Source organism: Gillisia sp. CAL575 (assembly GCF_000403785.1).
Taxonomy (GTDB): Bacteria; Bacteroidota; Bacteroidia; order Flavobacteriales; family Flavobacteriaceae; genus Gillisia.
In genome coordinates, this window is sequence record NZ_APHJ01000019.1 from 115,344 (window position 1) to 312,583 (window position 197,240).

Annotated in this window: 184 protein-coding genes and 2 tRNA genes (1 of these 186 only partly in view); 112 read left to right on the forward strand and 74 right to left on the reverse strand. The window is 34.2% G+C overall.

Annotated elements, in window-relative coordinates; genetic code table 11:
• The 3 genes in view from I130_RS01810 to I130_RS01820 are tightly spaced (at most 51 nt apart) and all read right to left on the reverse strand, a layout consistent with a single transcriptional unit that may run on beyond the window.
• Window positions 1-935, reverse strand: the 5' portion of a protein-coding gene (locus I130_RS01810; RefSeq protein ID WP_034918317.1) for a M61 family metallopeptidase. Its footprint begins 838 nt before the window's first position; only the first 935 of its 1,773 coding nucleotides appear in the window; the start codon lies at window positions 933-935; the stop codon falls past the left edge of the window.
• Window positions 936-986: 51 nt separating this feature from the next.
• A complete protein-coding gene (locus tag I130_RS01815; protein WP_034918319.1) occupies window positions 987-1,196 on the reverse strand; it encodes a helix-turn-helix domain-containing protein in 210 nt (69 codons plus the stop codon).
• A 3-nt stretch (window positions 1,197-1,199) separates the two neighbouring features.
• Window positions 1,200-1,709, reverse strand: a complete 510-nt coding sequence (locus tag I130_RS01820; protein WP_034918322.1) for a DUF2975 domain-containing protein — start codon at window positions 1,707-1,709, stop codon at window positions 1,200-1,202.
• A gap of 201 nt (window positions 1,710-1,910) precedes the next feature.
• Between I130_RS01820 and I130_RS01825 the strand changes: the two genes are divergently transcribed.
• From I130_RS01825 to I130_RS01900, 16 genes are all read left to right on the forward strand, one after another.
• Complete coding sequence (locus I130_RS01825; RefSeq protein ID WP_034918326.1) at window positions 1,911-4,217, forward strand: putative monovalent cation/H+ antiporter subunit A; 2,307 nt, start codon at window positions 1,911-1,913, stop codon at window positions 4,215-4,217.
• 31 nt (window positions 4,218-4,248) lie between these two features.
• Window positions 4,249-4,662 carry a Na+/H+ antiporter subunit B gene (locus I130_RS01830; protein ID WP_034918329.1) on the forward strand — a complete coding sequence of 138 codons (414 nt, stop codon included), beginning with the start codon at window positions 4,249-4,251 and terminating at the stop codon, window positions 4,660-4,662.
• Window positions 4,663-4,665: 3 nt separating this feature from the next.
• Window positions 4,666-5,019 (forward strand): Na+/H+ antiporter subunit C, encoded by a 354-nt coding sequence (locus tag I130_RS01835; protein WP_034918332.1) that lies wholly within the window; start codon window positions 4,666-4,668, stop codon window positions 5,017-5,019.
• Window positions 5,016-6,548: a proton-conducting transporter membrane subunit gene (locus I130_RS01840; protein WP_034918335.1), complete on the forward strand. Its 1,533-nt coding sequence runs from the start codon at window positions 5,016-5,018 to the stop codon at window positions 6,546-6,548. The genes I130_RS01835 and I130_RS01840 overlap by 4 nt, the downstream gene beginning before the upstream one ends.
• A complete protein-coding gene (locus tag I130_RS01845; RefSeq protein WP_034918337.1) occupies window positions 6,538-7,014 on the forward strand; it encodes a Na+/H+ antiporter subunit E in 477 nt (158 codons plus the stop codon). The genes I130_RS01840 and I130_RS01845 overlap by 11 nt, the downstream gene beginning before the upstream one ends.
• Complete coding sequence (locus tag I130_RS01850; protein ID WP_034918339.1) at window positions 7,011-7,283, forward strand: cation:proton antiporter; 273 nt, start codon at window positions 7,011-7,013, stop codon at window positions 7,281-7,283. Before I130_RS01845 ends, I130_RS01850 begins: the two co-directional genes overlap by 4 nt.
• Entirely contained in the window at window positions 7,280-7,699 is a 420-nt protein-coding gene (gene mnhG / locus I130_RS01855) for a monovalent cation/H(+) antiporter subunit G (RefSeq protein WP_034918343.1), read from the forward strand. The genes I130_RS01850 and mnhG overlap by 4 nt, the downstream gene beginning before the upstream one ends.
• Window positions 7,700-7,821: 122 nt before the next feature.
• Window positions 7,822-8,982, forward strand: a complete 1,161-nt coding sequence (locus I130_RS01860) for an aminotransferase class I/II-fold pyridoxal phosphate-dependent enzyme (RefSeq protein WP_034918346.1) — start codon at window positions 7,822-7,824, stop codon at window positions 8,980-8,982.
• Entirely contained in the window at window positions 8,979-9,395 is a 417-nt protein-coding gene (locus I130_RS01865) for a DUF2007 domain-containing protein (protein ID WP_034918350.1), read from the forward strand. Before I130_RS01860 ends, I130_RS01865 begins: the two co-directional genes overlap by 4 nt.
• The gene (gene bioD, locus I130_RS01870; protein WP_034918354.1) at window positions 9,388-10,011 is read left to right on the forward strand and encodes a dethiobiotin synthase; all 624 of its coding nucleotides are present in this window, start codon (window positions 9,388-9,390) and stop codon (window positions 10,009-10,011) included. The genes I130_RS01865 and bioD overlap by 8 nt, the downstream gene beginning before the upstream one ends.
• A gap of 27 nt (window positions 10,012-10,038) precedes the next feature.
• The gene (bioA, locus tag I130_RS01875) at window positions 10,039-11,304 is read left to right on the forward strand and encodes an adenosylmethionine--8-amino-7-oxononanoate transaminase (RefSeq protein ID WP_034918358.1); all 1,266 of its coding nucleotides are present in this window, start codon (window positions 10,039-10,041) and stop codon (window positions 11,302-11,304) included.
• Window positions 11,305-11,364: 60 nt separating this feature from the next.
• The gene (locus tag I130_RS01880; RefSeq protein ID WP_034918362.1) at window positions 11,365-11,958 is read left to right on the forward strand and encodes an SET domain-containing protein; all 594 of its coding nucleotides are present in this window, start codon (window positions 11,365-11,367) and stop codon (window positions 11,956-11,958) included.
• Window positions 11,959-12,046: 88 nt separating this feature from the next.
• The gene (locus I130_RS01885) at window positions 12,047-13,204 is read left to right on the forward strand and encodes a beta-ketoacyl synthase N-terminal-like domain-containing protein (protein WP_034918365.1); all 1,158 of its coding nucleotides are present in this window, start codon (window positions 12,047-12,049) and stop codon (window positions 13,202-13,204) included.
• Between the two features lie 281 nt (window positions 13,205-13,485).
• Entirely contained in the window at window positions 13,486-14,577 is a 1,092-nt protein-coding gene (bioB, locus tag I130_RS01890; RefSeq protein ID WP_034918369.1) for a biotin synthase BioB, read from the forward strand.
• A 22-nt stretch (window positions 14,578-14,599) separates the two neighbouring features.
• Window positions 14,600-15,466: a cupin-like domain-containing protein gene (locus I130_RS01895; RefSeq protein WP_034918374.1), complete on the forward strand. Its 867-nt coding sequence runs from the start codon at window positions 14,600-14,602 to the stop codon at window positions 15,464-15,466.
• On the forward strand, window positions 15,453-16,355 hold the full coding sequence (locus tag I130_RS01900; RefSeq protein WP_232224007.1) for a cupin-like domain-containing protein: 903 nt from the start codon (window positions 15,453-15,455) through the stop codon (window positions 16,353-16,355). Before I130_RS01895 ends, I130_RS01900 begins: the two co-directional genes overlap by 14 nt.
• Here I130_RS01900 and I130_RS01905 read toward each other — a convergent pair.
• Window positions 16,345-16,827, reverse strand: a complete 483-nt coding sequence (locus I130_RS01905; protein ID WP_034918377.1) for a regulatory protein RecX — start codon at window positions 16,825-16,827, stop codon at window positions 16,345-16,347. The two genes, I130_RS01900 and I130_RS01905, sit on opposite strands and share 11 nt — an antisense overlap.
• 137 nt (window positions 16,828-16,964) lie before the next feature.
• Between I130_RS01905 and I130_RS01910 the strand changes: the two genes are divergently transcribed.
• Window positions 16,965-18,842, forward strand: coding sequence for a T9SS type B sorting domain-containing protein (locus tag I130_RS01910; RefSeq protein ID WP_034918381.1), 1,878 nt, complete (start codon window positions 16,965-16,967; stop codon window positions 18,840-18,842).
• 67 nt (window positions 18,843-18,909) lie between these two features.
• Here the strand turns inward: I130_RS01910 and I130_RS01915 are convergent, their stop codons facing one another.
• Both I130_RS01915 and I130_RS01920 read right to left on the reverse strand, forming a co-directional pair.
• The gene (locus I130_RS01915; protein WP_034918385.1) at window positions 18,910-20,448 is read right to left on the reverse strand and encodes a ribonuclease E/G; all 1,539 of its coding nucleotides are present in this window, start codon (window positions 20,446-20,448) and stop codon (window positions 18,910-18,912) included.
• A gap of 294 nt (window positions 20,449-20,742) precedes the next feature.
• Window positions 20,743-21,054, reverse strand: a complete 312-nt coding sequence (locus tag I130_RS01920; protein ID WP_262489267.1) for an HU family DNA-binding protein — start codon at window positions 21,052-21,054, stop codon at window positions 20,743-20,745.
• A 123-nt stretch (window positions 21,055-21,177) separates the two neighbouring features.
• Here I130_RS01920 and mutY point away from each other — a divergent pair, with 123 nt between their 5' ends.
• From mutY to I130_RS01955, 7 genes are all read left to right on the forward strand, one after another.
• A complete protein-coding gene (gene mutY / locus I130_RS01925; protein WP_034918389.1) occupies window positions 21,178-22,227 on the forward strand; it encodes an A/G-specific adenine glycosylase in 1,050 nt (349 codons plus the stop codon).
• Window positions 22,228-22,337: 110 nt separating this feature from the next.
• Window positions 22,338-22,796: a single-stranded DNA-binding protein gene (locus I130_RS01930; RefSeq protein WP_034918391.1), complete on the forward strand. Its 459-nt coding sequence runs from the start codon at window positions 22,338-22,340 to the stop codon at window positions 22,794-22,796.
• Window positions 22,797-22,817: 21 nt separating this feature from the next.
• Entirely contained in the window at window positions 22,818-24,155 is a 1,338-nt protein-coding gene (locus I130_RS01935; protein WP_034918396.1) for a gliding motility-associated protein GldE, read from the forward strand.
• A gap of 22 nt (window positions 24,156-24,177) precedes the next feature.
• Window positions 24,178-24,738 (forward strand): gliding motility lipoprotein GldD, encoded by a 561-nt coding sequence (gldD, locus tag I130_RS01940; protein ID WP_034918401.1) that lies wholly within the window; start codon window positions 24,178-24,180, stop codon window positions 24,736-24,738.
• 132 nt (window positions 24,739-24,870) lie between these two features.
• Entirely contained in the window at window positions 24,871-27,867 is a 2,997-nt protein-coding gene (locus tag I130_RS01945; protein WP_034918405.1) for a SusC/RagA family TonB-linked outer membrane protein, read from the forward strand.
• A 12-nt stretch (window positions 27,868-27,879) separates the two neighbouring features.
• On the forward strand, window positions 27,880-29,196 hold the full coding sequence (locus I130_RS01950) for a RagB/SusD family nutrient uptake outer membrane protein (RefSeq protein ID WP_034918408.1): 1,317 nt from the start codon (window positions 27,880-27,882) through the stop codon (window positions 29,194-29,196).
• 134 nt (window positions 29,197-29,330) lie between these two features.
• The gene (locus I130_RS01955) at window positions 29,331-30,239 is read left to right on the forward strand and encodes a DMT family transporter (RefSeq protein ID WP_034918413.1); all 909 of its coding nucleotides are present in this window, start codon (window positions 29,331-29,333) and stop codon (window positions 30,237-30,239) included.
• A gap of 30 nt (window positions 30,240-30,269) precedes the next feature.
• On the opposite strand, the gene I130_RS01960 is transcribed toward I130_RS01955, so the two are convergent.
• Window positions 30,270-32,336, reverse strand: a complete 2,067-nt coding sequence (locus tag I130_RS01960) for a M16 family metallopeptidase (RefSeq protein ID WP_034918948.1) — start codon at window positions 32,334-32,336, stop codon at window positions 30,270-30,272.
• Window positions 32,337-32,355: 19 nt separating this feature from the next.
• Window positions 32,356-33,681, reverse strand: coding sequence for a M16 family metallopeptidase (locus I130_RS01965; RefSeq protein ID WP_034918417.1), 1,326 nt, complete (start codon window positions 33,679-33,681; stop codon window positions 32,356-32,358).
• Between the two features lie 191 nt (window positions 33,682-33,872).
• On the opposite strand from I130_RS01965, the gene I130_RS01970 reads away from it, so the two are divergent.
• The 4 genes from I130_RS01970 (at window position 33,873) to I130_RS01985 (ending at window position 35,504) form a co-directional block, all read left to right on the forward strand.
• Window positions 33,873-34,343, forward strand: coding sequence for a DUF4199 domain-containing protein (locus tag I130_RS01970; protein ID WP_034918422.1), 471 nt, complete (start codon window positions 33,873-33,875; stop codon window positions 34,341-34,343).
• Between the two features lie 100 nt (window positions 34,344-34,443).
• Window positions 34,444-34,917 (forward strand): 50S ribosomal protein L21, encoded by a 474-nt coding sequence (rplU, locus tag I130_RS01975; protein WP_034918426.1) that lies wholly within the window; start codon window positions 34,444-34,446, stop codon window positions 34,915-34,917.
• A 24-nt stretch (window positions 34,918-34,941) separates the two neighbouring features.
• Entirely contained in the window at window positions 34,942-35,202 is a 261-nt protein-coding gene (gene rpmA, locus I130_RS01980) for a 50S ribosomal protein L27 (protein ID WP_034918430.1), read from the forward strand.
• A gap of 83 nt (window positions 35,203-35,285) precedes the next feature.
• Window positions 35,286-35,504 (forward strand): DUF2007 domain-containing protein, encoded by a 219-nt coding sequence (locus I130_RS01985; protein WP_157480477.1) that lies wholly within the window; start codon window positions 35,286-35,288, stop codon window positions 35,502-35,504.
• Window positions 35,505-35,586: 82 nt separating this feature from the next.
• Here the strand turns inward: I130_RS01985 and ahcY are convergent, their stop codons facing one another.
• Window positions 35,587-36,903 carry an adenosylhomocysteinase gene (ahcY, locus tag I130_RS01990; RefSeq protein WP_034918438.1) on the reverse strand — a complete coding sequence of 439 codons (1,317 nt, stop codon included), beginning with the start codon at window positions 36,901-36,903 and terminating at the stop codon, window positions 35,587-35,589.
• A gap of 64 nt (window positions 36,904-36,967) precedes the next feature.
• On the opposite strand from ahcY, the gene I130_RS01995 reads away from it, so the two are divergent.
• The 9 genes from I130_RS01995 to I130_RS02035 all read left to right on the forward strand — a co-directional run bounded on the left by I130_RS01995 (window position 36,968) and on the right by I130_RS02035 (window position 43,862).
• Window positions 36,968-37,615: a 4'-phosphopantetheinyl transferase family protein gene (locus I130_RS01995; RefSeq protein ID WP_034918442.1), complete on the forward strand. Its 648-nt coding sequence runs from the start codon at window positions 36,968-36,970 to the stop codon at window positions 37,613-37,615.
• Window positions 37,616-37,617: 2 nt separating this feature from the next.
• Window positions 37,618-38,328 carry a geranylgeranylglyceryl/heptaprenylglyceryl phosphate synthase gene (locus I130_RS02000; RefSeq protein WP_034918445.1) on the forward strand — a complete coding sequence of 237 codons (711 nt, stop codon included), beginning with the start codon at window positions 37,618-37,620 and terminating at the stop codon, window positions 38,326-38,328.
• Between the two features lie 151 nt (window positions 38,329-38,479).
• Window positions 38,480-38,740, forward strand: coding sequence for a thiamine-binding protein (locus tag I130_RS02005; protein WP_034918450.1), 261 nt, complete (start codon window positions 38,480-38,482; stop codon window positions 38,738-38,740).
• Complete coding sequence (pnuC, locus tag I130_RS02010) at window positions 38,724-39,362, forward strand: nicotinamide riboside transporter PnuC (protein ID WP_034918454.1); 639 nt, start codon at window positions 38,724-38,726, stop codon at window positions 39,360-39,362. Before I130_RS02005 ends, pnuC begins: the two co-directional genes overlap by 17 nt.
• Window positions 39,317-39,886, forward strand: a complete 570-nt coding sequence (locus I130_RS02015; RefSeq protein ID WP_034918458.1) for an AAA family ATPase — start codon at window positions 39,317-39,319, stop codon at window positions 39,884-39,886. The genes pnuC and I130_RS02015 overlap by 46 nt, the downstream gene beginning before the upstream one ends.
• Complete coding sequence (locus I130_RS02020) at window positions 39,883-41,436, forward strand: DUF4301 family protein (protein ID WP_034918463.1); 1,554 nt, start codon at window positions 39,883-39,885, stop codon at window positions 41,434-41,436. The genes I130_RS02015 and I130_RS02020 overlap by 4 nt, the downstream gene beginning before the upstream one ends.
• A gap of 3 nt (window positions 41,437-41,439) precedes the next feature.
• Entirely contained in the window at window positions 41,440-41,844 is a 405-nt protein-coding gene (gene arfB / locus I130_RS02025; RefSeq protein WP_034918467.1) for an alternative ribosome rescue aminoacyl-tRNA hydrolase ArfB, read from the forward strand.
• 193 nt (window positions 41,845-42,037) lie between these two features.
• A complete protein-coding gene (locus I130_RS02030; RefSeq protein ID WP_034918952.1) occupies window positions 42,038-42,376 on the forward strand; it encodes a hypothetical protein in 339 nt (112 codons plus the stop codon).
• Between the two features lie 124 nt (window positions 42,377-42,500).
• Window positions 42,501-43,862, forward strand: coding sequence for a sigma-54-dependent transcriptional regulator (locus I130_RS02035; RefSeq protein WP_034918471.1), 1,362 nt, complete (start codon window positions 42,501-42,503; stop codon window positions 43,860-43,862).
• Here I130_RS02035 and I130_RS02040 read toward each other — a convergent pair.
• A complete protein-coding gene (locus tag I130_RS02040; protein ID WP_034918475.1) occupies window positions 43,852-46,272 on the reverse strand; it encodes an ATP-binding protein in 2,421 nt (806 codons plus the stop codon). The two genes, I130_RS02035 and I130_RS02040, sit on opposite strands and share 11 nt — an antisense overlap.
• Window positions 46,273-46,602: 330 nt before the next feature.
• Here I130_RS02040 and I130_RS02045 point away from each other — a divergent pair, with 330 nt between their 5' ends.
• Complete coding sequence (locus I130_RS02045; RefSeq protein WP_034918477.1) at window positions 46,603-48,783, forward strand: TonB-dependent receptor; 2,181 nt, start codon at window positions 46,603-46,605, stop codon at window positions 48,781-48,783.
• 261 nt (window positions 48,784-49,044) lie between these two features.
• On the opposite strand, the gene I130_RS02050 is transcribed toward I130_RS02045, so the two are convergent.
• A complete protein-coding gene (locus tag I130_RS02050) occupies window positions 49,045-49,479 on the reverse strand; it encodes a hypothetical protein (protein ID WP_034918482.1) in 435 nt (144 codons plus the stop codon).
• 264 nt (window positions 49,480-49,743) lie between these two features.
• Here I130_RS02050 and greA point away from each other — a divergent pair, with 264 nt between their 5' ends.
• The 3 genes from greA to I130_RS02065 all read left to right on the forward strand — a co-directional run bounded on the left by greA (window position 49,744) and on the right by I130_RS02065 (window position 51,117).
• The gene (gene greA / locus I130_RS02055; RefSeq protein WP_034918486.1) at window positions 49,744-50,220 is read left to right on the forward strand and encodes a transcription elongation factor GreA; all 477 of its coding nucleotides are present in this window, start codon (window positions 49,744-49,746) and stop codon (window positions 50,218-50,220) included.
• Window positions 50,221-50,317: 97 nt separating this feature from the next.
• Window positions 50,318-50,707: an HIT family protein gene (locus I130_RS02060; protein WP_034918489.1), complete on the forward strand. Its 390-nt coding sequence runs from the start codon at window positions 50,318-50,320 to the stop codon at window positions 50,705-50,707.
• Entirely contained in the window at window positions 50,707-51,117 is a 411-nt protein-coding gene (locus tag I130_RS02065; RefSeq protein WP_034918495.1) for an acyl-CoA thioesterase, read from the forward strand. Before I130_RS02060 ends, I130_RS02065 begins: the two co-directional genes overlap by 1 nt.
• Here I130_RS02065 and I130_RS02070 read toward each other — a convergent pair.
• Window positions 51,114-52,262, reverse strand: coding sequence for a sensor histidine kinase (locus tag I130_RS02070; protein ID WP_034918499.1), 1,149 nt, complete (start codon window positions 52,260-52,262; stop codon window positions 51,114-51,116). The two genes, I130_RS02065 and I130_RS02070, sit on opposite strands and share 4 nt — an antisense overlap.
• Window positions 52,263-52,371: 109 nt before the next feature.
• Here I130_RS02070 and I130_RS02075 point away from each other — a divergent pair, with 109 nt between their 5' ends.
• The 3 genes from I130_RS02075 (at window position 52,372) to aat (ending at window position 54,380) form a co-directional block, all read left to right on the forward strand.
• Window positions 52,372-53,250, forward strand: coding sequence for a flavin reductase family protein (locus tag I130_RS02075; RefSeq protein ID WP_034918502.1), 879 nt, complete (start codon window positions 52,372-52,374; stop codon window positions 53,248-53,250).
• A gap of 1 nt (window position 53,251) precedes the next feature.
• On the forward strand, window positions 53,252-53,626 hold the full coding sequence (locus I130_RS02080; protein ID WP_034918505.1) for a DUF3127 domain-containing protein: 375 nt from the start codon (window positions 53,252-53,254) through the stop codon (window positions 53,624-53,626).
• Window positions 53,627-53,810: 184 nt separating this feature from the next.
• Window positions 53,811-54,380 carry a leucyl/phenylalanyl-tRNA--protein transferase gene (gene aat / locus I130_RS02085; RefSeq protein WP_410503374.1) on the forward strand — a complete coding sequence of 190 codons (570 nt, stop codon included), beginning with the start codon at window positions 53,811-53,813 and terminating at the stop codon, window positions 54,378-54,380.
• 34 nt (window positions 54,381-54,414) lie between these two features.
• On the opposite strand, the gene I130_RS02090 is transcribed toward aat, so the two are convergent.
• The 8 genes from I130_RS02090 to I130_RS02125 form a co-directional block, all read right to left on the reverse strand.
• Window positions 54,415-55,356 carry an endonuclease/exonuclease/phosphatase family protein gene (locus I130_RS02090; protein WP_034918514.1) on the reverse strand — a complete coding sequence of 314 codons (942 nt, stop codon included), beginning with the start codon at window positions 55,354-55,356 and terminating at the stop codon, window positions 54,415-54,417.
• 21 nt (window positions 55,357-55,377) lie between these two features.
• The gene (locus I130_RS02095; RefSeq protein WP_034918518.1) at window positions 55,378-55,944 is read right to left on the reverse strand and encodes a DNA-3-methyladenine glycosylase I; all 567 of its coding nucleotides are present in this window, start codon (window positions 55,942-55,944) and stop codon (window positions 55,378-55,380) included.
• A 5-nt stretch (window positions 55,945-55,949) separates the two neighbouring features.
• The gene (locus tag I130_RS02100) at window positions 55,950-56,666 is read right to left on the reverse strand and encodes an energy transducer TonB (protein WP_034918522.1); all 717 of its coding nucleotides are present in this window, start codon (window positions 56,664-56,666) and stop codon (window positions 55,950-55,952) included.
• Window positions 56,667-56,703: 37 nt separating this feature from the next.
• On the reverse strand, window positions 56,704-57,405 hold the full coding sequence (truB, locus tag I130_RS02105) for a tRNA pseudouridine(55) synthase TruB (protein ID WP_034918526.1): 702 nt from the start codon (window positions 57,403-57,405) through the stop codon (window positions 56,704-56,706).
• Window positions 57,395-58,189, reverse strand: coding sequence for an undecaprenyl-diphosphate phosphatase (locus I130_RS02110; RefSeq protein ID WP_034918530.1), 795 nt, complete (start codon window positions 58,187-58,189; stop codon window positions 57,395-57,397). Before I130_RS02110 ends, truB begins: the two co-directional genes overlap by 11 nt.
• Before the next feature lie 6 nt (window positions 58,190-58,195).
• Window positions 58,196-58,453 (reverse strand): DUF3098 domain-containing protein, encoded by a 258-nt coding sequence (locus I130_RS02115; RefSeq protein WP_034918534.1) that lies wholly within the window; start codon window positions 58,451-58,453, stop codon window positions 58,196-58,198.
• 51 nt (window positions 58,454-58,504) lie between these two features.
• Window positions 58,505-58,879, reverse strand: a complete 375-nt coding sequence (locus I130_RS02120) for a GxxExxY protein (protein WP_034918539.1) — start codon at window positions 58,877-58,879, stop codon at window positions 58,505-58,507.
• 71 nt (window positions 58,880-58,950) lie between these two features.
• Window positions 58,951-59,829 carry a cell division protein FtsX gene (locus tag I130_RS02125; protein WP_034918542.1) on the reverse strand — a complete coding sequence of 293 codons (879 nt, stop codon included), beginning with the start codon at window positions 59,827-59,829 and terminating at the stop codon, window positions 58,951-58,953.
• A gap of 114 nt (window positions 59,830-59,943) precedes the next feature.
• Here I130_RS02125 and I130_RS02130 point away from each other — a divergent pair, with 114 nt between their 5' ends.
• The 6 genes from I130_RS02130 to I130_RS02155 all read left to right on the forward strand — a co-directional run bounded on the left by I130_RS02130 (window position 59,944) and on the right by I130_RS02155 (window position 68,863).
• The gene (locus I130_RS02130; protein ID WP_034918547.1) at window positions 59,944-60,882 is read left to right on the forward strand and encodes a ketopantoate reductase family protein; all 939 of its coding nucleotides are present in this window, start codon (window positions 59,944-59,946) and stop codon (window positions 60,880-60,882) included.
• 83 nt (window positions 60,883-60,965) lie between these two features.
• The gene (locus I130_RS02135) at window positions 60,966-64,283 is read left to right on the forward strand and encodes a leucine--tRNA ligase (RefSeq protein ID WP_034918550.1); all 3,318 of its coding nucleotides are present in this window, start codon (window positions 60,966-60,968) and stop codon (window positions 64,281-64,283) included.
• A gap of 53 nt (window positions 64,284-64,336) precedes the next feature.
• The gene (locus I130_RS02140) at window positions 64,337-64,951 is read left to right on the forward strand and encodes a DUF4230 domain-containing protein (protein WP_034918553.1); all 615 of its coding nucleotides are present in this window, start codon (window positions 64,337-64,339) and stop codon (window positions 64,949-64,951) included.
• 257 nt (window positions 64,952-65,208) lie between these two features.
• A complete protein-coding gene (locus I130_RS02145; RefSeq protein WP_034918556.1) occupies window positions 65,209-65,568 on the forward strand; it encodes an MmcQ/YjbR family DNA-binding protein in 360 nt (119 codons plus the stop codon).
• An 18-nt stretch (window positions 65,569-65,586) separates the two neighbouring features.
• Window positions 65,587-67,356 (forward strand): MutS-related protein, encoded by a 1,770-nt coding sequence (locus I130_RS02150; RefSeq protein WP_034918564.1) that lies wholly within the window; start codon window positions 65,587-65,589, stop codon window positions 67,354-67,356.
• A 127-nt stretch (window positions 67,357-67,483) separates the two neighbouring features.
• Window positions 67,484-68,863, forward strand: coding sequence for a mannosyltransferase (locus tag I130_RS02155; RefSeq protein WP_034918567.1), 1,380 nt, complete (start codon window positions 67,484-67,486; stop codon window positions 68,861-68,863).
• Here I130_RS02155 and I130_RS02160 read toward each other — a convergent pair.
• The 8 genes from I130_RS02160 to mvaD all read right to left on the reverse strand — a co-directional run bounded on the left by I130_RS02160 (window position 68,860) and on the right by mvaD (window position 77,266).
• On the reverse strand, window positions 68,860-69,486 hold the full coding sequence (locus I130_RS02160) for a lipid-A-disaccharide synthase N-terminal domain-containing protein (RefSeq protein WP_034918577.1): 627 nt from the start codon (window positions 69,484-69,486) through the stop codon (window positions 68,860-68,862). The genes I130_RS02155 and I130_RS02160 overlap by 4 nt on opposite strands.
• A 73-nt stretch (window positions 69,487-69,559) precedes the next feature.
• The gene (locus I130_RS02165; RefSeq protein ID WP_034918580.1) at window positions 69,560-70,531 is read right to left on the reverse strand and encodes a deoxyhypusine synthase family protein; all 972 of its coding nucleotides are present in this window, start codon (window positions 70,529-70,531) and stop codon (window positions 69,560-69,562) included.
• Window positions 70,524-71,402 carry an agmatinase gene (gene speB, locus I130_RS02170; RefSeq protein ID WP_034918585.1) on the reverse strand — a complete coding sequence of 293 codons (879 nt, stop codon included), beginning with the start codon at window positions 71,400-71,402 and terminating at the stop codon, window positions 70,524-70,526. Before speB ends, I130_RS02165 begins: the two co-directional genes overlap by 8 nt.
• Window positions 71,403-71,571: 169 nt before the next feature.
• Window positions 71,572-72,975, reverse strand: a complete 1,404-nt coding sequence (locus I130_RS02175) for an arginine decarboxylase (protein ID WP_034918589.1) — start codon at window positions 72,973-72,975, stop codon at window positions 71,572-71,574.
• Window positions 72,976-73,306: 331 nt separating this feature from the next.
• Window positions 73,307-74,182 carry a pseudouridine synthase gene (locus tag I130_RS02180; RefSeq protein ID WP_034918591.1) on the reverse strand — a complete coding sequence of 292 codons (876 nt, stop codon included), beginning with the start codon at window positions 74,180-74,182 and terminating at the stop codon, window positions 73,307-73,309.
• 71 nt (window positions 74,183-74,253) lie between these two features.
• Complete coding sequence (locus tag I130_RS02185; RefSeq protein WP_034918594.1) at window positions 74,254-75,159, reverse strand: geranylgeranylglycerol-phosphate geranylgeranyltransferase; 906 nt, start codon at window positions 75,157-75,159, stop codon at window positions 74,254-74,256.
• Between the two features lie 15 nt (window positions 75,160-75,174).
• Entirely contained in the window at window positions 75,175-76,113 is a 939-nt protein-coding gene (locus tag I130_RS02190) for a mevalonate kinase (RefSeq protein ID WP_034918958.1), read from the reverse strand.
• Window positions 76,114-76,174: 61 nt separating this feature from the next.
• Window positions 76,175-77,266 (reverse strand): diphosphomevalonate decarboxylase, encoded by a 1,092-nt coding sequence (mvaD, locus tag I130_RS02195; RefSeq protein WP_034918599.1) that lies wholly within the window; start codon window positions 77,264-77,266, stop codon window positions 76,175-76,177.
• Window positions 77,267-77,364: 98 nt separating this feature from the next.
• Between mvaD and I130_RS02200 the strand changes: the two genes are divergently transcribed.
• A complete protein-coding gene (locus I130_RS02200; protein WP_034918612.1) occupies window positions 77,365-77,844 on the forward strand; it encodes a TspO/MBR family protein in 480 nt (159 codons plus the stop codon).
• A gap of 8 nt (window positions 77,845-77,852) precedes the next feature.
• Here the strand turns inward: I130_RS02200 and I130_RS02205 are convergent, their stop codons facing one another.
• Together I130_RS02205 and I130_RS02210 are read right to left on the reverse strand one after the other, a co-directional pair.
• Window positions 77,853-79,067, reverse strand: a complete 1,215-nt coding sequence (locus I130_RS02205) for an NAD(P)/FAD-dependent oxidoreductase (RefSeq protein ID WP_034918614.1) — start codon at window positions 79,065-79,067, stop codon at window positions 77,853-77,855.
• Window positions 79,068-79,114: 47 nt separating this feature from the next.
• Window positions 79,115-79,801: a glycerophosphodiester phosphodiesterase gene (locus tag I130_RS02210; RefSeq protein ID WP_034918617.1), complete on the reverse strand. Its 687-nt coding sequence runs from the start codon at window positions 79,799-79,801 to the stop codon at window positions 79,115-79,117.
• Window positions 79,802-79,905: 104 nt separating this feature from the next.
• Here I130_RS02210 and I130_RS02215 point away from each other — a divergent pair, with 104 nt between their 5' ends.
• The 3 genes from I130_RS02215 to I130_RS02225 all read left to right on the forward strand — a co-directional run bounded on the left by I130_RS02215 (window position 79,906) and on the right by I130_RS02225 (window position 81,647).
• The gene (locus I130_RS02215; RefSeq protein ID WP_034918620.1) at window positions 79,906-80,754 is read left to right on the forward strand and encodes an SDR family oxidoreductase; all 849 of its coding nucleotides are present in this window, start codon (window positions 79,906-79,908) and stop codon (window positions 80,752-80,754) included.
• Between the two features lie 100 nt (window positions 80,755-80,854).
• Entirely contained in the window at window positions 80,855-81,376 is a 522-nt protein-coding gene (locus tag I130_RS02220; protein WP_034918625.1) for a DUF421 domain-containing protein, read from the forward strand.
• Between the two features lie 25 nt (window positions 81,377-81,401).
• Window positions 81,402-81,647, forward strand: coding sequence for a SemiSWEET family sugar transporter (locus tag I130_RS02225; RefSeq protein ID WP_034918630.1), 246 nt, complete (start codon window positions 81,402-81,404; stop codon window positions 81,645-81,647).
• Window position 81,648: 1 nt separating this feature from the next.
• Here I130_RS02225 and I130_RS02230 read toward each other — a convergent pair whose 3' ends face one another.
• Complete coding sequence (locus tag I130_RS02230) at window positions 81,649-82,089, reverse strand: hypothetical protein (protein WP_034918962.1); 441 nt, start codon at window positions 82,087-82,089, stop codon at window positions 81,649-81,651.
• Between the two features lie 449 nt (window positions 82,090-82,538).
• Here I130_RS02230 and I130_RS02235 point away from each other — a divergent pair, with 449 nt between their 5' ends.
• A complete protein-coding gene (locus I130_RS02235; protein WP_034918634.1) occupies window positions 82,539-83,156 on the forward strand; it encodes an FMN-binding negative transcriptional regulator in 618 nt (205 codons plus the stop codon).
• On the forward strand, window positions 83,143-83,721 hold the full coding sequence (locus I130_RS02240; protein ID WP_034918638.1) for a DUF1989 domain-containing protein: 579 nt from the start codon (window positions 83,143-83,145) through the stop codon (window positions 83,719-83,721). The genes I130_RS02235 and I130_RS02240 overlap by 14 nt, the downstream gene beginning before the upstream one ends.
• Before the next feature lie 21 nt (window positions 83,722-83,742).
• Here the strand turns inward: I130_RS02240 and I130_RS02245 are convergent, their stop codons facing one another.
• From I130_RS02245 to I130_RS02260, 4 genes are all read right to left on the reverse strand, one after another.
• Window positions 83,743-84,450, reverse strand: a complete 708-nt coding sequence (locus I130_RS02245; protein ID WP_034918643.1) for a TerC family protein — start codon at window positions 84,448-84,450, stop codon at window positions 83,743-83,745.
• Window positions 84,451-84,573: 123 nt separating this feature from the next.
• Window positions 84,574-85,068: a nuclear transport factor 2 family protein gene (locus tag I130_RS02250; RefSeq protein WP_034918647.1), complete on the reverse strand. Its 495-nt coding sequence runs from the start codon at window positions 85,066-85,068 to the stop codon at window positions 84,574-84,576.
• Window positions 85,069-85,100: 32 nt separating this feature from the next.
• Window positions 85,101-85,586: a GyrI-like domain-containing protein gene (locus I130_RS02255; protein ID WP_034918966.1), complete on the reverse strand. Its 486-nt coding sequence runs from the start codon at window positions 85,584-85,586 to the stop codon at window positions 85,101-85,103.
• A gap of 156 nt (window positions 85,587-85,742) precedes the next feature.
• Window positions 85,743-86,666: an alkaline phosphatase gene (locus I130_RS02260; RefSeq protein ID WP_034918651.1), complete on the reverse strand. Its 924-nt coding sequence runs from the start codon at window positions 86,664-86,666 to the stop codon at window positions 85,743-85,745.
• Between the two features lie 288 nt (window positions 86,667-86,954).
• Here I130_RS02260 and I130_RS02265 point away from each other — a divergent pair, with 288 nt between their 5' ends.
• The 3 genes from I130_RS02265 (at window position 86,955) to I130_RS02275 (ending at window position 89,686) form a co-directional block, all read left to right on the forward strand.
• Window positions 86,955-88,058 carry a hypothetical protein gene (locus I130_RS02265; protein WP_034918653.1) on the forward strand — a complete coding sequence of 368 codons (1,104 nt, stop codon included), beginning with the start codon at window positions 86,955-86,957 and terminating at the stop codon, window positions 88,056-88,058.
• A gap of 376 nt (window positions 88,059-88,434) precedes the next feature.
• Entirely contained in the window at window positions 88,435-88,947 is a 513-nt protein-coding gene (locus I130_RS02270) for a hypothetical protein (RefSeq protein ID WP_034918657.1), read from the forward strand.
• A 4-nt stretch (window positions 88,948-88,951) separates the two neighbouring features.
• Complete coding sequence (locus I130_RS02275; RefSeq protein WP_034918661.1) at window positions 88,952-89,686, forward strand: LVIVD repeat-containing protein; 735 nt, start codon at window positions 88,952-88,954, stop codon at window positions 89,684-89,686.
• Window positions 89,687-89,778: 92 nt separating this feature from the next.
• Here the strand turns inward: I130_RS02275 and I130_RS02280 are convergent.
• Window positions 89,779-89,860, reverse strand: a tRNA-Leu gene (locus I130_RS02280).
• Window positions 89,861-90,005: 145 nt separating this feature from the next.
• Between I130_RS02280 and I130_RS02285 the strand changes: the two genes are divergently transcribed.
• Window positions 90,006-91,397 (forward strand): dipeptidase, encoded by a 1,392-nt coding sequence (locus I130_RS02285; RefSeq protein ID WP_034918666.1) that lies wholly within the window; start codon window positions 90,006-90,008, stop codon window positions 91,395-91,397.
• Between the two features lie 307 nt (window positions 91,398-91,704).
• Here I130_RS02285 and I130_RS02290 read toward each other — a convergent pair whose 3' ends face one another.
• Window positions 91,705-92,283: a PhnA domain-containing protein gene (locus I130_RS02290; protein WP_034918669.1), complete on the reverse strand. Its 579-nt coding sequence runs from the start codon at window positions 92,281-92,283 to the stop codon at window positions 91,705-91,707.
• 315 nt (window positions 92,284-92,598) lie between these two features.
• Between I130_RS02290 and I130_RS02295 the strand changes: the two genes are divergently transcribed.
• Both I130_RS02295 and I130_RS02300 read left to right on the forward strand, forming a co-directional pair.
• On the forward strand, window positions 92,599-92,964 hold the full coding sequence (locus tag I130_RS02295; RefSeq protein ID WP_034918672.1) for a BlaI/MecI/CopY family transcriptional regulator: 366 nt from the start codon (window positions 92,599-92,601) through the stop codon (window positions 92,962-92,964).
• A 2-nt stretch (window positions 92,965-92,966) separates the two neighbouring features.
• Window positions 92,967-94,403 carry a M56 family metallopeptidase gene (locus I130_RS02300; RefSeq protein WP_034918675.1) on the forward strand — a complete coding sequence of 479 codons (1,437 nt, stop codon included), beginning with the start codon at window positions 92,967-92,969 and terminating at the stop codon, window positions 94,401-94,403.
• Window positions 94,404-94,591: 188 nt separating this feature from the next.
• Here I130_RS02300 and I130_RS02305 read toward each other — a convergent pair whose 3' ends face one another.
• The 5 genes from I130_RS02305 to I130_RS02325 all read right to left on the reverse strand — a co-directional run bounded on the left by I130_RS02305 (window position 94,592) and on the right by I130_RS02325 (window position 100,103).
• Window positions 94,592-96,319: a DUF885 domain-containing protein gene (locus tag I130_RS02305; RefSeq protein WP_034918680.1), complete on the reverse strand. Its 1,728-nt coding sequence runs from the start codon at window positions 96,317-96,319 to the stop codon at window positions 94,592-94,594.
• 126 nt (window positions 96,320-96,445) lie between these two features.
• Window positions 96,446-97,447 carry a metal-dependent hydrolase gene (locus I130_RS02310; protein ID WP_034918684.1) on the reverse strand — a complete coding sequence of 334 codons (1,002 nt, stop codon included), beginning with the start codon at window positions 97,445-97,447 and terminating at the stop codon, window positions 96,446-96,448.
• A gap of 8 nt (window positions 97,448-97,455) precedes the next feature.
• The gene (locus tag I130_RS02315; RefSeq protein ID WP_034918687.1) at window positions 97,456-98,928 is read right to left on the reverse strand and encodes a cellulose synthase family protein; all 1,473 of its coding nucleotides are present in this window, start codon (window positions 98,926-98,928) and stop codon (window positions 97,456-97,458) included.
• Window positions 98,928-99,620, reverse strand: a complete 693-nt coding sequence (locus I130_RS02320) for a glycosyltransferase family 2 protein (protein ID WP_034918690.1) — start codon at window positions 99,618-99,620, stop codon at window positions 98,928-98,930. The genes I130_RS02315 and I130_RS02320 overlap by 1 nt, the downstream gene beginning before the upstream one ends.
• Window positions 99,621-100,103: a toxin-antitoxin system YwqK family antitoxin gene (locus tag I130_RS02325; protein WP_034918694.1), complete on the reverse strand. Its 483-nt coding sequence runs from the start codon at window positions 100,101-100,103 to the stop codon at window positions 99,621-99,623.
• 292 nt (window positions 100,104-100,395) lie between these two features.
• On the opposite strand from I130_RS02325, the gene I130_RS02330 reads away from it, so the two are divergent.
• Both I130_RS02330 and I130_RS02335 read left to right on the forward strand, forming a co-directional pair.
• A complete protein-coding gene (locus I130_RS02330; RefSeq protein WP_034918699.1) occupies window positions 100,396-101,277 on the forward strand; it encodes a hypothetical protein in 882 nt (293 codons plus the stop codon).
• A gap of 24 nt (window positions 101,278-101,301) precedes the next feature.
• Complete coding sequence (locus I130_RS02335) at window positions 101,302-102,303, forward strand: fasciclin domain-containing protein (protein WP_034918702.1); 1,002 nt, start codon at window positions 101,302-101,304, stop codon at window positions 102,301-102,303.
• A gap of 84 nt (window positions 102,304-102,387) precedes the next feature.
• On the opposite strand, the gene I130_RS02340 is transcribed toward I130_RS02335, so the two are convergent.
• Both I130_RS02340 and I130_RS02345 read right to left on the reverse strand, forming a co-directional pair.
• Window positions 102,388-103,968, reverse strand: coding sequence for a 4Fe-4S binding protein (locus tag I130_RS02340; protein ID WP_034918705.1), 1,581 nt, complete (start codon window positions 103,966-103,968; stop codon window positions 102,388-102,390).
• Window positions 103,969-103,991: 23 nt separating this feature from the next.
• A complete protein-coding gene (locus tag I130_RS02345; RefSeq protein WP_034918708.1) occupies window positions 103,992-105,284 on the reverse strand; it encodes an NAD(P)/FAD-dependent oxidoreductase in 1,293 nt (430 codons plus the stop codon).
• A gap of 117 nt (window positions 105,285-105,401) precedes the next feature.
• Between I130_RS02345 and I130_RS02350 the strand changes: the two genes are divergently transcribed.
• Window positions 105,402-106,109, forward strand: a complete 708-nt coding sequence (locus I130_RS02350; RefSeq protein ID WP_034918713.1) for a DUF547 domain-containing protein — start codon at window positions 105,402-105,404, stop codon at window positions 106,107-106,109.
• 15 nt (window positions 106,110-106,124) lie between these two features.
• Complete coding sequence (locus tag I130_RS02355; RefSeq protein ID WP_034918717.1) at window positions 106,125-107,159, forward strand: glycoside hydrolase family 113; 1,035 nt, start codon at window positions 106,125-106,127, stop codon at window positions 107,157-107,159.
• Here I130_RS02355 and I130_RS02360 read toward each other — a convergent pair.
• From I130_RS02360 to I130_RS02395, 8 genes are all read right to left on the reverse strand, one after another.
• Window positions 107,149-107,835 (reverse strand): TIGR04283 family arsenosugar biosynthesis glycosyltransferase, encoded by a 687-nt coding sequence (locus I130_RS02360; protein ID WP_034918719.1) that lies wholly within the window; start codon window positions 107,833-107,835, stop codon window positions 107,149-107,151. The genes I130_RS02355 and I130_RS02360 overlap by 11 nt on opposite strands.
• Window position 107,836: 1 nt before the next feature.
• Entirely contained in the window at window positions 107,837-108,634 is a 798-nt protein-coding gene (locus tag I130_RS02365; RefSeq protein WP_034918723.1) for a DUF547 domain-containing protein, read from the reverse strand.
• A gap of 90 nt (window positions 108,635-108,724) precedes the next feature.
• Window positions 108,725-109,693, reverse strand: a complete 969-nt coding sequence (gene arsM / locus I130_RS02370; RefSeq protein ID WP_034918727.1) for an arsenosugar biosynthesis arsenite methyltransferase ArsM — start codon at window positions 109,691-109,693, stop codon at window positions 108,725-108,727.
• Window positions 109,694-109,755: 62 nt separating this feature from the next.
• Complete coding sequence (locus I130_RS02375) at window positions 109,756-110,568, reverse strand: purine-nucleoside phosphorylase (RefSeq protein ID WP_034918731.1); 813 nt, start codon at window positions 110,566-110,568, stop codon at window positions 109,756-109,758.
• A gap of 8 nt (window positions 110,569-110,576) precedes the next feature.
• The gene (locus tag I130_RS02380) at window positions 110,577-111,185 is read right to left on the reverse strand and encodes a TIGR04282 family arsenosugar biosynthesis glycosyltransferase (protein WP_034918735.1); all 609 of its coding nucleotides are present in this window, start codon (window positions 111,183-111,185) and stop codon (window positions 110,577-110,579) included.
• A gap of 15 nt (window positions 111,186-111,200) precedes the next feature.
• A complete protein-coding gene (locus I130_RS02385; RefSeq protein ID WP_034918738.1) occupies window positions 111,201-111,710 on the reverse strand; it encodes a rhodanese-like domain-containing protein in 510 nt (169 codons plus the stop codon).
• A gap of 17 nt (window positions 111,711-111,727) precedes the next feature.
• Window positions 111,728-112,789 (reverse strand): arsenosugar biosynthesis radical SAM (seleno)protein ArsS, encoded by a 1,062-nt coding sequence (gene arsS, locus I130_RS02390; RefSeq protein WP_034918741.1) that lies wholly within the window; start codon window positions 112,787-112,789, stop codon window positions 111,728-111,730.
• Between the two features lie 86 nt (window positions 112,790-112,875).
• Window positions 112,876-113,211: an arsenosugar biosynthesis-associated peroxidase-like protein gene (locus I130_RS02395; RefSeq protein ID WP_034918746.1), complete on the reverse strand. Its 336-nt coding sequence runs from the start codon at window positions 113,209-113,211 to the stop codon at window positions 112,876-112,878.
• A gap of 723 nt (window positions 113,212-113,934) precedes the next feature.
• On the opposite strand from I130_RS02395, the gene I130_RS02400 reads away from it, so the two are divergent.
• The 3 genes from I130_RS02400 to I130_RS02410 all read left to right on the forward strand — a co-directional run bounded on the left by I130_RS02400 (window position 113,935) and on the right by I130_RS02410 (window position 117,768).
• A complete protein-coding gene (locus I130_RS02400) occupies window positions 113,935-114,954 on the forward strand; it encodes a helix-turn-helix domain-containing protein (RefSeq protein ID WP_034918751.1) in 1,020 nt (339 codons plus the stop codon).
• 73 nt (window positions 114,955-115,027) lie between these two features.
• Window positions 115,028-117,382, forward strand: coding sequence for a PAS domain S-box protein (locus tag I130_RS02405; RefSeq protein ID WP_034918754.1), 2,355 nt, complete (start codon window positions 115,028-115,030; stop codon window positions 117,380-117,382).
• The gene (locus I130_RS02410) at window positions 117,379-117,768 is read left to right on the forward strand and encodes a response regulator (RefSeq protein ID WP_034918757.1); all 390 of its coding nucleotides are present in this window, start codon (window positions 117,379-117,381) and stop codon (window positions 117,766-117,768) included. The genes I130_RS02405 and I130_RS02410 overlap by 4 nt, the downstream gene beginning before the upstream one ends.
• Before the next feature lie 343 nt (window positions 117,769-118,111).
• Here I130_RS02410 and I130_RS02415 read toward each other — a convergent pair.
• A tRNA-Phe gene (locus I130_RS02415) sits at window positions 118,112-118,184 on the reverse strand.
• 121 nt (window positions 118,185-118,305) lie between these two features.
• On the opposite strand from I130_RS02415, the gene I130_RS02420 reads away from it, so the two are divergent.
• The 7 genes from I130_RS02420 (at window position 118,306) to I130_RS02455 (ending at window position 126,814) form a co-directional block, all read left to right on the forward strand.
• The gene (locus I130_RS02420; RefSeq protein ID WP_034918760.1) at window positions 118,306-119,037 is read left to right on the forward strand and encodes a type III pantothenate kinase; all 732 of its coding nucleotides are present in this window, start codon (window positions 118,306-118,308) and stop codon (window positions 119,035-119,037) included.
• The gene (locus I130_RS02425) at window positions 119,034-120,278 is read left to right on the forward strand and encodes a membrane protein (protein WP_034918764.1); all 1,245 of its coding nucleotides are present in this window, start codon (window positions 119,034-119,036) and stop codon (window positions 120,276-120,278) included. The genes I130_RS02420 and I130_RS02425 overlap by 4 nt, the downstream gene beginning before the upstream one ends.
• A 20-nt stretch (window positions 120,279-120,298) precedes the next feature.
• Window positions 120,299-121,672 (forward strand): hypothetical protein, encoded by a 1,374-nt coding sequence (locus I130_RS02430; protein WP_034918767.1) that lies wholly within the window; start codon window positions 120,299-120,301, stop codon window positions 121,670-121,672.
• 4 nt (window positions 121,673-121,676) lie between these two features.
• On the forward strand, window positions 121,677-122,240 hold the full coding sequence (gene lptC / locus I130_RS02435; RefSeq protein WP_034918771.1) for an LPS export ABC transporter periplasmic protein LptC: 564 nt from the start codon (window positions 121,677-121,679) through the stop codon (window positions 122,238-122,240).
• Window positions 122,241-122,433: 193 nt separating this feature from the next.
• Entirely contained in the window at window positions 122,434-123,723 is a 1,290-nt protein-coding gene (locus I130_RS02445) for a hemolysin family protein (RefSeq protein WP_034918774.1), read from the forward strand.
• A gap of 96 nt (window positions 123,724-123,819) precedes the next feature.
• Window positions 123,820-125,946: a peptidylprolyl isomerase gene (locus I130_RS02450; protein ID WP_034918778.1), complete on the forward strand. Its 2,127-nt coding sequence runs from the start codon at window positions 123,820-123,822 to the stop codon at window positions 125,944-125,946.
• A gap of 328 nt (window positions 125,947-126,274) precedes the next feature.
• Window positions 126,275-126,814, forward strand: coding sequence for a hypothetical protein (locus I130_RS02455; RefSeq protein ID WP_157480480.1), 540 nt, complete (start codon window positions 126,275-126,277; stop codon window positions 126,812-126,814).
• A 27-nt stretch (window positions 126,815-126,841) separates the two neighbouring features.
• Here the strand turns inward: I130_RS02455 and I130_RS02460 are convergent, their stop codons facing one another.
• Together I130_RS02460 and I130_RS02465 are read right to left on the reverse strand one after the other, a co-directional pair.
• Entirely contained in the window at window positions 126,842-127,765 is a 924-nt protein-coding gene (locus I130_RS02460) for a GYDIA family GHMP kinase (RefSeq protein ID WP_034918784.1), read from the reverse strand.
• A gap of 12 nt (window positions 127,766-127,777) precedes the next feature.
• Window positions 127,778-129,094, reverse strand: a complete 1,317-nt coding sequence (locus I130_RS02465) for a hydroxymethylglutaryl-CoA reductase, degradative (RefSeq protein ID WP_034918787.1) — start codon at window positions 129,092-129,094, stop codon at window positions 127,778-127,780.
• Between the two features lie 190 nt (window positions 129,095-129,284).
• Between I130_RS02465 and I130_RS02470 the strand changes: the two genes are divergently transcribed.
• The 4 genes from I130_RS02470 (at window position 129,285) to I130_RS02485 (ending at window position 135,796) form a co-directional block, all read left to right on the forward strand.
• Entirely contained in the window at window positions 129,285-131,456 is a 2,172-nt protein-coding gene (locus I130_RS02470) for a S9 family peptidase (RefSeq protein ID WP_034918790.1), read from the forward strand.
• Window positions 131,457-131,486: 30 nt separating this feature from the next.
• Entirely contained in the window at window positions 131,487-133,403 is a 1,917-nt protein-coding gene (locus I130_RS02475; protein WP_034918793.1) for a peptide MFS transporter, read from the forward strand.
• An 8-nt stretch (window positions 133,404-133,411) separates the two neighbouring features.
• The gene (locus I130_RS02480; protein ID WP_034918795.1) at window positions 133,412-135,160 is read left to right on the forward strand and encodes a peptide MFS transporter; all 1,749 of its coding nucleotides are present in this window, start codon (window positions 133,412-133,414) and stop codon (window positions 135,158-135,160) included.
• Between the two features lie 93 nt (window positions 135,161-135,253).
• Window positions 135,254-135,796, forward strand: a complete 543-nt coding sequence (locus I130_RS02485) for a thioredoxin family protein (RefSeq protein WP_034918797.1) — start codon at window positions 135,254-135,256, stop codon at window positions 135,794-135,796.
• A gap of 7 nt (window positions 135,797-135,803) precedes the next feature.
• On the opposite strand, the gene I130_RS02490 is transcribed toward I130_RS02485, so the two are convergent.
• From I130_RS02490 to surE, 5 genes are read right to left on the reverse strand one after another with little or no spacing between them, the layout of a single operon-like run.
• Window positions 135,804-137,852, reverse strand: coding sequence for a ComEC/Rec2 family competence protein (locus tag I130_RS02490; RefSeq protein WP_083932847.1), 2,049 nt, complete (start codon window positions 137,850-137,852; stop codon window positions 135,804-135,806).
• Window positions 137,853-137,892: 40 nt separating this feature from the next.
• Window positions 137,893-138,459 carry a C40 family peptidase gene (locus I130_RS02495; protein ID WP_034918800.1) on the reverse strand — a complete coding sequence of 189 codons (567 nt, stop codon included), beginning with the start codon at window positions 138,457-138,459 and terminating at the stop codon, window positions 137,893-137,895.
• A 9-nt stretch (window positions 138,460-138,468) separates the two neighbouring features.
• Window positions 138,469-139,584, reverse strand: coding sequence for a lipid-A-disaccharide synthase (gene lpxB, locus I130_RS02500; protein WP_034918803.1), 1,116 nt, complete (start codon window positions 139,582-139,584; stop codon window positions 138,469-138,471).
• Between the two features lie 28 nt (window positions 139,585-139,612).
• Window positions 139,613-139,894: a hypothetical protein gene (locus I130_RS02505; RefSeq protein WP_034918806.1), complete on the reverse strand. Its 282-nt coding sequence runs from the start codon at window positions 139,892-139,894 to the stop codon at window positions 139,613-139,615.
• Window positions 139,887-140,669 (reverse strand): 5'/3'-nucleotidase SurE, encoded by a 783-nt coding sequence (gene surE, locus I130_RS02510; RefSeq protein ID WP_034918809.1) that lies wholly within the window; start codon window positions 140,667-140,669, stop codon window positions 139,887-139,889. Before surE ends, I130_RS02505 begins: the two co-directional genes overlap by 8 nt.
• Before the next feature lie 147 nt (window positions 140,670-140,816).
• Between surE and I130_RS02515 the strand changes: the two genes are divergently transcribed.
• Window positions 140,817-142,952: a carboxy terminal-processing peptidase gene (locus tag I130_RS02515; protein ID WP_034918812.1), complete on the forward strand. Its 2,136-nt coding sequence runs from the start codon at window positions 140,817-140,819 to the stop codon at window positions 142,950-142,952.
• A 371-nt stretch (window positions 142,953-143,323) separates the two neighbouring features.
• Here the strand turns inward: I130_RS02515 and rodA are convergent, their stop codons facing one another.
• The 6 genes from rodA to purH are packed head-to-tail and all read right to left on the reverse strand — an operon-like array spanning window position 143,324 to window position 150,356.
• Window positions 143,324-144,571 carry a rod shape-determining protein RodA gene (rodA, locus tag I130_RS02520; protein WP_034918815.1) on the reverse strand — a complete coding sequence of 416 codons (1,248 nt, stop codon included), beginning with the start codon at window positions 144,569-144,571 and terminating at the stop codon, window positions 143,324-143,326.
• A complete protein-coding gene (gene mrdA, locus I130_RS02525; protein WP_034918818.1) occupies window positions 144,571-146,439 on the reverse strand; it encodes a penicillin-binding protein 2 in 1,869 nt (622 codons plus the stop codon). The genes rodA and mrdA overlap by 1 nt, the downstream gene beginning before the upstream one ends.
• Window positions 146,436-146,942, reverse strand: coding sequence for a hypothetical protein (locus tag I130_RS02530; RefSeq protein ID WP_034918820.1), 507 nt, complete (start codon window positions 146,940-146,942; stop codon window positions 146,436-146,438). Before I130_RS02530 ends, mrdA begins: the two co-directional genes overlap by 4 nt.
• On the reverse strand, window positions 146,935-147,756 hold the full coding sequence (mreC, locus tag I130_RS02535; protein WP_034918822.1) for a rod shape-determining protein MreC: 822 nt from the start codon (window positions 147,754-147,756) through the stop codon (window positions 146,935-146,937). Before mreC ends, I130_RS02530 begins: the two co-directional genes overlap by 8 nt.
• A 9-nt stretch (window positions 147,757-147,765) precedes the next feature.
• On the reverse strand, window positions 147,766-148,794 hold the full coding sequence (locus I130_RS02540; RefSeq protein ID WP_034918825.1) for a rod shape-determining protein: 1,029 nt from the start codon (window positions 148,792-148,794) through the stop codon (window positions 147,766-147,768).
• 35 nt (window positions 148,795-148,829) lie between these two features.
• Entirely contained in the window at window positions 148,830-150,356 is a 1,527-nt protein-coding gene (gene purH / locus I130_RS02545; RefSeq protein ID WP_034918828.1) for a bifunctional phosphoribosylaminoimidazolecarboxamide formyltransferase/IMP cyclohydrolase, read from the reverse strand.
• A 143-nt stretch (window positions 150,357-150,499) separates the two neighbouring features.
• On the opposite strand from purH, the gene I130_RS02550 reads away from it, so the two are divergent.
• Window positions 150,500-151,753 carry an ABC transporter permease gene (locus tag I130_RS02550; protein ID WP_034918831.1) on the forward strand — a complete coding sequence of 418 codons (1,254 nt, stop codon included), beginning with the start codon at window positions 150,500-150,502 and terminating at the stop codon, window positions 151,751-151,753.
• A 98-nt stretch (window positions 151,754-151,851) separates the two neighbouring features.
• On the opposite strand, the gene I130_RS02555 is transcribed toward I130_RS02550, so the two are convergent.
• Window positions 151,852-152,310, reverse strand: a complete 459-nt coding sequence (locus I130_RS02555) for a GAF domain-containing protein (protein ID WP_034918834.1) — start codon at window positions 152,308-152,310, stop codon at window positions 151,852-151,854.
• 141 nt (window positions 152,311-152,451) lie between these two features.
• Here I130_RS02555 and xrtF point away from each other — a divergent pair, with 141 nt between their 5' ends.
• From xrtF to I130_RS02670, 23 genes are all read left to right on the forward strand, one after another.
• Complete coding sequence (xrtF, locus tag I130_RS02560; RefSeq protein WP_051119587.1) at window positions 152,452-152,955, forward strand: exosortase family protein XrtF; 504 nt, start codon at window positions 152,452-152,454, stop codon at window positions 152,953-152,955.
• Window positions 152,939-153,385, forward strand: a complete 447-nt coding sequence (locus I130_RS02565; protein ID WP_034918840.1) for an exosortase F system-associated membrane protein — start codon at window positions 152,939-152,941, stop codon at window positions 153,383-153,385. Before xrtF ends, I130_RS02565 begins: the two co-directional genes overlap by 17 nt.
• A 125-nt stretch (window positions 153,386-153,510) precedes the next feature.
• Complete coding sequence (locus I130_RS02570) at window positions 153,511-153,927, forward strand: HYC_CC_PP family protein (RefSeq protein WP_034918843.1); 417 nt, start codon at window positions 153,511-153,513, stop codon at window positions 153,925-153,927.
• Between the two features lie 126 nt (window positions 153,928-154,053).
• Window positions 154,054-157,899, forward strand: a complete 3,846-nt coding sequence (locus I130_RS02575; protein WP_034918845.1) for an efflux RND transporter permease subunit — start codon at window positions 154,054-154,056, stop codon at window positions 157,897-157,899.
• Window positions 157,900-157,902: 3 nt separating this feature from the next.
• Complete coding sequence (locus I130_RS02580; RefSeq protein WP_083932848.1) at window positions 157,903-159,165, forward strand: TolC family protein; 1,263 nt, start codon at window positions 157,903-157,905, stop codon at window positions 159,163-159,165.
• A 22-nt stretch (window positions 159,166-159,187) separates the two neighbouring features.
• Complete coding sequence (locus I130_RS02585; RefSeq protein WP_034918980.1) at window positions 159,188-160,936, forward strand: efflux RND transporter periplasmic adaptor subunit; 1,749 nt, start codon at window positions 159,188-159,190, stop codon at window positions 160,934-160,936.
• 138 nt (window positions 160,937-161,074) lie between these two features.
• Window positions 161,075-161,662 carry a DUF2911 domain-containing protein gene (locus tag I130_RS02590; RefSeq protein WP_034918848.1) on the forward strand — a complete coding sequence of 196 codons (588 nt, stop codon included), beginning with the start codon at window positions 161,075-161,077 and terminating at the stop codon, window positions 161,660-161,662.
• 46 nt (window positions 161,663-161,708) lie between these two features.
• Window positions 161,709-162,146 carry a hypothetical protein gene (locus I130_RS02595; protein WP_034918850.1) on the forward strand — a complete coding sequence of 146 codons (438 nt, stop codon included), beginning with the start codon at window positions 161,709-161,711 and terminating at the stop codon, window positions 162,144-162,146.
• 53 nt (window positions 162,147-162,199) lie between these two features.
• Window positions 162,200-162,814 (forward strand): AraC family transcriptional regulator, encoded by a 615-nt coding sequence (locus I130_RS02600; RefSeq protein WP_051119589.1) that lies wholly within the window; start codon window positions 162,200-162,202, stop codon window positions 162,812-162,814.
• 27 nt (window positions 162,815-162,841) lie between these two features.
• Entirely contained in the window at window positions 162,842-163,390 is a 549-nt protein-coding gene (locus I130_RS16165; protein WP_051119590.1) for a DUF3347 domain-containing protein, read from the forward strand.
• A gap of 33 nt (window positions 163,391-163,423) precedes the next feature.
• A complete protein-coding gene (locus I130_RS02610) occupies window positions 163,424-163,915 on the forward strand; it encodes a DUF305 domain-containing protein (RefSeq protein ID WP_034918853.1) in 492 nt (163 codons plus the stop codon).
• 108 nt (window positions 163,916-164,023) lie between these two features.
• Window positions 164,024-166,621, forward strand: a complete 2,598-nt coding sequence (locus tag I130_RS02615) for a multicopper oxidase domain-containing protein (protein ID WP_034918857.1) — start codon at window positions 164,024-164,026, stop codon at window positions 166,619-166,621.
• A 27-nt stretch (window positions 166,622-166,648) separates the two neighbouring features.
• Window positions 166,649-167,035 carry a DUF302 domain-containing protein gene (locus I130_RS02620; protein WP_034918859.1) on the forward strand — a complete coding sequence of 129 codons (387 nt, stop codon included), beginning with the start codon at window positions 166,649-166,651 and terminating at the stop codon, window positions 167,033-167,035.
• 10 nt (window positions 167,036-167,045) lie between these two features.
• The gene (locus I130_RS02625) at window positions 167,046-167,663 is read left to right on the forward strand and encodes a DUF3347 domain-containing protein (protein WP_034918863.1); all 618 of its coding nucleotides are present in this window, start codon (window positions 167,046-167,048) and stop codon (window positions 167,661-167,663) included.
• Between the two features lie 3 nt (window positions 167,664-167,666).
• Window positions 167,667-168,119 carry a heme-binding domain-containing protein gene (locus I130_RS02630; RefSeq protein ID WP_034918989.1) on the forward strand — a complete coding sequence of 151 codons (453 nt, stop codon included), beginning with the start codon at window positions 167,667-167,669 and terminating at the stop codon, window positions 168,117-168,119.
• A 322-nt stretch (window positions 168,120-168,441) separates the two neighbouring features.
• Window positions 168,442-168,903 carry a heme-binding domain-containing protein gene (locus I130_RS02635; RefSeq protein WP_034918866.1) on the forward strand — a complete coding sequence of 154 codons (462 nt, stop codon included), beginning with the start codon at window positions 168,442-168,444 and terminating at the stop codon, window positions 168,901-168,903.
• Between the two features lie 217 nt (window positions 168,904-169,120).
• Window positions 169,121-169,690 (forward strand): hypothetical protein, encoded by a 570-nt coding sequence (locus I130_RS02640; protein WP_051119591.1) that lies wholly within the window; start codon window positions 169,121-169,123, stop codon window positions 169,688-169,690.
• Between the two features lie 202 nt (window positions 169,691-169,892).
• Window positions 169,893-170,612, forward strand: coding sequence for a PepSY domain-containing protein (locus I130_RS02645; protein ID WP_034918869.1), 720 nt, complete (start codon window positions 169,893-169,895; stop codon window positions 170,610-170,612).
• Window positions 170,609-171,190 carry a DUF3347 domain-containing protein gene (locus tag I130_RS16170; RefSeq protein ID WP_051119592.1) on the forward strand — a complete coding sequence of 194 codons (582 nt, stop codon included), beginning with the start codon at window positions 170,609-170,611 and terminating at the stop codon, window positions 171,188-171,190. The genes I130_RS02645 and I130_RS16170 overlap by 4 nt, the downstream gene beginning before the upstream one ends.
• Before the next feature lie 100 nt (window positions 171,191-171,290).
• On the forward strand, window positions 171,291-171,857 hold the full coding sequence (locus I130_RS02655; RefSeq protein ID WP_051119596.1) for a helix-turn-helix domain-containing protein: 567 nt from the start codon (window positions 171,291-171,293) through the stop codon (window positions 171,855-171,857).
• Window positions 171,858-171,887: 30 nt separating this feature from the next.
• Window positions 171,888-172,883, forward strand: a complete 996-nt coding sequence (locus I130_RS02660; protein ID WP_034918872.1) for a potassium channel family protein — start codon at window positions 171,888-171,890, stop codon at window positions 172,881-172,883.
• A 168-nt stretch (window positions 172,884-173,051) separates the two neighbouring features.
• Window positions 173,052-173,372, forward strand: a complete 321-nt coding sequence (locus tag I130_RS02665; protein WP_034918874.1) for a four-helix bundle copper-binding protein — start codon at window positions 173,052-173,054, stop codon at window positions 173,370-173,372.
• A gap of 61 nt (window positions 173,373-173,433) precedes the next feature.
• Window positions 173,434-176,151 (forward strand): heavy metal translocating P-type ATPase, encoded by a 2,718-nt coding sequence (locus tag I130_RS02670; RefSeq protein ID WP_034918876.1) that lies wholly within the window; start codon window positions 173,434-173,436, stop codon window positions 176,149-176,151.
• Window positions 176,152-176,222: 71 nt separating this feature from the next.
• Here the strand turns inward: I130_RS02670 and I130_RS02675 are convergent, their stop codons facing one another.
• The 4 genes from I130_RS02675 to lysS all read right to left on the reverse strand — a co-directional run bounded on the left by I130_RS02675 (window position 176,223) and on the right by lysS (window position 182,452).
• Window positions 176,223-176,705, reverse strand: a complete 483-nt coding sequence (locus tag I130_RS02675; RefSeq protein WP_051119593.1) for a hypothetical protein — start codon at window positions 176,703-176,705, stop codon at window positions 176,223-176,225.
• A gap of 729 nt (window positions 176,706-177,434) precedes the next feature.
• Window positions 177,435-177,974 carry a hypothetical protein gene (locus I130_RS02680; protein WP_034918879.1) on the reverse strand — a complete coding sequence of 180 codons (540 nt, stop codon included), beginning with the start codon at window positions 177,972-177,974 and terminating at the stop codon, window positions 177,435-177,437.
• 122 nt (window positions 177,975-178,096) lie between these two features.
• Entirely contained in the window at window positions 178,097-180,598 is a 2,502-nt protein-coding gene (locus I130_RS02685; protein WP_034918884.1) for a zinc-dependent metalloprotease, read from the reverse strand.
• 153 nt (window positions 180,599-180,751) lie between these two features.
• A complete protein-coding gene (gene lysS, locus I130_RS02690) occupies window positions 180,752-182,452 on the reverse strand; it encodes a lysine--tRNA ligase (protein WP_034918889.1) in 1,701 nt (566 codons plus the stop codon).
• Between the two features lie 170 nt (window positions 182,453-182,622).
• On the opposite strand from lysS, the gene I130_RS16405 reads away from it, so the two are divergent.
• Both I130_RS16405 and lipB read left to right on the forward strand, forming a co-directional pair.
• Entirely contained in the window at window positions 182,623-182,778 is a 156-nt protein-coding gene (locus tag I130_RS16405) for a YqaE/Pmp3 family membrane protein (protein ID WP_083932849.1), read from the forward strand.
• The gene (gene lipB, locus I130_RS02695; protein WP_034918892.1) at window positions 182,778-183,485 is read left to right on the forward strand and encodes a lipoyl(octanoyl) transferase LipB; all 708 of its coding nucleotides are present in this window, start codon (window positions 182,778-182,780) and stop codon (window positions 183,483-183,485) included. The genes I130_RS16405 and lipB overlap by 1 nt, the downstream gene beginning before the upstream one ends.
• Window positions 183,486-183,488: 3 nt before the next feature.
• On the opposite strand, the gene I130_RS02700 is transcribed toward lipB, so the two are convergent.
• The 3 genes from I130_RS02700 to I130_RS02710 all read right to left on the reverse strand — a co-directional run bounded on the left by I130_RS02700 (window position 183,489) and on the right by I130_RS02710 (window position 187,468).
• Window positions 183,489-184,172, reverse strand: a complete 684-nt coding sequence (locus I130_RS02700) for a hypothetical protein (RefSeq protein ID WP_034918896.1) — start codon at window positions 184,170-184,172, stop codon at window positions 183,489-183,491.
• A gap of 216 nt (window positions 184,173-184,388) precedes the next feature.
• Entirely contained in the window at window positions 184,389-186,839 is a 2,451-nt protein-coding gene (locus I130_RS02705; RefSeq protein WP_034918899.1) for a hypothetical protein, read from the reverse strand.
• A 29-nt stretch (window positions 186,840-186,868) separates the two neighbouring features.
• Complete coding sequence (locus I130_RS02710) at window positions 186,869-187,468, reverse strand: ribonuclease HII (RefSeq protein WP_034918903.1); 600 nt, start codon at window positions 187,466-187,468, stop codon at window positions 186,869-186,871.
• 170 nt (window positions 187,469-187,638) lie between these two features.
• On the opposite strand from I130_RS02710, the gene I130_RS02715 reads away from it, so the two are divergent.
• From I130_RS02715 to I130_RS02735, 5 genes are all read left to right on the forward strand, one after another.
• A complete protein-coding gene (locus I130_RS02715) occupies window positions 187,639-190,893 on the forward strand; it encodes a SusC/RagA family TonB-linked outer membrane protein (protein ID WP_034918906.1) in 3,255 nt (1,084 codons plus the stop codon).
• A gap of 12 nt (window positions 190,894-190,905) precedes the next feature.
• Entirely contained in the window at window positions 190,906-192,429 is a 1,524-nt protein-coding gene (locus tag I130_RS02720; RefSeq protein ID WP_034918911.1) for a RagB/SusD family nutrient uptake outer membrane protein, read from the forward strand.
• Window positions 192,430-192,450: 21 nt separating this feature from the next.
• On the forward strand, window positions 192,451-193,158 hold the full coding sequence (locus I130_RS02725) for a hypothetical protein (protein ID WP_034918913.1): 708 nt from the start codon (window positions 192,451-192,453) through the stop codon (window positions 193,156-193,158).
• 74 nt (window positions 193,159-193,232) lie between these two features.
• On the forward strand, window positions 193,233-194,549 hold the full coding sequence (locus I130_RS02730; protein ID WP_051119595.1) for an aryl-sulfate sulfotransferase: 1,317 nt from the start codon (window positions 193,233-193,235) through the stop codon (window positions 194,547-194,549).
• Between the two features lie 105 nt (window positions 194,550-194,654).
• The gene (locus I130_RS02735) at window positions 194,655-196,574 is read left to right on the forward strand and encodes a putative porin (RefSeq protein ID WP_034918916.1); all 1,920 of its coding nucleotides are present in this window, start codon (window positions 194,655-194,657) and stop codon (window positions 196,572-196,574) included.
• Window positions 196,575-197,240: the final 666 nt, after the last annotated feature.

Consider the following 197,240-nt stretch of genomic DNA (forward strand, 5'->3'; position numbering starts at 1 on the left):
GATCCTGACATATTAGCCTTAGAAAAATTAAATGGCTCCAGATCGTTCGGTCTTATTCTTTCCACATTCCAAGAGTGAAAAAATTCATGAGAAACAGTACCTATATTTCCTTTCATTCCTCCATCCTTTAAACTTTCGGTGTCCGTTAAAATAGTACTATTTCTATGCTCCATTCCATCGCCAGATACATTAGGTAAATAGCAAGCTATAAAGGTGTATTCATCATAATCATAATCAGGTAATTCCCCAAAAACTTGCTTTTCTTGTTGTACAATTCGCTTTACCTGATCAAAATACTCATCCAATTCCGCATCAGTACCATCGTGATGTAATGCAAATCGGATATTTTTTCCATCCAATTTGAATTCCCTTAAGCTAAAATCACTTAATTCTGTGGGGCTATCCATAAAATAATAAAGATCTGGAGCCATATAGGTGTTTCCTTCAACTGGCTTAAGTTGCGAGGCAACCTTCCAATTTGAATTTTCGGGTGTGTTGAAAGTTATTTCTATGGGTCTATGATCAAGTTCTTCGGCATACATAAAAGTAGCAGGCATGTTTAGATGCGCATGGGTGTTATCTATTTGAGAATAGGTGCCATCTGCCCGATTCCCGAATAACGAATATTCAACATTTACGGTTCCATCATGTCCAGTTATATTCCAGGAATATGGATCTTTTCTGGTCACTTCCAATTGGTTCCCTTTACTATCTGTAGCCTTAAATGCATAGACATTTTTAGCAAATTCATGAATAGCATATCTTCCAGGAGAAGATCTACTCATGGAAACAACAAGTTCATGCGATTTTACATTTGGAAAGCTAGCTTTAATTTTAGCTTCGTGATGAATTGCATTATCAAAAGATATCTCATAAGTATTGGTTTGAGAGAATGAAACAGCAGAAATAAGCAATAGAAATAAAAATTTACGCATCGTGGTATAAGGTTTTAGGCTCTAAAATAAGCAATAACCTAAAGTCTACTATTAATCTTCATCGATATATTCCAGAATATCTCCAGGTTGACATTCCAGAACTTTGCAAATAGCTTCTAAGGTAGAAAATCTAACTGCTTTTGCTTTCCCAGTTTTAAGTATAGAAAGATTGGCGGTAGTAATATTTATAGCTTCAGCTAGCTCATTGCTCTTCATCCCTCTTTTATCTAAAACGGCATCTAAGTTTATAATTATAGCCATAATCTAAACGGTTAAATCGTTTTCTTGTTTTAGCATTCGGGCCTTATTAAAAATCTGAGATAGAAATATTAAAAATGTACCTATTGCAATTACAAACCAAAAGTCAAATAAGTCAAATTCTATTTCTAAACGGCTATTAAGTATTGCTTTTACAATCACTATAGATAATGCATCTAAAATGCTTGTAAAAATTATTAATTGACCAATTAAATTGAAGCTAGCGATCTGTAGCTTTGTGAATAACGGGCCATAAATTAGATTCTGTATTAGATTTTTAAATACATATAATATATAAATCCAAAGTGCGCCAGACAATAATCCATATGTTAGACAAGTATAAAGGGCGTTCTCCGATTTGATTTGAAATTCCTCAGCATCTCCCATAACTTCTAGAATTTCATCAGAATTAATGAATATAGCGTAAAGTAATATGCCCAATAGAAGTATCCACCCAATAACCAGCAAATAATAAGTTACACTGAAAATATTTTTAGTCCATTCTGAAGATCTCATACTTATTTATTATCGTTTTTCAATAACAAACCTACTAATTAATTATTGATAAACAATAATTAATTTTTTAATTTCAGGAGCATAGGGTTTATATTTATAGATTTAATTCTGTATAATGCTTTGTATTTTATATGGAACTAGTGTTCTTATTCCTCAATAATAACTATTATATTTGCGGAACACTGAATTTTGAAGTTGCCCATGCTTATAGCTATACTCTTAGGTTTTGTTTTTTCTCTTTTTCTGGTTTTTACTGGAAAATTTTTTAAAGGGAAATTTTCTATCCTTGCGGCAGGGATTCCATTAGCGCTATTTGTTTACTTTGCTCAATTCATTAGTAGAATTTCAAATGGAGAGGTAATTTCTCAATTCCATTCCTGGATTCCGGCTTTTGGTGTAAACCTTGGTTTTACTTTAGACGGACTTTCCCTCCTATTCTCATTAATGATTACCGGAATCGGATTTCTGGTATTTGTATATACATCAGCATATTTAAAAGGTCATAAATATTTAGACAGATTTTATGGATATTTGAGTATGTTCATGGCCGCTATGCTTGGCCTTGTGCTATCTGACAACCTGATTTCACTATTTGTTTTCTGGGAATTAACAAGTATCTCATCTTTTTTCCTGATTGGATTTAATAATACAAGTCGAGAATCTAGAAAATCTGCATTAATAGCATTAGCAATAACAGGGATTGGAGGTCTTTCGTTATTGGTAGGTTCATTATTTTTAGGATCAATTACTGGGACTTATAGCATTGCTGAAATGCTAACAATGAATCCTGAGATTGCTTCTAATCCTTATTATATTTTAGTAGTAGCTCTTATTTTTGGAGCAGGCTTCACTAAATCGGCACAATTCCCATTCCATTTCTGGTTACCAGGAGCAATGAAAGCACCAACTCCAGTATCTACCTATTTGCACTCCGCAACGATGGTAAAGGCGGGGATATATCTTCTAATGAGGTTAACTCCTGTTTTAGGAGATCATGAATTTTGGAATACAACTTTAATAATCGTTGGGGCTATCACTATGGTCTATTCTGCCATCCATACACTCTTTAGAACAGATCTTAAGGGAGTTCTGGCCTATTCAACGATATCTGCTTTAGGAATTTTAGTATTTTTAATTGGACAGGGTACTGTAGATGCACTTACTGCAGCGGCAGTATTTATAATTGTGCACGCTTTATATAAAGCAACACTTTTCTTGGTTACAGGTATAATAGATCATCAAACTGGGACAAGAGATACTACTGTTTTACGCGGATTAAGAAAAGTATTATTTCCAGTTGCTATAGCTGGGTTCTTAGCAGCACTTTCTAGTGCTGGTATACCTCCAACAATTGGATTTATAGGAAAAGAACTTACCTATGAATCTACATTGCATTTTGGTAATATGGCAATTTTATTGATGGTTTTAATTGTAATTACCAAGATATTATTGCTTTATGCTGGTTTTGTAGCGGGAATAAAACCCTTTACAGGATCGCTTCCTGAAAGGTTTGAGAAAACTAAAATGCCCAGCTTTCTAATGTGGCTTCCTCCAGTGATATTGGCCGTTGGATGTTTAGTGTTCGGGATTTTTCCCGGACTCATTGAAGGCTCTTTGGTGAAACCTATGGTTAGTTCTATGGGATTAGATGAAAGTGATATTCACTTAAAATTATTTCACGGTTTTAATGTTATTCTATTGCTAAGTGTAATCACTATAGCTTTAGGAACGGTGCTTTACTTTAAACTGAAGCCAACAAAAAAACTGGAAGCATGGATAGCTAAATTCGAAAAATTCTCCCCTCAAACGATCATCACTAATTCATGGGCTTTCTTTTTTAAGTTTTCTAATGGTTGGACCAATTTATTCCAGAATGGATATTTAAGAAATTATGTATCTACGATAATGATATTTCTTATTGCATTAACTGGCTATTCATTGTTTAGTAAAGCCAACTTTGCGGTAGATTTTAATTCCTTTTCACCTATTACTGTTTATGAAGCTGCAACTTCTATAGTAATGCTTATTGCAATTGGATATACTGTTTTTACAAGATCTAGATTGGCTGCGGTGGCATCCATGGGAATTATTGGTTATGCTATATGTATCTTATTCGTAATTTATAGTGCTCCAGATCTAGCAATGACTCAGTTTTCTATAGATACACTTACTGTGATCCTATTTGTACTAGTACTTTATAAATTACCGAAGTATCTCAAATTGTCAGATTATAAAATGAGGATTCGGGATGGTGTACTTTCAATAGCTTTTGGAACCATTATAACCTTGCTGATTTTAGAAGTTTTAGCTGAACCAAAAAGTAGTGAGGTAAGTGATTATTATGCAGCAAACGCATATATTCTTGCACATGGTAAAAATGTGGTAAATGTTATTTTAGTAGATTTTAGAGGATCAGATACTATGATAGAAATTTCGGTTTTGGCAATTGCTGCAATTGGAGTATTTGCATTATTAAAATTAAGATTGAAAAAATCTGATCAGCGTTAATTGAATCTGAAATAATTTAAAACGATTAAAGATGAAAACAATAATTTTAAGAACAGCCTCTACTTACCTTTTGCCGGTATTGCTGTTGTTTTCAATATTTATACTTCTAAGGGGTCATTATTCCCCAGGAGGTGGATTTGTAGGCGGATTAATAGCTTCTATTGCTTTTGTATTACATTCATTTGCTAGAGGCTTAGATAATACAAAAGATTTACTTAAAATACACCCGGGATTTTTAATGCCTGTAGGTCTAGCACTGGCCTTTTTGGCTGGTGTCACTCCTGTGATATTTTTCGATCAGCCATATATGACTGGATTATGGTATCCAGAACACTTACCTGTTTTAGGGTCTTTAGGTACCGCTTTGTTTTTTGACCTTGGTGTTTACTTGGTTGTTGTTGGCGTAACCTTAACTATAATTTTTACAATTTCAGAATCTGCTTAAACTATGGAAATACTTTTAGCGATAATGATCGGAGTTTTATACGCAGCAGGTATCTACATGATTCTACGTAGAAGTTTAGTGAAGTTAATTCTCGGAATTATTATTTTAGGTAATGGTGCAAATTTGCTCATTTTTCTACTTGGAAGAGTAGTAAAGGGAAGCCCTCCAATTATTCCTGCAGATTCCGATGTATTCCAATCTGTATACGCAGATCCTGTTCCACAAGCACTTATATTAACCGCAATTGTAATTAGTTTTGGATTGCAGTCTTTTGCTATTATTTTAATAAAAAGAGCTTTTAAGGTAGTAAAAACAGACGATTTAGATGAAATGAACGCAATAGATAAAGATTCATGACACAACAGTTAGTATTATATCCACTATTGCTTCAAATGTTTCTAAGCATCCTTTTGATGTTTTGTTGGAGAAAAATTTCATGGCAACGTGTAATCAGCATTGTTGGAAGCATCATTAATGTTGGGGTTTCTATCTGGTTATTTAGTTATATCTGGGAAAATGGAACTCAAATTGTAATGGCAGGGAACTGGAAACCTCCATTTGGAATTATATTTGTGGCAGATACACTTTCGGCTACACTAGTATTACTTACTGCAATTTCAGGACTTGCTGTATCCAGTTTCTCCTCGGCTTCCGTAGTTGCTGCACGTTTAAAATTTGGGTACTTTCCAATCTTTCATTTTCTGCTTTTAGGATTAAATGGAGCTTTTTTAACTGGAGATATATTCAACTTATATGTATGGTTTGAGATTATAATAATTTCCTCCTTTGTTCTAATTACTCTTGGGGGCGAAAAAGCACAATTAGAAGGTTCAGTAAAATATTTCACACTTAATATTTTGGCTTCCATGATCTTCCTTACTGCTATTGCAGTATTATATGGTCTTACAGGATCACTAAATATGGCAGATCTTGCTTTAAAAGTTGCAGCCATAGAGAACAGAGGTTTGGTTGAGATCACTGCGATACTATTTCTGGTCGCATTCGGCATCAAAGCAGCTGTATTCCCGCTTTATTTCTGGTTGCCAGACTCCTATCATACCCCGCCATCAGCAGTTGCTGCAATATTTGGAGGCTTACTAACTAAAGTTGGTGTCTATGCCCTAATTAGGGTGTTTACTTTAATATTTGTGGGGGATCATTTTATAGAAAATATTATTCTCATTATGGCCGTACTCACGCTGTTTAGTGGTGGTCTTGGAGCTTTGGTTCAGAATAATTTAAGAAAGGTGTTCTCCTATCTTATCATCTGTCATATTGGTTATATGATTGCAGGTTTAGGATTATTTACAGAAGTGGCTATAGCTGGAACGATATTCTATTTAATTCATGACATTATTGTAAAAACAAACCTTTTTATGGTTAGTGGATTGATATTTAGAATAAGAGGAACTAATAGCATTAGGAACTTAGGAGGATTGTATGCAGATTTTCCAAAGTTGAGTTTATTAATTGCGATCCCATTATTTTCATTGGTAGGAATTCCTCCTTTATCTGGATTCTGGCCAAAAATTTCATTGATAATTGCAGGATTCGAATCTGAAAGATGGTGGGTGGTAGCAGCGATTATTTTTGCAAGTTTAATTACACTTATAGTAATTGCGAAGGTTTGGGCAAGTGTGGTTTGGAAAGAAAAGAAAGAACTTCCTGTAAGATTGAATTTTAGATATTTTGATAAACTTAAAACCATCAGAAAGGCTCAAATGATTGCGCCTATGATATTTTTATCATTGGTATCTTTGTATATTGGATTTGGAGCTGAACATATACAACAAGTATCTTCTAGAGTCGCTGGAGAACTAATAGATAATGAGCAATATATTGAAGCGGTATTGGGAAAAGAGCAAATTATAGATCATGAAGAATAGATTTTTATCCAACATAATATTAATGGGTATTTGGGTAGCTCTTACGGGAGATTTCACCTTTGCCAATTATATATTTGGGTTTGCTTTTAGTTTTTTCACGATGAGAATGATCACCACAGGTTCAGGAAACGCAAAGTATTTCAAGATCTTGCCAAAAGTGCTTGCATTTATTTTCTTCTTTCTATATGAACTTATTAAGGCAAATGTGCAGGTAGCTTATGAAGTTATGACGCCTCACTACAACATGAGTCCGGGAATTGTGAAAATTCCGCTTTCAGCAAAAACAAATGTAGAGATCACACTTCTTGCTAATATGATAACTCTTACTCCCGGGACTTTAAGTCTGGATGTTTCAGATGATCGAAAGGTACTATATGTGCATTCTATGTATATAACCTCAAGAGAGAAATTTATAGATAGTATTAAGAACGGATTTGAAAAACGTATACTAGAGATATTAAGATGACATTACACGAGTTTATATTTTATATCGTAATTCCTATTCTATCGCTTTCGGTATTACTAATTATGTATAGGTTTTTAAAGGGTCCGAGTATTGTTGACAGGATCATAGCCTTAGATTTAATTATTACAACAGGAATTGGGTTTATTGGCGGTTACAGTATACTCACCAACAGACCATCTTTTTTAGATGTTGCAATGATCTTGGCTCTTATCGCATTTTTAGGTACTGTTGCATTTTCGTATTATATTCAAAAAAGAAACAAAAAATGACAGATATTTTAGTAGCAATATTTTCATTCTCCGGAGCTATTTTTATTCTGTTAGCAAGTATTGGGCTTATAAGAATGCCAGATTCTTACCTAAGAATATCTGTAACTACTAAAGCCGCTACCTTGGGGGTCGGTCTATTGCTTATAGCAGCTGCAATCCATTTTCAGGATTTTTCTATTACTACAAGAGTTTTAGCTATAATTCTTTTTATTCTCCTCACTGCCCCCATAAGTGGGCATTTAATTGGAAGAGCTAGTTATTTTTCTGGAGTAAAATTATGGAAACACTCTATAATGGACGATATGGAAGGGAAATATAATAAAGCAACTCAGGAATTAAAGAGTGAAGATGTTGAGGAATTAAAGAAGCGCGAAAAGAACGAAAAGGCCTTGGTTAAAAAAAAGCCTCTTAAATAATTTTTTTTCTTCTGAAGAATTTATAACAAAACACAACATTGAATAGTTTATTGTGAGAATCTCTAAACAAATCACTATCTACTTCAAATATTATAGATTTCTGAATGTTGTAATTTAGGTCGATGCAAAAATTCCCTTTAAAATTAGAGAAAAGCCTTGAAAACAGAAGGCATCAAAATGCTTTTAGAGAATTGGGATCTTCCAATAATTTATTAGATTTTGCGTCTAACGACTATTTGGGGTTTGCATTAAATCCTGAATTGTTTTCTAGGGCTCAGAGAATTTTGGAAGAATCCAAACTGCTTCAAAATGGTGCTACAGGCTCTAGATTACTTTCTGGGAATCATAAATTATATCCAATATCAGAAAAGCAAATCGCAGAATTTCACAATACCAAAGCTGCATTGATATTTAATTCTGGATACGATGCTAATATTGGTTTTTTCTCTGCCATTCCTCAAAGGGGGGATCTCATCCTTTATGATGAATTAGTGCATGCCTCTATCCGGGATGGGATTAAAATGAGCAATGCAAAAGCTTATAAATTCCGTCACAATGATCTTGAAGATCTTAAAAAAAGATTGAGTCTAGTTACTACAGAAGCAAATGCCGAAATATACGTAGTCACAGAATCTGTATTTTCTATGGATGGGGATAGTCCAGATCTAAAAGCTTTTTCAAATTTCGCAGAAGAAGAGGGTCTTCATATGGTAATAGATGAAGCCCATGCAGTAGGTGTTTTTGGCAAGAAAGGTAAAGGTCTAGTTCAGGCTTTAGGATTGGAGAAAATGGTTTTTGCTAGAATTATCACTTTTGGAAAAGCACTTGGAGTTCACGGCGCAGCAATTTTAGGAAGTGAATTACTGGCTCAGTATTTAGTGAATTTTTGCAGAAGTTTTATTTATACTACGGCGTTATCGCCACATTCAGTAGCTTCAATCCATGCAGCCTATCAATGTTTAGAGCAATTGGACGCTTCTAAAAATTCAGAATTAAAAAAACTTCAAGAAAATATCATATTTTTTAGATCTGAAATAGAAAGACTTAATCTTCAGCAGTACTTTATAAATAGCAATTCTGCGATACACTGTTGTATAGTTTCTGGGAATAATGAGGTTAAAAATATCGCGCATCAAATTCAAAATAAAGGTTTCAGTGTTAAACCTATTTTAAGTCCCACAATTACAAAGGGTAAAGAAAGGCTTCGGTTTTGTTTGCATAGTTGTAATTCAAAAGAGGAGATAAAGGATGTTCTTGAACTATTGGCTACTTTTATAAAATGAAAGAAACCTTTTCTAAAATAGCGGTATTTCAATACTCTTCAGAAGCTCAAATAATCAAATCTAGATTAGAGGCTGAAGGTATAGAGGTTTTTTTATACGACCAGTTTACGGTAGATACAGATCCTTTGGTGAGTAATGCAATTGGAGGAGTAAAACTAAAGGTTTGGCAAGAAGATGAAGATAAGGCCATGATAATCTTAAGATCTATCAGCGACTATTCTTTAGATAATAATGGGCATGAAATAGAATGTCCAGTTTGTGGTAGTCCAAAAGTGGAACTTTTCACCAATGTTAGAGGATTAAAATCTATGTTCTTTTTTCTTTTCTCATTTTTAACGACTGCTTTACCAATCTACACACGCTACGAATACAGGTGTGAAACCTGTAAACAAAAATTTAATTTAGATGAATAATACTTATTTTATAACTGGCATTGGGACAGATGTTGGTAAAACTATTACCGCTGCCATTATAACGGAATCTTTAAAGGCAGATTACTGGAAGCCAATTCAGGCTGGAGACTTGGAAAATAGTGATTCAAAAAAGGTTGAAAAGCTCATTTCTAATGATGAAACATTTTTCTATCCTGAAGGAGTAAAATTAAATTCTCCTATGAGTCCTCATGCAGCAGCAGAAATAGATGGAATTAATTTAATAGGGAAGAAGTTAAAGCGTCCAAAAACATCTAAACATCTTGTTATTGAAGGTGCTGGAGGATTATTAGTTCCAATAAATTTAAAAGAAACCATTGCAGATATTATGCTGCCTACAGATAAGATTATTCTTGTATCCAGACATTACTTAGGAAGTATCAATCATACTTTGCTTACTATTGAAGTTTTAAAAAGTAAAGGATTGAGCATTGCAGGAATCATTTTTAATGGAGATGAAAATGAGAGTACAGAAAAAGTAATTCTGGAAATGACAGGTATTAAATTTATTGGAAGAATTGATATCGAGCCTTATTTCGACCGAAATGTGATTAAGGAATATGCTAGTATTTTTCACGAAAATCTAAAGTCTCTTTAAAAATATAATATCCCTAAGTATTAAGAAATGACATTATCTGAAAGAGACAAAAAGCACCTTTGGCACCCTTTAACTCAGCATAAAACTTCTCCAGATACTCTGGCGATCGTGAAGGCTAAAGGAGTGAAATTATGGGATGAGAACGGGAAAGTATACATAGACGGGATTTCCAGTTGGTATACTGCTATGTACGGGCATTGTAATCCTTTTATTACCAATAAAGTTGCCGCGCAAATGCAGAAATTAGATCAGGTTGTATTTAGCGGATTTACCCATGAACCAGCGATCCAGCTTTCTGAAGAGTTAATTAAGATCTTACCTCCAAATCAAGAAAAGTTATTTTTTAGCGACAATGGCTCTACTTCTACAGAAATTGGGATCAAGATGGCCTTGCAATATCACTTTAACCTTGGTAACGATAGAAAAGTGATGCTGGCTTTTGAAGAAGGATTCCATGGAGATACGTTTGGGGCAATGTCAGTTTCTGGACTTTCAGTTTATAACGGGGCTTTTGAAGATCATTTTTTGGAAGTTGTTCGTATTCCTACTCCTAATGGTGAGAATAATAAAGAAGTTCTTCAGTTGTTAGACAATTTAATGAAAGTGAATGGCATTGCAGGATTTATATATGAACCACTTGTTCAAGGTGCCGCTGGAATGAAAATGCATGATGTAGAAGGATTAAATGATATCTTAAAAATTTGCCGAGAACATGAAATAATTACTGTTGCAGATGAAGTGATGACAGGTTTTGGTAAAACCGGAAAGAATTTCGCTTCAGAATATATGGACGAGCAGCCAGATATAATTTGCATGTCTAAAGCACTTACTGCAGGTTTGCTTCCCATGGCGATCACTTCTTGTTCTATGAATATCTATAAGGCTTTTTACGATAATGATATTGCAAAAGGTTTGTTTCATGGCCACACCTATACAGCAAATCCACTGTCTTGTACTGCTGCCTTGGCGGGTATAGAATTATTGAATTCAGAAGAAATTCAACAAAACATACAGAAAGTAATTCAAGCGCATTCTTGCTTTTTAGAAAAAATCAAAGATCATCCAAAAGTTACAAATCCGCGTCAGTTGGGTGTTATTCTTGCTTTTGAATTAATTGTGGAAATGGAGCGCTACGGTAATTTAAGAAATAAACTCTTTCAGCATTTTATGGGCAATGGAGTTTTTCTAAGGCCACTTGGCAATACCATATATATCTTGGCGCCTTATGTGATCTCGCAAGAAGAATTGCAAAAAGTGTATGATTCTATAATTTCTGCATTAGAGATATTTTAACTAATTTTTGAAATATATAAGCGATAATTATAGCTAATTTCGGTTAGTTATAATCGCTATATGATACATCCAGATACAGAAGTTAGATTTATTAGTGAAGAGATTGGTTACGGAATCGTAGCCACAAAGCTTATTCCTGAAGGCACGATCACGTGGGTTCAAGATGAGTTGGATCAAGTTTATACTCCGCTGCAGGTGGCAAAAATGCTGGCTTTTACTCAGGAGATGATAGATAAATTCAGCTTCAGGAATAATAAAGGAAACTATGTGTTGTGCTGGGATACTGCAAAATATGTAAATCACAGTTTTAATTCAAACTGTATTTCCACAGCATACGATTTTGAAATTGCTATTCGAGACATTCAACCTGGAGAAGAGTTAACAGATGATTATGGATATTTAAATGTGTCTGCTGCATTTAAAGCGAAGGATGAAGGAACTTACAGAACTACGGTATATCCAGATGACCTCTTGAATTTTCATAAAGATTGGGATGCTAAATTGGAACCTTCTTTTAAACGGATTACTCAAATTCCACAACCTTTAGAATCTTTATTGCCTCAAAGAGTTCAAATAATTATAAGGCAAATATTTAGAGGTGAAAAAAAGTTAGATTCTATATTGAAACTTTATTATTCTGAAAAAGTGAAGTAAAATTATGCGTAAGATTTTTCACCAATTTTAAGATAATAAACTAACAGAAATCTTTTCTAGGCCTTATTTTTGCTGAAAATTATATCAATTGAAACATCCTGTTTATATAAATTCTATCTCTTCTATATCTCCTCTAGGAACTTCACGAGAAGAAATTTGGAATAATTATAAAACTAATCAGCATTTTATTGAAAAACACGATTTTACTGGTAGGGAAGCTTTCGCAGCTAGGCTTTCATCAAAACAAACGGCAGAAATAGAGGATTTAAGAAATTCTGAATCCAGATTTAAAGGCCTAGATAAATCTGTGTTATATTCCATTTTTTCGGCTAGAATGGCACTTAAAGAAGCAGGCTGGGACAAAGGTGATTCTATTGGGATAAATATTGGAAGCTCCCGAGGTGCAACTCAGCTTTTCGAGAAACATCACGCAGAATTTATAAAGAAAGGGAAAGTAGAAGTCTTGGCATCTCCAAGTACCACTTTAGGAAATGTTTCCTCTTGGGTGGCGCAAGATTTAAGGGTGTCTGGCCCAGATATTTCACATAGTGTAACTTGTTCTACAGGCTTACATGCTGTTTTAAACGGCGTGGTTTGGCTTCAATCTGGTTTTGCAAATAAGTTTATGGTTGGCGGGAGTGAAGCTGCCTTAACCCCTTTTACGATCGCACAGATGAAAGCGATGAAGATCTATGCTACAAAAGATCTAAAATATCCTTGCCAGGCTTTAAATATGGAAAAAGATCACAATTCTATGGTACTGGGCGAGGCGGCAGGAGTGGCTTGTATTTCCAATAATGCTGAGAAAAGTATTGCCAAGATTACGGGGATTGGATATGCTACAGAAGAATTGAAACATTCGGTATCTATTTCAGCAAATGGAAAATGTTTTCAAAAGTCTATGAAAATGGCAATTGGAGATTTAGCAATGAGCGAGATTGATGCTGTGGTAATGCATGCGCCAGGAACTATTAAAGGCGATGAAGCAGAAATAAATGCAATAAAAGCAATTTTCGGAAATGAGCTTCCGGCCTTAACTTCTAATAAATGGAAGATAGGCCATACTTTTGGAGCCTCAGGGATATTGAGTATGGAGTTGGCTATTTTAATGCTTCAGCAGAATGAGTTTATACCGGTTCCATTTTCAGCAATAAGTAAAGCACCAAAAAAGTTAGAAAATATACTGGTAAATGCTGTCGGTTTTGGTGGGAATGCTGTTTCTATATTATTATCGAAAATTAAATAGCGATCAATAGAAAAAATTTAATTTTTAGAAGGGTGTCAGGTTGAGCGGAATCGAAACCTCCTTTTTAAACTAAGAGTTCTCGACTACGCTCGAACAGACAAGACCAGATGTTTTAACAACCGAAAATTAAATAGAATAAACAATAAACGTAATGAGTATTTATCTACTCACCTTTAAAAATTAATATATTCTGGCTTCTGGCTGGTTTCAACATAAAACTTTTATAAGTAAATATCCAAGAAAGCTTAGTTTTAGCTATTTTTGAATTCAAATACAATTTCATGACAATCAAACACGACTGGACCAAGGAAGAAATTCTTGAAATATATAACAAACCCTTTATGGATCTTCTTTACGAAGCAGCTTCTATACATAGAGAAAATCATGATCCAAATGTAGTTCAGGTTTCTACATTACTTTCCATTAAGACAGGAGGATGTCCAGAAGATTGTGGCTATTGCCCACAAGCTGCAAGATATCATACAGATATTGAAGGAAACGATCTTATGAGTGTGAATCAAGTGAAAGCACAAGCATTAAGAGCAAAAGCATCAGGAAGTTCTAGAGTTTGTATGGGTGCAGCATGGAGAAATGTAAAGGACGGAGAAGAATTTGATTCGGTTTTAGAAATGGTGAGAACCATTAATAAACTGGATATGGAAGTGTGTTGTACTTTAGGTATGATCACCGAAAATCAGGCACAGCGTTTAGCTGAAGCTGGTTTATATGCATATAATCATAATTTAGATTCTTCAGAAGAATATTATAAAGAAGTGATTTCTACTAGAGGTTATCAAGATAGACTGGATACTATTGGAAACGTTAGAAAAACCAATGTTACGGTTTGTAGTGGTGGAATTATTGGAATGGGTGAGTCTAATGACGATCGTGCCGGGATGTTAGTTGCTTTGTCAACCTTAAGCCCGCAGCCCGAATCTGTGCCAATAAATGCACTTGTGCCGGTTGAAGGAACTCCATTGGAAGAACAAGCGCCGGTTTCTATTTGGGATATGGTAAGAATGGTTGCTACAACTAGAATTGTAATGCCAGAAACTCAAGTAAGACTTTCTGCTGGAAGGACTCAAATGAGTAGAGAAGGACAAGCAATGTGCTTCTTTGCGGGTGCTAATTCCATTTTTGCAGGAGATAAATTATTAACTACTCCAAACCCAGATGTTGGTGAGGATATGGAGATGTTTAAAGCTTTAGGTCTTCTACCGCAAAAGCCATTCGTTAAAAAATCACAACCAGAAAGTGTGGCAGCTACCGAGTCTAAATACCAAAATCTAGGAGAAAAGCCTAAATGGTCTAGACCGGGTCATAAAATTGAAAGAAACCTCGAAGCTCAGGGTAAATCTAAAACCAGTTTATAATATCGTTTAATTTCTTTAGAATGTGCATCTCAACTTAAAACCCATACCACGCATTAAAGTAATAGATAAAGAAACTTTTTTAAAGGAGTATTTTATTCCGCAGCAACCTGTGGTAATGGAGAATTTAAGTGAAGATTGGCCTGCTTCAAAGAAATGGGATTTTGAATATTTCCGAAGAAAAGCTGGAGAGATTGTTGTATCACTTTATGACGGAACTCCGGCTAAAGGAAACGAAAAAAGTCATAAGCCTGCTAAGAAAATCAAGATGTCCGAATATATTGACATTTTAGAGGCTGGCCCAACAGATCTTAGGATGTTCTTTTTTAATTTGCTTCAGAATTGTCCAGAGCTATTAAAAGATTTTAAGTATCCAGAAATCGGAGTGAAGTTCTTTAAAAAACTACCTGTTTTATTTGTTGGAGGGGAGGGTGCAAAGGTTTTAATGCATTATGATATGGATCTTGCTAACAATTTTCATTTCAATTTTGCCGGAACTAAGAAGTTTATACTTTATCCGCCTTCAGAAACAAAATATCTTTACAAAGTTCCTTATTCTATTGTGAGCATGGAATCTATAGATATGGATAATCCAGATTTTGAAAAGTATCCTGCTTTGGCAAAAGCGAAAGGATTTGAAGTAGTTTTAAAACATGGAGACACCTTATTTATTCCAAGTAAGTGGTGGCATTTTGTAAAATATGAAACCCCTTGCTTATCTTTAACGCTTAGATCTTTACCATCGAGTCCTAAAAAAATATTAGAAGTTCTTTCTAATGTGATTTTAATTAGAAATTACGACAACTTAATGCGTAAGCTTAAAGGACAAAGTTGGATTGATTATAAAAATAGAAAAGCAATTGTGAATACCCAAAATAATGCAGGAATTTGACGATGAAAGGATGAAAGAAAGATTGCAATTAGCTGAAATCCCTAGGGTAGAGAATATTTCTAAGGCAGATTTTGTAGAGCAGTATGTAAAACCGCAAAAACCTGTGGTGATCGAGCATTTAATCGAAGATTGGCCAGCTTATAAAAAATGGTCGTTGGAATATATAGATGAAGTTGCTGGAGATAAAATAGTGCCGTTATATGATGATAGGCCAATTAGCTCTGAGTATAAATTCAATGAACCACATCTAACGATGAAAATGAGCGAGTATATCGCTTTGTTAAAATCTAAGCCTACAACGTATAGGATCTTTCTTTATCATTTAATGAAAGAAGTTCCTGTTTTACAGAACGATTTTAAATTTCCAGACATGGGACTTCGATTTTTGAAGCAACTACCTATGTTGTTTTTTGGAGGTGAAAACTCGAAGGTATTTATGCATTATGACATAGATTTTGCTAACATTCTCCATTTTCATTTCCACGGTAAAAAGCAATGCATCCTGTACCCTCCTTCACAGAGCAAGTATCTTTATAAAGTACCGCACGCTTTGATCTCTAGAGAGGATATAGATTATACAGATCCCGATTTTCAAAAGTTTCCTGCTTTAAAGGAAGCCCAGGGATATATTACCAACCTTAAGCATGGTGAAACTTTGTACATGCCAGAAGGCTATTGGCACCAAATGACCTATTTAACTCCTGGCTTCTCGATGAGTTTGAGAGCGACTTCAAGAAATATAACTAATTTTTCTAAGGCCGTTTATAACCTTGCATTTATGCGCTATTTTGACAATTATATGCGCAAATTACGAGGACAAAAGTGGATAGATTATAAAAACGAGCAGGCCATGATTAAAACTCATAAAAAGAATAATATTAAAACTTAAACTCTTCCAGAACCTCTATTATAATAGGAAATTCGTAGCCCTTTTGATGTAAAAAAGAAATCAATTTTTGTTTCTTTTTAAAGGAATTTGATTCTATTATAAGTGGAAATTTCTTCTCTGCTAGTTCTTTTAATGTCGAATAGTAATCTGAAGGATCTATCTCTGTAAATGCGATTTTTATAAGCGGTGCAGAGATCTCACGCTGTTTTAATTCTTGTTTTATTTTAATTCTTCCCCATTTTTTAATTCTGAATTTTCCACGCACAAAACTACAGGCAAAGCGTTCTTCGTTTAAAAAATTTTCCCGCATTAACTGGATCGTGATCTGTTCACAAGCTTCAGGGATCATCCTCATTTCCCTTAATTTTTCTTCAACTTCCTTTTGAGATCGATCACGGTAAGCACAAAACTGCATTAGCTTTATGGTAGCTTCTTTTATGGTATAGGATTTTTCGGAGGCGTTTGGCTTCATAGGAAGTAAAGGTAGAAATTCCTTTAAAAAATATTGGATTTTAATATTAGAAGTTAACTTAATAAGACTGTTGAAGAAGTAAAATCTTAAATATTACTATTTACTACAAAAGGATATTTAATACTTTATATTTGAAAATGATTCGGTTATTATTTCTCATTTTATTCATGCTATTTGCAAAGCCTTCTTTCTCGCAATTAGGATTTTGTGAAGGCAGTAAAGGCGATCCTATATTTCAAGAGAATTTTGGGAGTGGAACGGGTTACGGCTCCCCTTTGCCATTGGGAATTACCAGTTATAATTTTGTAACTCAAGATCCTCAGGATGGGGAATATACAGTTTCTACCGTTGTTGGTCGCCAGATTACCTCTTGGCATTCTTATTTCCCAAGTACAACACTTTCTGGCGGAAGAGCCTTAATTGTTAATGCTGGCTTTACTTCTGGACAATTTTATAAGACTAATATTTCAGGTCTTTGCGAAAATACTACCTATGAGTTTTCGGCTTATCTTATGAATATTTATAATTCTACAAGTGGTGCTTGTCCTAATGGTGATATTCCAGTTAATGTAAAATTTCAAATTTGGGATGAAACCGACACTGAACTTTTAAAAGAAGGAAGTACCGCTGCCATTACTGCATCTTCAAATCCTAAATGGGAACAATTTGCTTTGACTTTTAAAAGTGAAGCAGGACAAAATAAAGTTATTTTAAAGATTTTTAATAATGGAGAAGGTGGCTGCGGAAATGATCTTGCCATAGATGATATTATATTTAGGTCTTGTGGAGACCTAACTCGTATCAACACAAACGGAGCAACAAATGCTGGTCTAATAATTTGTGAGGAAGATTCTCCTATCACTAAAACCTTAGTTGCTACTCCAGATAATTCTGTATATCAAACCCACGCATATCAATGGCAAAAAAGTGTAAATGAGGAAGATTGGGTGAATATTCCTGGTGCAACTCAAAGTGAATACACAGTTGCAATGCTTTATAGCTCTAATTATTATAGAATTAAAGTGGCAGAAGATGTTGTTAATTTAAACAATAATCTTTGTAGTTCTTTTTCTGAATCCTTTTTTATTGAGATCATACAAAAGCCAGATGCCCCTATAAGTCAAGGGGATAAAACTATCTGTGCTGGAAGTGTGATTCCAATTTTAGAAGTTATAAGCATAGAAAATGTGAGTATCAATTGGTATAATGAGTCTGTTAATGGAAATTTATTACTCGAGAATTCTTTTAAATATCAACCTGAAACTGCAGGTGTTTTTTATGCTGAAGCAATAAATTCAGAATATGATTGCGAGCCGAGTACAAGAACACCAATTAGACTTATTATTAATGAGATTCCACTACTGGAAGACGAAGAGCTTCAACTTTGTCCAGATTCTGCCTTAGTATTAGATGCAAAAGTTGAAGGTTATACATATAGTTGGTCTACCGGAGAAAGCACCCAATCAATAAACATTGTTCAATCTGGTACTTATTCTGTAGAGGTAATCACAGATCAATCGTGTTCTTCAACTAAAACCTTTACAGTTGTCCCTGTAGATAATGCTGAAATATTAAGTGTTCAATCTGATGAAAATTCTATTTTAATTACTCCAACCAATACTGGTGCTTTCGAATACTCTCTTGATGGTATCAACTTTCAGACTTCAAATATGTTTTTAAATGTTAGAAGTGGAATATATACTGCTTTTATGCGTGATCTTAGCAGGTGTAAAACTGTTTCGATAGAATTCCCTCACATTGTTGTCTCCAAAATGATTTCACCCAACGGGGACGGTTATAATGATTCATTTAGTCTGAAAGGATTGGAATTTTTTCCTTCTTCAGAAATAATGATTTTTGATAGATATGGGAAGTTAATGATATCTGGTGATGGAGTTGATTTTTCATGGAACGGTACTCAAGGCGGTGTTAGTTTACCAGCTTCAGATTATTGGTATCATATAAAAATTAAAGGCTATGCAACTCTTACAGGTCATTTTTCATTGATGAGATGATAAGTTCTTTAAATTTTAGACATAAAAAAACCGCCTATCAAATAAATGATAGACGGTTTTCAAAATTTTAGTCTAAAACTTCCCCGTTTTTGTCGTGAAAGTGATATTCCATGTACGTGTAAGCGTCTCTTGGTAAAATTTTTACCCAGCGCTTATGGTCAAAAAACCATTGGGAGCGGGGTGATGGAAAGCCTCTTGTTAAAAAGGCTGCAATAAATGGATGCGCACTTAAGGTGATCTTTTTATGATTCTTCTTGATCAGCCTTTCTAAGTCGGTTTTAATTTTATCAATAACTATAATAGGAGCCTCAATCTCTCCTACTCCGTTCGGGTTTTCTTCACGGGTCTTGATGTTAGTTTCCGGCCTAACGCGTTGTCTTGTAATTTGTATTAACCCAAATTTACTTGGGGGTAATATTTTGTGTTTAGCACGATCATCGCTCATTTCTTCGCGTAAATGATCAAATAGTGCTTTTCTGTTTTCGGCCTTATTCATGTCTATAAAGTCAACCACAATAATTCCACCCATATCACGCAAACGTAATTGTCGGGCTATTTCTGTGGCGCTTATAAGGTTCACTTCTAAGGCGGTCTCTTCCTGGTTTTTAGCTTTATTGGAACGATTTCCACTATTCACATCTATAACGTGCATAGCTTCTGTATGTTCAATAATCAGGTAAGCTCCTTTGCTCATCGATACGGTGCGACCAAAGGAAGTTTTTATTTGTCTTTCGATACCGAATTTTTCAAAAATTGGAACATTGGACTGATACAGCTTAACTATAGATTCTTTATTTGTAGCAATTTCTGCCACATAATCTTTTAGTTGGCTATAAAGCTCTTCGTCATCTACCATAATAGAGGTAAAAGAATCGTTAAAGATATCTCTCAAAATGGAGGATGCCCTATTTAATTCTCCCAATACTTTGGAGGGGTGCGGTGCTTTATATAGCTTTTTACACATAGCTGTCCAGCGACTCATTAAATTTTGGAGATCTCTGTCTAGCTCTGCTACTTTTTTGCCTTCTGCTACGGTTCTAACAATTACACCAAAGCCTTTCGGCTTAATGCTTTTTACCAATCTTTTAAGGCGGTCTTTTTCTTCTTTGCTTTCAATTTTTTGAGAAACTGAAACTCTATTAGAAAAAGGCACCAACACAATATAACGTCCCGGTAAAGAAAGCTCTGAGCTTATTCTGGGACCTTTTGTGGAGATTGGTTCTTTCATTACTTGAACCAGTAACGACTGATTTGATTTTAAGACTTCAGCTACACTGCCGTCTTTATCAATATCATTTTCAAAAGTTAAATTCTGTAAAGAATAATCTTTTAATTTACCTGTGCTTACACGTTTTACGAATTTCAACAAAGTGAGGACTTGAGGTCCAAGATCATGATAGTGTAAAAAACCATCCTTTGTATAGCCAACATTTACAAATGCGGCATTTAATCCTGGAACAGCTTTCCTGATTTTGGCAATAAAAATATCACCTACAGCAAAGTTGCTATCGTCTTCTTCTTTGTTTAATTCGACTAGTTTTCCATCTTTAATTAAGGCAAAATCTATAGCAGAGGAACCTGATCTAATAATCAACTCTTTGTCCACTCTTTTAGATTTTTATCCCGGAAATCGGGATGGATTAAACAATAAATTTTCACAGGGTTTTTAAGCCTGAAGAAACCAGAATTTAAAGGGTATTCAAATTCGGTTTCAATTTCAAAGAACGTCTTTTACTAAAAAAAGTAGTGAGAACACTACTTTTTCTTATGGCGGTTAGCTCTACTTCTCTTTTTACGCTTGTGAGTAGCTACCTTATGTCTTTTTCTTTTTTTACCACTTGGCATAGTGTACTTTTTTTAAATTAATAATTATATACTTTCAAACTCCCTATTACAGGAATTATTCCTTTACTTCAACATTAGTCTTAACACCATCTACAAAAATACGAGCAGGTTTAAATGCTGGGATATTGTGTGCAGGGATTTTAATTGTAGTATTCTTAGAGATGTTTCTTCCAGTTTTTTCAGCTCTTGTCTTAATAACAAAACTTCCAAATCCTCTTAAGTAAACATTGTCTCCACTTTCTAAAGAAGTCTTTACTTCTTCCATAAATGTTTCAACAGTAGCTTGTACATCACCTTTTTCCATTCCTAACTTTTCGGAAATCTTCGCTACGATATCTGCTTTCGTCATTTTCGTACTATTTAAAATTATAATTGGGGTTCTTAATTTTCAAGGGGGCAAATATAAGAATTAAATCTCCAATATTTCAATCCTAATTCATTAAATAGTAACCAAATAAAGAATTATTATTGCAGCCAAACAATGACATTAATGATTTTTCATAAAATACTGATTAATTGGTACTTAGGCAATAAAAGAGATTTGCCATGGAGGAATACTAATGATCCTTATCGTATTTGGTTAAGCGAAATCATGCTACAGCAAACAAGAATTGAGCAAGGTTTACCATATTATATGAGCTTTACAAGCTCGTTTCCAACAGTTTTTGATCTTGCAAACGCCTCTCAAGACGAGGTTCTTAAGCTCTGGCAAGGTCTGGGGTATTATTCCAGAGCTAGAAATTTACATGAAACTGCAAAATTTGTGGCCTATGAACTAGAAGGTGTATTTCCAAAGAACTACAAGGATCTTTTGAAATTAAAGGGAATTGGAGATTATACGGCAAGTGCAATTTCTTCTATTTGTTATAATGAAGTTGCTCCTGTGGTAGATGGTAATGTATACCGGGTTTTGGCTAGATATTTTGATATTGATACTCCTATTAATAGTTCTGCTGGTATCAAAGAGTTTAAAGCCTTGGCTGCCGAGCTTATAGATGAAAAGAATCCTGCTACTTACAATCAGGCGATCATGGATTTTGGTGCTTTGCAATGTAAACCTCAGAATCCTCTTTGTGAAACTTGTCCGCTTTCTGATAGTTGTTTGGCTTTGAAAAACAATAAAATAGCGCTACTTCCTGTAAAGCTGAAGAAAGCAAAGGTTAAAAAGCGATACTTTAATTATATGGTTTTCCTTTCCGATGAAAATAAAACTCTTTTAGAGCAAAGGATAGGGAAAGGAATCTGGGAGGGATTGTATCAGTTTCCTTTATTGGAATCTACATCTTTAATAGATGCTGAAGCATTACTGGCAGAATCTAGCGTTTTCCTTGAAGGAGAAGGATTTGATCCGAAAATAACTTTATATAATGACACTCCTATAATTCATAAACTATCTCATCAGCATATTTATACACGATTTTGGATCGTAGAGAATACTAAATTAGGTGACATTGGAATTCCGTTGACCAAAATTAAAGAATATCCTGTTCCAGTTTTAATCGCCAATTTTATTAATGAGTTTGAGCTAAGTGAATATTAAATTCGGTTTTAATCATACTTGTTGGGAATATTGAAATTAATAAGAGGTAATACTGAATAAATTTCTTTATTTTTAAATTATATATTTTGCTAAATTTTAAATAAAACATAATGACGGGTACACTTAATAAAGTAATGTTAATTGGGCATACAGGGGACGATGTAAAAATGCATTATTTTGAAGGAGGAGGAGCAATTGGACGTTTTCCGTTAGCTACTAATGAGGTTTACACGAACAAATCTACCGGACAGAGAGTAGAGAATACCGAATGGCACAATATAGTTGTGAGAAATAAGGCAGCAGAAATCTGCGAGAAATACCTTAAAAAAGGAGATAAAGTTTATGTGGAAGGTAGATTGAAAAGCAGAAAATGGACAGATGATAAGGGAATTGAGCGTTATTCAGTTGAAATTCAATGTACAGATTTTACATTTTTGACTCCTAAAAACGAAACTACTCCAAATACGGCACAAAATTCCGCTTCAGCAAAACCAGTTTCCAATACTAAAAATGATACTTTTGCCAATCAAAATCAGGGCAATGAGGAAGAAGATGATTTACCTTTCTAAGTCTAACTAAAACATAAGCATTTGGATCCAGATCCTCCCAGTTTAATTTTATCATTTATCTCACTAGAATTTTCACAAGTACTAAGTCTTATTTTACTTGTTGTATTATTAATTTGCTCTGCACTTATATCTGGTGCAGAAGTGGCTTTTTTCTCTCTTACACCTTCAGATTTTCTAGGAGATAATGGCAAGAGAACTAATGCCCAAAAAATTGTAACTCGACTATTAGAAAAGCCGAAGAAATTGTTGGCAACCATCTTAGTCGCAAATAACACCATTAATATTGCCATCGTGCTGCTCTTTGATACAGTTACCGATGAGTTCTTTGGAAATATGAATGCTGTTTTCTTAGGCATAAATTTCAAATTCCTTATAGAGGTTGGAATTGTAACCTTCTTAATTTTGCTTTTTGGGGAGATCTTGCCAAAGGTATACGCTAGCAGAAATAATGTGAAATTCAGTAATTTAATGGCTTATCCATTAAATGTTCTGGACTTTCTAATTTCTCCACTTAGTACTCCTATGAGGGCTGTCACAATTTACATTCACGATAAACTAGGAAAGCAAAAAGGGTTTTTGAGTGTAGATCATCTTTCTCAGGCACTAGAAATGACCAGAGATGAAGATACTACGCATGAAGAACAGAAGATTTTAAGAGGTATTGTTTCTTTTGGAAATACAGACACTAAGCAGGTAATGAGGCCAAGAATGGATATTTTTGCCTTAAAGGAAACTCAAACTTATAAGGAAATAATTCCCGAAATTGTTGAAAATGGGTTTTCTCGAATCCCTGTTTATAAGGAAAACATAGACCAAGTAAGTGGGATTTTATATGTTAAAGATCTATTGCCTTTTTTAGATAAAAAAGACTTTGAATGGACTTCTCTTTTAAGAGAGCCATATTTTATACCTGAAAACAAAAAATTAGATGATCTCTTAAATGAGTTTAAGGATAAAAAGATTCATTTGGCAATTGTTGTAGATGAATATGGAGGAACTAGTGGTTTAGTTTCTTTAGAAGATATAATAGAAGAAATAGTTGGAGATATTAGCGATGAATTTGACGATGAAGACCTAGTATTTTCAAAGCTGGATGAAACAAATTTTATATTTGAAGGTAAGACTCCTCTAAAGGATTTTTATAAGATCATTAAATTGGAAGACTCTTCAAATTTTGAAGAAAATAAAGGGGAATCAGATACTCTTGCGGGATTTTTACTAGAAATTTCCGGAGGTTTTCCAAAGAGGAATGAAAAGATTTCTTTTCAGAATTATCACTTTACCATAGAGGTGATAGATGATAAGAGAATAAAGCAGATCAAATTAAGTATTGAGTCTGAGTTATCTTCAGAAGAATAGTCTAGAACTTTAAGTTTTCAAGATGATAAGAATAAGTATCCTGTTATTAATTCTCGTTGCTTTTGTATCGTGTAAAGACGAGGTGCTACCAAAGCCAAAAGCCTTTTTGAGTCTAGAATTTCCTCCTGCGGATTATGTGGAGACTAATTTAGACTGTCCATATAGCTTTGATTATAATTCAATAGCCAATATAATTAGTCCTAAAAGTTCTAAGCCTTGTTGGATTAATCTAAATTATCCTAAATTGAATGCCTCAATTTTTATTACCTATCAGGAGGTGAATAATAATTTAGATTCTCTTTTAATGGACTCCCAAAAATTACCTTTACAACATACTATTAAGGCAGATTATATAGAGGGAGATGTTTATATAAATCCAGAACATAAAGCTTACGGAATGTTTTATTCTATAGATGGTGATGCGGCTTCTCAAGCGCAGTTTTATGTTACAGACAGTATTCAGCATTTCATGACAGGTTCCCTTTATTTTAATCAGAAGCCTAATTTTGATTCCATTATGCCAGCCGCGTCCTATATTAAAGCTGATATCAAAAGACTTATGGAATCTATAAAATGGCAATAATTCTTATTTAAATATGATAAATCGTTAAGCTATTAACGTTTAAATAATAATTATGAAACAATAGTTGGCTTTTAGTTGAAGTCTTTGGTTTTTTTACCTAATTTGGTGAAAGCTAATTAAAAAACCACGATTATGAGGCACATCCAACTAACTAGTATTAAACTGATGCTTTTACTTTTTATATTTCCTGCGGCGATATTCGCCCAAGAAACTCTAACGGGTAAAACAATTAATTCTTCTACTAAAGAAGCAGTTCCTTTTGTAAATGTTATTCAAAAAGGAACTTCCAACGGAACAACTAGTGATTTAGACGGAAATTTTTCTATTTCTGTTAAATCCTTACCAGCAACCTTAGTTTTCTCATACTTAGGTTTCGAAACTCAAGAACGGGTAATTACGGAAAATTCACCAATTAATGTGAGTTTTATTGAAGCTGCAGCCGCGTTAGATGAGGTTGTAGTAACAGGACTTGCCACCTCCATTAAAAGGTCTAATTCTGCAAATGCTGTGGCCTCAATATCTGCAGAAGAATTAATAGGTACAACCACGCCTCCTACACTAGATGGCGCCTTGTACGGTAAATTTCCAGGAGCAATTGTAAGTGCTAATTCTGGTGCGCCGGGAGGAGGGCTTTCTGTTAAGTTAAGAGGAGCAACCTCTATTCAAGGAAACACGCAACCTTTATATATTATAGATGGTGTTTATGTAGATAACTCATCTATTGCTGCAGGACTAAATGCGGTTTCAGCTGCCTCAGCCGGAGGAAGTGCTTCTAATCAAGACAACCCTTCTAACAGAATTGCAGATATAAATCCAGAAGATATTGCCAATATCGAGATCTTAAAAGGTGCTTCTGCCGCTGCTATATATGGTAGTCGAGCAGCAGCAGGAGTGGTAATAATTACAACCAAAAGAGGTGTAGCTGGAGAAACTTCTTATAGGTTTTCTCAATCCTTAGGTTGGACAGAAGTTATTAATCTTCAAGGAGTAAGAGATTATAATGAAGAGCGAGTGAGAGAATCTTTTGGTGAAGCAGCAGTTCAGGATTTTGTAGACGCAAGAGATGAAAACAGGTTGGTAGATTATGAAGAAGAGTTGTTTGGAAACAAAGGATTACTTTCAATAACAAATTTCAGTACTAGCGGAGGTGGTGAAAAAACCAAATTCTTTGCTGGAGTAACTCATAATAGCGAAGATGGAATTGTAAATAATACTGGTTATGAGAAAATATCTTTTAGACTTAATTTAGATCACCGGGCTAACGATTTTATAAAGCTGGCATTAAGTACGAACTATATAAATTCTTCTTCAGATAGAGGATATTTTAATAATGATAATACAGGAACATCTGTAGGAGTTGCCTTAACAGGTACGGTGCCATGGTTACAGTTATTTCCAGATGAAAACGGAAATTATCCAGACAATCCTCTTGGATCGTCAAACATTTTGCAAACCCGAGATTTAGTCACTAATAATGAAAAAATTAATAGACTTATAATGGGAGGTTCTGCTAATATAGATTTATATAAGAACGACAAGTCTAATTTAGAATTGATTCTACGAGGAGGACTTGATTTTTACAATTTCAATACTATTGCATTTTTTCCTAAAGAGCTTCAATTTGAAAAACCTTCTAATGGTGGACAAAATGGAGTATCTGTACAAGGAAGTACACAAAATAAAAACTACAACCTTTCAGCATTTTTAGTACATAATTTCTTTACTGAAAGCAATATCAATTTTAGAACGCAAGCTGGTTTAACAAGGGAATACTTTGACAGAAATGGATATTTAATTACTGCCACAGATTTAGTAGCTTCCGAAACGAACGTAGATCAAGCAACTAATACAGGAGTAGATCAAAATAGGCTCAAACAAGAAGACGCAGGTTTCTTTGTGCAAGAAGAGGTTAATTTACAGGATAAAGTAATTGCAACTTTAGGTGTAAGAGGAGATAAATCTTCTAATAATGGAGATGCCAATAAATTAAATTACTATCCTAAAGCATCTGTAGCAATCAATTTTAATGAATTTGATTTTTGGAATACTAACTCAATATTGAATCAATTAAAATTAAGAGCAGCATATGGAGAAGCAGGTAACTTCCCTCCAATTGGAGCATTATTTACTTCTTATAACAGTTTTACAAATGTAGGGCTTGGAGGAGTAACACTTAAAGGAATTAGCTTAATAGGTACAAGGGGAAATCCAGATCTTCAGTCTGAAAGACAAAAAGAATTTGAAACAGGAATAGATTTTGGACTTTTTAATAGTAGGTTAACAGGATCTGTAACTTATTATATAAAAACTGTTGACGATCTTATCCTGAATGCCTCTAAAGAACCTTCTTCTGGTTTTACCACTGAATTTATTAATGCTGGTAGTCTTGAGAATAAAGGGGTGGAAATCGCTTTAAATGCTGCCATTTTTAGAGGAGAGGAATTTAATTGGGATTTTGGAATGAATTTCTTTAAAAATAAATCTGAAATTACAAAATTAGACGTGCCAGCCTTTAATGTTGGTGGTTTTGGAGCGACTTTAGGTACTTTTAGAATAGAAGAAGGAAGAAGTGCTACACAAATTGTGGGAATTGGGCCTAATCCAGGTTCCAATGGATTGCAAAAATTTGGAGATTCTGAACCAGATTTTCAGATGAGTTTCAACAATTCCCTTAGTTATAAAGGTTTTGATTTTAACTTTTTATGGCAATGGAAAAAAGGTGGGGATAATATTAACTTAACGGCACTTCTTACAGATTTGAGTGGAACAAGTCATGACTTCGATACAGTAGATCTTGATCCTGAAGGTTTAGTTGGTAACGGGCCTTATAGGGTTGGTCAGTTAGGTTCGTCAGCGGCGGTTTTTATTGAAGATGCAGGTTACCTAAGATTGAGAGAGGTTGGATTGTATTATACATTACCAGCGGAATTGACCGATACTTTTCTCAATGGAACTTTTGAGAGAATTAAATTAGGTCTTTCGGGTAATAATTTAATCAATATTTTCGATTATAACAGCTACGATCCAGAAGTTTCCAATTTTGGAGGCGGTGGTATTTTTAATGCCGTTGAGGTAACACCTTTTCCTTCCTCTAAGAGATATATGTTTAACGTAGCCTTTAACTTTTAAAAAAATATTTATATGAAAATTTTAAATAAAATATCAATTTTATTAGTTGCAGGAATACTTACTACTTCTTGCACTGTTAAGGAATTTTCAGATCTAAATGGTCCGGAAGTTGGCTCCTTGGTTGAAGATCTTTCTCGTGGTGATCTACAAGATCTTGTGGGAGGAGTTTTTTATAGTATGCGGCTTGGACTAGGAAATTATTATGACGATACAGGAGTTATTGGACGTGAGTTCTATAGATTCTCAAGTTCTGATCCTAGATTAACTGCCGATCTTTTAGGTCGTGAAAATGCAATTTTAGATAATAATACTTTTTATATTACCACTCCATGGGCAGCGAGATATAGAACAGTCAAAAATGTGAATATAATATTAGAGGCATTAGATAATTCTACAGCCGATTTTTCTGAAGGTGAATTAAATGCAACTAAAGGCTTTTTGAAAACAATAAAAGCCCACGAGTTGTTGATGAATTTAAATCTTACCGATCAAAATGGGATTAGAATAGATGTTAGTGATCCTGAAAATTTAGGACCTGTAGTTTCTAAATCTGAGGCCTTAACAGCAATAAGATCTCTCTTGGAAGATGGTGCATCAAATTTAGCGGCAGGAGGAGATTCATTTCCATTTAGCATGACTGGGGGTTTCGATGGATTTGACTCTCCAACAAGTTTTCTTGAGGTGAATAAAGGTTTATCTGCAAGAGTTGCAGCTTATCAAGAAGATTTTCCTGCGGTATTGAGCTTCTTGGAAGATTCCTTTTTAGATTTTAATGGAGATTTATACGAAGGAATTTACTATGTTTTTTCTGAAGATCAGAATGACTTAGTAAATCCAGTTTTTTTTCCAGAGAATGCCTCGGCAGCAGGCGTTAGAATTGTTCAGCCTGGCTTTATTGCAGATGCGGAAGCTGGTGATGATAGGGTTGAATCAAAAACTAGCTTAAGAGAGGAGACTATTACTTTTGATGGACTTACAGGTGATTATGATTTCTTGGTTTATAAATCAAGAACCGAGAGCATTCCAATTATTAGAAACGCAGAGCTTATATTGTTATATGCGGAAGCCAATATTTACTCTAATCCAGATGAGGCTGTAAAGGCCTTAAATATAATTAGGAATTCAGCTTCCCTTTCAGATTATACCGGAGCAAATACAGAAGCAGCACTAATTGAAGAAATGTTAATGCAAAGAAGGTATGAATTGTATGGTGAAGGCCATAGATGGATTGATGCCCGACGTTATGATATTTTAAATACCTTACCTATAGACAGGACTGGAGATGATGTGTTTACACAATTTCCTATTCCGCTTACAGAAAATCAGTAGACTATAAATAATAGAATTTTAAAAGGTCTGAATAATGAAGTTCTCATAATTCAGGCCTTTTCTTATTTTCCTATTAACCTGGATGGATTTTATATTACTTTCGCGGGCTATTAGTATATTTTATATCCTACAATATGCCCCTAAAAAATCTTAAATGGATCTATTTGTTTTTACTATCCTTAGTATGGGGGAGTTCCTTTATACTAATTAAAAAAGGCTTGATTGGCCTTAGTGCTTTACAATTGGGTTCCTTCAGGATAATTTTCGCTGCCTTGTTCTTGGTTCTAGTAGGCTTTAAAAGTATAAGCAGGCTTACTATTGTACAATGGAAATGGATTTCCATTTCAGCATTTATAGGTTCCTTCTTCCCGGTTTATCTTTTTGCTTTCGCAGAAACGGAGATTGATAGTGCAGTGGCTTCTATTTTAAATGGAACAACACCCTTAATGACCTTGATCTTCGGAGTGTTATTCTTTAAGATGGCTTTTACTCAAAATAAGGTGTTAGGAGTTGTCATTGGTTTAATTGGGACCTTAGGATTGATCTTTAGCGGGGCGCAAGTGAATCCAGACCAAAACTATCTCTACTCAGGTTTGGTGGTAATAGCAGCGGCTTGCTATGCATTTAATGTGAACATTATTAAGAGGTATATGCACGGTATTTCTGCATTAGGAATTACTGCTGGGAATTTCTTAGTCTTACTAATCCCTTCTTTTATTGTACTATTTCTAACAGGCTTTTCTTTTGAAAATATTCTGAATGATGAAGTTATATCTACCTCCATTATATACGTGCTTATTTTAGGGGTTATAGGGACTGGAATTGCGATGATTATTTTTAATAGACTGATACAGATCTCCGATCCTGTCTTTTCGACCTCTGTTACTTATACAATTCCATTAGTCGCGTTGGGATGGGGTTTTTTGGACGGAGAAGTTTTTAGTGTGTTTCAACTAATTTCTATGCTAATTATTTTATTGGGTGTTTTTCTAGTAAACAGATCGAAAAACTTATATACTAAAAACAAAAAAGCCGACCAATAATGGCCGGCTCTTTCAACATTAATAAAAAGATTATTCCATAAAATCTTCATCAGATACTCCTTCATTTACCTTTAAGGTTTGCACCTTAAAATCGAATGTTTGAGGTCCCATTGATTGAGAAATTGTAAATGGAAATTTAATTCCGCTTACTTCCTGGTAATCACTATACATAACAGGAACTTCCATTGTTTGATCTCCTTGAGATACTTTGCTTATAGACTTAACTTTTAATCCGCTTTCAACATCATAGTAAGCAGTTTTGTCTTCACTTAATGCTACAGCATAAGCATCTTTACCATCTACTGGTTCAATACCCATGATTTTTGCGTCTTTAGTGTTCAATTCTGGAAATGGATTAGCATCTGCTTTCGCTGCTATTAATTGCTTTTCTGTAAAAGGTATTTTTTGACCTTGAGCAACTGTAAATCCAGTTTCACCATTGTAAACTTGCTTACTTAGCACATTGCCGCTCATAGCGATTTTTTGAGACGACTTACCATTTGCAGTCTTTACTTCAAGATCTAATTTTTGACCTTGAATTTCTGCTTGAGCCACCATCATTACACTTTCTGCTTTAGAAACTGCTTCTTTTCCACCAATCGCTTTAATATAATTTGTAAAAATACTTTCAGCATTTACAGATGCGTCTACAGTTTTATTGAATTCTGGCTTATCAACTTTATTTCCTTCTTTATCAAAATAAACAACTGGAATTTTCTTTCCGTTATACTTTATTTTTTCTAAGTTTTCTACAACATCGCTTCCTTTACCAACAACTACAATTCTAGAGTTATCTGCAAGGAAATATTTCTTAGCAACTCGTTGTACATCTTCTGCGGTTACTGCATTAATGTTTTTCAAATAATCTTCGTAAAAGTCATCATCTAGATCTTCAGTTTCAACATCCAAAGCTAATCTTGCAATAGTAGCAGGCTGCTCTAAAGACAACACGAAATCTCCTGTATACTTGGCTTTTGCATTAGCTAGCTCACTATCAGAAACTTTTTCATTTCTTATTCTATAAACTTCATCTAAAAATGCAACTACAGAACTATCTGTTACAGCATTTCTAACACTTGCGCTTGCAACAAAAGTAGCAGCACTATATTTGTCATTTCCAGTTCTAGAATATGCTCCGTATGTATACCCCTTATCTTCTCTTAAATTAAGGAACAAACGAGCTTCTCCACCGCCTCCAAGAATTTTGTTAGCTACTAAAACAGCGAAATAATCTTTGTCTTTTTGTTTTAGATTAATAGTATTTACTAGAGCAATTTCACTTTGAACTGCATTCGCCATATCTACAAACTGAATTTCAGTTTGTTCTAAATTAGCAACTGTTGGCATCTTATATTCTGGTAGATCTTTCTTTTTCCAGCTGGAAAAGTTTTCTTTTACCATTTTCTTTATTTCATCCTCATCTACATCACCAACTATTACCAAATACGCATTTTGAGGAACAAAATAAGTGTTGTAAAAAGTTTGTGCATCTGCTAAAGTTAATTTCTCTACAGTAGATTGGGTAGCAAATTCTCCATAAGGATGATTTTTCCCATAAGCTAGGGCAGATCTTACTCTTCCTGCATTATACGCTACATTTTTCTCATTAGACTTTAAACCTTCAATCTCACGATCCTTTACTTTAGAGAATTCCTCTTCAGTGAATTTAGGGTTTATAGCTCCATCTGCCATAAGTCTTAATACTTCAGGGAAATATTTAGATAGAGTATTGGCATTTGCGCCACTAGAATAAAAATTAAGACTAGCTCCTAAAAAATCTACACGTTCATTAAAATCGTCCTTGGACATTTTTTGAGTTCCAGTTCCAAGTAATTGACCGGATAAGCTAGAAACTCCTGCTTTTCCATCTTCAAATATTGGCGGATTATCTAATCTTAAAGACATTGAAACCCTAGGTAATTTGTGGTTTTCAACCACCATTACTTTAAGGCCATTGTCTAAGGTAAAGCCTTCAGGTTCTTCTATGTTTATTTTTGGGGCTGGCCCTGCTTTTGGTTGCTTACTTCTGTCTATCTGTGCATTCGCACTAAAGGAAAGAAACAATAAGGCTGCAAAAGCTATTATATTATTTTTCATATTAATCGTTTTATAAATTTTATTGTTTTGCTTCTTCAGCTTTAGGTAGGTATTCAACAACAACTCGCTGATTAGGATTTAAATATTCGCTAGCCACTCTTTTAATATCTTCTCTGGTAATATTTCTATAAATATTAATTTCTTCGTTTATTAAATTGGTATCACCATATAATAAATAGCTAGAAGCTAAAGAATTTGCTATTCCAGCTACGCTAGAATTTGAATTTACATATCCATTCTCAGCTTTATTCTGAAGTTTTTGAAAATCTTTTTCTGAAATTAAATCAGTTCTAATTTTTGCAATTTCTTCTTCCATTTCAGTATTTAATGTCTCCAGAGAAGTTTCACCTTGTGGGATTGCAAATACTAAATACATTCCATAATCTTCTTGTTCTAAATTGAAGGCTTGAACCGCAAGTGCTTGTTTCTGCTCATCTACTAACTTTTTATAAAGTTTAGAACTATTACCATCACTTAAGTAATCTGAGATCATATTTAAAACATATGAATCCTTTTCAGTAAAAGCAGGTGTTCTATATCCTAGAACGGTAGCTGGCAATTGAATGTTTGCATCATAAGCCGTTGCATTAATTTGTTTCTTAATAGGCTCTTCTTTTGCATAATCTCTAGTTACAGCCTCACCTTTAGGAATTGGACCAAAATAATCTTCGATCATTTTCTTTGTTTTGGAAACATCTATATCTCCAGCAACTACTAAAACAGCATTGTTTGGAACATAGTATTTATCAAAGTATTGCTTAAACTCCTCTAGAGTAGAAGCGTCTAAATCTTTCATGTAGCCAATATTTGGATCTTTATATGGGTGATTCACAAACATATTTGATGAAACTGCCTGTAGTAAGTTTCCATAAGGTGAATTATCTACACGTAACCTTCTTTCTTCTTTTACAACTTCATTTTGAGTGTCTACTCCTTTTTGCTTAATAATAGGATGCATCATTCTTTCAGACTCCATCCAAAGTCCTAATTCCAGGTTGTTTGATGGGAAAACTTCATAATAATAAGTTCTATCATTAGAGGTGTTAGCATTATTACTTCCTCCGTTACTACTTACAATTTCAAACCATTTTCCATTTGGAATATTCTCTGTACCTTCAAATAATAAGTGCTCAAAGAAATGGGCGAAACCTGTTTTTCCGTTTTGTTGGTCTTTTCCACCAACGTGATACATTACTGAGGTTGTAACCACTGGTGCGGTATTGTCTTGATGCAAGACAACGTGAAGTCCGTTATCCAGATCATATTCTGTAAACTCAACTTCTTGTGCAAATCCGGTCGCTCCCAGAAGCAGCGCACAGGCTGATAATTTAATTTTGTTAATCATTTTTTAATGGTTTTATTAATGTGTGCTATAAGTATAACAAAATGCAATTTTGTTACGTTTAAAACTATAAATTAAGTTGTCTTATATTAATTTTAATAAAAAAACCTAAGTAATTGTTAAAATTAACAGGCTTTTAGAGAGAATGCTGCTTATTTTTCTCGAACTTTACTTTTATTGTAAAAGAACCGAATATGAAAAAGTTTAAAATTCCTATTAAATACGGGGTTGCAATTGCAGTAGGATTAATTGCCTACTTTTTAGTGCTATCTCTATTTGGTGCGCATAAAAATCCGTTTTTCAGTTTATTTAATGGGGTGATTATGGCTTTTGGAATGTATGAAGCTATTAAAAACTATAGGTTGGAAAAAGGTTCTAAATTTAAATATCAAAAAGGATTTATGACGGGCCTATTTACAGGTTTTAATGCAACCATAATCTTTACTATTTTCTTCGGAATTTATTCTACGGAAATAAATCCGGATTTCTTTAATGAGCTACTTACTATGTGGCGAAGCGATTACGATACAAGTGTGGGAATTATCTTATTTTTTGTTGCGGTAATGGGTTTTGCTACAACCTTTGTTCTTACTCTAGCATTTATGCAACTTTTTAAAGACTCTTGGAATACCATAGAGGCTAAAAAACACACTTTAGGAAATTAACCAAAGACTTTGTGAATTAATTATTTAGAAGTATATTTGCACCCGCTTGTGGAAATTTCACAGGTGATTTATTTTAAAATAATTAATTAATAAATACGCTATGTACGCAATTGTAGAGATAGCAGGGCAGCAATTTAAAGTTGCAAAAGACCAAAAAGTATTTGTAAACCGTTTAGCGGGAGAAGAAGGAGACAAAGTTTCTTTTGATAAAGTTCTTCTTTCAGGCGATGGTGACAATATTACTTTAGGCGCCCCAGCTATAAACGGAGCTTTGGTAGATGCTAAAATCACCAGACACGTTAAAGGAGACAAAGTTATTGTCTTTAAAAAGAAAAGAAGAAAAGGATACCGTGTAAAAAATGGTCACCGTCAATCCTTGACTGAAATTTCTATTGTTGGAATCACACTTCCAGGTGGAAAGAAATCTTCTTCTGAGAAATCAGAAACTAAAAAAGAAGATTCTAGTGATTTAAACAATAATACTGTAGCTGAATTGAGAGAAATGGCTAAGGAAAAAGGTGTTGAAGGGTATTCTTCAATGAAAAAAGCGGAATTGATCGCTGCCTTAAGTTAATTAATAGATTAAAAACGAAATAAGATGGCTCACAAAAAAGGTGTCGGTAGTTCTAAGAATGGTAGAGAATCAGAATCAAAACGCTTAGGTGTTAAGATTTTTGGTGGTCAAGCTGCCATTGCAGGAAATATCATCGTTAGACAAAGAGGTTATACACACAATCCAGGAGATAATGTGTATGGAGGGAAAGATCATACTTTACATGCTAGAGTTGATGGTCTTGTAAAATTCACAAAAAAGAGAAATAACAAATCTTACGTTTCTATAGAACCGTTTGAAGTATAGTTGATCTTTTGAATTTATATAAAAAGCCCTTTCTGGAAACAGAAAGGGCTTTTTTTTGTACTTTTAAATGTAAATGGATCCTTATGAATTTTATCACCATATTAAATACGCCTAATAATTTCCAGATAGCCATTGTGAAGAATTTGTTTGATCAGGAGAAAATTCAATACAGAATCCCTGATGAATTTGTAAATAGTGCGGCTGGAATTGGTGCTCTTGGAATTACTGGAATGAGAGTACAAGTAATAGAAGAAGATTTAATGAGAGCTAAAAAAATATTAGAAGGAGTAAGCATCCTTTAGCAATAGAATTGCCTTATAAAAGAAAAATAAAAGACCCCTTTCTATTTCTAGAAAGGGGTCTTTTAATTATATGCCAATGGCATTAGTATCTGTAATACTCAGGTTTAAATGGACCTTCTACAGTTACGCCAATATACTCTGCCTGTTCTGTTGATAATTCTGTTAGCTCTACACCAATTTTTTCTAAATGAAGTTTAGCAACTTTCTCATCTAAATGCTTAGGAAGCATATAAACTTCATTTTCGTAGTTACCAGCATTTTTCCAAAGCTCTATCTGTGCCAAAGTCTGGTTTGTAAATGAGTTACTCATTACAAAACTAGGGTGACCTGTTGCACAACCAAGATTTACCAATCTACCTTCAGCTAGTAAAATTATATCTTTTCCGTCGATGGTATATTTATCTACCTGTGGCTTAATAGTATCTTTAGTATCTCCGAAGTTATCATTTAACCAAGTAACTGCAATTTCATTATCAAAGTGGCCAATATTACAAACGATAGTTTTGTCTTTCATCATTTTAAAATGTTCACCTCTTACAATGTCTTTATTCCCTGTAGTGGTAATAACGATATCTGCTGTTGGAAGAATAGTTTCCAGTTTTTTAACTTCAAAACCGTCCATAGCAGCTTGTAAAGCACAAATAGGATCTATTTCTGTAACAGTTACAATAGAACCAGCTCCTTTAAAGGAAGCTGCAGTACCTTTTCCAACATCACCATACCCACAAACTACAACTCTTTTACCAGCTAGCATGATATCTGTAGCTCTACGTATAGCATCTACAGCGCTTTCTCTACATCCGTATTTGTTGTCGAATTTAGATTTTGTAACCGAATCGTTAATGTTAATAGCAGGCATTGGAAGCGTTCCATTCTTTACTCTCTCATATAATCTATGCACACCAGTAGTGGTTTCTTCTGAAAGACCTCTAACTCCATCTGCTAATTCAGGATATTTATCTAATACCATATTGGTAAGATCTCCACCATCATCCAAGATCATGTTAAGTGGTTTACGATCTTCTCCAAAAAATAAAGTTTGCTCTATACACCAGTTAAATTCTTCCTCATTCATGCCTTTCCAAGCATATACTGGAACTCCGGTAGCTGCAATAGCTGCTGCCGCCTGATCTTGAGTGGAAAAGATATTACAAGAACTCCAAGTAACTTCAGCTCCTAGAGCCTTAAGAGTTTCTATTAAAACTGCCGTTTGGATAGTCATGTGTAAACATCCAGCGATGCGCGCGCCTTTTAAGGGTTGTTCTGATCCAAATTCTTCACGAAGAGACATTAAACCTGGCATTTCAGCTTCAGCTAATTCTATTTCTTTTCTTCCCCAATCTGCAAGGGAAATATCTTTAACTTTATAGGCCGTATAAGGCACTGTTTTAGTCGACATATTATTATATTTGATTTTTAGCAATTTTTCAGTCGCAAAAGTACGTAATATCTAACAAAATTTCATGGCACTTTACAAAACAATAACAGTTGACGAAGGCACTAAAGTCCTCATTTGGAAGATCGAAGAATCTTTGGATTGGCTTAGGAAGGATGTAGAATTAACTGAAAATTGCCAATCTCGTGTGGAAGGTATGAAATCTGAAATCCATAAACGTGGATTCATGAGTATAAGACATTTGTTTGCTGAAATGGGCTATACAGATCATGATCTATATTATGACGAGAATGGAAAACCTCATTTAAAAGATGGGAAATGCATCTCTATTACACACTCTTTTAATTTTACGGCTATCATTATTTCTGAAAATGAAGTAGGGATAGATATTGAAAAACAAAGGAACAAAATATTAAAAATCGCTGAAAAATTCACTCCTTTAAAGGAGTATCATACGCTTGCAAATGAAGATGCCCTTATTAGAAAACTTACCATAGTTTGGGGAGGCAAAGAATCTATTTATAAATTATATTCTCAACCAGGCCTCGGGTTTTTACAACACATCAATATAGCCGATTTTGATTTCGATGATAAAAAAACTACTGGGAAAGTTTATTTTAAAGGGAAGGATTCTAATTATAATTTAGAATTTTTAGAATTTGAAGGATTTACCTGTGTTTATGCAAAGCTTTCTAAAGCTGCAGAAAAAAAATAAGTATGTACACAGCTACTATTTATGAAAATCTATCTCTTCTAAAAGATCTCGATCAAAAACAACTTACAGTTCTCATAGATCCCGACAAATTTGACGATTTTAAAGCAGACAAGTTCTTTAATGATCTTCCAAATGAGATCACTCATATCTTTGTTGGAGGTAGTACAGTTGAAGTAAATAAAACAGACAGAACAGTGTCTGCAATTAAAAAGTTTTCAGATTTACCTCTCATTATTTTTCCTGGAGACCATACTCAGATTACAGAAAAAGCCGATGGAATTCTTTTCTTATGCTTGTTGTCTGGCAGAAATCCGGAGTATTTAATAGAACAACAAATAAAATCTATAAGCAAACTAAAAAAATCCAATCTAGAGATTATTCCAACAGGCTATATTTTAATAGATGGAGGAAAGGAATGTGCGGTCCAAAGAATAAGCAAGACGAAGCCAATGCCCCAAAATAATGTGAAAGCTATTGTAAATACAGCCTTGGCAGGTCAATATTCTGGGAAGAAATTAATTTATTTGGAAGCAGGAAGTGGAGCAATTAATCATGTTTCCATAGAAATCATTAGGGAAGTGAAAATGGCAATTTCCATTCCTTTGATCGTGGGTGGCGGAATTAAGAACTCACATCAACTCAATGTTATTTATAATGCCGGTGCAGATATGGCAGTTATTGGTACTGCCTTTGAAAACGGGAATTTCTATTAACATGAAAACACATGTTATAAACCAATACTTTTAATGTGTTTTTCATTCAATATTATGTCTTTATAGATCTAAATAAAATTATAAGCATGGTAATGCTCCCGATGCTCATTAAAATATATTTAAATTTGAATATCATAAAAAAATATATTTCATGAAAATTTCCGTAGAACTTACTTTAACTCCTTTGCAGGACATTTATGAACCTGCAATCATAGATTTCATCAAGCAACTAAGAGCTTCTGGATTAACCGTTTTGGAAAATCCATTAAGTACTCAGGTGTATGGAGAATATGACAAGGTAATGGGAGTTTTAAATAAAGAAATGAAGACTGCATTAGAATCTGTAGAACGTGGCCTGCTTTATATTAAAATCGTAAAATCTGACAGAAGCGACTATGCAGCCGATTTTTGATTTCTTTTTTGGGCAGTACTATGAGTATCCAACCTTATTTATATATCTAGAAGTTATAGCGGTAATTTTTGGGTTTCTATCTGTTTGGTATTCAAAGCAGGAAAATATCTTGGTATATCCAACAGGGATTATAAGTACCCTTATTTTTGTATATCTCTTGTGGCAATGGGAGTTGTTGGGGGATATGATGATAAATGCTTACTATTTTACAATGAGTATTTACGGTTGGTATATTTGGACCAGAAAAGTGGATGCTACACATTTTACTCCGGTCACAAAAATGACTAAAAAGGAACATTTGTGGTCTGTTTTAATATTTATTGCCACTTTATTATTTGTTTTTGGAGTGTATGAGTATTTTGAAAAATGGAATAATTGGACTGCCTATATAGATGCTATTACCACCGCTGTGTTTTTTGTTGGAATGTGGTTAATGGCAAAAAAGAAAATAGAGAATTGGATTTTTTGGATCATTGGTGATATCATTTCAGTACCACTTTATTTTTATAAAGGCTTAACTTTAACCAGTTTTCAATATTTATTATTTACAATTATAGCCATTTTTGGTTATTACGCATGGAAGAAAAGCTTAAACAAAAACCTTCAGACTGTTTTAAAGTAGTATTGTTTGGACCGGAATCCACCGGGAAAACTACTATGGCAAAAAAACTTGCAACCCATTTTGAAACTGAGTGGGTTGCGGAATACATGAGAGAATATCTCCAGAAAAAATGGGATTCTACAAAAGAAGTCTGTGTCCCAGAAGATCTTGTGTCTATTGCTGAAGGCCAAATAGAAGGAGAGAATAAAAAAGCTAGAACAGCAAATAAAGTATTGTTTTGTGATACAGATCTTTTAGAATTAACCGTCTATTCCAAAGCTTATTATAATGAGTTTTGTAATCCTTCTATTCTTAAACATGCGTTAAACAATTGGTACGACCTTTACTTTTTAACTAATATTGATGTTCCTTGGATTCCCGACGATCTAAGAGACAAACCCTATGATAGGGAAGGAATGTTTAATAAATTTAAAAGCTCCCTACGCTTTCATAACAGACCTTTTGTTGAATTAAAAGGAAATGAGACCGAACGGTTTGAAACTGCGGTTTCAGCAATTAATGAATTATTAAAGTCAAAAAATTGAAATTTAGCCAGAAAGATATTGCCCAGATCCAAGATAAAGGACTTAGTTTAAAAGAGATAGAAGACCAAATCGCTATTTTTAAGCGAGGCAATAAACCTGTAAAGATATTATCTGCTGCAACCTTGGGACATGGTATAAGTGAGATAGATACCAAACAAGCTGATAAGTTCATTTGTATATTTGAAGATCTTAAACATAATCTTAAACTCCTAAATTTTATACCTGCATCTGGTGCTGCTACTAGAATGTTTAAAGAATTATATGTTTTTGTTGAAAATTTTGATCCTGAGAATGATTCTTTGCAAGAATATTTCAGAAGAAATGAAAGCGAAAATCTGGAGCAGTTTTTAAGTAATCTTCATAAGTTACCTTTCTATGAAGAAACTCTTTCTTCAGCAATTAAAAATTATCCGGATTTTGAGAATAGTTCCGAAGGCATTAAAAACTATTACCTAGTTAGATCAATGTTATTTGAGCCAGGACTGGAGCTCGGGAACTTTCCTAAAGGGCTGGTTCCATTTCATAAATATAAAGAGTTTACTGCTACAGCTTTCGAAGAGCATCTTTATGAAACTGTCACTTATGCTGAAAAAAATAATAAAGCCACGCTTCATTTTACCGTTTCCAAAGAACATCTAGATAAATTCAAAAATGAATATGATAAGATTAGGACTAGGGTAGAGGAACAAACGGGAGCTGCTTTTCAAATTGGATTTTCTTTCCAAGATCAAAATACAGATACTATTGCTGTAGATTCTTCTAATGAAATTTTTAGGACTTCCACTCAAGAAATGTTTTTTAGACCAGGAGGTCATGGAGCTTTAATAGAAAACCTTAATAATTTAGATGCCGATATTGTTTTTATCAAGAATATAGACAACCTAGTAATTGAGTCTAATAGAAAAGATGTAGCTTTTTACAAAAAAATGCTAGCAGGAAATTTATTAAAGATCCAGCAAGAATGTTTTTATTATCTGGAGATTTTAGATGCTCAGAATTTCACTGAGGTCAGCCTTAAGCAAATTATTGATTTTTCAAAGAATCAATTATCATTAAATTTTTTAAGTGGAGTTGAATCACTTTCTGAAGAAGAACAGATACATAAATTAAAGGAGCTAATAAATAGGCCTTTACGTGTATGTGGAATGGTTAAAAATGAAGGAGAACCTGGTGGCGGGCCATTTTTGGTGGAATTCGAAAATGGAGATTCTTCCCTTCAAATTATCGAAGGAGCACAGATTGATTCTAAGGATCCACAACAAAAAGAGATAGCACAAAATGCCACTCATTTTAATCCTGTAGATCTGGTTTGTGGATTAAAAAATTATAAAGGAGAGAAATTTGATCTTAACAATTTTGTAGATCCAGAGATGAGTTTTATTACCTCTAAAACAAAGGATGGAAAAGTCTTAAAAGCTTTGGAACTTCCGGGCTTATGGAATGGCGCTATGGCAAAATGGAATACTGTTTTTGTAGAGGTCCCTGTTTCCACCTTCAATCCTGTAAAAACAGTTGCAGATCTTTTAAAACCGACCCATCAGCCTAAATAAACTATGCCTGATATTGAGATACTATTTAATGAGGTTTCATTTAAAGCTGTTCGTAGTTCTGGCGCTGGGGGACAACATGTAAATAAAACATCATCTAAGGTGATTCTAACTTTTAATGTAGAACAATCTTTGGGTCTTTCAGAAGAGGAAAAGGCATTGTTAAGCAAAAAACTCCAAAACAGATTAACGCTGAACAATGAATTAATTCTAAATTGTAGTGAAACAAGAAGTCAGCATAAAAATAAAGAGCTGGTTCTTGAAAGGTTTAAGGAGATTATCGTGAGCGGACTTACAAAGCCTAAAAAGAGGAAGAAGACAAAACCAAGTAGAGCTTCGAAGTTTAAACGATTACGCAAAAAGAAAATGCATTCTGAAAAGAAAGGCAATAGACGAAAACCAGATCATTGAGATTCTCAACTAAACTGTGGAAAATATCCCCAACACAGTATTTGATATCTACACTTATCCCAATTTGGTATTTAACAGAAACATCCATAAAGTCAACATTAAAAGCCAATTACGTTAATTTTTACTAAAATGGTATAATTATTCGTTAAGGTTAAGCAGTAAAGTATTGTATTAACTTTAAATGATGATGATTATGAAAAAGTTAGGATTAACATTGGCAGCAATAGGATTATTTTTTACTACAGCACAAGCTCAGGTTGAAGGTGAAGTAGAAGCTGAGGGAGAGATAGAGGTAGTAGTTGCAGAAGATGAATTTGAGAAAATAGAAGTTTCGGCTTTACCAGAAGCCATTACAGCATCTATTCTAACTCAATTTCCAAATGCTATTACTACTGAAGCATATATGAAAAATGATGGTGAAGAGGTGATCTATAAAGTAGAACTGGATATTAATGGACAAATGAAAAAGGTCTATTTGGATACAGAAGGTAACTTGATAAAGCAAGAAGATAAGAAAGAGGAGTCTAACTAACCAACCAATCTTTCTTAATAAAAAGAGCTGACATTGTGGTCAGCTCTTTTTTTTGTTTTAGTATGTAGGTATTTAAAAGAACCATAATTCGTAAATTTGCGAAATATTAAATTACAGTCCAATTATGGTATCCATTCTTATAGTAGAAGACGATGTGGCATTTGCAACAATGTTAAAAACCTTTTTTGAAAAAAGAGGTTATAAGGTGGACACTTCTTTTTCTGCCGCAGAAGCTTTTAAAAAAATGAAGTCAAGCCCATTTGAAGTGATACTTACAGATGTGAGATTACCTGATAGTGATGGTTTAGAAGTGCTTTTTGAGGTTAAATCTAATTATCCTACAGCTCAGGTTATTGTGATGACCAACTATGCTGAAATAAATATGGCTGTAAAAGCCATGAAAAATGGAGCTTTTGATTATGTTTCAAAACCATTTAGACCAGAAGCTATATTACAAACTATTGAAAATGCTTTAAACCAGAAGAATTTAAATGGAACTATGAGTTCGCCGGAAGAGGTTCTTCCTAAGAAAAAGCGAAAAATAAAAGTTGCCGAATCTTCTTCAGAATTTGTGAAAGGAGTAAGTGATGCAGCAATCAAACTCAATGATTATATAGAACTCGTAGCGCCAACCAGCATGTCTGTATTGATTATGGGGGAAAGTGGAACTGGAAAGGAGCAGGTTGCGAAAAGCATACATGACAAAAGTAAAAGGAAAGGTGCCCCATTTATTGCAGTAGATTGTGGTGCTATTCCTAAAGAAATCGCCTCCAGTGAATTCTTTGGGCATGTAAAAGGATCTTTCACGGGTGCTATTCAGGATAAAACAGGACACTTTGAGGCCGCTAATGGTGGAACTTTATTTTTAGATGAAATTGGTAATTTAAGCTATGGATTACAAGTTCAATTATTACGCGCTTTGCAGGAACGAAAAATTAAACCTGTTGGGAGTAACCATGAAATAAAAGTGGATATTAGAGTTGTAACCGCTACAAATGAAGATTTAACCAAAGCTGTTAAAGAAGGAAATTTTAGAGAGGATCTTTACCACAGATTAAATGAATTTTCGATTAAAGTGCCTGCATTGCGTGAAAGACGAGAAGACCTTATGCTCTTTGCAGATTATTTTCTAGATCAAGCTAATGAAGATCTTGAGAAAGAAGTAGTTGGATTTAGTGATGAAGCTACCGAAGCTTTTAAAAATTACGGCTGGCCAGGAAATTTAAGGGAGCTTAAAAATATGGTGAAAAGAGCTGTGTTACTTACCCAAGCCAATATAATTCCTCTAAAAGTATTACCTCACGAAATCTCTGTTGCTAAAAGCAGCGATGAATCTTACGGTTTATTCAAGAATAAGAATGAAGAATCTTTGATCTTAGACGCATTGGAGAAAGCACAGGGGAATAAAAGTAAAGCCGCAAGACTTTTAGATATAGACAGAAAAACACTTTACAATAAACTAAAGCAGTACGATATTAAACTATAATTTCTCTCTCTAGTTTGGTTAAAAGCGCTTCAATTTCTGTAATCAATCCTTGAATTTTTTGAGCTTCAAAATATTCTGGCACTTCTTTTTCTAATTGCTCTAATTGAAAAACTATATTTCGAGTATTCAGCTGCTTATACATTGGTAACATTTTGTGGGCAATTGAGGTGATTTTGCTTTTGTTGTTATTTAATATCGCTTTGTTTATGTCTAAAAGATTTTTTCTACTAGCATCTACAAATACCTTCAAAATAGTATTTAAAGCATCTTTATCGTCTCCTGCAAACAATAAGATTTCCTTTAATGAAAATTCTTCTGAACTTTCCTCATTTTGACTTTTGATTCCGGAATTTGTCTCTAACTCTAAATTTAAAATATCTCCAATTTTTTGCAATAACTCTTGTGGTTTGTATGGTTTCAATAAACTTCCAGAGAAACCGGCATCTAGATAATCGTCACTGTTAAGAGTAGTTCTCCCTGAGGCTGCAATTACAGGTATGTGTTTTAATTTCTTTTTAGATTGAATGGCATTAAGTAATTCAAAACCATCCATACTTGGCATTTGAATATCTGTAAGAACTAGATCGTATTTTTTCTTTCCTAATTTTTCTAAAGCCTCTTTCCCATCTTGAGCTGTATCACAATTCATCCCAATAGACTTTATTAGCTCTCTGGAAAGCGCCAGTTGAGAAGATTCATCATCTACAGCGAGAATATTCTTTCCATACAAATGAGTATTGGAAACTGGTGATTCAGCAATGATCTTGAGGGAGTCTTTAAGTTTTATAACCGGGATTTTTACTGTAAACTCACTTCCTGTTCCTGGATCACTTTCTAAGGAAAGTTCCCCATTTAATAAATTAGTTATTCTTTTAGAAATAGCTAAACCAAGCCCAGTTCCACCGTATTTTTTTTCAATTTGGCGATGTTCTTGAGAAAACTCTTCGAAAATTTCTTGTTGTTTGTCTTTTGAAATCCCTAGACCAGTATCCTTAATTTTATAGGTTAAAATATAACTATCTTCAATTTGCTTTTCTAAACTTACAGAAACGGTCAAGCTTCCAGCTTCAGTAAACTTATAAGAGTTGTTAATTAGGTTAGAAAGTATTTGTTTGATTCTAAATGGATCACTTAAAACATTTACATCAGCGCTTTTTTCAGCATTAACAATTAATTCAAGATTTTTAGGGTCGTCTTCTGGGATAATATTGTAGAAAGTTTCTTCAAGTAAATTCTTAGCATTAAAAGGAAGTTTTTCTATCTGCATTTTCCCAGCATCTAGTTTAGAGAGATCTAAAAGGTCATTAACCAAATGGAGAATAAATTCTGAACTTTTCCGGAGGTGCCCTAAATAATGTTCCTGCTTATTGTTAAGAGGGGTTTTGCCAATTAATTCAGTATAACCTAGCACGGTATTAAGAGGAGATCTTAAGTCGTGTGTGATAGTAGCCATAAATTGCTCACGACGTAGCATTAAGGACTCTGTAAATGCTTTAGCATCTTCTAATTGAATTCTGTATCGCTGACTTCTGGAGACATCTCTAATAATAAGAAATAGAAAGAATAATACAATAAGCACACTCGTGCCACCCACAATTAAAAGTATTTGAGAAACTTCACTCAGCATCTCTTGTGACCTCCTTGCTCTATTAAATGTTGTAGCCCTTTCCTCTTGTTCTACAGATGCCAATAAATTTCTTAATTGGTCATTAAGGATAATATCATTGTCTAATAATTCATTTTCTTTATTGTTGATTATAGCTCTAAATTTCTGATTTTCACGCTCCAATTCATTTAGTACTTTTTTTACTGAAGCAACTAACGAGTCTGCACTTATGCTAGAAAGTTGTTCTTGATTTTCATCTTTGGAGAATTCTAATAACCTAATTAATACTCTTCGTTGATGAGGTTCTAAATTAGAGAATCGCTTATCGTAATTGTTATCTTTAAAAGAATCATCTACTTTTCCTAATTCCTGAATTACTTCTGTATAAAAACTCGTGTTCCTATCTCTGGATCGCAATTTTAATAATTCTTCTAAGTTCTGACTCTTTCGGGATAATAAGTTGGAAATACTATCCAATTCAATTTTCATAAGTGAATCTGCGTAGGTAGTCTTAAGGACATTGATACTTTCCTGAATGCCATCTATTTGCCCGGTATACCTATTAAGATCTGTAGTGTCTCCTGTTTGAATGAATTGCCGTCCCGTACTTTCAGTTTCATAAAGAGCAGTGGCTATCTCACTTACCAGCACTAATTGCTGATTATTTAGATCGTTGGATTGATTTATAGAAGAAAATTTAACCACTTGCGCATAGGTAAACCATACAGCAATAGCAGCAACCGCAGCTACCATTAGATACCCAATAATTACCTTAAAAGTGATGGAGCGCTTTGTGTTTTGCATTAGGAAATTATTGCTAAAATTACGCCAATTCTTTTAAATTTTGGTATTGATGTAGGAAATCAAAAAAACCTTATTACATTTGTCGCACATCTCAAAGGGGTGCTGTTTTAAGATTTATTTCTGAAGGATAGCTGAGATTATACCCAACGAACCTGGGCAGGTAATGCTGCCAAGGGAACCGATACTCGAAAGAGCATCAAAATTGTATAGACCCCCTTTATAGATCTTCAAGATAGATTTATTAAGGGTTTTTTTATACGCGAATTTTCGCACTAATTTTAAATCAAGAATAATTGCCCCTTTTATTCGTAACACTATTTAATGTAACGAATGAAAAATTTATTTTTATTACCTACAGTTCTTTTAATAACCGCTTTGGGTTATTCTCAACAAAACACTGACACGCTAAGAAAACCTGTGGAAACACTAGATGAGGTCTTAGTACAATCCATTAGGGTAGATGCAGATTCTCCCGTAACCCATTCCAATCTATCTAAGCAAGAGCTTGAAACTCGCAATTTAGGGCAGGATATTCCTTACCTACTAAATTATTTACCTTCTGTTGTTACCACATCAGATGCTGGTGCTGGTGTGGGTTATACCTATATTAGAGTGCGTGGGAGCGATGCTTCTCGAGTAAATGTTACCCTTAATGGAATTCCATTTAACGATTCTGAAAGTCAAGGCTCATTCTGGGTGAATTTGCCAGATTTTGCGTCTTCAGTTGAAAACCTACAATTGCAAAGAGGAGTAGGAACTTCTACAAATGGGTCTGGAGCTTTTGGAGCCAGCTTAAATTTACTATCTGATGCAGTTTCAGAAGAAGCTTATGCTGAGATCTCAAATTCTGTTGGTTCTTTTGGAACCAGAAAGCACAATGTGAAATTAAGCACTGGATTGATCAACGATCATATAGAGATGTCTGGAAGGTTGTCTAAAATAGTTTCAGATGGATATATAGATCGTGCCTCATCTGACCTTAAATCGTACTTTTTGCAAGCAGCATATGTAGATGATAATACCTTGATAAAAGCAATCAGCTTTGGTGGGCATGAAAAAACATATCAATCTTGGTTTGGGATCGATGGGGAAACTTTGGAGAATGACAGAACGTTCAATCCTGCGGGAATGTATACAGATGGCCAGGGAGATACTCAATTTTATGATAATGAAGTTGATGATTATAGGCAGGATCATTACCAACTCCATTGGAATCAACGTTTTAATAATAGTTGGTCTACTAATCTTGGTTTAAACTATACCAACGGAAGAGGATATTTCGAGCAATATAAGGAAGAAGAGGATTTTGAAGATTATAAATTTGCTCCTGTAGATATTGGTGGAGAAAGTATTAATACTACAGATCTTATTAGACGCAGATGGTTGGATAACGATTATTATGTAATAAATGCAAATGCTACTTACAAGAATTCTAAGTTGGAAGTCACTTCTGGAGCATTTTATAGCTTATATAAAGGAGACCATTATGGAGAAGTGATCTGGGCTAGATTTGCCAGTGATTCTGAAATTAGAGATAAGTATTATTTAAGTGATGCTACTAAAAATGAATTCACCGTATTCTCTAAAGCTACTTACAGACTGAATAATAAATGGCAATTTTTTATTGATCTTCAAGGGAGGTTTATAGATTATACTACAGGTGGGGTAACTTCTGACCTTGTAGATATAGATGTAGATAAAAACTTTGAATTCTTCAACCCAAAAGCAGGAATCACATATCAATTAAATCCAAGCAATCAGTTTTATGGGTACTACGGAAGAGCAAATAGAGAACCTACTAGAAACGATTTCGAAGAAGGAATTAGCACTGCGGAGAAATTAAATGACTTCGAATTAGGCTGGAGATATGATAAATCTAGTTTTAAACTGAATTCAAATCTTTATTTTATGGATTATAAAGATCAACTAGTTCTTTCTGGAGCTTTAAATGATGTTGGAGCTCCATTGAGAACTACAAGTGGGAATAGTTATAGACTAGGGATAGAAATTGATGCCGATTGGCGATTGTCTAGTAAATGGAGATTGATGCCGAACCTTGCTTTGAGCACTAACAAAAATAAAGATTTTGTTGCGTCGATAGATGGAGCTTTAGTAGATCTTGGAAATACCAGTATTTCATTTTCACCAGAAATTGTAGCTTCAAATATGTTTGTTTATTCGCATAAGGAGAATTTGCAAATAGGTTTGCTGTCTAAATTTGTAGGTGAACAGTATATGGGAAATATAGACAGTGAAGCTTCTATGTTAGATAGTTTCTTTGTGAATGATATTAATGTGGTATATGAACTAACAAATATTCCGATTTTTAAATCGATCGTATTTAATGCCTTAATAAACAATGTTTTAGATGTGAAATATGTATCTAACGGATATTTCTTTACCTATGATGACGATTTTTCTACACCTGGCGAAATTACTACCGTAGAGGGTGCGGGTTATTATCCGCAATCTGGGATTAATTTCTTGGCTGGAGCAACCTTAAAGTTTTAGAAATTGAAAATTGATTACCCATTTTATGTCAATAGCAACAAAATTTAAATAGTTTGATTTTTTGTCCCCCTGAGCGAAGTCGAAGACTTAAATACATCTCGACTTCGCTTGATGTGACTTTAAAAAATACTGCTCGAATTAAAGTGGATATAAAATAATAAAAATAGTTTAGTGAGGTAGGTTTTAATATTTAAAAGTGAAGCACAAAAAAAGTCGCCATTCTAATTGTAAGAATGGCGACTTTTATTTATTTGAAAATGCTTAATTAAATATTTCTAAAGTATTTCCATTTTTGCTTATTCTATAGGGTTTCATAGTGTACTGGCTACTTCCGTTGGTAAGCTCCCCCGTTAGAATATTATAACTGTTGCCATCATTACAATCACATTTAGCAATAACTCCCTGTACACGTAAAGTTGAACAATCGCTTAAAGGGTGGTTTGGATCGCTTAATTCAAAAGCAGTGAACTGAGTGTTATTAATATTATAAACAACTACCCCATTAATTCCCGTATTATAAGTAGAGTAACTGTTTCCAGGAAAATTTAGACCATTGTATTCCGGTAAGTCTAGATCTATGTTTAATCTAAAACTGAGATCAATTAAATTGGGATTATTTATTCTATCTTCACTGTTAGTACTACATGAATTAAAGACTAGAAGTAACATTAATAAACTACAAATTTTTCGAATCATTTTAGTTGAATTTTAGGCGTAAGAAATATATTGGTTTCAAAATTTAAATTTATTATATTTGTGTAGATAAATCCCGTCTTATGTGGGATTTTTTGTATTTATTAGCAAGATTTTGAAATTTAAACACATATAAAACAGGCCTGAATTAGGTTCTCCAAACCCTGTCACTTTTGGAGTTTGGAATTTATAAAAATCACGATATAGTTATAGGTAATGGGAATGTGAGGTTAATTCCTGTAACGACTATTGTTAAATGAGAAAATTATGAGCAACGTATCTTATTATACACTTGAAGGCTTAAAAAAGTTGAAAGATGAACTTAATCAATTAAGGGATATCGAACGTCCAAAAGCATCTCAAGCAATTGCTGAAGCTCGCGATAAGGGAGACTTAAGTGAGAATGCTGAATATGATGCTGCAAAAGAAGCGCAAGGATTATTAGAAATGAGAATTTCTAAAATGGAAGAAGTGGTTTCTAATGCACGAGTTATAGACGAATCTCAGTTGGATACTTCTAAGGCTTTGGTTCACTCTTTAGTTAAAATTAAAAATAAAACGAATGGGGCAGAAATGACCTATAAGTTGGTGGCTCAAAGTGAAGCAGATATTAAAACAGGTAAAATTTCTGTTGAATCGCCAATAGGAAAGGGTCTGTTAGGAAAACAAGTGGGTGATACTGCCGAGATTAGTGTTCCTAATGGCACAATGGAATTTGAAGTGCTTGAGATCTGGAGAGAATGATTCTAAAATTTAAATAACAAACATTTTAACCTTTTCTGTGGCTTGTAAGAAACGCCATGAAAAGGTTTTTTTAAATATAATAAACACTACAATAATTATGTCTTCAATTTTTTCTAAAATCATCAGCGGGGAGCTTCCCTCTTACAAGATAGCTGAAACTGACAAGTTTCTTGCTTTCTTAGATATTAATCCTAATGCAAAAGGACACACTTTATGTGTTCCGAAGGAAGAGGTGGATAAATTATTTGAATTAGATGACGAAACCTATGCAGGTTTAATGAAATTCTCTAAAAAAGTTGCAATGGCTTTAGAAGAGGCTGTCCCATGTAAACGAGTGGGAATGGCGGTAATTGGATTAGAAGTGCCTCATGTACATGTTCATTTAATTCCGCTTAATAAAATGAAAGATATGGACTTTGGCAACAAGTTGAATTTTACACATGAACAATTATCAAGATTGGCTGAAGAGATCAAAGAGAATTTATAATGGATTACTCAGATTATAAACTTAGTATAGACTTAAGAATAGACTGGAGTGATCTGGACATGTATAAGCATGTTAATAATCTTACGTTTATAAGGTTTATGCAAACCGGGAGGGCACTGTTCTGGGAAGCAACAGGTCTTACTAAAATTTATGAAGCTACACATAGAGGACCAATGGTGGTTTCTACTCATTGCGATTTCAAAAAATCCCTGTATTATCCAGGAACTGCTATTGTAAAAACAAAATTAGCATTTATTAAAAATAGCAGTTTTGGTCTTGAACATATTATTTTGAATGAAGATATGGAAATTTGTGCTGAGGGTCGTGATGTGGCGGTTTGCTTTGATTTTAATCTGAATAAAACTTATAGCATTCCAGATGATCTTAGGGAAATTATGAACGACTATTAAACTTTTTTAAGAGCTATTTGGAAAGTGGAACCCTTATTAATTTCACTTTCATATACTTTAATCTTTCCGTTATGATATTCTTCCACAATCCGTTTTGAAAGGGAAAGCCCAAGACCCCATCCTCTCTTTTTAGTAGTAAATCCAGGATTAAAAATAGTTTGATACTTACTTTTAGGAATTCCCTTCCCGCTATCTTTTATATAAATATAGACCCAATGTAGATCTTGCTTTATTTCTATATCCAGATTTCCTTTTCCCTTCATTGCATCAATAGCATTCCTAACCAAATTCTCTATAGTCCAACTAAATAGAGATTCATTTAAATTTACATAAATAGCGCTGTGTGGGGTAGAAAGTTTAAAGTTTATGAGTCTGGAACTTCTGGTAAATAAATAGTTGTAACTCTCTTTAACGGCAATAACTATATCTGTTTCAGAAAGTATAGGAGTAGAACCAATCTTAGAGAACCTATCAGTTATTGTTCTCAATCTTTCTATATCTTTTTCAATTTCAGAAATATAGGACTTATTAACATTTTCTTCTTTTAGAATCTCTGTCCATCCAATTAAAGATGACAATGGTGTGCCTATTTGGTGTGCGGTTTCTTTTGCCATTCCAGCCCATAATTTATTTTGCTCACTAGATTTTGTAGTGGTGTAAAAGAAGTAAACTACCCCTATAAAAAGAAATATAATTAGCAACAAGCCAATAGGATAATATTTGATCTTTGTAAGCAGTGGCGAATCTCCATAGTAAATTTTATGAATCTGATTTTTCCCAAGTACCATTTCTATCGGTTCATTTTCCGACTGTAAGTCGCTTAAATAATTATCTAGTTTCTTTTGGTTTCCCCTGGTTTCTATTGGAATATTAAGCCCATCTACAATTTCCCCCTTTTCATTTATCCATATGGTTGGAATAGTTGTATTCGTATTAAGAATTCTTAAAGTAAGATCAATATCTGTATCCCCGCTAGCTTTATCCAAAAATGCCTGAGCAGCGGTCCATAATTCCATTTTATCTCGCTCATCTTGTTTTAAACGTTCAAAAAATATGGAGGTGTTCCATAATATAAGCGCTACAATGAGTAGGGAAGAGATTATAATGAACCAACGTGAAAAGTTTCGTTCGTTTGTAAAATTCATGAAGCCTTATTTAGAAGGATTTAAATATAACCGTTTTCTGTTAATATTATTGTTGAAATACGGTTTTTCATTCCTAAGTCGATTCGTTACCTTTGTGAAAAATCACTGAATGCTATCTATAGATCCTAAGGAAATTAGTACGGGAAAAAGACATCAATATTTACTGGGTGCAGTTGGGCCAAGACCCATTGCATTTGCAAGTACATTAGATGAAAATGGCAGGCCAAATTTGTCTCCATTTAGTTTTTTTAATGTCTTTAGTGCTAACCCTCCAATCTTGATCTTTTCTCCTGCGCGAAGAGGTAGAGATAATACTGTGAAGCATACTTATTTGAATGCAAAAGCAACTCAGGAAGTGGTGATAAACGTTGTAGATTATAAGATCGTACAACAAATGTCACTTTCCAGCACAGAGTATCCAGAAGGGGTTAATGAATTTGAAAAGGCTGGCTTTACTATGTTGAAATCTGACGTAGTAAAACCTTTTAGAGTTGCAGAATCTCCTGTGCATTTTGAATGTAAGATCTTGGAAGTTCGAGAACTTGGAGAAGAAGGCGGAGCAGGGAATTTGGTGATCTGTGAAGTAGTGAAAATGCATTTTGATGAAGCTATTTTAGATGATGAAGGTTTTGTAGATCAGCACAAAATAGATCAGGTAGCGAGAATGGGTGGTAACTGGTATACAAGAGCGAATATGGGACTTTTTGAAGTGCCTAAACCCTTATCATCTCTTGGAATAGGAGTAGATCAAATTCCGCAGGAAATTAGAAATAGTAAATTTTTAACTGGGAATGACCTAGGTAAATTAGGGAATGTAGAGGTTTTACCTTCCGCAGAAGAAATAAGAGAATTTATAAATGAGGATAGCAATGCCTCGAGCTTGGTTAAATCTGGAGATCTTAAAAAGATCCAATTGCAAGCACAAGAATATTTAGAGAAAGAAGATCCGGCAAAAGCTTGGAAAATATTATTAGCAAAATTAAATTAAAATGGAAGTAGAAGGAAAAATAAAAATGATTGGTGAGACCCAAACATTTGGAAGTAACGGATTTAGAAAAAGAGAAGTTGTTGTGACAACAGAAGAGCAGTATCCACAGCATATCATGGTGGAGTTTGTACAAGATAAAACAGATCTTTTAAATAACTACCAAGTTGGGCAACCAGTAAAAATTGGAATCAATTTAAGAGGTCGTGAATGGGTGAATCCTCAGGGAGAAACTAAATATTTTAATTCTATTCAAGGTTGGAGAATAGAGAATTTGCAAGCTGCTAGTTCTGCTCCAGGGCAAACTCCTCCACCTACAGATCAATTTGAGCCTGCTCAAGATCTTAAAGATGAAGATTACGACGATTTACCTTTCTAAGGTCTAAGACCTCAGGAAAATCATATATTTAAAGCTTAGCCTCTTAATTTAAGATGCTAAGCTTTTCTTTTTATTTGCTGAATTGAAATCATCCATTAATTAGTATTCTAAAATTTTGAATTCTACTAAAATATATCAAAAATTTCCATCCGTGGAATTTGCGAACCCAGATGGGCTTTTGGCAATGGGAGGTGATCTTTCTGTGGAAAGGCTTTTAGATGCATATAATCACGGCATTTTTCCTTGGTATGATGCTTCAGAACCTATTCTTTGGTGGAGTCCAGATCCTAGAATGGTCTTGTTTCCCGAGAATTTAAAAGTCTCTAAGAGTATGAGGCAACTATTTAAAAAGGAATCTTTTCAGGTAACCTATAATCAAGATTTTAATGGCGTAATTGAAAATTGTGCTGTAATTAAACGTGCTGGGCAGAATGGCACGTGGATTACTCAAGAGATCAAAGACGCCTATTTAAAACTACATCATTTAGGAATAGTCCAATCTGTTGAAGTTTGGCAAAATAGTGAATTAGTGGGCGGACTTTATGGTATCTATTTGAAAGAGAAAAAAATATTTTGTGGCGAAAGTATGTTTGCCAAAGTGAGCAATGCTTCAAAATATGGGTTTATTACCTATGTAAATAAACTGAAGGAAGAAGGAGTTTCCCTAATAGATTGCCAAATTTATACCGAACATTTAAATAGTTTGGGAGCCTCTGAAATCCCTAGGAAAGAGTTTTTGAGTTTTTTGAAATAAGATCTTTAATAAATTTAAAACCCTCAATGAGGGATTAAATTCCAATCTCAATATAAATAGGTAGATGATCTGATCCGATGTTTTTCCCTGTTTCTCTTTCTAAAACGTAAAGTTCTCCTCCAATTAAACAATGATCTAAGGTAGTCCTTAATGGGTAAAAATCGGCTGGCCAAGTGGTTGCTATTCCGAATCCATTTCTAGAGTCAACTAAATTCGCATTAGCAAGTAGATCTTTAAAATGTGATGAAAAAGAAGAAGTGTTCAAATCTCCGATCAAAATAAAATTTCCTGAAAAATCGGCTCTTTTTTTAGCAATATCTTGTAATTGTTTATTTCTTGAATTAAACATTTCTGAACCAATAGGCGGCACCGGATGAGTAGCTAAAATGCTTAGTGGTCTATCGCCAAGTATCAAATCTGCTTTTATAGATGGCTTCGGGCTATTTTCAAAATAGACGATGGAAGAACTCATTTCGATTTTGCTAAATAAAGCAATTCCAAAATTGTCACTTCTCGGTTCTGCTTTGTAGAATGGATATGATTGAAAAACGCCATTTAATTTTCTTTCCCAATGAGGTGTCAATTCCATTAAAACCAAAACATCTGGGTCTTTCTCTTTAATTAACGCTAAAACTTTAGTGGTATCGGTATTTGAGGATAAAAGATTGATGGAAAGAATTTTCAATTCGTATTCAGAGTTTTCAGAAACATTCTCTGGAGAAATATATAAAGGTAGTATGTAAACTGCATTCCAAATGAAAAGAAAAATCAGAATTATTACAGGAACTACAACTCTCCGAAACCCAATCAAAATAAATAATATCAAAACAAATATTAATACAACTAAGTACTGAACCCTAAAATGGGACATTAGATCTATCCACCAGATATTAGGGAAAAGAGTTGGAAGTATTGTGAAGATCGAGATGCAGAAGGATAGGAAGAAAAGTAAATTACGTACGAATTTGGTTTTCATCTAGAATTCTCTGTTTATTATTTAAACTTCCTTATACCTAAAGCAATCCACTTCATGATCGTTTATCATACCTGTAGCTTGCATATGTGCATAAACAACTGTGGAACCAACGAATTTGAATCCGCGTTTTTTAAGATCTTTACTTAATGCGTCACTTATATGCGTTGTGGGCGGCGCTTTTTTATAATCTATCACACTATTTTTGACAGGCTTTCCATTTACAAATCCCCAAATATACTTACTGAAGCTTCCAAACTCTTGTTGAATTTCCATAAATAACTGCGCATTGGTCACAGTACTTCTAACTTTCAATTTATTCCGGATAATCCCAGCATTTTGTAACAACTCCTGAATTTTTTCTTCAGAATAATTGGCGATTATTGTATAATTGAAATTATCAAATGCTTTTCTAAAATTCTCTCTTTTCCGAAGAATCGTGATCCAGCTTAAACCCGCTTGAAAAGTTTCTAAAACCAAGAATTCAAAAATAGTTGCATCATCGTAAACTGGAACTCCCCATTCTTCGTCATGATACGCCTCATATAATGGATCACCCACACACCAACCACAACGTTTCTTATCGCTCATAGTGCTTAAGGCTTAAAATTATAAGTAATTGTGCCAGGTTGGGAAGAACGACCAGGTAACGCAGTAAAATAAGCCTGATTGGCGTATTCTTCAGCTTGATCTGTTAGGCACTCATTATTTGTGGTAGAACTACTTTTATTTACGCTAGTAGAAATTACCCTTCCGTCCTCGTTAACAGTGATATTAATTACCACTTTTCCAGATCTATCGCAGGTGTAAATAGGATTTGGAATCTCAATTGCTGTGCGACCTTTTAGAGAATATGAAATAGAACTATTGTCTATTCCACCTTTCTGAACAGATTTTATTTCTGAAGAATTATTCCCGTCAGATTGCTTTTTGGGTTCTTTTTTCTTTGCTGAAGCGAGACTGTAACTACCAACAGTATTAGAAGCATTTTCATCTGAAGATTCTAATTCGGCAGCACTATTTTTCTGAAAGATCTCATTTAATTGTTCGTTAAAATTAGCATCTCTTGATTCTTGATTTTGATTGAAGGCTTGATGAGTTTCTACATTCTCCCGAGCTTTCGCGGGCACAAGTTCTTCCGGTTCCTTTTCTTCTTCTGGAGCTTCTTCGACTTTAAAACTATCGAGATCCACCAATAGCTCTCGTTCTTTCTGAATATTATTGGAGAGACTTAAATTATATAAACTCAATAATAATACGGCAAAAAACAACAGCGTGATGATCAGGGCTTTATGTCTGTCAAAAAAATCCATAGAATTAAAACTTCGAAAAGGTGTAATTATTCTGCGATCAAGGTAGCAATTTTTCAAAAGATTCAAGATCTAAAGAATCCTCTACATTAAAAGTGCCAATTTTAGTTCTCCTTAAGGCTGAAAGATGCGCTCCAGAATTTAATGCTTTTCCAAAATCGAATGCAAGGCTTCTAATATAGGTTCCTTTACTACAAGCTATTCTAAAATCGACTTTAGGCATTTCAAAGTTTGTGATCTCGAATGCGGATACACTTACTTTTCTGGATGGAATTTCCACATCTTCACCATTTCTGGCATATTCATAAAGACGTTTCCCATCCTTCTTCAATGCTGAAAATACTGGTGGAACTTGTGAAATTTCCCCAAGGAAATTTTTAGTTGCCTCTTGAATATTTTCTTCAGAAATATGATCGATAGGAAAAGTTTGATCAATTTTTGTTTCGAGGTCATAAGAGGGTGTTGTACCTCCCAAAGTAAAAGTGCCGGTATATTCTTTTTCCTGTCCTTGTAATTCTTCTATTCGTTTGGTGAATTTCCCAGTGCAAATAATTAAAAGTCCAGATGCTAACGGATCTAATGTTCCTGCATGGCCGACTTTAATCTTTTTTATTTTGCAGCTTTGGCGAATAAGCCAACGCACCTTGTTTACCAATTGAAAAGAAGTCCATCCCAGTGGTTTGTCAAATAATAGTATTTGCCCTTCTTTAAATTCTTCCGGAGTGAAGATTTTAGTTTGCATATCCAAATCCTATTGCAATTATTCCAACGATCAAGCAATAAATTGCGAAATAAGATAATTTACTGTTCTTAACTAATTTTATCATCCAAGTACATGCAACAAGTCCCGCTAAGAATGCAGCTACAAAGCCAATTATTAAAATTGAGGAATCTGTAGTGCTTTCTGAAAGATCACCACTAAGGATGTCTTTAGCGATTTTCCCTAAGATCAATGGCACAACCATTAAAAAAGAAAATCTTGCAGCTTTTGCTTTATCATTTCCTAGTAAGACCGAAGTAGAGATCGTTGCCCCAGATCTCGAAATCCCTGGTAGAATTGCAATTGCCTGAGATATTCCTATTACAAAAGCATTGCGATAGCTTACAGGTTTTTCAGTGTTTTTGGCTTTATCTGCTAACCACAATAATAGTGCAGTTATAATCAGCATAAATCCAACCAACAGTAAATTCCCTCCAAATAATACTTCTAGTTCATCTTCAAATAGAATTCCCACCAATGCAGCTGGGATCATAGAGAGAATGATCTTTAAGGAAAACTGAGTTTCCTCGTTCCATTTAAATTGAAAAAGACCTTTAAAGATTTCTAAAATATCTTTCCTAAAAACTACAATGGTACTAAGTGCTGTTGCAAAATGCAATACTACTGTGAAGAGTAGAGATTCGCTAGGAATACTGTTATCTCCGAGGATGGCTTTTCCAAGTTCTAAATGCCCACTAGAAGAAACAGGTAGAAATTCGGTAAGTCCTTGAATGATCCCAAGGATTACTGCGTCAAATTCGTTCAAAGTAAATTATTTTTTGTTGGGATTCAATAATATGGCGTAAACTTCTATTCCAAAACCAATCAGTACCAAAGCAGGTGCTAATCTAATTCTTCGGAAATTATAAATATCTGGATTAAATACATTAGGATCGGTGCTACCACCTCCAGACATTAAGATAAAACCAAGGGCAATTACCGCTAATCCTACAAACATAAAGGTGTAATTCTTTTTTCCGAAAACAAAGTTCAGATCTTGTTTATGATATGGTTTTTTGTTTTTGTTCATCAATAATTTTTTAAAATTAACTCAACTTAGCCACGAATGCACGAATATCCTCTATAATAAAATTCGTTGATGCATTAGTTTATCTGCCTCAAAATTAGCTAAAATTGCCAGTTTATTTCCAGAGATCTTCAAATAGTTTAAACATTGGGCAGTATGCCTATCGTTTAAATTGGTTATGGATTTTATTTCTAGAATTATTTTATCATAAACAACAAAATCTGCAAAATAGTGATGTGGGAGAATAATATCTTTATAACTTATCTTATATTGTCTTTCTCTTTCAAAAGGAATACTTTTCAATTTCAATTCATACTGAATAGCATCTGAATAAACTGCTTCTAAAAATCCTCCTCCTAATTCATTATGGACATCAAATAAAACACCTAATAACTGATAGCTTTCTTCTTTGTACAGAATGTTTACCATTTTGAAGTTTTTAGTTGATTTTATTTGTAATCAGCAAAAAATTATTCGTGAATTCGTGGCAATTATATATTTTAATAATATAATTCATCTGTTTTGAGATTCAGGAATCTAGAGGTTGCGAAAAAGGTGCTTAACCAAGTAATGAGTGCTCCCATTAAAAATATTCCTACAAATAAAGCGGTTAATAATTTTTTATCGCTCAGTAACTCTAATTCAGGAAAGCTATTATTCAAATAATAAAGTACTCCAGCCATTCCAATTAGGGCTAATACCGCTCCAATAATTCCCAATTTTACACTTTGCCAGATAAATGGCCTACGAATAAAACTTTTAGTAGCTCCAACCATTTGCATGGTTTTAATAATGAACCTCTTAGAATATACTGCGAGTCTTATGGAGCTGTTTATTAATAGAACAGCGATAAAAGTGAAAATTCCACTTATAACTAAAATCCAGAAACTTATTTTTTTTACGTTGTCATTTAAAAGCGAGATCAAAGGTTTATCATAAACCACCTCATCTACATATCCCTTCGAGGTAAGATCTTCAGCAATTTTATCTATTTGTTCTGAAGACACATAATCTGCTTTCATATGGATATCTATAGAATTTTGTAGAGGGTTATAACCCAAGAATTCCATAAAATTTTCTCCTATTTCCTTGCTATGTTCTTCTGCCGCTTCTTCTTTAGAAACAAACACGCTGGACTTGGTATATTCTGCTAATGCCAAGCTCTTTTTTAACTGTTCTATCTCTACATCTTTCGCTGTATCTTTAAGATATACCGTAAGAGCGATCTGTTCTTTAAAATGATCGGCTACTTTCTTAGTGTTTAGTACCAAGAGACCTAAAAGACCTAATAAAAACAGCACTAGCGAAATACTTATAACTACAGAAAAATAAGACGAGATCAAACGGCGTTTTTGATACCTTTCAAAAGATGTACTCATATAGTAATTATAGATTTTGGTGTAAAAATAAGAAAGTTAATCATTCACTTTCTTTAAAACGTTCAAACTTTCCAAATTATTCTTATTAGATTAAATTAGACGAAAATTACAACTATGAGAATATTGATATATGGTGCAGGTGGAATTGGTGGGTATTTTGGGGGTAGATTAGCTCAATCAGGTAATTCGGTTAGTATTATTGCCCGTGGAAAACATTTGGAAGCAATTAAAAAGAATGGTTTAGAGGTAGAAAGCATCAATGGGGATTTTACAATCACCCCAAGCTTGGCCACAGATAATGTAAAAGAAGTGGAAACTCCCGAATTGATAATTTTAGGAGTGAAATCATGGCAAATCCCGGATGCAGCCAACGAGTTAAAATCTATCATCAATGAAAATTCGATGGTACTTCCGCTTCAAAATGGAGCGAGCAATGTTGAGAATTTGATGAAAGTTTTACCTGAAACTAATATTCTTGGAGGCCTATGTCATATTGTGAGTTTTATGTCGGCTCCAGGATTAATAAAACATGCTGGTATTGAGCCTAAAATCACTTTTGGAGAACTAGATAACTCGAAGTCCGCAAGAGTTCTGGAATTAGAAAAAGTCTTTTCCGAAGCAGAGATTACTAATATAATCCCAGAAGACATAACCTTGGAAGTTTGGAAGAAATTTTTATTTATAACCACCATAAGTGCTTTAGGCGGACTTACGCGAGTTAGTCTTGGAGAAATGAGAGAGAGTTCTTATTTGATGGATCTTATGAGGAAGACTGCCGAAGAAATTAAAATGATAGCAAATGCCAAAGGAATTGCTTTAAATGAAGAACACCTAAAAGCTACTTTTGAGGTAATAAATAAGCTAGATTCAAAAACAACTGCCTCTACACAACGTGATATTATGGAAGGGAAACCATCAGAATTGGAAAATTTTAATGGATATATCGTGAAGCAAGGAAATCGACTTGGCATTCCAACTCCAGTGAATCAATATATCTACGAATGTTTGCTACCAATGGAAAAGCAAGCAAGAATGCTGGCAGAATCTAGATAAAATAGGACTTATAAAGAAGTTTAAAATTGTAAATTTGCGCGCATTACAGTTAAATATTATTGCCTAATAAGAAAATATAGAGGATGAGTTACCATTTTAATGAAATTGAAGCCAAGTGGCAAAAATATTGGGCAGAGAACCAAACTTTTAAAGCGAAGAATAAAAGTGATCTGCCAAAATTCTATGTGTTGGATATGTTTCCTTATCCGTCTGGAGCAGGATTACACGTTGGTCATCCTCTAGGATATATAGCTAGCGATATTTATGCAAGATTCAAACGCCATAAAGGTTTTAACGTATTGCATCCTCAGGGATATGATAGTTTTGGATTGCCTGCAGAGCAATATGCCATTCAAACCGGTCAGCATCCTGCGATCACTACGGAAGATAATATTAAAAGGTACCGCCAACAATTGGATCAAATTGGGTTTTCATTCGATTGGAGTAGAGAAGTGCGCACCAGTGAATCAGATTATTATCGCTGGACACAATGGATCTTCATTCAGCTTTTTGATTCTTGGTACGATAAGGAAAATGATAAAGCTCAGCCAATCTCTATTTTGGAGACTATCTTTTTTGCTGAAGGGAATACAAATGTAAACGCTGTTTGTGATGAGGATGTGGAAGCTTTTTCTGCGGACGAATGGAATGCCTTTTCTTCTGAAGAAAAACAAAAGATCCTTTTAAAATATAGACTTACTTATTTAGCTGAAACCGAAGTGAACTGGTGCCCGGAATTGGGAACTGTGTTGGCTAATGATGAAATTGTGAATGGAGTTTCTGAACGTGGAGGATTTCCAGTAGTTCGAAAAAAGATGACACAGTGGAGTATGCGTATTTCAGCTTATGCTCAACGATTATTAGATGATTCTGAAGCTTTAGATTGGCCACAACCTCTTAAAGATTCTCAAACCAACTGGATTGGAAGATCTAAAGGGGCGCTTGTAAAGTTCCAGATCTTAAACTCATCCCATCCCCAACCCTTCCCAGAGGGAAGGGAGCCAAGATACCTTACAGGTGACCCTCAGATTTCCGGAGAACTTTTACATCGTGCTAAAGAAATGCGTAAAAAACCAACAGAAGGAGAAGCTATTTTATGGCAAAAATTAAAAGCAAAAAAACTGGATTCTAAATTTAGAAGACAACATCCAATTGATAGTTATATAGTTGATTTTGCGTGTCTTTCTAAAAAATTAATAATTGAAGTGGATGGAGAAATTCATCTTCAACAAAAAGAGAAAGATGGAGAGCGTGAACTTCAGCTAAATCAAAAGCTTGGATATAGAGTTTTAAGATTTACGAATCAGGAAGTGCTTGAAGATATTAATGAAGTAATAAATAAAATAGAGAATACGCTAAACTCCCTCTCTATTGGAGAGGGCTGGGGAGAGAATGAGACCAAAACTGACAATAAAAAACATATCTCCGTATTCACCACTCGCCCAGACACTATTTTTGGAGTTAGCTTTATGACGCTTGCTCCGGAACATGAATTGGTGCAGGAAATAACAACATCAGAACAAAAAGAAGCGGTAAACGCTTACATCGCAAAATCGGCTAAACGCAGCGAACGTGAGCGTATGGCAGATGTAAAGACCATAAGTGGTGAATTTACAGGTGCATACGCTATTCATCCACTAAGCGGGGAGAAAATTCCAGTTTGGATTGGAGATTATGTATTGGCAGGTTATGGAACAGGGGCAGTAATGTCGGTGCCATGTGGAGATCAGCGGGATTACGATTTCGCTAAGCATTTTGGATTGCCTATCCCTAATATCTTTGAGGGAATAGATATTTCTGAAGAGGCTTATGCTGAAAAAGATGGAACTAAGATCGCGAACAGTGATTTCTTAACTGGACTAGCTTATAAAGAAGCAACGCAAAAAGCAATTGAAGCCTTAGAAGCAGTGAATGCTGGAAAAGGAAAGATCAATTATAGATTGCGCGATGCCGTGTTTTCCAGACAGCGTTATTGGGGAGAGCCATTTCCTGTGTATTATGTTAATGGTTTACCGCAAATGATCGCAGAGGAACATTTGCCATTAAAATTACCAGAAGTGGAAAAATACCTGCCAACTGAAGAAGGGGAGCCGCCATTAGGTCGCGCTACAACTTGGGCATGGGATTCAAATAAAAATAAAATTGTATCTAACGAGATGCTGAAACAAGTTCAGCATGACGGAACTCAAAATGATGTCACCCCGAGCGGAGTCGAGGGGTCTTCAGGCAAAGGGATTTATCCTTTAGAACTAAACACAATGCCAGGTTGGGCTGGAAGTTCGTGGTATTTCTTTAGATATATGGATGCCGATAACGAGGAGATATTTGTTTCAGAAGAAGCTCAGAAATACTGGGAAAATGTAGATCTATATATTGGTGGGAGCGAGCATGCTACGGGACATTTACTATATTCCAGATTTTGGACGAAATTCTTATATGACCGCGGAATGGTTTCAGTTAAAGAACCTTTTAAAAAACTCATCAATCAAGGGATGATCCTTGGAATGAGTGCAATGGTTTATAGAATAGAAGGAGAAAACACCTTTATTTCTAAAGGATTAATAGAAGGTAAATCTGTTCAACCTATCCATGCAGATGTTTCTTTTATAAATTCATCTGACGAATTAGATGTGGAAGCCTTTAAAAGCTGGAGACCGGAATTTGCAGATGCTAAATTCATTCTAGAGAACGGAAAGTATGTAGTTGGAAGAGAAGTCGAAAAAATGTCTAAGTCCAAATACAATGTGGTAAGTCCAGACGAGATCTGTTCTCAATATGGTGCAGATACTTTGCGTATGTACGAAATGTTCTTGGGTCCATTAGAGCAAGCAAAACCTTGGAATACAGCCGGGATAACTGGAGTTCATAATTTCTTAAAGAAAATGTGGAAGCTTTATCATAACGATGAGGTGTTTGCTGTTTCAGAGGAAAAAGCTTCAGCCGATTCTATGAAGACTTTGCATAAGACCATTAAAAAGGTCACGGAAGATATAGAAGAGTTCAGTTTTAATACTTCGGTATCTACATTTATGATCTGTGTAAATGAGTTAACAGCTCAAAAATGCAATCAGCGTGAGCTCTTAGAGCCGTTAGCTATATTAATTGCCCCTTATGCGCCACATATTGCAGAAGAACTTTGGAGTAAATTAGGTCACGACTCTTCTATTACAACCGCAGAATACCCTGTTTACAAGGAAAGCTATTTAGTAGAAAGCAGCAAGGATTATCCCATTTCCTTTAATGGAAAAATGAGGTTTACTATGGAGTTGCCTTTAGAAATGGGTAGAGATGAAATTGAAAAAGCTGTGATGGCAGATGAGCGTACCCAAAAGCAATTGGATGGTAGAGCTCCTAAAAAGGTGATCGTTGTTCCAGGTAAGATCGTGAATATTGTGGGCTAGGTTTTAGCTTTTTAGCAGTTGTATTAATAAATGCCTTTAGTTATATTTGATATATGGAGTATCTTTTTATAGGACTTGCCGCAGGAGCCATTTTGGCCTATTTTTTATTTTCAAAACTAAATAGCCAAAAAAGTAAATCTAGAGCAGATGAACAGTCTATTATTTTGATGGATAAGATCAAAAGTGTGTGCAAGTTTATCTCTGTTGAAGGAGATTTTTCTGAGATCTACCATTACGAGAATCTTAAAGAGAAATATGTAAGCTTACTCTTAGGAAAGAAAAAAGCAATCATTCTTATCACCGCAAAAGCACATGTAGGTTTCGATCTTAGTAAAGTGAGGATGGATAGCGATATTGAGAATAAGAAAATCATCCTAACCAATTTCCCTAAGCCTGAGCTACTCACTGTAGAAACCGATTTTAAATATTACGATAAGCGTGAAGGTTGGGCTAATCCTTTTACTACTTCAGATCTTACCGATATTAGCAGAGATTCAAAAAAACATATTGTAGATAAGATCCCGCAAAGCGGATTGCTTGAAAAAGCAGAAAAAGAAGCTTTGGGAACTATTCTTTTGATGGAGAAAATCGTGGAAACCATAGGTTGGAAATTAGATTACACCGCCTTGGAAATGGCTTCTGAAGAGCCAGCGAAGATTTCGAAGTAGGTTTGCCGAACTATCCCGATAGTATAGAGATACCGAAGTATGCGGTTTAGTTAAAAAAGACTTCGACAAGCTCAGACCGACTTTTGTTAAAGGGAATATATTGATGGTATGTCAAATTGAGCCTGTAAAAGTTTGATTCTTATCAAAGTTTTTTCAATAAGCTCAACTGAAAAATGTTTAAAAACATCATTTCGAGCGGGATCGAGAAATCTCAGAATTTCTACATACCCTAAAAGAGCGAAATAATCTTAGAAATTATGGACATTGAAACATATAGAGATTATTGTCTGTCTAAAAAAGGAGTAACTGAGAGTTTACCCTTTGGGCCGGATAGTCTTGTGATTAAGATAATGGGAAAGATCTTTACAATTGCTTCTTTAGATGAGGTTCCTTTGCGAGTAAATCTAAAATGTGATCCAGAGAGGGCTATTAATCTTCGCGAGAAATATCCAGATAATATTTTGTCAGGATATCATATGAATAAAAAACACTGGAATACTTTGGTCTTGGATGGGAGTCTTCAAAAAACACTTATCTTCGAGCTCGTAGATCACTCCTATAATTTGGTCCATCAAGGTTTAACCAGAAAACTAAAAGAGGAGCTGGATTTACTATAATTATAGCTTTTAAATTTCATGACAGCATTCGATTTTTATACGCAAGAAAAGACAACCCAGAATAAGCATTTAAAAGAGGCCAACAAGCAATTGAATTTGTCTAGCATGTTGCGCCTAATCTTATTTCTAGGTACCGCTTTTGGTATCTATTACTTCTATCCAGATTGGAAGATTGCCGCTTTAATTGGAGTGGTAGGTTTTGGGATCTTTTTATTTCTGGTTTCGCGTCATTCAGATCTTAAGTACAAGCGCAATAAAATTGATGAACTTGTAAAACTCAATGAAACCGAATTGGAAGTTCTAAACAGAAATTTTTCTCATTTAGCAACCGGAAAAGAATTCGAAGATCATGATCATCCTTTTAGTCAAGATATAGATTTATTTGGAAAAGGATCTTTCTTCCAATATTTAAACAGAACTTCCTTAAAAGATGGAAAGAAAAAGTTAGCAGCTATTTTTACTGAAAACTCCATAGAAAATATTGAACAAAAGCAAGAAGCTATAAAGGAATTGGCTGAAAAAGCAACTTGGAGGCAGGAATTTTCTGCGGTTGCTAAGTTGGTTAAAACCGAAACTAATTCTTCTAATGTGCTAGCTTGGTTAGCCACTTACAAAACATTTGTTCCTAAATTTATGTTTTATCTAAGCTGGGTCTTTACGGCAATTTCGATATTACTAATAGCTGGGTATTATACCCAAATGGTTAATGGGTGGTTTGTCTTTGCCTGGTTTTTAGTAGGCTGGGGAATCACGGGGATCTATGTGAAGAAGATAAATGTGATGGCAAATAATGTGGGGAAAGTACAGGATACTTTTCATCAGTATTATCAGTTGTTAGGAATGATCGAGTCTGTTACTTTTAAATCGGAGATCTTAAAAGAGCAACAATTAGCTGTAAAAGCGGAAGCGACAAAAGCGTCTAAATTATTGAAATCGTTTTCCAAAGCCATCGATGCTTTAGATCAGCGAAATAACGCCATTTTCATCGCTATAGGCAACGGGTTTCTTTTGTGGGATCTAAGACAATCGGTACGACTTGAGAAATGGATCCTTGCTCATCATAAGAATGTAAAGAGCTGGTTCGAGGTGATCGAATTTATAGATGCTTATAACAGTCTTGGAAATTTCGCATTTAATCATGCATACTATAGTTTCCCTGAGATTCAAAAAGACCAGGCTATTATAAAGGCTGAAAAATTGGGACATCCATTATTAAATCCAGAAAAGAGAGTCGATAATGATATGCTTTTAGAGAATGAACATTTTATGATCATTACTGGAGCTAATATGGCAGGGAAAAGTACCTTTCTAAGAACCGTTTCACTTCACATAGTAATGGCAAATATTGGACTTCCTGTTTGTGCTGAAAAAAGTGAGTATACTCCAATCAAGTTAATCACAAGTATGAGAACCACAGATTCGCTGAGTGATGATGAGTCTTATTTCTTTTCAGAATTAAAGCGTTTACAGTATATCGTAAATGAAATTCAGGAAGATAAATACTTTATCATTTTAGATGAAATACTGAAGGGAACAAATAGCACAGATAAAGCGATTGGTTCCAGAAAATTTATTCAAAAATTGGTAAAATCTAAGTCCACAGGAATTATCGCTACCCATGATCTAAGTTTATGTGAGGTTGCAGATGAACTGAATCAAGTAGAAAATCACTATTTTGATGCAGAGATCGTAAATGACGAGTTGTTTTTCGATTATAAGTTTAAAGAGGGAGTTTGCCAGAATATGAATGCTTCTTTCCTTTTGAAGAAAATGAACATCGTAGACTAGGTCGCACTGCGGCTTTTTTAATTTTTAGTTTATGATGTTTTGGACTGACATATCGAGCGGAGTCGAGATATCGAAGCATCTCGACTCCGCTCGATGTGACCACGAAAACTTAATCACTTATTCCTCTATGAAGCACTTTTTCCAGCAACATAAAATGTCGCTTTTGCTTATTGCAACTACTGCGGTATTTTATTTTTCTCTTGCGTACCACTTGGAACGGTCTGATTTTATAAAACTTATCGGACTTTATTCGGGAGCATTTTATTTAAGTTGGAAGCTTTATACTATTGAAAAGGTAAACTTTTGGTTTCTTGCCGGTGCAATGCTGTTGTTTAGGTTGGTATTTATGGGTGCAATTCCTAACCTTTCTCAAGATTTCTATAGATTTATTTGGGATGGTAGAATGACAGCCGCAGGATTCAATCCATATTTATATTTGCCAGAAAATTTAATAGAATTGGGAACGGCTCCAATTGCTCAGGCCAAAGAATTGTTTGATGGAATGGGATCGCTTAATGCAAGTCATTATACTAATTACCCACCCTTAAATCAGTTATTATTTGCATTAGCAGGACTTGTTGCTGGGAAGAGCATACTAGGTTCTGTCATAGTTTTGAGGACGTTAATAATTGCCGCTGATATTGGGGTGTTGTACTTCGGAAGAAAACTACTGGTAAATCTTAAATTTCCGGAATCCAGAATATTTCTATATCTGCTGAATCCTTTTATAATTATAGAACTCACCGGAAATCTTCATTTTGAAGGGGTAATGGTTTTCTTTCTAGTTTGGAGTTTGTATTTACTTCAGCAAAAAAAATGGATAGGAAGTGCGGTTATTTTTGCTTGTTCTGTACTTCTGAAATTGGTTCCATTACTTTTCTTGCCAATTTTCTTTGGTTATTTTATTTATAAAAAAGAGAATATTCCAAACGCTGAGAACGGTGAAAAACTTGGGCTTACTAAATTATTTGGGTTTTATTCAATTATCGGGATTACAGTAATACTGGGGTTTTTACCCATTTTATCTTCGGAATTCATAGAAAATTTTCTGGCTACGATCGGCCTCTGGTTTCAGAAATTCGAATTTAATGCTAGCTTCTACTATATCGTACGATGGGTAGGATTTCAAGTTAAGGGTTATAATATTATAGAAACCGCAGGAAAAGCGCTCCCGTTGGTTACAATTGCGATATTGGTAGGCCTGTCGCTCATTAGAAAAAACAATTCACTTGAAAAGTTGATAACTGCGATGCTTTTTGGCTTTACAGCTTATTTATTTTTTTCTACTACGGTTCATCCGTGGTATCTGGCAATTCCTTTAATGCTTTCCATTTTCACAAACTATAAATATCTATATGTTTGGAGCTTTCTGGTGATCTTAAGTTATAGCGCATATACTGTAAACGGATTTCAAGAAAACCTCTGGCTGGTAGCTGTGGAATATTTAATTGTATTTGGGGTGTTAGGTTGGGAACTTTTCAGCAGAAAAAAATTAGAAAAGATTTAATTGTTGTTCTTTTTAATCAAGAATAAATTTCTAATATAAACCATAGATCCAAAAAAGTGGGCAGCTAATAAAACGGGATCTTTTCTGAAAATAGCATAAGTGAAAATAAGCGCAGAGCCACTAAGACTTAAGATCCAAAAGCCTTTAGGTAAGCTGGATTTATTGTGTTTTTCAGAATAGATCCATTGGTAAATAAATCGGCCGGTGTACACCAATTGCCCAATAATTCCCAAGATAATTAGCCAAAGAGCTATATTTTCATTCTGCAAAAAATCACTCCATTGTTTTTGACTATATAAAAGCAAATAGCCAGCAATTAGAACAGGAGCGAGAAATACCGTGATCTTGAAGATCAATCTGGAACTTTTCCATTCCTCTTGAAGCTTTAAGTTCCTGAAATAAACACCATAGATTAATATCTGGCCAATCATAATTGGTAGATCTTCTCTAAGATATCCATAAATAAAGAGTAGGATAGCGGCTAGCAGACTCAATTTCCAATAAAGAGTGGGAGTTTTTATTTTTTTAGCTTTTTCAGAAAGTAGCCATTGGGTGATCAATCTTGTAGAAAATAGCATTTGCGCAAAGAATCCTATCCCGTAAATAATCCAATCATTCCTCATTTAAAACTAATTAAATTTAAAAAGCTGCCAATCTATGAAGATTAGCAGCTTTTTAAATATTTTTCATCAAGATCTACATGTCTAATAAGTAGGCAAAAATAAGTGGAGCTACAATGGTAGCATCACTTTCTATGATAAATTTAGGAGTATTTATGTCTAATTTTCCCCAAGTGATCTTCTCATTAGGAACTGCTCCAGAATAAGAGCCATAACTAGTTGTAGAATCAGAGATCTGGCAGAAATAATTCCAGAAAGGAGTTTCTGTACGTTCCATATCTTGATATAACATTGGCACCACGCATATTGGGAAATCTCCCGCAATACCTCCACCAATCTGAAAGAAACCAATTCCTTCTTTAGAATTTTCTGTATACCAGTCAGCAAGAAAGGTCATATACTCAATTCCAGATTTCATTGTACTTGCTTTTAATTCGCCTTTTAAAACGTAAGAAGCAAAAATGTTTCCCATAGTGCTATCTTCCCATCCTGGAACAACCATAGGAAGATTTGCTTTTGCAGCAGCATACATCCAAGAATCCTTAATATCTATTTCATAGTACTCTTCTAAAACTCCAGAAAGTAAAAGCTTATACATGTATTCATGCGGGAAATAACGTTCTCCGGCAGCTTCAGCATCTTTCCAGATCTTCACGATATGTTCCTGGATTCTTCTGAATGCTTCCTCTTCTGGAATACAAGTATCTGTAACTCTATTCAAACCTTTTTCTAAAAGATCCCACTCATCTTGCGGGGTAAGATCTCTATAGTTAGGCACTCTTTTATAATGAGAATGCGCAACAAGATTCATTACATCTTCCTCTAAATTGGCCCCTGTGCAGGAAACTATTTGCAATTTTTCCTGACGGATCATCTCTGCAAATATTTTCCCTATTTCGGCAGTACTCATTGCACCAGCAAGAGAAACCAACATTTTAGAACCTTGTGCTAATTGTTTTTCGTATGCTTCAGCAGCGTCTACAAGAGCAGCGGCATTAAAATGTAAATAGTACTTTTTAATAAATTCTGAAATCGCTCCTTTACTCATCTTCGTCTTCGTCTGGGTTATGATTTAAATATTTGAACTTATAGCTCAACATTTTGTAATATAATTTTGCAGCAAGGAAATCTGAAGATTTATCCACATCGTTTGGACATAGCTCTACAATATCAAATCCTACTACATTTTTCTTTTTAAATATCATTTTAAGGAACTCCAAAGTTTCATACCAAAGTAATCCTCCTGGTTCAGGTGTTCCTGTAGATGGCATGATAGAAGGATCAAAAGCATCTAGATCTATCGTGATAAATACATTTGGCGTCATTTGTCCAATGGCATCCTCTGTCCAATTCTCGTAAAGATCATCACCAAAATAAACTTGATTTTCATCCATATGATCTAGTTCTGAAACATCCATAGATCGAATTCCTACCTGAACAAGGTTTGTAGTTTTACTCGCTTCGTGAAGCGCACAAGCATGATTGCATTTAGAACCTTCGTACTCTGGTCTTAGATCTGCATGAGCATCTAATTGCACAACGGTAAGATCTGGGAATGCTTCATTAAAGGCACGAATAGTACCGATACTTACAGAATGTTCTCCTCCAAAAATGGTTACAAATTTTTCTTGGTCGATATAATTTTTGGTAATTTTTTGAACTGCTTCAACCATTTTCTCTGGGGAAGAGTTTTCTGTTACCGGTGGAGCTAAGTAAATACCTTTTCTATAAACTTCTGAACGGGTTTCGATGTCGAAAAGTTCCATGTTCTCTGAAGCATCTAAAAAAGCATCTGGTCCTTTATCTGCGCCTTTTTGCCAGGAGCTTGTTCCATCATAAGGAACAGGGATTAATACCACTTGTGCATCATCTAAACGTGCATATTTTTCTGGTATCCCGGCGTAATTCTTTTTGCTCATTGCTTGTTTTTAAAAGTTTTAAGTTGACTCCCTCATTGAGGGTTTAATTTATTGAGGCTAGCCTCGAAATTTTAAAATTATTTCCATCCCAATAGCTATCGGGACAAACTTCATGGTCTTTCCCGAAGTTCTTGATTTATAATGGTTAAAGTTATAAATTTTTTTATATCTATTTATTTCTATCGTATCCTAATATATGTAATAGGTCTTCGGCATTCTGTTGTTCACTAAATACTTTAGTGGTTAAGGTGCCATCTTTTTCCTTGTCTATTAGAATATGCTTTGGTTGCGGAATAAGGCAGTGTTGTAATCCACCAAAACCACCAATACTTTCTTGATATGCTCCTGTATTAAAGAAACCTATATAAAGCGGCTTTTCCTTTTTATACTTCGGAAGGTAGATCGCGTTGGTATTTTGTTCAGAATTATAATAATCGTCACTATCACAAGTAAGTCCACCTAGTAAAATTCGCTCATATTCGTCATTCCATCTGTTAAGAGGTAACATTACAAATTTCTTGCTAATAGCCCAAGTGTCTGGAAGGGTTGTGATGAAAGATGAGTTAATCATGTTCCACTTTTCACGGTCATTTTGTTGTTTTTGATAAAGGATCTCATAAATAGCTCCTCCACTTTCACCAACTGTGAAAGATCCAAATTCTGTAAAGATATTTGGCACTTCTACCTCATATTCCTCACAAGTAAGTTTGATCTGATGGATGATTTCTGATACCATGTATTGGTAGTCATATTCAAAAGCAAGAGAATTTTTTATAGGAAATCCACCGCCAATGTTCAGACTATCCAAACTTGGACATACCTTTTTTAGATCTATATATACTTTTAAACACTTATTAAGCTCATTCCAGTAATAGGCTGTATCGCGAATTCCGGTGTTAATGAAAAAGTGAAGCATTTTAAGCTCTACCTGCGGGTTGTCTTTTATTTTCTTATTGAAAAAAGGAACAATGTTCTTGTATCCAATCCCTAATCTAGAAGTATAGAATTCGAATTTAGGTTCTTCTTCAGAGGCTATTCTAATTCCAATTTTGTAAGGATCATTTATTTTTTCTGATAAAAGATCAATTTCTTCGTAATTATCTATAATTGGAATACAATTCTTATGGCCTTCATTTAAAAGATCTGCAATATTGGTTATGTATTGGTCTCTTTTAAAGCCATTACATATAACATATGCATCTTTATGGAGTTTCCCTGACTTTTTTAATTTCTGAACTATATTTATATCAAACGCAGATGAGGTTTCAATATGAATATCATTGCTTAAAGCTTCGTTTAAAACATGTTCGAAATGAGAGCTTTTAGTACAGTAACAGTAATTATATTTTCCTTTATAATCATGTTCCTTAATTGCGTTCTTAAACCATTCTTTTGCTCTATTTATATTCTCCGATATCTTTGGAAGATAGGTAAACTTCAAAGGTGCACCGTATTGCTCTACCAATTTCATAAGATCTATACCATGAAATTGCAGCTCATTATCTTCTAGTTTAAATTCTTCTTGAGGAAAATAAAAAGTTTGCTCTATTAAATCGCGATATTTTGTGTTCAATGCTTTGTTTTAATTGTTTGTGAAAAATTAGGGATTAATTTATAGTGTCAAAAGGTTTGACTCGTAAATTATTGTTAAGATAAATTGAAGGGATGCGGCTAATTTTAAGCGCGCTAAGATATGTCGAACCTAGGTCTGAATTAAAAACCTGAAGCTCAGAGGCTTCATTTGAAAATAACATCAACGTTATCAATTGAGTTTCTTTAATTCTAAAATCTAAAAATCTCTACTTTACTTGTCTCTAAAAATGAACACATAAATTGCAATTCACTTATTAGTCAAGCAAATGTATAAAAAATGTTAGTTGAAATTACATTTTTTGATTTATACGTTAAAGCATTTTTATATTTATGATTTCTTGTTTGGTAAGAGTTCTGTAATTTCCTCTTGGAAGATCCTTTTTCGTTAGTCCACCAAAGGTAACTCTGTCTAGTTTTTCCACCTCAAAACCTAAGCTTTTAAAAAGACGTTGGATCACATGAGGTTTGATACTGTTAGTTTCTATTCCCAATTCGTTCTTAGGTCTATTGTCTATATAACTTACCTCTTGAACTTTTACTTTTCCATCTTCCAAAGTAACTCCTTCTTCTATCCTTTTTAATTCTTCAAAAGAAATAGGCTTGCTTAGCTCAACATGATAGATTTGTCTAATCCCGTTCTTTGGTTTTCCAAGTTGCTTTTCCAAAGTCCCGTCATTGGTAAATAATAAAAGACCAGTTGCTTGCCGGTCCAATTTTCCAACAGGAACCACTTTAGCTCTGGTCGCATTAGAAATTAGATCCATAACCGTTCTAGAACCTTTTTCTAAACTTCCAGTGGTGAAGAATCCTTTAGGTTTGTTTAATAAAATATATTCTGGTTTCTCAGGAGTTACACGTCTACCATCAAATTTCACTTCTTCAGTAGGTTTTACACGGTAGCCCATTTCTGTAACTATTTTATCATTTACAGTTACATTTCCTGCACCAATATAAATATCTGCATCTCTACGAGAACAAGCGCCAGAGTTTGAAATGTACTTATTAAGTCTTATTCCTTCTGGCTTAGGACCAGTTTTAGCGGCTGGTTTTACAGCAGCTTTAGGAGCGCTTTTTGGAGCAGGATCTTTCTTAACAGGAGCATTTCCTCTAGCCATAGATTTTTTCTTTGGCCCACCACCTTGTCTTCCACTAAACTTTTTTCCTGAAGAATTATCATTCCTACTCATAACGCTAATTTTTTGCAAAGATACTAGATATATCTTTCTATTTATATTTTAACACTTAAAGATTTGAATTCTTAAAAAACTCTATTAAAAACTTCCTTGTAGTCTATAAGCAGGATACTAAAAACTCCTGCAACAATGATTAATTTGAGTATATTATGTAATATTAAATATTGCCACTTGGCATTACTAAAATAAAGAAAAAGTAAAAAGAAAATAAGTAGAAGTAAAGAAGTATAAAAATAGTAATCCATTAAGCCCGTGTCGAATCTTGTGGTTAAAAGCAAGATGGGAATAACCGCGAGAACTGTGAGTACAGAAAGAAAAAATTTACTCCATTTCTCACCATATACTACTGGAATTGTTTTGTAATTCTGAATAAGATCTCCTTTTAAATTCTCCAGATCCTTTACCAGTTCTCGCATCGCGATCATGATGAATAGAAATGTAGCGTGTATAAAAATGACCGTTTCAAAATTCTTGTAATAAATAAATACTACAAAGAATGGGGTAATGGCTAAAATACTTGCCATAATATTACCAAGAAAAAGAATTTTCTTGATCCTGTGTGAGTATAACCAGATCGTGAAAATATAGATAGAAAAGAAAACCACCGCTCTAAAAGACACATAACTGGCAAAGAAGATTGCAGCAAAATTCAAAATAAAATACACCGAAAGTTTGGTGCGCTGACTAATAAGCCTATCCAGCATAGTCTTTTTTGGCCTGTTAATAAGGTCTTTTTCGCTGTCGTAAAAATTATTAATGATATATCCCGAAGCTATAACGGTAGCCGAAGAAAGTATTAAGAAAAATAAATTGGCATCAAAAAAAACATCTCTCAGGGGCAAGTCTGGGGCTAGTATGAATGCCGCTGTTAGGTATTGGGCAATTACAAGAATGAGAATGTTGTAGCCTCTCACCACCGAAAACAAACTCAACATCTTAAGCATTAAAAGTTTGTTCTTAGCTGCCGCCATGTAATTCAGTACGTTTTAGAAGTTGTAAACCACTTCTAAATTATAATCTTTTAATGATTTTTTAGCCTTTTCAATATCCTCAGTGAATCCTAAAATGTATCCACCGCCACCAGAACCACAAAGCTTTAAGTAATAATCGTTAGAATCTATTCCTTGTTTCCATAACTTATGGAATTGTGTAGGGATCATTGGTTTAAAGTTGTCTAGAACAACGTGAGAAAGCTTTTTAATATTGCCGAATAAAGACTTGATATCTCCTTGTAAAAAGTCATCTACACAAGCATCTGTATGTTTTACAAATTGATCTTTTACCATTTTTCTGAATGGCTCCTGCTTCATATTATCCATAAATATCTGCACCATTGGCGCAGTTTCACCTATAGAACCACTATCCAATAAAAAGACAGCACCTTTTCCATTCTCTGTTTGAGATGGAATTCCAGCAGGCTCAATATTATCTTTAGAGTTTATTAAAATAGGAATGCTTAAGTAACTATTTAAAGGATCTAGACCAGAAGATTTGCCATGGAAGAAAGATTCCATTTCTCCGAAGATCTTTTTCAGTTTTAATAATTTTTCTCTGGTTAGATTTTCTAGTACAGTGATTTTGCCTGAAGCGTATTCATCGTAGATCGCAGCAACCAAGGCACCACTACTTCCAACTCCGTATCCTTGTGGGATCGTCGAGTCAAAATACATACCTTTTGCGATATCTTTATTTAATTCTTCTAAATTAAAATGTACTAAAGAAGGATTAGAAATTTCTAATTCTCCTAAATATTTAGCAAAACGTTGAAGGCTTTTATTAGACTCTATTGCTTCTTCAGAAGGATTTTCATCCACCTTTAAAGCACCATTATAAAAATTGTATGGTATAGATAAACCTTTGGAATCCTTAATAATTCCGTATTCTCCGAAAAGCAAGATCTTAGAATAAAATAATGGTCCTTTCATAAGCATGTAAATAATCTGAATTCTAAACAATAGATTTCGAGGCAAATATAATCAATTAAAACTACAATTTTTTTGAACCTAAACCTACACTGTCAGATATAAATTGATTTTTTTCGCAATAGACAAGTAATTTATCCTCAATGAATTGAAAAATTTCTTTCTTATTCTTTTCTGGATATAAAACATGAACATTGGCACCCGCGTCTAGAGTAAAACAAACAGGTAATCCAGTAGCTTCTCTAAAAGCCCAAATTGCGTTAATGATTTCCAATGTATTTGGTTTCATTAATATGAAATAAGGATTGCTGCTCATCATCATTGCATGTAATGTTAGAGCTTCGCTCTCCACTATTTCAATAAAATTATTTAAGTCTCCTGTATTAAAAATATCTTTAAGAGCATCTAAATTTTTATGTGCTTGTTTAAAACGCTCTTCCGCAAAAGGATGATTGTGCATTAAGTTGTGTCCCACACTACTACTCACTTTTTTCTCTCCTTTATCTACCAATAAAATGGTATCCTGATAATTTTCAAAAACTTCATGAACTTCGTTGGAGTACTCTACACCATATAGATTTGAACTCTCAGCAATATTCACATGATCACCCCAAACTACTAATTTCCCTTTTACACTTCTGCATGCACTTCCTGAGCCTAAACGGGCAAGAAAAGATGCTTTTTTATAAAAATAATCTTCAGAAATACTTGGAGAAAGTTGTTTCTCTAAACTCATTACGCATAGAGCAAGAGCGCTCATGCCGCTTGCAGAAGATGCAATCCCGCTACTATGAGGAAAGGTGTTTTCAGAATTTATAATAAGGTGATACTCTTTTAAATAAGGGCAATATTTATCTATTCGTTCAAAAAAAGTATAAATTTTAGGTTTAAAATCTTCTTTCTTTTGACCTTCAAAATAAAAATCGAAATCAAAAACATCTCCTTTCTTCTCAGAATCTTTCCTGAGAGTAAATTCCAAACTTGTTACTGTTCTACAATTATTTAGTGTAAAGCTAATAGATGGATTTGCAGGAATTTGATTCTCTTTTTTACCCCAATATTTTACTAGAGCAATATTGCTAGGCGATTGCCAAGTAACTTTGCCATTATCAATTGTATCTCGTTTAGATTGCGGTATGAAATCTTGTTCTTGCATGCTCTCAAAATTTTACACAAATATACTTTTTTAGTTAACAGATAATAAGTCAGAATTTCAAATTATTCCCTATTTTAGGGTGCCAAACCAACTAAAAGATGACTTCTAAATTATTTTCAAGGGTATTTTTTGCTTTAGGCATATGCCTGTTCATAGGGTTTTTAGGGTCTCTTGCCACTCAAACAAGTATAGGAGATTGGTATATACAACTTAACAAACCTAGTTTCAATCCGCCAAATTGGATCTTTGGACCTGTTTGGGCTGTACTCTTTGTTTTAATGGGAATTGCTGCGGGGATAGTTTGGAATAAAGGCTTTTATCATAAATGGGTGCAAATAGCCCTTTATCATTTTGGATTTCAACTCTTGTTAAATGCATCTTGGTCCTTGCTTTTCTTTGGACTAAAAGAACCTTTTTGGGCATTAATAGATATTATAGCGCTTTTTATCGTACTGCTTTTTACTATTAAATGGTTTAAAATTGTAAGTAACACTGCAGCTTATTTGCTTATTCCTTACGCCATTTGGGTTGCTTTTGCAGCGATCCTGAATTTTGAGATCTGGAGATTAAATTTATAATATCTCTTTTACTCTGAAGTAGTCATTGCCTTTGCAGCTAAATATCCACCAGTCCACGCGTTTTGGAAATTAAACCCTCCTGTGATTGCATCTATATTTAAAACCTCTCCTGCAAAATATAAATTTTTCTGAAGCTTACTTTCAAAGGTCTTAAAGTTTACCTCATTAAGCTTAATTCCCCCGGCAGTTACAAATTCCTCCTTAAAAGTGCTTTTTCCATCTACAGAAAATTCAGATTTTGTAAGTTGCTCGCTAAGTGTGACTAATTGCTTTTTATTTATATCTGCCCAAATATCGGTTTCTGTTATTTCTGAAGCTACCACCAAGCTTTTCCATAAACGTTTTGGAAGTTCAAATTGAGCGTATTTTGAAAGCTGTTGCTTCGCATGTTTCAGTTTAAGTTCTAAAAGTTGCTCTAGAATTTCTTCTGAACTTTGATGTGCTAGCCAATTTACTTGAATTTTAAATTTATAACCAAGATCATTCAGTTCTCTGGCGCCCCATGCAGAAAGTTTTAAGATTGCCGGGCCACTTAAGCCCCAGTGGGTTATTAAGAGAGGACCTTCATCTTCCATATTTATTTCTGGAATTTTCACACTAGCAAATGTTGCAACTCCCGGAAGCTCTGTAATTCTTTCATCTTTTATGTTGAAGGTAAATAATGAAGGCACTGCAGTTTCCATTTGATGCCCTAAACCTTCCAATAGTTTCCATATTTTAGGATTACTTCCCGTAGCTACAAGAATTTTTTTTGCAGAAAAATCGCCATTATTCGTTTTTACAACCCATTGCTCATTTTCTAAAGTTATATCCTGAACAGAATGATTTTTTAAGATCTTGATGCCTAGTCGTTGAGTTTCAGAAAGAAAACAATCTATAATAGTTTCCGAAGAATCTGAAACAGGGAACATTCTCCCGTCTTCTTCAATTTTTAATTCAATTCCGCGTTCTTCAAACCAGGCGATCGTATCTCCCGTCATAAATGAATGAAAAGGTCCACGCAGCTCTTTTTCTCCTCTAGGATATTTTTTCACTAATTCGCTTGGAGTAAATTCTGCATGGGTTACATTACATCTTCCACCTCCAGAAATACGCACTTTGGTAAGCACTTCTTTCCCTCTTTCCAAAATTAATATTTTGGCAGTTGGAGCTAATTCAGCAGCGTTGATGGCGGTAAAGAATCCTGCGGCACCACCCCCGATAATAATGATATCATATTTCATTCAGAAAAATTTGAAAGCGCAAAGTTAGCAGATTTAAGAGTAGCGAATTATGCAAGTCTATCCGGGTAATCTGAAATTATTCCATCAACTCCAAAATCGATCATTCTGGCAATATCTTCCGGCTCGTTCACCGTCCAGACATTTACATTAAAACCTTCATTATGAGCATCTATAACACTTTGTCTGGTAATAATCCCAATAGATGGGTGAATAGCGGTGGCGTTTAAAACCTTGGCCCATTCCATTGCCTCTGCTACACTTGCTTTACTAAGAATGGCAATAAGAATATTGCTGTTTATCTTTTTTACTTCGAGCAATTCATTCTCTTGAAAAGAGGAAACCAAAATGCTAGAGTATTCCCAGCCTTTATCTATATATTTAGATATAATAGCGCAGGTACCTTTTGCCGTGTGTAAACCTTTAAGCTCTATATTTATAGAACATTTCCCTTCAATAAGATCTAAAACTTCAGTCAATAAAGGAATTTTATAGCCTCCTTTTAAAGTTAGTTGCTGAAGTTGCTCATAGGTTTTGGTAGTTATTTCTCCAAAACCATCACTCAACCGATCTAGGGTAAAATCGTGAAAAACCACTAATTCTCCTGATGCGCATATATGGACGTCTATTTCAATTCCGTCTATTCCCATTCCCAATGCAAGAGAGATACTTTCCAGAGTGTTTTCAGTTAAATGTCCTTTCGCACCGCGATGACCAATTTTATAGATAGGATTCATAATTCAAATATATATCTACTTGTTTAGAAAGTCTTACCATTACTTAACATTTTTTTTAATGCCTTGCTTTTTAACTTCACGGTTGAAATTAAAAGAGCGAGCTTATGGAAAAGACGAAGGATTTTAAAAATCAAGATCAGGAAAAACCTGGTTTTGAATATAAATTAGAACCTCAACCAGAGATCATTAGCAAAAATTATAGAGGAAGCGATAAACTTAAAAATAAAACGGCTTTAATAACTGGTGGAGATAGTGGAATTGGAAGAAGTGTAGCTGTTCACTTTGCTAGGGAAGGGGCAAATATTGCTATCGTGTATTTAAGTGAAGATGAGGATGCTTTGGAAACCAAAAAGTTGGTAGAGAAAGAAGGGCAGTCCTGTTTGATAATTGAGGGGGATTTAAAAGACGATAAATTTTGTAGATCTGTAGTTTCAAAATGTCTGGAAGAATATAAAAGTATAGATGTTCTTGTGAACAACGCAGCATTCCAAGACCCAAAAAACAAGATAGAAGATATTAGTACTGCACAACTGCATAAAACATTCGAAACAAATATCTATCCCTACTTTTATTTGGTAAAAGAAGCTATGAAACACTTAAAAAATGGAGCAACAATAATAAATACAACTTCGGTAACCGCATATAGAGGAAGTGAACATTTGTTAGATTATTCCAGTACAAAGGGAGCTATTGTAAGTTTTACAAGATCACTCTCTAAAATGTTAGCGAAGAAAGGCATTAGGGTAAATGCGGTGGCTCCAGGCCCTATCTGGACGCCATTGATCCCTTCTACTTTTAAAGATGTAACAGATTTTGGTAAAGATACTCCTATGGGAAGAGCGGGGCAGCCAAGTGAGGTGGCACCCGCATTTGTGTATCTTGCTTGTGAGGATAGCAGTTATGTTACAGGACAAGTAATACACGTGAATGGTGGAGAAGTTGTGGGGAGCTAATAGCCACTTTATCACTACAAAAATGGGAAATACATTAATCCAGATTTAGATAATTATAAATTAAACGATAACTTGAAATATAAAATTAGAATTACAAAAGATGGAAAAATGGTTTGAAGCATCGGGAACTTCACTGCTGGCAATTAGTATCACAGCAATTGGAATATATGTAGCGGTAATTTTATTTACCAGAATTGCCGGGAAACGCAGCTTTTCTAAGATGTCTAGTTTTGATTTTGCAATGACAGTTGCCATTGGGTCTATCCTCGCGAGTACTATATTGTCAAAATCAGTTAGCTTACTTCAAGGAGTTGTTGGCTTAGGAATGGTATATATCCTTCAGATCTTTGTTGCTATTTTAAGACGATCTTCTCACGTAGAGAAAATTATAGATAATAATCCACTAATGTTAATGGATGGAAAACAAATTCTGCACGAAAATCTAAAAAAAGCAAGAGTTACAGAGTCTGATCTTAGATCTAAATTAAGAGAGGCAAATGTATTAGAACTTTCACAAGTTAGAGCTGTGATATTCGAAGCTACGGGAGACATATCGGTTTTACATACTAAAGATGAAAATGTAGAGTTGGAAGATTGGATAATCCAGGGAGTTGTAAGATAAGTTAGAAGATGGAGAATGGACAGATATTTTAGGTTTAGCGGCTGGAATATGCACCACCGTATCAGTAGTTCCTCAAATTAAAAAGGCATGGAAAACTAAAAAGGTAGAAGATGTTTCTCCAGGGATGTTCAATATACTAATAATTGCTGTTTTTTTATGGGTTGTTTATGGAATTACTCAAAAAGATATGCCCATTATTGCTACTAATGGAGTCTCATTGGCACTTAACGGATTAATGCTATTTCTGATGTTAAGATATCGAAAAAAATGATCTACCAAATATTGTAAACCAAGGCCACACTTAATCCAAAGATAATATGTGCAACAATTAATTGGGAATAATATTCAACATCCCAATTTGTGTCTGGGGGATTCTTACTTAACAAAAACATCATTTTCCAGCCTAAAACACCTATAATTCCTGCTGCAAAACCCAATAGACCACCAGACAGAAAAGAGATGGGAATGATATCTAATTTCCAGATCAATCTAAATACTATTACGAACAACCATCCAATAAGATAATGTAATATCCAACCCGCACTGCTATTCTTTGAGAGCTCTATTCTAAAGAAGTCTGATCTTGATAATACAATATTTAGTAGCTCAGGCTCTCTAAATTGCCTGTTTCTTATATTGGAAATAATATAGCTAAAAGCTGTCATAAGTGAGGTTGCAACCAATCCTGCAACTAATAATCTTGTTATTTCCATAGCTTGTTAATCTTTATAAAAGTTAAACTAATTATTTCTTAAACGGCTTTTTAAATTATAATTGCGTCTGTAAATTTACTTTTTCAGAACAAAATAGCAAGAATTCGAAATTGGTATTTATAAACAATGCAAAAGCTAAATGCCTAAGTATAGATGCTGTCAATGAAGATAATTTAAAATTGTGTAACTGGCTATTTGCTTGGTTTTCGCCCGGATAATTAGTGAACGTAAGTTGTATTACGTACGCTTCACCTAAATTGGCAAACTGATAAATTTAGGGAGCTGGCCCTTAATAATATAGTAAGAGTTGAGATATTTTGAATAAATAACGAGAAGTTATAAATCAAATGCATTTGGACTTTTGGGAAAATAGTGATGAGAATTAATCCAATGTAAGAAAAGTTGGAGAAGAATAGAAATGTCCGTTTCTTTCAGAGAAAATGTAATACATGTATCAGCCAAAGAAATACAAGAAACAAGATCCTGAATATTTATTCGACTTTATAAATGAACATCCATTCGCTAGTTTTGTTTTGAAAGGAGAACGACTTATGGCAACTCACATCCCGGTTCTTATTGAAGGAAATTTTCAGAATTATAAATTATACGCGCATATAGCCAACCATAATGAACAACTTGAATTTTTAAAAGATGAGGTTGAGGCTTTAATGATCTTTCAAGGAGCTCATGGATATGTTTCCTCTTCTTGGTATCAAGATAAAGATATAAGCACTTGGGATTATTCAGCAGTGCATGTCAATGTTAAATTGAAATTGCAAACAAATGAAGAGCTACAAACTTCTTTACTGAATCTAGTACACAGGTTCGAAAAAAATCAGGCAAATCCATTATATTATAATGATATTCCAAAGCAAATGTTAGAGGATCATCTTCCTTTAATAACGGGATTTTGGGCCGAGCCAATTAAAATTGAAGGAGTAGCAAAACTGCATCAATCATATAATAAAAAGGATGTAGAATCTGTGATCACTCATTTAAATGAAGGAGATGCTTTGAGTAAAGAATTGAGTAAAAATATTAGAGAAGAAAATAATGGAAGTAATTAAAAAACAAACTGGAGCTGCATTTTCATTAAAGAAAGGTCAGAAATTAAGAGTTGTAGATCCTCAAGGAGAACAGGTGAGTGATATGGTTCTTTTTAATTCTGAAGATACTCGCGAGAAGATCTCTTCAGGAAAAACATTAGATTTTGAGGAAAGTATTCTTATTACAAAGGGAGATTTCCTGTGGAGTAATAGAAGTAGAAAAATGATGGAAATTTTAGAAGACACCAACGGAAGAAATGATTTTCTTTTAGCGCCTTGCAGCCCGGAGACTTTCCAGATTATGTATAAAAATCCAGAGTATCATCCAAGCTGTTTTGAGAACTTATATACCAATCTGGAAAAATTTGACATCCAGCCAGATGATGTGCCTACAGCCTTCAATATTTTTATGAATGTACAATTTGCTGCAGATGGAAAGTTGAGTGTGGATCCGCCTTTGAGTAAAGCAGGAGATTATGTATTATTTCAAGCTCAAATGGATTTAATTGTAGCATTGACGGCCTGTTCTGCAGAGGACAGCAATAACGGTAGTTTTAAACCTATTCATTATGAAATTTTAGAATAACTAGAATGTTCTCTCTCTACTTTACGTATTCTTCTTTCTGAATCTCATATTTAACATCTCGATAGCTAAAGAAAAGAAAACTGAAAAATAAATGTAGCCTTTAGGAACATGGTAGTGAGCACCTTCTACAATTAGCATTACGCCAATTAAAATAAGGAAAGACAAAGCTAAGATCTGGATTGTAGGATGCTTATTAACAAAATCTCCAACTGCCTTCGCAAAGACCATCATTACTATAATGGAGATCATCACGGCAATAATCATAAGTAATAATTGTTCCGTTAAACCAATTGCTGTTAATATAGAATCGAAGGAGAAAATAATATCTAATAATACTATTTGTACAATAGCACCACTAAAAGAACTCACTTTTTTTACTGTATGCTCATCTGTATGTCCTTCTACTTTATGATGTATCTCCAATGTGCTTTTAATCAATAAGAAAACTCCACCAGCAATTAAAATAAGATCTCTCCAGCTCAATTCAAATTCTCCTAATGTCAATACTGGTTTGGTAAGCCCAATAATCCAAGTAATACTTAGAAGCAAAAGAATCCGCATAATTAAAGCTGCGGAAAGTCCACCAACTCTTGCTCTTTTTTGTTGATGTTCGGGTAACTTACCTGCAACTAAGGAAATAAATATAATGTTATCTATCCCTAAAACAATCTCCATGAAGGTTAAGGTAAGAAGTGCTATCCATGCATCAGGCTGAAGGAATATTTCCATTTAAAAGTTCTATTAGTTGCTAAGAAGCACGAAAATTACTGAAATATTCTAAATCAAAATTCAGCCAAATATTAAAGAAACTATAAAAATTGAACTTATTTTTTTTGTAAAATCAAAGTTCAATTAGTGTAGACTAACCACTTTGGTAATCTTCCAATTAGCATCTATTTTTGCCCAGAAGATTACGAACTTTCCTATTTGAGAAGGAGTATCTGCACTTTCCTCATTATTTTTGAAAGTATGTTTTCCAAATTCTATTGCTCCAAAACCTTTTATTGTATACACTTCTATGCTACCAGAAACTAAATGCCTAGTTACTTTTCCGCAGATATTCTTTTCTGTAGCTTCTAAAATATCCTTTTTTGAAGTCATTAATCCACCCTGGTCATGGAAGAATTCTATGGAATCTGAATATATTTCTTCTTGCCTTTTCATATCACAGCGATTATAAGCATTAAAGAATTCTGCATCCATTGCAACAATTTCCTTATATAAATCTGTATTATCAGGAACATATTCCTTTGTAATATTTTCTTTTGAAGGCTGAAATGTAGAACAGGAAACTAACGTAGAACTAATGAGAAAAATGCATAATTTAAAAACGGATTTAGTACTCATGTTGTTTGATCTTTTAAAATTTGAAAACATCATTAATCCTTGATAGGAAACCAGATTTCTTCTTCAGAAGTTGGATCTTCATTTCTATACTTTTCACCCATCACAGCAAAATGCGGCCGATGGTCTAATTGAAATTCTGAATTTGGTAACCAATCTTGTAAGACACTTTTATATATAACTGAAGCTTCACTGCCTTTTCCTTTATATTTAAAAACCGCATATTTGCCAGCAGGAATAATTAGACTTTCCATTTCTGAAGGAATTCTATTGAAATTAGAAACCTCCACTGCAGCCCATTTTTCAAACTCTAATGTTGGATCAAAATCTTCAAAAAAGTTTGGCAGCTTATAAATTTCAATAGAGTATAAATTAGCATTTAAAGTGTTTAAAACTTCCTTTTTTCGGGGCATAAAACTTTTCCACAGACTTGGTGTCTGATTGCTGGAGAAGGACATGATTTTCCGTTTTCCAACTAGTTTTATTTGCGAGATATTCTCTATTCTTATTGGTTCTGGCATATACATTTAATAAAACTGCTTAGTCTTTACCATAATTGAGTTGAAGTCTTTCTTATTCAGCATTTTTAAATGCTAATGGAAGGTAAAATAGTTTCTGAAAATTATTTCATCTAATTTAATTTAAATCGAAGGAAATAAAGACGTGTTCAGATTATATTATTTAATCAAACTTTCTTTAACCGGTTTTCCTCTCCAAAATTCTGGAATCTCAAGGCCAAGTAAGTAAGCAATCGTAGCTCCTGTATCGTAGGTAACTATAGTGCTGTTCATTTTTCCTTGATTTGATATTCCTTTACCATAGGCAATCCATGGAATTTGTACTTCTTTCAAGGTTTTTCCGCCGTGGCTTTTTCTATCACCACCATGATCTGCAGTTATTATAATAATTGTTTCTTTTAGAAGACCTTTTTCCTCGATACTATTAATCATTTCACCAATAAGTTCATCAATTTTTTCAATTTCATTGTAATATTCAGGGGAATCGAAACCAAGTTTATGTCCTGTATGATCGGCATCATCTAAATGAATAAAAGTAAAAACTGGGTTTTCTTCAGTTATAAAGCTCGTAGCCTTTTCTACTGTTTTAGTGTCGGTTTCCCCGTTATAATCTAGTTCCACAAGTTCTCTTTCAAAAAGATTTCTAATTCCACCCCAAGTATAAATAGCTCCTGTTTTTTCTTTTGGTAACTGAGTGTCTATCAAACTAAAGATAGTAGGATAAATTCCGCTTTTTCCAAGATTTGCTGATGGTAATTCAGGTTCTCTGCTATCCCATTTGGTAAATCCATGCAACTCTGGACCAGAGCCCATAAGCATAGAAGCCCAATTTACGGCACTAGATGAAGGGAGCACCGATCTTGCTTCTAAGGAATAGCTTCCATTTTTCATCATTTTTCTGATGTTCGGAATTTTCGCTTTTTCGAATGCGTAGGCTCCAAAACCGTCAACCCCAATTAGGATCACGTGTTTTGCCTGCTGAATATTTTGTTCTTGAGAAATGACTGTTTGGGAACTGCTGCAGGAAATTAACGTAATTATTAAGCTGAGTATTGAAAATTGCTTCAGGAGATTTTTGAACATCAAGAAAATTTAAGTGATTGAATGTGTGCTAATTTAACCAATTTTGTTTTTAATTTAAAACCGAAGAGTTGTTGCTATATTGGCCAAAACGCATACCTGGAAAGAAAATTATTAAAAAGTTAAGAATTTTAGAGAAGCTAGATTTTTTAAATGCAATTTTCAACAGAGATATTTGGCTCTTCTTTCGGAAACCCACCATTTTGTTGGGAATTTATTTTTGAAAATAAATAAAAATGAATCAGTTTAATAAGTAAGTTTATACCTTAAAACTCTAATGTTTAAACATATATGACTTCAGTTAAATTTGTTTTGTTTTTATTCTTTTCTATAATTTCCCTTAAAGGGATGTGCCAAAAAGATACTTATTTGGTAAAGCTTCAGCCAAAGGAAAAATTATTAGTTTCAGATTTTTATATTTCCGAAGTTATAGATAACCGAATTTCAAAAAATGGAATTGGTGTAACACAAAAAGGCGCATTTAATAAGCAAGTAGTTGCCAACTTTATTGAAGATTTTGTACCACATTTACAAAACACATTTTACCTATTGCTTCCCCCTGCCGAAAATAAAGAAGAGCTTTCAGCAATTATACATAAACTCTATATTTCTGAAAGGACTACCACAATGACTGAAGTTGGCACTTGTGAGGTGGAAATTGAATTTTTAAAATCTATAGATGGAATTCAATACAGCTTAGGGAATTATGCTGCCAAAGTAGAAGGAAAAGGTCTAGACGTTTCCAATAAACATGACGAGAGGATTTTGGAAGCATTAACACAGATTATTAATGAAGTTTCTGTAGTAGTTGACCAGAGAGAGTTGAAGGACTTGCCAACGGCAAATCTTGAAGGAACTAATAAGAAATTAGATTTCTCTGAAGGCTTAAAAAAAGGATTGTATTACAATTTTAATGATCTTATAAGTAATTCCCCTAAAGATACTCTAGCATATAATGCCAAACTAATTGCCGAAACTAAGAAGTTCGAACATTATATGGTGTATTATCCAAATTCTAAAAAGCGAATTAAAAATCTTTTTGGATATTCAGATGGAGAAAGTATCTATCTAAATGTTTTTAAATATACTCTAGCTGAATATTTTATTAAATCTAAATTTTTTGGTAGGTACGTCTATTTTGAAGACCAGTATGATAATAAGAATGTTTCTGCAGCTTTTGGAATGGTAGGAACATTGGCATCAACTAAATTACGAGGTATTATATTAGACAGTCAAACAGGTATTATTACTGAGCTAACGGATAATATGATGGAAGCTTTGTTAGAGCAACAACCTCAGTTGTTACAAGAATATAAAGGTGGAGAACGGAAAATTGAAGATATTAGGGCTATTATTAAAAAGCTTAATGATACATTCAAAGAGAAGGAACTTTAAGAATATATTCGATTTTTAAAAAATTTAAGTTTTAAATTTAATTATCTTTTTAAGATCTCGATTCGGTTGAGGGTCCAAACTTTGAAATAAGAACTTCAAATTTGGGAGATGGATTTAAAAAAAAAACACATCTTTGAAAGCATATATATATACGGATTTAATAATTTGTAGGCTCTACCGTTAGGTGTTTTAAATAGCAATTATAGCTGCGTTTAGTTGTTTTCTGTATAATGTGATTTCATCATAAAAGTTGCTTCCTGCCTATTTATAAGTTTAGGATAACAATTGTAATTAAAATTTAATTATATTTAGGGACCCTGCACTTTTTATAATATTGATTTTTTGGAAATATTCTTTCTGAATAAAAAACCGCCATATGAAAAAACTGCTCCTCTGTTTCTCATTACTATTATTTTTGCAATCTTGTTGGTACACAAATCATGATGATGATGATGATTATCCTGGAATGAGAAGTAGTTATGAGCCCATAACTCAATCTCGAAATGATTTTGAAAAGAGTATTAGTATTTTAGGGGAACGCCCAGTAATTAACTCGGGTAAAATATATGTTAAAGATGATCTTATTTATTTAAATGAATTGGGAGAAGGCTTCCATATTATAGATAATTCCGATCCAACTCAGCCTAATCCGGTTGCTTTTTTGAAGATTCCATTGGCTACAGACCTGGCTATTAGGAACAATATTTTATATGTACATCATGCCGTAGATCTCGTTGCTTTTAGCTACTCGTTAAATTCAAATACCTTAAATATTGTACATAGGGAGCGAAATGTTTTTCCTGAATTACGATCCCCAGAAGGACTTGAACCCTCATTTTACAATGTTCCAGAAAATGAAATTGTAATAGGTTATCAACAACTAAACTAAGAAGATGAAAAAAATTATAATACTTTGTCTTTCCATTTTGATGATTGGTTGTGATGCTGAAGGTGATAATTCACTTCCCAACTCTGTAGACGGTTCTGGAGGATCCCTTGCGAGATTTTCATTAGTGGGTGATTATTTATATACGGTAGATGATCAATCTCTACGAATCTTTGATATTTCTAATCCTGAGCAACCAAATTTTATAGGTACTAAACAAATAGGTTTTGATATGGAAACTCTCTATTCTTTAGATGAATATTTATTTGTTGGTAGTCGCCTTGGAATGTTTATTTTTGATATTTCCGATCCGAAATTTCCGCTTCAGCTATCTAAAGTAGAACATGTACGCAGTTGCGATCCTGTGGTCTCTTCTGGCGATTATACCTATGTAACACTACATACTAATGCAGGTTGCGCCGGGAATGTTAATCAGTTAGAAATTTATAATACTCAAGATCTTTTAAGACCAGAACTATTAACAACAATTACTCTAGATCGTCCTATTGGTCTAGGTCTTTATGGAAATTATTTATTGGTTACGGATGAAAATGTAGTACGCATTTTTGATGTTACCAACCCAGCACAACCAGATCTTGTTGGTGGAATTGAAGAAGACGCCTTCGATCTTATTATTCGAAACAACGATTTATTTATTATTGGAGAAAAGTCACTAAGTCAATATTTGCTAAATCCAGAAGATATGGAGGATATAGTTTTTAAGAGTTCAATTGATTTTTAAATGCTGTTGAATGTAATATTTAAAAAATCTACGTTTTTGGAAAACATCTAAAAAGAAAAAAACCTTCGGATTTCTCTGAAGGTTTTTCTTTGTGCGGGCGGGGAGACTCGAACTCCCACACCTCGCGGCACCAGATCCTAAGTCTGGCGTGTCTACCAATTCCACCACGCCCGCATTTCCATTTTACAACACTTAGGACTCGTTATAAAAATGCTTACCTAGATAAGCGGCTGCAAATATACATAAATGTTTGAATATTCAAATAGTCCAACAAGAAAATATCAATTTATTACCTTTACCTGATTTCAAAATAAAAAGCATGAAGAATTTAGATAAATATGTTGAAGAAAATAAAGATCGGTTTATAGAAGAACTTATAGAATTACTTAAGATTCCTTCTGTAAGTGCAGACCCTGCCTATAAAAAGGATGTTTTGTATACTGCCGAGGCGGTAAAGAATGCTTTGAAAGAAGCAGGATGTGATTCAGTAGAAATTTGTGAAACTCCGGGATATCCAATCGTTTTTGGAGAAAAAATAATCGATAAAGATCTTCCAACAGTATTAGTTTACGGTCATTATGATGTGCAACCGGCAGATCCTATCGAACTTTGGGATAGTCCGCCATTTGAACCGGTAATTAAAAATACTAAGGTTCATCCTGAAGGAGCCATCTTTGCTCGTGGAGCTTGTGACGATAAAGGACAGATGTATATGCATGTAAAGGCCTTGGAGTATATGACCAAGACAGGGAGTCTTCCTTGTAATGTGAAATTCATGATAGAAGGAGAAGAAGAAGTTGGAAGTGAAAGTCTAGGTTGGTTTATAGAACGGAATAAAGAAAAGTTAGCCAACGATGTGATCTTGATCTCTGATACTGGAATGATCGCAAAAGACACACCTTCTATCACTACAGGATTACGCGGATTAAGTTATGTTGAAGTTGAACTTATTGGTCCAAATAGAGATCTGCACAGCGGATTGTACGGTGGAGCAGTTGCAAATCCTATTAATGTGCTAACAAAAATGATCGCTTCATTAACTGATGAAAACAATCATATCACCATTCCTGGATTCTATGATAAGGTAGAGGAGCTGAGCAAAGAAGAACGTGCGAAAATGGCAGAAGCGCCATTTTCTTTAGAAAAATATAAAGAAGCTTTAGATATCGAAGATGTTTATGGTGAAAAAGGATATTCTACTAATGAGCGTAATTCCATAAGACCTACATTAGATGTAAATGGTATTTGGGGTGGATATATAGGTGAAGGTGCTAAAACTGTAATTGCTAGTAAAGCTTTTGCTAAAATTAGTATGCGATTGGTACCGAATCAAGATTGGAAGGAGATCACAGAGTTATTCAAAAAACACTTTGAAAGTATTGCGCCTAAAGGAACTAGAGTATTAGTAAAACCTCATCATGGAGGACAAGCTTATGTTACGCCAATTGATACTGTAGAGTATCAGGCAGCGAGTAATGCTTATAAAGAATCGTTTGGGAAAGAACCAATTCCGCAACGAAGTGGAGGAAGTATCCCTATTGTGGCACTTTTCGAAAAGCAATTAAAAAGTAAGACTATTTTAATGGGCTTTGGATTGGATAGTGATGCTATTCACTCACCAAATGAACATTTTGGGATCTGGAACTATTTAAAAGGAATTAAGACGATTCCTTTATTCTACAAGCATTTTACAGAAATGACAAAGAAGTAAGAGTCACATTAATCTATTTATGTCAATCGGAGCTTTTCGAAGCTTTATTTTTGTTATAAAGCACATTTCGACAAGCTCAATGTGACAAGCCTATTTTTACAAATCTATTATAACAAAAAGGTCGATTCTTTAATTAGAATCGACCTTTTATTATTTAAATAATCTTCGCCATGCTCAGTTTGACATTTTACTGAAAATAATTTCCCGCAGATTGCACAGATTTACCCAGATTTATTTGCGTCTATCAGCCTGATCTGCGGAAATATTTTTTTGCTTTCACTTCGGAGTCAGAAGATCCCAACGTAACCTATAGTTTCTTCACATATTGGGTGATAAGAACAATTTGTTGGCCATCTACTCTGCCTTCAATATAATCGGCATTTTCATGATCTAGGGAAATTCGGCGTACTGCGGTTCCTTGTTTTGCAACCATACTACTTCCTTTTACCTTAAGATCTTTTATAAGTACCACGCTATCCCCAGCCTCTAAGATCACTCCATTGCTATCTCTGTGGACAATAGTTTTTGATGCAGGATCTGCAACTTCAGTAGCTTTTGCCCATTCTTTTACATCCTCTTCCATATACATCATATCCAAAAGATCTTGTGGCCAGCCTTCATTTTTAAGTTTGTTCAGCATTCTCCAAGCAACTACTTGTACAGCGGGAACCGTACTCCACATGCTATCATTTAAACATCTCCAATGATTAGCTTCAACTTTTTCAGGATCTTCAAGCTGTTCTTTACAAGTATTACATGCAAGAATTGCACTTTCGGCACCATTAGTTGGGCTTTCCGGCACTTCGTAGATCTGAGGGTCTTCAGTTGAACTACATAATTCACATTTTGATCCACTACGCTGAAATAATTCTTGTTCTACACTCATTGTTTTTATGTTTTGGAGGTAAAGGTAACCGATTCTTTAAAATACAGAAATGGAATATATCCATCCATTTTTTATTATAATAGCTATCTCGTCACCCTGAATTTATTTCAGGGTGTCATTTTATAGTATTGATTTATAGTGTTATGAGATTCTGAAACAAGTTCAGAATGACGTCTGTTTTTAGTTGATGTTATTTTACTAAGAAACAAAATAGAATTTTTCAGAAGTAAATAATCAGAAATAAAAGTTGCTCTATGTTTGTAGAACTAAATATTTCCTCTACATTTGTAGAGCAATCTAATAATTCAAATTAATATGCAATTATCAAATTCTGAAGAGCAACTCATGCAGATTCTCTGGAAACAGGAAAAAGCATTGATGAAGGATCTTATTGAAGCTTATCCAGAACCAAGGCCAGCAATTACTACGGTGGCGACTTTATTAAAAAGAATGCAGGATAAGAAATTTGTAGATTACACTCAACAGGGACGATCAAGAGAATATTTTCCTTTAGTTAGAAAAAAGGACTATTTCTCCAAACATGTAAATGGTTTAATAAAAAATTTCTTTAACGATTCTAGCTCTCAGTTTGCTTCTTTTTTTACCAAAGAGACAAATTTGAGCAAGACCGAATTGGAAGAACTTAGAAAAATTATAGATCAAGAAATTAAAAGTAAATAGTTATGGAAATGTATTTATTAAATTCCGCTGCCTGCTTAGCTATACTATTGCTTTTCTACAAGTTGGTTCTAGAAAATGAAACCATGCATCAGTTTAAAAGGTTTTATTTATTAGGTTCAGTTCTTATAGCCCTCATAATTCCCCTTATTACGTTTACAACTTATGTAGAGGCATCTACAGATTCTCTTCGGGAATTTTCTAGTTCTCCATTGATAATTTCTGAAACAGATACTTCGTCAGAACTAAATTGGGCCACTCTTCTGAGGATTATATACGGACTAGGAGTGGTGCTTTTTAGTATTAAATTTTCATCAAATTTGATTAGTTTAATTAGAAGAATTCAGCAAAACCTGAAGCTGAAAAGTAAAAGTTATGTCAATGTTCTTTTAAGTGATAAAGTAGTTCCACACACTTTTTTCAATTACTTATTCTTTAATAAGGAAGAGTTCATTAACAATCAAATTCCTTTAGAAGTTATAGTTCATGAAGAAGCGCATGCCAATCAATTACACAGCTTGGATATCTTATTCATGGAACTATTACAAATTATATTCTGGTTTAATCCCCTAATTTATTTGGCTAAAAATGCCATTAAATTAAATCATGAATTTCTAGCCGATCAATCGGTTATAAAAAATGGAATTGAAACCTCCATATATCAAAGAACCTTGTTGGCATTTTCATCAAATGCCCAATCAAGCAAGTTGGCAAATGCTTTTAATTATTCATCAATCAAAAAACGATTTACAGTTATGAAAACACACACATCCAAAAGAATGATCTGGAGCAAAGGACTCCTATTATTACCGCTATTAGCAATCTTGCTCTTCAGCTTTAGTTCAACAAAAGTTATTGAAAAAGAAGTGTCTAATGCTTATTCTGAAAGCTTAAAAACTGCTTTAAATAAAAAAATGATCTATCAGGATATTGCCACCAAAAAGATGGTGAAGGAATATAACACATTAGCAAAGAAATATAATTCTTTACCTAAATCTGAGCGTACAATTAGCCGAGAGGAATTAAGTAGAATGATTTATATTTTTGACCGAATGAATAAAAATCAACGAGATAGCTCTGAAAAATTCCCAGAAATAGTTGTTCCAAAGGATGCTCCAGCCCCACCAATGCCAACGATGGAGAATAATATACGTGGAGTGATTCCACCTCCACCACCGCCTGCACCTAGTGTGGAAGTTGAAATTCATGATATGGATGGGAATTCTGAAATGATGCCACCCCCGCCACCACCAGTTCCTTCTGTTCACATGAAAGAGCTAGCTGAAAAAGGAGCAATATTCTATTTTGAAGGCAAAGAAATCACAGGAAAAGAAGCGATTAAAGTTACTAGAGAATTTAAAAGTATAAACATTCAAGTGAGAGATATCAATTCTAAGAAACCAATTGTGAAGTTATCTAAAGACCCTATTGTAGTAGATTAAATACTATTTAAATAATTTAAAGGCTTCTCGACCATCGGGAGAGATCTCAAAGGAGCCGGATGCTTCAGGTAAATAAGAGATTTCTCAGTCGCCAAAAGCTCCTTCGAAATGATACTTTCATAAAGCAAAAAGGTTTGATTTATTTTATATGAAACTGCCAAGAGGTTCTTTTAATGAGGAACCTCTTTTTATTGTTGAATATTTTTTTTATGTTCAATATAGTTATCTACCAATTTTTCCATGATTGCTAGAGTAAGAGTGCCTTGTGAAAGGATGACCTCATGAAAGTCTCGGATATCGAAATTTGCTCCTAATTCCTTTTCGGCTTTTTTGCGTAACTCCCGAATCTTTAACTCTCCAATTTTATAAGAAACCGCTTGTCCTGGCCATGAAATATATCGATCTACTTCGGTATTGATCTCATGAAAAGAGAGTGCAGTATTAATTCTTAAATAGTCAACCGCTTGTTCTTTGGTCCAACCTAATGCATGAATTCCGGTATCTACTACCAATCTGCACGCCCGCCATTGTTCGTATGTGAGTTTACCAAACATCTCGTAAGGGGTTGTATAAATGCCCATTTCTTCTGCTAAGAATTCTGAATATAATCCCCAACCTTCTCCGTAGGCTGAAAGATAAAAGCGTCTTCTAAATTTAGGAATACTATCTCCTAATTCTGAGTTTAGTGAGATCTGTAAATGATGTCCTGGCACAGCCTCGTGAGCTGTAAGAGATGGTAGCACATAAAGAGGTCTGCTAGGTAGATCATACGTATTTACCCAATAATAGCCAGGCTGAGTGTCTTCTTGTGGAGAGATGTATCTTCCTGTAGTATATTTTGGTGCAATAGCATCGGGCACTGGTGAAACTCCATAAGGTTTACGCGGTAATTTCTTGAAGAACCTGGGTAATTCAGCATCTATCTTTTTGGAGATATTGCGAGCTTCTTTTAAAAGATCTTCTGGAGTTTTCGCATAGAACTGAGGATCGGTCCTTAAGAAGAGTATAAATTCTTCAAAGGAACCTTCAAAATCAACCTCCTTGATAATTTGCTTCATTTCAGTATTAATGCGCGCTACCTCTTTTAATCCAATATCATGGATCTCCTCTGCCGTTAAATTTAGAGTGGTGTAATAATTAAGTCTATTCTGATAAAATTCTCGCCCGTTAGGAATTTCTGAAACTCCTAAGCTAGTTCTAGTTTTAGGTAGATATTGCTTATCGAAGAATTTCTTGATCTTTTTAAATTCTGGCAATACCGATTGCTTTATCGCTTTTTCGGCAGCTTGTAAAATCGAATCTTTTTGGGTTTCAGATAAACCGGAAGGCAAATCTTTAAATGGAGAATAATAATAACTGTCCTTGTAATTTTTAAATAGTTGATCGTTATACGTGCTTTCATAACCTTCAAAGATCACTCTAGGTTGTGTGATTCCTAATTTTAAGCCTTCTCTGAGTAAAATAAGATGCTGATCTACATATTCCGGAATCGCATTTAATTTGTTGAGGTATGTTTTTACCTGAGAATAGTCTGCGAGTTGGGTGACATTATATGGTAAGCTTAAATGAAATCCTGCGTCTGATAGTAATGGATTCAGGTATAATTTATAATCAAAAGTATCTATTGTTTCCTGAAGTTTGTATTTTAAAAGCTCTAAAGAGATCATGTCTGTTTGGGACATTTCAGAAGCATTTAATAAATTTAGCTTTTTTAATTGTTCACTTGCAAAAAGTGATTCTCTTCGATAATGATCTTCTGAATAAAGTCCTAGTGGAAATTCTTTAACCTCATAACTTTTGTGGTCTTGAACTTGGTCTATGATCTTATGAAGTTCTTCGGATCTCTGCTGAGAAAAGAATGTTTGAAATGTGAAAAAACAAAAAAAGAGAGTAATTATTAATCTGAAGCCTTTCATATAGGGATATTAAATTATTCAGTCTTAAAGATAGAATATACTAATGAAAATAGAAAATCTAGACAAATCGCCCGTAAGCCTCAATTTCGCTAAACTTTCAGATATTTTTATTTCAAAAGCTTCAGTTTAATTCCCTAATATGCGATTTCCTAATTTCATGATCACCGCCTTAGCTTCTTCAGGGTTTCTAGGGACTTCTTCCACTATGAGTTTGCCCTTTTCTTGCTTTAAAAGATAACTAAACACAAATTTAGGATCTTCAGCTTCAGAATTAAAAGCACCGAAACGCAAATCGTTAAAGTAAAGTTTACCTTCCCTCTGTGATATAGTATACCAGCCTTGAGATATAGCAATTATTCGATCTAAATTATTTTCATCCTTATAAGAGTCGACTAAAAAATGATTTTTCGGAATACTTTTAAAAGTTATAGGCTGGGAATCGAAGAGAGAGTAATCTGCAATTAAATAAGCGTCTTCCAATTCTATATTTGCAGACCACATTATGGTGTTAAATGGGCTAGGCCTGGTTTGGATCTGCTTATATGTAATATTTTGTTCTTCTAAAGCGTTTGTAAACTTATAATAAGTAATTCCTTTTAAGCCGATTGTACACAGCATGTAAGCACTACTTATAATAAGCCCAAGATTATTATATTTCTTTCTTTTAATAGATCCGCGTTTAGATCTCATTGCGAGAATTACGAAGATTAGAAAAGGAAAGGTATAAAGAGGGTCTATAACAAAGATATTCTTGTATGCGAGTCTTAGGTCCAATGGCCAAAATAGCTGCGTTCCCCAAGTTGTATGAGCATCTAACAACGGATGCGTCAAAAACCCCCAAAACATTAACCATGACCAATCTTTCCAGCTTACTCCAGTTTTCCTTTCTAACTTAGAAATAAGCCAGCCAAAGATTGGAGCGAAAAGAATTGAAAATACTATGGAATGTGTAAATCCTCTGTGGATCTCAATAGCACTAAGTGTATCAGTGAAAAGTGGTGCGAATGAATCTAGATCTGGAATAGTTCCGGCAATTGCGCCGTAGAGCATCGCTTTATTTCCAACCTTTTTTCCTAAAACGGCTTCTCCAATTGCTGCTCCTAGTACTATCTGCGTAAGTGAATCCATCTAAAATATTAAACTTTGGAGAGTAAAGATTTAAATACAACATAACCAAAACCAGCAAAAAGCATTAAGTGAAATATAATTAGTCCAAAGTCTTCCAGCACAAACGCACTATAAATAGCAAATCCAAAGTAGAGCCAAAGTAAGCCTTCTACAATGGTGCTTAAAGATAGATTTCTGGATAAATATTTGTTGCCTTTCCAAGAATCTTTTAGATTATTAATATTGAATTTTGGGGTACGAATAAAGTCACTCTTTTTTCCGAAATGGCCTTCTAATACTGCAAGCGAGTTATGCACAGAAAATCCCATTGCGATGGAGAAAAAGGTTAAGAACATTCCTATAAATTTAAAAAAACTGCCAATGCCTTTTCCGTGGATCTTGGCATAGGTAACCCAATAACAGATAAAGAAAATAAGCGTGCTTATTGCAAAAAAAGCTATTACATTAAAATAGCTGCTAAACTGCGGATTTGTATTTTTAATATAAAGAACAGGAACGCTTAAAATGGCTAATAATAGTATCAATAAGAACATACTGGAGTTTAGTAAATGAAAAAATCCGTGGAATTTTGTTCCTGCACTTAGTGTTTTGTCAAATAGCAATTTTGAGTAGTTCTTCTGAAAATTCTCTGCCGCCCCTTTATTCCATCTAAATTGTTGAGATCTTGCAGCGCTGATAACTACGGGTAATTCAGCGGGGGTTTCTACGTTTTCCAAATATTTAAATTTCCACTTCTTCATTTGCGCCCGGTAACTTAGATCTAGATCTTCAGTAAGTGTATCTCCACTCCAGTTGCCAGCATCCATAATGCATTCTTTTCGCCATATTCCGGCAGTACCATTAAAATTGATGAAATGCTTTCCGAAATTTCTGCCGACTTGTTCCAGAATAAAATGAAAGTCCAGTGCGAAGGCCTGAATTTTAGTTAGTAGGGAATAATCTCTGTTAATATGCCCCCATCTAGTTTGTACCACTCCAATATTTGGATCTTTAAAATAAGGCACTGTTTGAAGCAGCCAATCTGACTTAGGCATAAAATCTGAATCGAAGATCGCTATGAATTCTCCTTTTGCAATTTTAAGACCTTCTTTTAAAGCTCCGGCTTTAAAGCCCGTTCTATCTATTCTAGTAATATGCTGTATGTCTAATCCTTTCTTCTGAAGTTTTTGAATTTGTTCAGCAGTTGTGGCTATAGTTTCATCTGTAGAGTCATCTAGAACCTGTATTTCCAACTTGTTTGTGGGATAATCTATTTTCGAAATATTTTCAAGCAACCTTTCTACCACATACATTTCATTGTAAAGAGGCAGTTGAATAGTAACTGTAGGAATTTCTTCAGGATTGGAAAAATTATATTTTGCACTGTTGTCGTTCTTCTTTTTGGATCTTAGATAATTTATTAGCAAACTCAATTGAGAAAGGCTGTATAATAAAATAAGCAAGAGTGCGAGTGTGTAAATTAATATAATCGCGAAATCCATTATTTAAAACTGTATTTAAAAATCCAAGTCAATATTTTAATCCCTGCAAAGATAGCCCCTTTAATAGTTCCTGAAACTTTTGAGACACCAATCCTGTTTTTATAATGCACGGGCACTTCTATATACGAAAATTTTTGCTTTATGGCTTTTAATTGCATTTCTACCGTCCAGCCATAAGTCTTGTCCTGCATATTCAATTGTAGTAATTTATCATACTTAATAGCTCTAAAAGGTCCAAGATCTGTAAAATTAGCATTGAAAAATAATTTCATGAGGGAAGTTGCAAGCCAATTTCCAAATCGCTGTGGCAAAGTCATCGAACCATTTTCTCGCCATCTTCTAACACGAGATCCAATTACGATATCTATATTATCTTCAATTATTGGAGCAATAATCTGTGTCAATTCCGCAGGGTAATCGCTGTAATCACCATCCAGAAAAACAATGATACCTGGCTTTTCCAATTTTTTAGAAATATAATCCATGCCTTTTAAGCAAGCATAGCCGTATCCTTTTCTGGCTTCAAGTAAAACGGTAGCTCCGGCAATTTCAGCAACTTCTGCAGTGCGGTCTGTAGAGTTATTACTAATTACTATAATCTCTGAAACGATTTCTGGTATTTCTTGAATTACTTTACCAATAGAAGCTTCTTCATTAAAAGCAGGGATAATAACTACAATAGGATTATTCATTTAAAATCGTACTTCGGGATTGTCATTCTTAAATTTAATCAACGAGGTCCATTCCCCTATTTTATTATTGTGAAGGTACTTTTCAGCTTTTTTCAACTGGTTATTTTTATAAATTAAGGCATAACCTTCCTTCAATCCATTATGAAATTTTACTTTTTCAATATTATCACCTTCGTAAAACACCCACCAACCATTTTCTAACCCATTATCAAATGTGCCTTCTTTTAATAAGGATCCATCTTTGGAATAGGAAAACCAATATTGATTAGATTTTCCGCGAAGATAATGCCCTTTTTCAGAAACAGACTTATTAGAATAGTAATAGATCCAATAATTTTCTTTTAATCCATCTTGCTGCCAGCCCTCGGCCTTTAAAACACCTGAATCATAATATTCTTTGATATAAATCTTTTTTTCAACCTGTTTAGTTTTAATAATAAAAGTGAAAAACAGTATTGAAAACAACAATAATTTATAGATCATTTTAAAATTGTTAATTATGAAGACGTAAAAAAAACGAAAACTAACATTTTGTCAAATTGCTAGTCCTCAATTATTTTGATTAGAACTAATTACAAATTGGATTATTTATGTTCTTTCTAATATATCAGCAAATGAATTTTCTTTTCATTTTTCTGCTCTAACCTACGTTGTTATTAGCCTAATGGTTTTTAAATCGTCTTTGATTTTATTTTTTTAAAAAACGTGTTTTTTAAAACCAAACATTTTTTCTCACGTATATAGGAGTGTAATTAACAATCAAAATATTTCAAAAATGAAAATTAAAATGAATTTTATAACAAGTTTATGCTTGTTTTTTCCTGCCATTTTGTTGGCTCAAAGCCCTGTAAGCGGATTTATGAAAAATAAAGGGGAGGGCGCTGCAGTAGTTTCTTACTCTTATGAGAAATATGACAAAGTGTTTTTGGTTCCAGCAGAGATAGACGGAGTGCCAGTTTTTAATGAGGTTTCGGTTTCCAGTATTTCTTTATATGGTGAATTTGGTATTACAGATAATTTTGATGTAGTCGTAAATGTTCCCTACATAAAGGCTAAAGGAAGCGCAAGTGAACAGGTATTGGCAAATAATGGTTTCGAGAATGAAAGAAAAGGTATCCAAGATTTTCAAATCTTCGGTAAATACAGATTTAAATCTTTCGGTTTCGAAAAAAGCAAATTGGATTTAATAGGTGCCTTAGGTCTTCAAACTCCACTTGGAGATTATAAAGCTAATGAAGGAATTCAATCTATTGTCGCAATAGGAAACCAATCTACAAGTTTTACCGCTATGGGAATTGCAATGTTCAAAACAAATGCAGGAGTTTTCACAAGTGGACAATTGGGTTATAGCATAAGAGGAAATGACGTTCCAAATGCCTTGTTAAGCGAACTTAAAATTGGGTATGCAGCTTCTAAATTTTATGTAGATGCGTTTATCGCAAATCAATTATCAGATAAAAAAGGAACAGATATCTTACAAGAGGGTTTTACAGGATTCTTCCCTGAAACTCGAGTAAACTCTACAAGAATTGGGTTGAATGCTTATGTTCCAATATATAGTGGAATTGGCTTAACTGGAGGTGTAAATTCATATATCGCAGGGCGTAATTTAGGTAAGGCTACAGGTTTTTACGGTGGTTTAGCTTATTCTTTCTAATTAATTATTCTTAAAAAACATTAAATGATAAATAAAAATATACTTTCAAAAATGTTGCTTGCTGTTGTGGCAACTTTCACCTTAGTTTCTTGTGAAACAGAATCAAATTACGAAGAAGAAGTTCCTTCTATAGCAAATATTGCAGTTTCTAACGCCGGTTTTAGTGTGCTGGAAGCAGCCGCTGTACAAGGTGGAGTTGCTGTGGTTCTTAGTAATAACAACCCAAATGATGCCTCTGGGGACTACACCGTTTTTGCACCTACTAATGATGCTTTTGCAAGACTAGGTTTAAATGAAGAAACTTTAGGAGTGTTACAAACGCCATTTTTAACTAATACCTTGTTGTATCACGTTTCTAACGGAAACCTTTTAGGAAATGCTATTTATGGAGGAGGATCTTCTACTTCAGTTTTAGGATTGGATAGAAGATTTATTGAACGTGGAAATGATACCTTTATTAACGGATCAAAAATTCTTGCAACTAATATTAATGCAAGTAATGGGACTGTGCATGTAATAGATAAGGTAATGATCGCTACAGGAGTAGATATCGTACAATCTGCTATTGCATTACAGAGTTCTCAAGTATTCACTTCTCCAGAATTATCCTTTCTAGTAGAAGCGGTAATTTATGCAGATCTTGCTGGGGCATTAACTGCTTCTGCTGGAAGCCCTTCTTTTACAGTATTTGCTCCAACAGACCAAGCATTTAAAGATCTTGGAACTGCATTGGGATTAACTTTTACAGTACCTGCAGATATAAGACAACTACCTAAGGATCTTGTTGCAACTGTATTGTTAAACCATGTAATAGGAAACAACGGAAAATTTACTAGTGAATTAAATGCAGGAACTGTAACTCCTTTAGGTGGTGAGGATCTTACTTTAGGAGCGTTTACAAATGGAACCTTAACAGTTACTGGAGCAGGAAATGCTCAAGCTGCCAATATGGTTATTCCAGATGTACAAACAACTAATGGTATTGTACATGTTATTGATAGAGTATTATTGCCGAATTTGAATTAAGCTAATTTGCTAAGTGAAAAGCCGCCTAAGATAATTAATATCGAAGGCGGCTTTTTTATTTTCTTTTTTTAAATGAATCAGCAATTATTTCTGATTCAATAGATCCATTAGATCTACATCGTTTCCTAGTAAGATTTCATTTGCATTTATTCTTCCATTCATAGAGTCGTTTTCTAATTTTAGCACTCCTCTTGGACAAACAGCAGAACAAATTCCGCAGCCAACACAGCTTGATCTTACTATGTTTTCTCCTTTTTGTGCATAGGCTCTTACATCTATTCCCATTTCACAGTAGGTAGAACAGTTCCCACAAGAAATGCATTGCCCCCCGTTAGTTGTAATTCTAAATCTTGAAAACAGTCTTTGTTGAAAACCTAAGATAGCGGCCATAGGACAGCCAAATCTACACCATACTCTATTTCCAAAAATAGGATAGAAACCGGTTCCAATAACACCGCTAAAAATAGCCCCTATCAAAACTCCATAAGTGGATCTTAAAGCTTCAGCTTCAAAAAGAAAAACTTTTCCATCTCCACTTAAAAAGTGAAAACCAATAAGTGATAGAATAATTGCTAAATAGCCAATTGCCCCAAATTTCGCGTCTTTTTGAAATTCATTTCTTTTAAAAATCATTACTAATGCGAAAACAGCAGTTAATAACACTGCAACTCCAATTAGGAAAGAGGTTCTGTTCAACCAGTATTTTCCATCTTCACCTAAATAAGAATAGATTACCGCAGTAGTCATAAGAGTTACAAAAACCACAACACTATGTACCACCCAACGCTCGATTTTCCAAGCAGATTGAGTTTTATCACTTAATTGTCTAAACGAATCTCCAGCAGTTTCGGCGAGTCCACCACAACCACAAACCCAGGAGCAATACCAACGTTTACCGTATTTATAAGTAAGAATTGGGGTGATCACAAAAATGGAAACGACTCCAAATATTAGCATTGCTATCCCTATATCTCCAGCGTTTATCATAGAATCTACTCGATATTGTTCGAAGTTATAATAGTTAAGAGGCCAGATATTTTTAAGATCATAATATGGCAACGAGAAATTCTCACTATTAAGTCGCTGCATAAATTCTGGAATTAGAAAAGCGAAACTCAGTTGAAAGAACATCACCGAAAAGGTTCGCAAACGCTCATATTTATTATGACGGTATTTCCAAATAAATTTTACTCCGAAGGTCAGGATTGCTATAGTATAAAGTGTTCCGTAGACAAACCATTGACTAGCGGGGTTGCCGCTTAATAGGTTACTTAAAGGATCGAAAAGCGAAATAACCCCAGTATTCTCTCCTTCGGCATTTAATCCTAACAGCTCTGGATAAAAATAGAGAACAATATAAAAACCGGTTAATATTAAGCCGGTGATCCAGCCTAATACTCCTCTGTTAGTAATAGATTTAAACCAAATATGGTCGTTTTTTATTCCCTCGGTTTTATTTGCATATGTAGCCTGTGCAAACCAGATTACTCCAATTCCTATTGCAGCAAGAGAGGTGTACAACCAAATTGCTTTGTTAGGAAAGTTCATGTTGAAAGCCGCTAGAGCTAAAATAAATAAGCCAGAAACCCCTAAGAATGTGGCTAATTTTTGAGGAATATTTAAAGAGCTTGATGCATCACCGGTCAAGGATAGATTGTTTTCCATAATTTGGATAAGTTTTTTAAGTATTAATTGGCAACGGGTTGTTGTTGGATAAAGCTTTTATAAATTTCAGTTTCGAATGTTTTATAAAACTCAGGATCAAAATTGGCCTGTTTTAAATTTTCTATCACAAAATCTACAGATTTTTCTTCCGTAAGCCATTTGTCAAATGTTTCGTGTCGCATTCTAATTCCGAAGGTATTTATACCTACAAATTTTCTGCTTCCTTCTTGATAATTTATGGTGATGCATTTTCGGCCATCCTGATGCTTCCAATGAAAATGAGCTTCCCCATCGCGTGGTTCAGGAAAAACCCAACCATAAGTTTGATATTCTACATCAAAGAACTTAGCACTGTTAAACCAATGTCCGGGTTTGTATTCCATTGGGTTTCCGCAAATGGTTTGAGCCACTACTTCTCCCATCATTCTGCCGGTGTACCAAACTGCTTCTATAGGTCTTCTTTCTCCTATGGCTTCATGTTGCTCAGCACAATCTCCAATAGCAAAGATGTTTTTAAAATTTGTTTGAAGTGATCTATTAACTTTTACGCCTCTACCTAATTCAATTCCAGACTCCTTCAGAAAATTGATGTTCGGAGAAACTCCAGCAGTAAGTCCTACAAGATCACATTCTATCTCTTCTCCAGTTTCTTCTATGATTATGCTTTTTACTCGACCATTTTCGTCGGAAACTATTTCTTTTAAATTTGAATTTAACCTAAGATCTATATGATGCTCTAAAATATGATTGTTGATGATATCTGATTCCCCGGGAGGAAGCACCACATTCCAAAAACTGGATTCCCTAACTAAAAAGGTAACGGGTATATTCCTTGTGCTAAGCATTTCTGCCATTTCAGAACCTATAAGTCCACCTCCCACAATTACTGCCCTTTTACATTTTTTGGTGTTTTCTTCTAAAAGTTCGAGATCCTGTTTGGTAACCATTCCTTGAACACCCTCAAGATCCTGGCCTTTCCAGCCAAATTTGTTGTAATTGGAACCCGTGGCAATAATTAAAGTATCATACTCCATTGTTTCTCCTGAAGAAAAAGTAAGCTGATTAATCTCTGGTTGCACCTGAGATACGAATGCGTTTTTAAGTTCTATTCTGTTCTTCTCCCAAAACCAATCTTCATAAGGTTTTAAGTGATTCCATTTCATATGCCCCATATAAACATACATAAGAGCAGTGCGGGAAAAGAAATGGTCGCTTTCTGAAGAAATTACTGTGATCCTTTTGTCAGATTCTTTTCTTATGTGTCTGGCGGCGGTAATTCCAGAAATTCCATTACCTATAATGACAACATGCTCCATATAATTCCTTATTTTTAGAAGATTGGTAACAATCGGGTTAGTAATTTTTGTAAAATTCGACTTACAACTAATTCGATTGGTCGAAGCTTTACACGAAACCTTTTATAAATTTTAAAAATGAAACAATTTTCTTTACTAATAATTCTAATTTCCACTTTTTCATTTGCTCAGGAAACTTCAAAATTCTTCGATGCTTCAGATATATTTTTTAAGCAATATGTAAGTAATGGCAAGGTAAAGTACGCAGAAATAAAGCAGAATCCCAACGATTTGTTTGAATTGTTAAGCTTTGCGAAACGGGTAAAAGTATCTACTGAAGACCCAGATGTTTATAAAGCTTTTTGGATAAATGCCTATAATATTGGAGTGATAAATGGTATTGTAAAACAATTCCCTGTTAAATCCCCAATGGATATTGAAGGCTTCTTTAATGCCAAAACACATAGTTTAGGGCAAAAATCAGTGACTCTAGATGATATTGAAAAGAAATTTTTATTAGGAAATTACCCTGAAGAAGCTAGATTTCATTTCGTGCTAGTTTGTGCTGCAAAAGGATGTCCTCCAATAATTGCTGAAGCTTATAGACCAGAAACTTTGGAAAAACAATTACAGCAACAAACTGTAAAGGCAATGAATGCTTCAGATTTTGTAAAGATTCAAAAAGATAAAGTATTATTTTCTGAACTTATGAAATGGTATCAAAAAGATTTTACTTCAGAAAACAGTAACCTTATAGATTTCGCAAATAGATTCAGAAAAACTCCGATTCCAGCCAATCTAAAAATCGATTTTTATACATATAATTGGGAATTAAATAGTTTTTAAAATCGTCTAATATTCATGCAAAAAACACTTTTTAATTCTAGATTTACTTTTTTGATTATTTTAATATCAGTTTTAACCTCCTGTCGGGGTCAAAATTCTGAAGTTAAATTGAATGGTGTTAGTCTCGTTGCTTCTAGAGAACCGGTTTCAGAATCTCACATAAAACCTATTTTAGAGGTAAATGCAAATGCAGTGGCTGTTATGCCATTTGCTTTTTTAGAAAATTTATCAAGCCCAGATTTAAAATTCAATACCGAAAGACAATGGGAGGGAGAGCGAGTAGATGGTGCTCGTAAAACTACTCAGTTATTACATTCTAAAGGACTAAAAGTGATGATGAAACCTCAAATTTGGATTAGGAGAGGAGAATTTACCGGTAACATTAATATGATTTCTGAAGAGGATTGGAAAAAATTTGAAACATCTTACGAAGAATTTATTATGCTCTATGCTAAAATGGCTGCTGAAGAAAATGTGGAGATTTTATGTTTAGGCACGGAGTTATTTGCATTTGCTAACGAGAGAACCGTGTTCTGGGAGCAGCTTATAGTTAAAATTCGGGATATTTATAAAGGCAAACTTACCTATGCCGAAAACTGGGATAAAGTAGAAAGGGTTGCTTTTTGGAACAAATTAGATTTCATTGGGGTAGATGCTTATTTTCCACTTAGTGAAGGGAAATCTCCAACTATAGTAGAGTTAAGAAAGTCTTGGAAACCTCATAAAATTCAATTACAAAACCTTTCTTCTAAAGTCGATAAAAAAGTACTTTTCACAGAATATGGATATAGAAATACAGATTATGCTACTCGTGAACCATGGGATTCTTCCAGAGAGGAAACTTCGGTGAATAATGAATTGCAATCTAATGCTTTGATGGCTTTATATCAGGAGTTTTGGAGAGAAGAGTGGTTCTCTGGTGGATTTCTTTGGAAATGGTTCCACAATCATGAGAAAGCTGGAGGACTGGATGACAATCAATTTACTCCCCAAAATAAACCCGCACTAAATGTTGTAAAAGGATTTTATGGAGAAATGATCACGGATTAATTTTACGCTTATAATATTGGTGTAATTCTTCTGGAGAAGCTCCCATTATTCTTTTTAAGTAAATATTTGCAAAACAAAATTGTAACTTCCAAATCCCAATTTCTTCGTATTTTCTTGCTGAAGTAGTTATAGACTCTGGAATTACTTTAAAAGCATTTTTCATGTAAAGTCTTCCAATAAATTCATTGTCTTCATACACCACAAAAGTCTCGTTAAATCCTTTAATATCTATAAATAAATTTCTAGTAATAAATAGGGATTGATCGCCACCTCTGCAGGCTTTATGATTAAATTTAGTGAGCCACCCCATTAAATTTAGCCACCAGTGATCCATATCGAAGCGCATTTGAAAGCAACCAGCTACATTACCAGATTCTATTTCATCTACAATTAATTTATCAAAATTAAGAGGTGGGTAACTGTCGGCATGCAAAAAATAAAGCACCTCAAATTTTGCGTTTTTAGCCCCAGTATTCATTTGTTTTGCTCGTCCTTTTTCTGAAGAAAAAAAAGAAACTCCAGGATAGTTTTTAAGTATCTCCGGAGTTTTATCTGTGCTTCCCCCATCTACAACAATTATTTCATTGTTAGAAAAGGTAGAATTATTTTTAAGATGATCGAGCAGCCCTAAAATTCCGGTTTCTTCGTTAAAAACAGGGATAATAATGCTGATCATTTTATTTTTGTTCGTTAAGATTCCAGTTATAATCTTTGTAAGTTACTGAAGTCCCTTTATCTATTTTAACATCAGAATAGTTGTTTATGTAATCTATAACAGTCATCTCGCCATCAGTAAAATCTTTTTTATACCAATCGAAGATAGAGGATAATTTCGCAGAATTTTTTGAGATCTCATTTTTATCGGAATTAATAAACTCCTTAGTGACTCTATCCAATTGCTCATTAATTTTAGCTGCCGTGTATGCTTCATTAAGTAATTTTGGACAAGAAATAGATGCGCAATTAATTGCAAAATGTATTCTAGGTTCGTTCATTTTTCTTAAAATGCTATTCTCAATACCACCAAGAGAAATTTCAACATCACCAATAGTTACAATATCTTTTGTCCAATTTCCATCGATATCCTTAATGCTTTTTGTTGGATAATTATTCAGAATAAGATCTACGGTGTATGCATTATAAATATTGATATAATAAGCCAATTGTTCTTGTACAGACCAGTCTTTGGTCGGTTTCATTTTCGCAAGTTTAGAGAGGTATGCATTTAATTGCTCCCTATCTTTCATGAAACCTTTGTAATCTACCATTCCATCTTTAGAAACATGCTTTTTAAGCAAGCTATTCCATTCACTGTGGTCTACATTTACTTCAGAATTTGCAGTGGTAGAAGGTAAATCATCTGAAACTTCATTTGTTGGCAAGCCTTTACTAGACAAGCCTGCTGAAGAAATTAAGTTACAACTGTTTAAAAATAATGCAGTTATTACTGCTACATATAAGGATGATTTTTTCATGGTATTTGTTTAAATAATAATTATAATATTCTTGGTCCTGCTGAACTCGTTTCAGCATCTAATTAGGACAAATTTAAACCAGTCATAGTTCTAACAACAACCACCACCATCATAGTGAAAGGTAGATTCGCTAAAGTAGATATCATCTCTTCCCAAACTTTGTAATGCTGCTGCAGTTTTATCGCAAATTGCCAAAGGCTGATTTTTAAGAAGGATATGCCCTAATTTATCATCAAAAAACGGTTCATCTCCGTAGTAAATGGCCGCTTTTCCAGTAAAGATACATGGCCCGTCTTCTGGCATTGGATCTTTAATAGCTGCTACTTCTATAGATTCTATATAGATCAACTCTTCTGTTGGGTAGTTTTTAGGATCAAGAATTCTGTAAGGTTTTCTAGCTCTAATTTCGATGGTTCCAAAACCAGCATCAGTAAGTGCTTTTACATATTCTGCAATTGGCAAACTTCCGCTTAAACACAAAGCTCTCAATCTAGAGTCGTTTCTTAATTCATCATTCATTGGCTGCTCGCAAGTAGGATCGCTCATTACCAATTTCCCATGAGGTTTCAAAACTCTGTACATTTCTTCAATAGCTTTTTTAAGATCTTCAGCCTTAAAAATATTGAATAAACAGTTTTGCGCTGCAACTTCTACCGTGTTATCTTCTACAGGTAAATTAAGAGCATCTCCCTTTTTTAAGGTTACAAAATCGCTTTTAAACCAAGGATTAGCAGCTTCTGCTTCTACAAAATTCTTACGAGAAGCTTCCAACATTTCGTCTACCATGTCTATCCCGATTACACCACCTTTTTCACGGTTGAAGTATGCGAATTGAAGTAATTCCATTCCGCCTCCAACACCTACATAAAGCATTTTTGGGTTATTAGAAAGATCTCTTGCGTGAACAGTACTCCCGCAACCATAGTTCATTTCCTGCATAATTTTGGGAATTTTCAAACCAGGAAGCTCCCAAATAGGATTTGTAGTACAGCATAAACCAACATCTGGAGTTAAGGCTGCTTCTTTATAAACATCGTATGTAGTATCTAAATAACTCATTTTTCTCTGTATTAATGTGATCTTATGTGCTAAGTGGTAATTAATCTCTTATAATTACATACCTAGAGGCTTTTAATTAATTCTTTAAATAATAAGATCATATCTGGCTCTGCTTTTTCAGCCATCGCGATGATCTCACTTATATCTACGGGTTTTAGGTCGTCTGGGTTTCCTTCATCTGTAATTACTGAAATTGCTGAAACCGGAATATTTAAATGATTCGCTACAATTACTTCTGGGACTGTACTCATTCCTACGGCATCTGCTCCTATGATTTTTAAGTAGCGATATTCTGCTCTGGTTTCTAGTTGAGGTCCAAGAACTGAAGCATACACCCCTTTATGAAGTTTTATAGAATAATCTTTTGCAATTTTTTCTATAGTTGCATTCATTTTAGCATCGTAAGGCGCGCTCATATCTACAAAGCGCTCACCCAGTTTTTCAACACCTTTAAAAGCTAAAGGAGAGCCTCCTTGAAGATTAATATGATCATCTATCAACATTAATTCCCCTTTTTTGAAGTCTAGATTTATAGATCCCGAAGCATTAGAAACCAATAATTTTTTAACTCCTAAAAGTTGCATTACCCTTACTGGAAAAGTCACATCTTGTAATGTGTAGCCCTCATATAGATGAAAGCGACCTTGCATTATAATTACTTTTTTTCCTTCTAAATTTCCATAGATCAATTTTCCTTTATGAAATTCTACGGTAGCAGTAGGAAAATGAGGGATATGGTTATAGCTAACTTCAGCTAATATTTCTATCTCATTTGGGAGCTTCCCTAATCCGGTTCCTAAAATCACTCCAATCTCGGGAGCATCAAAACCTTTATTTATTAAATAGTCTGTTGTTTCTTGTATTTGATTTATCATATTTTTTATCAAAAAAATTGCTGAAAAGCTATATGTTCTTTTATGTCGCTAAAATAATCTACATCATTTTTTACTTCTAAAAGAACTGTGCTCTCATTGTTTAGATCCTGTAAAGTATCTTTTAATACGGTATTGGTTCCCCATTCCTTATTAGCAAATATAGCAGGTTTCAATTTACGCATTCCTAATAAATAATAACCACCATCCTCTGCAGGACCTATAGCAAAATCAGTTGAGTCTAGTTTTTTGAAGGCTTCCATTAATTCTTCAGCAGTGATATCGTACATATCACTCCCAATAATTATAATATTAGAAAAACCATTTTTAAAGCCGGTTGCAAATGCATGTTCCATTCTCTCTCCAAGACCTGCTCCTACTTGTTGCTTCTTCTTATAAATGGATGGATCCCAAATATCGTTCTCATGAATCTTTTCTGAATAATAAACTTCTTTTGTGATAGGCAAATTTTCTGTAATCGAAACCGTATGATCTAATAAGAATTTGTAGATATCTAAAGCAGTTTGATCTCCCACATCTTTTGCAAGTCTGGTTTTTACCTTACCTAATTCAGGATTTCGCGTAAAAATGAGAAGTAAATTTTTTGGATTCAAATTCATTAGAATTTTAAAGAATTATAGTTTGTAAACCTTTTCACCTTTGCTCAAATATTTTGACCAATGCTTAGAAAAGGCATGGATCTTTTGAGTTTCGTTTAGGGAAGAATCGTAAACTTGGTAGCCTTTGTTCACCCATTCAAAGATTCCGCCATAAAGATTTTTGATGTTGGTGTACCCAGCCTCCTTTAGTTTTTCTGAAATAGTTTCAGATCTAATTCCTAAGGAGCAATAAACCACAATGGGAGCATTTTTATCTTCAATTTTAGAAGTAACTCTTTCAGCTAAAAAATCATTATAACCCACAAAAATTGAATTTTTAAGATGACTTACTTCAAATTCTTCAACTTCCCTTGCATCTAATATGTAAACATTTTCATTTGTACTTTGCATTTTTAATTCTTCAACAGAAATATAGGGAATGCTATGAGAATTGTATTTAGACAATAATTTGTCTAAAGATTCCTGAGCATTAACTATTCCAAATTGAAGAATAAAAAAAAGTAAAAATCCTTGTTTTAGGTTCATGTTATTTGAATTAAATCTTATTCTGTAACCGTTCCTTGACAGCTACTTCCTGCACCGGCAGTACAACCATAGCAATGTTGAGAAATAATTATATTTCTATCGTTTAAAAGATCTTCATTATAGTCTCTAATATGTTGAACTTTGCTGTCCACCTTTAAACCTAACATCTGATTGAAATCGCAATCGTACAACCAACCATCCCAACTAATAGAAATTGTATTGGTGCACATTACATTCTCTACGGCAACTGGATTATAAGCCTCTACCAAAGCATACATATAATCTTCATAATTTTCTGAAGCAATTAAATATTCCAAAAATCTACTGATAGGAAGATTGGTAATTGCAAAAAGACTGTTGAAGTCTATATTAAAATCTTCTTTTAAAGCGACCTTAAAATCCTGTTCTAATGCTTGTTGATTGGTAGGCAAAAAAGCACCAGATGGATTATAGACTAGGTCTAATTTTAAACCTGTTCCTTCTTGTGCATAACCAACAGCGTTAAGCATTTGCAATGCTTTAATGGATTTATCGAAAACACCCTCTCCACGTTGCTTATCTGTCTTATCTCTTTTATAAAAAGGAAGCGATGATGCAACATGCACTTTATGCTTTTTGAAAAATTCTGGCAGATCGTGATATTTCTTGTTTGCAAGAATAATGGTAAGATTAGATCTTACAATAAAATCTTTGATACCAGCCTTGGATGCTTCTTCTACAAACCACCGAAAGTTCGGATTCATCTCTGGAGCCCCGCCTGTAAGATCTAATGTGTGAGCACCAGTATTTCTAATTACCTCAAGACATTGTTCCATTGTTTCCATGGTCATGATTTCTTTACGATCTGGACCTGCATCTACATGGCAGTGTGAACAAACTTGGTTGCACATATAACCCAAGTTAAGCTGAAGAATTTCCAGCTTCTTAGGTTTCAAAGGGAAGTGATTTGTTTCGGCGATTTTATCTTTAAACAAAGGCAATTCTCCTTTTTTGAAGATTCCATTGCTCAAAAATTTTAATTGATTGGCAGGGTTTGACAGATCGTTTTCTCTTGCTGCCAAAGATTTTAATAAAGCCATATATTTTAATTCAGTAATTTAATTTGTCAACAGATAGGGTAATCCAAAAATTCATTTTTCTCTATGTAATTAAGGTGAAAATCTTATCACATGCTTAGTTTATCATATTTATTCATCATTTGAACTCCATGAACCAATGTCGCCCCGCTTTTAATGGCAGCTCCAACATGCACAGCTTCCATCATTTCTTTCTTATCTATACCACGTTGCAAACCATCTTTGGTGTAAGCATCAATACAATATGGACACTGTACCACATGGGAAACGGCAAGAGCGATTAAAGATTTTTCACGAGCAGAAAGTGCTCCTTCTTCAAAAACTTTTCCATAATAATCAAAAAATTTAGTGCCCAACTCTTCATTCCATTCGGTAATATTTCCAAATTTTCTTAAGTCAGCAGGATCATAATAGGTCTTAGACATAGTAGTGTTTTATTACATGGTTCTTTAATCGTAATGACTACGATATACTTACGTGTTTTAAACAAATAAGGTTTCAAAATAATCTTATAAAAGAACTAAATCCTCAGTGAAATCAAGAATTATTCTTTATTCTCCAAAATTTCATTGGGATTTCGAGTGTTCTGGATTAAGTGCCTTAAATATATAATCTATTCTTTAAACCGCTTGTTTAAATGTTGTGGAACAAGATATTTAAAAAATTAATGGAAAGAAAAATTATGAAATAAGATTGTGAAGTAATTATGACCTAATAACAGTTAATTGGAATTTATAAGAAAATTCAATGGTTTTTACGAATTAAAAATATCGTGACAAAAACAACAAGTAAAACTTCAAATGCTAATAAGATAAATACTGTAGTCATAACATAGTTATTGGTGAGTTCTAAAGCAATAATAAATAAAGGGTAAAGTTGGGGGTTTTGAGAATGAGGAATGGACGTTTTTAGAAATATACTTAACGCTTATCGTACAAAATTTTAACTTTTTTTAACATTATTATGTTTCAGACTAATAATCTTGCCAATAACGTTATTCGCATTAATCTTGCGTTTATTTGTTAATTGCAGTGTATTATCTTAATCGATGACTTATTTTTGATTGCTTTTAAAGTTACAATACGTTTACCTTAAGGTTAAAGTTTATTTAAAATAGAAATTTATCCTTATAATTAGAACATTTTTTTATGAAAATTGCAGTTAAGACCTTACCGGTTAATGAGATTATTAAGGATATTTCAGATTTTTTAAATGTCCCGTTAGATAATGATGGAGGGGAACAGGTTTTAAATATTCCCAAAGAACTAGGGGAAGGAACCGTACATGCTTCAAGTTTTGATTCTGGTATTGGGGTGATATCGTATAACTGTAAATTTTATGAGGATGTAGAAATTCATTTTACATTAAATAGTATACATCCCTTAAAGTTCATTTTCTGTTCAGAAGGTTCTGTGTCACATTCTTTTCAAGATGCTGAAGAAGTAAATAATATTAATGCTTATCAAAACATTATTGTTTCCAGCAGTGGTTATATTGGACACGTGCTATACTTTAAAGCGAATGTGCAAACCCATGTATCTAGTTTAGAAATTATACGAGCTACATTTTCTCATAGATCCAATTATAATTTCCAAGACCTAGACGATACTTTAAAAACTCTCTTTAAGGATGAGGTTTCTAAAAATCAATTTTTTTATCAAGGGAACTATAGTATAAAAGCTGCAGATCTTATGGATCAGATGAATAGCAAAGAACATACAGGTTTTCTAAGATCTCTGTTTCTTGAAGGGAAATCTTTTCAGATGTTAGTTGTGCAAATTGCGCAATATCAAGATGATGAAGCTGAAGATAAATTACCAAAAATCTTACGTAAATCAGATATTCATAAAGTAGACTATGTTGCAAAAAGAATAGCTGGAGATCTTAGTAGTAATCTAACAGTAGAGAATCTAGCAAAAGAAGCTGGAACAAATGTAAATAAGCTGCAAGAGGGTTTTAAATATGTGTATGATCTTACTGTAAATAAATACATTCAGAATATTAAGTTGGAAGCGGCTAAGGATATGCTAATGAATTCTGAAAAAAATATATCGGAAATTGTTCTTGCCATTGGTTTGAATAACAGGAGCTATTTTTCTAAAATATTCAAGGAAAAATATGGAGTGAATCCTAAATACTTTTTGAAATCTTTGAAGAGTGATGTTTGAGAATGAATGTTCTATTTAAAAGATATATATTTAGAGGATAAAATATAACTTAAAACTTATACACTAGCCTCGCATGAGCCCTACAAAAGGTTCTATTACTTCTAATTATTTCAGACTTTCTCGGCCAATCCTGGCAGGTATATTTTCGTGCGTCTTCCTTTTCCTTCTTGGATCATATTTGCTCTATCAGAGATATCAAATTATTCGCGAATCTGTAGAACGGGATATGATTAATGTAATGAACCGTGTAGAGCAGAATATCAATAGTTCCTTGAAGGATAGTTATTCTGTTGCCTTAAGCATGGGTTTATTAATAAATGATAATGGAGAGATTATTGGTTTTGAAGAAACTGCTCCGTCATTATTACAACAATTTCCAGTTATTGATGCTATACAGATGGTTCCTGGAGGGGTAATACAAAAAGTATTCCCTTACGAGGAAAATAAAACAGTTATAGGTTATGATATTTTAACAGATTCTAAAACTATAGACGAGGCGCTAAAAGCTATAGAAACAAGAAAAATGTATTTTGCAGGCCCAATGCCCCTTAAGCAGGGAGGAACAGCCGTAGTTGGAAGGCTGCCTGTATTTAAGAATAATAAATTTTGGGGATTTTCTGCGGTGATTATAAAGCTTGAAAGTTTACTGGAACAGGCTCAATTAAAGGAACTAAGTGGAGATAAGTATATTTTTCAGTTCTCTAAGGAAAATGCGGTCACTAAGAAAGAAGAATTTTTTCTTAAGAATGATTTGGACATAGAATATAATATCTCGGAATCTATTATTTTTCCAGACGGAGATTGGGAAATTTATATAGGTTTAAAAGATCCTAAATCCTCTTTTTATGAATTTATTCCTTTAGCCTTTTTTATTTTGTTTATTGCAAGTTGGTTAGGTTGGATGGTTTTCATACTATTTAAACAACCAGCTCGACTTCAAAAATTAGTTAATTCTCAAGCCGGAGAATTGGCGAATAGTGAATTAAAATTTCGAACAATTTTTAATCAAGCAGCTATTGGGATGGTACGTGTAGAAACTGCCACTGGAAGATTTTTAGAAACCAATAGAAGATTTAGAGAGCTAAGTGGCTACAGTGATGAGGAGTTGAATAGTATGGATTTTAGGGATGTTTCGCATCCTTCTGATGTTGATAATAATACCTCCTTAATGAGGCAACTTTTAGATGGGGAGATTCATGAATATAGTCTAGAGAAAAGATTAATCCAGAAGGGTGGGAATGTAGTATGGATTACACTTTCTGTGTCCCCGCTTTGGAAAAGGGGTTTTTCGGGTAATACACATATCGCAACTATAGAAGATATTACCAAAAGAGTTGCTGCCCAAGAAGAACTAACTCATAAAGAAAAAAGATACAGGGCATTAGTTGAAAATGGTGCTGAAGTTGTAACGATATTTTCAAAGGAAGGCTGGACTTTGTATTCCTCTCCTTCGGTTGAGAAGCTTTCGGGATATTCAGAAACTGAAATTAAATCGGTTAATCTACAATCTTTAGTGTATCCAGATGATTTAAAAATATTTCAACAGCAGATGCAGGCTGCTATTCAAAATCCCAAAAGACCAATTCCGGGTGAACCAATAAGATTGATGAATAAAGCAGGAGAATGGAGGTGGGCAGAATCTACAATCACCAATTTATTAGATGATCCAAATATAGATGGGATTGTAGGGAATTTTAGAGACATAAGTGATAAGAAAGAGGCTGAAATCAATTTGAATAGATCTTATCAAACCGTTATGGAACAAAACAGAAGGCTTTTGAATTTCTCTTATATTGTTTCCCATAATTTAAGGTCTCATTCCAGTAATATTCAGGCAATTTTGAGTTTGTATAATACTACTATTCTTGAAGATGAAAAAAACAACTATATCGGTCTGCTTTCAAAAGTTGGGGGTGCTTTAAATCACACTTTAAATGACTTAAACGAAGTGGTATCAATAAGTACCAATTTGGACCTGACAATAGAGCCACTACAAATCAATGATTTTTTAGATAAAACAATAGATCTTTTAGAATTACAAATTAATGAAAAAGGGGCTATAATAAAGAGGGATGTGCCAAATGAAATGATGGTTAAATTTAATCCCGCTTATTTAGAAAGTGTGCTTTTAAATTTTCTTACTAATGCAATTAGATACCGGGAGCAGAAAAGAAAATTGGTAATTTCAATTGTTGGTTATAAAGATACTGAAAACTGGGTTTTAGAAATCAAAGATAATGGAGTTGGTATAGATTTGGAGCGGCATGGTGATAAGATTTTTGGGTTGTACAAAACCTTTACCCAAAGACCAAATTCTCGAGGAGTTGGTTTGTTTATTACCCGCAATCAAATAGAAGCAATGGGAGGCAGCGTAGGAGTGGAAAGTAAAGTGGGAGCAGGTACGGTTTTTAAAATACATTTTAAATGAGAGAAAGCATTTGTGTAATAGATGATGACCAGATTTATCAACTTATTATAAAAAAGGTGGTTGAGCGTACCGAGGAATTTGAATCTGTCTGTTTTTATAGTGATGGATTGGATGCTTTTGAAGATTTTAAGTCGCCAAAATACCAACTTCCAGAAATTATTCTGCTAGATATAAATATGCCCCAAATGGATGGTTGGCAGTTTTTAGATTGTCTTATTAGCTCCAAACCTGATTTTGATAAAGAAACAGCGATATATATTGTTTCCTCCTCCATTGCTTATTCTGATATAACTAAAGCTGAATCTTACACACAAGTCTCTGGGTTTTTAAGTAAGCCTTTAAGTGTAGATAAATTGAAGGAAATTGCGAGTAAACATCGAAAATAGACTTTTGGGCTCTGTTCTCAAAACCACTTTATTTTTTATTGCGTTATGTAATCGCTTTTTTTTAAAAGCAAAACAGCCAACATAGGAACTGTATTGGAAATGTTTTTTTTATTTTTCATCTTCTCATCAAATCGTTCTAGAAGGATAGCTACCTGTCCAAATGCAGTCGCATAACTTTAATTTGAATATCCAATCCTTAGCCGCTTTGGCAAAATTATTTTTAAATGATGGGATTTGTGTTATAGTGTCTTTGTTCTAAGTTTCTCAGAATAAATAATATAGAAGTAGTACATAGTGTATAAATTAAAAAAACCCCAAGACAAAAGTCAAGGGGTTTTTAAGGTGGTGCCTCCAGGAATCGAACCAGGGACACAAGGATTTTCAGTCCTTTGCTCTACCAACTGAGCTAAGGCACCAGTTGCTTTAAAACTTGTAATAAGCCTTTCAAGCGGGTGCAAATATAATTTCATTTTTATTAACCCACAAAGGAAATTTTAAAAAAATGCTTTTGTAACTTCGCTTTTTCAATTTTAATCTATGAATTTAGTGATAGATATAGGGAATACGCTGGTGAAAATGGCTGTATTTCAGGAAGATGAGTTGATCGTAAAGAAAACCTCGCTCAAACAAAATTTTTTTAAAAATCTTGCAGAATTAGATCAAAAATATCCAGATATCAAGGATGTTTTGGTCTCTTCAGTATCAAAAACACCTTCCAAGTGGTTACAAAAACTCCAAGAAGATTATAAAATGTATGTTTTGGATAAGGAGCTTCCGCAGGTGTTCTCAAATTTATATGCAACTCCTAAAACTTTGGGGAACGATAGAATTGCATTGGTATCTGCTGCCAGTAAGTTATATCCTTCTCAAAACGTTTTAGTCATAGATGCTGGAACATGTGTGACATTTGATGTTATAAATAGCGAAAACGAGTATCTAGGTGGTGCTATTTCTCCTGGATTGCAAATGCGATATAAAGCAATGAATACGTTTACAGAGAATTTGCCGTTATTAGAGCCAGAGCAAGTTGTAAATCTTATTGGAAATACAACAATTAACAGCATGCATTCTGGTGCGATTATTGGAATTACCGCAGAAATTGATGGGGTGATTTCAATGTATAGCTCTCAATTTAAAGATTTAACAATAATTTTGACAGGTGGAGACTCACAATTTTTGTGTAAACGATTAAAAAATAGCATCTTTGCGAACTCAAATTTCCTCCTTGAAGGGTTGAATTACATTTTAGAATTTAATAAATCTCAATGATTAAACGATTTATAATAATCGTGGCCTTATTAACTACGGTTGCATCGGCTGCACAAGAAGGAACATCATCCCCTTATTCATTTTACGGAATTGGCCTTACGAAGTTCAAAGGTACTGTAGAGAATCAGTCTATGGGGGGAATTCGTATGTTCTCAGATAGTATCCATTTAAACTTGAGAAACCCAGGTTCCTATGGGAGACTTAAATTAACCACTTTTACAGTTGGTGGAAGTCACCAGAGCACCGCTTTAAAAACAGATGATGAGAGTGAATCTAGTAGGACTACTTCATTAGACTATTTAGCAATAGGTCTTCCTACTGGTAGGTTGAATTTTGGAGTTGGTTTAGTTCCATTCACTTCTGTAGGTTATAGAATTTTGGAAACTAATGAAGAAACTTCAAATAGGTTTACTGGTCGTGGAGGAATGAATAAGGTATTTCTAACAGCAGGTTATGCTGTAAATGATAATTTAAGTCTTGGAGTAGATGTAAATTATAATTTCGGGAATATTCAAAATAATTTTACAACTTTTCAGAGTGGTATTGAGTTGGGTTCTCGACAGATTAATAGAACAGATCTTCGTGGTTTCAATTTAAATTTCGGTTTGGACTACCAAAGGAAATTAAACAACAATCTTAAGCTTTATACAGTTGCTACGTATGCTCCACAAATGGATATTACCGCCGAAAAGATGAGTAATGTTGCTACAATTTCTTTTGGAAGTGATGGCAGTGAGTTTGTTATGGACGAAAATGATCAAACTTTTCCTAAAGGCGACCTATCTTTACCATCGGAACTGACACTTGGTGCGGGACTTGGTACCAACAACAAATGGTTCTTGGGAGCAGAGTATAGTAGAATATCGGCAAGTGATTATAATTTTAATTCTGGAAACTCTTTTGCTGAAGTGCAATATGATAATGCCTCTCAATATAGACTAGGTGGATTTTATATTCCAGAATATAATTCTTTAACAAGTTATTTTAGCAGAGTGGTTTATCGTGCAGGTTTGCGTTTTGAAGAAACGGGTCTAAACCTTAGTGATGAGGGGATAAATGAGTTTGGCATATCTTTTGGAGTAGGATTACCAGCAGGACGAAACTTTACAAATGCAAACGTAGGAATTGAGTATGGACAGCGCGGTACAACAAATTCCGGTTTAATACAGGAGAACTTTTTTAAACTTTCAATAAGTTTGTCATTAAACGATAAATGGTTCGTACAACGCAAATTTGATTAACCACTATAAAAACAAGAAAAATGAAAACTAAAATTATATTACTATTATCTGGAGTGCTTTTAAGCTCTGGTTTGGTTAACGCTCAATCTAATGTAGACTGTGCTACAAAAGCAGCACTTGCATACGATGATGCAAAAGCACAAAGATACGAGCAGGCATATGCTCCTTTAATGGAAGTGAAAGAAAAATGTCCTACCTATAGTCTGGCAACATTTCAATATTTAGACCGTGTCCTAAAGGATAAAATGGCTAAAGCTGAAGGTACAGATAAAACTGCCTTGGTTCAAGAGACTATAGATCTTATGAACGATCGTTTAAAGTATTTCCCTGCTAAAACTAGTGCAGGCGAAGTGCAAGGTGATGTTGCAATGCTTAAGTATGATAATGGAATAGGAACTAAGAAAGAGCAGTTTGAAGCTTTTGATGCAGCTTTTAAAGCAGACAAAGAAAGTTTTACAAGCGCTAGAGCATTATACGCTTATTTCTCTTTGTTAGTAGATCTTCAGGATGAAGGAACAAAAACACTAGAAGATGTTTTTGAAAACTACGATGAAGTAATTTCTAAAGTAGAAGAAGAAGAAAATAAAATGGCAGAATTTCTTGCACCGCTTTTAGTTAAGTTGGATGCAGGTGAAGAATTATCTGCAAAGGAAAAGGTTCTTGTTAGTAATTCTGAAATTAACCTTAAAGCCTATAGTACTGTAAAAAGTAGTATTAACGGGAAATTGGGTCAAAGAGCAGATTGTGATAACTTAATTCCTTTATACAATAAGGATTTTGCTGAAAGAAAAACAGACGTTGCTTGGTTAAAGATCGCTTCTGGAAGATTGTCTGCTAAAGATTGTACTGAAGATCCTATCTTCTTTAAATTATCTGAAGCATTGCATACAGCTGAACCTTCTGCAAAATCTGCCCTTTATTTAGGACAATTGGCAGAAGCTAAAGGAGATGCTTCTCAAGCTTTAAAATACTATAATGAGTCTGCAGAATTGGAAACAAATCCTTCAGATAAGTCTAGAGTATATATGAAGTTGGCAGATGGATATAAGAGAAAGGGTAGTTTTGGTCAAGCAAAAACATATTACAATAAAGCACTTTCTGCTAAACCATCTGCAGGTAGAGCATATTTACAAATTGCAGATATGATTGCAAAAAGCGCAAATAACTGTGGAGCTACAACTTTTGACAAGAGAGCTGTATATTGGTTAGCTGCAGATTATGCTTCTAGAGCAGGTCGTGTAGATCCATCTTTAAGTAGTGTTGCAAATCAAACGGTAGCTGCTTATAAAGGTAGAGCACCACAAAAAGCTGATATTTTTCAGGCTGGAAAAGAAGGTCAAAGTGTGAGAATTGGATGTTGGATTGGAGAAACAGTAAGAGTACCTTCATTGTAAATCAATGATCACATATAATAAAATAATTTCAGGCATTGTCACGGCTATCACCGTGACAATGCTTTTTTCATGTGAAGGTAATTTAAACCGAGTTAGAGCTCTGGATTTGCCAGATGAGAATCCGCAAGCTATAGGTGTGGGGCTAAATTTAAAATATACAGATTCTGGACGCGTTGTGGCTACTCTAAAAAGTCCGAAAATGCTGGATTTTACAAATATGGAATTTCCATATAGAGAGTTTCCGGATGGAGTACAAGTAGAATTTTTTGACGAAAACAAGAAGAAGAGTATTGTTACTGCTAAATATGGGATTATATATGACGAAACTGGACTTATAGATCTTCAGGATAATGTGGTTCTGGTTACCAGTGATAGTACTAGATTAAGGGCAGACCAACTGTTTTGGGATCAAAAAGCAGGATGGATATTTACAGATAAACCGAATACAATTCTGTTTGCAAATGGTGCTCGGAATGATGGTGAAGGTTTTGATTCCGATTTAAATTTTACTAATTTTCGTTCCCGTACTAACGTGGGAATTCAAATAATAGAAGAAAAAAAAGAATGATGAAGTTTTTTAAATATTTTGAATATGCATACTTATTCATGGCAGCATTTTTTCTTTTCGAAGCTTTCAGGATATGGAATGAGGAGCGCAATCGCGCATACCTTTTTATTTTCTTTGTAGTTATTGCCATCTTTATGTTTTTTTTTAAAAGACGTTTTAGGCAGAAACTGGAAAATGACAAGCATTAACTACTATGGAAGTTGAAATTCTAATTATTGTATGTTGTCTTATTCTTTCCGCCTTTTTCTCTGGAATGGAAATAGCATACATTTCTTCCAATAAGATCTTTATTGAAATTGAAAAGAGGCAGTCGGGTGTTCTTGCTAATGTCCTTACAAAATTAACCAAAAAGCCTTCAAAATTTATTGCTACCATGTTGGTGGGAAATAATATTGCGCTGGTGGTTTATGGTTTTTATATGGGAGATCTAATCATGGCTTTATTGCTGGGTCTCTTGCCATCGGAAAGTGGTTTTATAACTGCTATGGTAACAGATTTTAGCTTACTTACTCAAACTATAATTTCTACCCTTGTTATATTATTTACCGCAGAATTTCTTCCAAAGGTCTTCTTTCAAATTTATGCTAATTCGTTCTTGAAGATTTTTGCAATCCCTGCTTATTTATTCTATTTCTTGTTCAGTTTTGTGTCATCATTTATAATTTGGATCTCAGACGTTATTTTAAAGCGTTTCTTTAAGACTGAAGGAGATGAGGTGCAGTTAGCCTTCAGCAAATTAGAACTAGGTAATTTTATAAGCGAGCAATTAGAAACGGTGGAGTCTGATGACGAAGTGGATTCAGAAATACAGATCTTTCAGAATGCCTTGGAGTTTTCAGATATTAAATCACGTGAGGTAATGGTGCCAAGAACAGAAATTGTTGCGGTAGACCAAAGTGTAGAACCTAAAGATCTTGTGAAAATATTTACTGAAACTGGTTTGTCTAAAATTCTTGTCTATAATGAAACAATAGATGATATCATTGGATACATTCACTCATTTGAGCTTTTCAAAAAACCAAAAACCCTTAAATCTATTCTTCTTCCTGTAGTTTATGCTCCCGAAACAATGTGGGTTAAAGATGTGCTAAGTATTTTAATTAAGAAGAGGAAAAGTATAGCAGTGGTTATAGATGAATATGGTGGAACTAGTGGGATGATCACTATTGAAGATATAGTAGAAGAATTATTTGGAGAAATTGAGGATGAACATGATTCTGTAATACTTATTGAAGAGAAACTTGGTGAGGAACATTTTAAGTTTTCAGCAAGACTGGAGGTGGATTATTTAAATGAAACTTACAAATTGGATATCCCTGAAGGTGAGAATTATGAAACTCTTGGAGGTTTTATTACCAATCATACAGAGGAAATTCCTCAAATAGATGAAGATGTTAAGATCAATAACTATCACTTTAAGATCCTTGATGCCACTAACACTAAAATTGAATTGGTAGAACTTCAACTAAAAGACAAAACCTAAATAATTAATTACGTTAATATTTTGCAAATATTAAGTTTTATAATTAGGTTAAAAACACTATTTTCGCCCACTATATTAGATAAATAACAACTACAAATGGCAGTATTAAATAAAATTAGACAACGGTCTGTTTTCCTTATCGTAATTATTGCATTGGCATTATTCTCATTCGTTCTTGCCGATGTGATTCGTAATGGAGGCTTAAGCTCTCAAAAATCACAAAATGTGGTAGCAACTGTTAATGGAGAAGAGATAAGTAGAGAAGATTTTGCCAGACAGGTAGATGCTTACCAACAAAACATGGGACCTAATGCGACGACTTCTCAGGTTGTAAATCAGGTTTGGGATTTAAAACTTCGTGAAGTTGTTTTACAAGAAGAGTTTGAAAAGCTTGGAATTAATGTTGGAGAAGCTCAGGTTAGACAATTGCTTCGTCTTCAATTAGCTCAAAATCCAAACTTCGTGAATGAAGTTGGGATGTTCGATGAAAATAAATTACAGGAATATGTAGCTAATTTAAAAGCTACTTCTCCTCAAGCATATGATCAATGGGTTGCTTATGAGAATTCTATTGCAGAGAATGCAAAAGAGAATGTCTACTATAATATGGTTAGAGCCGGAATTGGAGCTACCTTATTAGAAGGAGAGCAAGCTTACAGAATGGAAAATGACAACATAGATCTTAAATTTGTACAATTGCCATATTCTAGTATTCCAGATACTGAAGTTAGTGTTTCTAAAGATGAGATTAAAGACTATGTTAAGAAGCATTCAGAAAGATTTCAAGTAGAAAAAAGTAGAGATATGCAATTTGTGTATTTTCCGGAAGAAGCATCATCAGAAGATGATTCTGAATCAAAAGCAGTAGTTGCCGGAGTTCTTAATAATAGAGTGGAATTTAATTCATCTTCTAATGAGAATGATACTATACCAAGTTTTTCAGAAGCTAGTGATGTGGAAGCATATGTTAATCAAAATTCAGATATTCAATATCAAGACAGAATTTTATTTAAGAATGATCTTAAAGGGTCTTTCGTAGACCAAGTGTTTAATTTGAACGAAGGTGAAACTTACGGGCCATATAAAGAGGATGGATATTGGAAAGTAACTAAAATGGTAGAAGCTGTTCAAATAGCAGATTCTGCAAAAGCTAGTCATATCATGATCTCTTGGAAAGGTTTGCCAACAGCAGCTGAAACTTTAAGAACAAAAGAAGAAGCAAAAATTCTAGCAGATAGTTTAGCTGGAGTTTTAAGAAAAGACAAATCTAGTTTTGAGGCTTTAGCTTCTGAATATTCAGCAGATATGGCTTCAAAGGATAAGGCAGGAGATCTTGGATTTTTTAGACCTGGTTCTATGATCAAGAGCTTTAATGACTATGTTTTCAGTAATAATAAGGGAAGTATTGGAGTAGTAGAATCTGAGTTTGGATACCATGTTATTTCTATAGAAGATAAAACAGCTGAAGAGCGCGGAGTTAAACTTGCAACTATTGCAAGAGAGATCGAGCCTTCAGAAAAGTCCCTGAATAATCTTTATACTAAGGTTACAAAGTTTGAGATAGCAGCTAAAGAAAAGGATAAAGATTTTGCTGAAGTAGCAAAAACTGATAATTACGAAGTTAAAACAGTAAAAGGTATTAAGGTTCTTGAGGAGAATATCCCAGGAGTTGGTGCACAAAGAAGAATTGTACAGTGGTCTTTTGAAGAGGACGTAAAAGCAGGAGATATTAAACGATTTGAAGTTCCTGGAGGATATGTTGTAGCACAGGTTACTGCTGTTAAGAAAAAAGGCGTTATGTCTGCAGAAGAAGCTTCAGCAACAGTATCTCCAATTTTATTGAAGGAGAAAAAGGCTATTCTTTTAAAAGAGAAAGCTAATGGAGCATCTTTAGCAGAGATCGCGAAAAATAATAGCGTAAGTGTTCAATCGGCAAGTGCCATCAACCTTAATAATCCAACATTAGCAGGAGCAGGAAATGAGCCAGAAGTTGTTGGAGCTGCATTTTCTTTAAAGCCAGGAGCGGTAAGTAAGCCTATCTCTGGAGATAAAGGAGTTTATGTAGTAGAAATGGTAGCAATGAACGCAGCACCAAAAATGGACTCGTATAAGAGTTTTGCTATGAGAGAAGCTTCGCAAAGGAGACAAGCAGTGGTTTCTAGAGTTTTCCAAGCATTAAAGGAAAACGCAGATATCGAGGATAACAGAGCTCGTTTCTACTAGAGATTAAATAACATATTTTTAAAAAAGCCCTTGACAATGTTAAGGGCTTTTTTTTGCTTAAAATTTCTTCTATCAGATTCAAACCAATAAAGCCTCGTCATTTCGACAAGGGAGGAATCTAATTCGAAAAGGCATTGGCCTAATTTGATTTATTATATTTAAAATAATAATGCGGGACTAATCAAATATTTTATCTAAGGATTTTTAGAAAACAAAAGCCTTAGATTCTTAGTTAGAACTAAATCAACAAAAACATACTTTTTTGATATTTAGCTCTAAAATAATGGCGCGTTGTTTGATGAATATTCAAAGGATTAACCAAAATCTTATGAAATTACTTTTACTCTTGTTTTCCTTACTACTTTTCACTTCCTGTATTCCACTGAAAGTTGCTCCTAAGATAAAAGAAGACAAACTTATAGTTGCCAAAAAATTTAAAAGTACACTTCCCAAAAAGCATTCTTATGTGTTTGAGGATCCTAAAGATGCAAATGAATTTTATAATTATATCAACACTAAGTATGAGTTGAATCATGAGAATGTCCAAAACAATGTGCCAGTTTTAATTAATGGGTATCAATATTTTCTAACATTTCATGAAGTTGAGAGAGTTACAAAAACAGTAAACCTAATTCCGCTGGTTGTGGACGCAAGTCTGGATTCAAAAGGATATTCTCCAATATTGGAAGATGTGCATTCTACTCGGACTGGAAATTGGTATATCGTTCTAACGGTATCTGATTCTAAATTGAATGATTGTTTAGATCCAAACTATGGAGATAGAGAAGTGATTATAGAGTATCTTAAAAAGGAAAGACTGGAGTATCTAGCAACAACAAATTATTTTGACGCGCTATTTAGAAAGTAAAGCCTTGTAAAATGATATAAGCCAAATTTACAATGCCATCTCAGTAAATGGAATAATGGTATTGTAACCTTTTTTTGTAAAATAATCCTTAGCATCCTCTTTGCCTGTTGCCAATACGAAATCTCCTCCCCATCCTCCAAGGCTTTTAACAGCCCCACTAAAATCTGGAAAAAGCTCTGATTGCACTTTAGGAGTGTTGATTATTTGAGAAATGATTGTTTCGTGAATTTTTATTAATAATTCAAATTCCTTTAATGATCCACATGTTAGAAACTGGCTGGTTAACCCTGATATTTTTGAAATGTTATTTTGTAGATCTGCCTTTGATTGTGCTCTATAATGTTGGATAGACTCTCTACTATTCTGTTTCTGGTTAAGATGTACAAAAAATAACTCATCTTTGAAAACTGGGTCGAATGATACATTCAGAATATTGCTTATCTCATTGGATAGCTCATACGTAAATGCATTGTTGTGTTGTGCGGCTGCAATATCATATCCACTACCTCCAAAAGTTAATGCTAATAATTTATATGCATCTATTTTAAACCACTGGGCTATATTATTGATCAAAGTGGAAGAGGTGCCAAGGCCCCAGTTCTTCGGGAAATCAAGATTAGTAGTTACCTTAAGCCCATTTGCTTCCTGAAGCAGGTCAGGGTTTAATGAATGTGCTGTTTGTAGTATTTTTAAGAGATTTGCTTCTTCCGAATCTGTTTTTGACGAAGATGAAGTATTTGGTTTTGACACTATTTCATCAATCTCAAAAAAAAGATCTAGCCAAATTTCATTTTTATTATTATAAGCTTTCCAATACAATCCGCTTCTGGAGGCCTTTTCCACAGTTAAACTCTGACCGAATTTTGTAGGTAGCGCTAATGAGATAGCTCCATCTAAAACAACATATTCTCCAGTTATCAATAATTTCCCGTTACTTCTAAAAGTGGTCATAAATGCAAACGCTTAATTTCTGATTTGTTCTAATTGTTCTGCAACGTTACTATGCGTAACCGTATGTTTCTTGAAGTAATGGATAAGTTCTTCCTTTTCAGTTGGTGTTGCATTTTGCGAATTTAGAATATTCATTAAATGCATTTTCATATGCCCTTGTTGTATACCATTTGTTACTAGGGATTTCACAGCTGCAAAATTCTGAGCCAAACCTGCTACGGCCACGATCTCCATCAATTCTCTGGCAGAAGGCTTTTGAAGAATCTCTAATGCTACTTTTACCAGTGGATGAAGATTAGTGAGTCCGCCAACCGTTCCTAAAGCGAGAGGGATCTCCATCCAGAATTTAAAAACACCGTTTTCTAAACTTGCATGCGTTAAGCTGGTATAAGAACCGTCTTTACATGCATAAGCATGGATTCCTGCTTCTACTGCTCTAAAATCGTTTCCTGTTGCTAATACCACGGCATCAATCCCATTCATGATTCCTTTATTGTGAGTAACTGCACGATAAGGTTCAACTTCAGCAATCTTGATTGCTGTTAGAAATTTTTCAGCAAATACCTCATGAGAAATATCTTTGTCTTCATATAATTCTGAAACGGGGCAAGACACTTCAACTCTAACTAAACATTCTGGTACGTAATTAGAAAGTATGCTCATAATCACTTCCAGATGCTTCTCTGCATCATTGAAACTTTCAAAATTATTAGCTTCCGTTTTTAGAGTATCGGCAAATTTTTCTAAACAAGAGTTTATAAAATTGGCACCCATAGAATCCTTAGTTTCAAAAGTGCAGTGCAATTGATAATAACCATCTAGCAAATTTGTTTTGTCTAGAAGCTCGATATCTAAAACACCTCCGCCACGCTTGCGCATGTTCTTGGTAATATCACTAACAGAATCTAAAAGTGATTCTTTAGTTTCACTAAAGAATTTCTCTAATTTCTCTTTATCACCTTTATAAATAAAATGTACCTGGCCATTTTTTGTAGTATTTAAAACTTCCACTTTAAATCCTCCTCTTGTTTGCCAAAATTTCGCCGCTTTACTAGCAGCTGCGATCACAGAACTTTCTTCGGTAGTCATTGGAATTGCTAATAGCTCTCCATTTATTAAAAAATTAGGAGCTATCCCAAATGGTAAATAAAAATTGCTCAGCGTATTTTCTGTGAATTCCTCATGAAGTTGTTGAACTGCATCATCATGGTTCCAATATTGTTTTAAAACTTTTTTAGAATTTTCGGAATTTTGTAGGTATGTTTTTAGCAACCAGTCAATTTTTTCTTCCTTTTTCAATTTAGAAAAACCGGTAATGGGTGTGATCATTTGATAATAGATTTATACAACAAAGATACAATTACTGCTCTTATTCAGTAAAAATGTGATATTAGATTTAAAGGAAGGAACTTTTGATGAGTTTCTACACTTAACATACTATTAGTATTTAACACCCAAAAACGGCTTTTTTTGCTGAATTTTTAGTAAACTTGGCCTACAAAAATTATTTAATACATTTATGAGAATACCAAAATTTGTCCTTACCCTATTTTTGGTGGGAACTTCTACGATTTTTGCACAAGAAAAACAAGTAACCCTAGAAGATATATGGAGCGGAACCTTTAGCCAGGAACGACTTGAATCTTTGAAATCTTTAAATAATGGGACAGAATATATCGTTCTTAATCAAGATAGAGAAGCGGGATCTTCTAGTATAGATATTTACGATTATAAGACTGGAGAGAAAAAAGGAAGTCTTTTAAGTAGTTCAGATCTTACTGAGCTCTCGAGATTTCAATCTTATGAGCTTAGTGCAGACGAAAATATGGTTTTATTGGCTACAGAGGTAGATCAAATTTATCGTCATTCATCTAAAGGGATCTTTTATTTCTACGATGTAAAATCTAAAAAATTAAAAAAGTTAAGTGAAAACAAAGTTCAGGAACCAACATTTTCTCCAGATAATTCTAAAATAGCTTTTGTTTTTGAAAACAATCTTTTTGTAAAAGATTTGGCTTCTGGTAAAGAAACTCAGATCACTAAGGATGGGAAAAAGAATGAAGTTATCAATGGAATTACCGACTGGGTTTATGAAGAAGAATTTGCTTTCGTTAGAGGATTCGATTGGAATGCAGATGGCACGAAAGTGGCTTTTTTAAGATTTGATGAAATTGAAGTTCCAGAATTTTCTATGGATATAATCGGAAAAGATTTATATCCCACAGCATCTACTTTTAAATATCCTAAAGCAGGAGAAGCAAATGCTCTTGTCTCTTTGCATATGTATGATGTAGCTACTGCAAAAACAAGAGATATCAATTTAGGAGAATATGAAGATTTTTATATTCCAAGAATTAAATGGACTAATAATCCTGATCTGTTAAGTGTACAAGTTCTTAACCGCCATCAGAATAATTTGGATCTTATTTTTGTTAATGCTAAAACAAACGAGGCGAAAATCGTTTTAAACGAGAAAGATACTGCCTACGTTGATGTAACAGATAATTTAACCTTTTTAGCTGATAACAGTTTTATCTGGACCAGCGAGAAAGACGGATACAATCATATTTATCACTATGATAAAAATGGAAAGCTTCTAAATAGAATTACCAAAGGAGATTGGGAAGTAACTAATTACTACGGTTTCAATCCTAAATCTAAGAGAATCTATTTTCAGAGTACAGAAAATGGAAGTGTAAACAGAGATGTGTATTCAATTAATATAGATGGTTCTAAAATAACACGCTTAACTGAAAAGACAGGTACAAATACTGCAGATTTTAGTGCAGATTTCACCTATTTTATTAATACCTATACGAGTACAACTACCCCAAACGAATATACTCTTCATAATTCAAAGTCGGGGAAATTGGTTAGAAAGATCAAAGATAATTCAGAATTGCTTGAATTGGAAAAGGCTTTTAATTTTTCGCCTAAGGAATTGTCTACCATAGAAATTAATGGAAATCAATTGAATATGTGGACTATTAAACCTTCAGATTTTGATTCCTCAAAGAAATACCCACTATTCATGTATCAGTATTCTGGGCCTGGGTCTCAAACCGTTTCAAATTCTTATGCAGGTTCTAATGACTACTGGTATCAAATGCTCGCTGATCATGGATATATTGTGGTTTCAGTAGACGGAAGAGGTACTGGATTTAAAGGAGCTGCTTTCAAAAAAGTAACTCAAAATGAATTGGGTAAATTTGAGTTAGAAGATCAAATTGCAGCAGCCAAGAAATTAGGAGAGCTGGAATATATAGATTCAGAAAGAATAGGAATCTGGGGATGGAGCTATGGTGGCTTTATGTCTACAAACGCGATTTTAAAAGGAAACGACGTATTTAAAATGGCAATTGCTGTTGCACCGGTTTCAAGTTGGAGGTTCTATGATTCGATCTATACAGAACGATATATGACGACTCCGCAGGAAAATGCTAGTGGGTACGATGAGAATTCTCCAATAAATCACGTAGAAAAATTGAAAGGAAATTACCTTTTAGTTCACGGTTCTGGAGATGATAACGTACATGTTCAAAACTCTATGAGATTGATTGAAGCATTGGTACAAGCTAACAAGCAATTTGATTGGGCGATCTATCCAGACAGGAATCATGGCATCTATGGCGGAAATACAAGATTACATTTGTACACTAAGATGACTAACTTTATTAAAGAAAATTTATAAAAATCATACTCATAAATTAATAATTATATAATGGCAAATACTGCACCTCCTGCAAATCAAAAGGAATTATTCGGACATCCTATAGGATTGTATATTTTATTCTTCACAGAAATGTGGGAACGATTTTCCTATTATGGAATGCGCGCAATTCTTGTGCTTTATCTTGTAAGTGCAACAACTGGTGGTAATGCTGGTTTAGGTTGGACTTCTACAGAAGCGCTTGCGCTTTACGGTTGGTACACAATGTTGGTGTATGTTGTTTCTATTCCTGGAGGTATTTTAGCCGATAAGGTTTTTGGTCAGAAGAAGGCAGTTTTAATTGGTGGTATTATTTTGGTTTGTGGTCACGGAATCCTTGCGGTAGAGGAAATGTGGGCGTTTTATACTGGTCTTGGTTTAATTATAGCTGGGGTTGGTTTATTAAAGCCGAACATTTCTACTATGGTAGGTGGCCTTTATAGAGAGGGTGATATTAGACGTGATAAAGGTTTTACCATTTTCTACATTGGTATTAACCTTGGAGCTTTTCTTTCCAGTTTAATCGTAGGTTATGTAGGAGAAAATATTGGATGGCATTATGGCTTTGGACTTGCAGGGATTGCAATGGCATTAGGTCTTATAGTATATCTTTGGGGTCAAAAATATCTGACTAATGTTGGTAACCTTCTTTCTAAAGTTGAAAGAAATGAAGGAGCTTCATTAGGTGACTTATTTGGTGATCTACTAAAATCTCCTACGCAGTTAATCATCTCGATTATCTTATTAGGAGCATCTATTTATGGTTGGATATCTTGGGGATTTGGATGGGGACTTTTATTTATATTCTTAACGCTAGTAGTAGCAATGATGCTCATGGTTTATAAAGACCTTACCACTCAGGTAATGAAGGATAGGTATGTGGTTATGCTACTTTCTTTTACTTTGGTAATTGTTTTCTGGGGGGCTTTCGAGCAAGCCGGTGGTTTAATGAATATTTATGCCTTAGATAAGACAGACAGAATTTTACCTTTTAGCTTACCCTTAATAGGAAATGAAGTACCTGCTTCCTTTTTTCAATCTCTAAATGCTTTATTTATAATATTGTTTGGTGTGATCGTCGCTAATTTTTGGGCAAAGCGAAAACTTAAAAACAAAGAAGCTTCTTCCATTTTCAAAATGGCAACAGGGGTAATTATTATGGGGCTTGGGTTTGTATTTATGGCCGCTGCATCTAAAGAATATGCATCTAATGGAGCTGCAGCAATGTATTGGCTTGTATTAGCATACTTACTTCATACTATTGGAGAACTTTGTTCTTCCCCAGTTGCATTATCATTCATTACTAAACTTGCGCCAGTGAGATATGCCTCCTTGATGATGGGGGTTTATTTTGCAGCTACTGGTTTAGGAAATAAAGTTGCAGGGGTGATAGGTGAATTTTCACAAGGAGAACCTACAAGTGTAGAATTAATTGCAAGTAGCGGAGAATTAACTCCGTTCTTAAATGCCAAAGATAGTATCCTAGAAAACAGGAAGAATTTTGAGATTAAAACTAAAATATATCCAGAAAATGGAGAGTTTAAAGCAATAGATCTCAATACGAATGAGTCGGTTTTAGACTTAGTGAAATTTGAAAATGAGAATGGGGAAAGTGAGATCGTAAATCTTTTAAATGAAGAGAACGTAACTAAAGAGAACCCTTACATTGCTGTTTTTAGCTTCAGAAATAACGATGAGGAATTAACAAATGAAGAATTAGATTATTCTGGAATTGTAATAATTGATGAAGTTCAAACACAAACCGAATTTAAAACCTTCGTAGGAATAACTATTTTTACCGTACTCTTTGCGTCACTTGTGTTATTGATGCTAAAACCTCTTAAGAGATTGACTCATGGAGCAGAAGATACTGAAAAAGAAATACCAGAACAGGAGCAGTATGATCTTGGTGAAAAAGATTTTAATTAAGTATTCTCATGGCTGTAGATAAAGCATCCTCTGATAATTTTTTTAAGTCTAATGTAATAGGACATCCATCTGGATTATTTGTTTTGTTCTTCACTGAAATGTGGGAGCGTTTCTCTTATTATGGAATGCGTGCACTATTGGTGCTTTTTTTGACATCAGCTTTATTTAATGAGGGTTGGGCCTGGCCACGAGAGCATGCACTTGCGTTATATGGAACCTATACTTCTTTGGTGTATTTGACACCTATTTTAGGAGGATTCCTGGCAGATAAATATCTTGGCTACCGGAATGCGGTCGTAATTGGTGCTTTTCTAATGACTGTGGGTCATGCAAGTATGGCATTGGATACTGAATTTATGTTATATGTGGGTTTATTCTTTTTAATATTAGGGAATGGATTCTTTAAGCCTAACATGACTTCTATTATCTCTCATATGTACGAAGGTTATGAAGAAAAGAAGGATGGAGCATTCACCATTTATTATATGGGTGTTAATGCAGGAGCTTTCTTAGGAATCTTGCTATGTGGTTATGTAGGTGAACAAATTGGATGGCATTGGGGCTTTGGTCTTGCAGGGATCTTTATGTTCTTAGGTCTATTACAGTTTTATTTTGCTCAAAATATTTTTGGTGAAGTAGGTAAGAAACCCGTTAAGGGAGCAGAAGAGGTAAGCATAGATAAAACTGTAGATAAGTTAAATCCATTTACATTATTTGATAAAGCATTTATAATAATAAGTGCGGTAATAGGTTTGGTTTGGATTATTAACGATCCGATGTCTAAAATTGGAGGCACTAACGTATTTGATTTTACCGTGGCAGGGATGGACGGGTCTAATTTTATGATCTTATTCGCTCTTATTATTTTTATAATACTTTTGGTTTCCAGAATTATTAGGTACAGCCCAATAGTTCGTGATAAAATGATTGCTGTTTCCATCTTTGCCTTTTTTACTGTTTTCTTTTGGGCAGCTTTTGAACAAGCTGGTGGTTCTATGACGATTTTTGCAGGAGATTATACAGACAGAGTGCTGGATGGAGGATCTGCAAATATCTTTAGAGTTGTAAATACCTTGATCACGATTATTCCATTAGGAATAATTACTTGGGTGCTCTTTAAACTTTTTCAACAGACTTTTAAAAAGTATGCATTATCAAATGTGTTTTTAGGAACTAGTTTTCTAATTATATGGGTGCTTGTTGGATTTATGCTTTACAACCAATATCTTCAAGAAAACCCTGAAGTTCCGGCATCTTGGTTTAGTGTGCTTAATTCATTATTCATAATAATCTTTGCGCCATTATTCTCTAAATTATGGGAAAGTAAATACAATCCTTCTGTAGCAGTTAAATATGGCGCAGGATTGATCTTGTTAGGAGTAGGGTTTTTATCTTTGGCATATGGTGCCTATGGAATCCCATCTGGTGCTAAAGTAGCAGCAGTAAGTATGATTTGGTTGGTTTTTGCATATTTCTTCCATACCATGGGAGAATTATGTTTGTCTCCAGTAGGATTATCTTATTTGAGTAAGTTGGTTCCAGGAAGAATGATCGCATTTATGTTTGGAATCTGGTATCTGGCAATCGCTATAGGTAATAAATTAGCAGGAACAACTGGAGGGATGATCGATGCCATTACAAAGGAATATTCATTATCCACCTTTTTCTTATTATTTTTTGCAATTCCTGCAGCAGCAGGTGTTCTTATTATAATGTTACATCCATTACTTAAAAAGTTAATGCACGGGATTAAGTAGAATATTTTGAGATTCTTCATTTATTAATTAATTTTAATAGGATGAAATTTTAATTCGGAATGATATTTGAAAAAGTGTAGAAAAATATTAAACATGAAATTATTAGTTACGGGTTTACTTTTCTTATTAAGTTTTACCGCTATTCAAGCTCAGGAAATCAAATGGATGAGCATGAATGAAGCCTTGAAAGCACAGGAGAAACAACCAAAAAAGATCCTAATGGATGCGTATACAACCTGGTGTGGGCCTTGTAAGTTGATGGATAAGAATACTTTTACCAATAAAGATGTGGTGAATTATGTAAACAAGCATTTCTATCCCGTTAAGTTTGATGCAGAAGGGACAGAAGAAGTGTTATATAAAGATTTTAATTATACCAATCCTAACCATGATCCTAAAAGAAAAGGTAGGAATAGTCAGCATTTTTTAGCGAATGCTTTAAAAATTACTGGATACCCTAGTTTGGTATTTTTTGATGAAAAATCTAATGTTATTGCTCCAATTGTTGGGTATAGAACTCCAGAGCAATTAGAGATCTTTCTTAAGATGATCGCCAATAACGATTATAAGAAATTAACCTCTGCAGATGCTTGGGGTAAATATGAAAAAGAGTTCAAAGGAACTTTTAAAGATTAAGTGTTAGTTAGTTTCCTTCAGTAGATATTACTGATTTTATAATAAAAGCTCCCTTTTCGCCAGTTGCGTGAAAAGGGAGCTTTTTGTTTAGAGCAGATTGTTTCCACTTTTCAATTAGGTTTTTATAGTTACTACCGTCAGCGATTATCTGTTCAGGTTTCAACTTTAAAATAAGCCGCTCAAGATTTAATTTAGGAGAATTTGTAAGCAAAACAAGTTTCGGGTTAAAATTTGGTAGATCATAAATCCCCAAACTATCCACCACTAAAATGTCTTTTCCAGAGAATGAATATATATTTTCAATATTAAAGATAGTATCAATTTTTATCTTATTTCCAATTTCATAATCCTTTATAAAAGAGGGTTTTTCTTTGATATTGCTAGTGTAATAATCAATCGTATTTTGTTGAGTGATAGCAATATCTGTTTGTCTGGCTCTATGAAAAATCACGAGTTCATTATTGGGCTTTTCATACTTCTCAAAAATGAAAACCAGTTGTATAAGTATGATGCTACTAAATAATAGGAGAATGTTTTTAAAGTCATATTTCTTCAGAAGAAAAGAAATAGAGATTAGAAACAATGAGAATACCACACATAGCACCAATGAAAATGAAATGTCTTTGATTAAAAATATTTCTTTTGAAGCTATATAGGCTACAAAATTATTTAAGGCTGAAATCATCCAGGCGTAAGTTTTGGACAATATTATTGGGTCAAATCCGATGAGAATAATTAAAATTAATATAATACCTACAGCCAAGATCAATCCCATAAATGGTAAAATAAGAATATTGGTTAAGAGGAATAAACCTGGGAATTGATGGAAATAATATAAACTTAAAGGTAATACCCCAATTTGTGCAGCCAAGGTTACCGAAACTATTTTCCATAGGTATCTAAAAATTTTATTTTCGGTATTTATTATTTTCATAATTGAAGGTTGAAAAACCACAATCGCGAAAACTGCTGAATAGCTTAACTGAAATCCGACCTGAAATAGGTAAGATGGATTAATGAGCAGAAGAATTAATAGGGAGGCGAATAGAGTGTTTATAATACTGGTTCTTCTGTTTAGTTGCATTCCAATAGCAACGAAGGAGAACATGCTTACAGCGCGCACTACAGAAGGTGAAAGACCCGCGATTAATGCAAATCCCCAGAGCGAAATTAATAAGAACATTGTTTTAACAAATTTCCCATATTTCCATCTATCCATGAATTTTAAAACCCAATTTAATAGGATTAAAATGATCCCTACATGCAACCCAGAAACCGCTAGGATATGGATAACTCCAGCAGCAGCATAGTTCTGCTGAATCTCGGAGGATAGTTCTTGTCTCTGGCCTAATAATAATGCCTGAATAACAGATAGTTCATCTTTTTTAAAATCTTGTTTTTTAAGATTGACTATTATATGATTTCTTAATTTCCCAGCATAAGATCTTAGTGATATTGGAGAATTATTTAATATTTCAAACTGAAGATTAGATATGTTGAGTTGCTTGTAAACTCCCAAAACCTTCATATAACGACTGTAATTGAATTGATGTGGATTTAAGTTTTCTTGAATGTTTTCAAATTGTTTAAGTGTGACAATACGTTGGCCAATCTTAAGCTTAGGGGACAAACTGTCTTTAGATATATTTAAAAGTAATTTCCCTTCAGCATAGTTTGAATTCAATTCAATAAGCTTCAAAATATATCTATCTTGATATTTCCCGGGTTTCAATATTTCAATCACTTCTGCAACAATAAGAGAGGGGTCTTCTTTTAATTCAGTGTCAAAAGAATTAATAATGTGATCTAGGTTGTTTTTTGGAAGTTGAGAATAGGAGGTAAGAAATCCTAGATATAGAAAGACACAGAAGGTCAACACGCCGAAAAGCGGATTTTGAAGAAAACTCCTTTTTGCTAAATAAAAGGAAATTATGAAGCATATAAAAAGTATAGCTCCAGTAATTAAAAGTATAACTGAAGAAAATTCTACATAAAAGCCCAATAGTATCCCGACTATTAGAAAAAATGTAAGCTTAATAAGAGTAAAATTATACAACCTTCAGAAAGTCTTAGTTACTCTTGAAGATAGTAAATAATTAGATCACTCGCCTGGCCATGACAAAATGATCAAACCAGTAATTATCTGCTAAAGAAGAAATTATAACGCCTTTGGAAGTTGAAGAGTGGATAAATAAGATATGTCCAGGTTGAATTTCTACCACCAAGCCTACATGATTTATCACTTTTTTATTCTTATTGGTCTCAAAAAATAAAAGATCACCAATATTTACATCTACAAGAGATAATCGCTCACCTTCTAAAGACATTGCTCTAGAGGTCCTTGGTAGTTCTATGTCTTCTTCTAAAAAAGAGGTGAAGACAAGGCCAGAACAATCCATGCCTTTTTCTGTGGTTCCGCCAAATTTATATTTTGTGCCCTCGAATTTTAGCGCAGTTGATGTAATATTGTAAACTCTATTGTCTTTTGGTTTCTCTGATGCAGAAGCTGTATGGAGCTTGTTTTCTGGAGACTTATGGTAGATTATGACTTCATTTGCATTTAAATTTTGCTGAACTACTGCTCTTTTAGATTTAGAGGCACCACAACTGCTTAGTAATAAAGCGACTAGGCTAAAAAACACATAGTAAGATAATCTACTCATATAAAAACGCTATTTCTTAATACTCTTATAAATTAGTTGTGCAGTCTTTTCACTAGCTCCGGCACCCCCTAACTTTCTTTCTAACTCAAAGTAGGCTTCAAATATTGTATTCCTATTCTCTGGATCTAATATTTTATTCAATTCACTTTTTAATTTTTTCGGATTAAAGTCATTCTGAATTAATTCTGTCACCACTTCTTTATCCATAATTAAATTAACCAGCGAAATATAGTCTAAATCTACTACCCTTTTTGCGATTTGATAAGAAATTGTACTTCCCTTGTAACAAACTACTTCTGGCACCTTGAGTAAGGCGGTTTCTAAAGTTGCTGTCCCAGATGTTACGAGGGCTGCCGTAGAAAGGCTTAAAACATCGTAGGTTTTGTTCATGACTAAATGAACATTTTTCTTTTTTATAAAAGGTTTATAGAACTCTGGGTCTTGGCTGGGAGCTCCTGCAATAACAAATTGATATTCCTTGAAATCATCTGTAATACTTAACATGGTTTCTAACATCTTGGAAATCTCTTGTTTTCGACTTCCTGGCAGCAATGCGATAATAGGTCTTTTGTCTAGTTGATATTTTTTTCTGAATTGATCTGGAACAACCAATTCCTTTTTAGCGATTGCGTCTAAAAGCGGATGTCCTACAAAATGTACCGGGAACTGATGCTTTTCTTCATAAAATTCCTTTTCAAAGGGAAGAATTACATACATTTCATTTACATCTCTCTTTATTGCAGAAATTCTATTTTCTTTCCACGCCCAAATCTGTGGAGAAATATAATATTGTGTAGAAATATTTAGCTCTTTTGCCCATTTAGCAATTCGCATATTAAAGCCTGGATAGTCTATAAAAATTATAGTGTCTGGTTTATAATCTAGAATATCATTTTTACAGATCTTAATATTCTTTAGTATGGTTCTTAGATTAGCTATCACTTCTATAAAACCCATAAAGGCTAATTCCCTATAGTGCTTTACCAAAGTTCCCCCCGCTTCTTGCATAAGGTCTCCACCCCAAAATCTAAATTCTGCCTGTGGATCTACCTTTTTTAAAGCCAGCATTAAATTGGAAGCATGTAAATCTCCAGATGCTTCACCTGCAATAAGGTAGTATTTCATATTAAGGAATTTTAAGTGTTGAAAGTTATCAAATAAATTTGGTAACTGCTATCACAACGGCCATAAGTACAGTTGCTAAGAGTACGCCTCTGGCTTTGTAGATCTGATTCTTTTTTATGAAAACAAAAAAAGGAAAAAAGTTTAAGATCGCTCCAAGGGCTATAATTTTCCCTAAATAATCGTTCTGAAGAGCATTTTGAAGTGTAGCTTCCAAATCCATATTTGAAAACAGGAGAATGTAAAGGAAGATTCCGGCAGCGTTGGCTAATAATCCAATTAGAAAACCAATAAGGACATGTTTTTTAATCATTTAGTCCCCAGTCATTAAGATCATTAATATAATGATGTGCAGTAAGGTCAAATTGAACCGGGACTACAGATACGTAACCATTTTCTAAAGCCCATTCATCAGTATCCATCCCACTATCTTCATTCACAAATTTACCGGTAAGCCAGTAATAATCTCTTCCCTGCGGACTTGTTCTTTTGTCAAACTCTTCAACCCAATAGGCTTTTGCTTGCCTACATATTTTAATTCCTTTAATTTCCTTTTCCTTCAACTTAGGTAAATTCACATTTAAAACCACACCTTTTGCAAGTCCGTTTTTGAGAACTTTTCGTGTAATTGCTTTTATAAATTTCTTAGTAGGCTCAAAATCTGCGCTTAATGAGTAATCTAATAATGAAAATCCTATTGCAGGTATTCCTTCAATACCAGCTTCAACAGCCGCACTCATAGTTCCAGAGTAAATGACATTAATAGAAGAGTTAGACCCATGATTAATCCCGCTCACACAAAGATCTGGTTTACGGTGTAGAATTTCCTGAGTAGCAATTTTCACACAATCGGCTGGTGTCCCAGAGCAACTATATTCTTTATGTGTATATTTTTTGTTTAATTTAATCTCATCACAGTAAAGGGTGTCTGTAATAGTGATTGCATGGCCCATTGCACTTTGTGGCCTATCTGGAGCTACAACAATCACATCTCCTAATTCTTTCATCACCTCAATTAAAGCACGAATTCCCGGTGCGGTAATTCCATCATCATTTGTAACTAAAATAAGCGGTTTCTCTTGAGACATACGTAAATATTTTAAGGGTGCTAAAATAATAATTCTCAAAGGAAAGCTTATCTTAGTGGTCTAACAAATTAATTGTGCAAATGATGAGTGTTGGCACAATTATTAGTACATATAGATTGATATTCAATGATGAAATATATTCGCTTTATGAAAAGGAACTATAAATTTTTGGTGTTGGTTTTGCTTATGGCAGCCGCATCGTGCAGTTTTACTACAAAATCATTCAATGACCCAAATAAGGATAAATTATTAATTGATCTTATTACCTATGTTCTAGAAAAGGGACATTATGATGCTAAGACCATAGATGATGGTTTTTCAAAAGAGGTTTATAAGGATTATTTAGATGCTATAGATCCATTAAAGCGATTTTTCTATGAGGAAGATGTAAAGGAATTTGTTGTTTATCAAGATAAGATAGATGATCAAATAAGAGGTAAAGATCTCACTTTTTTCAATTTAACTCATGATAGGTTATTGGAAAGAATGAAAGAGGTGAGAGGAATATATAAAGAGATATTAGCAGAGCCTTTCGATTTTTCTGAAGATGAAGATATAAATACTAATTATGAGGAGATAGATTATATTTCTTCCAGAGCAGAATTGAAGGAACGTTGGAGAAAACAATTGAAATTTAGCACGTTGGCTAATTATTATAATAGTAAGGAAGATCAGGAAAAGGCTTTAGAGAAAGATTCTTCTTTAAAAGTGAAATCAGATGTTGAGCTAGAGAAGGAAGCTAGGGAAGCTATACTTACCTCTATGGATGAATACTTTGATTTCAGTGAAGAATTAGAGCGTAAAGATTATTTTTCAGTATATATTAATGCTATCGTAGAGGAATTTGATCCTCATACATTCTACTTTGCCCCGCAAGATAAAGATAGATTTGACATTGCAATGTCTGGGAAACTAGAAGGAATTGGAGCAAGACTTCAGAAGAAAAGCGACAACATTACCATCATGGAAGTGATCTCTGGCGGTCCAGCATGGTTAAGTGATAAATTAAGTGAAGGGGATATTATCTTAAAAGTAAAACAAGAAGATGAAGTAAATCCTGTGAGTATTGTGGGTATGCGTTTAGACGATGCGGTGAATCTTATAAAAGGCCCGAAAGATTCTAAAGTAACTTTGACAGTTAAGAAAAAGATGATGGGTAATATTGAAGATATTACCATTACAAGAGATATTGTAGAATTAGAAGAGACATATGCGAAATCTGCTTTAGTGAATAAGAACGGAAAAGAATTCGGACTTATAAACTTGCCTAAATTCTATTTTGACATGGAGAATTATGCAGACAGAAATGCTGCTTCAGATGTTGAGAAGGAAATTATAAGATTGAAAAAAGCAGGAATGGAAGGTCTTGTTTTAGATCTTAGAAACAATGGTGGTGGATCACTTAAAACAGTTGTTGATATTGCTGGATTGTTTATTGAAAAAGGTCCTGTGGTACAAGTGAAAAGCAAAGGTGTAGGACAAGAGATCTTGGAAGATACAGATCCTAGCATTCTATGGGATGGTCCTTTAGTAATATTAGTGAATGAGTTATCAGCTTCAGCTTCAGAAATTCTTGCAGCTGCAATGCAAGATTACAAAAGAGCAATTATTATTGGAAGTAAACAAACTTATGGAAAGGGTACAGTTCAAAATGTAATAGATCTTAATCAGACTGTAAGAAGTAATGAATATGGTGATCTTGGAGCCTTAAAATTAACTACTCAGAAGTTCTACAGAGTTAACGGTGGTTCAACCCAATTAGAAGGTGTTAAAAGTGATGTTGTTGTTCCAGATAGATATAGCTTCATAGACATTGGAGAGAAAGATTATGAAAATCCATTGCCTTGGGATCAAATAAAAGCAGCTAAATATAAAATCTGGGATGGATATATAGATTTTGAAGATGCTATTAAGAATAGTAACAAAAGAATGTCTAATAACGCTCAATTGAATCTTATTGCTGAAAATGCTAAGTGGGTAAAAGATCAAAGAGATGAAGAAACTTATCCTTTAAACTATACGGCTTATCAGAATCATAGATTGCTTACAGAAGAAGATGCTAAGAGATTTGATGCTATATCAGACTATACTTCCAATTTATCTTATGAGTCTCTTCCTTATGAAGTTGAATTGTACTCTACTGATACTATTTTGAAAGAAAAGAGAGATAGATGGCATACAAGTTTAACTAGTGATGTTTATATAGAAGAAGCTATTAATGTTTTGGAAGATATTAAGATTAATAACATTAAGAGATCTAAAGTAGCCACAATAAAGAATTAAAAATTTTATAAGAGTCTGTTTAAAGAACTGCATTCATCAAAATAGTTAAGATAGTAATCTGAATTATTTCAATATCTAAATCTAATTAGTTGAGATCCTGAAATAATTCTTAGTGCAATTCGAATACCATGATGTAAAAGCAAATCTTTTAATCAGGCTCTTTATTATTTCTGCATTTTTCCTATAAATTTCCTATGAAGAGAAAATATATTTATCCTGTTATTATACTCCTTGTTGCTTTGCTATTGGTTTTAGTAGAACGATGTAATTAAACACATTCATTCTAAATGCCTTGAATGATCTCGTTGGTGATTTACGATGATTTTTTGGTTGAAAAACTAAACCTGAAAAACTAAAAACACTATAAGTAATTAAAAGGCCAATCTTTCAGAATCTAATTTTACAAAGATAAAGAGTAGGATAGTAAAGCCCCATAAGCCGGAGCCTCCATAACTAAAGAAAGGAAGTGGGATTCCAACTGTTGGAAAGATCCCTGTTACCATTCCTATATTTACTAGAAAGTGAACAAAGATAATTCCCACTAAGCTGTATCCATAAACCCTATTAAATGTGGATTTCTGCCGCTCAGCAAGAAATAATAATCGAAGGAGTAGGAATATAAATAAAAGGACCACGACAGAAGTGCCTAGAAATCCCCATTCCTCACCAACGGTACTAAAAATATAATCGGTGTCTTGTTCTGGTACGAATTTTCCTTTGGTTTGCGTTCCTTCTGTCCAGCCTTTCCCTATCCAGCCGCCACTCCCAATAGCAATCTCACTCTGATTAGTGTTATATCCAATTCCCTTAGCATCTGTTTCTTTTCCTAGAACTATATTAAAACGATCCCTGTGGCGTTGCTCAAATACATTCTGAAAGATATAATCTACAGAATAAGAGAGTGCAATCGCACCTACAATAATTCCCATTAAAACAAGAGGACTTGGGCGTCTCTTCTTTTTCTGAAGCAAACTTAGTAAGCTAATAATAATGACCGCTATTGCTACATACAATGGCCCAAGAACCAAGGTTAATATGAAAATAGCTATTCCCGCAAATCCTAAAAACAAGTAAATTCCAGATAGCCCTTCTCTGTATAGAGGGAAGAGAAAAGCCGCGTATACCATAGCGCTTCCTGCATCTGGTTGTGGTAAAATAATTAGAGCAGGTAAAACGATGATAAAAAACGCTTTCAACTGATGTGAAAATAATTTTATATTTGTCTGAATGTCCCCCAGATAATTTGCGAGTGCCAGTGTAGTCGCAACTTTAGCGAATTCTGCAGGTTGGATGCTCACTCCGCCAAATCCATACCAAGAAGTAGCTCCATTAATGGTTTTTCCAAAGACAAATAGCCCTAGAATTGAAAGTAGAGATATTATATAAAACACACTCGAAAACTTCATATAGAATTTCGCCTCTATAGATAATATAATAATGATCATGAACAAACCCAGAATCATCCAAAGAGCTTGTTTTCCGTATATCTCATCGAAATCAAAAATCCCAGAAGGAGAATCTCCTAAGGAAGCTGAATAAATATTCATCCACCCAAAGCTTATAAGAAGGAGGTAAATTAAGATAGTAACCCAATCAAAACTAATTGTGCCTTTCGCCATTATTTATTAATTGAGAAAGGTTCTCCACTCAGTGGTTTTAAATATTCATCCTCTAAACTATGAGTAAGCACCCAAGTTTCCATATCTTTTCTAGATATGGTTTTCTTAAGATATTTCTCTATCATTAAACTGGCAATTCTTCCAGCATATCTACCTCCCCAATATCCATTTTCAACAAATACTGCAATTGCAATTTTCGGATTATCCACAGGTGCAAATGCTATAAAAATTGAATGATCTGTAAGCTGGGTTCTTTTACCATTTATTTTAGTGAAATTCTCTGCAGTTCCAGTTTTTCCAGCTATTTCTATTCCTGGAATCTGTAGTGCAGAAGCAGTACCAACTTTATAAACTTGGTGCATTCCTTCAATAACCGGTATAAAATGCTCACTATCTATAGTAGTAAAGTGTTTTTTAGTATAATCTGGGTCGGAGATTGGTTCTCCTTCAATACTTTTTAGAATATGCGGTGTATAAAACCAACCCTTATTAGCAATTGTTGCGGTCATATTAGCTAATTGTATAGGAGTCATTAATACTTCTCCCTGTCCAATAGCATTAGAAATTGTTGCTGTTGCAAACCACTTGTAAGTAGGGTATTCGTATATTTTGTTATAGTATTCGGATGTAGGGATCTTTCCAGATCTTCCAGCTGGTAAATCATACCCTAAAAATTGTCCAAGACCAAAACTATTTAAATGCTTAGCCCAGGTATCTACACCTTCCTGCGGGGTAGGGTATTTTTCTATGATCCTTCTATAAACATTGGCAAAATAGGCATTACAAGACTGGGCAATACCCGGAATCATATCTAACGGACTTGCATGAGCGTGACAACCTAATTTTCTACCCCGACCATAAACATAACCTCTGTTACAAGAAAACTTATCATGAACATCTACAACCCCTTCTTGAAGAGCGATAAGGGCATTGATAGTTTTAAATGGGGACCCTGGAGGATATTCTGCTAATAAACCTCTATCGTATAATGGTTTTGCAATTGTGTCGTAATATAATTTTGTGAAATTTGCAGATCGTTGTCTTCCCATTAGGAGGGCAGGATCATAACTCGGCGCTGTAATAAGTGATAAAATTTCACCAGTAGCTGGTTCTATCGCTACAATTCCACCACGTTTATTCTCCATCAATTTTTCACCGTATGCTTGTAACATTCCATCTATAGAGATATTAACGTCTTTTCCCTTTTTTGGTAATGTATCAAAAATGCCTTCTTTAAAAGGGCCAATATCTCTGTTAAATCTATCCTTTTGAATATACTTTACTCCTTTGATACCTCTAAGCAATTCTTCATATTGACCTTCAACCCCTTGTTTTCCTATTAAATCTCCAGAAATATAATAAGGATTATTATCAATTATTTTATTATTTACTTCAGCGATATAACCTAGAACATTAGAGCCATTATCGGTTTGATAATCTCGTAAAGATCGCTTCTGAATATAGAAACCTGGGTATTTTCGCATTTTTTCCTGAAGATAAGCATACTCAGATTTTGTAAGCTGAGGTACTATGATCGATGGAAGTCTAGGCGAATATATTTTTGCTTTATCTAGTTTCTTTGAAAGTTCCTCTGGAGTAAGTTTTAAGATGGTGCAAAATTCAGCAGTATCAAATGGCTTTACATTTCTTGGTATCGCCATCACATCATACGACGGCTGGTTAGAAACTAATAACTCCCCATTTCTATCGAAAATGTATCCTCGTTGAGGATAATCATAAACCACCTTTATTGCGTTATCTTCACTTAAACGTGCAAAAGATTCATCCACAATTTGCAAATAGAATAATCGGCCTAGAAAAATAAAACCAGTAGTAATAATTATAATATACAGCAGCAGCCTTCTCATCGTCTTTTCGGTTTAAATAATGTCAAACTAATCAAGACTAAAAGTATAGTGAAAATACTTGTGAAAAATGTCTTTTGAAGTATTAAATATATGTGTGAGAAGCTGAACATTTCCAGAATAAATAGCAATAGATTGTGAAGCACCACCACAAGAATAATATAACTTAGTCGGGCTCCATATGGTGTGTTGGATAATTTTACTGTTTGGTAATCGTAACTGATTCCGAATGAGAACCGTAATATTATTGGCCGTATATATGCTATAAATACACATGCTGCCGCATGTATCCCTCCGCTATCCTCAAAAGTATCTATACTTAGTCCTAATAAAAAAGCCACAATCATGAATAAACCTTGTGGAGTATTAAAAGGATATACAATTAAAAACAGGATATATAGATACGGATTTATGAAACCCGAAAAATTGATGTTATTAAGAAGTAACACTTGTAATAAAACCAAGACCACAAACCGGATGCTATTTGAAATAATTGTATTAGTCATCTATTTCCTCCAGTTCTTTTATTTCTTTTCTGTCTTTATTTACAATTACATAGACATGACCAATATTGGTCATATCATTAAACAATTTAATGTCTATAGTGTAATAACTTCCATTTTCATCTAATTCAAAACCTACTATATTCCCAACAGGAATACCTCGTGGGAAAATTAATGACTTCCCTCCGGTAATAATCGTATCTCCTTTTTTAATAGGAGCTAATCTAGGAACATCCGTTAACTGAACAATGTTAGGATCCTTACCATTCCATACCAAAGAACCAAAATGATTGGTCTTTTTAAGTTGAGCATTTATCTTGGAGTCACTGTTTAAAATAGAGATCACTCTAGAATAATTTTTAGACGCGTTGTCTATTATCCCTACTATCCCTTGGCTGGTAACTACGCCAGACTCAGGAATTATATTATCTTTTCTTCCTTTATCTAATGTGATATAATTATCTACTTTAGAGTAATTATTGTTTATAACACGAGCAGTTCTAAATTCATAAATACCTTCGTAGACAGTAGAATCTATAAAAGTGTCATTAAATAAAGTATCTGGAATATTAGAGAGTTTGTTCCGTAATAAATTATTCTCTTCCAGAAGGCGTTCATTATATTCTTCTAGATAGAAATAAGATTGAATGCTATTGGCTTTTTTATAAATACCACCTGTTATAAAATTGGCAGAACTTATAAATTTACTTTTATGAAATGAGTGAGATTGTATAGTCAAAAATAAAGATAGACCAAACAGCAACAGAAATAAAATGTTATTCTTATTGCGGATAAGAAAATTGAAAATCTGCTGCATTGGTTAATCCTACTTTATCAATATTCCTTTGTAACGGCTTAAGTTTTTAAGGCATATTCCAGTTCCTCGTACTACCGCTCTTAGTGGATCTTCTGCAATATATACAGGAAGATCTGTTTTTAAGGACAAACGTTTATCTAAACCTCTTAACATAGATCCTCCCCCTGCAAGATAGATCCCGGTATTGTAGATATCAGCGGCTAATTCTGGTGGGGTCTGAGATAAAGTTTCCATCACCGCATCTTCTATTCTTAAAATAGATTTATCTAATGCTTTTGCGATTTCTCTATAAGATATTTGAACTTGTTTCGGTTTTCCAGTAAGTAGATCTCTACCTTGAACACTCATTTCCTCTGGTGGAATCTCAAGATCTTCAGTAGCAGCACCTATTTGAATTTTAATTTTTTCAGCAGTACGCTCACCAACATATAAATTATGTTGCGTGCGCATATAATAAACAATGTCATTAGTAAAAACATCTCCTGCAATTTTCACAGATTTATCGCAAACGATTCCTCCAAGAGCGATCACTGCAATTTCTGTAGTACCACCTCCTATATCCACGATCATGTTTCCTTTTGGTTGCATAATATCTATCCCAATACCAATTGCAGCTGCCATTGGTTCATGAATAAGATAAACCTCTTTTCCATTAACACGTTCTGCACTTTCTTTTACGGCTCTCATTTCCACTTCTGTAATTCCAGAAGGGATACAAATAACCATTCTAAGTGCTGGAGTGAACATCTTTTTCTTTAATGCCGGGATCTCTTTGATAAACATACTTATCATTTTTTCACTGGCATCAAAATCGGCAATTACTCCGTCTTTTAATGGGCGAATAGTTTTGATGTTCTCATGGGTTTTCCCTTGCATCATTGCCGCTTCCTTTCCAACGGCAATAATTTTACCCGTTGTCCTGTCTCTGGCTACAATAGATGGACTATCTACTACTACTTTATCGTTGTGAATTACCAACGTATTGGCAGTTCCTAAATCTATTGCTATTTCTTCAATGAGAAAATCAAAAAATCCCATAATTCTTTTGTTGAGGTTAGGTAAATGTACTGAAATTAATGTTTAAAATGGCGAGTACCAGTCATTACCATTGCCATATTATGTTGGTTGCAATAATCGATACTTAATTGATCTTTTATAGAGCCTCCAGGCTGAATTACTGCTGTAATTCCTGCATTATCTGCAATCTCTACACAATCTGGAAAGGGGAAAAAAGCATCACTTGCCATTACAGATCCTTTAAGATCGAAATTAAATGACTTTGCTTTTTCAATACTATGCGTTAAAGCGTCTACTCTGGATGTCTGCCCAGTACCACTTGCCAGTAATTGTTTGTTTTTTGCTAGAACGATTGTGTTAGATTTTGTGTGTTTGCAAATTTTAGATGCAAAAATCATATCATTTAACTCATTAGAGCTAGGTTTATTGTTTGTTACTTCCGTTAAATCTGCTTTAGAATCTGTCTTAAGATCCTTATCTTGAACCAAGACCCCATTTAAGCAAGTTCTAACTAGTTTTTGAGGCAATTCTTGTTCTTTCTGAATTAGAATAATTCTGTTCTTTTTCCCTTTTAAAGCTACTAGTGCTTCTGAAGAAAAAGAAGGAGCAATCACCACTTCACAAAATAACTGATGAATTTCTTCTGCAGTAGCTTTATCAATTTCAGTATTGCTAATTAATACTCCACCAAAAGCAGACACAGGATCTCCCGCTAAAGCATCGTTATAAGCTTCTAAAATAGTATCTCTTTGCGCTAACCCGCAAGCGTTATTATGTTTTAAAATAGCAAATGTTGGATCGTCATTTTTAAATTCGTTCATCAAATTTACAGCAGCATCTACATCTAATAAATTATTGTACGAAAGTTCTTTTCCATGTAATTGATCAAAAATAGCTTCAAAATCTCCAAAGAAAGTCCCTTTTTGATGTGGATTCTCACCATATCTTAATTCTTTTCCTTTGTTGAAACTTTGTTTGAACGTATCGTCTTCAGAGTTAAAAAAGTTAAAAATAGCAGTATCATAATGAGAAGATACCTGGAAAGATTTTCCAGCAAATTTCTTTCTGTCCTCTAAAGAAGTTTCTCCTTTATTTACTGAAAGTAATTCTAAAAACTCTGAATAATCATCTACAGAAGAAACACAAAGCACATCCTTAAAATTCTTAGCTGCTGCTCTAATAAGAGAAATTCCTCCAATGTCTATTTTTTCAATGATATCTGTTTCAGAAGCTCCAGAAGCTACCGTTTTTTCAAATGGATAAAGATCCACAATCACAATGTCTAATTGAGGGATTTCATACTCCTTCATTTCTGCAACATCACTTTCATTATCCTGCCTGTTAAGAATCCCGCCAAAAACTTTTGGGTGTAAAGTTTTAACTCGACCTCCTAAGATAGAAGGATAAGAAGTTAGATCTTCTACAGGAATAACAGTGATCCCAAGATCTTTAATGAATTTTTCTGTACCACCAGTAGAATAAATAGTGATTCCCAGTTCATCCATTTTCTTAACTATGGGTGCTAATCCGTCTTTACTGAATACCGAAATTAAAGCAGATTTCGCCGTTTTTAGATTGCTCATTGTGTTGTGTTTGTTAAGCTTGCAAAAGTAATTAAATCGCTATTAATTATAAAGTTCTAGAGTTTTATTTCTTAAAATAAATGTAACGAAAATATACACTAGGCGTCTTATCTTTAATCTATGCAAAAACACCAGTTTTTTCTATGCTAATATATCTAAGGCTATTAACAGAAAGTTTTAATTTCGCTGTCAGTGCGTTAAGAAACAATAAATTACGCACCTTTCTTTCCTTGTTGGGGGTAACCATTGGTATATTTTCCATTATTGCGGTTCTTGCCGCAGTAGATTCCTTACAGCGAGAAATTAAGGGAAGTTTAAGCTCTCTGGATAACAGCACTATCATTGTAATGCGTTTTAATTTCGGGCCTTCAGAGATCCCTCGTTGGAAAAGAGAACAATTCCCAGATGTTTCTTATGATGAATATCAATACTTGGAAAAAAATCTACCGGATGTGGAAGCGATAGATTACGCTTTGAATGTTGGGAGAGAAACTATAAAATTTGAAGAAAAAACTGTTTCTCAAGTAGAAATTGGAGCTGTTACCCATAATTATTATCAAATTGAAGCGCTACAACTTGCAGAAGGACGATTTTTTAATGAGGCAGAATCTGTAAGTGGAACTCATGTAATAATTTTGGGTCATGAGATTGCTCAAAATCTTTTTGGAGAAAGTGCTCCTTTAGGAAAGCAAATTAGAATGTACGGCCAAAGATTTACGGTAATTGGCGTGCTTAAGAAAGAAGGAGCAGGATTGTTTGGTGGTTCTAAGGATACATCAGCTTTCTTACCTGTAAATGTGATTAGACGTATTTATGGAGATAATAACAAAGCTGCTTTTCCGCAAATAATTATAAAACCAGATGAAGGAGTAGATAATGCTGAATTTATCGCGGTATTAACTCAGAAACTACGTAATTATAGGGCATTAAAGCCAGACGAAATCAGTAATTTCTTTGTGAATCAGTTGCAAGGTTTTGCCGACCTTATAGATAATATTACTGGGCAACTTAATTTAATGGGATTGGTTATTAGTGGGTTCTCCTTACTAGTTGGTGGCTTTGGGATAGCAAACATCATGTTTGTAAGTGTAAAAGAACGAACCAATTTAATAGGAATTCAAAAATCCTTAGGAGCTAAGAATAAGTTTATTTTGTTTCAGTTCTTATTTGAAGCAGTAATCCTTGCGATAATTGGAGGTTTAATAGGGGTGTTCCTAGTATGGATAGTTTCGCTATTGGCCTCTCAATTCACTGGAGATTTTGAATTTATTTTATCCCCATGGAATATGTTTATAGGCACAATGGTTTCAGCAGTTATTGGATTGATCTCAGGAATAATACCTGCAATCGCTGCTTCTAAATTGGATCCTGTTGAGGCTATTAGAACTGGAATGTAATATATAACTCAAGGTCTAGAGTTTCGAGTTCAAAATTCAAAGCAATAATTTTCCTTAAACCTCAAACTTGAAACCTCAAACTTGAAACTTTAAACACGTTATCCTAAGATCTTCGCGATTTCCTCGTTTACAAACTCTAAGAATAATTCATCCTCTTTAGAAAATGGATCTGCGGTATGAGAGTCTATATCTATTTGCCCAATGTTTTCTCCATTAACAAATAAAGGCACAACAATCTCTGCTTTCACGTAAATACTACAAGCAATATAATTGTCTTGAGCTTTAACATCTGGCACCACAAAATTTTTGTTAGTAACAGCTACTTGTCCGCAAATTCCTTTTCCAAAAGGAATAATTAGGTGATCTGTAGGTTCTCCAGCAAAAGCTCTTAATTTAAGTTCGTTCTTATCTCCATTTTTAAAATAGAATCCTACCCAATCGTAATAAGAAATATTTTTCTCTAATAATTCGCAAATTTCTGTAAGTCTGTGATCTACAGATAGATTTTTAGATTCTATAATAGAAAGAACCTCAGATTTTAATTTTTGAAAAGACATGCTGCTAATTTTTGTTCAAAAGTATTAAAAAGTATTAGTACAGTCCCCTATGTATTTTCTATAAATTTGTTAAAATCAAGTTTTTAATTGCTTCAATTATTTAAAAAATATAGATCGGTTTTACAATTCATTCTCATTTTTATGGGAAGCTATTTTATATTTTCGATTTTATATAGTGGATATCTTTCCTTTTCTGAAAATTCTAAATACTATCCCGACTTTTTTACACATTTAGTAGCCTTACAAAGTGAATCTGTAATAGAATCTTTTGGATATTCTTCAAAAATAATGATCCATCCAGATGAGGCATCACTCAAATTATACGTTAATAAAATTTTTCTTGCAAGAATCGTAGAAGGATGTAATTCTATAAGCATCATTATATTATTCATATCCTTTATACTTTCTTTTTTCGCCAAGTTCAAAATAAGCTTACTTTTTATTTTATCAGGTTCGGTGCTTATTTACATCGCAAATATTTTAAGAATTGTTATCTTGGCTATAGGTATTTATGAGTATCCACAATACACAACTTTTTTGCACACAATTGTTTTTCCGCTTATAATTTACGGTACCGTATTTATTTTATGGGTTTTTTGGGTTCGATTATTTTCTAAAAATACAGTAGATGAAAAAGCGGTATAAAATTATTATGATCTCCTTCCTAGTTATCTTGCTAGCAATGGTACGCTTTTTTGAGAATCAATTATTTTATGATCCCTTGTTAGAATTTTATGAGGCAGATTATTTACATAACTCCTTTCCATACTTCGAGACTGGTAAATTGTTTGCTAATGTTCTTTTAAGATATTTAATCAATACAATTATATCATTAGGGATTTTATATGTAACTTTTTTTGATAAGAATATTTTAGAATTCTCTGTTTATCTATATTCTATCTTTTTTGTAATCTGTTTTACCGCGTTCGTTTTCTTGATTTTTGAAATAGAAAGTGAAAACTTTTTAGCTCTTTTTTATGTCAGAAGATTTTTAATACATCCAATCCTTGTTTTGATTTTAATGCCAGCATTCTATTATTACAGGCGGAAAAATGTCCATGAAATTAAAAGTTAATCCTGAAAACTTATAAGTTACCTCTTCAATTTTATTTTAGCTTTGCATGTAATGTTATATCCTATGCTTACTGATATAGAGTGAAGTATATTCTTTTTAACAATTATTGTTTATATTTGCTTATAATGAAAAAAGGTGTTCAGAAATATTCTTCTTTGATTCTTGCGCTATTAGTGCTGGTTTCCACTTTTTCCTTTACTATAGAAAAACATTTTTGTGGAGATTTATTGGTAGATCAAGCTGTTTTTTCTAAAGTTAAAGATTGTGGGATGAGTTCCCATAATATGGATAGTATGATGAATTCTGGTATGCTCTCAGACTCTTGTTGTACCAATACACATGTTGCAATAGACGGTCAAGATGAATTAAAGATTTCTTTTGATAATTTGAATCTGGATCAGCAGGTTTTTATTGCAGCCTTTTCAGTTTCCTTTATTGAACTTTTTGAAAATTCTCTAGAACAAGTAATTCCTTTTAAAGATTATTCTCCACCCATACTGGTCACAGATATCCATTTGATGGACCAGGTATTCCTTATCTGATTTTAAATAATTTTTATTGAACTAACTGCCAATAAGCAGTGGGTTTAAGCTATGTCGTAGTCTGATTTCTCATCATTCTTCTTCGACCAAAAACTTAGTTTTTTGAAATTTATTTAAATAGAATTCATGTTTAACAAACTCATAAAATATTTCCTGTATAATCGACTGGTAACCATAATGTTACTTGTGTTTTTTGTCGGTTGGGGATTAGTAACTGCTCCCTTTGATTGGGATACAGGATTTTTACCTAAAGATTCTGTCCCGGTAGATGCGATTCCAGATATTGGTGAGAACCAGCAAATCGTTTTTACAGATTGGCCAGGCCGCTCCCCGCAAGATATCGAAGATCAGATCACGTATCCTATGACTACCACTTTGCTAGGTATTTCTGGAGTAAAGTCTATTAGAAGTACCTCCATGTTTGGTTTTTCTATAGTGTATGTGATTTTTGAAGAGGATGTAGAATTTTACTGGTCTAGAACCCGGGTTCTGGAAAAATTGAATTCCCTACCAGCGGACCTTTTACCGGATGGTGTACAGCCAACATTGGGTCCAGATGCCACCGGGTTAGGACAAGTCTATTGGTATACATTGGAAGGTCGTGACCCACAAGGTAATGTTACTGGTGGATGGGATCTAAATGAATTAAGATCCATTCAGGATTATTATGTGAAGTTAGGATTAAGTGGAACATCTGGTGTTTCTGAAGTCGCTTCGGTAGGTGGTTTTGTACAGGAATATCAAATAGATGTAAATCCTGATGCCTTAAAGGCCTATAACATAGGGATAGATCAGGTGATGATGGCTGTCAAAAATTCCAACAGGGATATTGGCGCCAAAACCTTAGAGATAAACAAGGTGGAATATCTGGTTCGCGGACTTGGATATATCGAATCTGTAGAAGATATCGAGAATTCTGTTGTAATGGCTACAGATAATAAGCCAGTTCTAATAAAAGATCTTGGGGTAGTACACTTAGGGCCCGCAGAACGTCGTGGGATACTCGATAAAGGAGGAGCCGAAGTAGTTGGGGGGGTGGTAGTAGCTAGATATGGCTCAAATCCGCTTCAGGTTATTAAGAACACCAAGGAGAAAATTAAGGAGATCTCTGCTGGCTTACCACAAAAGACACTGGCAGATGGAACTGTAAGTAAGCTTACAATTGTTCCATTTTATGATAGAACCCAATTAATTGGTGAAACTATCGGGACTTTAGAGAGTGCGCTTTCCCATGAAATTTTAATAAGTATAATCGTAATTATTGTACTTGTTCTTAACCTTAGAGCTTCTTTACTTATTTCAAGTTTATTGCCGGTGGCGGTACTTGTAACCTTTATTGCAATGCGATATTTTGGTGTAGATGCCAATGTGGTTGCATTATCTGGAATCGCAATTGCTATAGGGGTCATGGTAGATGTCGGGATTGTATTTGTAGAAAATATTATCAGGCATCTGGAAATGAAAAAGAATGAAGGGGCGAAGGACGAAAAATTATTGAGTATAATATATAATGCTACTATGGAGGTTGCTCCAGCAGTAACAACAGCTTTGGCTACAACGATCGTAAGTTTTCTTCCAGTATTCTTTATGGAACATGCCGAGGGAAAATTATTTAGACCCTTAGCTTTTACAAAGACTTTTGCCTTAGGGGCTGCCTTTTTAATCGGGATGTTAATTTTGCCGATGCTTTCTTATTTCGCGTTTAATATTCGAATCCAAAAAGAACGTGTAGCAAGGATTTGGAATATTGTGCTAATTGTAGCGGGATTATTTTTAGCCATCTACTTTAGTTTTTGGCTTCCATTAGCTCTTGTTTTAATTGGTGTAATAAAATTATTAGAGCACAAAAATCCGGAGTTCTTAGGGAAACATTCCTCTCTAATTACGATCATCGTTATTCTTGGTGTTACCTTATTCTTTCTTACAGAAGAATGGGTGCCTCTGGGTCACCAAAGCTCACTTTTTTCCAATTATATTTTTGTAATTGTACTCTTAGCGGTTACCCTTGTGATCCTCATGGGAATAGTTAAATTTTATAAGCCTATTTTAAATTGGTGTTTGTTGCATAAAGGAACTTTTTTACTCCTTCCATTAATTACAATCTTCTTTGGAGTATTAATTTGGTTAGGCTTTCCTAAAATTTTCGCACCAGTAGGCGATGGGTTTAATAAAATAGGCTGGAATATAAGATCAACTTCTGGATGGAGCGGTATGGCGCATACATTTCCGGGAGTAGGAAAAGAATTCATGCCATCTTTGAACGAAGGAAGCTTTTTACTAATGCCTACTTCTATGCCTCACGCTGGAGTTGAGGCCTCCAAAAAAACCTTACAACAACTGGATATAGCGATTACAGATATCCCGGAAGTTGAAGTTGTGGTTGGAAAATTAGGAAGGATAGAAAGCGCTTTAGACCCTGCCCCTATTTCCATGTACGAGAACATCATAAATTACAAGTCTGAATATGCTTTGGATGGAGATGGAGATCCTATAGCTTTTAGAGTAGATGATGATCGAAGGTATATTCTAAAATCGGGAGATTCATTAACTAATGAACAAGCACTGGAGCAACGTGTATCGATTGAGGATTTAATAGAAGATGAGGATGGTGACTATTATAGAAACTGGAGATCTCATATAAAAAGTCCGGATGATATTTGGAATGAGATCGTAAATCGAACTAATATTCCGGGAGTTACTTCTGCCCCTAAACTTCAGCCTATAGAAACCCGATTGGTGATGCTGCAAACTGGGATGCGTGCACCTATGGGAATTAAAGTTTATGGGCCAGACCTTCAAACAATTCAAGAATTCGGATTGGAGCTGGAAGATCTTTTAAAGCAAGTTCCATCTGTTAAAGCCGAAGCAGTTTTTGCTGATAGAACAGTTGGTAAACCATATTTAGAAATAGATATAGACAGAATTGCAATTGGGAGATATGGCTTAACTATAGAAGAGGTTCAGCAAACTTTGGAAACTGCGATTGGGGGGATGGAAATTACCACCACAGTAGAAGGTAGAGAGCGCTATGATGTAAGAGTGCGTTATCCAAGAGAATTAAGGGACGATCCAGAGAGTATTAAAAAAATATTAGTGCCTACAAAATCCGGGGCTCAAATTCCGTTAGGGGAATTAGCCGATCTTACATACACCCGAGGACCTCAAATGATAAAGAGTGAAGACACCTTCTTGGTGGGATATGTTCTTTTTGATAAAAGAGATGGATATGCTGAGGTAAACGTGGTAGATGATGCTAACAAATTCATCAAGGAGAAAATAGATTCTGGAGCTTTGATAGTTCCATCGGGGATTAGTTATAAGTTTTCTGGGAATTATGAAAATCAGGTACGAGCGGTAAAACGTTTAGCTATTGTAATTCCAATAAGTTTGGTAATAATTTTCTTGTTATTGTATTTTCAATTCAAGACCATAATTGCCTCTACAATCCACTTTTCAGGAGTATTTGTAGCCTTTGCAGGTGGGTTTATAATGATCTGGTTATATGGGCAAGGATGGTTTATGGACTTCTCGGTTTCAGGAATGAATATGAGAGACCTGTTCCAAATGCATGATATCAATTTGAGTGTTGCTGTATGGGTAGGTTTTATTGCCTTATTCGGTATTGCTACAGATGATGGAGTTCTTATGGGAACTTATATTCATCAGGTTTTTGAAAAAAGAAATCCTCAAACAGTAAAAGCGGTGAGAGCTGCGGTGATGGAAGCTGGACTTAAGAGAGTTCGTCCTGCAATGATGACAACTGCGGTAACGATTATTGCATTATTTCCGGTATTAACTTCTACCGGTAAAGGTTCCGATATTATGGTGCCTATGGCAATTCCGATTGTTGGAGGTATGATCATTCAGATCATGACCATTTTTGTAGTGCCGGTATTACAAGCCTATTGGAGAGAATCAGTAGTAAAGAAGAATCCGCCTAAAGAATCATTACTTGAGGCTAAAGAATTATAGAACATGAAAAATATAAAAATATATACCCTTTGTTTTTCTGTGCTCATGATATTGGGAATTCAGAATATGAAAGCCCAGGAATCGCTGGAAGAATACTTGGAAATTGCGGTAAATAACAACCCGAAATTAAAATCGGAATATGCCCAGTTTGAAGCGGCGATGAGAAAATCGCCACAGGTTTCCAGCCTGCCAGATCCTACTCTAACAATGAGTGGGTTAGGGAGAATGGTAGAGACCAGAGTGGGGGCGCAAGAAGCTAGGTTTAATATCATGCAAATGTTCCCTTGGTTTGGAACTTTAAAAGCACGTGAAAATGCTGCAAATTTAATGGCAGAGGCTAAATTTCAATCTTATTTAAATTCTCAAAACGAATTAATTTTTGAAGTTAAATCTGCCTATGCCGAGCTATATAATTTGTCTGAAGTGATCAAGATCAAAGAGGAAAATTTAGGCATTCTGGATTCTTATAGAGAATTAGCTTTAAGCAGATTCAAAAGTGGCGGGGGCGCCATGGTGAATGTTATAAAAGTAGATATAGACAGAGATGGATCTTCTACAGAGATTGAGCTACTAAAAGATCAAAAAAAACCCTTAGAAGTTAGATTTAATTTATTGCTCAACCGTGAAGCAACTTCAGCAGTTATAATAAAAGACACTTTGAATGTTTCAACCGTTTTGGAAGAGGGTAATTATGAAGAGCAACTTCAAAATCATCCTATGATAACGGGACTAAAAAAGCAGAAAGAATCATATATAGCACAAGAGATTGTGGCTGAAAAGGAGGGCTTACCTAACATTGGCTTGGGAGTAGATTATTCTATTATTTCAAAGAGAACAGATTCTAACCCTGAAGGAAATGGGATGGATGCCTTTATGCCAATGGTTTCAGTGAGCTTGCCAATTTTCAGAAAAAAATATAAAGCAGCTAAAGAAGAGGCTAAATTCATGGCTGTAAGTATGGAGAATGAAATACAGGACGTTAAGAACGAACTGGTCTCTACTTTAGAAATGACCTTATATGAATTGAAAAAATCTAAACGTCTTATAGAGTTATATAACAAGCAGCTACAAAGTTCTTCCCAAGCAAATAAACTTTATGTTTCCTCATTTAGCAATGCTACCGGGGATTTTGAAGAGGTGCTGCGAATTAATCAGGATATTTTAATGTTGCAAACTCAAAAGATAGAGGCTATAAAAGACGGATTTATTGCAAATGCAAAATTAAAATATTTGCTTTTTGAAACTCAAAATAAATATTACAAATAATAGCATCCATAAATATAAAATCATGGAAAATAAAAAGATAATTATAATTGTAATCGCCACTCTAATAGTAGGAGCTGGCTTAGGTTGGTTACTAAAACCTTCCAGTGCAGCATCGGAAAATGTGGCTATGGAATCTGCTGAAGGACATGATCATGAAGGAGATTCTGTAGCGGAAATTTGGACTTGTTCTATGCACCCACAGATAAGACAATCGGAACCGGGAGCATGTCCAATATGCGGAATGGACCTAATTCCCTTAAAAACGGAAGACGCCGGAGGCGATCCCGATAGCTACCAGATGAGTGAAAATGCTATTAAGTTAGCAAACATTACTTCAGAAATAGTGGGAACGGGAAGTGCATCAAAAGAATTAAGACTGAATGGAAAAGTTCAAGTAGACGAAAGAAATTCCTATTCCCAATCTACCCATATTCCCGGGAGAATAGAGCAGCTCTCAATTAATTTCACGGGTGAAAAAGTAAGCAGGGGACAAACCTTGGCTATGGTGTATTCTCCGGAATTGGTTAATGCTCAAGAGGAATTATTACAGGCAGCAAGCATTAAAGCTAGTCAGCCGGAATTATTTGAAGCAGCAAAAGAGAAATTAAGAAATTGGAAAATAGGGAATTCCCAGATCGACCGTATCCTGGCAAATGGTAAAGCTATCCAGCGATTTCCAATTGGAGCAGATGTAAACGGTATTGTTACTGAAAAAATAGTGGAATTGGGAGACTATGTAGAACGCGGAATGCCACTTTACGAAATCTCTGATCTTTCTAAAGTTTGGGTGCTTTTTGATCTTTATGAAAGTGAATTGGCGTGGGTTAAGGAAGGGAGTAAGGTTAAGTATACTGTGAATTCTATACCAGGAGAAACCTTCGAAGGAACTATAAGTTTTGTGGATCCTATTATTAACTCCCAAACCAGAGTTGCATCGGCAAGAATAGAGGTAAATAATAAGGACGGAAGATTAAAACCAGAAATGTTTGTTTCGGGAATAGTGAAAAATGAAGGTTCTAAAACGGACACTCAGGAAATTGTAATTCCGAAGTCGGCAGTGTTATGGACAGGAACCAGATCTGTGGTTTATATGAAAGAAATTGTAAATGGAAGATCAAGTTTTAAATTAAGGGAAATAGTTTTAGGCCCGGGTTTAGGGGATTCTTATATAGTTAAGGAAGGACTAACCTCTGGGGAGGAAATTGTTACTAACGGTACTTTTACAGTAGATGCTGCTGTTCAGCTTTCAGGGAGACCAAGTATGATGAGTCCTAAATCGGAATCAACAACAAAAACATCAGATTCTTTTGTGAAAGTTGCTATTTCAGAAAATGAAAAACAGGAATTTGAGGGTATTTTGACTAATTACCTAAAGATTAAAGACGCACTTGTAGAAGACGATTATTCTTCAGCAAAAAAGTTGAATTCCAAAGTTAATGATCAGATAAATAACATTAACAAATCTCAATTTAATAATGAGGCAGGGAAGATCTGGGAAAGTTTTCAGAAAGAATTGCTAGCCTCTACAAATACAATGGCAACTGCTAAGGATATTAAAGAGATGAGAAACAATTTTGATGAGTTTTCTGAAACTATGATTGGTATGGTTAAAACGTTTCAATTAACGAGTAAAGAGCTTTATGTGTTGCACTGTCCTATGGTAGATAGCAATAAGGGATCCGATTGGTTGAGTGCTTCTTCAGAAATAAAGAACCCTTTTTACGGGAGTGCTATGTTAACCTGCGGGGAATTAAAATCTACAATTAAATGAAAAAATGCTGTCAAGTAGATGATCCGAAACCAAAATCGAAATTTAAAAAATGGAGTGTCAGATTGATTTATGGAATAGTTTCATTCACCTTAATATTCTTAGCCCTAAAACAAGTATTAAACTTTTAAAAATAGAATCATGAAAAAAACAATTTTAACAAGCTTTATAGCCATAATTAGTTTAGCTGCGTTTTCACAAAATGAGCATGCAAATCATAATATAAATGCTGAAACTAAACAAGATTCCACCACACCTAAAAAAGTATTGAGTCCGCACACCAGTGCAATGGCTATGGTAGGAGACGCACATGTGCACATAGATTATTCTTCTCCAAGTGTCAGAAATAGGATGGTTTTTGGAGGTTTGGTTGGCTATAATACAGTTTGGCAAGCTGGAGCTCATAAAGCAACTTGGATAGAAACCAACAAAAATTTGAAGATAGGCGGTAAAACTTTACCTGCCGGGAAATATGGATTTTTCTTAGTTCCCGGAAAAAAAGAGTGGAAAGTAATGTTCAATTCTAAATGGGATCAGCATGGTAAGGATGAATATAGTGAAGCAGAGGATGTTTTAGTTACAAGTGTAGTTGTAAAGACGCTAGATATTACTCAAGAAGTACTTACCTATAAGGTTAATGATAATAAGAACAACAAAGGTGTGATCTCTTTAGCTTGGGAAAATTCTAAAATTGAGATTCCGTTCGAGGTTCTGGTATCTAAAAAATAAATCAACATAAAATTTAAGAGTAAAAACATTTTAATAAAAATAGATCATGAAAAATATAATTAAAAAGATAAGCCTAGTACTTGTTTTAAGCATTGCCTTTGTGGGATGTAAAAATTCGCAAGAAGAAAATAAGGATCAAATGACACTTGAAGAAGCTCCTGCAACACAGGAGAAAAAAGAGATTTTAGCCTCAAATTATCAGTTAGGGGATCATATTCCTAACGAATTGGTTTGTATGGTAAATAACGCCTATATGGGAACCCCACAAATCCAGGTTCCAGTAGGTGGGAAAACTTATTATGGTTGTTGCGATATGTGCGTAGGTAAATTGAATAATGATGAAAATGCCAGAATGGGGCAAGACCCATTGAGTGGTAAAATGATAGATAAATCTCAAGCTTATATAATTCTTTCTAATGAGGATGGAGCAGTTGCTTATTTTGAATCTGAGGATTCTTATAAGAAGTATAAAAATCAACTGTAAGAATGCAGTAATAAACTGCTAGTTCAATTTCAATAATTTAATTTCAAATTATCATGACTAAAGAATTCTTCATCAAAAATATGGTTTGCGATCGATGCATCAAGGTGGTAAGAAATGAATTGACTGCTGAAGGCATGCATGTTTTGGAGGTTTTTTTAGGAAGGGTAATAATAGAATCGGAAGATGAGGTTTTAGATAAGCAGAAATTGAACAAGGTTTTGGATGCAAATGGGTTTTCACTAATAGGCAGTCCCGATGCAGTAATTTCTGAAGCGGTTAAAATTGAATTGATCACACTATTAAATAAGGTACCACTTAATATTGGAGGAAAACTCTCAGACTTGCTTTCAGCAAAATTGAATTCTGACTACTCTAAAATTAGCAAGATTTTTTCGATTACTGAAAAGATTACCATTGAGAAGTATTTTATAAAGTTAAAGATTGAGAAAGTAAAGGAATTAATCCAATCTCAGGAACATAACTTTACAGAGATAAGTCAGTTGTTGGATTATAATAATATGAATTATTTATCCCGTCAATTTAAAAGTGAAACAGGTATGAGTTTAACGGAATACAAGGGTTTAAATGAAGATTTTAGGAATTCTTTAGACCAAATTGTAAAAAATATTCCTAAAATGTTAACAACAAGAGTCCTAGCTATACTATAATTTTGCAGTCAACCAAAAACTAATCAAATGAAAACCAAAATTTTAAGTCTCAGTATGGTCTCTTTAATCGCTATTGGTTTTACATCTTGTGGTGAAGATGTGAAAAAGCAGACTGTGGAAATTAATACTCCGAAAGAAATAAAAAAATCGGAAAAAAAGACAGCAGATGTGGCTGATCAAGATTTTATTGATGGAATGACAGGAAAAGTTTGGCATAACTATCTGGAAATTAAAATGGCACTTACCAATGCTGATGCTGGTACTGTTAAAGATGTTGCAGGTGAAATGGCTGAAGCCTTTTCAGAGGAACGTGCAGAAATGAAATCTTTAGCAAAGGAAATGGCAGTTACAGATGATATTGAAAAGCAGCGCGCATTATTCGCTCAATTTACTGATAAGGCAGGACCTATGTTTGAAGATGCTTTATCTGGGGGAACTATTTATAAAAAGTTCTGCCCAATGGCTTTTAATAATAAGGGAGCATATTGGTATGCAGATGTAGAAGGGATCTCTAACCCTTATTTTGGATCTAAAATGCCTAATTGTGGGTCAATTAGCAAAACCATCAAAAAATAAAATCATCTTGTACTAACTATAAAATCAGAAAAAATGAATTCAGAAGAAAAAAATCATAAGGAAATGAGTGGAAATTACGGAAAGTTTTTCTTGATGCTTGGTTTATCATTTGTTGCCATGTATATCACAATGTACTTGAACACCTATGAGTGGGACCATGTCTATTTTAGTCTTACAAGATTTTATATGAGTAGTATGGGTATTGCTGCCATGGCTGTAATTATGTTATCTCTCATGCTAAATATGTATAAAAACAAGAAAAAGAACATGGCAATTTTTGTCGGAAGCTTTTTACTATTTGTTAGTGCGTTAGGACTTGTAAGAGCACAGGCCCCAATTATTGGGGATGTGCTTTGGATGAAAGCCATGATTCCCCATCACTCCATTGCCATTTTAGTAAGTGAGCGGGCAGATATACAAGACCCAGAGGTTAAAAAACTAGCTGAGGAAATTATTGAAGCTCAAGCTAGGGAAATAGCTCAAATGAAAAAGATGCTATATAGATTAGAAAATGCTGAGAAATAATAAGGAAAATGCCCAAATCTATAATTTGGGCATTTTTTTAACTCACAGAATACCATAGAAAAATAATGAGGTCAATTTGATCTCAGCTATTGATTGAATAAAGAAATTATGAAAAAGAAATATTATTTAAATTTTATAGTTCTGCTTTTTGTAGGCGTGCTGGGTTTTTCTCAAAATCCAGAAGCTAGAGAAGGGAATCCTGATAATTTGCCAGAGCACGAGTACACTTTGACCCTTAAAGAGGAAATGGTGAATAAGGCAGGTAAAGATGTAATGGGGATGACGGTTAATGGAGGCATTCCAGGACCTATTCTCAATTTTAAAGAAGGAGAATATGCTGTTATTTACGTAAAAAATGATATGAGTGTAGAGACTTCTATTCACTGGCATGGAATGATCTTGCCTAATTTCTTTGATGGAGTGCCCTATTTAACAACCCCGCCTATAGAACCTGGACATACTTTTAAATATGAATTTCCTATAAACCAATCTGGTACCTATTGGTATCATTCTCATACAATGTTACAAGAACAAAGTGGTGTATTTGGATCAATTGTAATTCAACCTAAGGAAAAAACATTGGATTATGATAAAGAGTTAGTATTAATGCTTTCAGACTGGACCAATGAGAAGCCTAAGAATGTTCTTAGAAATCTTAAAAGAGGGAATGAGTGGTATAGCATGAAAAAGGGAACTTCTACGCCTTTAAACCAAGTAATTGCTCGTGGTGCCTTAGGTGCCCAAGTTGATTTTTGGAGACAAAGAATGGAAGGAGCAGATATCGCTGATGTGTATTACCCAGCTTTTTTAATTAATGGGGAAGAGAAAGTCGAGTATCCTGAATTTAAAGCGGGGGAAAAAGTACGATTAAGAATTATAGATGGTTCTGCCTCTACTTCTTTTTGGATGACATTTGGTGGTGAAACCCCAACTTTAATCTCTGCAGATGGATTAGATGTAGTTCCAGTTAAGAAAAATAAAACTTTTATTGGGGTCGCAGAAACTTACGATTTTATAGTGGAGATCCCTCAAGATGGGAAAATTGAATTCAGAATTACAGCACAAGATGGATCTGGAACAGCTTCATCCTTTTTAGGATCCGGGAAAATTTTAGAAGCATTAGATGTTCCTAGGCCAGATAAAATTGCGATGATGCAAAAAATGGCAAAGATGAAAATGAAAATGGGCGCTCCTGCATTAAAGGCTAATCCTGGGAAAGATGAGCGATATGAGATGAAAGAGAAATACGGCATGCAGATGGACGGTATGCAAATGGACGGTATGCAGATGGATGGCATGAATCATTCTAAAGAGTTTATGAACAAAATGAACGATGTGAAACCAGCTCTTCAACATAAAAAACCGAAAGACACCGTTCAGCATAATACAAAACATGTAGAACTGCCAAGTATTTCTAAGCCCATGGATGATATGGATCATACCATGATGAGGAAAGATACTATGAATATGGATCACTCTAAAATGGAAATGAAGAAAGGTACCATGTTGATGGACCACTCCAAAATGGATCACACTAATATGGAGATGAAGAAGGATACCATGATGATGGATCATTCTAAGATGGAAATGAAGAAGGATACCATGATGATGGACCATTCCAAAATGGATATGGAAGATTCATCAAAAATGGATATGAGTAACGATAGGAAAAAGGGCGGTATGCAAGGAATGGAGATGTTTTCAGAATATAATTATGATTATTTGAAATCACCTGAAAAAACCACGTACGATAAAGATTTTCCTGTAAATGAGATCCTATTAAATCTTACAGGGAACATGAACAGATATATCTGGAGTATGAATGGAGTGCCACTTTCAGAAACCGATAAGATTAAAATTAAAGGTGGAGAGGTTACTAGAATTACTTTGAACAACTTGACTATGATGCATCATCCAATGCACTTGCATGGGCATTTCTTTAGAGTAATTAATGAAAACGGAGAATACTCACCACTAAAACATACGGTAAATGTGCCTCCAATGAAGGAGATCACTATAGAATTTTATGGAGATGAATATGGAGATTGGTTCTTTCATTGTCATATCCTATATCACATGATGGGAGGTATGGCAAGAGTAATTAGCTATGATACCCCTAGAGATGAGCGTTTAAAAGAGCATCCTGTTTCAAAATTAGTGGACGAAACAGATATGTGGTATTCATGGGGAATAGTAGATGCCGCTTCTCATATGACAGAATTAAATTTGGTAACTTCTAATATTCGAAATCAATTTAATGTAACCGCAGAATATGGTTGGAATAAAAATTTGGAAGCTGAAGTAAGTTATGAGCGTTACTTATTTGACTATTTACGGGTTTTTGGTGGGGTGAATATAGAAAATGAAATGGAAGATAGTCTAGAGGAGCTAAATACAACTGCAATAGCCGGAATTAGATATTTAACACCTTACCTATTTAATTTAGATGTTAGAATTGATAGTGAACTACGTCCGCAAATAAGTTTAAGTAGAGAAATAATGATATTTCCAAGAACGGCCATTTTTGGAGTATATGAATATCAAGCAGATTTTGGTTGGGTAAATGATTTACCTGCCGGTGATAATTTTGAAAAAGAAGTGACTTGGAGCGCTGGGATGGAATATTTCTTATCTAGAAATTTCTCTTTAATGGGAAGTTATGATAATAGGTTTGGTGCCGGTGGAGGACTATCAATAAGATTTTAATTTAATTACAAATAAAAAAACATGAACATGAATTATTATTTTAATAAAACAGTAAAAGGAAATTTTGAAGATATAATAGATAAAGTTTCCAAAGAATTAGAGAAAGAAGGATTCGGTGTTTTAACCGATATAGATCTTAAGGCAACTTTTAAAAAGAAGCTCGATGTAGATTTTCAGAATTACAGAATTTTGGGGGCATGTAATGCGCCTTATGCTCATAAAGCATTAGCTGCAGAAGATAAGGTAGGAACTATGCTGCCATGTAATGTGATTGTTCAGCAACTCGATGACAATTCCATTGAAATTGCAGCAGTTAATCCTATAGCTTCGATGCAAGCCATTAACAATTCAGAATTAAAGGAAATAGCTGATGAAATTTCAGAAAAATTAAAAAAGGTTATCAATAATATTTAAAATAAACAGGATGAAAAATATAAAATCAATACTAAGCGTAATGCTTATCACAATCCTAACTTTCACAGTAACTTCATGTCGAGATACCAAGAAAGAGGATGATAATGGGATGGATCATGACGATATGGAGATGGAACATGATGATATGGATATGAATGACTCCTCAATGAATTCAGCCGAAAATAAGGGAATGACTCAAGACAAATCGGCATCAGATGCTATTGTTACAAACTATTTAGAAATAAAAAATGCCTTGGTTGCAGATAATACCGAAGCTGCTGCATCTTCAGGAGGAAAACTAGTAAGTGTTTTTGAAGCATTTGAGGTTTCTAATTATTCAGAAGCAGAACAAAAAGAACTTAAGGAGATTATAGAAAACGCTAAGGAGCAAGCAGAACATATTGCAGATAGCCCAGTGGACCACCAAAGAGAGCATTTTGAAATTTTAAGTAAAGACGTGGTAGATCTTATTGCAATTACTGGAACGAATAAAACTTTGTATCAAGATTTTTGCCCTATGTATAATGACGGGAAAGGTGCTATTTGGTTAAGTGAAATCAAAGAGATTAAAAATCCTTTCTATGGAAGCAAAATGCTTACTTGTGGAACTATGCAAAAAGAGATCTAAGTGATCAAAATCTTAAAAGTAATAGCCACCATTGCTTTGACTGCGCTCATCGGAATTCAATTTATTCCAACTTCGCGTAATCAAAGTGATGTTGTACCTGTTACCGATTTTATTAATAATTATAATCCGCCAAAAGAAGTAGCCAGTATTTTGCGAACTTCTTGTTACGATTGTCATAGTAACAATACAAATTATCCTTGGTATAACAAGATCCAACCTGTAGCTTGGTATCTAGAAGATCACGTAAGCCACGGAAAAGAAGAATTCAACTTTAGTGAATTTGGAGACTATTCAGATAGACGTAAAAAGAGTAAACTAAAATCTTTATTAAGGCAAGTAGAACAAGATGAAATGCCATTAGATCCTTACACTTTAATTCATAGTGATGCGAAGATTTCGGAATCTGAAAAAGAATTGTTACTTGGATGGGTGAATAAAGTACTTGAAAGTATTTAGAATACAGGATTACTAAAGTCCTTAAGGGGAAGTAAATAGCTTATTGTTTAATTAGTTAGTTAATTGTAAATTTTCTTTTCATTTAAGGGCTTTTTATTTAATTGAATGCATTTTTTAATTGCATTATACGAAAATGTATTTCTAGTAATTACACAAAATTGTTTTGAACATTTTAGTAGTATAGATAATATAAAAGATGAAGTAAATGCCAATATTTTAATTTAAGATTTCAAATTGATGAGTGAAAATGCTTAATTATCGCAGTTTTTAATAGGTAAATTATTAAGTTTGAAGACCATCAATTAATCTAATTTAATAAAAAATGAAAATTTTAAAAATTCTGGCCATAGTTGCCCTAATAGCATTAATAGTAATTCAATTTTTTCCTAAAAAATATAATCAGTCTGAAACAATTCCTGCTTCAGATTTTATTGCGTCATATAATCCGCCAAAGGAAGTTGAATCTATATTACGGGCTTCTTGTTATAATTGCCATAGCAACAATACTGAATATCCTTGGTACAACAAGATTCAGCCAGTAAATTGGTATTTGGCAGACCATGTAGATGAAGGTAAAAGTGAACTTAATTTTAGCGATTTTGGTAACTACTCTCAAAAGAGAAAAGTCCATAAACTTGAAGAAGCTATAAAAGAGGTGAAAAATGATAAGATGCCTTTAGAGGAATATGTCTGGTTGCACCAAGATGCAGGTTTATCTGATGTGGAAAAGAAAACGCTAATGGATTGGTTAGGGACATTGGAGGCCGTTGATCAAATAAATTAAACTATTTAAATATACAGGTTGAGCCAGTTTTAAAATTCTCATAATCTTAGAAAAGGAAGGTTACGGAATCAAGGTTTTAAAGAGATTGTCAATCGGGTGGGTCATTTAACAAGAGAATTGAAACATCGAGAAAAAGAACAGCATTTTAAATTTGGCACTTATTTCGTGACAGGAAATGGCTTAAAAATTCTGTAATTATTAATTAAATTATAATAATATGAAAAATGTATTTCGATTATCAATGGTAGCACTTCTAAGTTTAATTACTATTAGCTGTGGAACTACGCAAACGGCAGCTGAGGCATTAGTAGAAAATGACTTTAGGAATGATGTTTACAAGGAAATAGTAAATGATGAAGCTAAATTTATGGAATTTTTGAACGTAGCTCATGCTAGCAAGGAGGCAGATTCTTGGTTAATGAAAGACCATATGCAAATGATGGAAAATGGGAAAATGATGGAGGTTATGAAAGCGAATCCAGAGATGCAGGAAAAAATGAAGAAAATGATGCAGGAAAAAATGGAGAAGGATCCTGAAATGCAAAAGAAGATGATGGAAAAAATGAAATCTAAAATGATGGAGGATCCAACCATGAAAGAAGCAATGATGGAAAATATGCATGCTGAAATGAAGGCTAATCCAGAAATGGCTGAAAAGATGATGGAGAAAATGATCAACTTCTTTCATGAAAACCCAGAAATGATGGAGAAAATGCAAGCTAAAATGAAAGCCCATCAAGCTGAAATGGAAAAACAACAAAAAGCCGATAAAAAGAAAAAACAGTAATTAAAAGTCAAACTCCTAAAGAGCGAACTTGATTTTAAGTTACTATGAGCATTACTATAAATGAAGTATTCTGGGATGTTTTGCCAGAATACTTCATTTATTATAACTAATTAATTCTGATAAAAAATAATTGGCATTTTACCAATTTCTTGCTTGTTCTATAATTCCAAGAATTAAAAGCATAAATATTAAGTAGTATTTAATGATTAACAGACACACAGCTAAAAAAATTAGAAAGACACACCGCTACCTGGGTTTATTTATTGGAATTCAGTTTCTAATGTGGACCATTAGTGGACTCTATTTTAGTTGGACAGATTTAGATGAAATTCATGGAGATCAGTTTCTTAGGGCAAAAGTAGAAAAGGCAACTTTTAGTGATCTATTGAGTCCATCTGAACTCAAGCTAAATTCAAAAATAGCATCGTTAGAATTAATACAGATTGGTGAAAAACCATTTTATTGGATAAACAATACGATACTTTTTGACGCCACGGATGGAACAAAAATTGAAGGAATATCGCAGAAGGATGCTTTGGCAGTTGCAAGTCAGCATGTTTTAAACGAGCTTGAAGTTCTGAATATCGAGAAAATTAGCAATACAGATAATCACCATGAATATCGTGGAAAGCCTTTGCCTGCATATGTGATTTCTTATAATTCTTCTGATAACATAAAAGCATATGTTGCCGTAGAAAATGGTAAATTTGAAAGTATTAGACATCGAGATTGGCGATGGTTCGATTTTTTATGGATGACTCATACTATGGACTATGACGGTCGGGATGATTTTAATAATATAATTCTGAGAGCCTTCTCCTTATTAGGTTTATTAACTGTTTTGAGCGGGTTTACCCTGTGGTATACTTCATCACCGAGTATTAGAAAGATTTTAAATAGAAAAAAAAAGAAAAATAAATGAAAAAGCAAATTAGAAATGTATTCATGATTGCTGCATTAGTAGCAAGTTTTGGATTTTATTCTTGTGGAGAGAACAAGAATAAAAATGAAGAAACAACCACAGTAATGGATGAAGAAATGAATTCTGAAGAGAAAACAGATTCTACAGATATAATAAATGTCGAGGAAGTGATAAATGTTCAGTTTAAAGAAACTACCACTCAATCTGTTTTCAAACATTATATCGGGATTAAATCTGCATTAGTGGCATCAAATAATGCAGAAGCACAGCAGCACGCAACTATGTTACTGGAAAGTTTAAAAGAAATTGAGGCTGAGCAGACCTTATTAAATGCTACTATGCAATTAGTTGAAGCAACAGACATAAATAAGCAAAGAGAAGCTTTCTCAAAAATCACAAAAGAGATGGAAGGGGTTATTACCGGCGCTATTTCTTCTGGAGAGATTTATAAGCAGTTTTGTCCAATGGCTTTTGAAGGAAAAGGGGACTATTGGTACTCTACATCTTCAGAAATAAGAAACCCGTATTTTGGTGATAAAATGCTAAAATGTGGTAGGGTAGAAGAAGTGATAAATTAATAGTATTCACAGAAGTCAAAGCCTATCACTTCAGCATATTCAATTTATGAAGTTGAATAGATAGGCTTTGCTTTTTTTGGGAATTCAATATTTCAATAATTTGAATAATAAGGAGTTACATATTAAAAATATGGTTTGTGATCGTTGTATAATCTCAGTACGAGAGATATTACAGCGCAATAATATTGTGTTCTTAAATATTTCATTGGGAACTATCGAACTTCAAAGTGATATGGATCCTGATCAGATAGAGGAGCTTCAAAATGAATTTAAACAAGTGGGTTTTGAGATACTTTCAGAAAAAAATGAGCGTATCGTTAAGCAGATTAAGGCGATCATTTTAAAAGAAATTTTTGATGCCGACTCTAATTCACATCAGAACTTGTCTGTTACATTAAAAGAAAACCTCCATTTTGATTATAGCCATTTGAGTTCTATATTTTCTAAAACTGAAGGGAAAAGTATTCAAACTTATCAAAATGAACTCAAGATAGAGCGCATAAAAGAATTACTGGAATATGATGAACTCAGTATTTCAGAAATTGCAGATAAATTAGGATTTGGAAGTGCCGCCTATCTTTCTACTCAATTCAAAAAGATTACAGGAACTACTCCTTCTAAATATAAGATTTCTAAAAAAAACCGAAATACACTAGATACTTTTTAATTCAAATTTTTTAAAAAATCATTTTGAGTGATGGCTTATCTTCTAATTGTAATTGGAACGATCATATATGTAAGTATTGTATTAGATATTCTAAAAACAACTCTTTCAATGCAGGGTGGTGGATGGCTAACAAGCAATTTTTCTCATTTGTTTTGGAAACTAATGCTAAAGTTGTCCGGTAGAAACGGGAAATCTAAATTACTTGCTCGGGCGGGATTCTACCTTTTAATTCTAATTATTTTAATTTGGGTGTCTTCTCTTGCGCTCAGTTTGTTTTTATTATTACAATCTGATATAGATTCTGTTGTAAACTCTGCTAAAATACCCGCATCAGCTTTAGAAAAATTATATTATTCCGGGTATATACTTTCCACTTTAGGAATTGGAGATTTCACACCCTCAAACAATCTGTGGCGTATTATTACCGATCTATACTCATTTACGGGGCTTATTTTAATAACGATGTCCGTCACCTATTTTATTCCAGTTTTATCTGCTATAATTAAACAAAGAAAACTTGGTATAAATTTGAGTAGCCTGGGAAATAGCCCCCAAGAAATTATCTTGAATGCTTGGAATGGGATAGACTATGATTTTTTTAAATTACAGCTTCTAACTCTGTCTGACGCACTCTTGGAGCACAATCAAAACCATAGAGCATATCCAGTAATTCACTTTTTTCATAATAACGATAAAGAACATTCAGTAGTATTACAAATTGCACGTTTACATGAGGCTATTTGTATACTGGAGAAGTGTTTGAGTCCGGAGTGTTCTATACCTAAGCAGGAAATTTCTTCTATAAAAACTGCCCTTAATAATTATATAAATGTGGTTCGAGAAGTATCTAATATCAATTTTATTAATAGTTCGCCAATTACGCCAGATTTAAATATGCTGAAAGAAAAAAATATGCTAAGGTCCAACTTAAATGGTTTCGATTTTTCTGAGACTGTACAGGAAGATAGACAGTTCTTTTTAACTTTAGTAGTTAATGACGGGTGGGAATGGAAAGATGTATTTTAAGAATGATTGGCAATAAATACATATAGGGTTTATAAAGTTATTCTAAAGTTCACATAGTAAGTCTTCTAGGGCTTAGTAAAAGCCATATTATCGTAAAATCTTACCATAATTTTAAAAGTCTTTATTGTTTCTATTAGGTAACTTTGGGTGAACCTTAAAACCAAAGTTATGAGAAATGAGAAAATGATACATGCGCTTGGGAACTGTATAAACAAGTGCAACTACTGCGGAGATGCTTGTTTAGATGAGGAAAATGTAAAGATGATGGTTACTTGCATCCGAACAGACAAAGTTTGCGCAGAAGTATGCAGTACTTTAAATCAATTATTAGCCACGGATTATAAAGATGTAGATGATCTTATAAAATATTGCATTAAGGTATGTAATGCATGTGCAGACGAGTGTGAAAAACATGAGCATGATCACTGTAAGGAATGTGCACAAGCTTGTAGAGAATGTGCACGTGTATGCGAAGCGCATTTGGCTTAAATATCAATAATTAATATCATTAAAAACCCGGATCATTCTGGGTTTTTCTAATTCTGAATAAATGAAACATAGCTATACTATCTCTGGAATGACTTGTAATGGGTGCAGAGCTCATGTGGAAAAAATCTTACAAAAAGTTGAAGGTGTAATAGATGCATCGGTAAATCTTGAAAAAGCTGAAGCAGAAATTGAAATGGATTCTCATATTAAATTGAGTCAATTTCAAAAAGCTTTAAAAGAAGACGGGGGAGGTTATGAGATACATGAACCTGGAAAAACTATGACTCATACATATAATATTACGGGAATGACTTGTAATGGCTGTAGAACACATGTAGAGAAAGTTTTAAATGCTGTAGAGGGAGTTTCTAAAGCAACGGTAAATTTAGAAAACAAGGAAGCCATTATAGAAATGGAATCTTATATTAAGATTCAGAAATTTCAGCAGGAATTAGAGAAAGAAGGAGGAACTTATCAAATATATAGTCATGGAAAAGCGCCAAAATCAGAAGAAAACGGATCTTCCAAAGCTTTAGAAAATGGGAACGGAACCTTTTATTGTCCTATGCACTGTGAAGGTGATAAAACTTATGATAAACATGGGGACTGCCCTGTGTGTGGGATGGACCTTGTGGAAGAAATGAGTTTAAAATCTTCTGCCACCCAGTATACATGTCCAATGCATCCGGAAATCGTTGAAGATGAGCCAGGAGATTGCCCAATTTGTGGGATGGATCTTGTTCCTATGGAAGCAGATGTTTCTGCAGAAGCAAAAACGTATCAAAAGCTTCTCAAAAAATTTAAGATTGCGGTACTGTTTACAGTACCAATCTTTCTGATCGCGATGTCTGAAATGATTCCTGGGAACCCGCTTTATGACTGGCTAGATATGAAAACCTGGAACTGGATCCAGTTGGGTCTTTCTATTCCTGTGGTATTCTATGCAACCTGGATGTTCTTTGAAAGGGCATATAGATCTATAATCACATGGAACCTTAATATGTTCACCTTGATAGGAATAGGTGCGGGTGTGGCTTGGGTGTTTAGTGTTTTTGGATTACTATTTCCAGATCTTTTTCCAGATCAGTTTAAAACAGAAATGGGTACTGTTCATGTTTACTTTGAAGCGGCTACAGTTATTTTAACACTAGTTCTTTTGGGTCAGCTTTTAGAAGCAAGAGCGCATAGTAGAACAAATGGAGCCATAAAAGAACTTTTAAAGCTTGCTCCTAATAAGGCCTATAAGATTGTTGATGGAGTAGAACAAGAAGTGCCTACAGATCAAATTATGGTGGGCGATCTTTTACGTGTAAAACCGGGTGATAAGATCCCAGTAGACGGTACGATAGAAAAAGGACAAAGTAGTTTAGATGAGTCTATGATTACCGGCGAGCCAATTCCAGTAGATAAAATTGTGGGTGATAAAGTGAGTTCAGGGACTATCAATGGGAACCAAAGCTTTACCATGATAGCCGAGAAAGTTGGAAATGAAACTTTACTGGCTCAAATTATAAAGATGGTGAATGATGCTAGTAGATCTCAAGCTCCAATTCAAAAACTAGCCGATAAGATCTCCGGTTATTTTGTTCCAATTGTAGTATTAATTTCTGTAATAACTTTTGTTATCTGGGCTATTTATGGGCCAGAACCAGTTTATGCTTATGCAATGATTAACGCGATAGCAGTTTTGATAATAGCATGCCCTTGTGCTTTAGGATTGGCTACACCAATGTCTGTAATGGTAGGTGTTGGGAAAGGAGCTCAAAATGGGGTGTTAATAAAAAATGCGGAGGCTTTGGAGCAAATGAACAAGATAGAAGTACTTATAATAGATAAAACGGGAACTATTACTGAAGGGAAACCTTCTGTAGAAAAAGTGGTCGCCTTATCTTCTACTTATTCTGAAGATGAGGTACTCAAGTATATAAGTTCTGTAAATGCATTGAGCGAGCATCCACTTGCTCAAGCCACAGTAAATTATTCTAAGGAGAAAAAGCTAAACTTAGTGGAAGCTTCCAATTTCAATTCGGTCACTGGAAAGGGAGTGACTGGAGAAATAGAAGGAAAGAAGGTAGCAATTGGGAATGAAAAATTAATGATAGACTCTAAAGCTAAAATCACTCCAGAATTTAAGAGTCAGGTTGAAAGCGAGCAGGAGCAAGGAAAAACTGTTTCTTATGTTGCTGTAAGTAATGAAATTGTGGGATATATAACCATTACAGATCCTATTAAGAAAACTAGCGCTCAAGCTATTAAGGAGTTAATGGATGATGGTATAAAAGTAATAATGCTTACTGGAGATAATGAAAAAACAGCAAAAGCAGTTGCAGATCAGTTACATCTTTCCGGATATAAAGCAGGGATGCTTCCAGAAGATAAATTGAATGAAGTAAAACGTCTTCAAGAAGAAGGCAAGTTAGTGGCTATGGCAGGTGATGGAATTAATGATGCTCCTGCTCTAGCACAATCTAATGTGGGTATCGCAATGGGTACAGGAACAGATGTAGCTATTGAAAGCGCAAAGATTACCTTAGTAAAAGGTGATTTACAAGGTGTTGTAAAGGCTAAAAATTTAAGTGATAAAGTAATGACAAATATTAAACAGAATTTGTTTTTTGCTCTTATCTATAACACGGTTGGAGTGCCAATAGCTGCGGGAGTTCTTTACCCAGTATTTGGTTTATTATTATCTCCAATGATCGCTGCCTTAGCAATGAGTTTTAGCTCGGTTTCTGTAATTGGTAATGCATTAAGATTGAAAAATGTTAAGCTAGATTGAGAGATATAAATTATAAAAAAAGGCGGGATGTATTAGACATCCCGCCTTTTTGATTTTTACCTAAAAAAAAATTAGCCTCTTCTTTGCTTATTACCCCTTTTCCTGTTTTCACCACCTCTTTTATTAAGATCATCTTTCTTCATCATATGATGTTTTTTAGAAGCATGTTTCTTCGTCATATATTTCCATTTCTTGAACTGATCTTCATTTAAGATCTTTTTCATCTTTTCTTGCTGTGCCAGCTGCACGTCTAAACGACCGTTCATTATTTTAAAACGATCCTTTTCTGCTTTCGCATCGTCTTTCATCGCCTTGTGCTCTGCCATCATCTTATCATGTTCTTTTGCATTTTCAGTAAAAAGCTTTTTAAGATCGTTTTGTTGAGACTGATTTAGATCTAATTTTAATGCCATCTTTTTAGACATTAACGTTGCTCTTTGCTCGCCAGTCATTTCAGGCGTCTCTTTATGATGTTTTCTTTCCTGTATTTGATCTTTTTGAGCAAAGGTTGCCATAGAGAATAACATCATTGCTATAATTCCTAAGTTTTTCATTTTTTAAAAGTTTTTATATTCACTTATAAGACTGGAATTATTTCTTTTGGTTTAATGTAGACTTAATAAGTATCTATTAAATAGAGTATTCTATATATGTTTCTCAGTAATTGAACATAAAAATTCTTTTAAAGCTTTAGTATATAAATCCCGAGGATATCAATAAAAAACCTGTAGCGGAAGGGCTGACAGGTTGTAGTATTTACACTAAACAACTATTAACTTTTAGTAATAGGGTTTAGAATTAAATCTATTCTCTTAAAAGAATCTAAACGATGAAATTTATTAAGTTGATTTTTAGTTCTGTTAACAGCACTCGTAACGTCAAGTTGTTGCGTAACTATAATTTTGCGAACTACAGATGGTATTTAACTTTGATACACATCTATAAAACTTCTGGTAAATTGAGAAATATATCATGATCTGAGATCATAGTATAATTGAAAAAGCCACTGTAGGGAAGTGGCTTTAAGGGTAGATATAACCTAGATTAGAAATTCTCCATTTATATCTAGTACTTCTTAGACTTCCAGATTATAAAAAGGTTTAAATCATTTAAAATTTTTTTAGAATTAAAAACCCACTAAAATAAATTAGTGGGTTCTAAACAATGAAAGCAATTTTTAATATTTGCAATCGGCTTTTTATTTTGTCAATGGTTTTGTGAATTAATTACAAGATAAACAATAAAAAAATTAATTGTTTATCGAAATCCTCGAATAATTAAGATTATTGTTTATTTGAATCATCGTCATAATCTTTTTTCTTCACTTTCATGTCATCTCCCTTCATTTTAGCCTTATCATGGTGCATCTTTGTTTTCTCGTCATGCATCATCTTCATTTCTTCTTTATGCATAGATTCCCATTTTGTATATTGATTTTCATTAAGAATTTCTCTCACTTCTTCTTTGAAATCATCCTGAATTTTCATTTTTTGCTTATGCATTTCGGCTTTTTCTTTAGACATATCTTCAGCATCTTCATTGGCCATTTCTTCTTTATGTTCAGACTTTAATTCTTTCATGGCTTCCCATCTTTTTAATTGAGCTCTTTTTAAATCTGCTTTCTGTTCAGTATTCAAATTAAATTTTGTTGCCATTTTATCAGAATACATAGTCGCATCTTCATCATGAGACATCGTTTTCATATGTTTCATTTCTTTGTGCTTCATATGATCCTTGTCTTTATCCTTCTGATCATTTTCTACTTGTGCAAAAGTTGTAAAAGAGAACATTATCATCATTATAAATAAACTTATATTTTTCATAATACAAAATTTAATAGTTAAACATTTAAAAATAAGCAATGTAGCTGTTTGTAATTATTATTTAACATAAAAAAGCTATCGTTGTTAAAACGATAGCTTTAATTCTTAACGTTTAAAAGGTATTAACCTTTAGCGATCGGATTCAAGATTAAATCGATCCTTTTTAAAGCATCTTGTAAATGATATCTCGTTAATCTATCGTTAGATCTATTTACAGAATTTTTAATGTTTCCTTGAAGGGTTACTAATTCTCCTCTAACAATAGGTCTAATATCACTGTTAGCTACATCTACATTACTTCTGGATAATCTACTTCTATAGCGAGCTGGAATTGGAGTTTGCTCTTCAGTCATTAAATATTCCATTCGTTGCAGGTAAGCTCTCTGTAAATTTCTTCTATAAAGATCTATAGAATTACCTCTATTCAACTCACTCCAAACCCCTGTTCTAAGATCAGTCATCATACTTAACAATGAATATGCATCTCTTCCATTGATATCAGAATTTTCCATAAGCCTTGCCATCCTTCCGAAGTCTAATAAGTTATTCATGCTTCTTTCTTGAAATCCACGAACTCTTTCTAAGTTTCCATCAAATTCAACTTTATTAAAGATCTCTTGATCTATTAGCCATTCTGGAGTTGTGAATAATTCCTTCTGAAGAAAAGCCATAGCTTCTTTTTGTTTTGCAGTTGAAACATGTGTGTAAACAGCACCTTCTTGATCGTAAGTCTTGTAGTTTTGATAAACACCACCAATATTAGCAGTAACATGTCCCATATAGCGGTTATATTGGCTAAGAACCTGTTCGTAAAGATCATTAAGATCTTCATAGTCTTTCCCATCTTCTGCAGTCCACTCTATAAGGTTTGGAACAATTCTTTTGAGATTTGCAATTCCGTATTGGCTTGCAAGAACAGCATCGTCGCCAAGATCTTCAGTTTGAGAACTAGGATCTATTACTCCGCTTTGTTGACTTCCGAAGCGATACATTGGGTCATTCTGATGTTTTAAGATCCAAGAATCTAAAGTCTGCTTTTCTTCAGTTGCAGATTTATCTAATAGAGGTTTGTAACCCCAGGCAATTGCATATTTATCGTAAGTTCCTATTTCTGGCATTAGTGCTACATCTCCATCTCCCGGTTGGGCAACATAGTTAAAACGAGCATAATCCATTATAGAAGGAGCAGTTCCGTACTTTTTTGTAAACTCTGGATCTCTAAGGTCTTCTACAGAATAGGCAACACTACTTCCCATGTTATGAGGCAATCCTAATGTATGTCCTACTTCGTGAGAAGAAACAAATCTTATTAATCTTCCCATTACTTCATCCTTGAATTGTACTCCACGAGCATCTTCATTGATAGCCGCAGTTTGTACAAAGAACCAATTTCTTAGCAAGGTCATAACATTATGATACCAGTTGATATCAGATTCTAATATCTCACCAGAACGAGGATCACTCACGTGTGGACCATTTGCATTAGGAATTGGAGATGCCAAATATCTAACTACAGAGTATCTTGCATCTTCAGGACTCCAGTCTGGATCTTCTTCCTTAGTAGGCGCATCTTTAGCTATAATAGCATTTTTAAAACCAGCTGCTTCAAAAGCTACTTGCCAGTCTTCGATACCTTGTTTAATAAACGGCACCCATTGTTTAGGAGTCGCTCTATCTATATAATAAATGATCTGTTTTTTTGGTTCTACTAATTCTCCATTCTTGAATTTCTCTAGATCTTCATCTTTAACTTCCAATCTCCATCTGTCGAGATATTTAATAGTTTTGCTTTTTTGAGCATCCAAACCATAATCTACTTGACCTCTTGCAAACCATCCAACACGCTGATCGAAATATCTACGCTTCATAGGAACTTTTGGTAACAAGATCATAGAATTACTAAATTCTAAAGAAATAGACCCTGTACTCTCATTAGAAGGAGCATTTGATGCATTGTAAGTTTTTACGTGACGAACTTCAATATTTTCAGGAAAACTCTTAATTGTATCTACGTAAGATCTTGCATCGTCTAAACGAGAAACCTTGTATTCTTTTCTATCTCTGTCTGGCAATCCTAAAGCCATTACATCTTTTGAATAAAGATCTGTAACGTCTATTACATAGTTCTGGCTTAGTGAGTCTTTGTGGAAAGCTTTGATGGGAAAAGCTTGTAATATAGGTTCAAAGTTAGAATTAGCCACGGCTTCATGAACTGGTAAAGAATCTGCCGCAAAAACCTCATGAGATACCACTCTTAACAGGATCTGGTTACTCTTCTTTTCCCATTTATGAACTTGTGTATCCTGCTTACCTCCTCCAAAACCAATCCCGTTTGCGGTTTTAGCAATTCTGGTAACAGTAAGCATTTCACGATTTAAAAGACTGTCTGGAATTTCGTAAAAATAATTTTCGTCTACTTTGTGAACAGTAAATAAACCTTTGTCAGATTTAGCATCTTTAGTGATAACCTTGTCATAAGGTTTAACACCATTTTTGTCTTTGGATTCCGATTTTGCTGTTGCTTGTGCCGTCGCCTTCTTTTCTTTAGGCTGAAAAACGGCACAACCGGAAACAGAAATTGACAAGGCTATTAATAATAGCTTGTGGGAGAACTGTTTGGTCATGTAAAAAGTTTTAGTTGAATAATTCTTTGAATATAAGACGTAGCTTTCGTTTAGTGAAACTAAAAACGAAAAAAGGCTACCTCTTGGTAGCCTTTAGACTGAATTATTATAAAAGGGTTTAATTTATTCAGAAATAAACTTAAAATTTAACATTTAGAACCATTTTTCAACTTCTTCTAATTGAAGGGCAGGTATAGATAATTTATTCTTTTTTCTTAACCCATTTAATTTTTGGTGTACTTGAGTTGCCTTGTTTTCTTTAAGTTTTGAAACACTCATAAATTCATTCATCACTACTTCTACCCAATCCTGTGGCACTCCTATTTTGATAAAATCTTCTGGTTTTGGAGCAGCTGCTTTCTTTTCTGGTTTCATTTGAGGGAAGAAAAGTACTTCTTGGATAGATTGGTTATTAGTTAGAAACATAATCAACCTATCCATTCCAATACCCATTCCAGATGTTGGAGGCATTCCGTATTCTAAAGCGCGTAAAAAATCGTAATCTATAACGCCAGTCGCTTCATCGTCACCTTTTTTAGCCAATTCCATCTGATGCTCAAAGCGTTCACGTTGATCTATAGGATCATTTAATTCAGAATAAGCATTCGCTATTTCTTTTCCACACACCATTAACTCAAAACGCTCCGTTAACTCAGGATTGTCTCTATGCTCTTTACAAAGCGGACTCATTTCTTTTGGATAGTCTATAATATAGGTTGGCTGAATATAATTACCCTCACATTTTTCACCAAATATTTCATCGATAAGCTTGCCTTTACCCATGGTGTCATCAACATCAACTCCCATGTTTTTGGCAGCTTCTCTTATTTCAGATTCACTCTTTCCGGTAATATCAAAATCAGTAAAATGCTTAATAGAATCTGCCATGGTCACTCGTGCATACGGAGCTTTAAAATCTATTTCGTGTTTCCCGAAAGTAGCTTTTGTAGTTCCATTTACGGCTATAGCACAATGCTCTAAAAGTCGTTCGCAAAATTCCATCATCCAATTGTAATCTTTGTATGCTACATAGATTTCCATGGCTGTAAACTCTGGATTATGCGTTCTGTCCATTCCCTCATTTCTGAAGTTTTTAGAGAACTCATAAACTCCATCAAATCCACCAACGATCAATCTTTTTAGATACAATTCGTTCGCAATTCTCATATATAGAGGCATGTCCAATGCATTATGATGTGTCATAAATGGTCTTGCCGCAGCTCCACCAGGAATTGGCTGAAGCACTGGAGTTTCAACTTCAAAATAACCAGCCTCATTAAAGAAATTACGCATGGCATTAAAAAGCTTAGTTCTCTTCACAAAAACTTCTTTCACTTTTGGATTTACAACAAGATCTGCATAGCGTTGTCTATATCGCTGTTCTGGATCATTAAATTCATCAAAAACATTACCCTCTTTGTCTGTTTTAGGAAGTGGGAGTGGACGTAATGACTTACTTAGTAAAGAAAATTCTTTTACCATGATAGTTTTTTCACCTACTTGTGTGGTGAAAAGCTCTCCGTGGATCCCTATAAAATCACCTATATCAAGTAATTTTTTATATACGTCGTTGTATTTACTTTTATCTTCATCAGGACAAATTTCATCTCTGTTGAAGTATACCTGGATCTTCCCCTCAGAATCCTGGATCTCTGCAAAAGATGCTTTTCCTTGAATTCGTCTGGACATTAATCGACCTGCAACTACTACCTTTTTACCTTCTTCGAATTTAGATTTGATCTTTGCGGTAGTATGATCTACCGGAAATAGATCTGCCGGATAAGGATTGATGCCTAATTTTCTAAGAGAAGCTAATTTTTCTCTTCTTACAATTTCTTGTTCAGATAGCTGCATGTTGTTTTTTAATTTGTGTCTTATCTTCAGGGATAAGAAGTTGCAAATATAATCACATTCAATTAACTAGTCAATTTCAAATTCATAGGATTTAGAAAGAATAATCGCAAGAATTTTTCAGCTAGTTTTAATTGGTATCTTTGTGCCTTCAAATTATAAATGAAGGATAAATGAGTGTTTGGAGAGTAGTTCTATCAGTGTTGTTTCCCCCATTGGCGGTATACGACAAAGGTTGTGGTTCAATTTTAATTGTGCTAATTCTAACATTACTGGGTTGGATTCCAGGGGTGATTGCTGCTTTAATCATTTTAAATAACAGGAAATGATGAACAAATTGGTAGAAGTTCAAAATCTTGGGTTAAAAGATTACAAGGAAACTTGGGAGTATCAAGAGCAGTTATTTCAATCTATTGTAGATTTAAAGATTAGAAATAGGAGAGAAGAACTTTCTCTAGAAACACATAATTATTTATTATTGGTGGAACATCCGCACGTCTACACCATGGGTAAAAGTGGTGATCTCGATCATTTATTACTTACTGATGCTCAACTTGAAGAGAAGAATGCCAAATATTATAAAATAAATCGTGGTGGAGATATTACGTATCACGGCCCTGGGCAATTGGTGGGATATCCAATTTTAGATCTGGATAATTTTTTTACAGATATTCATAAATACCTTCGGTTTTTAGAAGAAGTGATCATCCTCACTTTAAAGGATTACGGATTGAAGCCAGATAGAAGTCTTGGTGAAACCGGGGTTTGGTTAGATGTGGGAACTCCGTTTGCTAGAAAGATCTGTGCAATGGGTGTTCGTGCCAGCCGCTGGGTGACTATGCATGGTTTCGCGCTGAATATAAATGCAGATCTTGGATATTTCGATAATATTGTTCCCTGCGGAATTCGTGGAAAAACAGTGACCTCTCTAAATGTAGAGTTAGGAGTAAGAAAAGTTGATCTTGCTGAAGTAGAGCAAAAACTTCTACATCATTTCTCTACTGTGTTTGAGGCAGAGCTTAAAATGTCCAATTAATTATTATTTATTAAATGCTGTTAGCAAACTGCTACTAGTTAAATTGCCATTCCCATTGTAGTCTTCTTGCTTTACCATTCCAATTCCTTTGGAAAGCCATTGTTTAGCAGTGCCACTTTTGGTTATTCCCATTTTAAATTCTGAAGTATACGTAATTACCACACATTCAAAAGTCCCCGCTGGTGTTTTAATTGTTTCTTCTCCAGTAACACTTCGATTGATCATAGCCACATTCATTTTCATATTCATTCCGCCCATATTCATGGTCATTTCCATATTGGAATCAGGAAGTTGGTCGCCTACATTTAAATTATTCGGAATTTCAATATTATTCCCTGTGATCTCAAGCTCCATGTCCTTGTATTGCTCTATTAATTGTGGGCTCATCATAGACCTAAAATCTATGGATATTTTATCTCCTTTGCAACTTACCTCGTAATTCGATGTGGCTATTAATTTTCCTTTTTCATCTTTTACAGTAGAAGTAATTTCAGCTATTTTTATTCCGTTATTATTACTCACCTTTTTAATTTCGTAATCCACAACAGCAACAGGTCTATCTTTCTTGTCGTAGGATGTGATTTGTGAAGTAATGCCTTCTTCCATGGCAAAATAACTGTTACAATCTTGCGCGTTTACAATGAAACTGCATGCTACGATCAGGCAGATAAATGAAAAAGTTCTCATAATACTAAGTTTAGTTATTACTTAATTAGTTGTTTGAGGGGGTGGGGATGTCTTGGGGAACCTAAAAATCTTCAGGATATGTTCAATAAATTGAAGTAATTTGTCAAATTTTTTTGTCAGGTAATTATGCTTAAATCGCTAATAATCAATATTTTAATTATGATAAATTTAAGCTAAATCATCAAAATCGGCACTATTTTTTATGATTATTTGAGTTTAAAAATTATAGAGTATAACTTCATTTCCTTCTCCCACAATTAAAGCGGTTTTGGAAACTCCTTTATTAGTGCTAGTTATTCCTGAAAGACCAATACCATAAGTCGGGAAATTTGGAAGCAATTCTCCCTTATCATTAAAGAGGTATACTTTTTTTGCCTGAGTGTCTGCTATAGAAATATAGCTTTTCCCATTAAGCCTATAAATTGATGGGGCGGAATAAAGCCCGTAGTCTAACTCAATTTCTTTATTATTTATATTTAATTTATTATCAGAGAGCAGCACCAATAGATTTTCATAAGCGATAATTTTCAAATCATTACTTCCCTTTGCTTGTTCTTTGCTTATTTTTCCCTTAGAATCAATTTTTAATAACTTGCCGTCTTCAGCTAGAGAAACAAAATTGTTTTTATTTTCAAACCAAGCATTTTCAGAAAAATCTATATCTCCTTTTACTGCAATTCGCTCTTTTCCTTGTCTACTTAATATATGTAGTTTCCCATTCTTTTCTGGAACTACTATGTAATCCTTATTTTTTATTCTGAAGTGTTTTGGTGGTTGAATTATATCAGAAGTAGCACCTTTAAAATCGAAGCCATTTACAGTTTCACCTCTGGAATCATACATAAGAAGTTTATTCTTTTGTGTGATCACAAATCTATAGTTCCTGTTATTGTCATAGTCGAAAATAGCAAGTGGCTGTGTAATAAGATCGTTAAATTTTAAAGGGAAACCTCGGCTTTCTTTTCCCTTAGCATCTAACACGTAAAATTTATTTAAGGTGGCAAACGCAAGCTCTTGAACACCATTTTTATTGATATCTATTTGTTGGAACTCCCCTAATATTTTGCTCTCTAATTGTATCTTCCATAGGGTTTTTCCTTGATTAGAAACTGCGTGTAGCACATTATTAATATCTTGAAATACAATGGCAGATTTATTATTAGAAGTAGTATACAAAAACGGATTGCCTGAGATGATTTCAGGCAAACTGATAGTGACTGTTTTTTTAATTTCTGAATTTTTTCCAGAGCTTGCTTTTCCAATGCTCCCATGTATATGAGAAAAACCGTCACTTGTTACAAACTGAAGGGCAGAATAACTGAAATCATCAGTAAAATTTTCAGAAAAGGAATTGGAAATTTGAAAGGCTATGGAAGTATAAGTTTTATCCTTATTGAAGTTTGGTGTACTTACAATTAATAACGAAGAAGATTCAGCGAGATCTCCTTGGAGAGCGAGGAATGCTTCGTTTTTTGAATACGTACTATTATTTTGAAAATTGCTAATTATCAATTCTAATGTTTTCTGATCTTTAGAATAGACTAGGAAGTTTTCAATAAATGCATATTTGCTAAACCCTTCTACATGGATAATTGGTTCTAAGAATTTTAAATAATTATTTTCAGAGATAGAATAGATAGAAACTCCGCGATAGTCAGTTATTAATGCATCAGAAGCTGGTAAGGCTTCTTTTGCCAATTGAGCGTCAGTTGTATTTAAAGCTATAGCAATATTTTTTCCTAAATAAATCTCACCTGCTTCTTTCGTGAAGTTCAATAGATTATTGTCATTTATAACGAGACTGTCTTTCTTAAACTTTTTCAGATTAAATTCTAAATTCTTGAAATCTTTATAAGTGAAGGAATAGAAACCTTCAGCAGAAATGGGAACAATGTTCTGAAGTTCATTTTTTTGATGTTGAACATTTTTAAAAATATCCAAAAGATTTATTGAATCTGTACTAGAAACAGCAATTCCGTTAAATCTCATTTTTTCAGAAGACAGGTCAAGATCTACAACACTCCATTCTGAAATAGGTGTGGTTATAAACGTATTAGCAGTACTATTAAGTTGTGATTCAAATTTATTTTTTGAATGTTTTATAAAGATTGAAGTTTTATCTAAGGATGTTGAGGCAATTGCTTTTTTAAAAGATTCAGTCCGGGCATCATTAGATTGGGAATGATTTATAGCTTCAATTAGTAAAGATTTAGAGGAGCTGGCCAGTAAGGTGTTATTTATAAAGACAGAATAAGTTATATTATTATCTATTGTGATCTTCTTATAGTCCAGATCCTTTGTAGAAATACTTTCAATAGAGAAATTTGGATGCTTGTGAAGCAGTAAGGTATCTTTTTTAGCTTCGGCAATTACGAGATAATTATAGGAAGAAGAATCTTTTCTAGAATAAACAATCAAGGACTTCGTAGGCTCAATAAGCTTAGCATATCCCGTAAGGCCTGAAACATTAAACTTGGATTCTAAAGTATTTTTATTGAAAAGATCAGAGCTATCTAGTTGCGAGATAAAAAAAGGAATATCATTTGAAGATATAATATAGGAGGAGTTCTCTGGAACAAAGTCAAATAGGTCAGAGGTGTTGTTTTGAGCTTGCTCACAAGAGATTAAAGTAAAAACAACCCATAAGGCTGTCAATAATTTGTTCATATAAAAGAGATTTTCACAAAAGTACTAAGTTACAGCTCTAATTTTAACTGATCGGGTAGCAATTTAAAACTTAATCTATGATATTTTGTAATACCATATTTTCTAATTGCCGCTCGGTGTTCTTTTGTGGGATAGCCTTTATTCTGTTTCCAGTTATACATTGGGAATTCTTCATGAATTAAATTCATAAACTCATCTCTATATGTTTTTGCCAGAATGGATGCTGCGGCAATATTTAAATATTTGCCATCTCCTTTTATAATACATAGATGCGGTATATTATTATAGTTCTTAAACCTATTTCCATCTACCAGTATGTGATCTGGAATAGTATTCATGTTATTTATTGCTTGGTGCATTCCTAAAATAGAGGCATTTAAAATATTAATTTTATCGATCTCTGCATTAAAAACATGGGAAACACCAAATGACACCGCTTTCTCCTGAATAATTTTTTTTAAAATATTTCTCTTATTTGATTTAACGATCTTGGAATCATTTAAAAAAGAATTTTTAAACTTCTTAGGCAGAATAACACTTGCAGCGGTGACAGGACCCGCAAGGCAGCCTCTTCCAGCCTCGTCAGTTCCACATTCTAAGCCGGATTGTTTATGAGAATTTAATAACATTTTGCAAATTTTACATTTATTTCTAAGAACTCCACGCAACCTTCTTATAAATATTGCATCTAAGAAATAGCGTAGTGTTAAGATTTTAACACATCAAGACTTCAAATAATATTGTTTTATTCAATATTTATTAGGATTTTTGGCGCTGGCTAATTCAAATTAACATAATAATGGAAAAAAGATTAAATGGAATTCTAACGCTATTTTTAGCGTTTGTGGTGCAATTAACCTTTGCACAAGACAAAACCGTGACAGGTACTGTTACGGATGGAGATGGAATAACACTTCCGGGTGTAAATGTAATCGTGCAGGGTACAAATAAAGGTACCCAAACCGATTTTGATGGTAATTATACCATACAAACCTCTTCAGGACAAATCCTAGTATTTAGTTACATAGGATTTGCTAACCAAAAAATTACTGTGGGAACAAGTAATAATGTTAACGTAAGTCTAGCAGTAGATGCTTCAGCATTAGATGAAGTTATCGTTGTAGGGTATGGAACTGCTACCAAACAATCATTTGCGGGAACGGCAACAACTATCGATGCTGAAAAGCTTGAGGTAAAAGCTGTTTCAAATATCTCACAAGCACTTGCGGGTGAGGTTGCGGGGGTAAATGTTATTAATACATCTGGGCAACCGGGTACTACTTCTACAATTAGAATTAGAGGTTTTGGATCGGTAAATGGAAACCGTGATCCTCTTTATGTTGTTGATGGTGTTCCATTTACTACGGGTAGTGGCCAACTTAACTCGATTAACCCTTCAGATATTAAAACTACAACTGTACTTAAAGATGCATCTGCAACTGCAATTTATGGTTCTAGGGGTGCAAATGGAGTAATTTTGATTACAACTAAATCTGGTTCTAGTACAGGTGATGATTATATTGAAGTTGATGTAAGAACAGGTGTTAACGCTCAAATTATACCTCGTTACGATGTAATTCGTTCTCCTGAAACTTATACTGAGTTAGTATATGAAGGAATTAAGAATCGCGGGTTTATTAACGGAGTTGCAAACCCTGCAGATTATGCAGCAGGATTACTTTTTTCTGATAATTACATTCCAGTTGGATATAATCTTTTTAATGTTGCTAACGGTGCAGAATTAATAGATCCTGAAACAGGAAGAATTCGTGAAGGTGTTACGAGAAAGTATACTCCAGAAAGCTATATAGATGAAGCTTTTAATTCAGCTATTAGAACTGAAGCAAATGTTCGTTTTGGTGGTGGAGATGAAAAAACTACTTATTTTGCTTCTTTTGGATATCTTAATGATGATGGTTATGCAATAAACACAGGGTATGACAGATATACTACTCGTTTAAATGTTAGCTCTAAAGTTAAAGAATGGTTAAAAGTTGGAGCTAATATTGGTTATGCTTATTCTGAAAGTTTAAATAATGGGCAGACGGTAGGTTCTGAGAACGTATTTGAATTTGCAGATAAAACTGCACCAATTTTTGGTGTGTTTCTAAGAGATGAAAATGGTGAATTGGTTCCAGATCCTATTTTTGGAGGTAATCAAATAGATTACGGAAGTTCTTCAGGATTTAGAACTAGACCACAGTCTGATAACTTAAATCCAATTGGATCTGCTTTATATGATTTTGATGGAACAGAAAGAAATGAACTAAACGGTAGTTTTTCATTAGATTTTGATATTACTCAAGATTTAAAATTCGAAACTAGGTTTGGTGCTCAATACTCTATAGATAGAAGAACCGATGTTCAAAACCCATTCTATGGTACTGCTGTAGGAGATGGAGGAACTATATTTAAGCAAGACAATGAAAGATTAACTACAAACTTCCTTCAGTTGTTACGTTATAGCAAACAGTTTGGAGATCATACTATTGAAGTTTTGGCTGCTCACGAATCAAATGATTTCGAAAGAAATTATAATGATGCTTATAAAACAAAAGCGGTGGCTTCGGATATTTATGAGTTAAATAATTATGTTGTTTCACCTAGTCCTGATTCCGGATATAATGAGGGTAGAGCTATTGAATCTTACTTTAGTCAGATCAATTACGATTTCTTAGATAAATATTACTTAACGGGATCTGTACGTCGTGATGGTTCTTCTAGGTTTGTTAATGAGAAATGGGGAACTTTCGGTTCTGTAGGAGCAGCATGGATTGTTTCTAATGAGGACTTTCTATATAATAATGATATAGTTAGTTTCCTTAAATTAAAAGCATCTTATGGGGTGTTAGGTGATGAAGCTCAGACGGATGCTAATGGTAACCCTGTGTATTATCCTGGTTATGACACATTCAATATCAACAACCTTAATGATGGTATTTCACTTTCTGCAAGAGACAATGGAAACCCAGATTTAACTTGGGAAACTTCAAAAATGTTTCAGGTAGGTACTGAGTTTAGTTTAGGACAGTGGTTAGATGGTTCTGTGGATTATTACGTTAAAAACACTACAGACCAAATCTTTAATAGAAGAGTTGGACCATCTCAAGGAATTGCCATTATAACTGTTAATGATGGAGATTTAAGAAACACTGGTTTAGAATTTAACTTAACTGGTCATGTATTTAAATCAGAAGATTTTAATTTGAACCTAAACATAAACGGTGAAATTCTTACCAATGAAATCACTAGAATGCCTATAGACCCTTCTACAGGTGAAGAAAGAATATTAGATCCACAAGGTGTTTTTGCTTATTCTGAAGGTCGTTCAATTTTCGACATTTATGTAAGAGAATATGCAGGTGTAGATCCATCTAATGGAGCTCCACTTTGGTACCAATACTTTAATGATGCAAATGGTAACGGCTTGTTAGATAATGGGGAAGAAGGAATTTCTACTTTAACTCCTTATTTAGCAGCAAATCCAGATGCTGTGATCGCAAGAACTATTACTAGAACCTATGCAAATGCTACAGATAAGTATATTGATAAATCTTCTATTCCAGATGTAAGAGGTGGTTTTAGATTGGGAGGAAACTACAAGAACTTTAATTTCTCTTCTCAGTTTATTTATAGTCTTGGAGGGTATTCATATGATGGTCAATATGCTGAGTTAATGAGTGATCGTTTTGGTGCCGTAGGTAATAACTACCATACAGATATCCTTAATAGATGGCAAAATCCAGGAGATATTACTAGTGTGCCTGCACTTACTGACAACAGAATAGTGAATGGAACATCTACTTCAGATCGTTTTGTGACAAGTACAGACTATCTTGCACTTAATAATGTGTTGTTAGGATATACTTTGAATGAAGAAAAGTTAGGTAATAGTGGAATAGATTATGTAAATTTATTCGTGTCTGGAGATAACTTATTTGCTAAGACCGCCAGAGATGGTTTTCTTCCAAATACTACTGAAACGGGTAACTCAGGACGACGTTTATATGCACCACTTACCACTTTTACAATGGGTGTAAGAGTTAAATTCTAAAAAAAAACGAAAATGAAAAATTTATTAAAACTAACAGGTGTTGCTGCAATACTGCTCTTTGGAGTAAGTTGTAGTGAAGACTACCTAGAAAAGCAGCCATCTGAGTTTCTAACAGCAGACCAGGTTGAAGAGGCTGCGAAAACTAATCCCGCAGTACTTGAAGGTACTTTGGCAGGTATTTATTCATTGATGTTCGAATCTGGATCAGGAGGAACTACAAGCCATACAGATTTCGGTCAGAAAGCATACGATATCTTTGGAGATATGTTATCTGGAGATGCAGCTCTTTCTGTGAGTTCATTTGGATGGTACCGTGCCGACATTACAGAATTTCAGGCACCGCTTGATTTCACAAGACAAACAAATTATCAGCCTTGGAGATACTACTATCGTATTATTAGATCTACAAACGTTGTAATTGCTGGACTTGGAGGAAATGATGTAACGCCAGAATTAGAGGCTAATAAGTACATCATGGGACAAGCAAAAGCTTTAAGAGCTCATTCATATTTTTATTTGACACAATACTACCAGAATGCTTACGATCCTGCACAGGAAATTCTTCCTATCTATCTTGATCCGGCAGATGAAAATGGCCCTAAAGTGGCAGCTTCTGTTATATACGATCAGATAGAAAAGGATTTAAACGATGCAATTACCTTACTTGATGGTTTTGGTCGTACGGCTAAAAATCAAGTTAATCAAGATGTAGCAAAGGGTATTTTAGCATATGTTCACGCTGCTAAAGGAGAATGGCAAGAAGTTAAAACACTTACCAATGATGTAATTACTTCCGGGGCTTACTCAATTGTTAGTAGAACTGAAGCAGTTAGAATGATGCATGACGGTCCGGATACAGAGCCTTACGGTGGTGGATTTAATGATGCTAATACTTCAGGTTGGATGTGGGGTGTAGATATTACTTCAGATTCGGGTGTTGGTTTGTTATCCTGGTGGGGACAAATGGACTACTTTTCTTATAGTTATGCAGGATTTGGAGATAACAAAGCTATAGATGCGGGTCTTTATGCGCAATTTAAAGAGGGTGATATAAGAAAAAATCAATTTAATCAAACTACTACTAGTTCAAACTACTTACAACCTTTTAATAAATTTTTTGAGGAGGCAAGACAACCAAGGGGATCATCTCAGGTTATTACTTCAGATTTAATTTATATGAGAGTTGCTGAAATGTACCTTCTTAATGCTGAAGCGAATGCAAATTTAGGAATGGATTTGGAAGCTCAAACTTCTTTGAAAGCACTTTTAGATCTACGTGTGGATGACTCATCTTATATTGATGGTCTCTCTGGTGCTGCGCTTGTTAGTGAAGTATATCTTCAAACAAGGCTTGAATTATGGGGTGAAGGAAAAAGTTATTTAGCTTTAAAGAGAAATAAAGGGACTGTAGTAAGAGGATCTAATCATCTTTCTTTTGTAGGGGAATCTATTCGTTTTGATGATGAAAGATTGACTTTTGAGATTCCTGAAGCGGAAATTTTATTTAACCCTTTCGTTAGTACTCAAAATAACTAATCGATCTTAAAAACTATTAAAATGATAAAACACTTTTTAAAATTATTCGTAGTTCTATTATCACTCGGGCTTGTTACAAGTTGTGATTATGATGATGAGATTGCAAACCCTGAATATGTAAGCTTACAATTTTCTCCTACTGCAGGGGAGAATGTAGGAGTGGAAGTAGGTGGTTCCACCAATTATGATGTAAAAGTTTATTCTGCAAATATTAAGAATGAAGACAGAACTTTTAACGTTGTGGTTCTTCCAACTACAACTCTTGGCGCTAGTGGTTATACTGTTCCTGGAACAGTTACTATACCAGGTGGTACTAACGAGGGAACTCTTAGTATTTCTGTTTCAGATGTTGGCTTAGGAGTTGCTGGAAAAAGCCTTTTCCTTGGATTAGAAGCAGATCCTAGTTTTACTGCTGGGTCTCCTGTAAGATTAAATGTTGCTAGAGTATGTCCTGGAAAGGAATTCGTAGTAAATCTTACTTTAGACGCTTATCCAAGTGAAACTGGTTGGGAGTTAATTGACTCTGATGGTGTTACTGTTCTTAAAGTAACAACTGCTACTGCAACAAGATCTTTATGTATTGCTTCTGGTACTTATACCTTTATCCTTACGGATTCTTATGGTGATGGTATTGCAGATGGAGGAGCTACATTAACGTATGCAGGTGAAGTACTTGCTACTTTAAGTGGAGATTTTGGAACTGAAACTAGCGTTGAAGTTACTTTCTAATTTTGTAACATTAATTATAATTATGAAAGGTGGTTTGATTTATTTCAAATCACCTTTTTTTTGTTTTTATACTTATGAGAATTAAAATATTAATATTTTTAGTGGGCTTTGGTTTTTATTCCTGCCAAAGCGATGATGATTTTCAGCCTACCATTGTAGAAGAGGAAGAAGAGGAAGTGATTGTAATAGATACTGTTGCTACAGATATTGCCGGTAATGTGATAGTTTTTAAACAAGATAAAATACAAGATGGATATGTTTTAGTAAATGATGCTAGTAACAATAGAGTGTATATGATGGAGAAGAAGGAGTCAGAAATTCTATATGAATGGAATCTTCCTTCAGGTATTGGAAATGATGCAGAATTACTGGAAAACGGAAATCTATTAGTTGCATTAACGGTAGAGGATCCAGCTTACACCTTTGGAGGTTTTGGCGGTAGGTTTGCTATAATCGCTCCTTCTGGAGAATTGCTCTGGGATTATACGTACTCCAATGATGTTAATTTAGCGCATCATGATGTAGAAATGTTACCAAATGGGAATGTTTTGTTTGTGGCCTGGGAGAAAAAAACCGAAGAAGATTTAACCTCAATTGGTTATACGGGTGAATTTACGACAGTTTACGCTGAAAAGATTATTGAGATCGATCCCATTTCAAACCAAATTGTTTGGCAATGGAATGTATGGGACCATCTAGTGCAAGATGTAGATAATCTTTTGGATAATTATGGTGTCATTTCAGATTTTCCTGAAAAGGTTAATATAAATTATGAGGACCCATTAAAGGAAGGGAATTACAATGGTGATATTTTTCATGCCAATGCTTTAGAATATGATGCAGCGAATGATCTTATTTATCTAAGTGTAAACTATTTTAGTGAAGTCTGGGTAATTGATCATAGCACAACTCAATTAGAGGTGTTTACTTCTAGTGGTGGAAATTATGAAAAAGGTGGCGATCTAGTTTACCGCTTTGGTAACCCAGAGGCTTACAATAATGTAGGCGAAAGAATGTTTTTCCATAACCACAATCCAAACTTAGTTCCCGGCGGAAATTCTTTATTGGTGTTTTCGAATGGACTTCTAGCACTGGATCCACACTCGACTGTCTATGAACTGGAAATTCCTGCTAAATTTGACTTAAAAGCTAATAAAGAGAATAAATTAGAGGTTAAATGGAGTTTTAGTGATCCAGATCTGTTTTCGCCAAAAGTATCTGGAGCTTACAGGTTACCTAACGGGAATACTTTAATTACTCAAGGTAATTTTGGGTTTTGGGAGGTTACTGAAACTAAAGAAGTAGTTTGGAGATTCGAGGGACAAGGTTTTTTTTGGCGTGGATATCCTTATCAAAAGACTAGCAATGGAATTATCAATCTGGGACTGTAAAGTTTATTATAAAATTAGCCACCCTAGTTGGGTGGTTTTTTTGTTTCAACAAACTACAGTTACCTTGATAGAATTATTATATTTTTGGTCTACATTTAAATTTTCATGAGAAAACTTATTATTTTATTTTTTTTAATTTTTTCTATCAGTTCATTCGGGCAAAGAAAACTTGGATTTGGCAGTGGTGGATCTCAAGAAGACAATAATGTTAGTAATACAATAAAAAAAGATACGGTTCCAAAACCACCCATTGCAGCATATAAAATATTTACCGTTTCAGGAGATTCTACCTTTGTAGATACTACATTAACAATACAAAAAGATTACAAATTCAATTATCTAAGAAAAGATAATTTTGAATTAGTCCCTTTCGCCAATGTTGGGCAAACCTATAATAAGCTTGCTCATGATTTCAGTAAGAGCGATCTAATCCCAGATTTAGGAGCCAGAGCGAGGCATTATAACTTTATGGAAGTAGAGGATATCAATTATTTCAAAGTTCCCACTCCACTTACCGAGCTCTATTTTAAAACCGTGCCAGAGCAAGGTCAAACCTTAGATGCCTTCTTTACCATTAATACATCAGAAAGATTAAATTTCTCTGTAGCATATAAAGGTTTACGTTCCTTAGGTAAATATCAAAATGTATTAACGAGTACGGGGAACTTTAGAGCTACACTCAATTACGCAACGCTAAGTAATAAATACAGGCTTAAAACTCATTTCGTTTCTCAAGATCTGCTAAACCAAGAGAATGGTGGGCTAACAGATCAGGCTTTAGACCAATATATTGGAAAAGAAACAGAGTTTGATGATAGATCTATCTTAGAAGTTAAATTTGAGAATGCAGAAAACATTTTATATGGAAAGCGGTTCTTCCTGGCTCAGGAATATGATCTTGCAAACGGAAAAAATAATAGACTTACCATTAATCATGAATTAGACTTTAGTGATAAGAAGTACATTTTTAAACAAGACGCGCCAGTCGAAATTTTTGGAACTTCTTTTAAAACCACTGATCTTAGGGATAGGGTGAAGCTAAGAAATATAAGTAATATTGCTGGAGTTACATATGCAAACACTACTCTTGGGAAACTGAAAATAAAAGCAGGGCTTACAAACTATAACTACGGCTACAATTCCGTTTTTGTTTTAGAGGATCAAACTATTACCAACAGAATTATAGGAGAGAATTACGCGGCAGGAGCAGAGTATACTAAAAACTTTGGACCTTTAAAGATGTATGGAGACTTTATGGTTAATGTAGCTGGGGATTTTAGTGGTCATAATTTCTTGGCTGGGGCAAATTATTTTATTAATAAGAATAACCAAGTTACAGCTGAACTTAGAAGTAATGAGAGTGCCCCTAATTTCAATTTTCAGCTCTATCAAAGTGATTACATTAATTACAACTGGCAAACAGATTTTGAAAACACCACCACTCAAAGTTTATCTGTGAAATTGGAATCTGCTAATTTGGCGAATGTAGATGCTAGTTTTACCCGAATAACAAATTATGCATATTTCTCCTCTAATGATCCTGGCTATACTAAACCTTTTCAGGATAATGAGGACATCAACTATTTTAAGTTGAAAGCAAGTAAGGAGTTTCATTACGGTAAATTCGCGTTGGATAATACCGTGATGTATCAAAAGGTGATTAATGGGGAAGATGTTTTAAATATCCCAGATTTCACAACGCGGAATACACTTTATTATAGCGACCACTGGTTTAAACGAGCGCTTTATTTACAAACCGGCTTTACATTAAAGTATTTCTCTAGCTACCAAATGGATGGTTACGATCCTGTATTGGCAGAATTCTATGTTCAAAACGAACAAGAATTTGGAGCCTTCCCGGTTGTAGATTTCTTTTTCAATGCAAAGGTTAAGCAAACAAGGATCTTTTTTAAGCTAGAACATCTAAACTCTTTAATAAACAGTAATAATAATTTCGCTGCTCCAGAACATCCCTATCGAGATTTCTTGGTGAGATTTGGTCTTGTCTGGGATTTCTTTCTTTAATTTTTTTTGTTTTTCTTGGGCGTTTCTCCTCGCGAAACTCAGGGCCGGGCTTTCCGCTTGTAGTCCCAATTGCACGAAGTTTCATTGGGTGCTACCGCTTCAATCCCTAACGCACCGTCACTGACGGTCTTATTATTTGAACAAAATGGAATCTCCATAAAAAATAATTCAGTAGTAACTCACGTAATATTAAAGCATTAAGAAAAGATTAAAATTATTTTAAGAAATACTTGATTAAAAGCTTGTGGTAAAGAAAAAAGACGGTGTATATTTGCACCCGCTAAGGAATGAGCCATAGGGTTCATGAGATAGCGAAGTTCTTTGATTGACGCGGGATTAGGAGGGTTTTAGAGGTTAAAATTTAACTAAAAAAACTTCAAAATAAGTTTGCGGGATAGAAATTAAAGATGGTATATTTGCAGCCGCGTTTAGCGGTAGTATAAGTTCTTGATTAGTGAGATTATAATGTAAGATTTAAGGATGAAAGTTTTTAAAAATTTATCTAAAAAAAACTTCAATTAGTTTTGTTTGGTAAATAAAAAACATTGTATATTTGCAGCCGCTTTGAGCGGTAGTAAAAGTTCACGATTAGTTATTGAAAAGAAATCCCGAGGTTGGGTAGTTATAGAGAAGGTTCAACTCCTTTTATTTCCACAATAAGTTCCT

Bases quoted from the DNA above. Each gene is read 5' to 3' on its own strand.
- I130_RS02450 (WP_034918778.1), top strand. From the start codon at position 123,820: ATGGCAGTATTAAATAAAATTAGACAACGGTCTGTTTTCCTTATCGTA.
- I130_RS02015 (WP_034918458.1), top strand. From the start codon at position 39,317: ATGGAAGAAAAGCTTAAACAAAAACCTTCAGACTGTTTTAAAGTAGTA.
- I130_RS02610 (WP_034918853.1), top strand. From the start codon at position 163,424: ATGAATTCAGAAGAAAAAAATCATAAGGAAATGAGTGGAAATTACGGA.
- I130_RS02325 (WP_034918694.1), bottom strand. From the start codon at position 100,103: ATGATCTATAAATTATTGTTGTTTTCAATACTGTTTTTCACTTTTATT.
- I130_RS01930 (WP_034918391.1), top strand. From the start codon at position 22,338: ATGACGGGTACACTTAATAAAGTAATGTTAATTGGGCATACAGGGGAC.
- I130_RS02555 (WP_034918834.1), bottom strand. From the start codon at position 152,310: ATGTCTTTTCAAAAATTAAAATCTGAGGTTCTTTCTATTATAGAATCT.
- I130_RS02685 (WP_034918884.1), bottom strand. From the start codon at position 180,598: ATGACCAAACAGTTCTCCCACAAGCTATTATTAATAGCCTTGTCAATT.
- I130_RS01955 (WP_034918413.1), top strand. From the start codon at position 29,331: ATGCCCCTAAAAAATCTTAAATGGATCTATTTGTTTTTACTATCCTTA.
- I130_RS01945 (WP_034918405.1), top strand. From the start codon at position 24,871: ATGAGGCACATCCAACTAACTAGTATTAAACTGATGCTTTTACTTTTT.
- I130_RS02550 (WP_034918831.1), top strand. From the start codon at position 150,500: ATGCTAATATATCTAAGGCTATTAACAGAAAGTTTTAATTTCGCTGTC.
- I130_RS01965 (WP_034918417.1), bottom strand. From the start codon at position 33,681: ATGATTAACAAAATTAAATTATCAGCCTGTGCGCTGCTTCTGGGAGCG.
- I130_RS02090 (WP_034918514.1), bottom strand. From the start codon at position 55,356: ATGAAAACCAAATTCGTACGTAATTTACTTTTCTTCCTATCCTTCTGC.
- I130_RS02040 (WP_034918475.1), bottom strand. From the start codon at position 46,272: ATGCAAAACACAAAGCGCTCCATCACTTTTAAGGTAATTATTGGGTAT.
- I130_RS02365 (WP_034918723.1), bottom strand. From the start codon at position 108,634: ATGAAAAAATCATCCTTATATGTAGCAGTAATAACTGCATTATTTTTA.
- I130_RS02515 (WP_034918812.1), top strand. From the start codon at position 140,817: ATGAAAAGGAACTATAAATTTTTGGTGTTGGTTTTGCTTATGGCAGCC.
- bioA (WP_034918358.1), top strand. From the start codon at position 10,039: ATGACATTATCTGAAAGAGACAAAAAGCACCTTTGGCACCCTTTAACT.
- I130_RS02245 (WP_034918643.1), bottom strand. From the start codon at position 84,450: ATGGAAATATTCCTTCAGCCTGATGCATGGATAGCACTTCTTACCTTA.
- I130_RS02035 (WP_034918471.1), top strand. From the start codon at position 42,501: ATGGTATCCATTCTTATAGTAGAAGACGATGTGGCATTTGCAACAATG.
- I130_RS02230 (WP_034918962.1), bottom strand. From the start codon at position 82,089: ATGGAAATAACAAGATTATTAGTTGCAGGATTGGTTGCAACCTCACTT.
- I130_RS02505 (WP_034918806.1), bottom strand. From the start codon at position 139,894: ATGATTAAAAAACATGTCCTTATTGGTTTTCTAATTGGATTATTAGCC.
- I130_RS02405 (WP_034918754.1), top strand. From the start codon at position 115,028: ATGAGCCCTACAAAAGGTTCTATTACTTCTAATTATTTCAGACTTTCT.
- mutY (WP_034918389.1), top strand. From the start codon at position 21,178: ATGATTTTTCATAAAATACTGATTAATTGGTACTTAGGCAATAAAAGA.
- I130_RS02235 (WP_034918634.1), top strand. From the start codon at position 82,539: ATGTATCAGCCAAAGAAATACAAGAAACAAGATCCTGAATATTTATTC.
- truB (WP_034918526.1), bottom strand. From the start codon at position 57,405: ATGCAAACTAAAATCTTCACTCCGGAAGAATTTAAAGAAGGGCAAATA.
- arsM (WP_034918727.1), bottom strand. From the start codon at position 109,693: ATGAGTTATTTAGATACTACATACGATGTTTATAAAGAAGCAGCCTTA.
- I130_RS02710 (WP_034918903.1), bottom strand. From the start codon at position 187,468: ATGTTATTAAATTCTCATAAACAATCCGGCTTAGAATGTGGAACTGAC.
- mreC (WP_034918822.1), bottom strand. From the start codon at position 147,756: ATGCAGCAGATTTTCAATTTTCTTATCCGCAATAAGAATAACATTTTA.
- I130_RS02485 (WP_034918797.1), top strand. From the start codon at position 135,254: ATGAAATTATTAGTTACGGGTTTACTTTTCTTATTAAGTTTTACCGCT.
- I130_RS01835 (WP_034918332.1), top strand. From the start codon at position 4,666: ATGGAAATACTTTTAGCGATAATGATCGGAGTTTTATACGCAGCAGGT.
- purH (WP_034918828.1), bottom strand. From the start codon at position 150,356: ATGAGCAATCTAAAAACGGCGAAATCTGCTTTAATTTCGGTATTCAGT.
- mvaD (WP_034918599.1), bottom strand. From the start codon at position 77,266: ATGCAAGAACAAGATTTCATACCGCAATCTAAACGAGATACAATTGAT.
- I130_RS02355 (WP_034918717.1), top strand. From the start codon at position 106,125: ATGCAAAAAACACTTTTTAATTCTAGATTTACTTTTTTGATTATTTTA.
- I130_RS02215 (WP_034918620.1), top strand. From the start codon at position 79,906: ATGGAAAAGACGAAGGATTTTAAAAATCAAGATCAGGAAAAACCTGGT.
- I130_RS01845 (WP_034918337.1), top strand. From the start codon at position 6,538: ATGAAGAATAGATTTTTATCCAACATAATATTAATGGGTATTTGGGTA.
- I130_RS02155 (WP_034918567.1), top strand. From the start codon at position 67,484: ATGAAGCACTTTTTCCAGCAACATAAAATGTCGCTTTTGCTTATTGCA.
- I130_RS01815 (WP_034918319.1), bottom strand. From the start codon at position 1,196: ATGGCTATAATTATAAACTTAGATGCCGTTTTAGATAAAAGAGGGATG.
- I130_RS02315 (WP_034918687.1), bottom strand. From the start codon at position 98,928: ATGGATTTCGCGATTATATTAATTTACACACTCGCACTCTTGCTTATT.
- I130_RS02730 (WP_051119595.1), top strand. From the start codon at position 193,233: ATGAGAATTAAAATATTAATATTTTTAGTGGGCTTTGGTTTTTATTCC.
- I130_RS02530 (WP_034918820.1), bottom strand. From the start codon at position 146,942: ATGACTAATACAATTATTTCAAATAGCATCCGGTTTGTGGTCTTGGTT.
- I130_RS02115 (WP_034918534.1), bottom strand. From the start codon at position 58,453: ATGAACAAAAACAAAAAACCATATCATAAACAAGATCTGAACTTTGTT.
- I130_RS02340 (WP_034918705.1), bottom strand. From the start codon at position 103,968: ATGGAAAACAATCTATCCTTGACCGGTGATGCATCAAGCTCTTTAAAT.
- I130_RS02360 (WP_034918719.1), bottom strand. From the start codon at position 107,835: ATGATCAGCATTATTATCCCTGTTTTTAACGAAGAAACCGGAATTTTA.
- I130_RS02430 (WP_034918767.1), top strand. From the start codon at position 120,299: ATGAAAACTAAAATTATATTACTATTATCTGGAGTGCTTTTAAGCTCT.
- I130_RS02395 (WP_034918746.1), bottom strand. From the start codon at position 113,211: ATGTCTAAGACCTATTATGATCCTGCTGACTTAAGAAAATTTGGAAAT.
- I130_RS02480 (WP_034918795.1), top strand. From the start codon at position 133,412: ATGGCTGTAGATAAAGCATCCTCTGATAATTTTTTTAAGTCTAATGTA.
- I130_RS02575 (WP_034918845.1), top strand. From the start codon at position 154,054: ATGTTTAACAAACTCATAAAATATTTCCTGTATAATCGACTGGTAACC.
- I130_RS02565 (WP_034918840.1), top strand. From the start codon at position 152,939: ATGAAAAAGCGGTATAAAATTATTATGATCTCCTTCCTAGTTATCTTG.
- I130_RS02375 (WP_034918731.1), bottom strand. From the start codon at position 110,568: ATGATAAATCAAATACAAGAAACAACAGACTATTTAATAAATAAAGGT.
- arfB (WP_034918467.1), top strand. From the start codon at position 41,440: ATGCCTGATATTGAGATACTATTTAATGAGGTTTCATTTAAAGCTGTT.
- I130_RS01985 (WP_157480477.1), top strand. From the start codon at position 35,286: ATGAATTTTATCACCATATTAAATACGCCTAATAATTTCCAGATAGCC.
- I130_RS01905 (WP_034918377.1), bottom strand. From the start codon at position 16,827: ATGAAGCCAAACGCCTCCGAAAAATCCTATACCATAAAAGAAGCTACC.
- I130_RS01880 (WP_034918362.1), top strand. From the start codon at position 11,365: ATGATACATCCAGATACAGAAGTTAGATTTATTAGTGAAGAGATTGGT.
- I130_RS02140 (WP_034918553.1), top strand. From the start codon at position 64,337: ATGGAGTATCTTTTTATAGGACTTGCCGCAGGAGCCATTTTGGCCTAT.
- I130_RS02720 (WP_034918911.1), top strand. From the start codon at position 190,906: ATGAAAAATTTATTAAAACTAACAGGTGTTGCTGCAATACTGCTCTTT.
- I130_RS02465 (WP_034918787.1), bottom strand. From the start codon at position 129,094: ATGATCACACCCATTACCGGTTTTTCTAAATTGAAAAAGGAAGAAAAA.
- surE (WP_034918809.1), bottom strand. From the start codon at position 140,669: ATGTCTCAAGAGAAACCGCTTATTTTAGTTACAAATGATGATGGAATT.
- lysS (WP_034918889.1), bottom strand. From the start codon at position 182,452: ATGCAGCTATCTGAACAAGAAATTGTAAGAAGAGAAAAATTAGCTTCT.
- I130_RS02470 (WP_034918790.1), top strand. From the start codon at position 129,285: ATGAGAATACCAAAATTTGTCCTTACCCTATTTTTGGTGGGAACTTCT.
- I130_RS02635 (WP_034918866.1), top strand. From the start codon at position 168,442: ATGAAAATTTTAAAAATTCTGGCCATAGTTGCCCTAATAGCATTAATA.
- I130_RS02045 (WP_034918477.1), top strand. From the start codon at position 46,603: ATGAAAAATTTATTTTTATTACCTACAGTTCTTTTAATAACCGCTTTG.
- I130_RS02185 (WP_034918594.1), bottom strand. From the start codon at position 75,159: ATGGCGGCAGCTAAGAACAAACTTTTAATGCTTAAGATGTTGAGTTTG.
- I130_RS02205 (WP_034918614.1), bottom strand. From the start codon at position 79,067: ATGAAATATGATATCATTATTATCGGGGGTGGTGCCGCAGGATTCTTT.
- I130_RS02725 (WP_034918913.1), top strand. From the start codon at position 192,451: ATGATAAAACACTTTTTAAAATTATTCGTAGTTCTATTATCACTCGGG.
- I130_RS02665 (WP_034918874.1), top strand. From the start codon at position 173,052: ATGAGAAATGAGAAAATGATACATGCGCTTGGGAACTGTATAAACAAG.
- I130_RS02670 (WP_034918876.1), top strand. From the start codon at position 173,434: ATGAAACATAGCTATACTATCTCTGGAATGACTTGTAATGGGTGCAGA.
- I130_RS01910 (WP_034918381.1), top strand. From the start codon at position 16,965: ATGATTCGGTTATTATTTCTCATTTTATTCATGCTATTTGCAAAGCCT.
- pnuC (WP_034918454.1), top strand. From the start codon at position 38,724: ATGCAGCCGATTTTTGATTTCTTTTTTGGGCAGTACTATGAGTATCCA.
- I130_RS02305 (WP_034918680.1), bottom strand. From the start codon at position 96,319: ATGAAAGGCTTCAGATTAATAATTACTCTCTTTTTTTGTTTTTTCACA.
- I130_RS02300 (WP_034918675.1), top strand. From the start codon at position 92,967: ATGGAAATGTATTTATTAAATTCCGCTGCCTGCTTAGCTATACTATTG.
- I130_RS02570 (WP_034918843.1), top strand. From the start codon at position 153,511: ATGAAAAAAGGTGTTCAGAAATATTCTTCTTTGATTCTTGCGCTATTA.
- I130_RS02585 (WP_034918980.1), top strand. From the start codon at position 159,188: ATGGAAAATAAAAAGATAATTATAATTGTAATCGCCACTCTAATAGTA.
- I130_RS02385 (WP_034918738.1), bottom strand. From the start codon at position 111,710: ATGAACCTAAAACAAGGATTTTTACTTTTTTTTATTCTTCAATTTGGA.
- I130_RS02145 (WP_034918556.1), top strand. From the start codon at position 65,209: ATGGACATTGAAACATATAGAGATTATTGTCTGTCTAAAAAAGGAGTA.
- I130_RS02275 (WP_034918661.1), top strand. From the start codon at position 88,952: ATGAAAAAAATTATAATACTTTGTCTTTCCATTTTGATGATTGGTTGT.
- I130_RS02130 (WP_034918547.1), top strand. From the start codon at position 59,944: ATGAGAATATTGATATATGGTGCAGGTGGAATTGGTGGGTATTTTGGG.
- I130_RS02200 (WP_034918612.1), top strand. From the start codon at position 77,365: ATGACTTCTAAATTATTTTCAAGGGTATTTTTTGCTTTAGGCATATGC.
- I130_RS02255 (WP_034918966.1), bottom strand. From the start codon at position 85,586: ATGCCAGAACCAATAAGAATAGAGAATATCTCGCAAATAAAACTAGTT.
- I130_RS02445 (WP_034918774.1), top strand. From the start codon at position 122,434: ATGGAAGTTGAAATTCTAATTATTGTATGTTGTCTTATTCTTTCCGCC.
- I130_RS02705 (WP_034918899.1), bottom strand. From the start codon at position 186,839: ATGAACAAATTATTGACAGCCTTATGGGTTGTTTTTACTTTAATCTCT.
- lpxB (WP_034918803.1), bottom strand. From the start codon at position 139,584: ATGAAATACTACCTTATTGCAGGTGAAGCATCTGGAGATTTACATGCT.
- I130_RS02590 (WP_034918848.1), top strand. From the start codon at position 161,075: ATGAAAAAAACAATTTTAACAAGCTTTATAGCCATAATTAGTTTAGCT.
- I130_RS02180 (WP_034918591.1), bottom strand. From the start codon at position 74,182: ATGAGTAGGAATGATAATTCTTCAGGAAAAAAGTTTAGTGGAAGACAA.
- I130_RS02345 (WP_034918708.1), bottom strand. From the start codon at position 105,284: ATGGAGCATGTTGTCATTATAGGTAATGGAATTTCTGGAATTACCGCC.
- I130_RS02150 (WP_034918564.1), top strand. From the start codon at position 65,587: ATGACAGCATTCGATTTTTATACGCAAGAAAAGACAACCCAGAATAAG.
- I130_RS02425 (WP_034918764.1), top strand. From the start codon at position 119,034: ATGATTAAACGATTTATAATAATCGTGGCCTTATTAACTACGGTTGCA.
- I130_RS16165 (WP_051119590.1), top strand. From the start codon at position 162,842: ATGAAAACCAAAATTTTAAGTCTCAGTATGGTCTCTTTAATCGCTATT.
- arsS (WP_034918741.1), bottom strand. From the start codon at position 112,789: ATGGCTTTATTAAAATCTTTGGCAGCAAGAGAAAACGATCTGTCAAAC.
- bioB (WP_034918369.1), top strand. From the start codon at position 13,486: ATGACAATCAAACACGACTGGACCAAGGAAGAAATTCTTGAAATATAT.
- mrdA (WP_034918818.1), bottom strand. From the start codon at position 146,439: ATGAGAAGGCTGCTGCTGTATATTATAATTATTACTACTGGTTTTATT.
- I130_RS02455 (WP_157480480.1), top strand. From the start codon at position 126,275: ATGAAATTACTTTTACTCTTGTTTTCCTTACTACTTTTCACTTCCTGT.
- I130_RS02675 (WP_051119593.1), bottom strand. From the start codon at position 176,705: ATGAAAAACTTAGGAATTATAGCAATGATGTTATTCTCTATGGCAACC.
- I130_RS02595 (WP_034918850.1), top strand. From the start codon at position 161,709: ATGAAAAATATAATTAAAAAGATAAGCCTAGTACTTGTTTTAAGCATT.
- I130_RS02645 (WP_034918869.1), top strand. From the start codon at position 169,893: ATGATTAACAGACACACAGCTAAAAAAATTAGAAAGACACACCGCTAC.
- I130_RS02030 (WP_034918952.1), top strand. From the start codon at position 42,038: ATGAAAAAGTTAGGATTAACATTGGCAGCAATAGGATTATTTTTTACT.
- xrtF (WP_051119587.1), top strand. From the start codon at position 152,452: ATGGGAAGCTATTTTATATTTTCGATTTTATATAGTGGATATCTTTCC.
- rpmA (WP_034918430.1), top strand. From the start codon at position 34,942: ATGGCTCACAAAAAAGGTGTCGGTAGTTCTAAGAATGGTAGAGAATCA.
- ahcY (WP_034918438.1), bottom strand. From the start codon at position 36,903: ATGTCGACTAAAACAGTGCCTTATACGGCCTATAAAGTTAAAGATATT.
- I130_RS02640 (WP_051119591.1), top strand. From the start codon at position 169,121: ATGAAAAATGTATTTCGATTATCAATGGTAGCACTTCTAAGTTTAATT.
- I130_RS01820 (WP_034918322.1), bottom strand. From the start codon at position 1,709: ATGAGATCTTCAGAATGGACTAAAAATATTTTCAGTGTAACTTATTAT.
- I130_RS01865 (WP_034918350.1), top strand. From the start codon at position 8,979: ATGAAAGAAACCTTTTCTAAAATAGCGGTATTTCAATACTCTTCAGAA.
- rodA (WP_034918815.1), bottom strand. From the start codon at position 144,571: ATGGCGAAAGGCACAATTAGTTTTGATTGGGTTACTATCTTAATTTAC.
- speB (WP_034918585.1), bottom strand. From the start codon at position 71,402: ATGAGCAAAAAGAATTACGCCGGGATACCAGAAAAATATGCACGTTTA.
- I130_RS02410 (WP_034918757.1), top strand. From the start codon at position 117,379: ATGAGAGAAAGCATTTGTGTAATAGATGATGACCAGATTTATCAACTT.
- I130_RS02265 (WP_034918653.1), top strand. From the start codon at position 86,955: ATGACTTCAGTTAAATTTGTTTTGTTTTTATTCTTTTCTATAATTTCC.
- aat (WP_410503374.1), top strand. From the start codon at position 53,811: ATGGGAGGTGATCTTTCTGTGGAAAGGCTTTTAGATGCATATAATCAC.
- bioD (WP_034918354.1), top strand. From the start codon at position 9,388: ATGAATAATACTTATTTTATAACTGGCATTGGGACAGATGTTGGTAAA.
- I130_RS02190 (WP_034918958.1), bottom strand. From the start codon at position 76,113: ATGAAAGGACCATTATTTTATTCTAAGATCTTGCTTTTCGGAGAATAC.
- I130_RS02495 (WP_034918800.1), bottom strand. From the start codon at position 138,459: ATGAGTAGATTATCTTACTATGTGTTTTTTAGCCTAGTCGCTTTATTA.
- I130_RS01900 (WP_232224007.1), top strand. From the start codon at position 15,453: ATGCAGGAATTTGACGATGAAAGGATGAAAGAAAGATTGCAATTAGCT.
- I130_RS02160 (WP_034918577.1), bottom strand. From the start codon at position 69,486: ATGAGGAATGATTGGATTATTTACGGGATAGGATTCTTTGCGCAAATG.
- I130_RS01960 (WP_034918948.1), bottom strand. From the start codon at position 32,336: ATGAAAAATAATATAATAGCTTTTGCAGCCTTATTGTTTCTTTCCTTT.
- I130_RS01860 (WP_034918346.1), top strand. From the start codon at position 7,822: ATGCAAAAATTCCCTTTAAAATTAGAGAAAAGCCTTGAAAACAGAAGG.
- I130_RS02125 (WP_034918542.1), bottom strand. From the start codon at position 59,829: ATGAGTACATCTTTTGAAAGGTATCAAAAACGCCGTTTGATCTCGTCT.
- I130_RS02400 (WP_034918751.1), top strand. From the start codon at position 113,935: ATGAAAATTGCAGTTAAGACCTTACCGGTTAATGAGATTATTAAGGAT.
- greA (WP_034918486.1), top strand. From the start codon at position 49,744: ATGAGCAACGTATCTTATTATACACTTGAAGGCTTAAAAAAGTTGAAA.
- I130_RS02680 (WP_034918879.1), bottom strand. From the start codon at position 177,974: ATGAAAAATATAAGTTTATTTATAATGATGATAATGTTCTCTTTTACA.
- I130_RS02270 (WP_034918657.1), top strand. From the start codon at position 88,435: ATGAAAAAACTGCTCCTCTGTTTCTCATTACTATTATTTTTGCAATCT.
- lipB (WP_034918892.1), top strand. From the start codon at position 182,778: ATGAACAAATTGGTAGAAGTTCAAAATCTTGGGTTAAAAGATTACAAG.
- I130_RS02070 (WP_034918499.1), bottom strand. From the start codon at position 52,262: ATGAATTTTACAAACGAACGAAACTTTTCACGTTGGTTCATTATAATC.
- I130_RS02660 (WP_034918872.1), top strand. From the start codon at position 171,888: ATGGCTTATCTTCTAATTGTAATTGGAACGATCATATATGTAAGTATT.
- I130_RS02210 (WP_034918617.1), bottom strand. From the start codon at position 79,801: ATGAATCCTATCTATAAAATTGGTCATCGCGGTGCGAAAGGACATTTA.
- I130_RS02700 (WP_034918896.1), bottom strand. From the start codon at position 184,172: ATGAGAACTTTTTCATTTATCTGCCTGATCGTAGCATGCAGTTTCATT.
- I130_RS02120 (WP_034918539.1), bottom strand. From the start codon at position 58,879: ATGGTAAACATTCTGTACAAAGAAGAAAGCTATCAGTTATTAGGTGTT.
- I130_RS02420 (WP_034918760.1), top strand. From the start codon at position 118,306: ATGAATTTAGTGATAGATATAGGGAATACGCTGGTGAAAATGGCTGTA.
- I130_RS02100 (WP_034918522.1), bottom strand. From the start codon at position 56,666: ATGGATTTTTTTGACAGACATAAAGCCCTGATCATCACGCTGTTGTTT.
- I130_RS02620 (WP_034918859.1), top strand. From the start codon at position 166,649: ATGAATTATTATTTTAATAAAACAGTAAAAGGAAATTTTGAAGATATA.
- I130_RS02135 (WP_034918550.1), top strand. From the start codon at position 60,966: ATGAGTTACCATTTTAATGAAATTGAAGCCAAGTGGCAAAAATATTGG.
- I130_RS02220 (WP_034918625.1), top strand. From the start codon at position 80,855: ATGGAAAAATGGTTTGAAGCATCGGGAACTTCACTGCTGGCAATTAGT.
- I130_RS02330 (WP_034918699.1), top strand. From the start codon at position 100,396: ATGAAAATTAAAATGAATTTTATAACAAGTTTATGCTTGTTTTTTCCT.
- I130_RS01830 (WP_034918329.1), top strand. From the start codon at position 4,249: ATGAAAACAATAATTTTAAGAACAGCCTCTACTTACCTTTTGCCGGTA.
- lptC (WP_034918771.1), top strand. From the start codon at position 121,677: ATGATCACATATAATAAAATAATTTCAGGCATTGTCACGGCTATCACC.
- I130_RS02290 (WP_034918669.1), bottom strand. From the start codon at position 92,283: ATGAGTGTAGAACAAGAATTATTTCAGCGTAGTGGATCAAAATGTGAA.
- I130_RS02580 (WP_083932848.1), top strand. From the start codon at position 157,903: ATGAAAAATATAAAAATATATACCCTTTGTTTTTCTGTGCTCATGATA.
- I130_RS01850 (WP_034918339.1), top strand. From the start codon at position 7,011: ATGACATTACACGAGTTTATATTTTATATCGTAATTCCTATTCTATCG.
- I130_RS01840 (WP_034918335.1), top strand. From the start codon at position 5,016: ATGACACAACAGTTAGTATTATATCCACTATTGCTTCAAATGTTTCTA.
- I130_RS02735 (WP_034918916.1), top strand. From the start codon at position 194,655: ATGAGAAAACTTATTATTTTATTTTTTTTAATTTTTTCTATCAGTTCA.
- I130_RS16405 (WP_083932849.1), top strand. From the start codon at position 182,623: ATGAGTGTTTGGAGAGTAGTTCTATCAGTGTTGTTTCCCCCATTGGCG.
- I130_RS02335 (WP_034918702.1), top strand. From the start codon at position 101,302: ATGATAAATAAAAATATACTTTCAAAAATGTTGCTTGCTGTTGTGGCA.
- I130_RS02380 (WP_034918735.1), bottom strand. From the start codon at position 111,185: ATGAATTTGAATCCAAAAAATTTACTTCTCATTTTTACGCGAAATCCT.
- I130_RS02250 (WP_034918647.1), bottom strand. From the start codon at position 85,068: ATGAGTACTAAATCCGTTTTTAAATTATGCATTTTTCTCATTAGTTCT.
- I130_RS02475 (WP_034918793.1), top strand. From the start codon at position 131,487: ATGGCAAATACTGCACCTCCTGCAAATCAAAAGGAATTATTCGGACAT.
- I130_RS02350 (WP_034918713.1), top strand. From the start codon at position 105,402: ATGAAACAATTTTCTTTACTAATAATTCTAATTTCCACTTTTTCATTT.
- I130_RS02095 (WP_034918518.1), bottom strand. From the start codon at position 55,944: ATGAGCGATAAGAAACGTTGTGGTTGGTGTGTGGGTGATCCATTATAT.
- I130_RS02165 (WP_034918580.1), bottom strand. From the start codon at position 70,531: ATGAGTAAAGGAGCGATTTCAGAATTTATTAAAAAGTACTATTTACAT.
- I130_RS02060 (WP_034918489.1), top strand. From the start codon at position 50,318: ATGTCTTCAATTTTTTCTAAAATCATCAGCGGGGAGCTTCCCTCTTAC.
- I130_RS16170 (WP_051119592.1), top strand. From the start codon at position 170,609: ATGAAAAAGCAAATTAGAAATGTATTCATGATTGCTGCATTAGTAGCA.
- I130_RS01970 (WP_034918422.1), top strand. From the start codon at position 33,873: ATGAAAAAGTTTAAAATTCCTATTAAATACGGGGTTGCAATTGCAGTA.
- I130_RS01995 (WP_034918442.1), top strand. From the start codon at position 36,968: ATGGCACTTTACAAAACAATAACAGTTGACGAAGGCACTAAAGTCCTC.
- I130_RS02075 (WP_034918502.1), top strand. From the start codon at position 52,372: ATGCTATCTATAGATCCTAAGGAAATTAGTACGGGAAAAAGACATCAA.
- I130_RS02285 (WP_034918666.1), top strand. From the start codon at position 90,006: ATGAAGAATTTAGATAAATATGTTGAAGAAAATAAAGATCGGTTTATA.
- I130_RS02065 (WP_034918495.1), top strand. From the start codon at position 50,707: ATGGATTACTCAGATTATAAACTTAGTATAGACTTAAGAATAGACTGG.
- I130_RS02295 (WP_034918672.1), top strand. From the start codon at position 92,599: ATGCAATTATCAAATTCTGAAGAGCAACTCATGCAGATTCTCTGGAAA.
- gldD (WP_034918401.1), top strand. From the start codon at position 24,178: ATGATAAGAATAAGTATCCTGTTATTAATTCTCGTTGCTTTTGTATCG.
- I130_RS02050 (WP_034918482.1), bottom strand. From the start codon at position 49,479: ATGATTCGAAAAATTTGTAGTTTATTAATGTTACTTCTAGTCTTTAAT.
- I130_RS02615 (WP_034918857.1), top strand. From the start codon at position 164,024: ATGAAAAAGAAATATTATTTAAATTTTATAGTTCTGCTTTTTGTAGGC.
- I130_RS02310 (WP_034918684.1), bottom strand. From the start codon at position 97,447: ATGGATTCACTTACGCAGATAGTACTAGGAGCAGCAATTGGAGAAGCC.
- I130_RS01825 (WP_034918326.1), top strand. From the start codon at position 1,911: ATGCTTATAGCTATACTCTTAGGTTTTGTTTTTTCTCTTTTTCTGGTT.
- I130_RS02600 (WP_051119589.1), top strand. From the start codon at position 162,200: ATGACTAAAGAATTCTTCATCAAAAATATGGTTTGCGATCGATGCATC.
- I130_RS02460 (WP_034918784.1), bottom strand. From the start codon at position 127,765: ATGACCACTTTTAGAAGTAACGGGAAATTATTGATAACTGGAGAATAT.
- I130_RS02005 (WP_034918450.1), top strand. From the start codon at position 38,480: ATGAAAATTTCCGTAGAACTTACTTTAACTCCTTTGCAGGACATTTAT.
- I130_RS02320 (WP_034918690.1), bottom strand. From the start codon at position 99,620: ATGAATAATCCTATTGTAGTTATTATCCCTGCTTTTAATGAAGAAGCT.
- I130_RS02080 (WP_034918505.1), top strand. From the start codon at position 53,252: ATGGAAGTAGAAGGAAAAATAAAAATGATTGGTGAGACCCAAACATTT.
- I130_RS02260 (WP_034918651.1), bottom strand. From the start codon at position 86,666: ATGTTCAAAAATCTCCTGAAGCAATTTTCAATACTCAGCTTAATAATT.
- mnhG (WP_034918343.1), top strand. From the start codon at position 7,280: ATGACAGATATTTTAGTAGCAATATTTTCATTCTCCGGAGCTATTTTT.
- I130_RS01950 (WP_034918408.1), top strand. From the start codon at position 27,880: ATGAAAATTTTAAATAAAATATCAATTTTATTAGTTGCAGGAATACTT.
- I130_RS02625 (WP_034918863.1), top strand. From the start codon at position 167,046: ATGAAAAATATAAAATCAATACTAAGCGTAATGCTTATCACAATCCTA.
- I130_RS02000 (WP_034918445.1), top strand. From the start codon at position 37,618: ATGTACACAGCTACTATTTATGAAAATCTATCTCTTCTAAAAGATCTC.
- I130_RS02540 (WP_034918825.1), bottom strand. From the start codon at position 148,794: ATGGGATTTTTTGATTTTCTCATTGAAGAAATAGCAATAGATTTAGGA.
- I130_RS02240 (WP_034918638.1), top strand. From the start codon at position 83,143: ATGGAAGTAATTAAAAAACAAACTGGAGCTGCATTTTCATTAAAGAAA.
- rplU (WP_034918426.1), top strand. From the start codon at position 34,444: ATGTACGCAATTGTAGAGATAGCAGGGCAGCAATTTAAAGTTGCAAAA.
- I130_RS02715 (WP_034918906.1), top strand. From the start codon at position 187,639: ATGGAAAAAAGATTAAATGGAATTCTAACGCTATTTTTAGCGTTTGTG.